The sequence below is a fragment of the Streptomyces sp. NPDC043896 genome (assembly GCF_056435605.1).
This window is the reverse complement of sequence record NZ_JBWKEE010000005.1, coordinates 177,363-400,897: the sequence shown is the minus strand read 5'-3', so window position 1 is coordinate 400,897 and position 223,535 is coordinate 177,363. Positions and strand designations below refer to the sequence as shown.

Here is a 223,535-nt window from a genome sequence, read left to right as displayed (position 1 = left end):
AGTGCTGTCGCGAGGGTTTCGAGATCTGTCGTCACAAACGGATCAACGAGACCCTCGCTTCATGCACCCGAAGACTTCGGACTTACTCGTCTAGGACCGGGTGCGGCGGGACGGGCGCAGCGTCAGGATCACCCCCGTGATGCCGGCGGCCAGGACGAGGATGCGCGGCATCGGCTGCGCGTCGTGCGGGAGCGCGCCGATGGCGATGACGGCGGCCAGGGTCAGGACGACCACCAGGGCGGCGGTGATCAGGGGTTTGGGCTTCACGGCGGAACTCCTCGGGGAAGAAGGGGCCGTGAGCCGCGCGCGGGGGATCGCACGGCCCACGGAGCTCGGGGCGGGGGCGGGGCGGGGTCGGGCCGGGGGCGGGCAGAGGGAACGGGGCCGGGGCGGGGGCGGACGAAGCCCGCCGGTCCCGGGCAGACGGGGCGCGGGGGCGGGCGGGAAGGCCCGGCCCGGCGCGGGGCCTGAGGGCCGGGTCAGGCGCGGGAGAGCAGCCCCTCCCGCCACAGCAGCCGCAGCACGTCCTCGGGAACCGGCAGCTCGGCCGGCGTGAACCGCTCGCGCCCCAGCAGCTCGCCCAGGACCGGGGCGGCGCCCGCCGGCAGGGTCAGGACCCGGTCGGCCAGCCGCAGCAGCAGCCGCTCCCCGTCCGCGTCGGCATCGGCGCTGAGGACGGCCTCGCGGTGCACCGTGAACACGGTGTCGGCGCCGATGCCGTCCCCGGCCAGCACCGCCGACACCTGGCGGAGCGGGGCCGGGAACTCCCCCAGCGCGGCGGTCCGCAGCAGGGCCGCGATCTCCTCGTCGGAGCTCTCCGCGAACCAGTCGGCCAGCCCCCGGCGCAGGTCCGCCACCGCCTCCACGGCCGTACCGGGATCGCGTACGAAGTCCGCCGGGAACGTCGTACGGCCGGGGACCTCCACGACGCGGGACAGGAGTTCGCCGACGGCCCAGTGCTCGGTCCACGCCGTCAGGCTCAGGGTCAGGTGCAGGGAGGACACGCCCTCGCTGCGGGCGGAGTGCACCCAGCCGCGCGGCAGCCACAGCACGTCGCCCGGCTCCAGGGTGACGACCTGCCAGGGCTCGATCGCGTCCAGCCGCGCGGTGGTCCACTCCCCCCGCTCGCGCAGCCGGTCCCAGGACTCGTGGGCCAGCGGGGCGGGCAGCACGGGCTCGCGCAGGGTCCACACCTTCGTGCCCTCGACCTGCACGATGAAGGAGTCGCGCGGGTCGAAGTGGGCGGCGAACCCCTGGGACTTGGGCGGGGTGACGTACGCGTTCACGTGCACCGGACGCGAGACGTCGTGCGCCAGCCGCCCGCTGAGGCGGGCGATGGGCTCGCTGTACTCCTGGAGGCCCTGCATCACCAGGGAGGCGCCCTCGGCGAGTTCGCCGGAGGTCTTGCGCACGTCGGGCGCGTCCGCGTACATCAGAGTGGCCCGGGTGTAGCGCTGGTCGGCGATCTGCGCGCCGTCGCGGATCACCCGGAAGTCGGGCAGCCGGCGGCCGCCGGCCGCGAGCGCGGAGTCCAGCGCCGCCCAGCCGAAGAGGTCCGCGAACCCGCCGGGGGAACGGAACACCCGCGGCTCGGCCGGCGGGGCGGCGCGGAAGGCGGCGGGGTCCGCGGTGAGCCGGCCGAGGGCGGTGAAGGCCGGCTGGGAAAGGGTGCCGAAGGGGGTCATGCCGTCCTCGCTGCGGTCGGGAGAAGTACGGGGTGGTGGGCGCCGGCCCGCGCCTGGCGGGCCAGGAGGAGGTAGCTGCGCAGCTCGTCGAGCGTGCTCAGGCCGAGCCGGTTGTGGAGCATGTGGACGTGGGAGAAGACGATCCGGGCCGTGTACGCCCCGTCCGGCCCCAGCCGGTCGGCGACGGCCCCGGACAGCGCGGCCTGCCAGGGCCGCAGCGGGCCGGGCGCGGAGACGGCCCGTTCCACCAGGTCCTGGCCGGCGGCGGTGAGCCGGTCGGCGGCGGTGGCGCACTCCGCCTCCAGCGCCGTGAGGGCGGCCGCCGGATACCCGGCGCGGAGCGCCCAGTCGTGCCAGGAGCTCGCGCCGAAGGCGGCGAAGCGGGCGGCGTCCAGCACGGACGCCGCGCTCGCGGTGGCCCGCAGGGCGAGGGCCGTACGGGCCTTGTCGCCGGGCCGGGTGCGCAGGAAGGCCAGGCACAGCTCGCTGGAGGTCGCGAAGAGGTCCTCGGAGACGCCGATCAGGGCGGGGCCGCCGTAGCGGTCGTACTCGGGGGCGTACGGGCTCTCGTACACGCCCGGCGCCACCAGGTCGCGCTCCTCGACGCGGGTCCCGCCCTCGCCCGCCTCGGACAGCCGCCGGGACTGCACGGCGAACCGGGCCGGGTCCAGGGGCTCCTCGCCGGGCAGCAGCCGGCCCGCGTCGGCGAGCCGGCCGGCGAGTTCGGCGGCGAGGGCGGCGCGGCGGGCGGCCGGCAGGTCCCGGACGCGCAGCCGGATGTGCGGGCCGCCCTGCCAGTAGCGCATGAAGAACCAGGTACCGGAGGGGACTTCGGCCATGGCCGGGCCCACCACGTCGGTGACGACCCGGTCGCCGAGGGACCGGTCCGCCGCCGCGAGGTGCAGGTGCCAGGAGGTCCAGTTCATGTTCACAGCCTCAGATCCAGGGGGAGTCCGGTGGAACGGGGTGTTCCGCTGATCACCGACAGCAGCACCGTCTCGTCGGGGTCCAGGCCCAGGGGCCGCTGGACGGCCAGGGTGTCGAAGGCCCGCGCGGGGCGGGCGTAGAGGCCGTGGGCGGCGGCGTTCAGGCACAGGCCCTGGGTGATCCAGCCGGCCGCGTACTGGGCCAGGGTCCAGGCACCCGGGCCGAGTTCGGCGATCAGCCCGTGCTGGCGCACGGAGCAGAACCAGACGGCCGAGGCGTGCCGGACGTCGCAGCCGTTGCCGGGGGCGAGCCGGTAGCCGTAGCCGGCCTCCAGGGCGGCCAGGGCTCCCGGGCCCGGCCGGTGCGGCAGCAGCCGGCCGCCGTCGAGGCGGTGGACCCCGTCCTCGAAGCCCTCGGTGTGCTGGACGGCGACCGTCACCCGGACCCGCTCGGCGACCCTGCGCAGCAGCTCCCCCGGCGGGGGTACGGCCGCCCAGGCGGCGGCCCCGGTCAGGGAGCCCCCGGGGACCCGGCGGAGCCGGCCGGACATGCCGGTGAGTCCGCGCGGCATCCGGCCGGAGCCGCGCTCCCACAGCACCTCGGCCCAGCTCAGGTCCCGGGCGGCGGCGCCGGAGGCGATGGCGGCGCCGAGCGGTGCCGCCTCCGTGGCGGGCAGGGCCGCCTGGGCGCGGTTGACGGCCAGGACCTCGTCGAGCGAGGGGTCGGCGGGGGCCGCCGCACCCGGCCGCTCCGGGGCCGTGGGGGCCGTGGGGGCCTTGGGGGCCTTGGGGGCGGCGGCGGGCGGGGCGGGCGGGGCGGCCGGCGGGGCCGCCGGGGTCACCCGGCCGTCCGCGGCCAGGTCGACGGTCAGCGGCCAGGACCACTCGCGCTCCGAGAGGCCGAGGGCGGCCAGCCCGGCGCCCGACGCCGGCAGCGTGAGCCGCCCGTCCAGGCCGAACAGCTCCAGGCCCACCGCCAGCGAGCGCAGGGAGATGCCCAGCTCCAGTTCGGTGAGGGTGCCGCGCAGCGGTCCGTAGAAGGCGGGCAGCCGGGTGTACCGGCCGGCCAGCAGGATCCGCCCCGGCCCCTCGCCGGCCGGTGCCCCCGCGAGGGCGGCCAGCGCGTGCCGGTGCACGTCCAGGACCTGCGGGCGGCCCGTCCCGGTGACGAAGGCCTGCACCGGGAAGAGGCTGCGTACGGAGGGCAGCGAGCGGTGCTCGAAGTAGGGGTTGGCGAGCTCCGCCCGCTGGAGCCCGAAGGCGGCCAGCAGCGCCCGCTCCAGCGGCCGGTCCGCGTTCCGCACCGGACGGCCCGCCGGGAAGGCGGCGTCCTCCAGCAGCTCCGAGGTGCCGTACGGCAGCGGCGTGCGGGCGGTGCCCGCCGCGCTCTCGGGGAGCGGTCCGGCGGCCTCGGCCACCTGGGCCGGGGTCGGGAAGTGGGAGCGGCCGGTGCCCTGCGCGTGGGCGTAGCGCAGCACGCGCCGCGACAGGGTGTCCGGTGCCGTCGACGTGCTCATCGAAGGGGCGCCTCTCACGGGAAGGGGTGGGGGTCGTAGGGCGCGCTCCGGTGCTCCTGCGGGGTGCCGCGCAGCGCGGCGGTGAGCCGGGGCAGCCCGGCGAGGCGCTGCTGGCTGTGCCCGAAGCACATCGGGAGGATCCCCGGCACGACCGCCTTGACGACGGCGACGCCCAGGTCGGTGTGGTCCCGGGTGGACTGGTCGACCAGCACGATCCGGTCCAGGCCGGCCCGCGCGAAGCGCTCCCGTACGAAGTCCAGGGCGCCCCGGACCGTGCCGCCGGCGGCGCGCACGATCCGGTCCGGCCAGTCGGGGAAGGCCTCCGCGAGGGCGACGCGGGGCCCGCCGAGGACGGCGGTGACCCGGGGCAGCGTCTCGGGGCGGTTGTACAGGTCGACGTGGTCCTCCAGGACGTCGACGGCCCAGGGGTCCTCGGCCATCGCCGCGCCGGCCTCGGGGTCGCCGGGCGGCCGGGTGACCATCTGGGTCAGCTCCCACAGGGCCGCGCGGACGGCGGACTCCGGGTCGACGCCCGAGCCGGCCGCCGACCAGCTGGCGGGGTGCCCGCCGGTGCGGTTGACGGCCAGCGCCCAGACCAGCGGGATGTCGATGTCGTGGGTGATGACCAGCAGGTGGGCGTCGTAGCCGTGGATGTCGATCGTGTCGAGCAGCCGCCGCGACACCGGGTCGGCGAGGCTCGCCGGGTCGATGGCCGGCAGCGGCACCGCACGGTGCCAGGCCATCAGGAACGCGTCGCGCTCGGCCAGTTCCAGCAGGGAGTGCAGGGCCGCCTCGGTGAGTCCGGAGCCCAGCGCGCAGCCGCTGGAGGAGTCCGGGAAGTGGCTGCGGCGGCGCTCCGGACCGTGGTCGCGGCGGGCCCCGTGGCGGTCGTGGCGGTGCAGGTACTCGTACCGGTAGAAGCCCACTTCGGCCGGGACGAGCACGGGCTCGCCCGTGTCGAGGTCGTGGCCCCACACCCAGTCCATGGGGGTGTCGGCGGTGCTCGGGATGACCCGCGACAGCGGGTGCGCGAGCTGCTCCTCGGTGTACGTGCCCAGCGTGGCCGGGTCGAGTGCGTGGTCGGCGATGTCCCGGTGGGCGAGGCCGGTCAGGACCTGCCCGTGGTGCGGGAAGCTGCCCATGCGCTCGTACGCCTCCAGCACCGCGACCGACTCGGCCCGGTCGAAGGTCAGGGCCCGCCCGTAGCCGTGCGCGGGCGACTCCGGCAGTACCGCGTTGCTCATCGCGTACGGGGCGTCGAGGTCCCGCATGACCTGGAGGACCGGCCCGTAGCGCGGGTCGACGAGGCGCCGGCGCAGCGCGCCGGGGGCCAGCAGTCCGGCGCCGCCGGTGCCGCGCACCGGGTCGTCGGGCGAGGCGGGCGGGTCGTCCAGGACCAGCCGGGGCGGCCGGGCCGCCGGGTCGGGGGCGGCGGCGGGCTCCGCGCACACGGGGCAGTCGAAGGTGCGGGGGACCCGGTGGCGGGAGACCCCGTCACCGCTCACGAAGAGCAGCTCGCCCGGGGCGAGCGGGCTGTCCCCGAGGGAGCCGGCGAGGGCCTCCAGCGCCTCGGCGAGGTACGGCAGCGGCGGGCGGCCGGTGCGGCAGGGCTGCTCCAGCCGGTCGGTCAGCGGGTGGTCGACGGCGATGCGGGCCCGGGTCTCGGCGCAGCCGGGGCAGCCGGAGTCGGTGCCGGGCGACCAGAGCGGGCCGACCTGGGCCTCGTCGCCGGTGAGGCGGACGGAGAGGTAGGGCTGCGCCGCCGCGCGGGCCCGGCGGTACAGGGCCGTCTCGCGCGCGAGGTCCCACGGGCCCGTGTGGACGGCGACGGCCTCCTCGGGCAGCCCGGCGGCGCGGGCGAGGCGCCGGGCGGGGGCCGGGGCGGCGTCGGAGGCCGGCGTGAGAGCCGCGGCCGGGGCCGGGGCGGCGTCGGAGGCCGGCGTGAGAGCCGCGGCCGGGGCCGGGGCGGCGCCGGAGGCCGGCGTGAGAGCCGCGGCCGGGACCGGGGCGGGGGCGTCCTGGGCTGCCGGGGCGTTCTCCGGGGTCACGGTGGTCATGCGGCGGCCTCCGTCACGGTGCCGAACCACAGCGGCGTCGGTCCCGCGAGCGGGTCGGCGGCGCGGGTGCCGTGCGGGACGAGCCGCTGCCGGGTCTGCGCGGCGAGGGCGGTGACCTCGGCGTCGGCGGCGTGCAGCAGCAGGGTGGTGTCCGGGGCCGGGGAGACCAGCTCGCGGCCCCGGATCCGGCGGGTCTGGACGCGGGTCAGCGCGGTGCTGAGCGCGGCGAGCACGGCGCGGGCCGGGTCGGGTCCCCAGGCGGAGGCCAGTTCCTCGCCGGAGGCGCGGTCGCGGACGCGGGCCAGCGGCCAGCCGACGCCGGGCACCCGGAACAGGGCCGGCTCGACGGACAGCAGCTCGTGGTCCTCCAGGGTCCGCCAGAGCACCCGCGCGGCGGTGTCCAGTTCCCCGAACGCGGGGACCCCGTCGGCGGGTAGGGCCCGCTCCGCGAGGAGCCGCAGCGAGCCGTCCAGCAGCCAGCGTTCCTCGGTGGTGGCGGCGGCGCCGACTCCGCCCGGGGCGGGGTCGCACTGGGCGCGGAGCGCGGCGAGGGCCACGGCCACCGAGGAGGCCCGCTGGTTGCCGCCCCAGGCGGCGACGGAGCCGGGCCGGCCGTCGCGGTGCTCGGCCTCGGCGATGCCCAGCGGCAGCTGCGGCAGGTTCTCGGGGGTGACCAGCTCGAAGGGGCCGGTCCACGGCGCGGCGACGGCCTGGACGTGCGCGACGGCTTCGTCGAGGCCGGCCGCGGGCGCGGCCGGGGCCGGGGCGGCGAGGTCGACGCGGGTGGCGTTCAGCTCGGCGCCGTGCACCACGTACGCGGTGTCCCCGGGCGTTCCGGCGGTGCCGGTCAGCACCCGGTACGCGAGCTGTCCGGCGAGGGCCCCCGCGAGGGCGTCGGCGGCGGCGCCCGGCCGGACGCCGGGGGTCTTCACCCAGCGGGCCACCCGCGCGGCGACGGCCTCCAGGCGGCCGGGGGCGCCGACCGCCTGCGGGCCGACCAGGTGGAAGTGGCCGTCCTGGCGCACCGGTACGACCGCGCAGTGCTCCGGCAGCCGGGCGGCCTGCCGGGCCAGCACCCCGTCGAGGAGGTCGCCCGGGGCGCAGACGACGGCCGCGTCGGCATCGGCGTCGACGCCGTCGGGGGTCAGCGCGAGGACCTCCGCGCCGAGCCGCGCCGCGGCGCCCGCGACGGCCTCCGGGTCGGGCACGGCGAGCACCAGCCGCCCGGCACCGGTTCGGGCGAGCCCGCGCGCGGCGGGCAGTGCGAAGGCGGCGGGGCCGGAGACGAGCACGGTGGCGGCGCGCAGCCGCGCGAACGCGGCGTACGGGTCGTCGAGCAGGGTCTCCAGGTCGGCGAGGACGTCGCGGTGGCGCTCGCGGGTCGCGGCGTCGGGCTCGGGCGTACCGAGGGCGTCGAGGTCGAGCAGGAGCCGCTGCGCGCGGAAGGTGTCCAGCAGCCTGCGTACGACGGGCCGGGCCGCTTCGGCGCCGAGCGCGGCGACGAGGGAGTCCTCGTCGGAGCCTTCCTCCAGCAGCGGTACGCACACGTCGGCCACGCGGAAGAGCGCCGCCGGGCCGCGTACGACGAAGGAGGTCCCCTCGGCGCCGAAGTACACGCCGTCCGGCACCGGTGCGTAGTGCACGGCCGGGCGAAGCCTGGTCCTCATCGGTCCTCCTGGTCCATGGTGTGCGGGTTCCGTACGGGTGCCCGGTCGTCGGTGGGCCCGTGGCCGGGCCGGGTGTAGGTGAACCGTCCGCCGGACGGCCGGCTGATCTCGACCGCCCATTCGTAGGCGTGCGGCGAGGCTCCGGCGGAGGGCAGCGCCTCCTCCAGGTATCCGCTGCCGTCGCGGTCGAGGAAGCGGGGCAGCGCCCGGGTGAGCAGGGCACTGGTGAGGTCGGCGTACTGGGGTTTGCGCGGGCGGTCCTTGGACCGGCCCGCGCCCGGGTCGGCGACGGCCCGTACGGGTTCGGGCTTGAGGACGACCTCGGCGGGGACGCCGTGGCGGGCGCGCCAGCGGGTGAGCGCGAGCATCCGGCCGGCGTCGCCGGTGGTCCCCCGCACGGCTTCGTCGAATTCCGCGTCCGGGTACCAGCGGCGGCGCTGGAGGACGACGGAACCGGCGCACAGCCGGGGCGTGTTCACCCCGGCGAGCGGTTCCCCGGGGGTGTGCCCGGAGCCGCCGAGGCCGCCGGGCATGCCCAGGTCGGGCAGCAGCCGGCCTCCGCTGACCAGCCAGTTGGCCAGGCGCAGCGGCGGCGGCAGCAGCTCGGGGTGGCCGGTGCCGAGGGTGAGGACGTGCAGCGGGCGGCCGTCGGCGTCCTCGACGTGCAGCCGGTCGAGGTCCGGGTCGTGAACGAGCCGCATCCCGTACCAGTCGTCGGCGTGCAGCCGGGTGTCGAGGACGGGGGCGTGCGCGTTGACGCTGACCCCGTGCAGGCCCCGGTCCTCCGCCGGGACGGTGGCGCCGGTGGCGTGCCGTTCCAGGAGGCGGCGGCGCAGCCGGGGCAGGGCCCGGCCGCCGAGTCCGGCGTCGTGGCCGAGGAACCGGCCGTAGAGCATGCCGTGGCCGGGGTAGGAGTCGTTGAACACCAGCCGTCCGGCGTCGGGCTGGACGAGCACCGTGTAGGCGATGGCGTCCTGCCGGAACCGGTCGGGCAGCGGGGCGGCCAGCGCGGCGAGGTGTCCGGCGGGCCAGACGACCTCGGGGGTGTCCGCGTCCCGGCCGGCGAGGCCGGCGCGGATCTCGCCGAGGAGGCGGGTGCGCAGCAGGCGCAGCGGGGCGAGGGTGGCGCAGCCGGCCACGACCCGTTCGTTGACGGCGCGGACGAGCGGCCGGGCGTGGTCGGTGAGGCGTACGGAGGCGCCGTGCCCGAACCGTTCGGTGAACACGTCGGTGAGGACGGCGCGGATGTCGTGCAGCCGGTCGAAGACCGACAGGAACTCCATCGTGTCGGCCAGGTCGGCCAGTTGACGGGTGTGGCCGGTGGTGTCGACCAGCATCGGGGCCAGCAGGTAGTCCTCGGAGACGGTGAGCGCGGCCGGGCGGCGGGCCCGGCGGGTCAGCTCCGAGGTGAGGCCGTCGACGCGGCGCAGGGCCTCGGCCCGCTGGGCGTGTCCGGCGTCGGCGAGGCCGGCCAGCGCCTCGCGCAGCGCGGCGCCCTCGGGGGCTCCGTCGAGGGGGTCGGCGGCGCAGTCCTCGGGGCCGTCGGTGGTGCACAGGACCCCGGCGCCGAGGGCGCCGAGGACCAGGCCGGTGGCCTCTTCGGGCGTGCGGCCGAGGGCGCGGGAGACGTCGTCGGCGACGGCGGCGACGGTACGGGGGCCCATGTCGGTGGCGTCCAGGAGCCGGCGCAGCGGCGGGGTGAGCGCGGTCGACAGCAGCCGGGTGCTGTCCTCGCCGGCCTTCACGAAGGAGATCCGGTCGGGCTCGGGGCCGGGCGACAGGGTGGGCGACTGCCGGACCCAGGTGCCGGGGCCGGGCGGGGTGCCGGGGCGGGCGGCGCGGGCGACGTAGCCGAGCATGGCGTGGTCGAGGTGGGGGAAGGAGCGGGCGCCGGGGAAGCCGGCCTCCTCGGGCGGGGTGCCCTCGGGCGAGGGGACGGCCAGTCCGACGGCGGTGAACCGGGCGAGGGGGCTCGTACGCATCATCGCGCGGGTCACGTACTGGAGCAGGCCGCGCTCGGACTTGGCGGCCCGGGACAGGGTGCCCTCGCGGTAGCGGACGGCGGCCCGGTGCACCTCGGGGGCGAGCAGGGCGAGCGAGCGCAGCAGGTCCTCGTCGCCGAGGAGGCCGCGGAGGGTGCCGCGTTCGCGCTCCAGCGCGCCGGGGTGTCCGGCGGCCGCCCCGGCCAGCAGTCCGTCGCGCAGGAGGCGCAGCTCCAGCCAGCGCAGGAACTCCGCGGGGGCGGGGTCGGGCAGGGTGGCGGGCACCCGGTCGTTGTGCACGGCCCGGCGTACGGCGACCAGCGCGGCCCGCTCGTCGGCGGGGGCCGCGCCGATCAGTTCGTACAGGGTGTCGCAGCACGCGGTGGAGGCGGCGGCCAGCGCGCCCTCCGCGCGGGCCAGTTCCTCCAGCGCGGCGGCGAGGGCGGGGTCGGCGAGGCGGGTGCGGCGCAGCGGGTTGACGCGGAGCATCCAGACGGGCTCGGTGGTCTCGGCCCCGGCGGCGGCCGGCGTGGCGGCGGGGCGCTCTTCGGTGACGGTCACCGGAAGTCCTTCCTGGTCCGGTACGTGTGCGCGGCGATGCTCAGCAGCAGCCCGCCGGCGATCCAGGCGGTCAGGACGAGGGCGACGCGGCCCAGTTCCCAGTCGTGGACGGGTTCCAGCGCGGCCATGTCCTCGGGCAGCAGGGCCGCCCGCATGCCCTGGGCCATCCACTTGAGCGGGAAGAGGGCGCCGATCCGCTGCACGGTGTGGGGCAGGCCGGAGAAGGAGTAGTAGACGCCGGAGACGAACTGGAGCAGCACGAAGGGGAACTGGACGGCGGCGGTGATGGTGCGCCGGTCGGTGATCAGGGAGCCGACGGCGATCCCGAGCAGGGCGGTGGCCGCCGTGCCGAGGAGGAACACCCAGGCCAGGGTGGCCCAGCGGGCGGGGTCGGTGGGGAGGGGGAAGTCGAACACGGCGACGGCCAGGACGAGTACGGCGGCGGACTGCAGGACCGCCAGCACGAGGACCAGGACGGTCTTCGCGAGGAAGTAGCCGCCCGTCGCGAAGGGCGTTCCGCGCAGCCGCTTCAGGGAGCCGTCGCCGCTTTCCAGGGCGATGCCGGTCGCGAGGACGCCGAAGGCCGCGGACATGATGCCGGAGGCGAGGACGCCGGCCACCACCACGTCGTGCATGGGCACGGTGTGGTCGCCGGCCTTCATCGTGAACACCGAGCCGAAGAGCAGCATCAGCATCACGGGCAGGGCCATGTTCATGGCGACGGCGGTGCGGTTGCGGAAGAAGACCCGCAGTTCGGCGCGGGCGCGCAGGAGGCCGGTGCGGACGACGCCGGGCAGCGGCCCGCGGGCGGCCGGGATGCCGGCCGGGGCGGCCGGGACGGGCGCTGCGGCGAGGTCCGCGGCCGACGGGGTGGGCGTCATGGGGTCCTGCTCCTTTCGCGTGGGTGGTCTTCGCGGGGGTGTTCGCGGGCGTCCTCGATCAGCCGGAGGTAGCGGCTCTCCAGGGAGGGGCGGCGGATCTCCAGGCCGGGGACGTCGGCGCCGAGCCGGTCGCGGAGTTCCTCCAGGACGGGGCCGACCTCGGGGGTGGTGACGGTGCGGACGCGGCCGTCCTCCCGCCAGGAGACCTCCGTACCGGCGCCGGTGCCGCCGAGTTCGGCGGGCGGGGCGACCTCGCGGACGCGGCCGCCGGCGAGGACGGCGACGCGGTCGGCGAGGCGCTCTGCCTCGTCCAGGTAGTGGGTGGTCAGCAGGACGGTGGTGCCCTCGGCGCGCAGCCGCTCGATCATGGCCCAGCAGTCGCGGCGGGCCTCCGGGTCGAGGCCGGTGGTCGGCTCGTCGAGGAAGAGCAGCTCCGGGCGGCCCACGACCGCCAGGGCCAGGTCCAGGCGGCGGCGCTGGCCGCCGGAGAGGGAGCCGAGGAGGGCCTTGGGGCGGTCGGCCAGGTCGACCAGTTCCAGGGCCCGGGTGACGGGGAGGGGGTTCGAGTAGGTCAGGCCGATCTGCTCGACGAGTTCGCCGACGCGCCAGCCCTCGTGGTCGGTGCCGCTCTGCTGGACGATGCCGATGCGGTCGCGCCATTCCCGGCCGGCCCGGCCGGGGTCCTGGCCGAGGACGCGGACGGTGCCGCCGGTGCGGTGGCGGAAGCCCTCCAGGATCTCGATGGTGGTGGTCTTGCCGGCGCCGTTGGGGCCGAGCACCCCGTAGACCTCGCCGCGGCGGACCTCCAGGTCGACGGAGTCCACGGCGACGCGGGCGCCGTAGGCCTTGTGCAGCCCGCGGACCTCGACGGCGAGCTCCGGGTCGCCGGAGCCGGTGGTGCGGCCGGAGCCGGAGTCGGGGCCGGAGCCGAAGGAGCCGTGGTCGGAGTCGGAGTCGGGCCAGGTCATCGGGGTCACGCCGCCGCCTTCCTGCCGGACGCGCGGTCCAGGCGCTCGCGCCAGCTCTCGCCGTACACCTCGTCGACGGTCTCGGCGACGGCGAAGCACAGGTAGTAGCGCTGGACGGGGGTGACGCCGAGCAGCGGGAGCCGGCTGTAGAAGAGGTTGATGAGCACCCGGTACGAGGCGAACCAGGCCGGGGTGTCGTCCGTCAGCCGGCTCTCGGCGACGGTCGCGTGGAACGCGCTGCGGCCCTCGCCCGCCGGTCCGGTCGCCCCGGGCGGGCGGGTGCTCTCGCGGTCGAGGGCGGGCGCGAGTTCGTCGAGCAGGGCGGCACTGAGGTCGCCCCGGTCGGCGAGGGTGTCGAAGACGCCCATGCCGTACGCGAACGCGGCCCGCCACTCGGATGCGGCGGCGCTCTCGCCGCCGTCGCGGGCACGCTCGACGAGTGCGCGCAGCGAGGGCGCGTCGGCGGCCAGCCTGCGGCGGAAGGAGGGGCGGGGGTCCTTGGTGGCGCCCGCCCAGTGCAGGAAGGCCTCGGCGTGGGAGCGCAGCGAGAACACCCCGTACGCGGGACCGCCGGGGTGGGCCGTGCACAGGGCGGTGAAGGCCTCGGCGAGCGCCGTCACGGGTACGGCCGCGCCGGGGCCGTCGGCGAGGCCGAGCAGCCGGGCCAGCGGGGCGGACATCCGGGTCAGGGCGAGTTCGCGCGCGCCTTCGAGGGCTTCGGGGCGGCGCGGACCGGGCGGTGTGTCGAGCCACTGGAGGGTGCCGCGCGGGTGCAGAGGAAGGTAAGGGGGCTCGACGCGTTCCAGCCGGCCCAGTTCTCGGGCCTGCGCGAGGTACTGTTCCCCGGTCATCGGGTCGGGGAGTTCACCGGTACGCCAGTCGATGTTCCGGGATATCTCCTCCCACGGAATGCCTTTCGGGCCGCGCGCGATCAGGTCGATGTGCGGGCCGTGTTTCCAGCCCCGGCCCAGATAGGCGACGGAAGCGTTGTGCTCGATCCGCAGGGATCGCAGTACCGGCACCATCACCCGGGAAATCCAGTGGGGAGCGATCGGTGATTGCGCATGAAAGCGCAGGCCGATCGTGCGCTCGTTCGGGGCGCTTCGCATGTCTGTCACCTCTCGTTCGCCGGGCAGGCGCCCGCCCACCGCCGGAGGCGACGGGGGGCGGGGCGCCTTGCTCAGGTGTTCCTGAGTCCTGGGTCCTTCGTCAGCAGCAGGACGAGGAGGAGGACGAGGAGCAGCACAGCCAGTCACCGCTGGAGGCGCCCATCTCGGGGAGGGCGACGCCGTCGGCCACGTCGAGGACCTCCAGCTCCTCCAGCTCGAAGGAAGCGAAGTCCTCGGTGCCCAGGTTCTTGTCCATGTGAATTCCTTTTCACTGTTTCTCGTTTCCAGCCGGTCGGCCGGACGAGAAGAATCATGGCCGGATCGATTCGTTCTCCGCCAGAGTTCCGGCATTCCCCCTGACAGGGGTCACGCCGCTCCGTGACATTCGTCATGCGGGGCTTACGCGTACGCGCGCGCCTTGACAGAGTGCGTTTCCGGAACGGGGCCTGGAATGACATCTGTCACGACCTGGCGTGATCCGTGTCAGCACCCCGCCCGAATTCCTTGTACGGGCCTTTCCCGCGGGTGAGCATGCGGGAGACCCGTCTTCACAGGGAACGGAATGGCGTGACCGGACGATCCACTACGCAGGGGCACTACGTCGCCCGGATGCTCGACGCATTCGCCCGGGCTCCCGGGGAACCCCGCATCCACTGGCGGGCCGGCTCCCTCGACGGGGCCGCCCTCATCCGGTCCGTGCACCGGGCCCGCGCGGCACTGCGCGCGGCGGGCGCGGGCGGCGGCTCGACGGTGGGGATCCTCACCGGGGCCAACCACCCGCTGACGTTCACCGCCCGGTACGCGGCCCACCTGCTGGGCGCCACCGTCGTGTACGTCCGCTCCACCAACCCCGGTTCGGACCTGGCGCTCCCGGCGGCCGAACAGGCCGCGCTCCTGGCCGAGTGCGGGGCCGGCGTCCTGGCCGTGGACCCGGCGCACGCCGGGCGCGGCGCCGAGCTCGCCCGGCTGCTGCCGGGGCCACTGGCCGTCACCGTGCTGGACCCGGCCGGTCCCGACACCGGGCACGACACCGGGTACGACACCGGCCCGGGCCCGGCCGGGGCCGCGCACGACTCCGGTCCCGGCCCCGAAGCGCTCACCCCCGACTGCGCGGTGATCACGTACACCAGCGGGAGCAGCGGCCGCCCCAAGGGCGTGCGGCAGTCCTTCGCCGCCTGGAACGGGCTCGTGCTCCTCGACTCGGCCTGGCTGGAGGCGCGGCCGCCCGAGCGGATGCTGGTCGTCACCCCGACGAGCCACACCGTCGCCGTCATGGCGGACGTGGTCCTCGCCTCGGGCGGCTCCCTCGTCGTCCACGAGGGCTTCGACGCCGCCGGCGTGCTCGCGGCCTTCGGGGCGGAGCGGATCACCCGCACCTACCTGACCGTGCCCCAGCTGTACCGGCTGATCGACCACCCCGACGTGACCCGGGCCCGCCTCGGCACGCTGCGCCAGCTCGTCTACAGCGGCTGCGCCGCCTCACCGGCCCGGCTGGCCGAGGCCTTCCGCGTGTTCGGCCCCTCGCTGGTGCAGTGCTACGGCTCCACCGAGGCGGGCCGGATCACGGTGCTGGACCAGCTCGACCACTTCGAGGAGGAGCTGCGCTCCAGCGTGGGCCGGCCCTTCCCCGGGGTGGAGGTGCGCATCGCCGCCCCCGGCTCCGTCGAGGAGGTCCCGTACGGCGCCACCGGGGAGGTCCTGGTGCGCTCCCCGCACGTGATGAGCGGCTACCAGGGTGCGCCCGCCGGGAGCGCGGAGGTCCTGCGGGACGGCTGGCTGCGCACCGGGGACCTCGGGTACCGGGACGCGTACGGCTACCTGCACCTGGTGGACCGGATCGGACGGGTCGTCAAGGCGGCCGGGGTGAAGGTCCGTCCCGCCGAGGTGGAACGGGCCCTGCTCACCCATCCCGCCGTCGCCGACTGCGCGGTGTTCGGGCTGCCGGACCCCGTCGCCGGCGAGGCCGTGCACGCGGCCGTGGTGCTCCGCGTCCCCTGCGGGCCGCAGGACCTGGGCCGGCACGTCGCCTCGGTCCTCTCCCCCGCCCACGTACCCGGGCGGATCACCTTCCGGCCCGAACTCCCCCTGACCGACTCCGGAAAACCCGACCTGCGGCGCCTGCGGGACGCGGCGCTCTCCGGCGAGTCCTCGACCTCCGAAGAAAGCGAGCTGTCATCGTGACCGTTTCCACCGTGAACCACCAGTCCCACCTGGCGTTCTTCGCCGACCGTGCCGCCGTGCCCGACGCCGGCAAGCGGGAGTTCCTGGAGATCGGCCGCCGGGCCGGGCGCTTCCCCAGCGCCGTCACCGGCGGCGGCTCCGGCGGCGGCACCCGGGAGGACGCTGTCGAGATCAGCGTCTGGTGCAGCAACGACTACCTCGGAATGGGCCAGCAGCCGAAGGTCATGGCGGCGATGCGGGAGGCCCTGGACCGGTTCGGCGCCGGCTCCGGCGGCTCGCGCAACATCGGCGGCACCAACCACGTGCACGTGCGGCTGGAGGAGGAACTCGCGGCCCTGCACGGCAAGGAAGCGGCCCTGCTGTTCACCTCGGGCTACACCGCGAACGACGGCGCCCTCACGGTGATCGCCGGCGCGGTCCCGGACTGCGTGGTCTTCTCGGACGAGCTGAACCACGCCTCCGTCATCGACGGGCTGCGGCACAGCGGCGCCGCCAAGCGGATCTTCCGCCACAACGACACCGCCCACCTGGAGGAGCTGATCGCGGCCGAGCCCGCGGAGCGGCCCAAGCTGATCGTGCTGGAGTCCGTGTACTCGATGTCCGGCGACGTCGCGCCGCTCCGCGAAGTCACCGCGATCGCCCGGAAGTACGGGGCGACGGTCTTCCTCGACGAGGTCCACGCGGTCGGCATGTACGGGCCGCGCGGCGCGGGCATCGCGGCCCGGGAGGGCCTGGCCGACGACATCGACGTGGTCATGGGCACCCTCGGCAAGGGCTTCGGCACCGCCGGCGGCTACATCGCGGGCCCGGCGGCCCTCGTGGACGCCGTACGGACCCTGTCCCGGCCGTTCGTGTTCACCACCTCGCTGCCCCCCGCGGTCGCGGCGGGCGCGCTGGCCGCCGTACGCCACCTCGTGGACTCGGAGGCCGAGCGGACCGCGCTGCACCGCAACGCCGGCCTGCTGCACCGGCTGCTGCGGGAGAAGGGCATACCCTTCCTCTCCGACCAGTCGCACATCGTGTCCGTGCTGATCGGCGAGGACGCGGCCTGCAAGGAGGCCTCGGCGCTGCTGCTGGAGCGCTACGGGATCTACGTGCAGGCGATCAACGCCCCGAGCGTGCGCACCGGCGAGGAGATCCTGCGGATCGCACCCGGCGCGGTGCACCGCGCGGCCGAGGTGGAGAAGTTCGCGGAGGCCCTGGACTCGGTCTGGCTGGAGCTCGGCCTGCCGCGGACCGCGGGATGAGCACCGCCGGCCGTTCCTCGGTGGCGTCCGTGCTGGCCGCGTCGGCGGCCCGGCGGCCCGGGCATCCCGCGCTCGTCTTCGGCGGCGAGGTCCACACGTACGCCGCCCTGTGGGCGGACGCCCGCCGGTACGCGGCGGCGCTGCGCGCGCACGGGCTGGGGCCCGGCGACAGGGTGGCGCTGCTGCTGCCCAACACGCCGGTCTTCCCGGCGGCCTACTACGGGGCGCTGGCGCTGGGCTGCGTCGTCGTACCGGTCCACGAGCACTCCCGGGCCCCCGAGATCGGGCACGTGCTGCGGGACTCCGGGGCCAGGGCGCTGGTCTGCGCCGGCCCCCTGCTGCCGGAGGCGGCCGGGGCGGCGCGGGCCGCCGGGACCGCGCTGCTCACCGTCGACGCCGACGGGGAGCCGGCCGCCGCGGGCCTGCCCGCCCTGGACCGGGAGGCGCGGCGGTCGGAACCGGTCGCCGGGCCGGTCCCGCGTGCTGCGGAGGACCTCGCGGTGGTGCTCTACACCTCCGGTACGACGGGCACCCCGAAGGGCGTGATGCTCACGCACGGCAGCGTGCTGGCGAACATCACCACGACCGCCCGCACCCCGTTCGCGTTCGACGGCCGGGACGTGCTGCTGGGCGCGCTGCCGCTGTCCCACACCTTCGGCCAGATCTGCGGGATGGGCGTGTGCTTCCACTCCGGGGCCACCCTCGTCCTGATGCCCCGCTTCGGCGGGGCCCGGGCGCTGGACCTGATGGTCACCCACGGCTGCACGGTGGTGATGGGTGTGCCGACGATGTACCACGCCCTGCTGGAGGCGGCGGCCCGCGATCCGCGCCGGCCGCCGCTGGAGCGCGCCTACTCGGGCGGTTCCTCCCTGCCCCCGGCGGTGCTGCGGCGGGTCGAGGAGGTGCTGGGCGCCCCCGTGTACGAGGGCTACGGGCTGACCGAGACCTCGCCCAGCGTCAGTTACAACCAGCCGGGGCTGCCGCGCCGGGCGGGGACCGTCGGGCTGCCGATCCCCGGGGTCGAGGTCGGCATCGCCGCCGCCGGGGAGGGCCCGGTGCGGCTGCTGGCGGCGGGCGAGCGCGGGGAGATCGTCGTACGCGGCCACAACCTGATGGCCGGCTACCTGGGCCGCCCGGAGGCCACCGCCGAGGTGCTGGTGGAGGGCTGGCTGCGGACCGGGGACATCGGGTCGCGGGACGAGGACGGCTACCTGCGCGTCCTGGACCGCAAGAAGGACGTCGTCATCCGCGGCGGCTACAACGTCTACCCGCGCGAGGTGGAGGAAGTCCTCCTGGACCATCCGGCGGTGGCCCAGGCCGCCGTCGTCGGCGTCCCGCACGAGGTGCTCGGCGAGGAGGTCTGCGCGGTCCTGCGGCCGGCGCCGGGCGTCCGGCCCGGCGCCGGCCTGGCCGAGGAGATCACCGCGTGGAGCGGCCGGCGGCTGGCCCGCCACAAGTACCCGCGCCGGATCGCTTTCACCGAGGCCTTCCCGGTGGGACCCACCGGGAAGGTCCTCAAGGCCGAACTGGCCGGTCTCTTCCGCTAGCCGGGCTGCCCCGGCCCCCGTGGGACGGACCGGTGCGTACGCTGCGAGAAGATGTAGAACCCACGTACATCAGGAGGAAGCACCCGTGGAAAAGACCACCCCCCGCCCCGTCTTCCGCACCCGGCGGGAGCAGCTCCGCAACGGCGGCAGGGGAGCGCTGATCGGCACGGCCTTCGGGCTGATGTGGTTCTCCCTCGGCCAGCCGGCCGTCGGCGGCGCGGCCCGGCCCGCCGTACTGGCCGGCGGTCTGGTCCTGCTGGCCGCGAGCGCGGCCGCGGTGGTACGCCTCTTCCTGCTGGCGCGGCGCACCCCGGCCGGGGAGAAGGGCCTCCCGGTGAAGCCCGCGCCCGCCGGCGGGCCGAAGTTCATCACCGTGGTGATCGTCCAGGCCGTCGCCCTCGGGGTGGGCAACGGCTTCATACGCAACTCCCTGCACCGGCCGGAGCTCATGCTGACCTGGTCGGCACTGGTGGTCGGGGCGCACTTCTTCCCGATGGCCCGGAGCCTGAGCGCCCCGGTGCTGCGGGTGGTCGGCACCGCGATGATCGCCACCGTCGGCCTCGCGGCCCTGGCCACGCTGCTGCCGGGGGCGACCGAGACCGTCTGGCAGAGCGTGCCGGGCATCGGCTGCGCGGCCGTGCTGTGGGCGGCCGGAGCGGTCACGGGCCTGCGGGCGGGCCGCAAGGCGTAACTCCCGCCGGGGAGAAGCCGGGACGGCGGACGGCGGACGGAGCACGCCGTATCGGCGGACGGCGCCCGGAACACGGCGGAACGGCGGAACGGAACACGGCGAAGGACGCCCGGGAATCCCGGGCGCCCTTCGCCGTGTTCGCCGTGTTCGCCGTCGCGGACCCTGCCGGCCGTCACGGCACGTGCCCGGCGCGGCCTCAGATCCAGCCCTGTTCGACGGCGATGCGGGCCGCGTCGAAGCGGTTGCGGCCGCCGAGCTTCTTGATGGAGGCGGAGGCGACGTTGCGTACGGTGCCGGCCGCCAGGTAGAGCTCCGCCGCGATCTCCTTGACGGTGGCCCCGCCCGCCGTGAGCCGCAGCACCTGCGACTCCCGGGCGCTCAGCGGGACCTCGGCGCCGAGGCCGCCCATGACCCCGCTCGCCAGCGACGGGGCCATCGTGACGCAGCCGGCCGCCACGCCCTTGAGGGTGGCGATGAGCCGGGGCAGGCCCGTGTCCGTCGGGACGATGCCGTGCACTCCGGCGGCCATGGCCCGCCCCACCACCGCAGGGCGATTTCCGGCCATCATCAAAACGATTCCGCAGGCGGGCACTCGGGCCCGTACCGCCGATGCGAGACGCAGTACGTCATCGCGCACCGGTGTTTCCTCCAGCAGAACGACATCGGGCGAATGCCGGTGAACAAGTGATAGGACCTGCTGGGGCTCGGTTCCCGCAGCGACGACCTCTATGCCGCCGGCCGACCGGAGGGCCTCGACAAGAGCCTCCAGAAAGAGAATCCGGCCGCCGCCGACAATGACGCTGATAGCCATGGTGAATCCCCTGAATGAACCGCGGGACCGTGTTCTACCGTTCGGCTTCCACGGTCCAGCCACTGAGCTGTTGGGTTATCTCCAGTGCCCGGCGGCAAATGCTGTCGCCTGACGCCGGCGGTTCCAGTGCATCGGAAACCGTTTGGAAGAGGACGAGCTCGACGTGCCCGTCGGAGGGACGGACCGCCACGTGCTCCAGACCGTCCGAAGGGATGGCCACGGCCCGCAGCAACGAGGCGAGGAGCAACGGATCCGGCTGGTCGGCCGTCCCGCCGGACGGTGCGCGCAGGGAAACCGCGGTCATAAGCATGGCGGTCGACTAATCCCAGTTCAGGTTGTACGCGACGGCGCGGGCGCTCTCCAGCGGAGCGTCCGAGTCCGCTGCGACGACGTCCCAGTCGAGGTGGGACAGGCCGGAGGCGGCGACCTTGATTTCCTGCTCCTGCTGGACATGTGCGGCCCCGGAGACGAGGAGACCGGCGGCCAGCGCGGCCAGCGCGGCCATGGAAGCGGCACCGGAAACACGACGGAAGTACTGCATGGTGGTTTCCCCCTGGAAAAGCGTTCGTAAAGCGGGAGTCATGCCGGGCGTTCGACGCCGGGCGCTCCTTCGTTCTGCGTCCAGCTTGCTTTACGGAAGACCTCAAGCGGAAGCCGATCCGCTGGCAGGAAGAACCACGTGGCAGGTCGGTGCCAACTTCTCCCCGAACCGCCCCCCGCGCTGGCGACCGGGCCGCGCGGTCTCATATGTTGGCCACTTCGGCGCGGCGCTCGGCAAGAAGAGCGCGCGGGGGACCGAACGGGGAACGACAATGCTCGAACTACTGGGGCTGGACGCACAGACAGCCGACGTCTACCAACTGATGCTGGCCAATCACGCGTGGGGCGTGAGCGAACTGGCGCGCCGCCTGAAGGTGGCGCCGGCCGACATCCGCGCCTCCCTGGAGAAGCTCACCGACCTGAAGCTCCTGCACCGCTCGCCGGTGGGCAACGAACTCCAGCCCAGCGACCCGGCCCGGGGCCTGCGGGAACTCCTCAACCAGCGCAAACGCGAGCTGGAGGACCGGCGGGAGGCCGTCGCCCGCTGCGAGGCCGACATGGCGGCCGTGCTCAGCACCTACACCGAGCTGTACACGGGTCAGCCCCAGCGCGTCGCCCAGCAGTTCCTGGGGGTGGAGTCGGTGCAGCACCGGATACGCGAACTGGCCACGGGGGCGGCCTCGGAGTGCCTGACCTTCAACCCGGGCGGGGCCCAGTCCCGCGGCAGCCTGGAGGCCAGCAAGCCCCTCGACCGCGAGACCATCGACCGGGGTGTCCGGATGCGGACGGTCTACCTTGACAGCGTCCGCAACGACGCCGTCACCCGCGAGTACGCGGAGTGGCTCACCGATCTCGGCGGCGAGGTGCGCACCGTCCCCTCGCTGCCCGTACGGATGCTGATCTTCGACCGGAGGACCGTCATCGTGCCGGCCGACCCGGAGAACACCCGCAAGGGAGCGGTGGAGCTGACCGAACCCGGCGTGGTGGTCGGCCTCGCCGGGCTCTTCGACCAGATCTGGGAGTCGGCCGCGCCCCTGGGGACGCGCCAGGACCGCGACGACCGCGGCCTGACCCGCCAGGAGAAGGAACTGCTGAAGCTGCTGGGCAGCGGGCTCACCGACGAGGCCGCCGGACGCCAACTGGGCCTGTCCCTGCGCACGGTGCGCCGGATGATGGCCGAGCTGATGAAGCGCCTCGGCGCGGGCAGCCGCTTCGAGGCGGGCCTGCGGGCGGCGCAGCGCGAGTGGATCTAGGAGCGCCGCACCGCTCGCGGGCCCGCCCCGCGTCAGGGTCGCCCGTCAGGGCGCTCCGTCAGGGGCGCTCCGTCAGGGGCGCTCGTACTCCTTGACGGTGATGGCGTTGGCCGCCCGGTGGATCGGCTCCAGGACCTTCGCCATCATCCGCTCCTTGCCCGGCAGCCGGTTCATCAGCGCCAGCACCCTCAGCTGGATCCGGACCTGGCCGCTGCTCCGCATCACCATGCGCTTGACGTTGGCCGGGCCGAGCTTCTGGTTCGCCTCCACGAAGGGCCGCATCAGGTCCTCGTACGCGGCGAAGGCGGCCTCGTGGCCGCCCCCGGCGGCGGCGAGCTCGCCGGCCAGTACGTAGCCTCCGACCAGGGCCAGGCTGGTGCCCTGGCCGGAGGCCGGTGAGGCGCAGTACGCCGCGTCGCCGACGAGTACGGTCCGCCCCCGCGACCAGCGGTCCATCCGGACCTGGCTGAGGGAGTCGAAGTAGAAGTCGGGCGCGTCCGCGAGCCCCTCCAGCAGCCGGGGCACCTCCCAGCCCTCGCCCGCGTAGGCCTCGGCCAGCAGCCGCTTCTGCGCGCCGGGGTCGCGGCGGTCGTACTCCAGCGGGCCGGAGGCGAAGAGGAACATCGCCTTCGCGCCGGTGTCCTTGGCGGTGCTGTAGGTGAGCGCCGTCCGGTTCGGGGAGACGTACGTCAGCTCCCACCGGTCGAGGTCGAGGTGGTTGGGGACGCTGTAGATCGAGACGTAGTAGCCCAGGTCGTGGACGAAACGTTCCTCCGGGCCGAAGGCCAGCGCCCGGGTGGGGGAGTGCAGCCCGTCCGCGCCGACCACCAGGTCGAACACCCGGCGCTCGCCGCTCTCGAAGACGGCCTCGATCCCGTCGGCCCCTTCCTCCAGGGAGGCCACCGAGTCGTCGAAGAGGTAGTCGGCCTCCCCCTTGGTGAGGTCGTACAGGATGCGGTTCAGGTCGCCGCGCAGGATCTCGGCGTCCTCCCCCGCCCGCCCGCCGAAGGTGTCCCCGTCCATGCTCGCCACCCGCTTGCCGGTGGCGGTGACGATGGAACCGCCCCGGACGTCGGTGCGTTCGCGGCGGACCTCCTCCATGACGCCCATCCGCTTGACGACTTCCAGCGCCGCGCCCCGGACGTCGATCTTGTACCCGCCCTCGCGGAGGGCGGGCGCCCGCTCCACCACCGTGGGCCGGAATCCGTGCCTCACCAGCCAATAGGCCAGCGTGGTGCCCGCGATGCCCGCGCCGGACACCAGCACGCGCCGGTTCTTCACCTGTTCCATGGAACCCCCGATCGGCCGACCGCAGCCCGCCGGTCGTCGGCGACCGGCGGCACGCCCCGTGTGCGGCAGGGCGCCTGGACCCTATGCTCCGAAGAGCCGTTCCGGCCACGGGTTCGGCCAAATCAAGACGCTCAATTGCGGTTCAGCAGCGAGGGGTTGAGCCGCGCGAAGCCCTCCTGGCGCTCGTACGGGAAGTACGGGTACGGCGCCGGCCGGTGGCTGGCGGCGTCGAGCCGGGCGACCTGCCCGGCGCTCAGCTCCCAGCCGACGGCGCCGATGTTCTGCCGCAGCTGCTCCTCGTTGCGGGCGCCGACGAGGACCGTCGAGACGGTCGGGCGGCGCAGCAGCCAGTTGATCGCCACCTGGGGGATGGTCCGGCCGGTCTCCTCCGCGATCTCGTCGAGGGCGTCCACCACGTCGTACAGGTACGCGTCCTCCACCGGCGGGCCGTAGTCGGCGGTCTCGTGCAGCCGGCTGCCGGCCGGCAGCGGACGGCCGCGGCGGAGCCTGCCGGTGAGGCGGCCCCAGCCCAGGGGGCTCCACACCATCGCGCCGACGCCCTGGTCGTGGCCGAGCGGCATCAGCTCCCACTCGTAGTCGCGGCCGACGAGGGAGTAGTAGACCTGGTGGGCCGCGTAGCGGGGGAAGCCGTGCCGGTCGGCGGCGGAGAGGGACTTCATCAGCTGCCAGCCCGCGAAGTTGGAGACGCCGACGTAGCGGACCTTTCCGGAGCGGACGAGCTGGTCGAGGGTGGCCAGCACCTCCTCGACGGGGGTGGCGGCGTCGAAGCCGTGCAGCTGGAAGAGGTCGATGCGGTCGGTGCCGAGCCGGCGCAGGGCGCCCTCGACCGCGCCGATCAGGCGGGAGCGGGAGGTGCCGTACTCGCCGGGGCCGTCGCCGGTGGGCAGGCCCGCCTTGGTGGAGATGAGGACCTGGTCGCGCCGGCCCTTGACGGCCCGGCCGAGGACCTCCTCCGAGGCACCGGCCGAGTAGACGTCGGCGGTGTCGAAGAGGGTGATGCCCGCCTCCAGGCAGATGTCGACGAGCCGACGCGCCTCCTGGGCGTCCGTGCTGCCCCAGGCGCCGAAGACGGGGCCGCTGCCGCCGAAGGTGCCGGCTCCGAAGCCGAGGGCTGGGACCTTGAGGCCGGACGAACCGAGCTGCCTGTATTCCATGACGGACTCCTCCCGGTGAGCGGTAATGGCACCGCAGACCCTTTAAGGTGATCCCAACGTAACAGCCGAAGGCCGCTAATGGAACCAGGGAACCGTTATGACGTTGCCGAGCGATGCCGCAGGAGCAGGGGACACGGGAGACGTGTCCGCCGAGCCGGGGACCGTGCGCCCCGGGGGCCGGACGGCCCGGGTACGGGCCGCCGTGCTGGAGGCGGCCGGCGACATGCTCGCCGAGCAGGGCTTCCACGGGCTGGACCTCGCCGAGGTCGCCCGGCGGGCCGAGGTCGGCAAGACCACCGTCTACCGGCGCTGGGGCACCGTGGCCGGCCTGGTCGCCGACCTGCTGACGGACATGGCCGAGCAGTCGCTCCCGCGCACCGCCACCGGCTCACTGGAGCAGGACCTGCTCGCCAACGCAGAGCTCGTCCGGCGCACCCTGTCCGACCCGCGCCAGGGCCCCCTGTTCAAGGCCGTCATCGCCGCCGCCACGGGCGACGCCCGGACGGCCGAGGCCCTGCACCGCTTCTACGAGGTCCGGGTCGCGGAATGGGCGCCCTGCGTCCAGGAGGCCGTCGCCCGGGGCGAGTTGCCCGAGGGCACCGACGCCGCCGAGGTGGTGCGGGCCGTCTCCGCCCCGCTGTACTACCGGCTGCTGACCACGGACGCCCCGCTGGACGAGGCCGCGGCCCGGCGGGCGGCCGGGGCGGCGGTGGCGGCGGCCCGCGCGGGGGCCTTCGTACGGACCCCGTAGGAGGCCCCGGCGACGATTGTCAGCCTGCGCCGGTGGGACGGGACATCACCGTGGTCTTCGCCGGCACCACCGGCACCACCGGCACCTACGCGTGGCACTTCTGGCCGGCCGGGACCTTCCGGGGCGTCACCGGGCTGATGCGCGAGGGGCGGGATCGTCACCGGGGCCGCCGCCCGGAGCTGGGGGCTGATCGGGCTCCCGTACGGAGGCCGGTCCGGCAGGCGGCCGGCAGGCGCCCTCAGGTGCGGAAAGGCGCCCTCAGGTGCGGTCGACGAAGACGCTGGTGGACTTCACGCGGGCGGTGGCGCGCATGCCGACCTCCAGGCCCAGCTCCTCCACCGCCTCCCGGGTCAGCAGCGACACCACCCGGTGCGGGCCCGCCTGGATCTCCACCTGCGCGCCGACCGAGCCCAGCCGGATACCGGTCACGATGCCCGGGAAGGCGTTGCGCGCCGAGGTGTACGGGGCGTCCTCGTCCTCCCCCGCCTCCTGCGCGACCTCCACGCAGAACGCCGCCAGGTCCGGCCCGTCGACGATCCTCCGGTTACCCTCGCGCCGCGTCGGGAAGCGGCCGGCGTCCGCCCAGCGGCGGGCGGTGTCACTGCTGACGCCGAGCAGCCGGGCTGCCTGTCCGATCGTGTAGGACTCCATGCACCGCAGCGTAGGGGCTGCCCGGCCGCCGCGGCGGGGCCGGTGACCAGCACTTTCACCGTGGTGGCGGTTTCACGTGAAACATCGCGGAGGGAAAAGCGGGGGTATCGACGGTTAGGGCCGGGTATATCCCCATGGACGGTGACGGCCCCAATCTCGCATGACCCCTGCCCGCGACCCGGGACCACCCGCCGGAGGAGCGCAGAGCGATGGAGCGTACCGAGCTCGAACACGACGACCGGAACGGAAGCACCGACCGCACGGAAAGCACCCCTGACCGTTCCGGCCACACCGACCACCTGGACGCGGCCACCCTGGAGGCCAGGGCCCTTTCCACGGCCTTGTTCCACCGGCTTGCGGAGCTGGACGAAGGCACGTCCGACTACTCGTACGTCCGCAACACCCTCGTCGAGCTGAACGTCAGCCTCGTGAAGTACGCCGCCCGGCGTTTCCGGGGCCGCAGCGAGCCGATGGAGGACATCGTCCAGGTCGGCACCATCGGCCTGATCAAGGCGATCAACCGGTTCGACCCGGAGCGCGGGGTGGAGTTCACCACCTTCGCGATGCCCACCATCAGCGGAGAGATCAAGCGGTTCTTCCGCGACACGAGCTGGGCGGTCAAGGTTCCCCGCCGGCTCCAGGAGCTGCGCATCGACAGCGCCAAGGCCCACGACGCACTGGAGCAGGGCCTCGGCCGCGAGCCCACCGACGACGAGATGGCGCGGGCGCTGCATGTGACGCCGGAGGAGTTCAGCGAGGGCCGGAAGGCGGCCAGCGCGTACTCCGCGCGCTCCCTGGACGCCCCCGTGCAGGAGGACTCGGAGCGCGACCCGGTCGCGGAGCGGTCCTCGCTCGGCGAGGAGGAGCCCGCGTACGACCGGATCGAGTGCCTGGAGTCCCTCAAGCCCATGCTGGCCGGGCTCCCCGAGCGGGAGCGGGAGCTGCTGTCGCTGCGGTTCGGGCAGGAGCTGACCCAGTCCGAGATCGGGGCCCGGCTGGGCCTGTCCCAGATGCACGTGTCCCGGCTGCTGAACCGCACCCTGACCCAGCTGCGCGGCGGCCTGCTCACCGACGCCTGACCCGCCGCCCGAACCACCGCCCCCGGAGGGCTCGGGGCCTCGTGGCCCGGCGGCTCGGGCGGGCCGGCGGCGCGGGCGGCTCATGCGGGGCGCGAGGCTTAGCGGGCCAGGCTCAGGCGCGAGGCTGAGCGGCCCGGGCTCAGGCGCCGGCCGGGCCGCCGTCCGCCGAGGGGCCGCCGCCGGCGCCGGGGGTACCCGGGGCGGGTGCGGGCACCTCCAGCCAGACCGTCTTGCCCGGGCGGCCGTCCGCCACGGGCTGCGAGCCCCAGCTCTTCGCGAGGCGCTCCAGCAGGATCAGCCCGTGCCCGCCCGGCCGGGAGCGGTCCCGCTCGACCCGGCGCACCGGCGCTTCGGGGCTCCCGTCGCTCACCTCGACCCGCAGCACGCCCGGACTGTGCCGCAGCACGAGCTCGCGCGGGCCGCCGGCGTGCAGGCAGGCGTTGGTGACCACCTCGGAGACCAGCAGGAGCACGTCCTCCTCGGCCTCCGTGCCCTCGGGCCACAGCCAGTCGGTGAGGGCGCGCCTGGTGAAGTCCCGGCACCGGGCCACGACCCCTGCCGTGGCGCCGCCGAGGACCAGCCGCCGCGTCTGCTCCGCCACAGGCTCTCCCGTCTCCGACGCCGCTCCCCCGGCGCCGCACCTACCCCCGGCCGGGACGGACAAATCCCGCGCGGGTTCCACGCTACTGCCGAGTCGGCGGTGGCGGCGTGACGCGCGGCGGTGCGGGGCGCGTCCGGGGCGGGCCACGGCAGGCGGCCTCGAAGGGGCCTCGACAGCGGATCGACGGGCGCCACGAGCGCGGGTCGACGGCGGACGGAAGGCGCTCCGGTGGCGGCCGTGGACCGCCCCCGGAGGGCTGTGCGGGGGCCGTCAACGGCTCCCACCATGGGTTTTCCGCCGTTCTCCCCCGTGGAGCGGCCGGTCCGAGGGACGCTATGCGGGCTTCCCGGACCCGTCGAGGACCCGGCTCGGGATCCGTCAAGTCGCCCGCCCGGGGTGTCGTGACCGAGGCAGCCCGGTGTCCACATCCTGGACAATTACCCTCGATATATGAACGCAGAAGCCGCCGCCCCCGCCGCTGTGAAAGACGCCGTCAAAGAAGCAGACCGGAACCACGTTTTCCATTCCTGGTCGGCGCAGGAGCTCATCGACCCGCTCGCCGTGGCCGGGGCCGAGGGCTCGTACTTCTGGGACTACGACGGCAACCGCTACCTCGACTTCTCCAGCGCGCTTGTCTACACCAACATCGGCTACCAGCACCCCAAGGTGGCCGCCGCCATCGCGGAGCAGGCGAACAGGCTCTGTACCCTCGCCCCCGGCTTCGCCGTGGACGTCCGCTCCGAGGCCGCACGCCTCATCGCCGAGCGCACCCCCGGCGACCTCGACAAGATCTTCTTCACCAACGCCGGCGCCGAAGCCGTCGAGAACGCCGTACGGATGGCCCGGCTGCACACCGGCCGGCCCAAGGTGATGTCCGCGTACCGCTCGTACCACGGCGCGACCACCACCGCGATCAACCTCACCGGCGACGCCCGCCGCTTCGGCAACGACGGGGCGACGGCCGGCGTCGTCCACTTCTGGGGCCCGTTCCTCTACCGCTCGCCCTTCCACGCCACCACCGAGGCGCAGGAGTGCGAGCGCGCCCTGCGCCACCTGGAGGACACGATCGTCTTCGAGGGGCCGCAGTCCATCGCCGCGATCATCCTGGAGACCGTCGGCGGCGCCCCCGGCGTACTCGTGCCCCCGGCCGGCTACCTGAAGGGCGTGCGCGAGCTCTGCGACCGCTACGGCATCGTCTTCATCCTCGACGAGGTCATGGTCGGCTTCGGCCGCACCGGCACGTGGTTCGCCGCCGACCACTGGGACGTCACCCCCGACCTCCTCTGCTTCGCCAAGGGCATCACCAGCGGCTACGTGCCGCTCGGCGGCGTGGCCATCTCCGCCGCGATCGCCGAGACCTTCGCCCGCCGGCCCTACCCGGGCGGTCTGACGTACTCCGGGCACGTGCTGGCCTGCGCCGCCGCCGTCGCGACCGTCAACACCATGGCCGAGGAGGGCATCGTCGAGCAGTCCGCGCGCACGGGCGCCGAGCTGCTGGGCCCGGGCCTGCGCGAGATCGCCGAGCGGCACCCGTCCGTCGGCGAGGTGCGCGGCATGGGCACCTTCTGGGCCCTGGAACTCGTACGGAACGCGGAGACGCGCGAGCCGCTCGTCCCGTACAACGCCTCCGGTGCCGACAACGCGCCGATGGCCGCCTTCGGCGCGGCCCTGAAGAAGGGCGGCCTGTGGCCGCTCCTCGCCGGGAACCGCATCCACGTCGCCCCGCCGTGCAACATCTCGGCCGAGGACGTCGCCAAGGGGCTGGCGATCCTCGACGAGGCCCTGACCGTCACGGATGCGCACATGGCCTGACCTGCGCGGCTGTGCGGTCGCCCAATCCGTGGGTGCGGGTGTTCGGATGATCCGTGCGGTGGTTAACCCGCCGTACACATGCTGCAATCCGTGCAGTACCACTCAGCACCTACGGACCGGGATGCACGTCAGTCCCGGGGCGGTCCTCCGGGGCCGAACGGCGGGGAGCGCCACGCCCTTCCAGGAGGGCGGGCGCTGGACGCCGGGCGTACGGGATCCAGAACAACGGACTCCGTGTTCCCGAGTACCCGAAGGAAGACAGCATGAGCAAGCACGTCCTGGGCCAGAACCAGTACGGCAAGGCCGAGAACCGCATCGTCGTGGTGACCCGCAAGGGCAACGACGGCTCCTGGCACGAGATCCGCGACCTGAACGTGTCCGTCGCCCTGCGCGGTGAGTTCCGTGACGTCCACCTGACCGGCGACAACGCCAACTGCCTGCCGACCGACACCACCAAGAACACGGTGTACGCCTTCGGCAAGGAGCACGGCATCGCCTCCCCCGAGGCCTTCGGCATCCTCCTCGCCAAGCACTTCGTCTCCTCCCAGGCCCCGATCCGCGAGGCGCAGATCCGCATCGAGGAGTTCGCCTGGGAGCGGATCCCCGTCCCGACCCGCAAGGAGCAGCACTCCTTCGTCCGCAAGGGCCAGGAGGTGCGCACCGCGCAGATCACCTACAGCGAGACCACCGGACTCCAGGTCATCTCGGGCCTGAAGGACCTGACGGTGATGAACTCGACCAACTCCGAGTTCCACGGCTTCATCAAGGACAAGTACACGACCCTCCAGGAGGCGTACGACCGCATCCTGGCGACCAAGGTCACCTCCCGCTGGGCGCACTCGGCGCTGGCCGCCGACGACGCCGGGTACGACTGGGACCAGTCGTACAAGAAGGTCCGCAAGCACATGCTGGAGGCCTTCGCGGAGACGTACTCCTACTCGCTCCAGCAGACCCTGAACCAGATGGCCGAGCGGGTGCTCGACAACTGCCCGAAGGTCAACGAGGTGCGCCTCAACCTGCCCAACAAGCACCACTTCCTCGTCGATCTGGAGCCCTTCGGCCTCAAGAACGACAACGAGGTCTACTTCGCCGCGGACCGCATGTACGGCCTGATCGAGGGCACCGTCCACCGTGACGGCGTGCAGCCGGTGATCGCCACGTCCGACTGGATCGTCGCCTGAGGCGGTCGGCCCCTGCCGTTCGGCCCGGACCGCGTCGCGGGGTCCGGGCCGTTCCGCGTGCCCGGCGGTCCGGGGCCCGCTGACTCGGGGCCTGGGCGTCCCGGTGTCCGGGGGGCCCGGGGCCCGGTGTCCCGGCGGGGCCTACCCGGGCTGTCCCACGAGGAGGTTCCAGCGGCCCGCGCGCCCGCTGAGGACCGTCACCGTGTCCGGCCGTACGTCGAGCCGCCAGAAGGCCTCGGCCGGCAGCTCCAGCGCGGCCACCACGGCCGCCCGTACGACGGCCTGCTCGACCACCGCGTGGTGCCGGCCGGGCCCGAGGCCCGCCAGGTGCCTCCCCGTCCGGCGGATCAGCTCCGCCACCGGCTCCCCGCCGCCCGGGGGCGCGTACCCGGGGTCCGTGAGCCAGCGCCGGAGCCCCTCCGGGTCCTCGGCGGCGACCTCCTCCAGGGTCCGCCCCGCCCACTCCCCCATGGCCGGCCCGGCCAGGCCCTCGTGGCCGGGGCACGGCGCCCCGCGGCCGAACCGTCCCTGCCGGGCGGCGGCGTCGAGCGGGGGCGTGGTCAGGTGTACGCGTACGGATGCCATGCGGGGAGCGTAGAGCGCACGCCCAGGGCGTGAAACGGCGGTCACGCGCCGTGGTGTTCAAGCCACGAGCGCGGTACGGTCGCGGACGACAGGCCGAAGGCACGGCGGAAGTACCGGTGGGAATCCGGCACGGTCGCGCCACTGTGAGTCCTCCCGCGGCACCGGGGAGGGAAGTCAGACCCGCCGCCTTCGAACAGAGCACCACTGACCGGGACGCGTGTTCCCCCTGGAGGTTCTGCAATGGCCCACACCGCCGCGCCCGCACCGGCCCCCGCCGCCCTCGCCCCCATCTCCCTCTCGGCGCTGGCCCCCTGGGCCGCCTTCGCCGCGGTCCTGGCCCTCGTCCTGCTGTACTTCGTCGGCATCGAGCAGGGCGCCACGGCCGTCTTCCAGGGCGAGACCGTCCACGAGTGGCTGCACGACGGCCGCCACCTGCTCGGTTTCCCCTGCCACTGACCCCTCTGATCACCCACACGATCACCCGAGGGGTTCCCGCGTGAACAACGTCTCCCCCCGTGCCCTGCTGGTGCGGGGCATGCTGGCCGGCCTGCTCGCGGGCGTCGCCGCCTTCCTCGTCGCGTACCTGCTCGGCGAGTCCAAGGTGGACGCGGCGATCGCCATCGAGGAGGCCGGCGCGACCGCCACCGGGCACCACCACGGCGACGAACCGCCGGTGAGCCGGGCCCTCCAGGCCACGGCCGGCCTCGGCACCGGCGTCCTGCTCTACGGGGTCGCGCTCGGCGGCATCGCCGCGCTCGTCTACTGCTTCGCCCTGGGCCGGATCGGGCGCTTCGGCGCCCGGGCCACGGCGGCCCTGGTCACGGGCGGCCTGTTCGTCACCGTGACCCTGGTGCCGTTCTTCAAGTACCCCGCCAATCCGCCCGCCGTCGGGGACCCCGACACGGCCGCCCGGCGGACCGCCCTCTACCTGATGATGATCGCCCTGAGCCTGCTGCTGGCGGCGGGCGCACTGATCCTGGGCCGGCGGCTGGCGCCGCGCCTGGGCCACTGGAACGCCTCGGTCACGGCCTCGCTGGTCTTCGTGGCCGCGGTGGGCGTCGCGTACGCGGTGCTGCCCGGGACCAACGAGGTGCCGGCGGGCTTCCCCGCCGCGCTGCTCTGGGAGTTCCGTCTCGCGTCGCTGGCCATCCAGGCGGCACTGTGGACGACTTTCGGCCTGGCCTTCGGTTTTCTAGCCGAACGCGCTCTTGCCCCTGCGGCCACACCCAAGGAGGCTGTACAGCCGACGAGTTGAGCGCGACACACCTGTTGCGCGTGTGACGGGTGTGGAGGTGGGATCCGGCGATGCGGTCCGCGATCCGGGAATGGCGCGGCTGGACCGGCGCCGCGCCGTTCTGGCTGAACTCGGTACTGCTGCTCCTGGCCCCCTTCACCGCCGTCACCCTCCTCGCCCAGATCGGCGTCATAGGCTCCCTGGCCGCCCTCGGCGGACTGGCGCGCCAGCTGTGGTTCGGGGACTACGGCCACTCCGCGATGCACCTCGCCGCCGCCCTCATGGGGGTGGCGACGGTGGCGGTGGTGGTCGGCTGACCTGCCCTTCCCTCCGCCTCCCCCGCCCTGATCGATCTTGGTGCGGGGGAGAATGACGTTTCGGACGGACCGGGGGGCTGGTGTGGAGTCAGGGCGGGACATACCCGAGGAGTATCTGGACGGGTACCTGCGCATGCTCGCGGAAGCCTCGGCCACCGGCCGGCCCCCCGGCCGCGAACAGCTCGACGCCCGCCGCGCGCTCGGCGAGCGGGCCGCCGGGGCCGGGTACGGACTGCGCGGCCTCATCGGCGCCCACCTCGCCGCCACCCGCGCCGCGATCGCCGGCCACCCCGCCCCCGACCCCGTGCTGGCGGCGGCCGAACAGGCCGTGGACGCCTTCGCCGAGGGGTACGAGCGGGCCCCCGGGCACCCCGGCCGCCAGGAGGGGCTGGCCCGGAGGGAGTTCGTCGACGACCTCCTGCTCGGCGGCTGCGACCCCGCCCGCCTCGGCGAACGCGCCGCCCGCTTCGGACTCCGCCCGGCGCGGCCGCACGCGGTGGCCGTCGCTGACGGCCCCGGGTCCTGCCGGGACGGCGGCCCCGAACAGCTCCGGCTGGCGGCGGCCCTGACCGCGCGCTTCGGGGACGGGCGGTTCCTGCTCGCCACCAAGGACGGCCGGCTCGTCTGCGTGGCACCGGGCGACCAGGACGACGTACTCGCCGAGTTCGCGCGGCTGGCGTACGCGGACCCCGGCGGCCGCCGGCCCGTCGCGGTCGGGCGCCCGCACCCGGGCGCGGAGGGGGCCGCCGCCTCGTACCGGGAGGCCCTGGACGCGCTCGGCCTCGCGGACCGGCTCGGCCTCGAAGGGCCGCTGCTGCGCGCCGCCGACCTGCTGGTCTTCCCGGTGCTGATCCGCGACCGGGCGGCGATGGCCGAGCTGGTGCTGACCGCCCTGGGCCCGCTGCGGGCCGGACGGGGCGGGGCCGTACCCCTGCTGGAGACCCTGACCGCGTACTTCGACTCGGGGTGCGTGGCGGCGGAGGCGGCCCGGCGGCTGGACCTGAGCGTGCGGGCGCTGACCTACCGGCTGGAGCGGATCCACCGGCTGACCGGGACCGACCCCGGGGATCCCGTGCGGCGGTACACCCTCCAGACGGCCGTGATCGGAGCCCGGCTGCTGGACTGGCCGGCCCGCCCGCTGTAGACGGCGGGGCGGCGGCGCAGCGGGGACGGCGCGCGGGGGGCGGCGCAGCGGGGACGCCGCGCAGGGGGCGTGTGCGGGCGACGCGGCGGCGTGCCGGGGCGCGTGCCGGCGGGCCGCTCGCTCCTCACCCGTTCGGGGGTAGCGGCCCGATCGGACGTGTACGGCCGATGCACCCGTCGCCAACTGGGAGGAAACGACCGGTGCGGTGCGGGGAACGCATGACGCGCCGTCATTTCCGGTGCGGGCGGCGATGTGCGGACGTACGGGGAGCGGTCCACTGCTCCCAGGAACCGGCCGCCCGAGCCGGACAGGAGGAATGCCATGTCCCGCGCCCAGTGGGCCGTCGCCGCGCTGACGGTCACTCTGCTCTGCACCGGTGTAGGTCTGTTGCGCGGCAGCGCGGGTGCCGAGCCGACGGCCTCCGCCGTCACCGACGCGCTGCCCTCGCGGGCCCTCGGCCTGTCCGGACACCGTCGACTCGTGCGCGGGCTGGAGCAGTCCGGAGCGCACGGTCCCGGCGCCGACCGCCGGACGGTGTCCGCCCCGGCGATGCGGGCAGCCCCGCCGCTGCGGCTGCGGATCCGCAGCCTCGGGATGGACCTCCCGCTGGCCCGGGGCCCGCAGGACACCGAGGGCGCGGCCGGCTGGGACACCGAGGGCCCGGCTCCCGGATCCGCCGGCACCGCTGTGATCACCGGCAACGGGCTCCCGCTCGGCGGGCTCCGGCGGGGCCGCGTCATCGAGATCCCCCGCGCGGACCACCGTACGGCCGTGTTCACCGTCGAGCGGGTCTCCCCGCACCCCGTCACGGTGCCGGCCGGGGGTGCCGGTATCGCCCGGCTCCGGCTGGTCAGCGGCGAGACCTCCGTACTGGCCCGACTGACCGGACCGTTGCGCTGAGTGACGGATACCCCTTGTCAGCCCGTGGGGTGTCTTGTGTCCCCCGGTCGGGGGCTTCTGTGGGTTATACGGAGAGTCACTCGGCGTGTCGGGGCATGCAGGGCTCATGAACGGTGCGCGGTACGCGCGGACAGCGCTGGTGCGGGCCCTGACGGTGGCCTGTGTGGCCCTGCTGTGCCTGTTCGGTGCCGGTCCCGCGGCGACGGCCACGGCCGGCGCGGAGCCCCGTCCCATGTCCTCCGCGCCGGCCGACCCCACCGAGGGCAAGTCGGAGCCGGCAGGGGATCCGGTCGGCCGCGCGGCACTGCGGACCCCGGTCCGCGTCGCGCCGGCCGTACGGCGGCTGCCCTCGCGGATGTTTCACGTGAAACAGGCGGGCCGGCCCGCCCGGGCGGCTTGCTGCGCGTCGGGCGAACCGGTCCCGTCCGGGCGGGCGGTACGGAGTGTGGTGCTGCGCTGCTGACCGGGCCGAGCAGCGGACGCGACCCCCCACACACACCGAACCACCGTGAGGTTCCGCCATGCCCATCGACCCGTACGCCGCCCTGAACGCCATGCTCCGTGCCGAGGCCGCCCGCTTCTCCCCGCCGGCCCGGAAGGACGGCCAGGACCGGCCCGCCGCCGAGCGCACCGCCTCCGAGCACACCACCTCCGACCGCGCCCTCACCGACCACACCGTCCCGCAGCCCGCGACCGCCGAGGCCGGTGCCATGACCGGGTCCGGTACCGAGCCGCAGCGGGACCAGCCCGCCGGCTCGGCGGCGTAACGGCAGCCGAAGGCGCCGGTTCCCGCCCCTCGCGAGCGGTGCGGGAACCGGCGCGGGGCCCGGCCTCCGGGCGCCGGCCCCCGTCGTCAGTCCTCCCGCGTGTAGTACCGGTAGAAGGCCGCGATCCCGACGCCCAGGCCCACGAACAGGCCGACGGTGGTGGCGCGGAGCACGGACTCGTTGGTCAGGCTGTGCAGGTAGCCGGCCGCGACGCCGCCGAACACGCCGTACGCGGCGGCGCGCAGCTCCCGCCTCATCCTGGGGCCGACGCGGGCGAGGGCGTACATGCAGGCCGCGAAGAGCACGCCGCACAGGATCCCGTAGAACACGTTGCCCGCGTCGACCGGGCCCATCTGGCGATTGATGAAGGCCGCCCAGACGCCGTACACGAGGCCCATGAGCAGCGCGCGTATCAGGCGGTTCCGGTCGGTGTGCCGGTCCGCGTCCGCCGACGTCATCGGGCGGTGCCGCCGGGGAGCAGTGGGTGCCGCATGTGCCATGGCGGGGCTCCTCTCTTCCACCCTCAAGGGCACACCCGGCACCCGGGAGCGGCAAGTGGATCACCCGTCCGGGCGGTCCGCGCCGCGCTGCGGGAGGGAATCCGGGCCCCGGACGCAGCAGCAGGGGTGGCGCCGCCCACCGCGCCCGCCTTTCCCTGGTGACGTGCGCACCTACCTGTCGGCGGCCCTCATCGTGCTGGTGGCCCTGCTCGTGCCCGCGAGCGCGGTCGCGTACTGGGCCGACCGCCGGCTGGGCGACGCCGACCACTACACGGCGGCCATGGCCCCGCTCGCGAAGGATCCGGCGGTCCAGGAGGTGGTCGTCACCCAGGCCACCCGGGCCCTGTCCGGGCAGATCGACGCGGGCCCCTTCCAGGGCGCCGTGGACACGCTGATCGGCGAGGCCCTGCGCTCCTTCGCCGGCACCCCCGCCTACCGGACCGCCTGGGAGACGGCCAACCGGGCCGCGCACACCGCCTTCCTCGACGCCCTGGAGACCGGGCACGGGGACGCCGTCACCGTCGACCTCGCCCCCGTGATCGCGGAGATCAAGGGGGAACTGGTCGCCGACGGCGTGCCCTTCGCCGACCGGATCCCGGAGACCCACCTCTCCGTGAAGGTCATGGAATACGACAACCTCGGTGCGCTCCGGGAAGGGTTCCACGTGCTCCAGATCGCCGGAGTCTGGCTCCCCGTGCTGACCGTGCTGCTCGCCGTGGCCGCGGTGGCTGTCGCCGTCCGGCGCCGGCGCGCCCTCGTCGCCACCGGTGCCGGCCTGGCGGCCGGAGCCGTACTGCTGTGGATCGCGGTCGGCGTGTGCCGCCGCATCACCCTCGACGACCTGCCCGCCGACGTCGACCGGCCCGCCGCCGCCGCGGTGTACGACGCGCTCACCGCCTTCCTGCGGACCACCGCCTGGGTGGTCCTCGTCCTCGGGCTGGCCACCGCGCTGGCCGCATGGGTGACGGGCCGGCTACGCCGCACCCCATAAGCTCGGAAGGTACCCATCCTCCGCAGAACTCCCCAGAACAACCGATTCGCGAGCGGTGACACGGAAGCGGAATGACCACCGAACGACGCACCGAGCACATACCCTCCGGGCGGACCCGGCCCCACCCCCTGGCTCCTCCCGCCTGGCTGCTCGCGGGACTGCGGCCCAGCAGCGCCCCGATCCCCTGGGCGGCGGCCGTCCGCGCCGGCATCGCGATGGCCACCCCACTCGCCGTCGGCTTCGCCCTCGAAGAACCCGAGTACGGGGCCCTCGTCTCCATGGGTGCCCTCGCCGGGGTCTTCGGCGACACCGCCGACGCCTACCGGATGCGGGTCCTGAACATCGCCGTCCCGCAGGCCTTCGGCGCCATCGGGGTGGCCGTCGGCACCCTCGTCTACGGGCACGGCTGGCTGGCCGTCGCCGTCCTCACCCTCGTCGCCCTCCTCTCCGGGATGATCTCCTCCATCGGCACGGTCGCCTCCGTGTCGGGGCTGCTGCTCCTGCTCAACGCCGTCGTCGGGGCCGGCCTGCCGATGCCGCAGCCGTGGTGGACCGCACCGCTGCTGCTCACCGCCGGCGGCCTGTTCGTCCTCGTCCTGACCCTGCTGGCGTGGCCCCTGCGCGGCCGGCAGCCCGAACGCGCCGCCGTCGCCGCCGCCTACCGGGCGCTCGCCGACGCCCTGGAGTCCTGCGGCGGGCCCCAGGCCGTCTACGACGAACGCCGCCAGGCGGTCACGCAGGCCCTCAACCAGTCCTACGACCTCGTCCTGGGGCGGCGGGCCCGGGTGCACGGGCGCAGCCCCTCCCTGGTACGGATGCTGGCCCAGCTGAACGTGCTGATCCCCCTCGTCGAGGCCGCGCCCGCCGCCCACCTGCGGGGGCGGCCGCTGCCGGCCGCGATCCCGGCGGCGGTACGGGAACTGGCCGCCGCCGTCGAGGAGGGCCGCACCACGACCCCCGTCCTCACCCTGCCCGCCCCGCACAGCCCGTCCGAGCGGGCCATCGACTCCGCGCTGCGGCACGCGGCGGCCGTCGTGCACCTCGCCGAACCGGACGTGTACAACGTCGACGACCGGCTCGGCCGGCCGGCCGCCCTGCGCGTCCGGGCCCGGCGCGGGGTGCGCGACATGATGCTGTCCGAGGCCTCCTGGCGGTACGGGCTGCGGCTGGCCCTGTGCATCGGCCTCGCCCAGTCGCTCGTCTCCCTCATCGAGGTGGAGCGCTCCTACTGGGTGGCCCTGACCGTCACCTTCGTCCTCAAACCGGACTTCGGCTCCGTCTTCTCCCGCGCGGTCCTGAGGGCCCTGGGGACGGCGGCCGGGCTGGTCCTCGCCGCCGCCGTGCTCGCCGAGGTGCCGCGCGGCTGGTGGGACGTACCGGTGATGGTGGTGCTCGCCGCGCTGATCCCGGCGTTCTCCGCCAAGGGGTACGCCTTCCAGACCGCGGCCATCACCCCCGTGATCCTGCTCCTGTCGGACCAGCTCAACCACGAGGGCTTCGACCTGATCATGCCCCGGCTGCTCGACAGCCTGATCGGCTGCGCCATCGCCCTGGTCGCCGGCTACCTGCTGTGGCCGGAGAGCTGGCACACCCGGATCGGGGACCGGCTGGCCGACGCCGTCGACGACGCGGCCCGGTACGTGGAGCGCGCCTTCGCCCCCGTCGCGGACGAAGCCGAGCTGCGGGCCGCCCGGCAGGTCCGCCTCCAGGCGCGGCGCCGCATCTACCGGGACCTCTCGGGGGTCCGCACCGAGTTCCAGCGGGCCCTGACCGAGCCCCCGCCGACGGGGAACCGGGCCGCCGCGTGGTGGCCGCTGGTGGTGGCCGTGGAGCGCATCGTGGACGCCACCACCGCGGCGCGGGTCCGGGTCAACCACGGCGCCGCCGCACCCGCGGCGGGGGAGGTCGACCGGATCGCGGAGCAGCTCCGCGAGCTGGCCGAGGGGGTCCGCAGCAGCCCCACGCCGGTGCGGGTGGACATGCCGCCGGAGGACGACGACTCCAGCGTGCTGGCCCCGGTCCGCCAGGAGCTGGCGGCGGCCCGGGCCATTTCCCATCTCTGACGCGGGGCCGGGCCCCGTGCGGAGGGCGCGGGCGTGCCGCTGCGCGGGCTCCCCGACCCGCCCTTCCACCGTTCCCAGGGGCCGGCCCCTGACCCCGGTACGGGCGCGTCGCTCGAACGCCGGCGGGGGTCCGGGGCGCAGCCCCCGGGGAGGGGCGTCCGGGGCGCAGCCCCCGGGGAGGGGGGCCCGGGGCGCAGCCCCCGGGGAGGGGGGCCCGGGGCGCAGCCCCCGGGGAGGGGGGCCCGGGGCGCAGCCCCGGGGAACGGGCGAAGGGCGGGTCGGGGACCTCGCTCCGCGCAGCGGCGACCCGACCGGCGACGCGCCACCGCGCGGCAGCGCCCCGCGGGGGCTTGGGACCCGGATGGGTCAGTGGGTGGGCCGCGAGGGCGGAGGAGGGGCAGCATCGGGTACATGCGGAGCCCCCACGCACTGGCCCTCGCCGCCCTCCTGGCGGCCACGGCCGGGTGCGCCGACGTGGAAGGGCTCCGCAGCGCCGGCGACCTCGGCACCGTCCACGCCCCCCTCACCCTGTGGAAGGGCTACCGCCCCGACCCGCCGGGGGCCGGGCAGCAGCCCGGCGCGGCCGCCGTGGTGCCGGGGCTGCCCAAGCAGCCGGCGGGGTCCGGCATGCGCGGGGTGGACGCGCTGGCCGTCGTACGGGCCGACGTCACCGCCGCCACCGCCGAGGACGCCGGCACCGGCCGCCTCGTCGACCCCCGGGCCGTCCAGCGGCTCGCGCTCTGCACACAGGCTGTGGACGGCGGACCGTACTGCCCCGTCCGCCCCGGCGTCCTCCACGACCTGACCGGCGACGGCAAGGAGGAGCTGATCACCGCCCTCGACGTGGACGGCCGGGTCTCCGAGCTGCGCGTCTACACCGTCCGGGCCGACGGCCGGATCGCCCGGGTCCTGTCCCGGCGAGGGGTGCTGGAGGGGGTGGAGGTGGCCGCCGAGCACCTTGCGGTCCGCGAGCCGACGTCGAACCCCGCCTACACCTCCGTCTCCGACTACGTGTGGGACCCGCAGACCGGCAGCATGAGCCTGTCCCAGCTCACCCTCGACGACTGCCCCGCCCTCGCGGACGTCCCGCTCGGCGGAGACCGGTTCCGATGCGCGCGCTGAGCAGCCTCCGCTGGAAGATCGCCCTCACCACGACCCTGGTGTGCTGCACGGTGGCCGCCGCCCTGGGGGTCCTCGTCCACAACGTGGTCTCCCGGCAGATCGTCGGCGAGGTCCGCAAAGACGTGTACCGGGACCTGGACCACGCACTCGGCCACTACGAGTACGGCACCTCGCACGGCGACGTGCAGGTCGCCCTGGACCCGCCGGGCCTGCCGAGCCCCCTGCGCGACCTGGTCGCGCGCGGGCAGACCGGCAGCATGGTCGGCGACCACCAGGGCCGGCCGGTGATGTGGGCCGCCGGACCGGCCGACAGGAAGGCGCTGGCGGTGTGGATCCCGTACGGGAACACGCGCGACCGGCTGCGCGACATCGACACCGCGATCCTCGCCTCCTCGGCGGTCGCGGCCGGGGTGGTCGCGCTGGCGGGCCTGTTCCTCGCGAACCGGATCAGCCGCCGGCTCGCGACGACCGCCGCCGTCGCCCGCCGGATCAGCGCCGGGGACCTGGACGCGCGGGTGGGCTTCCCGGCGGACACGGCACCGGGCGCCGCCCGGCCGCACGGCTACCACGACGAGGTGCGGGACGTCGCGCAGGCCCTGGACTCGATGGCCGGCTCGCTCCAGGAGCGGCTGGAAGCGGAGAAGCGGTTCACGGCCGATGTCGCGCACGAGCTGCGGACCCCGCTGACCGGTTCGCTGGCCGCCGCCGCGCTGCTGCCGGAGGGCCGCCCCAAGGAGATGATCAACGACCGGCTGAAGGCCCTGCACCTGCTCACCGAGGACCTGCTGGAGGTCTCCCGGCTGGACTCCGGCGTGGAGCGGGCCGATCTGGTCCGGGTGGAGCTGGGCCGGGCCGTCCAACGGGCCGTCGCCGGGACCCGGCTGGCCGCCGAGGTACGCGTCGTGCGGGACGCGGTGGTGCTCACCGACCACCGGCGGCTGGACCGGATCCTGGCCAACCTGCTGGTCAACGCCCACAAGCACGGCCGCCCGCCCGTCGAGGTGACGGTGGACGGGCCGGTGGTCGTGATCCACGACCACGGCTCCGGCTACCCGCCCGAACTGATCGAGCAGGGACCGAAGCGGTTCCGCACCGGGGACCCGGGCCGTGGCCGCGGCCACGGCCTGGGCCTGACGATCGCGGCGGGGCAGGCGGCGGTGCTGGAGATCGGGCTGAGCTTCGCCAACGCCCCGGACGGGGGTGCGCTGACGACGCTCCGGCTGCCCGTGGGAAGGCTGCCGGAGGCGGGTTGACCGGCCCGGGGCGGGGAAGCACCGGGTGGATGTTTCACGTGAAACGCACCCGGCGGCCGGTCAACCGGCCCTGTTCACCGGCGAATCAGACGCCGATGTTCTTTCCGTCCTTGCGCCACACGGACACGACCGCCGGACGGACGATCTTGCCCGGGCCGTCGGGCCACACCGACTGCGGCTTCTCCACGGACGCTCCGTCGATCTCGCCCGGGTGCTGGACAGCGACGAGGACGCGCTTGTCCTGGATCAGCGGACCGCAGGTCTCGGCGCCGCGCGGGACGGTGAGGAACTGCTTCAGCTCACCGCGGCGCTCGCCGAAGGTCGCGACGCCGAACAGGCCGTCGTGGGAGCCGAGCTGGTTGCCGTCGGTGGAGATCCACAGGTTGCCGTGCGGGTCGAAGGCCACGTTGTCCGGGCAGGAGATCGGGCTGACCTTGTCCTTCGGGAAGCCCGCGAAGTAGGTGGCCGGGTCGTTCGGGTCACCGGCGACCAGGAAGAGCCGCCAGGCGAAACCGTCGCCCGCCGGGTCGTCGAAGTTCTCGGCGAGCTCCAGGATCTGGCCGTGCTTGTTCAGGTTGCGCGGGTTGGCCTCGTCCGCGCCGGCCTTGCCGGCCTTGCCGCGGTCGGTGTTGTTCGTCAGCGCGACGTAGACGCGGCCGGTGCGCGGGGACGGCTCGACGTCCTCGGGGCGGTCCATCTTGGTGGCGCCGACCTTGTCACCGGCCTGGCGGGTGAAGACGAACACCTCCTCGGCGGTCATGCCCTCGACGTGCGAGACGTTGCCGGAGGGGGAGGCGGTGGCCAGCTTGATCCAGACGCCAGAGCCGTCGAACTCACCGTCGGAGGGCAGCTTGCCGGAGCCGTCGATCGAGGCGGCCGGGGAGTCACCGGTGAGCTTGGCGACGTAGAGGGTGCCCTCGTCGAGCAGCGTGAGGTTGTGCTCCTTCGCGGCGCGCGAGTTGCCCTTCATCATGCGCTTCGAGGAGACGAACTTGTAGAAGTAGTCGAAGCGCTCGTCGTCGCCCATGTAGACGACCGGGCGGCCGTCCTCGGTCACGCGGGGCTGGGCGGCCTCGTGCTTGAAGCGGCCCAGCGCGGTGCGCTTGCGCGGGACGGAGTTCGGGTCGTACGGGTCGAGCTCGACGACCCAGCCGAAGCGGTGCGACTCGTTGGGCTCCTGTGCGACGTCGAAGCGCTTGTCGAAGCGCTCCCACTTGCGCTCGGAGGCGCCGGAGGTCACGCCGTAGCGCTTCAGGCGGGCGGCCTGGGTGGGGTCGGTGACCTGGCCGGCGTTGGCGAAGTACTGGTTGAAGTTCTCCTCGCCGTGGAGGGTGGTGCCCCACGGGGTGGTGCCGCCGGCGCAGTTGTTGAGGGTGCCGAGCACCTTGGTGCCGGAGGCGTCGACGGAGGTCTTCAGCAGGGCGCTGCCGGCGGCCGGGCCGGTCATCCGGAACTCGCTGGTCGCGGTCAGACGGCGGTTGAGCTGGTGGCGGGTGACGGCCGTCAGCTTGCCGCTGCGGTGGTCCTCCTGGACGACGACCACGGACAGGCCGTGCGCGGCCCAGGCGATCTCCACCTGCTCGCGGGTGGGGTTCGCCGGGTCGTAGCCCTTGAACATCAGGACCTCGTCCGTGTACTCGTGGTTCGCCACGAGCAGCTGCTGGCGCTCGTAGTTGCCGCCGAGCGGGAGCAGGCTGAGGAAGTCGTTGTTGTAGCCGAACTGGCCGGCCTGGGCGGCGGCGGTCTGCTTGTCGGCGTTGAAGCCCGGGGCGCCCTTGAGGATCGGGTCGCCCCAGCGGATCACCACGTTCTGCTCGTGGCCCTCGGGGATGGTGACCTTGTCGTCGGTGTTCGGCGCGACGGGCTTGAAGCGCAGGCCTCGGGCGGCCTCGCCCGCGCGCTTGGCCTCGGCGTCGGCGACGGGCGCCGCGCTGGCGCTCTGGCCGCCGCCCGCGCCGAGGGTGACCGCGGTGCCGGCGGCGGTGGCGACCGTGACGACGGCGGCGGAGCGCAGCATGGACCGGCGGGAGTAGGCCCGGGCTATGACGTCGCCGACGTACTCGTTGTCGCTGGTGTTGGGCACCTCGTGGAAGCAGGCGTCGCCGCAGCGGTAACGGCAGGTGAGAGCGGAACGGCCGCTGCCATGCGGGTTGCCGATGAGCGGCAGGAGCTTGCGCACGAGGGTGTCCTCCGGTGAGTGCACGGCGCCGACGACGTGTCGGGACGATTTTCAGCCGTGACGGTAGGCGCGGGTTGCGCCGATGCGGCGGCGCGGGGGTGAACGGTGGATGAACCCGGCACGGCGGAGGGGGAGTTCGGATGCCGGACACGGTTGGGTGGAGAGCCGGGCGCCACGAAAGGCGCCCCTGCCGAAGTTCCAGCCAAGGGGCCGATAACCTTACGTGTCCACTCTGGGCAGGGATCAACCGCGCAGCACGGACAAATGACGCACGCACTCATGCGAAAGGCCTGGCCCATGGGTATTCGGAGCTTGTTGCGCAAGGTGTTCGGACGGACTGCGGAGCCGGTCCCCGAGACGTCGGACGCCCCTTCGGCGGCCCTCCCGAGCCAGGCCGAACGCACCCCCCTGGACGCGGCGGCCGAGCTGGTGGCGGCGTCCTTCGACAACCCCACGGTCCCGCCGCAGTCCGCGCCGCGCGACCGTGAGCCGGGGACGGTGCTCACCGCCGCCCCGGCCCCCGCGGCGGACCCCACGGTCCCTGAAGCCCGCCGCCCGTTGCCTCCGGCGGTTCCGGAGGGTACGGGTGGCCCCGCGACCCCCGAGGCCGCGTCCCCGGAGCCCCAGACCCCCGCCGCCCTGCCGGCCCAGTCGGCCGCCGGGACCGCGCCCGAGGCCGTGGCCGGCCCCGAGGTCCACGCGGCCCCGTCGCAGGGGGCCGAGGCCGAGGACACCGCGCCGCAGGCACAGGACGAACCCGCCGCCGAAGCCGACGCCGCCGAAGCCGACGCCGCCGCACCGGAGGCACAGCCCGAGCCTGTGGCTGCCGAAGCCGAGCCGGAGACCACGGCCCAGGCCGAGCCGGTCGCCGAGGCCGAACCGACCGCCACCCAGGCCACCCCCGAGCCGGAGCCGGAGGCCACCGCCCAGGCGGAGCCGGTCGCCGAGGCCACCGCCGAGCCCGCGGCTGCGGAGCCCGAGGCCGAGCCGGTCGCCGCCGCAGCCGAGCCCGCCACCCAGACCGAGCCGAAGCCGGTCGCCGAGCCGGAGCCGGTCACCGAGGCCGAGGCCAACCCCGAGCCGGTCGCCGAGCCCGAGCCCGTCGCCGCCGAAGCCGAGCCCGAGCCGGTCACCGACCCCGAGCCCGCCGCCGAAGCCGAGGCCAAGCCGGAGCCGGTCGCCAAGCCCGAGCCCGTCGCCGAAGCCAAGCCCGCCCCCCAGCCCGAGCCGGTGCCGGTCGCCGAGGCCGAACCCCAGCCCGAGCCCCAGCCCGAGCCCGTCGCCGCCGCGGCCGGGCCGCAGGCCGCCCCCGAGCCCGAGCCGGAGCTCGTGGCCGCCGAAGCGTCGCCGCAGGCGGAAGGGCCCGCCGTCGCCGCCGCGGCGGTGCGCCGCAGGGCCGCCGGGGTCGCCGGGGCGTACAAGGCCGCCGGGCAGGTGCTGCGCGCCAAGGGGAAGGCCGGGGCCCGCGCGAAGGTGTACCTCGTACTGGACCGGTCCGGTTCCATGCGCGGCTTCTACAAGGACGGCAGCGCCCAGCACCTCGCCGACCACGCCCTCGCGCTCGCCGCGCACCTCGACGAGGAGGCCACCGTCCACACGGTGTTCTTCTCCACCGAGCTGGACGGCACCGCCGAGCTGACCCTCGACGCGCACGACGCGGCCTGGGTCGAGGCCCGCCACGCCGAGCTCGGCCGGATGGGCCGCACCAGCTACCACGTCGCCGTCGAGGCCGTCGTCGAGCGCTACCAGAAGGACGGCGGCGAGGGCCCGGCCCTGGTCGTCTTCCAGACGGACGGCGCCCCCGACAACGTCCGCCCCGCCCGCCAGGCGATCACGGACGCCGCCGCCACCGCCCCCGGCATCCACTGGCAGTTCGTCGCGTTCGGCGACCACGACGCCAAGGCCTTCGACTTCCTGCGCAAGCTGGACGCCGAGAACGCCGGCTTCTTCCACGCCGGCCCCGCCCCCGCCGAGCTGGCCTCGGCCGCGCTCCTCAAGGGCATCCTCGACCGCTTCTGACCCCCCAGCCCTCCACCCCCCCAGCACGCCGGAAGGGCCCGGGATCCTCGATCCCGGGCCCTTCCTCATGTCCCACTACAGCAGCGGCGGCGTCACCGCGCGGCGTCCGGGTGGACGGCCTCCGCGACCGGCTTGGCGTCGGCGGCCTTCGCGTCCGCCGCCTTCGTCTCGACCGGCTTGCGCAGCGCGATGTTCAGCTCGCGCAGGCGGGCCTCCTCCAGCACCGTCGGCGCGCCCATCATCAGGTCCTGGGCGTTGCCGTTGAGCGGGAAGGCGATGGTCTCGCGGATGTTCGGCTCGTCGGCCAGCAGCATCACGATGCGGTCCACGCCCGGGGCGATGCCGCCGTGCGGCGGGGCGCCGAGGCGGAAGGCGCGCAGCATGCCGGCGAACTCGCGCTCGACGGTCTCGGCCTCGTAACCGGCGATCTCGAAGGCCTTCAGCATGACCTCGGGCTCGTGGTTGCGGATGGCGCCGGAGGACAGCTCGATGCCGTTGCAGACGATGTCGTACTGCCAGGCCAGGATGTCGAGCGGGTCCTTCTCCTCCAGGTCCTTCATGCCGCCCTGCGGCATCGAGAAGGGGTTGTGGGAGAAGTCGATCCGGCCGGTCTCCTCGTCCTTCTCGTACATCGGGAAGTCGACGATCCAGCAGAAGCGGAAGACGTTCTCCTCGAACTGGCCGGCGCGCTTGGCGGCCTCGACCCGGACCGGGCCCATGATCTTGGAGACCTCGTCGAACTCGCCCGCGCCGAAGAACACCGCGTGCCCGGCCGCGAGGCCCAGGCGCTCGGTGAGGACCTTGACGTTCTCCTCGGTGAGGAACTTGGCGATCGGGCCGGTCAGCGAGCCGTCCTCGCCGACGCGGACCCAGGCCAGGCCCTTGGCGCCCAGCGAGATCGCGTACTCGCCGAGGCCGTCGAAGAACTTGCGCGGCTGGGCGGCGGTGTCCGGGACGGCCAGCGCACGCACGTGCTTGCCGGCGAACGCCTTGAACTCCGAGCCCTCGAACACGTCGGTGATGTCGACGAGCTCCAGCTTGGCGCGCAGGTCGGGCTTGTCGTTGCCGTACTTCAGCATCGACTCGCGGAACGGGATCCGCGGGAACGGCGAGGTGACCGGGCGGCCGCCGCCGAACTCGGTGAAGAGCTCGGTCATCAGCTTCTCGATCGGCTGGAAGACGTCCTCCTGCTCGACGAAGGACATCTCCACGTCGAGCTGGTAGAACTCGCCCGGCGAGCGGTCGGCGCGGGCGTCCTCGTCGCGGAAGCAGGGCGCGATCTGGAAGTACCGGTCGAAGCCGGAGATCATCAGCAGCTGCTTGAACTGCTGCGGGGCCTGCGGCAGGGCGTAGAACTTGCCCGGGTTCAGGCGGGACGGGACGACGAAGTCACGGGCGCCCTCGGGGGAGGTCGCGGTGAGGATCGGGGTCGCCATCTCGTTGAAGCCGAGGGCCACCATCTTCGAACGGATGGAGGCGATGACCGCCGAGCGCAGCATGATGTTGCGGTGCATGCGCTCGCGGCGCAGGTCGAGGAAGCGGTACTCCAGGCGGCGCTCCTCGTTCACACCGTCGTCGGTGTTGATCGTGAAGGGCAGCGGGGCGGCCGCGCCGAGCACCTCGACCTCGGCGGCCTCGATCTCGATCTCGCCGGTCGGCAGGTCGGGGTTGACGTTCTCGGTGCCGCGGGAGACGACCTTGCCGTCGACGCGCACGACCGTCTCCTTGGACAGCTTGTCCAGGACGTCGGCGGCGGCGGTGCCGGGGCGGGCGACGAGCTGCGTGATCCCGTAGTGGTCGCGCAGATCGATGAAGAGGATGCCGCCCAGGTCTCGACGATTGTGCAGCCAGCCGCTCAGCCGGACGTCGGTGCCGACGTCAGAGGCACGGAGCTCGCCGCACGTGTGGGACCTGTACCGATGCATCAGTCATCCAGTTCTACGCGATACCAGGGTGGATTCAACCGTCCCAAGGTTACCGTCCGGGCGGGGCACCGCGCGGGCGCGCCCGGGGAGGGTCCTGAACAGGCAGGCCGACGGGATGACCTGTAAAGATGACCGGGTGCGCACCGAGGATGTCCTGGCCGCCATCGCGACGGGCCTGTGGCGATGGGACAACGCATCCGGGACGGTCACCCTCGACGGCGAGGCCGCCCGGCTGCTCGGGCTGCCCGCCGAGCCCGTCGTCCTGCCCGAGGTCGCGGTGCGCTCGCGCTTCCACCCGGTCGACTGGAACGAGATCAACGGCATCGTGAACCTCGCCGTCGCCGAGGGCACCCTCGCCGAGGCACGGCTGCGGATCATGGACGAGGACGGGCGCGTGCTGCGCACCGTGCGCAGCCGCTCCAAACCCGTGGAGAACCGGACGTCAGACGGCCGCGTGGACTACGAGCTGATCGGCACCATCCAGGAGATCGCCGAGCCGCAGCCCGGCACCACCGCCGCCCACACCCCGATCACCGGCGACTGGCGGCGCTCCCGCGAGGCCTTCCTGCTGGACGCCGGCCGGGCGCTGGCCGAGGCGCGGTCCACGGCCGAGGTGCTGCGGGTGGCCGCCTCGCTGTCGATGCCGGGCTTCAGCCCCGACGGGCTGGCCGTCTTCGGCGTGGCCGGCGACCAGCTGTCGGTCATCGGCCACCACGGGCACGCCCCCGGCGACGAGGCCCCCTTCACGGACATCGGCCTGGCCACCGACTATCCGGCCGCGGAGGTCGTCCGCACCGGCCGGGCCATCTACCTGCCCAGCCCCGAGGACTACGAACGCCGCTTCCCGGTCACCTGGCCGCTCGCCCGGCCCTTCGGCCGGGTCTCCTGGGCCTTCCTCCCCCTGATCGTGGCCGGGCGGACGATGGGCGCCTGGATGGCCGCCTTCAAACAGCCCGTCACCTTCTCCCCGGACGAGCGGTCCGTGCTGACGACGGTCGCCCGGATGCTGGCCCAGGCCCTCCAGCGGGCCGGCGTCGCCGAGTCCGAACGGGAGCTCACCACCGGACTCCAGCGGTCGATGATGCCGCAGCTCGGGCCGGAGATCCCCGGCATGACCCTCGCCGCGCGCTACGTCCCCACCGGCGGCGGGCTCCAGGTCGGCGGCGACTGGTACGACATGATCCCGCTGCCCTCGGGACGGTTCGCGCTGGTCATCGGCGACGTCCAGGGGCACGACGTACGGGCCGCCGGGCTGATGGGCCAGCTGCGGATCGCCGTACGGGCCTACGCCTCCGAGGGACACCGGCCCGACGCGGTGCTCTCGCGGGCCTCCCGCTTCCTGGCCGGGCTGTGCTCCTCCCAGGAGGAGGAAGCGGAGGCGGAGGCGGGCGAACGCGGGCCCGGCGGGGAGTCCGACTACCTCAGCCCCCGCTTCGCGACCTGCCTGTACGCGGAATGCGACCCGGAGACCGGCACGCTGGAGGTCGCCCGCGCCGGGCACCCCGATCCGGTGATCCGGATGGCGGACGGCACCGTCCTGATGCGTCCGACGGCCGGCGGGCTGCCGCTCGGCATCGTCCCCGACACCGACTACCCGACGACCCGGTTTACGCTGGAGCCCGGCGAGACGATGGTGCTGTGCACCGACGGGCTCATCGAGACCGGCGGGCACGACCTCGACACCGGCTGGGCGCGGCTGCGCGCCATCCTGGAGGCCGACGCCGAGACGTACGGGCCCGGCGCGGACGGCGGCCCGGCCGGCGTCGCCGGACTCACCGCCGGGCACCTGGAGCGCCTCGCCGACCTGCTGGTCCAGGCCGTGCACGGGCCGTCCTCGCACCACACCACCGGGCCGCTCGCCGACCGCCGCGAGGACGACATAGCCGTGGTGCTGCTCTGCCGCGAGGGCGCGGGCTGCGGCTGCGGGACCGACGCGCACCCGGTGCGGCCCGCCCGGCGCACGATGCTGACCGTGGCCCAGGCGGAGCCCGAGCGGATCGCGGGCGCGCGCCGGCAGGTCCGGGAGCTGCTGCACGACTGGGCGGACCCGGAGCAGGTGGACTCGGCGGAGCTGATGGTCTCCGAGATGGTGACCAACGTCCTCGTGCACACCGACGGAGACGCCCTGCTGGTCGCGGAGGCGGCCGGCGAGCTCGGCACCCGGCGGCTGCGCGTCGAGGTCGCCGACGGCAGCGACGAACTCCCGCACAAACGCCACCCCGGGGAGATGGCCTCCAGCGGGCGCGGGGTACTCCTGATGGAGATGCTCGCCGACACCTGGGGCGTGGACCCCAGGGGCGCGGGCAAGTCCATCTGGTTCGAGCTGTACGAACGGTCCAAGCCCGGCGACGCGTCCGGGAACGCCGGGACCGGTGACGAGTAGGGGGCCCGCTCCCCCGGAAGCCGAAAGGTGTACACGGCGATGCCGACCCCCCTGCTGCCCGAACCGGTGCGGCGCCTGGCCGCCTGGTGCGCGGTCGTCCTCCTCGTCACCGGCGTGCTCGCCGTCGCCGTGTGGCTCTGCGTGGTCTTCAAGACCGCCGTCACACCGGTGCTGCTCGCCCTGCTCGGCACCGCCCTGCTCGGCCCGCTGCACCGGCGGCTGATCCGGCTCCGGGTCAACCGCTCCCTGGCCGCCGCCCTCACCTGCCTGGCGGTCGTGGCCGTCGTCGGCGGGGCCACGTACGTGGTCGTCGCCGCGCTCATCGAGACCGGCGACCAGATCATCTCCGCCCTCAAGCGCGCCGGGCAGGACCTCGCCGAGCACTTCGGCGCCGCCGGGACCTCGCTCCAGGACCTGGCCTCCAACGCCAAGGAGCTCCTCACCAAGTTCGGCGGCACGGCCGCCTCCGGCGTCATCAGCGGCCTCAGCGTCGTCGGCGAGATGATCGCCACCGCGGTCCTCGCGCTGCTGCTGATCTTCTTCTTCCTGCGGGACTCCGACCGGGCGGCCGGAGCCCTGCGCTCCGTGGCCCCGCGCGCCACCGGGGACACCGTCGAGGCCATGGCCCGCCGCGCCTACCGGGCCGTCGAGGGCTTCATGCGCGGCACCACCTTCATCGCCGCGATCGACGCCATCTGCATCACCGTCGGCCTGCTGGTGCTGCGCGTACCGGGCGCGGTCGGGCTGGGCGCGCTGGTGTTCGTCGGCGCGTACATCCCCTACCTGGGCGCCTTCATCTCCGGCGCCGTGGCCGTGCTGGTCGCCCTCGCCGACCGGGGGTGGATCATCGGGCTGTGGGCGCTGGGCGTGGTGCTGGCGGTACAGGTGCTGGAGGGGCACGTGCTCCAGCCGATGATCCAGAGCCGGACGGTGCAGATGCACCCTGCGGTGGTGATGCTGGCGATCACGGCGGGGGCGAGCGTCGCCGGGATCCTCGGCATGCTGCTCGCCGTACCCCTGACGGCGGCCGCCTTCGGCGTCCTGTCGGAGCTCCGCGGCCGGTACGCGCCGCGGGAGGCCGGGACGCCGGGGACGCCGGGGACGTCCGGGACATCCGGAACGTCCGGGACGTAGGACGAGCCCCGCCCGGGCCGGGCGGGGCTCGTCCGTACAGGGCCGGTGGCGCCTACAGTCCGCCCTCGGACATCCCGTGCACGGCGGGGATCGTGCCCAGCCGCCCCTTCTGGAAGTCCTCGAACGCCTGCTGGAGCTCCTCGCGGGTGTTCATGACGAACGGGCCGTAGTGGGCCATCGGCTCACGGATCGGCCGGCCGCCGAGGAGGACGACCTCCAGGTCCGGTGTGTGGGAGTCCTGCTTCTCGTCCGCGCGGACGGTCAGCGACCCGCCGGCGCCGAAGACCGCGGTCTGCCCCAGATGGATCGGACGGCGCTCGGCACCGACCGAGCCCTTGCCCGCCAGCACGTACGCCAGCCCGTTGAAGTCCTCCCGCCACGGCAGGGTGACCTCGGCGCCCGGCGCCACGGTCGCGTGGATCATCGTGATCGGGGTGTGCGTGATGCCGGGACCGGCGTGCCCGTCCAGCTCACCGGCGATCACGCGCAGCAGGGCGCCGCCGTCGGGCGTGGTCAGCAGCTGGACGCTGCCGCCGCGGATGTCCTGGTAGCGCGGGGCCATCATCTTGTCCTTGGCCGGCAGGTTCACCCACAGCTGGAGGCCGTGGAAGAGGCCGCCGGACATGACGAGCCGCTCCGGCGGGGCCTCGATGTGGAGGAGTCCCGAGCCGGCGGTCATCCACTGGGTGTCGCCGTTGGTGATGGTGCCGCCGCCGCCGTTGGAGTCCTGGTGGTCGAAGGTTCCGTCGATGATGTACGTGACGGTCTCGAAGCCGCGGTGGGGGTGCCACGGGGTGCCCTTGGGCTCGCCGGGCGCGTACTCCACCTCGCCCATCTGGTCCATCATGATGAACGGGTCGAGGTACTGGTAGTTGATCCCGGCGAACGCGCGGCGCACCGGGAAGCCCTCTCCCTCGAAGCCGCTCGGCGCATCCGTCACGGCCAGCACGGGGCGGGCCACGGCGTCGGTCTGCGCGGCCACGCGCGGAAGGATCAACGGGTTCTCAACAGTCACTGCGGGCATGGTCAGGACCTCCTTCTGCGTCGAGTTTAGTTGAAACTCGAACTTTCTGCCACACCCCCGGGAACGGTTCACCCGGCCGGGTCATTCCCGGAGTGGAGCTTTCCGGGTCCCTGACAACCGGAGGGCCGTCCGTCGCGGTCTCATCGATCATGGACACCAGCACCCCCCGACCCGAGAACGAACCCCGGCCCGGGAACGAACCCCGGCCCGGGAACGAACCCGGACCCGACACCGGGGCGCAGAGCGCCCCGGCACCGCGGTGGAACCCGCCCGCACCCCTGCGCGCCCTCACCTGGGCCACCGCCATGACCGCGGCGATGACGGCCCTCGGGTACGCCGTGTACCGCTGGGCGGCGACCGGCCTGCCGATGGAACCGCTGCCGGGTTCGCCCTGGCCCTACCTGGGGGCGTGGGCGGTGCTGACGTTCCTCGCCTGCCTGCTGCTCCAGTGGGCGACGTCCGGGGTCGACCACGACGGCCTCTGGGGCCTGGTCGCCTTCCCCGTCTTCGCCGGCATCCGCCTCTCCCTGGCCCACCGCCCGGACCCCGCGCTGCTCTACGCGTACGGGCCGGCGTTCCTGGCCGTGGCCGCCGGGGCCGTCGCCCTGTGGCGGCTGCGCCGGCCGGCGGGAGGCGTGCGGCGCTGACGGGGCGGGGTGGGGCGGGGGATTCCCCCGTGGATCCCCCGCCGTACCGATGGTGCGCGGGGCCGCACCGGTCCGGCGATCCTTTCGGCGGTGCCCGAAAGCTGCCCGAGCCGGCCGAGGCCGTGCCGCCGGAGCCGCCGGGGCCCGCCCGGGCCCTCGGACCCGGCCCGCCGGAGCCCGCCCGGGCCCGGGCGCCCGGGCCCGCTCCCGTGACTCAGGCGCCGCGCAGGAGGTCCACGCCCAGGCCCGTCGCCGAGTGGAGCACCGCCTTGCCGTCCCGCTCGGTGGTGATCAGCCCGGCCGCGCGCAGGGTGCGGGTGTGCTCCGAGACCGAGGGCAGGCTGATGTCCAGGTCCCGGGCCAGTTCGCTCGTCGTCCGCTGCTGGACCAGCAGCCGGAGCACCGCCGCCCTGGTCCGCCCCAGCAGCGCGTCCAGCGCGCCCCCGGACGGGCCCGCCTCGACCAGCGGCAGCGGCGTCAGCGCCGGGTACATCAGCAGGTACCTCCCGCCGGGGCCGTCGGGACCCTCCGCGAGCAGCGGGCGCCCCGTCCAGAACGGCGACGGCATCAGCAGCAGCCCGCGCCCGTCGAGGCGCACCTCGTACCCGGGCGGCCGGTCGATCTCCAGGACCGTGCCCGACCAGCGGGCCGCCGGGTGGGTGCTGGCCAGGCAGGCCCGGATGCCGTGGGCGGCCAGCAGCCGGGTGCGCCAGGCCACGTCCGCCCGGAAGGACTGCCGGATCCGGGGCCAGTACGGGGCCACGACCGCCTCGTACGCGGAGCCGATCGCCCCGCCCAGGTCGTCCCAGGCCGCGCGGTCCTGGTCCCACAGGGCGCGCAGCCAGGAGGCCCCGCCGCCCGGGGCGCGGGCGGCGGCGGTGGCGAGCTGTTCGCCGGTGAGCCGGGCGCCCGCCTCGCGGACGGCGGTCAGGCCCTCCTCCAGCGTCGCCGCGTACGGCTCGACGAACTGCGGGTTCTGGCCGTCGGGGCGCAGCAGTTCCAGCAGGGGGCGGGCGCGGCCCGGCAGTTCACGGCAGACGCGGCGGCGCCAGGGGCCGAAGACGGCGGGCTCGTCGGTGCGCTGCCAGGCGACCAGGGCCATGGCGAGCTCCAGCAGCGGCAGCGGTTCGGCGGCGAAGGTGACGTCGAGCAGGTCCTCGGCCGTGAAGTGCATCCTCAGCAACGCTGCCCCACCCCCGGCGCCGGCGGCTATCCGTACATGCGGCGCATCGCGAAGTCGACCATCTGCTCGACCGCCTTCGCGTCGAACACCATCCGGTGGTCGCCCTCCATGTCGAGGACGAAGCCGTACCCGGTCGGCAGCAGGTCGATCACCTCGGCGCCGGTGATCACAAAGTACTTGGACTCCTTGCCGGCGTACCGGCGGAGCTCCTTGAGCGTGGTGAACATCGGGATGACGGGCTGCTGCGTGTTGTGCAGCGCCAGGAACCCGGGGGTGTCGCCGCGCGGGCAGTAGACCTTCGACGTCGCGAAGATCTGCTGGAAGTCCTCCGCGGACAGGGACCCGGTGGTGAAGGCCCGGACCGCGTCGGCGAGCGACGGCGGCGAGGGCTCGGGGTAGAGCGGCTGCTCGCCGTACCCGCCGGCCATCTGCTGCGGGGCGGCGTACTGCTGCTGCCCTGCGCTCACGTTCTGGTCGTAGCCGTACATGGACCGAAGCCTACCGAGCGGCCCCCGCCCCCAGGCACCCTCCAGCGGATCCCACTTGACGCTGGTCACAGTGGTCCGCGAAGGGTTGATTCTTATTACTGGTGGGTAGCATCATGACGTTACCGATTGGTATGTACGAGGAACCTGTCTCCCCGAGCCTTAACGGAGCCGTCGCCATGGGGCACTACAAGTCGAATCTCCGCGACATCGAGTTCAACCTCTTCGAGGTGCTCGGCCGCGACAAGCTGTACGGCACCGGCCCGTTCGGCGAGATGGACACCGAGACCGCCAAGAGCATCCTGTCCGAGATCGCCCGCCTCGCGGAGAACGAGCTCGCGGAGTCCTTCGCGGACGCCGACCGCAACCCGCCGGTCTTCGACCCGGCCACCAACACCGCCCCCGTCCCGGCCTCCTTCAAGAAGTCCTACGAGGCCTTCATGGACTCGGAGTACTGGCGCCTGGGCCTGCCCGAGGAGATCGGCGGCACCACCTCGCCCCGCTCCCTCATCTGGGCCTACGCGGAGCTGCTCCTCGGCTCCAACCCGGCCATCTGGATGTACTCCTCCGGCCCGGCCTTCGCGGGCGTCCTCCACGAGGAGGGCAACGAGGCCCAGAAGCGCATCGCGCAGATAGCCGTCGAGAAGCGCTGGGGCTCCACCATGGTCCTCACCGAGCCGGACGCCGGCTCGGACGTGGGCGCCGGCCGCACCAAGGCGGTCCAGCAGGAGGACGGCTCCTGGCACATCGAGGGCGTGAAGCGCTTCATCACCTCCGGTGAGCACGACATGGAGGAGAACATCCTCCACTACGTCCTCGCCCGCCCCGAGGGCCACGGCCCCGGCACCAAGGGCCTGTCGCTCTTCCTGGTCCCGAAGTTCCACTTCGACTGGGAGACCGGCGAGCTGGGCGAGCGCAACGGCGTCTACGCCACCAACGTCGAGCACAAGATGGGCCTCAAGGCCTCCAACACGTGCGAGATGACCTTCGGCGACCAGCACCCCGCCAAGGGCTGGCTGATCGGCGACAAGCACGACGGCATCCGCCAGATGTTCATGATCATCGAGTTCGCCCGCATGATGGTCGGCACGAAGGCCATCGCGACGCTCTCGACGGGCTACCTGAACGCCCTGGAGTACGCCAAGGAGCGCGTGCAGGGCCCGGACCTCGCGAACTTCATGGACAAGTCCGCGCCCAAGGTCACCATCACGCACCACCCCGACGTGCGCCGCTCGCTGATGACGCAGAAGGCCTACGCCGAGGGCATGCGCGCCCTGGTGCTCTACACCGCGGCCGTCCAGGACGAGATCGCCCTCAAGCAGGCCGCCGGCGAGGACGCCTCCGCCGAGATCGGCCTCAACGACCTGCTCCTGCCGATCGTGAAGGGCTACGGCTCGGAGAAGTCGTACGAGCAGCTCGCCCAGTCCCTGCAGACCTTCGGCGGCTCCGGCTACCTGCAGGAGTACCCGATCGAGCAGTACATCCGCGACGCCAAGATCGACACCCTGTACGAGGGCACCACCGCCATCCAGGGCCAGGACTTCTTCTTCCGGAAGATCGTCCGCGACCAGGGCGCCTCGCTGAACATCCTCTCCGAGACGATCAAGAAGTTCCTCGCCGAGGGCCCCGGCGGCGAGGACCTCGCCCCCGCCCGCGACGCCCTCGCCAAGGCCGCCGTGGACCTGGAGGCCATCGTCGGCCAGATGATCGTCGACCTCACCGCCACCGGCGAGGACGTCAAGAACATCTACAAGGTCGGCCAGAACACCACCCGCCTGCTGATGGCCTCCGGTGACGTCGTCGTCGGCTACCTGCTGCTCCGCGGTGCCGCCGTGGCCGCCGAGAAGCTGGAGGGCGCCTCCGCGAAGGACGCCGCCTTCTACACCGGCAAGATCGCCGCCGCGAAGTTCTTCGCCGGCCAGGTCCTGCCCGGCGTCTCCGTCCAGCGCGCGCTGGCCGAGGCCGTCGACAACTCCCTCATGGACCTCGACGAGGCCGCCTTCTAAGGAAGCGCGCCCGCCTCGCCGACGAAGTCGTACGCGGTGTACGTACGCACAGTGGCCGGACCCTCCCTGTCGGGGGTCCGGCCACTGCCGTCCGGCCGTTTCGGCCGTTGTCGGTGGTTCGTGGCACGCTCGTAGACATGAGTCCACAGGAGCAGCACGGCAGCAGGGGGTATTCCGTCCCCACGGGGCGCCCGTACGCCCTCAAGGAGCTCCAGGCGAACGTGGGCGCCCTCGGCGACCGGATCAAGGACCTCTACGACGGCGCTCACCCCGCCGAGTACGACCCCGTGGCCGACGCCCTCTACGTGGCCTTCCAGACGGCCGCCGGCCTGGCCCCCGCCAAGAGCTACACCGGCTGCCCCGAACACCCCAACGGCGCCCTCGACCCCGAGGCGCCCGAGGGCTGGGGCCGCTGCCTCATCTGCAACGACCGCCGCCGCCTCGGCCGCCGCCTTCAGGGCGGCCGCACCGCCGGCCCCGCCCCCGCGGGCGAACAGCGGCGCCTCGGGTACCCCGTGCCCGAGGGCCCGTACACCCTCGACGTCCTGCGCCACTACCTCCGCGTGATCGACGAGCAGCGCTTCCACCTCACCCTGGGCTCCTCCGACCAGGACTTCGTGCGCATCGCCGACGACCTCCACCGGGCCTTCATCGTGGCCCGGGAACTGTCCCGGCCGCGCAACGCCTCGGGATGCTCCGAGCACCCCGGCGCGCCGATCGACCCCGATGCCCCTCCCGGCGAGGCCTGTATCTTCTGCGCCGGACGCAAGAGACGCGCGCAGCGGCCACCGCAGACCCCCGAGATGCTCCCGCGCATCCGCCGGGGCGAGCGCAGACAACTGCAGCGCAGATTCGAGCGTCCGCCGGGCTGAGAACGACGGGACCGCGGGGCAAACCCCCCGCGGTCCTCGACCTTTCGGCTATCCCGCCGCAGTCCGGCCATGGCGAACACGACCGTCGTTAAGGTGAACCACATGAGCTCTCCCGCCCGCTTCGACCGCGGCCACACCGACGATCTGATGACCTACCTGACGGCCAGTCCGTCGCCGTACCACGCAGTGGCGAACGCGGCGGAGCGGCTGGAGAAGGCGGGCTTCAGGCAGCTGTCGGAATCGGACGCCTGGGACTCGGGGTCGGGAGGCCGGTTCGTCCTGCGCGGCGGCGCGCTCATCGCCTGGTACGTGCCCGAGGGCGCGTCCGCGCACACCCCCTTCCGGATCATCGGCGCGCACACCGACTCCCCCAACCTGCGGGTGAAGCCCGTCCCGGACACCGGCTCGCAGGGCTGGCGCCAGGTCGCGGTGGAGATCTACGGCGGGACCCTGCTCAACACCTGGCTCGACCGCGACCTCGGCCTCGCCGGCCGGCTGACCCTGCGCGACGGCACCGAGCGCCTCGTCAACGTGGACCGCGCGCTGCTGCGCGTCCCGCAGCTCGCCGTGCACCTCGACCGCTCCGTCAACACGGACGGCCTCAAGCTCGACAAGCAGCGCCACATGCAGCCGATCTGGGGCCTGGGCGAGGCCCGCGAGGGCGACCTCATCGCATTCCTGGAGGAGGAAGAGGGCCTGCCGCAGGGCTCGGTGGCCGGCTGGGACCTGATGGTCCACTCGATCGAGCCGCCCGCCTACCTCGGCCGTGACCGCGAGCTGCTGGCCGGCCCGCGCATGGACAACCTGCTGTCGGTGCACGCCGGAGTCGCGGCCCTCGCCGCCGTCTCCACCTCCGAGGGCCTGGACCACATCCCGGTGCTGGCGGCCTTCGACCACGAGGAGAACGGCTCCCAGTCGGACACCGGCGCCGACGGCCCCCTGCTGGGCAACGTGCTGGAACGTTCAGTCTTCGCGCGCGGCGGCTCGTACGAGGACAAGGCCCGCGCCTTCGCCGGCACCATCTGCCTCTCCTCGGACACCGGGCACGCCGTCCACCCCAACTACGCGGAACGGCACGACCCTTCGCACCACCCGCGCGCCAACGGCGGCCCCATCCTGAAGGTCAACGTCAACCAGCGCTACGCCACCGACGGCAGCGGCCGCGCGGTCTTCGCCGCCGCCTGCGAACGGGCCGGGGTGCCGTGGCAGACGTTCGTCTCCAACAACTCGATGCCGTGCGGCACCACGATCGGCCCGATCACCGCGGCCCGCCACGGGATCCAGACGGTGGACATCGGCGTGGCGATCCTGTCGATGCACTCGGCCCGCGAACTCTGCGGCTCCGACGACCCGTTCCTCCTCGCGAACGCCCTGCTGGCCTTCCTGGAGGGCTGAGGCCCCCCAGGAAGCGCGTTCGCCCAGTCCGTCAGGCGTCCATGCCCGCCAGCACCAGCGGCAGGCGGGCGGCGCCGGCGGCCGTGACGACGACCGGCACGCCCCAGTCCTGCTGGTGGACGTGGCAGGCCGGGTACTCGTTGGCGGGGTCGTCGTCGCAGGACGCGGCCATCGCCGAGACGTGCAACACCCCTTCCGTGACGGCGGGGTTCAGCACCAGGTCCCGGAACAGGTCCGTCCCGGCGCCCTCCCCCTCCGCCAGCAGCTCCGGCGGGGTCGAGGAGACCAGCAGCCGGGTGGACGGCCCGTAGCGGGTGTCCAGCTTCTGCCCGGCCGGGGCCTGGAAGACCACGTCGAGGCGGAGCGTGCCGGGGGCCACCTCGGTGGCCGCCCGCTGCGTGCGGTGGGCGACCGCGTCGACCCGTACGGCCTCCTCCGGGAGCCGCAGCCGGGTCAGCCGGTGCCGGGCCGACTCCACCACCACGATGTCCTCGCCCACCAGCACGGCGTCGCTGGGCTCGCGCAGGTCGGTGGCGAGGGTGGACACCTGGCCGGTGGCGGGGTCGTAGCGCCTCAGGGCGTGGTTGTACGTGTCGCAGACCGCGACCGAGCCGTCCGGCAGGGCGGTGACACCGAGCGGGTGCTGGAGCAGCGCCTGCCCGGCGTCCCCGTCCCTGTGCCCGAAGTCGAACAGCCCGGTCCCGACGGCGGACCGCACGGCGTACCCGCCCTCGCCGTCCCGCTCGACGTAACGCAGCGCACTGGTCTCGGAGTCCGCGAGCCACAGCCGGTCCCCGGCGGCGGCGAGCCCGGACGGCTGCGCGAACCAGGCCTCGGCGGCGGGCCCGTCGACGAGCCCCTCGTTGGTGGTACCGGCCGCGACCCGGACGGTCCCCGCCTCCGGGTCCCAGGTCCACAGCTGGTGCACGCCGGCCATGGCGATCCACACCCGGCCCTCCCACCAGGCCACGTCCCAGGGCGAGGACAGGTCCACCTCCAGGGCGGGCCCGGAGGTCGGCGAGCCCTGCCACCACTGCCGCCCCGTCCCGGCGACGGTCTCCACGGCGCCGGTCTCCGGGTCGAACACCCGCAGCGCGTGGTTCACGGTGTCGGCGACCACGACCCGCCCGCCGGGCAGCAGCGCCAGCCCCTGCGGCTCGCTGAAGGCGTCCGGCCCGAATCCGCGCTCACCGCTGCCGATCCGCCGCACGACGGTCTCCCCGTCGGCCTCCAGCTCCACCAACTGGTGCCGCGTGGAATCGCTGACCAGCAGGTTCCCGGAGGACAGCACGAGCGCCTTCCCGGGGAACCGCAGGTCGGTGGCCACGGGCTCGGGCGCCACGTAGGGCCCGTCCCCGCGCCGCAGCGTCCCCTTGGCCTCGTGCTCGGCCTCCAGCTCCTCGACGAGCCGCGCGATGGCGTGCGCGTGCCCCTCACCCGCGTGCTGTGCGACGACGTACCCCTCGGGGTCGATCACCACGAGCGTGGGCCAGGCCCGCACGGCGTACTGCTTCCAGGTGGCGAGCTCGGGGTCGTCGAGCACGGGGTGGTGCACCTCGTACCGCTCGACGGCGTCGACGACGGCGGCGTGGTCGGCCTCGTGGACGAACTTCGGCGAGTGCACCCCGATGATCACCACGGTGTCCCGGTGCTTCTCCTCCAGCTCCCGCAGCTCGTCGAGGACGTGCAGGCAGTTGATGCAGCAGAAGGTCCAAAAATCCAAGATCACAACGCGCCCGCGCAGGTCGGCGAGGGTGAGTTCCTTCCCACCGGTGTTCAGCCAGCCGCCCTTGCCGATCAGCTCGGGGGCACGGACTCGGGCACGCTTGCGGGGTGCGGGCGCGGGGGTGGGCGCCGGAGCAGCATCGTTCATCCTTCAAGCTTGCCATCCGGGTATGAACAGCGGATCACGCAGGAGCGCCCGCCCGGCCGTCGCGGAAACGTCGCGGCAGCGTGGGTGGGGTCGCGCGGACGAGTGGTCTCCGGGGTGGGTGCCGCGACACGCGGGGCGGGGCGGGGGCGTTTCCGGGAGGCTGGGCCCGTGGCACTCTGGCTGCTCAACCACCTCAGCACCTTCACCCTCGCCGTGATCGTCGTCGGCGGGATCCTCGCGTTCTCGCTCGCCGGCAGCGTCCTCGCGCGGCGGCGGTACCCCTCGCTCGCCTCGGGCGAGCACAACGAGATGGTGGGCGTCGTCCTCGGCGTCTTCGGCGCCATCTACGGGATCATCCTCGCCTTCGTCGTCGTCACGCTGTGGACGCAGCTGGAGAACACCCAGGCCGTGGTGTCGACCGAGGCCACGGACCTCGCCCTGATCCTGCGCGACGCGCAGGCGTTCCCCCCGGAGGTCCGGCTGCAGGTCGAGCGGGGCGTCAGCGACTACGTGCACGCGGTGGCGGAGCGGCAGTGGCCGCTCATGCGCGAGGGCAAGGGCGACTTCGGCACGACCGAGACCCAGATGCGGGAGATGTTCCTCGCCCTCCAGGCGTACGAGCCCAGGACCGCCCGGGAGGAGGTCTTCTACTCCGAGGCCGTGGCCCGTCTCAACGACGTGGCCGCGCAGCGCCGCGCGAGGATCGCCACCGCCTCCACCCAGCTGCCGGTGCTGCTCCAGGTGCTGGCGTACGGGGGCGCGCTGGTGCTGATCCTGCTGACCTTCCTCTACGGCATGCGCCGGCTGCGGATGCAGCTGCTCTTCGTGGGCTCGGTGTCCGCGCTCATCGGGTTCAGCCTGCTGCTCGTGATCGTCCTGGACCGGCCCTTCTCCGGTGAACTGAGCGTGACCCCGGCGCCCTACAGCCAGGGGGCGCTGATGCGTCTGTGGATGGGCTAGGGGGTGGCCTCGGTGAACGCGTGCAGCGAGCGGACCAGGGCGTCCACGAAGGCGTCGCGGACCGGGGCCGGGAGGAGGTCCAGGGAGAGGTACGGGTTCAGGTCCTCCAGCTCGACCAGCAGCAGTTCGCCCGACGGGGCGCGGCAGGCGTCCACGCGCTGGATGCCGTGGTCGAGGGTGTTCCAGTCGATGAAGCGGCGTGCGAAGGCCAGGTCCTCGGGGGTCGGGGCGTACGGGGTGAGGTCCCAGCGGCGTTCGGGGTCCGGGGCGTGGAGGGCGTACTGGAAGGCGTCGTCGACGAAGTAGAAGGACACCTCGTACGCGAAGTCGATCCGCGGCTGGATGAGGATCTCCCCCGCCGGACCGGACGGGGTGGAGGTGAAGGTGAGACCCATGGAGTCGGCGCCCTGCTTGGGCTTGACCGCGTACGTGTCGGCGCGCGGCAGCAGGTGCAGGTCGGCCGGGTCGTCGACAGTGGGGATCACCGGGTACCCGGCGGCCGTGAGGTCGAGGAGGTACTGCTTGCCGGCCATGTCGCCGCGGCCGGTCAGCGGGTTGTAGACGGGGGTCCCGGCGGCCGGCGCGGCGGCACGGAAGGCGTCGTAGGCCTGCTGGTAGCCGAGCACCGGGCCGCTGTTGCGGACGACGACGGCGTCGAAGCCGGGCATGAGTGCCTGCGCGTCCAGCGGGTGGCACAGCGCGAGGGTGAAGTGCTCGCGCAGCCGGGCGGTGAGGAATATGTCCTCGTCGCAGTAGCGGCGGCCGCGTGCGGGGTACGCGAGGTCGGTCACGTAGAGCAGGCGCGTGGTGGGCTTCGTCGGCATGGGGCCACGCTATCCCGGGCAGCGATCAGCGCATGAAATACCTCGTTCGGGACAAAATGCTGGCCATCGGGGACGACTACTGGATCGAGGACGAGGACGGCCGGCACGCCTTCCTCGTCGACGGGAAGGCGCTGCGCTTCCGCGACACCCTGGAGCTGAAGGACCCCGACGGGCGGATCCTGCTCACGCTGCGGGAGAAGCTCTTCGCCCTCCGGGACGCGATGACCCTGGAGCGGGACGGGGTGCGGCTCGCGGTCGTCCGGCGCAAGCGGCTGTCGCTGCTGCGCAACCACTTCCGCGCAACCATGGCCGAGGGCACGGAACTCGACGTCAGCGGGCGGGTCCTGGACCGCGAGTTCAAGGTCGAGTACGAGGGCGAGCTGCTCGCCCTCGTCTCCCGGCAGTGGTACCGGCTCCGCGAGACGTACGCCGTCGACGTGGTCCGGGAGGACGCGGACCCGGCGCTGCTCGTGGCGCTCGCCGTCTGCGTGATCAGAATGGCCGAAAAGGAGCGGGAGGAAGGGGAGCGAGGGGAGGCCGGGGGCTGCGACGGCTGAGGACGGAGCCCCCAGAGCCCCCGGGGCTGCCCGCAGGGCCGCGCGCGGGCCTAGGGCCTGTCGTCAAACTGCCGTCTGCCCCGCCCTCCGGGCGACGACGGAAGTTTGACGCCAGGGCCTAGCGGCCCAGGGTGCGGTCCTTCAGGGCCGGGAACTGGTCGCGGGTGTCCGCCACCTTCGCCGGGTCGAGGTCCACCGTGAGGACGGCCTCGCCCGGGCCCGCCTCCGCCAGCACCTCGCCCCAGGGGTCCACCACCAGGCTGTGCCCGGCCTGTTCGACGCCCGCGTGCGTGCCGGCGGTCGCGCAGGCCAGGACGTACGCCTGGTCCTCGACCGCCCGCGCCCGGTTCAGCAGGGTCCAGTGCTCGCGCCGCCGGGCCGGCCAGCCCGCCGAGACGACCATCGTGGTGGCGCCGGCGTCGACGAGCCCGCGGAACAGCTCCGGGAAGCGCAGGTCGTAGCAGGTGGCGAGGCCGAGGGTCTGCTCGGGCAGGGTCACCGTGGTCAGGGAGTCGCCGGCGGACATCAGCACCGCCTCGCCCTGGTCGAAGCCGAAGCGGTGGATCTTCCGGTACGTCGCGGCGAGCTCGCCCGACGGGGACAGCACCAGGGCGGTGTTGTAGAGGGAGCCGTCCCCCGCCCGCTCGACGACCGAGCCGGCGTGCAGCCAGACCCCCGCGTCGGCGGCGGCCTTGGACATGACCGCGAAGGTCGGGCCGTCCAGCGGTTCGGCGTCCGTCTCGAACCGCTCGTAGGCGAAGGCGCCCACCGTCCACAGTTCGGGAAGCACGACGAGATCGGAGCCGCTCTGCTCCCGCACGAGCTCGGCGGCCCGCAGCCGCCTGGAAGCCACCGACTCCCCGTCGTTCACCGCGATTTGAATCAGCGAGGCGCGCACACTACCACCGTCCTGGCATGTCAGCCGGTCAACTCAAGGCCTACGATCGTCACACGAAAGCGCTGTCGGGGTGCTCATCGGCAGCGTAGTTTTGGGAATAGTCCACAACGCGCCACTGAACAGCCAGCGAGGGGTCCCGTTGACCGTCCATCCCAGTCTTGAGCCCTATGCCGACGCGTGGACCCACTCCATCGAGGCGATAACCGAGCTGGTCCTCCCCCTCTCGGAGGGCCAGTGGAACCTGCCGACGCCCTGCCCCGGATGGTCCGTCCGCGACGTCGTGTCCCACATCATCGGCCTTGAGCTGGAACAGCTCGGCGACCCGCGGCCGATCCACACGCTGCCGCGCGACCTGCGGCACGTCGTCGACGAGTTCACCCGGTACATGGAGGTGCCGGTCGACGTGCGCCGCCACCACACCGCGCCGGAGATGACCTCGGAGCTGGAGTACACGGTCATCCGCCGCCAGCGCCAGCTGCGCAACGAGAAGCGGGATCCGGCCACGACGATGGTGCGCGGCCCTCTCGGCAACCAGATCACGCTGGAGTTCGCGCTGCGGCTGCGCGCCTTCGACACGTGGATCCACGAGCAGGACCTGCGGGCGGCGCTGGGCGTCCCGGGGAACTGGGACTCGCCGGGCGCGTTCGTGGCGCGGGACATCCTCCTCGCCGGGCTGCCGAAGGCGGTCGCCAAGGGCGCGGGCGCGCCGCCGAACTCGGCGGTGGTCATCGACGTGCACGGGCCGGTGGAGTTCCTGCGGACCGTGCGCGTGGACGCGGCGGGCCGGGCCACCCTCGACAAGTCCCCCTCGCTGGGCCCGGCCGTGTCGCTGGCCATGGACTGGGAGACGTACGTACGTCTCGCCGCGGGCCGGGTGCGGCCGCGCACGGTCGCGGACCGGGTGAAGGTGGACGGCGACACCGAGCTGGCCGACGCCATCCTCAGGGCGTTCGCCGTGACCCCGTAACACCGGCACGGCACGGCACGGCACGGCACGGCCCGCGGTGGCGGGGGACACCCCCTAGGCCGGCTCGGCGGGGAGCGGCTCGCGGGGGTTGCCCCCGGCCGCTGGGGCGGCGGGGGCCGGGGTCTCGCGCTCGCGGGCGAGGGCCTGGGGGCACAGCCGCAGGACCTGGGTCAGGCCCAGCAGTTCCACCACGAACACCGACGAGAAGGCGATCCGGTAGTCGTCCCCGGTGGCGTCGAGCAGGATGCCGACCGCGAGCAGGGTGGTCATCGAGGCGAGGAAGCCGCCCATGTTGGTGATCCCGGACGCGGTGCCCTGCCGCTCGGCCGGGTTGGCCGGCCGGGCGAAGTCGAAGCCGATCATCGAGGCCGGCCCGCAGGTCCCGAGGACCGCGCACAGCGTGACCAGCAGCCACATCGGGGCGCGGTCGCCGGGGTACACGAGGACGGACGCCCACAGCAGCGCGGTGACGGCGACCGTGCCCAGCGCCAGCGGGAGGCGGGCGGCCGGGCGGCGCCCTATGAGCTGGCCGTAGACCAGGCCGAAGCCCATGTTCGAGGCGACCACCAGGGTCAGCAGCCCGCCCGCGGTGGTCCGGGACAGCCCCTGCGCCTCGACGAGGAACGGCATGCCCCACAGCAGCAGGAAGACCATCGCGGGGAACTGCGTGGTGAAGTGCACCCACAGGCCCAGCCGGGTGCCCGGCTCCCGCCAGGAGTCGCGGATCTGACGGCGTACGAAGCCGCCCGCGCCCGGGGCGGCGGGCGCTGGCCCCTGCCCCTCGGGGTGGTCGCGCAGGAACAGGACGAGGGGCACGAGGACGACCAGCCCCGCCACGGCGCTGCCCGCGAAGGCCGGCACCCAGCCGAGGCCGTGCAGGACGGGCGCCAGCACCAGGGTCGAGACCAGGTTGCCCGCCATCCCCACGAGCCCGGCGAGCTGCGCCATCAGCGGTCCGCGCCGGGCGGGGAACCAGCGGGTGCCGAGCCGCAGCACGGAGATGAAGGTCATCGCGTCGCCGCAGCCGAGCAGGGCGCGGGCGGCGAGGGCCATGCCGTACGAGGGGGAGAGCGCGAAGCCGATCTGCCCGGCGGTGAAGAGGACGGCGCCCAGCGTCAGCACCTTCTTGGTGCCGAGCCGGTCGACCATCAGGCCCACGGGGACCTGCATGCCCGCGTAGACGAGCAGTTGGAGCAGGGAGAACGTGGACAGGGCGGAGGCGTTGACGTGGAAGCGGTCCGCCGCCTCCAGGCCGGCCACGCCGAGGCTGGTGCGGAAGATGACGGCGACGAAGTAGACGGCGACGCCGATGCACCAGACGGCGACCGCCTTGCGGCCGCCGGGCGGCTCGGCGGTCATCGCGGCGGCTCGGCGGTCATCGCGGCGGTCGAGGCGGTCGTCGCGGCGGTCATCGCGGCGGCTCCGCGGTCATCGCGGCGGGACGCGGGTGGCTGACGGCATGCGTCCAGGATAGATACGTGAGAGGTGCAACGATCCTGTTCGTCCGCGATGTGGACGCCGGGCGCCCGCGGCTGCACCGAAGGATGTAGCCCGCGTTCGTCCACCGGCAGGACGAAGCGGGCCCGGCCCGCCGGGACGCTGGTGACATGGCCGACACCCTCCTGTCATCCCGCGTGGCCGCCACCGCGGCCCGGCTGCCCCTGCTCGACGTCCTGCGCGGCGCCGCGATCCTCGGCACGCTCATGACCAACGTGTGGATCTTCGCCTCGCCCGGCTCCGAGTGGGGCGTCCTCCAGGGCGGACTGGACCTGCCCGACCCGCTCGCCGACCCCTCCGCCGCCACCATCGCCGAGACCGCCTTCCGCTTCCTGGCCGACGGCAAGTTCCTCTCGCTGCTGACGATCCTGTTCGGTGTCGGCCTGGCCATCCAGTTCGACTCCGCCGCCCGGCGGGGCGAGCCGTGGCCGGGCCGGTACCCGCGGCGGGCCGCGTTCCTCTTCCTGGAGGGCACGGTCCACTTCGTCCTGGTCTTCGCCTGGGACGTGCTGATGGGGTACGCCGTCACCGCGCTGCTGGTGGCCTGGCTGCTGGCCCGCTCCGAGCGGGTGCGGCGGATCTCGACGTGGGTCGCGGCCGGGGTCCACCTGGCGCTGGTCGCCCTGGTGACGCTCGGGGACGCGGTCACCCCGGACTCGCCGGCCGAGCCCTCCCCGGAAGCCGTCCGGCTCTACGCGCACGGCGGCTGGGCGGAGCAGATCGGCTTCCGGCTCGACAACGCCCTGGTGCTGCGCATCGAACCCGTCTTCACCTTCGGGCTGCTGGTGTTCCTCTTCCTGCTCGGCGTCCGGCTGCACCGCGCCGGGGCCTTCGGCCCGGGCGACGGCGGGCGCCGGATCAGGCGCCGGATGGCCGCCTGGGGACTCGGGCTCGGGATGCCGCTGGGCATCGCCGCCGAGCTGGGCGGCCCCGACTTCTTCGTCCTGGGCCGCTACGCCATCGCCCCGCTGGTCGCCGTCGGCTACATCGGCCTGATCGGGTGGGCCCTCGACCGGTTCGCCGTCCCCGGCGCGCGGGCGCTCGGCTCCGTCGGCCGTACCGCCCTGTCCTGCTACGTCGGCCAGAACCTGCTGTGCGTCCTGCTCTGCTACGGCTTCGGACTGGGGCTGGCCGAGCGGTTCGGCGGGAGCGGGCCCTGGTGGGTGATGGGGCTGTGGGCGGCGGTGAGCCTGCTCCTGGTCGGCGCGTCCCGGCTGTGGCTGCGGTACTTCGAGCGGGGCCCGCTGGAGGCCTTGCAGCACCGGGCCCTCAGGCCCCGCCGCTGACGGGGCCGCCCGGGCCGCCCCGGCCGGACGGGCCGCCCGGGCCGGACGGGGCGGCGGCGGTGACCTCGACCTCCAGGACGAACTCGTCGTACGGGGCCTCCTGCGGGTAGGGCGGCCGGACCTGCGCGAAGCGGATCCGGGCCCGCCCGCCCGGGCAGCGGCCGCGGACCACGTACGTCCGCACCAGCGGGGCACCGGGCAGGACCCCGGCGGGCGACGGCGACGACGGGGCCTCGCTCACCGAGACGGCGTCGGCGTTCCCGCTGACCTGCCAGGTCCACACGTACCCGCGCGCCCCGCGCCCGGTGAGCCGCAGCTCGTACGACTCGCCCGCGCGCAGGGCGATCCCGCGTACCTCCACCCGCGCCTCCTCCGTGCGGCGGCCTACGCCGGACCGATCACCGCTCCCTCGTGCCAGCCCCCGCCGTCGCGCCAGTAGTGCTGGAGCAGCCGGTCGGCGCGCAGGGCGAGGACCTCCAGGTTGAACCCGAAGCTGCCCTGGAGCATCCCGGTGACGGCGAGCGCGTCGTGCCCGAAGACGGCGCTGCGGGTCCAGGGCGCGCCGGCCGCGTTCCCCCGCCACCAGTGCTCGATCCGGCCGTCGGCGCCGGCCACGCACAGCTCGTAGTTCCCGGCGGTGTCCTCGTCGGCGGCCCCGTACTGGCCCTCGATCATGCAGGGCGCGGAGCTGATGCGGCTGCCGAAGACCTCCCCGGCGCGCCAGACGAAGCCGTTCGGGTCGTCGCGCCACCACAGCTGCATCCGGCCGTCGGTGCGGGCGGCGACCAGGTCGAGGGTGCGGGAGCGGGTCTGGACGAGGGCCGGTCCGTAGTGGGCGATCCCCGAACCGAAGCGGCCGCCGTCGTTCCAGGTCCAGGGGGCGCCGTTGATGCGCCACCAGTGGTTCAGCCGGCCGTCGGCGGTGCGGACGACCACCTCGAAGTTGCCCGGCTTGCCGTAGTCGCTCTGGATGAACGCCGGGGTCGAGCCGATGGCCGCGTCGCCCGGCCCGAAGGCGCCGCCGTCGCGCCAGACGCCGAAGGCCTGCTCGTAGTACCAGTGGCGCAGCCGGCCGCCCGTGGTGACGTGCAGGGACTCCATGTTCCGGTTGTAGGTGGTGCCGGTGAAGGCGGGCTGGCCGGAGGCGTCGGAGGCGTACGTCCGGCCCCGCGCCCAGGCGAAGGGGGCGTCGCCCTCGCGCCACCAGTGCTGGAGCCGGCCGTCGCCGGCGGTCGCGGCCATCTCGAAGTTGCGGTGGGCGCGGCCGTTGCCGCTCTCGTAGACGCTGCCCGCGTGCAGGCGGCGCTTGCTCCAGGGGTCGATGTTGGTGCCGCGCAGGCCGCACTTGGCCCAGTAGTCGATGTTGACCTCGCCGTAGGCGATCCGGCCGTAGCCGCCGACGTGGTAGCCGGGCCCCCAGGAGTTCTTGAACAGCCAGCAGCCGGCCGCGTCGTCGTAGCCGACGACCAGCACGCAGTGCCCGCCGGCCAGCCGGTCGCTGGTGCGGTGGTACACCCCCGCCCCCAGCCCGAAGAAGTCGTCGTAGACGTCGAAGCAGGCGGTGAGGGGCCCGACCGTGTCGAGCCACACCTTCTGCTGCTCGACGTCGCCGAGGCGTACGTAGTCGCTGATGCGGACGGTCCGGCCCGAGCGGTCCCAGCTGGGCGTGTACTCGGCGCGCCAGGCGTCGCGCCGCTCGGCGGGCAGGCCGGGGGGCGGGGTGCCGTACGGCCAGCAGTCCGGGTCGGCGAGACCGCCGTTGTCCTTGATCCAGTCGAGGGCCGTCTCCGGGTCGCCGCCCTGCCCGCAGGCGCACTTCAGGCCGTCGTGGACGTCCCCCTCGGAGCGCTCGGCCCAGACGTCGTGCTCGATCCGGGCCATCGACTCGACGAGCCCGGCCGCGCCGAAGGCCCAGCAGGAGCCGCAGGGGTTCTGGTCCTTGACCTTGGTCAGCCAGGGCCAGCCCCAGCGGTTGCGCCAGTCGACGGCGGCGGGCCGCCCGGCGCCCGTCCCGGCGTCGGGGAGCAGGCCGTTGGCGGCGCGGCGGCGGGTCAGGTGCGGGTTGCCGCTGTCCCGGCCGGCGAGGGCGCGCAGGTCGACGGGGCCCGCCTCGGCGGCGGGCGTCAGGCTGACCCCCGGTTCGAGGCCGAGTGAGGGCCTCGGTACGGGTTCGTCGTCCGCCAGGTGCTCGCTGACGGTCCAGCGTGCCCCTCGCCGCACGAGCTGCGCCCGCAGCTCCCCCACCGTCTGGACAGACTCCTCCGGCATTTCCGGCCCCCCAGCTGCAACCCTCGGTCGTGAGCCCGGGGAGCGTCTCCCCGCCGCCGGAGCCCGTCAAGGGTGTCCGCACGGTCGCGCGGCGGCACGGGGGGTCGTACGGCGGCCCGCGCACGAACCGGCCCGGCATCCGCAGCGGAGTACGGGGACCGGGCGGGTGCGGGGAATCGTGCGGGAATCGGTTCCCGCCGGTCATGGAAGGCAGCCCCCACCGGCTCGGACCTGCCTGCCCTCGCGTCCCCGCCGCCCCCTCCGGCCCGCCGCCGCCCGGGACCGGAACCGGGACCGGCACCGGCATCCCGCCCCTACGGGGTCATGGCCTGGCCGCCGATCCCCGGCGCCCCCGCCAGCTGGCCCCGCCACCACGCCTCGGCCTCGGCCCGGCTCATCCGCGCCCACTGCGGGGTGCGTTCCACCTGGGCGTGCCCCAGCCGGCGCGCCAGCGCGACCAGTTCCCGGCCGGCCGCGCCGCGGGCCGCCTGGTAGTCCCGCAGCAGCTCCTCCCAGGTGGCCGCCCCGGCCCACGCGGCCCCGAAGGCGGTGGCGTCCTGGAGCGCCTTGGCGGCGCCGCTGGTGTTGTGCGGGCGCACCACCGTGGCGGCGTCCCCGGCGAGGAGGAGCCGGCCGGCGGCGGTGGTCTCGGTCTCCAGGTCGTAGATGGGCTGTACGAAGGTGGCCGCCGGGTCGGTCAGCGCCAGCGCCCGGCCCCAGTACGGCGGGAACTCCCGCTCCAGCAACGCCCGCAGGTGGTCCAGGAGTTCCGGGGTCAGCGCGCCCGGCGGGAAGCTGGTGGGGTCGTCGAAGCGCAGCCGGCCGTCCTGCGGGGGCGGCGCGTAGAGCACCCAGTTGACGCGCGGCCCGTGCGGGCCGGGAATCCGGTAGATCACGCAGCTCCCGCCGGGGTAGCACACGGTGGTCACCGCATCGGGGAAGGACTCCGGCCCTTCCGCCAGTGCCGCGTCGAAGTTGCCGCGCCAGCAGACGTACCCGGCGTAGTGGGGCCGCGCGCCCGGGGCCACCGCCTCCCGCACCACCGACCGGTACCCGTCCGCGCCGACGGCCAGGTCGTACCGCTCGACCGTGCCGTCCCCGAACCGCACCTCGGCCCCGTCCCCGCCCCCGGCCACGCCCGTGACGGTCACGCCCCGCCGGTACTCGACCGCGTCCGGGACCGCCCCGCGCAGCCCGCGCCACAGCAGCCCCCAGTGGTACGAGTGGAACAGGAACGGCTGCTCCCAGACGAGCCGCCCGCCCGGCCCGGCCTCCGCGTCCCGCACCACCCACCGCCGCCGCAGCAGCCGGTGCGCCGGGATCCCGCCGGGCAGGGCCCCGGCGGCGGCCAGTTCGGCGGCGCGCTCGTCGTGCACGCACAGCCCGACGCCCCGGTCCGCGAGCCGGCCGCGGGTGCGCTCCAGTACGACGACCCGCCCGGCCCCGGCCCGTACCGCCGCGGAGGCGAACGCGCACCCCGCGATGCTCCCGCCGACCACCGCCACCGTTCCGCCCCGCATAACCGCCCCCTGCCGAAGCCGAGTTGCCCTGGGACCGCCACCGTACCGGCGGGAGCCGCCGACGGGAGGCGCCCCGCCGCGGCGGGCGTCGGCGAAGCGCGAGCCGGAGGTCAGCGGGGGGCGTCCGGCGCCCGCACCCGGCGCGGCCTGCGCGACGCCGCCCGTACCGGGCCCCGGGGCCCGCCGGGCGGGACGGGGTGCCCGGGCCTACGCTGGGGGCCTCGGGGTCCTGGGGTTACCTGGACGGCAGGAGGCCGCGCCATGACGCCGACCGCCCTCACCCGGCTGCGCCGGGCCTGCGTGGCCCTGGCCGCCGCCGGTGTGCTCCTCGCCCCGGCCGCCGCGGCGGCCCCCTCGCCCCCGCCCTCCCCCTCCCCCTCCCCTTCGCCGGAGTTCCCGGAGCTGACACCCGCCGTCGCCGCGAGGCTCGACGCGGCGATCCGGGACACCCTGCGCGAGGCGAAGGTGCCCGGCGTGATCGTGGGGCTGTGGGCGCCGGGGAAGGGCAGCTACGTGAAGACGTTCGGCGTGGCCGACAAGGAGACCGGCGCGCCGATGCGGACGGACTTCTACACCCGCATCGGCAGCCAGACCAAGACCTTCACGGTCACCGCCCTGCTGCGCCTCGTCGACCAGGGCAAGGTGGGCCTGGACGATCCCATCGGCACGTACGTCTCCGGCGTCCCGAACGGCGACCGCATCACCCTGCGCGAGCTGGCCGGCATGCGCAGCGGGCTGTTCAACTACAGCGAGGACGACGACTTCGACAAGGCCCTCACCACGGAGGGCACCCGGCCCTTCACCCCGCAGCAGCTCCTGGCCTACTCGTTCAAGCACCCGGTGAACTTCGCCCCGAACGCCGAGTTCGAGTACTCCAACACCAACCTGGTCCTGCTCGGCCTGGTCATCGAGAAGGTCACCGGCCGGCCCCTCCACCAGGTCCTGAAGCAGCAGGTCATCGACCCGGCGGGGCTGCACCACACCCTCTTCCCCACCACCGCCGCCTTCCCGTCCCCGCACGCGCAGGGCTACACCGACCAGTCGGCGTCGGGCCGGATCGTGAACGCGACGGACTGGAACCCCTCGTGGGCCTGGGCGGCCGGCGCGATGATCTCCGACCTGGAGGACCTGCGCAGCTGGGCCAAGACCCTGGCGACGGGCACCCTGCTGAAGCCCGCGACCCAGGCGGAGCGCCTGAAGACCACCTCGATCGGCATCCCCGGCGCCGGCTACGGCCTGGGCCTCTTCGACGTCCAGGGCTGGATCGGCCACAACGGCTCGCTGCCGGGGTACGAGAGCCTCGGCATCCACCTCCCGGAGGAACAGGCCACCCTGGTGGTCATCCTCAACACCGACGTCCTGCACGACGGCCAGGAACCCAGCACCCTCTTCGGCGAGGCCGTCACCGAGATCGTCACCCCGGACCACGTCTACCCGGGCCACAAGCCGACCCCGCCGAGGCACGGCTGAGGCGGCGGCCGAGGCACGGCCGAGGCACGGCTGAGGCGGCGGCGCCCCCGGGCTCAGGCCGCCCGGTACCCGGCGAGCAGCTGCTCCGCGATCCGGGTCAGGCCGTGGTCGAGCCGGCGGAAGTAGGTGGCCCGGCTCAGGTGCAGGCGGTTCGCCACGCCCACGTGATCGGCCCGGCGGCGCAGGTAGTAGGCGTCCAGTATCCGGCCCGCCTGGGCGGTGGGCGGGTCGTCGGAGCCGATGAGCACCCCGATCGCGTCGACGAGGGCCGTGCGCAGTTCCTTCGGGGCCGGTGTCGCGGGCGAGGCCAGCAGCGCGCTCCGGGCGAGGCGGACGGGGTCGTGGAGGTTCTCCAGCGCTGTGCGGACCTCCGCCACGCACCACCGGAGGTCCACCGGGACGGACCCCCCGGCCGGCCCGGTGGCGGCCATCCGTCCGAGCCATGCGGCCAGGCCGTCCGGGGTGGCGAACGCCAGCTCGTGGATCTCCGCGTGCGGCCCCCCGTCGGCCGGCTCGTGGCGGGCCGTGCCCACGAAGCCGAAGCCGAGCCTGCGGACCAGCTGCTGGTATGCGGGCGAGGGCGTCGCGACCACGATCCGCCGCTGCTCGATCCCGTCGGCCAGGATCCGGCGCAGCAGCGCCGCGTGCGCGTGCGGGTGTCCGTCCTCGCACGCCGCCATCCCGATGAACGTGCCGCCGGACCCGACGGCCAGCCGGTCGGTGTGCTGGCGCGTCACCGGCTCGATGACGGCCGCCGCCCGGTCGGTCAGCAGCGGGGCGTAACTCATGCCCACCGGCCGGTCGTCGGGCCCGCACACCACGCGGAACCCGTCGGGAGTGTGCCGGAGCCAGCCGTCGAGCAGGCGTTCCGTACGGGCGGTGCTGTGGCCGCCGCGGCGCGCCCACTGGTCGGCGAGCCCGGCGATCCACTCGTGGTCCTCGGGCCGGGCACCTCGTACGGTCGGCACGGCCGGGGCGGGCGGGAACAGCGTCCGCCGGACGACCGGGTCGTCGGTCAGGTACAGCGAGTGCTCCGCGAGCGCGCGTCGGCGTCCGTCGTCGGTGGTCGCGGCCAGCAGGCGCAGGTTGCGGGAGGCCGCCCTCGTGATCGCGGTGCGGTGCGCCACGGGCCGGCGCCAGCGGTACCGGAGGTCGAGGAGGGTCCGGAACGGTTCGACCACCGCCGGGCCGCACTCGGTGGCCGTGATCAGCGCGAGGTCGGTGAGCGCGGCGAACCAGTCCGGTCCGTCCGGTGGCGGGACCAGCTCGGACAGCAGTTCCTCGTCACCCCGCCCCACCGCGGCCAGCGCGTCCAGTACGTCGGACAGGTGCCGGTCCAGCGGGACGCCGCCCAGGAGTTCGCGCAGCGCCCGGTCGGCGACGGCTCCCGGCACGTCCGGCGGTGTCGGCGCGAGCAGTGCCCGGCTCAGCCCGCCCGCGACCCGGGGCAGCCCGCCGGCCAGGGCCACCACCAGGTCGATCCCGGCCGTGACGCCGAGCGCGGCCGCCAGCTCGCGGACCTCCGCGTCCGTCCACGGGGGTACGGGCACGGTGGCCGTACCGGGCAACGGGCGCGTGCTCGCCAGGACGACGTGCGTCCGCGTCCCGGCCCGGCGGAGCCCGCTCCGCAGGACATCCCCGAAACCGGGCGCGTCGGCGTCGTCGACGTACACGACGGGGTGTGCGGCCTCGTGCGCCTCGCGCAGGGCGGCCCCCGGGTCGCCGCGTCGGGCGCTGACGACCGTCTGCCCGTCGGCGAGTTGGCGCAGGACGGTGCTCTTCCCCGACCCGAGGGGTCCGACGAGGCAGACGACGACGGCTCGTCCCGCCCCCGCGAGGAGCGCCGTCACCTCGTCCCGGACTGCCTGCTGCCCGGCGTTGGCTAACGCGGGCTCGGACGGTGCTCTTTCCATGACGGGATCCCCCACCCTCTCGTCACCGTTGGGCTGACGATGATAGGGCGGGGGCACCTGCCGAAGGGGGCATTCCGATCACTCCGGGAGGCCCTGGGACCTCCCGGAGCGACGCGTCAGCCCCGGATGTCACTCACCGCAGATGATCACGTGCACCACGGTGCCGTCGGAGTAGATGATGTACCCGCCGTACCGGCAGTCGGAGGCCAGAGCCGCCTGCTGCGCGGCGCTCGCGTCGGACACCAGCGTGACCTTCTCGGACTTCGCGGCCGGCGCGGTCGCCGCCGAAGCCGGAACGGCCGCGAACAGCATGGCGCCCAGCCCGAGCGCTCCCCCGGCCAGTGCGGTACGCATACGTCGCATCATGATTTCCCCTCACTATCCCTGACACCCGTACGGGTGGGCCTCTGCCCCCTGACGTCAGAGGCGGACACCCACGACCGTACGAGCGGGAGGGTCGCTCGGAGTCTCACGAAGGTCTCACCATGAGGGGTTGGCCATGACCGACGCGGCGTCCGGGTGCTCAACGCGACCCCGCGAAGACCTCCCACGCGGCGGGGGTGACCTCGATGACGGGGCCGTCCGCGCGCTTGCTGTCCCGGACCGCGACCGTGCCGGCCACGTTCGTGGCGACCTCAACGCAGTCCGTGTTGTTCGTGCTGTTGCTGTAGCTGGACTTCACGAAGCGGTACTCGCTCATCCCTGCATTCCCTTACTGATGGCCTCGATCAGATGGACTGAGTCCCGCGGCGCAAGGCTCATGCGCGCCACGCGGTCGAACGCTCGGGCGTACACCTCGGTTCCTTCCGCTCCCTCCGTCCACACAGTAGCGCCGAGGCTCTCGGCGTAGGCCACGTCCACTGCCCCAGGTTCTGCGAAGGACAGGAGGTTGAAGGCACTCGGGACACTCCGGATGGCGCCCGCCCGGAAGGGCAGCACCTGCACGTGGACGTTGGGTCGCCCAGCCACGTCGATGAGGTGGTTGAGCTGCGCGCTCATGACGTCCCGGCCGCCGATCTCCTGACGCAGTGCGGCCTCCCAGATCACGGCGTGGAACTCCAGAGGCCGGTCACCCCACAGCCGCGCCTGCCGCTTGATCCGGGTGTCCACCATCTCCTCGATCTGGTCCGGGTGCGTCCACGAGTCGGAGCTGACGCCCAAGGACCGTACGTAATCCGGGGTTTGGAGCAAGCCGGGGATCAAGGCCAGTTGCCACGTCTTGATGTGCGTGGCGACGTCCTCCATCGCGACGTACTCCGAGAAACTCCCCACCGTCCGGACCTGCTGCCACCAGCCCTTGGCCTTGCGGCGTTCACGGTCCAGTCGGGCCAGATCCAGCAGGCCGCTCACGACCTCGGCTTCGGTCACGCCGTAGAACTCGCACAGCACCCGGATGTCCGGGTCCCGCATCGGGACCCAACCGCTTTCCATCTTGGTGACTTTGGTCGTCGTGGCGCTGATCGCCTGCGCTGCTTGCTGCTGGGTCTTGCCCGCCGCCATGCGGAGCTCGTACAGCTCTCCGCCCAGCCGACGGCCCAGCACGGTCGACACCCGGTTGCCCTGGTCTGCTCGCCTTCCACCGTTCACCGCGTCAGTTTCGCGCCCACACCGAGCGCAAGTCGACACCCGCTCACCCACACGGGGAACATTTTCCCCGAGCCGCTTGCCCCCACCGTCAGCACACCCCTACCGTCGGTGACGAACTGCTCACCGCACAGGATCAGTTGGCGGAAGTGAACCGGCATGCCCGCACCACGGGAGCCGGCAGGCCACCGCCCGACCAGGAGGTGCCATGACCACCCTCACCCGCTACGGCGTACGCAACTACCCGCCCCGCCAGGACTCCGTACCCGCCGCGCGGCGGTGGGCCGCGTGGCTGGCCGTGGCGTGGGGGGAGCCGCGGGCGGCTTCGGACGTGGCGCTCCTGACCAGCGAGCTCGTCACCAACGCGCTGCTGCACGGCGCGGTCCGGGACCGGTACATCCGGGTCGAGGTGCAGCTCGACGGAGCAGTGCTCCGCATCGCGGTCACCGATCCGAAGGGCGAGCGGTGGCCCGAGCCGCGAGCGGTGTCCGACGAGGACCAGTACGGGCGCGGGCTGCGGATCGTGGAGGCCGTCGCCCAGCGGTGGGGGGCGTCACAGCGGGTGGTCGGCAAGACCGTGTGGGCCGAGTGCGCGCTCCCGGGGCCCGTATAAGGTCCCCCGTATGGATGGCTGGACGGCGCCGAGTGCGATCGAGAGGGAGCTGTACGAGGCCAAGCGGCGCGGCGACTGGCCGGGGTACCTCGACGCCCTCGCGCGCGCCGAGCTGTTCCTGCCGCAGGCCCGGGCCGACGTCGACGCCGATCCCCGCGCGGCCCGCTTCCACCCCGGCCCCTCCGGCCTCGCCGTCTACACCCGCGGCATGCTCCCCGTCCCCGACGCGGACACCGTGTACCTGCGCCAGAGCCTCGCCTGGTTCGCGAACGCCTGGGACCACCGGGACCCCGCCCACCTCGCCGTGAACCCGGGCACCCCCGCCGAGGCCTACCTCACCACCTCCCCCGCCGACCGCGCCCGCTGGCGCGCGCACTGGGACGCCGCCCCCTCCTGGGGCCTGGCACCGGGCACCCTGCACGCCCTGCACACCGGAGGTCCGCTGCACGGGCCGGTCGCGCACGGGCTGGCCGTCGGCGCCCACCTCGCCGTCTCCAACGGGGAGTTCTGGAACGCCATCGCCCACCACGGCAACGGCTACACCCACGAACGCGACCGCCTGCGCAAGGCGTGGGGCGTCATGGACACCGCCGGCTGGTTCGACGTGCTCCAGCGGATGCTGAACGCCGAGATCGTCAGCCCCGTCTGGGAGTACGCGCTCCGCGTGCGCCGCGTCCTCGCCTCCGAGTTCGCCGGCCCGCTCGACGCCGAGCAGTGGCGTGACGCCGCCGAGGCCGGCCTGCGCCACGGTGCCGAGAAGGCCGCCGAACCGCAGCTCACCCCGGACGGGGTGACCGTCGCCGCGCCCCGCCCCGTCGCGGAGGTCGAGGGGGAGATCGCCGGGGTGCGCCGGCTCATCGGCCGGATAGCCCGCTACGAGCAGCGCTTCCGGGCCGACGGACTGCTCCCCGGGGACGGCTGGGTGCGTTCGGTGCACGCCTGGGACCTCGGCCGCGCCTCCCAGATGGCCCGCTGGGGTCTGGCCACCCGCTACGGCACCCTGGACGACGCCGAGCGCGCCGTGCTCCGGGCGAGCGCGGCGGCCCGGCGGGCGTACGGGTCGTGGGAGGAGTTCTCCGCCGGGTACGCGCTGGGGCGGTGCCTGCACTTCGACGAGGAGGAGTTCGGGCGCTGGTACGGGTCCTCGCTGGCCACCCACCTGACGCTGACCACCGATCCGGCCAGCCCGTACCGCAACATCCCCTGGGAGCCGGCCGACTTCGGGTAGTACGCCCGGCCCCGGGAAAACCCCGGACTCCGGCCCTTTCGCCAACTACCGTCAGCCGTATGACCATTGCGCTGAACGACGCGGTACGGCAGCTGCTCGACTCCCCCCACCCGGCGGTCCTCTCCACCCTCAACCCCGACGGCAGTCCGCAGAGTTCGGTGGTCTGGGTGTCCCGCGACGGCGACGACCTGCTGGTCTCCACCGAGCGCGGCCGGCGCAAGGAGCGGAACATCGCCCGCGACGGGCGGGTCGGCCTCACCGTCTTCGACCTCGCCAACCCCTACCTGTACGCGGAGATCCGGGGCACCGCCACCCTCACCGAGGACACCGGCCGGGCGGTCGCCGTCCGGATCGCCGAGGAGTACCTGGGGCCGGGCGCCGGCAAGGAGTACCAGGACGCCGCCGACGGGGCGGTGCGCGTGGTCGTGCGCATCACCCCGTCCAAGGTGCTCGGCAACGCGGCCAAGGCCTGACGGCCCCGGGGCCCGGGGCCTCGGGTCCTGAAGGCCTGACGGCCTCGGGGCCCGGGCCCTCAGGGCCTGCGGCCCGGCAGCCGCAGCGCCGGGATCACGGAGAGGGCCAGCAGCAGCGCCGCGACCCCGTAGGCGAGGCGGAAGCCGTCCGGGCCCAGGCCCGTGCCGCCGAGGACCACGGACAGCAGGGCCGTCCCCACCGAGGCCCACAGCTGGGAGTTGATGCTGAGGGCGGTGCTCGCCGCGGCCATGCGCTCGCCGGGGAGGTCGCGGCTGGCGGTGGTCATCGTCGGCATCAGCACCATGCCGGCGCCGACGCCCATGACCATCGCCGCGCCGACCACCAGCCAGGCCGGCGCCCCTTCGGTGCCGGTCAGCAGGGCGGTGGCCAGCATTCCGAGGGCCGCCACGACCGCCCCGGCCGGGATCAGCCGGCGCGGGGCGACCTTGTCGATGCGCCGCGAGGCGATCTGCATGGTCAGGCCGACGGCGATCCCGACGGGGGCCAGGAGCAGGCCCGCCGCGCTCGCGCTGAGCCCGCGCGCCTGCTGCCAGTACATCGGGGCCAGCAGCATCGACCCGAAGTAGCCGCAGGCGAAGAGGGCCAGGGTGGCGATCCCGGCGCCGAAGGTCCGGTCGCGCAGCAGCCGCAGGTCCAGCAGCGGCTCGCGCACCCGCAGCGCCCGCCGGACGAACGCGGCGGCGAGCACGGCGCCCGCCAGAGTGGGCAGCAGCGTCCCCGGGGCGGTGAACTCGCCGCCCTCGCCGCCCCGGGAGAGCCCGAACAGCAGCAGGGCGAGGCCGGGCGAGAGCATCAGCAGCCCGGGGACGTCCAGCCGGGGCGCCGACGCCGGGTCGGCGGGGGCGTCGGGCCGGAGGAGTTTCGCCGCGAGCGCCAGGGCGGCCGCCCCGACGGGCAGGTTGACGAGGAAGATCCACTCCCAGGAGGCGGAGTCGATCAGCCAGCCTCCGAGCATCGGGCCGGCGACGGGGCCGACCAGGATCGGCAGCCCGAGCAGGGCCATCGCCCGTCCCATCCGGGCCCGGTCGGCGTCCCGCATGACCATGGTCATGCCGACCGGCATCAGCAGCCCGCCGCCGAGCCCCTGCAGGGCGCGGAAGACGATCAGGCTGCTGGCGCTCCACGCGCAGGCGGCGAGCAGCGAGCCCAGGGTGAACAGGACGAGGGCGGTCAGGTAGGTGCGCTTGGCGCCGATCCGGCCCATGGCCCAGGCGGCGGCCGGGATGACGGCGGCGAGGGCGAGGGTGTAGGCGGTGGCGGTCCACTGGATGGTCTCCAGCGGGGCGTGGAAGGCCTCGGAGAGCCGGCCGAGCGCCACGTTGACGATCGTCATGTCGAGGACCGCCATCACGGAGCCGGTGATGACGACGGCGATCGTCTTCCCTAACGGCCCGGCCCCGGCGCCGGGGTCCCTCAGGGGTTCCGTGGAGGACGAAGCGGGTGCGGTGGTCATGGCGTCCGGTTCCCTCAGCCCTCGTAGGGGCGGGTCGCGCGTGCCGTCCGCAGGGCCCGTCCCCACCAGTCGAGCTGGCCGAGCATGTTCTTCGTGGCGCTCTCGGTGACGGCCGCGTCGCGCGGTATGCCGTCCGGGCCGAGTCCGGACCAGGGGCCGTGCAGGCTCACGGAGTCCCGTACGGTCACCGTGTGCAGTTCGGCGAAGACCTGCCGGAGCTGCTCGACGGCGCGCAGCCCGCCGCCGACGCCCCCGTACGAGACGAAGCCGACGGCCTTGGCCTGCCACTCGGGCCGGTGCCAGTCGATGAAGTTCTTCAGGACGGCCGGGAAGCTGTGGTTGTACTCGGGGACCACGATGACGAACGCGTCGGCGGCGGTCAGGCGCGGGCTGACCTCGGCCAGCGCGGCGGCGGCCGCCGGGTCCGGGGATCCGCCCCAGTCGGGCATGGCGAGCGGGAGTTCGACGTCGGCGAGGTCGACGACGTCGAACTCCAGGCCGGTGTCGTGGGCGGCCGCGGCGCTCAGGAACCAGTCGGTGACGGCGGGGCCGCGGCGGCCCTCGCGGACGCTGCCGGTGACGACGGCCACGCGCAGCGGCTCGTCCGGGACTGTTTCGCGTGCAGACATGATGATCCCCCTTGGACTGCGGACCGGCCGCCCGGTGCGGCCTCCGCTCCGCTAAACTACAACGAGCGTTGTAGAAACTGCAACGCTCGTTGTAAAAAATGAAGGAGGCAGGTGTGGCCGGCAGCAACGACGCCCGGGCAGAAGACGTACAGGGGGAGGTCTCGCCGCGGAAGCTGGCGAAGCGGATCGCCCTGGCGAAAGCGGCCTGCGGGGTGTTCGGCCGCGACGGGTACGCGCGCGCCTCCGTCGACGCGCTCGCCGAAGCCGCCGGCGTCTCCACCCGGACCCTTTACAACCACTTCCCGGGCGGCAAGGCGGAGCTCTTCGCCACCGTCGTCACCTGGACCTCGGGCGAGGTGCGTGACGCCCACATCGCCAAGGTGCGCGCGCTCGTCGACCCCGGCCGCCCGCCCCACCCGGACAACCTGGAACGCGATCTGACGGCCCTCGCCCGCGCCCTGGTCTGCGTCATGTTCGAGCACTCCGACCACTTCGCGCTGGTCCGGCACCTGCACGCCGAGGTGGGCCACGTCCCGGCCGACGTGCTGGAGGCGTGGAAGGAAGCCGGACCGCGCCCGGTCGCCCGCGCGCTCGCGGAGGCCTTCGAGGCCCTCGCCGCCGCCGGGCTGCTCGACGTGCACGGCGACGCGGAACTGGCGGGCACCCACTTCACGGCCCTGTCCGCGCACCAGATCGTGCAGCAGTCCCACTACGGCCTGCTCCCGCTGGGCGAGGAGGAGACCGACCGGCTGCTCCTGGGCGGGGTCGCCGCGTTCCTGCGCGCCTACCGGGCCGGATGACGCCCCCTGCCCGGAGCGGGTCTAGGGCAGTGCTGGACGGACCCGCGACCAGGCGTCCAGCGCCAGCGCCGCCGGCGTGCCGTCCGCCAGGTACGGGCGGGCGGCGCCCGTCCAGCGCAGCAGGTGCCTGATGTGGCGCAGGTGCACGATCTCCGCCCGGGGCAGCTCGCGCCACCCGCGCGCCCGCTCGGCCGCCCGCGCCGGGGTGAGGTCGAGCAGCGCGAGGGAGTCCCGGCACAGGGCGACCGGGTCGCCGCCCGGTCCGGGCCCGAACTCCCGGAGGAGGTAGCCGCGTACGAAGGCCAGCTCGATCCCCCGGACCAGGTCGGAGGCGCCCTCCACCGCCGCGCAGCGGTACGCCGCCGCGACCGCGAGCGCGCCCCAGCGCAGCCGCGTCGCCTCCGGCAGCAGGTCGTCCCGCATCCCGCCCACCGCGAGGCCGCGCAGGGTGCGCGGGTGCGGCTCGTCGGTCAGCGGCGGCCCGGTGGCCAGCCAGGCCTCCAGCTCCGCCAGGCCGTGCCCGTCCGGCGGTACGCGGGTCAGCACCTGGCCCCGGCTCAGCAGCGCGACGGCGGCGCCCGCGAGGCGGACCCGCGCCGTGTGCCCCGCACCGAAGGAGCCGACGCCGGTCCCGTGGCGCTCTATGGCGCGCAGCCACAGCCGGGACTGCCCGGCCGCGTAGACCTGTCCGGCCCGGGCCGTCCCGCCGACGCACCGGACGAGGCACACCCCGCCGGTGACGTCGGCCTCCTCCACGGCAAACACCTGCAACTCGGCGAACGGCATGGCCGGGAGGGTACCGGGTCAGGCCCCGGGCGGGGCCTCCAGGACGAGACGGACCTCGGTGACCTCGTAGCCGGCCCGGTCGAAGGCGGCGGCCATGGGGAGGTTGACCGTGTCGGTGGTCGCCGTGATGCGCTCGGCGCCTTCGGCGGCGTGGAAGCGGGTGATCTCGCCGAGGACCTCGTCGATCAGGCCCTTGCCGCGCTGTTCGGGGACGACGCCCAGGTAGCCGACGTTGCGGTGGTAGGGGGTCGCGGAGGGGATGGCCATCCCGGCGAGGGTGCCGTCGGGGAGGTGGGCGAGGCGCCACCAGGAGCGTTCGCCGGGGCAGTCGCGGTAGAACGCGAAGTCCTCGCGGGCGAACTCCTCCTCGGTCATCGTGGCCAGCTCGCTCCGGGTGTTCAGGTCGAGGCTGCCGCGCGAGAGCCGGGCGAAGCCGTCGAGGAACTCCTCGTCGGTGCCCTCGCGGAAGACGAGCCGTCCCGTGGGCTCCGCCGTCCCGGCGGCCGGCGTCCACTCGTAGCGCAGCCGCTCGATCTCCCGCGTCAGCCCGGCCCGTCGCGCGGCCTCCTGACGCCACGCCACCGCGTCGGCGAGGTCCTGACGGGCGCGCCAGTCGCGGGGCAGGGAGACGTTGTAGACCGGGCGCTCGCCGAAGGCGGTGTGTCCGGCCTCCAGCAGGGCGGCGGCCAGGGCGGCCGGGTCGGACACCTCGGCGCGGACCTGGAGGCAGTCGAGGGCGATGGGCCGCTCGCTGTCGGCGCGGCCCCACCACAGGGCGCGGGCCAGGATCCCGCCGTCCTCGTCCTCGGCGAACCAGGTCCACTCGCGACGCATCCGGTTCCCGGCGAACTCCTCGCGGATCCGGTCGGGGGTGAGTGCCTCGACGGGGCCTTCGGCCGGGTGGGCCAGGGCGCGGTCGAGGTCTGCGGGGTCTGCTGTGGCAGCGCGGAATCTCATCGCGCCGATCATCACACCGGGCGGTGATCTTGACCAGGGCCTTTCGCGGTACGGCGGGCGGACACCGCGACGCCGACGGCCGGTCCCCCGGGGGGTGGGGACCGGCCGTCGGCGGGTGCCGGCGACGGCGGGGCCGTCGGCCGGACGCTACGACCAGGTGATCAGCCGGCGCGGGTGCTCCAGTACCGCCGCGATGTCCGCGAGGAACTTGGAGCCGAGCTCACCGTCGATGAGGCGGTGGTCGAACGACAGGGCCAGGGTGGTGACCTGGCGCGGCTTCACCTTGCCCTTGTGGACCCACGGCTGGAGCTTGATCGCGCCGACCGCGAGGATCGCGGACTCGCCGGGGTTCAGGATGGGCGTACCGGTGTCGACGCCGAAGACGCCGACGTTGGTGATGGTGATCGTGCCGTTCTGCATGTCGGCCGGGGAGGTCTTGCCCTCGCGGGCGGTGGCGACCAGGTCCGACAGGGAGGCCGACAGCTCCGCCAGGGACTTGGCGTCGGCGTCCTTGATGTTCGGGACGATCAGGCCGCGCGGGGTGGCCGCCGCGATGCCCAGGTTGACGTAGTGCTTGAGCACGATCTCCTGGGCCGCCTCGTCCCAGGACGCGTTGACGTCCGGGTTGCGGCGGATGGCGATCAGGACCGCCTTCGCGATCAGGAGCAGCGGGTTGATCCGGAGCCCCGCGAGGTCCGGGTCGTCCTTGAGCTCCTGGACGAGCTTCATCGTGCGCGTCACGTCGAGGGTGATGAACTCGGTGACGTGCGGCGCCGTGAAGGCGGAGCCGACCATGGCCTGGGCGGTGACCTTGCGGACGCCCTTGACCGGGATACGGGTCTCCCGCGCGCCCGGAGCCGCCACGGCCACGGGCGCCTCGGCGACGGCCTGAACGGGCGCGGCCACCGGGGCCGGAGCCTGCACGGGCGCCTGGACGGCGGCCTGCGGGGCGAGCGCGGCCGCCGCGGCGGCGTGCACGTCCTCCCGGGTCACGACCCCGCCCTCACCGGTGGGGACCACCGCGGCCAGGTCGATGCCGAGGTCCTTGGCGAGCTTGCGCACGGGCGGCTTCGCCAGCGGGCGCTCGGCGCCGTTCTGCCCGGCCGTGCCGTTCTGCGGGACCGCTGCCGGGGCGGCCGGGGCCGGCTGCGCCGGGACCACGGCCGGGGCGGCGGCGACCGGGGCGGCCGTACCGTTCTGGGCGGCCACGGCGGGTGCCGGGGCCTTGCGCGGGCGGCGTTTGCTGGAGGTCTGGGAGACCCCGTAGCCGACCAGGACGGGCTGGCGGCCTTCGGGCTCGGGCTCCTCCGCCGCGGCGGGAGCGGCGGCAGGAGCGGCGGCCTCGGCCGGGGCCTCGGCGCCACCCGCACCGCCGGTCTCGACGGAGATGATCACCTGGCCGACGTCGACCGTCACGCCCTCCTCGAAGAGCAGCGCGTGCACCACTCCGTCGAAGGGGATCGGCAGCTCCACGGCCGCCTTCGCGGTCTCCACCTCGCAGACGACCTGCCCGTCGGTGACCGTGTCACCCGGCTGGACGTACCACTTGAGGATCTCGGCCTCGGTGAGGCCCTCGCCCACGTCGGGCATCTTGAATTCGCGGATCGTCATCGCGCTGATCTCCTCAGTACGCCAGCGAGCGGTCGACGGCGTCGAGCACGCGGTCCAGGCCGGGCAGGTACTCGTCCTCCAGGCGGGCCGGCGGGTACGGGGCGTGGAAGCCGCCGACGCGCAGCACCGGCGCCTCCAGGTGGTAGAAGCACCGCTCCGTGATGCGGGCGGCGATCTCCGAGCCGGTACCGAGGAAGACGGGCGCCTCGTGGACCACGACGAGCCGGCGGGTCTTCTCCACCGACTGCTGGATCCCGTCGAAGTCGACCGGGGACATCGAGCGCAGGTCCAGGACCTCCACCGACTTGCCCTCCTCCGCCGCGGCGGCGGCCGCCTCCAGGCAGACCTTCACCATCGGGCCGTACGCGGCCAGGGTGAGGTCGGTGCCCGCGCGGACGACGCGCGACTTGTGGAGCTCGCCGGGGATGGCCTCGGTGTCGACCTCGCCCTTGTCCCAGTAGCGGCGCTTCGGCTCGAAGAAGATCACCGGGTCGTCGCTGAGGATCGCCTGCTGGAGCATCCAGTACGCGTCCGTGGCGTTCGACGGGGAGACCACCTTCAGGCCCGCGACGTGCGCGAAGAGCGCCTCGGGGGACTCGCTGTGGTGCTCGACGGCACCGATCGCGCCGCCGTAGGGGATGCGCACGACGACCGGCAGCTTGATCTTGCCGAGGGCGCGGGCGTGCATCTTCGCGAGCTGCGTGACGATCTGGTCGTACGCGGGGAAGACGAAGCCGTCGAACTGGATCTCCACGACCGGCCGGTAGCCGCGCAGGGCCAGGCCGATGGCGGTGCCGACGATGCCGGACTCGGCCAGCGGGGTGTCGATGACCCGCTCCTCGCCGAAGTCCTTCTGGAGCCCGTCGGTGATGCGGAAGACACCGCCCAGCTTGCCGACGTCCTCGCCCATGATCAGGACCTTGGGGTCGGTCTCCAGGGCCTTGCGCAGCGACTCGTTGAGCGCCTTCGCGATCGACATCTTCTCGACAGCCATCAGTGACCCTCCTCGGCCGGCTCGAAGGAAGCGAGGTACGCGGCGAACTGGGCGCGCTCCTCGTCGACGAGCGCGTGCCCGTCCGCGTAGACGTTCTCGAAGATCGCCATGGTGTCGGGGTCGGGCATGGCGCGCACGACCTCACGGACCCGCTTGCCGAGGGCCTCGCTCTCGGACTCCAGCCCCTCGAAGAACGCCTCGTCGGCGCCGCCGGAAGCCAGCAGGTGGGCCTTCAGGCGCAGGATCGGGTCCTTCGCCTCCCAGGCGGCCGTCTCCTCGTCCAGGCGGTACTTGGTCGGGTCGTCCGAGGTGGTGTGGGCGCCCATGCGGTACGTGAAGGCCTCGACCAGGGTCGGGCCCTCGCCGCGGCGGGCGCGCTCCAGCGCCCAGCGGGTGACCGCCAGACAGCCCAGCACGTCGTTGCCGTCGACGCGGACGCCGGGGAAGCCGAAGCCCTGGGCGCGCTGGTACAGCGGCACGCGCATCTGGCGCTCGGTCGGCTCGGAGATCGCCCACTGGTTGTTCTGGCAGAAGAACACCACGGGGGAGTTGTAGACGGCCGAGAAGGTGAAGGCCTCGGCCACGTCGCCCTGGCTGGACGCGCCGTCGCCGAAGTAGGCGATGACCGCCGAGTCGGCGCCGTCCTTGGCCACGCCCATCGCGTAGCCGGTGGCGTGCAGCGTCTGCGAGCCGATGACGATCGTGTACAGGTGGAAGTTGTTGGTGTTCGGGTCCCATCCGCCGTGGTTCACACCGCGGAACATCCCGAGCAGGTTGGTCGGGTCGACGCCGCGGCACCAGGCCACGCCGTGCTCCCGGTAGGTCGGGAAGACGTAGTCGTCGTCCCGCAGGGCCCGGCCGGAGCCGATCTGCGCGGCCTCCTGGCCGAGCAGCGAGGCCCACAGGCCCAGCTCGCCCTGGCGCTGGAGCGCGGTGGCCTCGGCGTCGAAACGGCGGGTCAGGACCATGTCGCGGTACAGCCCGCGCAGGTCGTCGGCGGTGATGTCGGCGACATAGGGGGCGAACTCGGGGTCGTCGACCCGCTCGCCCTCGGGCGTCAGCAGCTGTACGAGCTGGGGCTCGGCACTCTGCACGGCGGCGGCGGTCTTGCCGGCCGCCCGCTTGGTGCCGCTGCTGCGTCGCGGCTTGCGCGCGGCAGTGCTCTCCACGGTCACGTGTGCTCCTCCGTCGGTCCGGCACCCGGGTTCTCCGGGGACCAGTGCGGCTCACCTGTATCCGTACCCGTGCACGGGGTGGGTGCACGGCGCGTGTGGGATTCAGGCGTGACAGGCGCCCCGGCGAGTGCCCTGCGCACAGCACGTTACCCAGTGCGACGCATAACTGCGAAACCCCGTTTGACCTGCGATTTTGCTTGGATATCCAAGTAAATCGGCCGCCTGGGGAACATCCACTGGTCACAGCCTTGCAGGGGGCCGGAACAACGGCACGTTATCCCGGGTAACTGCGGCAGGGAAGAGGTGAGTGTGTGAAGATGAGTTTGTGCGCGAAGACGGAAAAATCAAGGTATTTCTCCTGGACGACCACGAAGTGGTACGTCGGGGCGTTCATGAGCTTTTGTCGGTCGAAGAGGACATCGAGATCGTCGGTGAGGCCGGTACCGCCGCCGACGCCCTGGTCCGCATCCCCGCCACCCGCCCCGACGTCGCGGTACTCGACGTACGCCTGCCGGACGGCAGTGGTGTCGAGGTCTGCCGCGAGGTGCGCTCGCAGGACGAGGACATCAAGTGCCTGATGCTCACCTCGTTCGCCGACGACGAGGCGCTGTTCGACGCGATCATGGCGGGTGCCTCCGGCTACGTCCTCAAGGCCATCCGGGGGAACGAGCTGCTCAGCGCCGTGCGCGACGTCGCGGCCGGCAAGTCGCTGCTCGACCCGGTGGCCACCGCGCGCGTCCTGGAGCGGCTGCGCGACGGCAAGAACGGCAAGGGTGACGACCGGCTCTCCAACCTCACCGAGCAGGAGCGCAAGATCCTCGACCTGATCGGCGAGGGCCTGACCAACCGGGTCATCGGCGAGCGCCTGCACCTGGCCGAGAAGACCATCAAGAACTACGTCTCCAGCCTGCTGTCCAAGCTGGGCATGGAGCGCCGCTCCCAGGCGGCCGCGTACGTGGCCCGCCTCCAGGCGGAGAAGCGCTAGCCCTCCCGCCCTCCCGCACTGCGGGGCTCCAGCGCAGGTCCAGGCGGTCCGGCGAGCCGCCTCCGGCCGTTCCCGACCGCTTCTGGAGCCGCTCTCGACCGTGACGCCCCGTGGCCCTGTGATGCCCCGGGGCGCACGGTTCAATTCGGGACCAACGTCCCCGATCATCGGGGCGGGATCCTCTTTCCGGCGCTCCGTCGGTGCCCGAGAGTGGCTGCATGTCCCCTGAGGAACTCCACGCCATCGAACTGCTGCGCCGCGTGCCCTACGGCCGGGTCGCCACCAGCATGCGCGCGCTCCCCTTCCTCGCGGTCGCCCGCCACATCGTGGTGGACGGCAGGGTCGTGCTGAGAATGCACTCCGGTTTCGGGTACCACCGGGCGTGCGCCGGCAGCGTCGTCGCCTATGGGGCGGACAACTTCAATTCCGGTGAGGCCGTGTTGTGGACGGTGCAGTTCACCGGTACGGCGGAACTGGTCGAGCCGGCCACCGCAGAACTGGAACTATTCGGTCCGGGGCCGCATTTCGTGGACGGAGAAGTGTTCGACCCCGTCTACATGCGCATCGAACCCCAGCTCGTCACCGTGCACACCCTGCCCGGGAAGCCGGCCGCCGAGGCCCTGGGCGGCTCTTCCCGCAGGCCGTACCAACACGCCCTCTGACCTGCCGGTATCGACTTCCGATACCCCCGGACAGCGGAAAAGGGCCCGGCGGAATTTCTCCCTCCGGGCCCTTTTCGCCTGGTTAATTGACCTCGCTCACGGGGCTCGCGCCACCGCCGGTGGGCGGGTTCGGCTTGGTGGGCGGATCCGTCGGCGGCGTCGGCTTCGTCGTCGGATCCACCGGCGGGGTCGTCTTGGGGGTCGACGGCGAGACGCTCGACGCCGACGGGCTGGTGCTCGGCGTGTACTTGCTGCGGCCCGGCGTCGGGTTGTACGTCTCGTCGCTGTGCGAGCGGCCGGTCTCCGCGCTCGGCGTGGCCGACGGGGTGTCGGGCGTGCTGCCGCTGCTCTGCGAGGGAGCGGGCGTGCTGGTGCTGGTCTTCGGCTTGTTGCCGCCGCCACCGCCGCCCAGGCCGCCGCTCTTGATGGCGTACGCGACACCGCCGGCGATCGCGAGGACCGCCAGCACCGCGAACAGCCAGGCCTTCCACGCGCCGCCGCGCCGGCCGTTGTCGTAGGGGTCATATCCGCCGTGACCGCCGTGGCCGCCCGGGCCGCCGTGGTTGCCGCCGCCGGGGAAGGCCGTGCCGTCGTCCGGGTTCAGCGGGGGAACCATCGGCTGCTGGAACTGCGAGGTCGTGGCGTGCGAGGGGTACTGCTGGCGCGGGCCGCCGTTCGGCGCGGGCGCCATCGCCGTGGTGGGCGCACCGCCCGGCTGACCGTGCGGGAGCGCCATGGTGACGGGTCCGGTGTTCCAGGTGCCGGTGTTCGGCCCCTGGTCCTGGAGCATCTGGAGCGCGTACTGGACGAGCCCGCGCATCTCCTCGGCGCTCTGGAACCGGTCGTCCGGGTCCTTGGCGAGGGAGCGCATGACCAGGCCGTCGAGCTCCTGCGGGATGCTGTGCCCCTCGGGCAGCTGCGAGGGCGGCACCGGCGCGTCCTGGACGTGCTGGTAGACCACCGACAGCGGGGTCTCGCCGGTGAAGGGGGGCCGCAGCGCGAGGAGTTCGTAGAGCAGGCAGCCGGTGGCGTACAGGTCGCTGCGGTGGTCCACGGCCTTGCCGAGGGCCTGTTCCGGCGACAGGTACTGCGGGGTGCCCATGACCATGCCGGTCTGGGTCATCGTCGACTGCGCGCCGTGCAGGGCGCGCGCGATGCCGAAGTCCATCACCTTCACCGCGCCGCTGTTGGTGATGATGACGTTGGCGGGCTTGATGTCGCGGTGCACGATGCCGTGCTGGTGCGAGTAGGCGAGCGCCTCCAGCACGCCCGACACGATGATGAGCGCCTGCTCGGGCCCCGGGGCCTCCGCGCTGATGAGGAGCTCGCGGATGGTGCGGCCCTCGACCAGCTCCATCACGATGTAGGGGACCACGTTCGGACCGACCCGGTCCTCGCCGGAGTCGTACACGGCGACGACGGCGTGGTGGTTGAGGCCGGCGACCGACTGCGCCTCGCGGGTGAAGCGGGCCTTCGACACCGGGTCCTCGGCCAGGTCGGCGCGCAGCAGCTTCACGGCCACGGTGCGGCCGAGCCGTACGTCCTCGGCCGCGAACACCTCGGCCATGCCGCCGCGGCCCAGCCGGTGGGTCAGCCGGTAGCGGCCGTCGCCCACGAGACCGCCCGCGCCCCAGTGCTCAGGACCATCGGCCATCCCGGCGCCGTTTCCCTCGGGTTCGGGTGCCATCAGTCCTCGCCGTCGTCTCTCTCGTCCGCCCTAGCGGTGGGTCCTCTTCGGGTTCTCCGGTGAACGCTACAGCCTCCGAACCCGTCACCGTTCGGCTACAGACGCCCCGTAGGCCCCCGGTCACGCAGCGGGCACCGGCTTGACGTGTGCTTGCCCTCCGGCAGACTGGGCGCGACATGCGCTCAGCCAGACGCGTAGGGAAACAGCCCGAGGGGAAGCAACAGTCATGAGCCAGGACGGCACACAGGGCCGGTACGCAGGCGGCTCCCTGGCCGGTGGCCGTTACCAGCTAAGGGATTTGCTGGGCGAGGGAGGCATGGCCTCGGTCTACCTCGCGTACGACTCCGCGCTCGACCGCCAGGTCGCCATCAAGACCCTGCACAGCGAACTCGGGCGCGAGGCGTCCTTCCGCGAGCGCTTCCGGCGTGAAGCGCAGGCTGTTGCGAAACTGTCGCACACCAACATCGTCTCGGTCTTCGACACCGGCGAGGGAACCGTCACCTTCGGTTCCGGCGGCGGGGACGAAGCGGTCATGCCGTACATCGTCATGGAGTACGTGGAGGGCATGCCACTCGGCTCGGCGCTCGACGCGGACATCCGCCAGTACGGTGCCATGCCGGCCGACAAGGCGCTGAAGGTGACGGCCGACGTGCTGGCCGCGCTGGAGACCAGCCACGAGATGGGCCTGGTCCACCGCGACATCAAGCCCGGCAACGTGATGATCACCAAGCGCGGCGTGGTCAAGGTGATGGACTTCGGCATCGCCCGGGCCATGCAGTCGGGGGTCACCTCGATGACGCAGACCGGCATGGTCGTCGGCACCCCTCAGTACCTGTCGCCCGAGCAGGCGCTGGGGCGCGGCGTGGACGCCCGCTCCGACCTGTACTCCGTCGGCATCATGCTGTTCCAGCTGCTGACGGGCCGGATCCCCTTCGACGCGGACTCGCCGCTGGCCATCGCGTACGCGCACGTCCAGGAGGAGCCGGTGGCTCCGTCGACCGTCAACCGGTCGATCACCCCGGCGATGGACGCGCTGGTGGCGCGGGCGCTGAAGAAGAACCCGAACGAGCGCTTCCCCACGGCCGCGGCCATGCGGGACGAGATCCAGCGCGTGATGTCGGCCGGCCAGACCGGCGCCCCCGTCATCGTCCCGGGCGCCGCGGCCGGCGGCAGCGGGGCGGGCGTGGGCTCGGCCGTCTTCCCCCCGGTGGACTCCGGCTTCCAGGCACCGCCGCCGCAGTCGCTCCAGCAGCCCTACCAGGCGCAGACCCCGCCGCCGTCCCCGTACGCGCCCCAGACGCAGCCGCAGCAGCAGGGCGGGTACGCGTACCCGCACACCCCGGCGCCGGTACCGCAGCAGCAGTACGCGCCGCAGACCCCGCCGCCGTTCACCATCTCGCCCGCCGGCTCTTCGGCCCCGGCCGGCTCCTCGGGCGGCGGCAAGAAGAACACGCCGGTGGTGGTCGGCGCGATCGTGGTGGCCCTGCTGGCCATCGGCGGGCTCATCGCGGTGCTGAACATGGACGACGACAAGAAGGAGGAGACGGCCTCCCCGTCCGTGTCGGCCTCCGCGTCCGGTTCGGCGAAGGCCGGCCACAAGGGTCCGGACCCCTCGCGCACGATCGAGGCGGAGAAGTGCAAGAGCCCGACGAAGTCCTACAAGGACGCCACCAAGGTCGTGGCCCCGGACTTCCGGTACAAGAACCTGCGCTCGGTGAAGGAGTGCATCCAGGCCGCGGGCTGGAGGTTCGAGATCCAGTACCGCGACGAGGCGGTCTACGGCCAGGACACCGTCCTGGAGCAGCTGCCGGCGTCCGGCACGGACGTGGCCAAGGCGGACACGGAGTTCACGCTGGTCGTCTCGACCGGCGACCCGCAGTAGGAACCGCCGCCCGGCGTCCCTCTCCGGGTTCTTTCCTCCCGTACCGCCGGCCGGTGGTACGGGAGGCCGGGACACCCTGACAGACCACCCGGAATGCCGGGTTCGCCCCATTATGTAAACCTGAGTGCGGCGCCTGGACACCGGGCGTCCGGGCCGCACGGAAGGTGAGGGGCACCCCGTGGAACCACGCCTCCGCCTGCCACGCCGGACCGCCGGAGCCGCCCTGGCCGCCGCCGCGCTGCTGGCCGCGGCGCCCGCGGTCGCCACCCCCGCCCAGGCCCCGGCCACAGCCGTCGCCGCCGCCCCCGCGCAGCCGCTCTCCGCCCGGGCGGGCCGGGAGCCCCTCCCGGCGGCAGCCGGGGGAGTGCCGCGCGCAGCGCACGAGGAGCTCGCCGGCAGCGCGTGGGGCGTCGGGCGGGCGCACCCGGGGCGGCCCGCCGACGCGCCCGTCGGCCCCGGCTTCACCGCCGCCTCCCGCCCGGTGCGGCCCGTCCACCCCGTACGCCCGCCTCCGGAACGGCCGGAGCCCGTCGCACCGCCGGTGCCGCCGAGCGGTGTCCCGAGCGCCGTCCCGAGCCCGCCGGCCCCGGTCACCGCACTCGGCACCGAGCCCAACGAACGCGCCGCCGACCTGGCCGCGCACCTCCTCCCGCTGGGCACCGGACTGGCCCTGATGGGGCTCGGGATCGGGTACATGGGCATGCGGCTGCGCCGGGGAGGCTAGGCCCTCCCGTCGGCCTAGCCAGGCCTTTTCCTTCGCCGAGACCTGCGCGGCACGCCGGCGCCCCGGGCCGGCCGGGCTCGTTTGCATCGCCGAGCATACTCGGTATACATACTGAGTATGTCGATCCGTCACGGCCTTCTCGCGCTGCTGGAACGGGGCCCTCGCTACGGCTCCCAGCTGCGCACCGAGTTCGAATCCCGCACCGGCTCCACCTGGCCGCTCAACGTCGGGCAGGTGTACACCACGCTGGCCCGCCTGGAGCGGGACGGGCTCGTCGCCCCCGGCGGCGAGGACCACGCCGGCCACACCCTCTACGCCATCACCGACCAGGGCCGCGCCGAACTGCACGACTGGTACGAGCGCCCCGTCGACCGCGCCAACCCGCCCCGCGACGAACTGGCCATCAAGCTCGCCATGGCCGTCGGCGCACCCGGCGTGGACATCCGCGCCGTCATCCAGTCCCAGCGGCACGCCACCCTCAAGGCGATGCAGGACTACACGCGGCTGAAGGCACAGGCCCTCGCCGCCATCGAGAGCGGGCAGTCCCGCGAACGCGACGACCTGGCCTGGCTGCTGGTCCTGGAACAGCTCATCTTCCAGACCGAGGCCGAGGCGCGCTGGCTCGACCACTCCGAGTCCCGGCTCGTCCGGCTGGCCGCCCTCGGCCCGGCCGGCGCCCCCGGGCCCGCCGCGCCCGCCACCGGCACCGGCACCGGCACCGGCACCGAGCCCGCCGGCACCACCACCACCGGCACGACCACCGGCACCGGCACCGCGGCGCCCACGGCCACCACCGGCGGCACCGGCCGCCGCACCGCCCGCACACGGCGCGGCTGAACGAACGTTCCAGGGGGGACCCCTCATGCACGAGCAGAACCACTCACACCCCGTACTCCGGCTGGACCGCCTCGTCCGCACCCACGGCAGCGGCGCCACCGAGGTGCACGCCCTGCGCGGGGTCGACCTCAGCGTCCACCCCGGCGAACTCGTCGCCGTCATGGGCCCGTCCGGCTCCGGCAAGTCCACGCTCCTCACCCTCGCCGGCGGACTCGACACCCCCACCAGCGGCCATGTCCTGGTCGAGGGCGTCGACATCACCACCGCGAGCCGCAGGCAGCTGGCCGCACTGCGCCGGCGCAGCATCGGCTACGTCTTCCAGGACTACAACCTGATCCCGGCCCTCACCGCCGCCGAGAACGTGGCACTGCCCCTCGAACTCGACGGCAGCTCCGCCCGCAAGGCCCGCCGCGCGGCCCTCGCCGCGCTGGAGGAGATACGCCTGCCCCAGCTCGCCGACCGCTTCCCCGACGAGATGTCCGGCGGCCAGCAACAGCGCGTGGCCATCGCCCGCGCCCTGGTGGGCGAACGCCGCCTCGTCCTGGCCGACGAACCCACCGGCGCCCTCGACTCCGAGACCGGCGAATCCGTCCTCGCACTGCTGCGCGCCCGCTGCGACGCGGGCGCGGCAGCCGTCCTCGTCACGCACGAACCCCGCTTCGCCGCCTGGGCGGACCGGGTCGTCTTCCTGCGCGACGGCAGCGTCGTCGACGAGACCCTGCGCAGCCAGGCCGACTCGCTGCTCTCCGGGCGGGCGGCCGGCCTGTGACCTCCCCGCTCACCGCCTGGTACCACTCCTGGATCGCCGCCCTGCGGATCGCCCGCCGCGACGCCTGGCGCGCCAAGGGCCGCAGCACCCTGGTCCTCGCGATGCTCGCCCTGCCCATCATCGGCATGAGCGCCATCGACCTCACCATCCGCAGCGCCGAACTCTCCCCCGGCCAGCGGATGACCCGGGAGCTCGGCGCCGCCGACGCCCGGATCAGCCCGTCCGGCCTGGACTCCGCCATCCACCAGCACCCCGACGGCGTGCAGTACGCGCCGGTCGGCGGCTACGACAAGTACCGGCCCGGCCGGGAGGAGGACCGGCAGCCGCTGAAGTCCGCGCTCCCGCCCGGGATCCGGGCCGTGGAGGACACCAGGGGCCACGCCAAGGTGCACACCACCCACGGGCTGCTGAACACCGACCTGCGCGAGCTGGACGTGCGCGACCCCCTGACCCGGGGCCTGCTCACCCTCGACCGGGGCCGCATGCCCGAGCGGCCGGGCGAGATCGTCGCCACCACCGCCTTCCTCAAGGCCTCCGGGCTGCACGTGGGCTCCTCCGCGACCCCGCGCGGCGCACCGGGCCCGTACCGGATCGTGGGCGCGTACGAGATGCCCGACAAACTCGCCCGCCCGGAATTGCTCGCCCTGCCCGGCACCCTGCTCGCTCCCCTCGACAAGGCCCTGAAGGCCTCCGGCACGCCCGGGCTCAACCCCCGCGTCACCTACCTCGTCTCGGTGGGCGGCGATGGTTTCACGTGGAACATGGTCAAGGAGGCCAACAAGCGGGGCGCGCTCGTCCTCTCCCGCGCCGTGATCCTGCACCCGCCGGCCGACTCCGAGGTCCCGCTGTTCCAGCAGCAGCCGAAGGAGCAGTTCGCGTTCCGCAGCGGCGGCACGGTGACCGAACGGGCCGTACTGGTCACCGTCATCGGCCTCGCCATGCTGGAGATCTGCCTGCTCGCCGGACCCGCCTTCGCGGTCGGCGCCCGCCGCTCGCGCCGGCAGCTGGGCCTGATCGGCGCCAACGGCGGAGACCGCCGGCACATCCGGGCCGTCGTGCTCTCCGGCGGTGTGGTCATCGGCGCCGTGGCGGCCGTCCTCGGCACGGCCATCGGCGTGGCCCTCACCGTCGGACTGCGGCCCCTGCTGGAGCAGAGGCTCGGCGCCCGCTTCGGCGGCTTCGAGGTCCGCCCGCTGGAGCTGCTGGCCATCGCCCTGATCGCCGTCGTGACCGGCCTGCTCGCCGCCGTCGCCCCCGCCGTCACCGCCTCCCGGCAGACCGTGCTGGCCTCCCTCACCGGCCGGCGCGGGGTGCGCCGCGCCAACCGGATCCTGCCCGTCATCGGGATCCTGGCCGTCGCCGCCGGCGCGGCGATCGTCCTGTACGGCAGCCGGTACCGCGTCAACACCACCCTCGTGATGGGCGGCAGCGCCCTCGCCGAGCTGGGCGTCGTCGCCCTCACCCCGCTGCTGGTCGGCCTGTTCGGGCGGCTCGGGCGGTGGCTGCCGCTGTCGCCGCGGCTCGCGCTGCGCGACGCCGTCCGCAACCGGGGGCGTACGGCCCCGGCCGTGGCCGCCGTACTCGCGGCCGTCGCCGGGACGGTGGCGGTCTCCACGTACCAGCACAGCCGGGACGTCCAGTACCGGCACGAGTACGAGGCCGTACTCCCCGACAACTCCGGTTATCTGACGAGCGGTGACAACACCGGCCACAAGGACGTGCCGGCCCTGCGCGACACCCTGTCCAAGACCCTGCCGGTGGCGGTACGGGCCGATGTGGACCGGCTGGTCGTGGGCAACCCCAACTGCTCCGGGCGCTCGTCGGCCCCCGGCTGCGGGCGCGCCGAGATCATCGTCCCGAAGGAACAGCGCTGCCCGCTCTCCGAAGCCGAGCACGGCCCGGCCTCCTTCACCCCGGACCAGGCCCGCGCGCTGCGGCAGGACCCGCGCTGCGCGGTGAAGCGGTGGGGCACCCCCTTCGACGTCCTCGTCGCCGACGAGAAGCTGCTCCAGGTGCTGGCGGTCTCCGACCCGGGCGCCGCGGCCGCGCTGAGGGAGGGACGGCCCGTCTCCTTCGACCGCAACCAGGTCAAGGACGGGAAGATCACCCTGCGGATCATCACCGACCCGGCCGCCGCCGACGAGGCCTCCGGCCGGCGCGCCGATCCGCCCGGCCAGGACAAGGTCCTCGCCGTGTACCAGGCGCCCGAAACCGCCAAGGGCTGGGGCCTCGACCTGATCCTGCCGCCCGCCGCGGCCCGCGCCGCCGGCCTCGCCACGGCCCCGGCCGGGGCCTGGTTCAGCCTCGACCGGAAGGCGAGCACGGAGGAGCGGCAGCGGCTGGACGGGGAAATCGACCGGATGGGCGCCGACGCCCAGCTCAAGATCGAGGAGGGCTACCAGGAGCAGCACACCCTGGGCCTGCTCGCCCTCAGCGTCTTCGCGGGGCTCGTCACCATCGGCGCCGCCGGCATCGCGACGGGCCTGTCCCAGGCCGACTCCGAAGCCGACCTGAAGACCCTGGCGGCGGTCGGCGCGGCCCCGCGCGTACGGCGCACGCTCAGCGGCTTCCAGTGCGGGGTCGTGGCCCTGATGGGCGTCGTCCTCGGCTCGGCGGCGGGCGTCCTGCCGGCGGTCGGACTGCGGCTCACCCAGGAGCGGGAGCAGCGGCGGCTGATCCGGAGCAGCCTCGAAATGGGCTACGCCTCGGCGCGCGACACCGAGCTGTACGTACCGATCGCGGTGCCGTGGGACACGCTGGCCGGGCTGCTGGTCCTCGTCCCGCTGGGCGCGGCGCTGCTGGCCGCGCTGGTCACCAGGTCCAGCGGCGCGCTGGCCCGGCGGGCGGCGGGCTGAGGCCGGTTGAGGTCCGTGCCCCCGTACAGGGTGGATCACGTCCGTACGGGGGCACACCGTGTGAGTACGCAGGTGTGCGAGAGAATGACGGCATGGAGATGCCGAGGAGTGAACGGTCGCAGGACAGCCCCCCGCACGTGCTGATCGTGGGCCAGGACGGGACGGCGGTCGGCGGCACCGATGACGAGTCGCGCGAGGTCCCGGTGACGGAGATGGTCGAACAGCCCGCCAAGGTCATGCGCATCGGCAGCATGATCAAGCAACTTCTGGAAGAAGTACGCGCCGCTCCTCTGGACGAGGCCAGCCGGGTCCGTCTGAAGGACATCCACGCGGCGTCCGTGAAGGAACTCGAAGACGGCCTCGCACCGGAGCTGGTCGAGGAACTGGAGCGGCTCTCCCTGCCGTTCACCGAGGAGGCGGTCCCCTCCGAGGCGGAACTGCGGATCGCACAGGCCCAGTTGGTGGGGTGGCTGGAGGGCCTCTTCCACGGCATCCAGACGGCCCTGTTCGCACAGCAGATGGCGGCGCGGGCCCAGCTGGAGCAGATGCGCCGGGCCCTTCCGCCGGGCGGCTCCCACGACGACGACGAAGACGGCCCGCACGGCGCGGTCCGCTCGGGCCCCTACCTCTGATTCCGCTCGGGCTGGGTGGGGCGTGTGCGGGTGGGTGGCCGCTGCGCGGGGCGAGGTCCCCTGCCCGCCCTTCCACCGTTCCCAGGGGCTCCGCCCCTGACCCCGGTACGGGCGCTGCGCGCCCGTCGCCTCACACGCCGGCGGGGCTGGAGAATCCAGCCCCGCCGGCGTTCTGCTGTCCCAGCCCCGCCGGCGTTTGAGGCGCTGGGGTCCGGGGGCGGAGCCCCCGGGAAGGGGTCCGGGGCAACGCCCCGGGGAACGGGCGAAGGGTGGGGCGGGGAGCAGCCCGCGCAGCGGCGCCCCGACCGGCGGCACGCGCCCGTGCGGCGGCGGCCCGTGCAGCGGCGGCCGGGCGGCGTGTAAGGCGGGGGTAAGTGGGCGTCCGCGCAGCGGAGATGGCCCGCGCATACTCAGGGGCATGAGCTACGACGCCATCGTCCTCGCCGGCGGCGCCGCCCGGCGCCTCGGCGGGGCCGACAAGCCCACCCTCCACGTCGGCGGCCGCACCCTCCTCGACCGCGTCCTGGCGGCCTGCCCCGACGCCGCCGAGACCGTCGTCGTCGGCGCCCGGAGGGCGACCGCCCGCCCCGTCCGCTGGACCCGCGAGGACCCGGCCGGCGGCGGCCCGGTGGCCGCGCTGGACGCCGGGGTCCGTGCCACGACCGCCCCGCTGGTCCTCGTACTCTCCGCCGACCTGCCCTTCCTCGACCGGGACACCGTCCACGCCCTGCTCGCCGCAGCCTCGGCCCCGGCCGGCGCCGGCGGCGACGGCGCCCTGCTGCGGGACGCGGACGGCCGCGACCAGCCCCTCGTCGCCGCCTACCGCGCGGAGCCCCTGCGCCGTGAGATCGCCCTGCTCGCCACCGAACACGGCACCCTCCACGGCCTCCCGCTGCGCGCCCTCACCACCGAACTCGACCTGACCAGGGTCGACGCCGCTGCGCCACTCGCCTCCTTCGACTGCGACACCTGGGAAGACCTGGCAGCGGCCCGCGCCCGGATCAGGGAGCATGGGAACGTGCTGGAGCATTGGATCACCGCTGCCAAGAACGAACTCGGGATCGAGGACGTCGACGTCGACGTCCCGACCCTCCTCGACGTCGCCCGTGACGCCGCCCACGGCGTGGCCCGGCCCGCTGCCCCGCTGACGACGTTCCTCGTCGGCTACGCGGCCGCCCGCGCCGAGGCCGGCGGCGCCGACCCCGCCCAGGCCGTCGCCGAGGCCTCCCGCAAGGCGGCCGAGCTGGCACTGCGCTGGGCCGCCGAGGCCCAGCCCCCACACCCCGAGGAGACCGGCTCCGGATGACCCGCACCGACGCCGACGGCGCCCTGGACGAGGCCCTCGCCCTGGTCAGCCGCAACCCCGACTCCGGTGGCGCCGGCGGCGGCCACCGCGCCTCCCCCTGGCTGCGCGCCCGTGAGACCGCCGCGCGGGCCGGGACGGCGGTGCCGGCCCGCACCCACCGGGTGCCCTTCACGGACGCGCTCGGCGAGGTCCTGACCGCGCCCCTGGAGGCCCTGAGCGACCTGCCCTCCTTCGACACCTCGGCCATGGACGGCTGGGCCGTCGCGGGCCCCGGCCCCTGGCACGTCCGGCCCGGTGACGGGATCCTCGCCGGGGACGAGCCGCCCGCGCCGCTCGGCGACGGCGAGGCCGTACGGATCGCCACCGGCGCCCGCGTCCCCGCCGACACCACCGCCGTGATCCGCAGCGAGCACGCCCGCGAGTCCGGCACCCAGCTGTACGCCTCCCGGCCCGTGAACACGGGCCAGGACATCCGCCCGCGCGGCCAGGAGTGCCGCTCGGGCGACCTGCTGCTGCCCGTGGGCTCCCTCGTCACCCCGGCCGTGCTCGGCCTCGCCGCGGCCGCCGGGTACGACGAGCTGGTCACCCGCCCCCGGCCCCGGGTGGAGATCCTGGTCCTCGGCGACGAACTGCTCACCGAGGGGCGCCCGCACGACGGCCTGATCCGTGACGCCCTCAGCCCCATGCTCGGACCCTGGATCACCCGGATCGGCGCCGAGGTCATCGGCACGCGCCGGCTCGGCGACGACCCGGCCGGGGCCGAGGCCCTGCTGAAGGCCGTCACCTCCTCCACCGCCGATGTCGTCGTCACCACCGGCGGCACCGCCTCCGGTCCCGTCGACCACGTCCACCCCGTGCTGGAGCGTGCCGGGGCCGAGCTGCTCGTGGACGGGGTCGCCGTGCGCCCCGGGCACCCGATGCTGCTGGCCCGCATCGGCGAGCGGGAGGAGGCCCGCCACGTGGTCGGCCTGCCCGGCAACCCGCTCGCCGCCGTGTCCGGGCTGCTGACCCTCGCCGAGCCGCTGCTGCGCGCCCTCGCCGGCCGCCGCCAGCGGCCCCGCTATACGGTTCCGGTGGAGGGCGACGTGCCCGGCCACCCGTACGACACCCGGCTGGTGCCGGTACTGCTGACCGACGAGCACGCCGTACCGCTGCGCTACAACGGCCCGGCGATGCTGCGCGGGGTGGCGGGCGCCGACGCGCTGGCCGTCGTACCGCCGCACGGCGCGCGGTCGGGGCAGGACCTGGAGATCCTCGACCTGCCCTGGGCCTCGGGAGGATGTTTCACGTGAAACTCCACGGCCAGGACGCCATGGCGCGGGGTGCGGACGAGAAGCTCGTCTCACGCCGCGTCAAACTCCCCAAGCGCGTGGTCGAACAGCCGCTGCGGCAGGTAACGCGGCGGCTGCTGATGGCCCTCTTCGTGCTCTGCCTGACGGTGTTCATCGTCTGGCTCGACCGCGAGGGCTACCACGACAACGCCAACGAGCAGGTCGACTTCCTCGACTGCGTCTACTACGCGACCGTGACCCTGTCGACGACGGGCTACGGCGACATCGTCCCCTACAGCGACAGCGCGCGGCTGGTCAACGTCCTGCTGATCACCCCGCTGCGCGTGCTGTTCCTGATCATCCTGGTCGGGACCACCCTGGAGGTCCTGACCGAACGGACCCGCGAAGAGTGGCGGCTCAGCCGCTGGAGGAAAACCTTGCGCGATCACACGGTCGTCGTCGGCTTCGGCACCAAGGGCCGCTCCGCCCTCCAGACGCTGCTGGCGACCGGCCTCCCGAGGGAGCAAGTCGTCATCGTGGACCCCAGCGCCAAGGTGATCGACATCGCCAACGCGGAGGGCTTCACGGGCGTCGTCGGCGATGCCACCCGCTCGGAAGTCCTGTTGCGGGCCGAGCTGCAGAAGGCCCGTCAGATCATCATCGCCACCCAGCGGGACGACACCGCCGTCCTGGTGACCCTGACGGCCCGGCAGCTCAACCGGGGCGCGAAGATCGTGACGGCGGTGCGGGAGGAGGAGAACGCACCGCTGCTGAAGCAGTCCGGCGCGGACGCGGTCATCACGAGCGCGAGCGCGGCAGGACGTCTGCTGGGCCTGTCGGTGCTCAGCCCGAGCGCGGGCACCGTGATGGAGGACCTGATCCAGCAGGGCAGCGGCCTGGACCTGATCGAACGGCCCGTCACCAAGGCGGAAGCGGGCCGCAGCGTCCGCGAGACCGACGACCTCGTCATCAGCGTCCTGCGCGGACACCGGCTGCTGCCGTACGACGACCCGCACGCGAGCCCCCTCCAGCTGACGGACCGCCTGATCACCATCGTGCGGGCCGTCCCTCCGGCGGGTCCTCAGGTCACCCTGGGCCCCGCGGAGTAGGGCCGGTAGATTCCGGGCCATGCATGCGATCACGATCGAGCAGCCCGGCGGCCCCGAGGCCCTGGTCTGGGCCGAAGTACCCGATCCGGTGGCGGGCGAGGGGGAGGTGCTCGTCGAGGTCGCGGCGAGCGCCGTGAACCGCGCCGACGTCCTCCAGCGGCAGGGCTTCTACCCCCCGCCGCCCGGCGCCTCCGCGTACCCCGGCCTGGAGTGCTCCGGCCGGATCGTCGCACTCGGTCCGGGTGTGTCCGTCTGGGCGGTGGGCGACGAGGTGTGCGCGCTCCTGTCGGGCGGCGGGTATGCGCAGAAGGTCGCCGTCCCGGCGGGGCAGCTGCTGCCGGTGCCCAAGGGCGTGGACCTGGTGACGGCGGCGGCGCTGCCGGAGGTCGTCGCGACGGTCTGGTCCAACGTCTTCATGGTGGCGGGGCTGCGCCCGGGCGAGACCCTGCTGGTCCACGGCGGTTCCAGCGGGATCGGCACCATGGCGGTCCAGCTGGGCAAGGCCGTCGGAGCGCGGGTGGCGGTCACGGCGGGCGGCAAGGAGAAGCTGGCGCGCTGCGCGGAGCTGGGCGCGGACATCCTGGTCGACTACCGCGAGCAGGACTTCGTGGAGGAGCTGCGGGCCGCGACGGGCGGGGCCGGGGCGGACGTGATCCTGGACATCATGGGCGCGAAGTACCTGGCGCGGAACCTGGACGCGCTGGCGATGAACGGCCGGCTGGCGGTGATCGGCCTCCAGGGCGGGGTGAAGGCGGAGCTGGACCTGCGCACGCTGCTGGCCAAGCGTGCGGCGATCACGGCGACCTCGCTGCGGACACGTCCGCTGGAGGAGAAGGCGGCCATCATCGCGGCCGTACGGGAGCACGTGTGGCCGCTGGTGGCCTCCGGCCGGGTGCGGCCGGTGGTGCACGCGACGTACCCGATCGCGGAGGCGGCGCAGGCACACCGCGTGCTGGAGGCGAGCACGCACGTGGGCAAGCTCCTGCTGACGCTCTGACGCTCTGACGCCCGTGTGGTCCGGACGCCGGCGGGGCTGGATGTACCGGCCCCGCCGGCCGGCCCGGCTACAGGCTGCGCAGCAGGACCGCCGGGTTCTCCACGCAGTCGGCCACGTACCGCAGGAAGCCGCCCGCCGTGCCGCCGTCGCAGACGCGGTGGTCGAAGGTCAGGGACAGCTGCACGACCTGGCGGACGGCCAGCTCGCCCTGGTGGACCCACGGCTTCGGGATGATCCGGCCCACGCCGAGCATGGCCGCCTCGGGGTGGTTGATGATCGGCGTGGAGCCGTCCACCCCGAACACCCCGTAGTTGTTCAGGGTGAACGTCCCGCCGGTCAGGTCCGACGGGGACAGCTTCCCCGCCCGGGCCAGCTCGGTCAGCCGGGCGAACTCCGCCGACAGGGACTCGGGGCTGCGCGTGTGCGCGTCCCGGACCACGGGGACCATCAGCCCGCGCTCGGTCTGCGCGGCGAAGCCCAGGTGCACGGCCGGGAGCCGGACGATCTCGTTGGCGGCGAGGTCCACCGTGGAGTTGAGCTCCGGGTAGCGGGCGAGACCGGCCGTGCAGATCCGGGCCAGCAGCGCCAGCACGGAGATCCTGGGCCCGTCGACGGCGTTCATCGCGGCCCGCGCCGCCATCAACTCGGTGGCGTCGGCGTCGACCCAGCACGTGGCCTCGGGGATCTCCCGCCGGCTGCGCGAGAGCTTCTCCGCGACGGCGCCCCGCAGCCCCTTGAGCGGGATCCGCTCGCCCGCCACCGCCACCGCCACCGCCGGAGCCGGAGCCACGGGAACGGCCACGGGCTCGGGGGCCCGCAGTGCGGCCTCGACGTCGGCGCGCAGGATCAGGCCCTCCGGCCCGGACCCGCGCAGCGACCGCAGGTCGACGCCGTTGTCCCGGGCCAGCTTGCGCACCAACGGCGAGATGACCGGCACCGGCCCGGCCGGAGCCACCGGAGCCGCCACGGCCTTGGCCACCGGAGCCACCGGAGCCACCGGGGCCGCCGGAGCCACCGGGGCCGCCGGAGCAGCGGCCGCCACGGGCGCCGACACCGCGGCGGTGACGGGTCGCACCCGCCGCCGACGCGCCGGGCGCGAGTGGTCCGAGCCGTAACCGATCAGCGGCCGGGGCGCGTTGCCGGAGCCCTCCGCCGCCGCCTCCACGACCTCCACGGCCTCGGCGGGCGCCGACTGCGCACCCACCGCCACGGTGATCAGCGGGGCGCCGACCGGCAGTTCCTCGCCCTCCTCGCCGAAGCGGGCGGTGACCACACCGCCGTACGGGCAGGGCACCTCGACCATGGCCTTGGCCGTCTCGACCTCGACGACCGGCTGGTCGATCTCGACGACGTCGCCGACGGCCACCAGCCAGCGCACGATCTCGGCCTCGGTCAGGCCCTCGCCGAGGTCGGGCAGCTTGAACTCCATCACCTGCGGCATCAGTTCTCCCACTGGAGGCGGGCCACGGCGTCCAGGATCCGTTCCACGCCCGGCAGGTGGTGCTTCTCCAGCATCGGCGGCGGGTACGGGATGTCGAAGCCGGTCACCCGCAGCACGGGCGCCTCCAGGTGGTGGAAGCAGCGCTCCGCCACCCGGGCGGCGATCTCCGCGCCGGGCCCGCCGAAGCCGCCGGCCTCGTGGACCACCACCGCGCGCCCGGTGCGGCGTACGGAGGCGACGACCGTCTCCTCGTCGAAGGGGACGAGGGAGCGCAGGTCCACGACCTCCAAGTCCCAGCCCTCCTCGCGGGCCGCCTCGGCGGCCTCCAGGCAGACCGGCAGCGAGGGCCCGTAGGTGATCAGGGTGGCGCTCGTACCGGCCCGGCGGACCAGGGCCTTTCCGATGCCCGGGACGGCCGCCGGGGCCCCCGGCGACCACTGCGCCTTGGACCAGTAGAGCCGCTTCGGCTCCAGGAAGACCACCGGGTCGTCGCTGGCGATCGAGGCGCGCAGCAGTCCGTACGCGTCCTCGACGGTCGCCGGGGTCACGACGGTGAGCCCGGGGGTGGCCGTGTAGTAGGCCTCGGAGGAGTCGCAGTGGTGTTCGACGCCGCCGATCCCGCCGCCGTACGGCACGCGGATGGTGATCGGGAGCGGCATCGCCCCGCGGGTGCGGTTGCGCATCTTGGCCACGTGCGAGATGAGCTGCTCGAAGGCCGGGTAGGCGAACGCGTCGAACTGCATCTCCACGACCGGCCGCAGCCCGTACATGGCCATGCCGACCGCGGTGCCGAGGATCCCGGCCTCCGCGAGCGGGGTGTCCGTGACGCGGTCCTCGCCGAACTCCTTCACGAGCCCGTCGGTGATCCGGAAGACGCCGCCGAGCGCGCCGACGTCCTCTCCCATCACGTGGACGGTGGGGTCCTCGGCCATCGCGTCGCGCATGGCGCGGGTGAGGGCCTGCGCCATGGTGGCGGGCTTGGCGGCGACGGTGGTCATCACTCGCCCTCTGCTTCCAGCTCGGCGCGCAGCATGGCGGCCTGCTCACGCAGCCGGCCGGTCTGCTCCGCGTAGACGTGCGCGAAAAGGTCCATCGGGTCCAGCACGGGTTCGGCGTTCATCCGCTCGCGCAGGTCCGCCGCCATCGCCTCGGCCGCGTCGCGCGCCTCCTGGATGCCCGCGGCGTCCAGGATCCCGCTCGCGGTCAGCTCGCGCTCCAGCAGGTCCACCGGGTCGTGCGCCTTCCAGGCCTCGACTTCGGCGTCGGTGCGGTAGCGGGTCGCGTCGTCTGCGTTCGTGTGGGCCTCCATCCGGTAGGTGACGGCCTCGATCAGGGTCGGTCCGCCGCCGGAGCGGGCCCGCTTCACGGCCGCGGTGAGCACCTCGTGCATGGCGGCGACGTCGTTGCCGTCGACCAGCCGGCCGGGCATCCCGTACCCGACGGCCTTGTGGGCCAGGGTGGGGGCGGCGGTCTGCTTGGAAAGCGGTACGGAGATCGCGAAGCCGTTGTTCTGGACGAGGAAGACCACGGGGGCCTGCCAGACGGCCGCGAAGTTCAGCGCCTCGTGGAAGTCGCCCTCGCTGGTGCCGCCGTCGCCGACCATGGCGAGCGCGACGACCTCGTCACCGCGCAGCCGCGCGGCGTGGGCCAGGCCCACCGCGTGCGGCAGCTGGGTGGCGAGGGGCGTGCAGAGGGGGGCTATGCGGTGCTCGCGGGGGTCGTACCCGGTGTGCCAGTCGCCGCGCAGCAGCGTCAGGGCCTGTACGGGGTCCAGCCCGCGCGCCACGGCCGCGAGGGTGTCGCGGTAGCTCGGGAAGAGCCAGTCCTGCTCCTCCAGGACGAGCGCGGCCGCGATCTCGGCGGCCTCCTGCCCCACGGTGGAGGGGTACACGGCAAGACGGCCCTGCCGGGTCAGCGCGGTGGCCTGCGCGTTGTAGCGGCGGCCCCGGACCAGCTCGGCGTAGTAGCGGCGCATCAGCGCCGGGTCGAGCTCCTTCGCCGCCGGAGTTCCCAGTACCCGGTAGGGCTCGGGGTCCGGAAGCAGCGGGGCGGCCTCCGTGCGGGGCCTCCAGGCGGGCGGCGGGGTGACCCGGTGGGACGCACCGGCACCGGGCAGCTCTTGGACCGTCATGGCGGCGTACACCTCCTCGTGGGAAGTCGTCTGGGCGCCCCCGGGGGATCCCCCGGCGGTGGCCGCGGGACTGTGAGGCGCCTCACCAACCGATTGTTCGGTCGTTGGCGCAATTTGGCTACAGGCGGGTCCAGGCTGTGGACAAAGTGGCGCCGGGGCCATGGGATGGGTGCAGGACGTCCAGGAGAGGGAGGCAGTGGGCAATGCCGGATGAACAAATGGCCGGAGCGGGTTCCGTACCGGTCCCACCGGGGGGCGCACCCTCGGGCCCACCGGCCCCACAGGCCCCGCCCCGCCCGCTGGACCCCATCGACCGTTCGATCATGCGGTTGCTCCAGGCGGACGGCCGCGCGTCGATACGGTCGGTGGCGGAGCAGGTGCACGTGTCGCGGGCCAACGCCTACGCGCGGATCAACCGGCTGATCGACGACGGGGTGATCCGCGGGTTCACAGCCCGGGTCAACCACGAGCGGGCGGGCCAGGGCGCGTCCGCGTACATCACCCTGAAGATCGTCCAGAACTCCTGGCGGACGGTGCGCGAGAAGCTCCGCGAGCTGCCGGGCGCGGCGCACATCGCGCTGGTCAGCGGGGATTTCGACGTACTGCTGCTGGTCCACACGCCGGACAACCGGACCCTGCGGGAGCTGGTCCTGACCCGTCTCCAGGCCATCCCGGAGGTGCTGTCCACGCGCACGCTGCTGGTGTTCGAGGAAACGGATCTGCTGGACCCGGGCGCGTCCGGCGGCCCCGCCCTCACGGAGGACTGAGCGGAGCCGGGCCGCCGGGCCGCGGGCGCCGGGCCGGAGCGGGCCGCCGGCGCAGGCCCGTACGGGCTACGCGGCCTTGGTGCGCAGGCCGTCCAGGGCCATGCTGACCACCGCGTCCGCGAGCTGGTCGGGGGTGGTGCCCGGGTGCGGGCGGTACCACTCGACCAGCGAGTTCACCATGCCGAACAGCAGCCGGGTGGCGAGCCGGATGTCCACGTCGGCCCGCAGGTCACCGTCCTCGGCGGCCGCCTTGAGGAGGTCGGCGACCTGGTGGTCGAACTCCCTGCGGCGCTCCAGCGCCCAGCGCTCGGTGCGGGTGTTGCCGCGCACCCGCAGCAGCAGGGTGACGTACGGCAGTTCCGCGACCAGGACCTCGACCGTGCGGCGCGTGACGTACTCGACGCGCGCGACCGCCCGGCCCCGTACCGCGCCGGGCTCCTCCAGGATCGCGAAGAGGCCGTCCAGGGCCCGGCTCACGGCGCGGTGGAGCAGTTCCTCCTTGCCCGCGACGTGGTGGTAGATCGAGGACTTGGAGATGCCGGCCGCCTTGGACAGGTGCTCCATCGAGGTGCCGTCGTAGCCGCGCTCGTTGAAGACCTGGACGGCGACGGACAGCAGGGTCTCGGGGGTGTAGGTGTCCCGCCTGGCCGTGGTCATCCGGTCCCCTCCGCGCCCTCGTCCGCCCCCGCGTCCGTCCCCTCGTCCTCGTCCTCGCCGGCCGCGTAGCCCAGCTTGAACAGGGCCAGCGAGGGCGCGTAGCGGCCGCCCGGACAGCGCTCGTCCAGGTGGTGCAGCAGGTCGTACGCCCAGTCCTGGCCGAGCCGCGCATGCCATTCGGCGGGGCCCAGCGGGTAGTTGACGCCGAGCCGCATCGCGGTGTCGACGTCCTCGGCGGTGGCCACTCCGCGCGCCACGGCGTCGGCGGTGAGGTCGATCAGCATCGCGACGGTCCGGGCGACGATCATGCCGGGGACGTCGCCGATGACGGAGACCTCCTTGCCGAGCTTCTGGAAGAGCCCGACCGCCTCGGCGAGGGTGCGCTCGGTGGTGTCCTCACTGGCGGAAAGGGCGATCCGGGTGGCGTCGCGGTAGTCGAGCGCGAGGTCGAAGTAGACGACGTCGGCGAACTCGACCGAGGTCTTGCCGTCCGCGAGCACCAGCTGGCCCTCGCCGGGCAGCTGGATGTACGGGCCCCCGTGCTCGGTGGCGGTGACCGCGATCCCGGCCTCCTCCATCAGGTCGGCCAGCGCTGCGGCCGGGCCGAGGTCGCCGACGACGGTGACCTTGTCCGGGGCCTCCTCGGGAGCCGCCGTGTGCGGGGCCGGAGCCTGCGCGTCCTCGCCGTACGGGAACCAGCCGTGCCCGGACTTGCGACCGAGGCGGCCCGACTGGACGAGCCTGCGCTGGGCGAGCGAGGGGGTGAACTTCGGGCTCCGGAAGAAGGAGTCCCAGACGGACCGGGTGACGGCCTCGTTGACGTCCTGGCCGATGAGGTCGGTCAGCTGGAAGGGGCCCATCTTGAAGCCGCCGCTCTCGCGCAGGACGGCGTCGATGGTGGCGGGGTCGGCACCCTGCTCCTCGTACACCGCGAAGGCCTCGGCGTAGAAGGGGCGGGCGATCCGGTTCACGATGAAGCCGGGCGTGTCGGCGCAGCGGACCGGCGTCTTCCCCCAGCCCAGGACGGTGCGGTACGCGCTCTCGGCGGCGGCCGGGTCGGTCGCGTACCCGCTGATCACCTCGACGAGGGGGAGCAGCGGGGCCGGGTTGAAGAAGTGCAGGCCGAGGAAGCGGCCGGGGTGCGCGAGGCCGGCTGCGAGCTCGGTGACGGAGAGGGAGGAGGTGTTGGTGGCCAGCAGCGCGTCCGGCGCGACCACTCCTTCGAGCGCCGCGAACAGCTCGCGCTTGACGGCCACGTCCTCGACGATCGCCTCGATCACCAGGGCGGCGGGGGCGAGCCCGGCGAGGTCGTCGGCGGAATCGAGCCGGCGGACGGCGTCGTCGGCCTCGGCCCGGTCCAGCCGCCCCTTGGCGACCAGCCGCTCGACCCGGCCGGCCACGGTCTGGACGGCCTCGCGGGCCCGCTCGGGCGCGGAGTCGTAGAGGCGTACGCGATGACCTGCGAGGAGAGCGACCTGGGCGATGCCCTGGCCCATGGTTCCGGCGCCGATGACCGCCACAGTGCGAGCCCGCTCGATTGCTGTCATGTCCTGATCCTCCCGCACGCGGTTGTCCACAGGTCTGCCGGGCCCTCTTGTACCGACCGATCGTTCGGTTACTCTAACTCCAGTCTGCTCTTCTTCACCCGCCCCAGCCCGATCCCAGCCTGATCCCCGGCCTGCGACCCAGTCTGCGGACCAGCCTGATCCTGCCCGGCTCAACGAGGAGTTGGTCCCTGATGGCCGCCGAGCTCACCGTCCCCCAGCTTTCCGAGAAGCACCGGACCACCCTGGACCAGGCGCTGGATGCCATCCGCAGCCGCGCCTACTGGTCCCCGCACCCCGAGCACCCCAAGGCCTACGGGGAGACCGCCCCGGCCGACGGGCTCGCCGCCTTCGAGGCCGTCCGCGGGACGCGCTTCGACCTCGGGCAGCCCGGCACCGACGGCTGGGCGGGCGGCGAGGTCTCCCCCTTCGGCCCGGAGCTGGGCGTGGAGTACCCGCACGTCGACCCGGACGTGCTGCTCCCCGCGATGAAGGCCGGGATCGCCGCCTGGCGCGACGCCGGCCCGGAGACCCGCGCCCTGGTCTGCATCGAGATCCTGGCCCGCATCTCCGCCCGCACCCACGAGTTCGCGCACGCGGTCATGCACACCAGCGGCCAGGCCTTCATGATGGCCTTCCAGGCGGGCGGCCCCCACGCGCAGGACCGCGGCCTGGAGGCGGTGGCCTACGCGTACGAGGAGCAAACCCGCGTTCCCGGGCAGGCCGCCTGGTCGAAGCCGCAGGGCAAGAAGGACCCGCTGGAGCTCGGCAAGACCTTCACCGCCGTGCCGCGCGGCATCGCGCTGATGATCGGCTGCAACACCTTCCCCACCTGGAACGGCTACCCCGGCCTGTTCGCCTCCCTCGCCACCGGCAACGCCGTCCTGGTCAAGCCGCACCCGCGCGCCGTCCTGCCGCTGGCGCTGACCGTGAAGGCCGCCCGCGAGGTGCTGGCCGAGGCGGGCTTCGACCCGAACCTGGTGGCCCTGGCGGTCGAGCGGCCGGGCGAGGGCATCGCCAAGACGCTGGCCGTCCGCCCCGAGATCAAGCTCGTCGACTACACCGGGTCCACCGAGTTCGGCGACTGGCTGGAGGCCAACGCCCGCCAGGCACAGGTATACACGGAGAAGGCCGGCGTCAACACCGTCGTCGTCGACTCCACCGACGACTACAAGGGGATGCTGTCCAACCTGGCGTTCTCGCTGTCCCTGTACAGCGGCCAGATGTGCACCACCCCGCAGAACCTGCTGATCCCGCGCGACGGCATCGACACGGACGCCGGCCACAAGTCGTACGACGAGGTCGTCGCCGACCTCGCGGCCTCGGTCGGCGGCCTGCTGGGCGACGACGCCCGCGCCAACGCGCTGCTGGGCGCGCTGGTCAACCCGGACGTCAAGGCCCGCCTGGAGGCGGCGGCCGGCCTCGGCGAGGTCGCGCTGGCCTCCCGCGAGGTGGCGAACCCCGAATTCCCGGACGCGGTCGTGCGCACCCCGGTGATCGTGAAGCTGGACGCCGGCAAGCCGGACCCGGAGGCGGCCTACCTCTCCGAGTGCTTCGGCCCGGTCTCCTTCGCGGTGGCGGTGGACTCCACGGCCGACGCCCTCGAACTGCTGCGCCGCACGGTGCGGGAGAAGGGCGCCATGACCGTGGGCGCGTACACCACGTCGGCGGACACCGAGCGGGCGATCGAGGAGGTCTGCCTGGAGGAGTCGGCGCAGCTGTCGCTGAACCTGACGGGCGGGGTCTTCGTGAACCAGACCGCGGCCTTCTCCGACTTCCACGGCTCCGGCGGCAACCCGGCGGCGAACGCCGCGCTGTGCGACGGGGCGTTCGTCGCGAACCGCTTCCGCGTGGTGGAGGTCCGCCGCCAGGCCTAGGCCGTCTCCCGCGGGTCCTTCGGCCCGCCCCAGTGGAAGAGGGTCATGGCCACGCTGGTGGCCAGGTTGTAGCTGGACACCTGGGGGCGCATCGGCAGCGCCACCAGGTGGTCGGCCCGGGCGCGCAGCTCGGGCGAGATGCCGTGCCGCTCGGAACCGAAGGCGAGCAGGGCGTCGTCGGGCAGGACGAGGCCGCGGATGTCGTCGCCCTCGGGGTCGAGCGCGTAGACCGGACCGGGCGGGAGCTCCTCCAGCTCCACCCGGTCCACGGTGGTCGCGTAGTGCAGCCCGGCGCCGGCGCGGACCACGTTGGGGTGCCAGGGGTCGAGGTCGCCGCGGGTGAGCACGCCGGTGGCCCCGAAGCCGGCGGCGAGGCGGACCACGGCGCCGACGTTGCCGAGGTTGCGCGGGTTGTCGAGCAGCACGACGGGGGCGGGCCGGGGCGTCCGCGTCAGCGCGGCCCGGCCGGCCTCGCGGTCGGGGCGTACGGCGAGCGCGGCGACGCCGGTGGGGTGCACGCGGGGCAGCAGCTCCTTGAGCGGAGCCCGCCGTACGAGACGGGCGACCCGCTCCTCCACGTCGGGCGCCAGCCCGGCGGCGAGCTCCCGTACCCGCTCGGGCTCGTCGGCGACGGCGGCCAGCACCTCCGCCCCGAACCGCAGGGCGTGCTTCAGCGCGTGGAACCCGTCGAGCAGCACGACGTCGCTTCGCTCGGCGATCTCGGCCCATCCGGCCAGCTGCTCACTCATGCCCCGACCCTAAGCCCCGCCGGACGGCGTCCCGCCCAGCCCGGCCACCCCAGCCCCACCGGCAACTCCAGCCCCGCCGGCGTTTGAGGCGCGGGGGGCTGGGGGCGGAGCCCCCAAGGGGTCCGGGGCGCAGCCCCGGGGAACGGGCGAAGCGGGGGTCCCCCCGGACGGAGTCTGGGGGAGGGCAGGGGACCAGCGGCGCCGCAGGCCACCCGCGGCGGCGGCCACCCGCGCCCCGGCCCACACCAGCAGCCCCGTCGGCAGGAACACCGCGTCCGCGGCGATCATCGCCAGCGAGAAGAACGGCAGTCCCAGCAGCACCGCGATCCCCGCGTGCTCCAGCATCATCAACGCCAGCAGCACGTTCTTGACCCGCCGGTTGAACAGCGCGAACGGGAACGCCACCTGCACCAGCACGGTCCCGTACGTCAGCACCATCACCACCGCCCCGCTGGAGGCCACCAGCTCCGACAGCCACGGCCACGGGGTGAAGTAGTCCAGTCTCAGCGGGTAGTACAGCGCGGTCCCGTCCTGCCACCGCGAGCCCTGGATCTTGTACCAGCCGGCGGTGGCGTAGATCAGGCACACCTCGGCCGTGATCACCAGCATCCCGGCGTTGTGCAGCAGGTTCGCGAGCACGTCCAGCGTCGCCCGCCGCTCGCCCTGCGGCTCGTACCGGTCGGCCAGCCACCACAGCGCGGTCCCGGTCCACAGCGTCGAGAACGCCACCAGCCAGAGCGCGCCGAGGTGCCCGCTCACCGCCCCGTAGGCGAAGGCCGCGCCCAGCACCGCCCACAGCACCGGCCCCGCCGCCCCCGCCGTGGCCGAGCCCCGCAGCCGCGCCCGGCGCGCGTCCAGCGACCACACCTGCGCGCAGCGCGTCAGTACCAGGTAGACCGCCATCAGGTGGATGACGTTGTCACCGCCGTCGCCCATGAAGACGCTGCGGTTCTGGAGCGACAGCACCCCGACCATGAACAGCACCGACGCCGCCCGGGTGCGCCAGCCCAGCAGCAGCAGCGCGCTCGCGAGCAGGGAGACCGCGTACACGGTCTCGAACCACAGCGCCGAGTCCGACCACATCAGCACCGTGAAGGCGCGGTTGGAGGCCGTCAGCCGCTCCGCCAGCTGCCAGCTCCAGGGGCCGTCGGGCCCGTACAGCTCGTGCCGGTGGGGGAACTCCCGCAGCAGGAAGAACAGCCAGGTCCCGGCGAAGCCGATGCGGACGACGGCGCTCTGGTAGGGGCCCAGCGCCTGCCCGGTGGCCTTGGCAGCCGCCCGCGCGAGGGCGCTCCTCACACGTTCCACCACGGCAGCTCCCGGTAGTACGTCTGGGTGTCGGTCTTCTCCCCGCTCCAGGGCGGCGCGGCCACGGACCGCGTCGCCGAGCGCAGCTGGACCCGTACGATCCGCTCTCCGCCGGGCTTGACCGCGGTCAGCCGGGCCACGGCGATCCGCTTCAGGTACTGCTCGGCCAGTTCGCCGCGCTCGCCGGCGGGCTTGTTCTCCTCGTCGTGGGAGCCGGTGAAGAAGTCCCAGGCCCTGCGCAGCTCGTTCTGCTCGGTGTGGCTCGGCAGCAGGCTGTGGCGGATCGCCGCGCCGTCCTCGGCGGACAGGTCGCGCCAGTCCCGGGTGACCAGCTCGCCGCCCGCGGTGCGGACCTGGGCCCGGACCTCGACGGCGATGTTCTGCTGGAGCGGGTTGGGCGCGAAGAGCTTCCAGTTCTGTTCGAACTCGGGGTAGATCCAGCCGTCGACGGTCCGCGCGTGCTGCTTGCTGACGGTGTTGGCCGGGGCGACGTGCAGGAAGACCAGCCCGAGGTGCAGGCAGGCGGCGACGCCCAGGGCCCCGAGGGCGAGGGCCGCGATGACCCGGTAGGGGGCGGACAGGCCCGCGATCCCGGGCGCGCGGGGCGGGACGGGCGACGGTGCAGGCGGTGCAGGCGGTTCCTGCGGTTCCTGCGGTTCTCGCGGTTCCTGCGGACCCGGCGGGGAGGGGACGGCGGCCGGCGGAAGGTCTCCTTCCGCAGGCTCGCGCTCGTTCGAATCCATCCCGCCCCGATCATCCGGCTTCCACAGGGTTGCCCACAGAGGTTGACACCCTACGGGCCGCCGTCTCACCATTGAAGAGGATGAACCGAACGATCGGTCGGTCGGGCGGACGGAACACTCTGACAGGGGACCGGGATGGTCGCAGTGACCCCGGAAACGGGCACGTCAGGCACGGTGGACGGCGCGGTGGACGGGCAGTCCGCGGACCTCGGCGCACAGCTCCGGGCGGACTTCGACGCCGCCGTGGCGGCGGACGAGCGCGTGGAGCCTCGGGACTGGATGCCCGAGGAGTACCGCGCGTCCCTGGTCCGGCAGATGGCGCAGCACGCGCACTCCGAGATCATCGGCATGCAGCCCGAGGCCAACTGGATCACCCGCGCGCCCTCCCTGCGCCGCAAGGCGATCCTCATGGCCAAGGTGCAGGACGAGGCGGGCCACGGCCTCTACCTCTACAGCGCCGCCGAAACCCTCGGCACCAGCCGCGACGAGCTGCTCGACAAGCTCCACTCCGGCAAGCAGAAGTACTCCTCGATCTTCAACTACCCCACCCTGACCTGGGCCGACGTCGGCGCCATCGGCTGGCTCGTGGACGGCGCGGCGATCACCAACCAGGTCCCGATCTGCCGCTGCTCCTACGGCCCCTACGCCCGCGCCATGGTCCGGATCTGCAAGGAGGAGTCCTTCCACCAGCGCCAGGGGTACGAGCTGCTCCTCGCCCTCTCGCAGGGCACCGAGGGCCAGCACGCAATGGCGCAGGACGCGGTGGACCGCTGGTGGTGGCCCTCCCTGATGATGTTCGGCCCGCCGGACGACGAGTCGGTGCACAGCGCGCAGGCGATGGCCTGGAAGATCAAGCGGCACTCCAACGACGAGCTGCGCCAGCGCTTCGTGGACATCGCCGTCCCGCAGGCCGAGTCCCTGGGCCTGACGCTCCCCGACCCGGACATCAAGTGGAACGAGGAGCGCGGGCACTACGACTTCGGCGCCATCGACTGGGCCGAGTTCTGGGACGTCCTCAAGGGCAACGGCCCCTGCAACGAACAGCGGATCAGCCAGCGGCGCCGGGCGCACGAGGAAGGCGCCTGGGTCCGCGAGGCCGCCTCCGCGTACGCCGCGAAGCACACCAGCACCGGACGAGAGGTACAGGCATGACGCAGAACTGGCCCCTGTGGGAGGTGTTCGTGCGCTCGCGCCGCGGCCTCTCGCACACGCACGCCGGAAGCCTGCACGCCCCCGACGCGGAGATGGCCCTGCGCAACGCGCGCGACCTCTACACGCGGCGCAACGAGGGCGTCTCGATCTGGGTCGTGCCGTCCACCGAGATCACCGCTTCCTCGCCGGACGAGCGGGACCCGTTCTTCGCCCCGTCCGCCGACAAGCCGTACCGGCACCCCACCTTCTACGAGATCCCCGAGGGGGTGCGCCACCTGTGAGCGCCGGCACCGACACCCGTACCGCGGCCGCCCTGGCCCTCGGCGACGACGCGCTGATCCTCTCCCACCGCCTCGGCGAGTGGGCGGGCCACGCCCCCGTCCTGGAGGAGGAGGTCGCCCTGGCGAACATCGCCCTCGACCTGCTCGGCCAGGCCCGTCTGCTGCTGTCCATGGCCGGCGACGAGGACGAGCTGGCCTTCCTGCGCGAGGAACGCTCCTTCCGCAACCTCCAGCTGGTCGAACAGCCCAACGGGGACTTCGCCCACACCATCGCCCGCCAGCTCTACTTCTCCTTCTACCAGCACGAGCTGTACACGGAGCTCGCCGCCGGGGAGGGCCCGTTCGCCCCGCTCGCGGCCAAGGCCGTGAAGGAGACCGCCTACCACCGGGACCACGCCGAGCAGTGGACGCTGCGCCTCGGCGACGGCACCGAGGAGAGCCGCACCCGGATGCGCGCCGGGCTGGACGCCCTGTGGAAGTTCACCGGGGAGATGTTCCTGCCGGTCGAGGGCCTCGGCCTGGACGGGGCCGCCATGGAGGCCCTTGAGGGACGCTGGCTGGCCGCGCTGGGCGACGTACTGGACCGGGTGGGACTGACGCTGCCCGAGGGGGCCCGTACGGGCGCCTGGGCGGCCGGAGCGGGCCGCCAGGGGCTGCACACCGAGCCGTTCGGCCGGCTGCTCGCCGAGATGCAGCACCTGCACCGCAGCCACCCCGGAGCGTCGTGGTGAGCGCCGGGGCCGGAACCACCCGCCTGGAGGCGGAGCTGGCCGAGCTGGCGGGTTCCGTCCCCGACCCCGAACTGCCCGTGCTGACCCTGGCCGAGCTGGGCGTCCTGCGCGGAGTACGGATGCACGAGGACGGCCACGCCGAGGTCGTCCTCACCCCGACGTACACCGGCTGCCCTGCCATCGAGGCCATGTCCGCCGACATCGAGCGGGTCCTGACCGGCCACGGCATACCGCAGGTGCGGGTGACCACGGTCCTGTCCCCCGCCTGGTCCACCGACGACATCAGCGCCGAGGGCCGCCGCAAACTGGCCGAGTTCGGCATCGCGCCGCCCCGCCCGCACTCCGCCGGCGGGCCGGTCCCGCTCACCCTGTCGGTCCGCTGCCCCAACTGCGGCTCGACGGACACCGAACTCCTCAGCCGCTTCTCCTCCACCGCGTGCAAGGCGCTGCGCCGCTGCGTGGCCTGCCGCGAACCGTTCGACCACTTCAAGGAGCTGTAGATGGCCGCACCCCGCCACGGCGCGTTCCACCCGCTGACGGTGGCGGCAGTCGACCGGCTCACCGACGACTCGGTGGCACTGACCCTGCGCGTCCCCGAGGAACTGCGCGAGGACTACCGCCACGCCCCCGGCCAGCACCTGACCCTGCGCCGGCGCGCCGGCGAGGGCACCGAGGTCCGCCGCACCTACTCGATCTGCTCCCCCGCCCCGGCCCCCGACGGCCCCGGCCCCGCCGGACTGCGGGTGGGCGTACGCCTGGTGGAGGGCGGCGAGTTCTCCACGTTCGCGCACAAGGAGATCGCCGCCGGTGACGTGCTGGACGTGATGGTCCCGGCCGGGCGGTTCGTCCTGGAGCCGGCCGCCGCCCCGCACGCCGCGCACTACGCGGCCGTCGTCGGCGGCAGCGGGATCACCCCGGTGCTGTCGATCGCCGCCTCGCTGCTGGCGGACCGGCCCGACGCCCGGTTCTGCCTGGTGCGCAGCGACCGCACGGCCGCCTCGACGATGTTTCTGGAGGAGGTGGCCGACCTCAAGGACCGCTACCCCGACCGTTTCCAGCTCGTCACCGTGCTCTCCCGCGAGGAGCAGGAGGCCGGCCTGCCGTCCGGGCGGCTCGACGAGGCCCGGCTGGTGTCCCTGCTGCCCGCGCTGCTGCCGGTCGAGGAGGTGACGGGCTGGTTCCTCTGCGGTCCCTACGGGCTGGTGAGCGGCGCGGAGCGGGCCCTGGGCGCGCTGGGCGTCGCACGGACCCGGGTGCACGAGGAGATCTTCCACGTCGAGGACACCGCCCCTCAGGGCCCCGTCCGCACCATCCCGGCACCGGCCCACGGCCGGGTGACGGCCCGGCTCGACGGCCGCTCGGGCACCTGGTCCGTGCGGGACGGCGAATCCCTGCTGGACACCGTGCTGCGCAACCGCGCGGACGCCCCGTACGCCTGCAAGGGCGGGGTCTGCGGCACCTGCCGGGCCTTCGTGGTGTCCGGGGAGGTCCGGATGGACCGCAACTTCGCGCTGGAGGCGGAGGAGACCGAGGCCGGTTTCGTCCTGGCCTGCCAGTCCCACGCCATGACCGAGGAAGTGGAGATCGACTTCGACCGGTAGCCCGCCGGGCGCCGGGGGCCTGTCCAATTGCCGGAAGCTGCTCTATCTTGACGCACCGTCAGATCAGGGCGTCATCCGGTGCGCGCAGGAGGACAGGCAGTGGACTTCACCTTCACCGAGGAGCAGCAGGCCGCGGTCGAGGCCGCCAGGGCCGTCTTCGCCGATGTCGCCCCCGACGGCGTCCCCAGCCCCGCGCTCACGCCCGGGGCCGTCGCCGACGAGTTCGACCGGCCGCTGTGGGCCAGGCTCGCGGGCTCCGACCTGCTGAGCCTGGTCCTCGCCGAGGAACACGGCGGGGCCGGCCTCGACGCCATCGCCCTGTGCCTCGTCCTGCGCGAGGCCGCGAAGGTACTGGCCCGGGTGCCGCTGCTGGAGCACTGCGCCACCGCCATGGCCGTCCAGGCCCACGGCAGCCCCGAGCTGGCCGCCACCCTGCTGCCCGGAGCCGGCAGCGGCACGCTCGTCCTCACCGCCGCCGCGCACGGCCGCACCGGCCACGACCCCGCCGAACTCGCCGTCACCGCGCGCCGCGAGGGCTCCGACTGGCTCCTGGACGGGGTGCAGACCTCCGTGGCCTGGGCCCATGGCTGCGACTGGATCGCCGTACCCGCCCACAGCGGCGAGGGCGAGGCCGTCCTCGCCCTGCTGCCCCGCGTCACCCAGGGGCTCACGCTCGCCGACCAGTACTCCACCAGCGGCGAACGCCTCGCCGAACTCACCCTGGACGGGGTCCGCGCCCCCGCCGCCCACGTGATCGACGCCCCCGGCGCCTGGGACCGGCTCCACCAGCTCCTGGCCACCGGGACCTGCGCCCTGGCACTCGGCCTCGGCGAGGCCGCGCTCACCATGACCAGCCAGTACACCGGCAAGCGGGAGCAGTTCGGCTTCCCCGTGGCCACCTTCCAGGCCGTCGCGGTGCAGGCCGCCGACCGTTACATCGACCTGCGCGCCATGGAGGCCACCCTCTGGCAGGCCGCCTGGCGGCTCGACTCCGCGACCGGAGGGGCGGGCGGCCCGCTGCCCAGCGCCGGGGACGTGGCCGTCGCCAAGATCTGGGCCTCCGAGGGCGTACGCCGGGTCGTGCAGACCGCCCAGCACCTGCACGGCGGCTTCGGCGCCGACACGGAATACCCGCTGCACCGCTACCACGCCTGGGCCAAGCAGCTGGAGCTCCAGCTCGGCCCTGCCGCCGCACACGAAGAGGCCCTGGGCGACCTGCTGGCCGCCCACCCCCTCGGCTGAAACGGCCGCCGAGCGACCGCTGGAACGACGGCCGAGGCACGGCGAGCAACCGCCGAGCGACGGCCGACAGCAACGGCCGCGAGCGACAGCCGGCAGCGACGGCCGGCAGCGACGGCTAGAGCACGAAGGCCGGGTTCCCGTTGTCCGTCACCATCGGGCGCCCGGCCCGGTCCCACGCCTGCATGCCGCCGTCCACGTTCACGGCCTCGATGCCCTGGCGCACCAGGTACTGGGTGACCTGGGCGCTGCGGCCCCCGACCCGGCACATCACGTACGCGGTGCGGCCGTCCGCGACCGCCTCCGTGACCTCGCCGAAGCGCGCCACGAAGTCGCTCATCGGGACGTGCAGCGCACCCTCGACGTGCCCGGCCGCCCATTCGTCGTCCTCACGGACGTCGAGGACGAAGCCTTCGGCGGGCACCGCGGCGGCGTCCACCGAGGGAAGCGGTCCGAGGTTCATAAAAGTCGCCTTCTCTCTTCACGGATCTGGTCTGCCAACCTATCCGAAGCCCCGGCCGGGACCGGCTCATCCGGCGCTGTACGACGCCAGCTCCGCCTCGCGCTCCGAGACCTGCGCGAGCAGCTGCTCCGCGATCTCCTCCAGCAGCCGGTCCGGGTCGTCCGGCGCCATCCGCAGCATGGCCCCGATCGCGCTGTCCTCCAGCTCCTTCGCCACCAGCGAGAGCAGCTCCTTGCGCTGGGCCAGCCATTCGAGCCGGGCGTACAGCTCCTCGGCCTCGGTCGGCCGGGCCTCCTCCGGCGCCGGGCCGGCCTCCCACTCCTCGGCCAGCTCGCGCAGCAGCCGCTCCTCACCGCGCCCGTACGCGGCGTTGACCCGGGAGATGAACGCGTCGCGGCGGGTCCGCTCGGCCTCGTCCTGGGCCAGGTCGGGGTGGGCCTTGCGGACCAGCTCCCGGTACAGCCGCCGCACCTCCTCGGTGGGCCGTACCCGCTCCGGCGGCCGCACGGACCGGTCGGTGAGCATCGCCGCGGCGTCGTCGGAGATCCCGTCCGAGTCCAGCCAGTCGTGGAACAGCTCGTCCACCCCCGGCATCGGCATCACCATCGAGCGGGCCTCCCGGGCCCGCCGCAGGTCCTCCGGGTCGCCGCTGCGGGCCGCCTTGGCCTCCGCGATCAGCGCGTCCAGCTCGTCGAGCCGCGTGTACATCGGGCCGAGCTTCTGGTGGTGCAGCCGGGAGAAGTTCTCGACCTCCACGCGGAAGGTCTCCACCGCGATCTCGAACTCGATCAGCGCCTGCTCGGCGGCCCGCACGGCGCGTTCCAGCCGTGCCTCGGGCCGCTCGTCACCGGCGACGGCGGGCTCTTCGGGGGCCGGGTGTTCGGTCTGCTCGCTCACCCGGCCAGCCTACGGCCCGCCCGGGGGCATGTTTCACGTGAAACGTGCCCGGTACCGGCGGGGCCGGGGGGTCAGACCCCGAACTCCGCCGCGATCCGTCCCGACCGCACCGCCGCGACCAGGTCCGCGTGGTCGGCCTCGCTCCGGTCGGCGTACGCCACGGCGAAGGCGGCCATCGCCTCGTCCAGTTCCTCGTTCTTGCCGCAGTACCCCGCCAGCAGCCGCGGATCGGCGCTGTGCGCGTGCGCCCGGGCCAGCAGGGCACCGGTCATCCGGCCGTAGTCGTCGATCTGGTCCACGGTCAGCGCCGCCGGGTCCACGCTCCCCTTGCGGTTGCGGAACTGCCGGACCTGGTACGGCCGCCCCTCGACGGTGGTCCAGCCCAGCAGGATGTCCGAGACCACCTGCATCCGCTTCTGCCCGGCCACCACCCGGCGGCCCTCGTGCTCCTCCCGGGGGGCGTGGAAGCCCAGCCCGGGCAGGTGCGGCAGCAGCACCGAGGGCCGCGCCTCCTTCACCTGGAGCACCAGCGCCTCGCCCCGGTGGTCCAGCAGCAGCACCACGTACGACCGGGTGCCCACGCTGCCGGTCCCGACCACGCGGAAGGCCACGTCGTGGATCGCGTACCGGGCCAGCAGCGGCAGCCGGTCCCCGGACAGGGTCCCCAGGTACGGGCCCAGCGAGGCGGCCACGGCGGCGGCCTCCGCGTCCCCGACCCGGCGCAGCACCGGCAGCGCGTCCACGAAGCGTCGGTGAGCGGCTCCGTCGCGGGACTGCCCGCCCTCGGCGACCAGCTCGGTCGACTTGGCCGCGAACCGGGCGGAGGTGTTGTTGCGGGCCTTCTCCGAGACCCGCTCCAGCGTGCCCAGCAGGTCGCGGGCGTCGGTGTGGGAGACCAGCTCCTCGTCGGCGATGGCGTTCCACGCGTCGAGCGCAGGCAGCTTCGCCAGCAGCCGCATGGTCCGCCGGTACGCGCCGACCGCGTCCCGCGCCGCCGCCCGGCAGGTGTCCTCGTCGGCGCCCACCACGCGCCCGGCGAGGATCAGGGAGGTCGCCAGCCGCTTCACGTCCCACTCCCACGGACCGAAGACGGTCTCGTCGAAGTCGTTGAGGTCGATGACGAGCCGGCCGCGCGCGTCCCCGTACAGGCCGAAGTTGGCCGCGTGGGCGTCACCGCAGATCTGCGCCCCCACTCCGGTCACCGGGCCGCCGGACAGGTCGTGCGCCATCAGCCCGGCCGCCCCGCGCAGGAAGGCGAAGGGGTTGGCGGCCATCCGGCCCACCCGTATCGGCGTCAGCTCGGCGACCCGGCCCACGTTGGACTCCTCCACCGCGCGCACGGCGTCCGGCCGCCCTGCGGGCGCCTCGAACCACGCGTGCGCCGCGCGCGGTACGCGCAGCCGCAGGGCCTTCCCGGCCTCCCTGGGGGAGCCCGCCACGTTCCGGGGGGCGAAGCCCGCGACGCGCGGTATTCGCCCGCCGTCCCGGCCCGCCGTCCCGCCCGGCACCCCGCCCGGCACCCCGCCCGGCACCCCGGCCGCCACGTCCGTCGCCGCGTACTGCTCCGGTACCGCCACCATCCCCGCCGCCCCCGCACTGTTCGCGCCACACCGGCCACCGCGTGGCCGATCAAGTCCGGGCAGACCGTACCTACAGCCCGGCGTCCCTGGCCAGCAGGGCCGCCTGGACCCGGTTCTCGCAGGCCAGCTTCGACAGGATCCGGCTCACGTACGTCTTCACCGTCGCCTCGCTCATGTGGAGCCTGCGCCCGGCGTCCGCGTTGGACAACCCCTCTCCCAGCAGCGCCAGCACGCCCCGCTCCCGCTCGGTCAGCTCCGCGACCCGGCGCCGGGCCTCCTCGCCGCGTCCCGCCGCCGGCCCCGCCGCCAGCTGGTCGACCACGTGCCGGGTCGCACCGGGCGAGAGGTACGCGTCCCCGCCCGCCGCCGCCCGCACGGCGCCGATCAGCTCGCCCGGCGCCGAGTCCTTCAGCAGGAACCCGGCACCGCCCTGGCTCAGCGCCCGCAGCACGTTCTCCTTCTCCCCGAAGGTCGTGAGGATCAGCGCCCGCACCCCCGGCGCGGCCCGCCCCAGCTCGCCCAGTGCCGTCAGTCCGTCCATCACCGGCATCTGGATGTCCAGCAGCACCACGTCCGGGGCGTGCGACAGGGCCAGCTCGACGGCCTCCCGGCCGTTGGCCCCCTCGGCGACGACCTCGATGTCCGGCGCCGAGGTCAGGATCATCCTGATCCCGGCCCGGATCAGCGGCTCGTCGTCAGCGATCACCACTCTGATCACCTTGGCTGTCACCCGCGCGCTCCTACCGCTTGACCTCGTACACCTGCTTGTCGACGAGCTTGCCGTCCCGGAAGCAGAACCGGAAAACGGTGTCCGAGTCCAGGTCCGAGGAATCCACGGAGAGCAGCGCCAGGCACTGCGCCCCCTCCGGCTTCGGCGGCCCCTTGCGGTCCAGCCCGGCCATCAGCACCCCGCTGCCCTCCGGCAGCCGCTCCCGCACCGCCTTCTCGGACTCGCCCACCTGCACGGCGTCGTACTCCTCCCGGCCGAGTACCGCCTCGTTCGCGGTGCCCACCAGCATCACCATGGCGGCCCCCACCACGATGATCAGCAGTACCAGCGCCGCGACGGCGATCCCGCAGCCCATCGCCACGCCCCCGGTGCGGGTGCGCACCGGCTTCGCCAGCTCCCGGTCCAGCACGGCCCAGTCCAGCGCCGGCGCGCCCTCCAGCGCCAGCGCCCGGGCCTGCGAACGCTGCCCGAAGTCGTCGGCCACGTCCTCGACGAGCCCGGCCGGCTCCGTCCCGTACGGCAGCACTCCCGCCACCCGGAAGCCGCCGTCCTCGGTCGCGCCGGCGTGCACCATGCCGCCGACGAGCCGGGCCCGCTCCCGCAGCCCGGTCAGGCCCTGCCCGCCCGAGACCACCTCGCCCGAACCCCGCTCGGCCGCCGGGCCGTTGGCGATCTCCACCACCAGCGAGTCGTCCTCGTACCGGAGTTCCACGGTGATCGGCGACCCGGGCGCGTGCTTGTAGGCGTTGGTCAGAGCCTCCTGCACGATCCGGTACGCGGCGTGGTCGCAGGCCGCGACCAGCGGCCGCGGCTGCCCCGCCGTGCCCAGCCGTACGTCGGTCCCCGCGGCCCGCGCCGCCTCCACGATCCCGGCGATGCCGGCCACCCCCCGTGCCGCCGGCTGCGCCTCCTCCACCGGCGCGGGCGCCTCCACCCCGTCGCGCAGGATCCCGACGACCTCGCGCAGCTCGTGCATGGCCGCCACCGACGCCTGCCGCAGCACGCCCACCGCCTCGCGCTGGCGGTCGGTGAGCTCCGGGTCCACCTCCAGCGCCCCGGTGTGCACCGCGATCAGTGCCAGCTGGTGGCCCAGGCTGTCGTGCATGTCCTGGGCGATCCGCTGCCGCTCCCGCAGCCTGGCCTGCCCGGCGACCATGGTCCGTTCCCGCAGCAGCTGGTCGTTGCGCTCCTGGAGGGCGCCCAGCAGGGTCCGGCGCTGGTGCCAGTAGCGGCTGGCCAGACCGGGCATGACGGTCGCCGCGAGGAACATCAGGGCGGAGAACACCGCGACCAGCAGCGGCTTCATCTGCGCCCACTGGTCGATGACGGTGAGACCGACCAGGGCGAGGAAGGCCAGCAGGAACGCGCCCAGCGCCCGGCCGACCCCGACGATCCGGCGGCCCGCGGACCAGCCCAGCAGGATCGTCGCGAGGAACACCCCGGGCAGCAGCGCGCTCGCCGCAGCGCCCACCACCAGCGTGACCGCGGGCAGCCGGCGGCGCAGCAGCGTCAGCAGCACGACGGCCACGGCGCCCAGGACCATCTTCCGGCCGGAGCTGTGGTCGAGTTCGTCCACGCCGACGCCGAGCAGTGCCAGCAGAGCCGCGATGGTCAGGTCGGCCGCCAGCATCCGCCGCGTCCAGGGCTCCGGCCCTTTCAGCCACTCCCAGCCCGCGCGCGTCCTCACCTTGGCATCCACGGGCCCGACCCTAGACACCGGACCGGGCCGGCCGCCGTCCTCTTTCGTCGTGCCCCGCGCGACGAAAGTCGTCCGGAGCCGGACATGCGAGAAGCCCCGATCCGGATTCCGGATCGGGGCTTCCCCGATGTGGGCGAGGGGGGATTTGAACCCCCACGTCCCGAAGGACACTGGCACCTGAAGCCAGCGCGTCTGCCGTTCCGCCACTCGCCCGAGCAGCGTCCCAGTGGTTCTTCCCTTTCGGGCCGTTCCCCTGGCGACGTCGAAACATTAGCACGTCAGACGGGGCGGATTGAAATCGCTTTCCACGGCCCCCCTCACGACGACCGGGACGGCCCCTCCCGCTGTCCGCTCCGGGTGCGGGACACTGTCCCTGGAGCACCCCTACGATCCCTTGTGAGCACCAACACTCCTGCGCGCAGGACCGAAGGGGAACCAGCCGAATCCGCCACGCGTGGATACGATCAGTAAGCAGTACAGGGCGACAACGACGGAGGAGGTGCCCCATGGGAGTCCTGAAGCGTTTCGAGCAGCGCCTCGAAGGTCTGGTGAACGGCACCTTCGCCAAGGTGTTCAAGTCCGAGGTCCAGCCGGTGGAGATCGCCGGCGCCCTCCAGCGGGAGTGCGACAACAACGCCACCATCTGGAACCGCGAGCGGACCGTCGTACCCAACGACTTCATCGTGGAGCTCAGCACGGGCGACTACGAGCGCCTGAGCCCCTACTCGGGCCAGCTCGGCGACGAACTCGCGGGCCTCGTGCGCGACTACGCCAAGCAGCAGCGCTACAGCTTCATGGGCCCCATCAAGGTGCACCTGGAGAAGGCGGACGACCTCGACACCGGCCTCTACCGGGTCCGCAGCCGTACGCTCGCCTCCAGCACCTCCCAGGACTCCCCGCAGGCACCCCAGGGCCAGCAGGGCGGATACGGCTACCCGCCGGTCGGCGCCCCGCCCATGCCCCCGGGCCCGCCTCCGGGCGGACCCGGCGCGCGCCCCGGCGGCCCGCCCGCGGGTCCCGGCGCCCCGGGCGCCGTGCGCCGCTGGATCGAGATCAACGGCACCCGCCACCAGATCTCGCGCCCGACGCTCGTACTCGGCCGCAGCACCGAGGCCGATGTGCGGATCGACGACCCCGGCGTGTCCCGCCGGCACTGTGAGATCCGGACCGGAACACCCCCGACGATCCAGGATCTCGGGTCCACCAACGGCATCGTGGTGGACGGGCAGCACACCACCCGCGCTACGCTCCGCGACGGCTCGCGGATCGTCGTGGGCAGCACCACCATCATTTACCGGCAAGCCGAAGGGTGAAGCGGGGGCAATGTCAGAGCTGACCCTGACGGTCATGCGGTTGGGTTTCCTGGCCGTTCTGTGGCTGTTCGTCATCGTGGCCGTTCAGGTCATCCGCAGCGACCTCTTCGGTACGCGCGTCACACAGCGCGGCTCGCGCCGTGGCGGCGGCTCCGCCGGCGCTCCGCAGCAGACCGGGCGCCAGGCCGCACCGCCCCAGCAGCGCCAGCGCAGGGGCGCGCCGACCAAGCTGGTCGTGTCCGAGGGCACCCTCACGGGCACCACGGTGGCGCTCGCCGGCCAGACGATCACGCTGGGCCGCGCGCACGACTCCACGATCGTGCTGGACGACGACTACGCCTCCAGCAGGCATGCCAGGATCTACCCCGACCGTGACGGCCAGTGGATCGTCGAGGATCTCGGGTCCACGAACGGCACGTACCTCGACCGGACCCGGCTGACCACCCCGACGCCCATTCCGCCGGGCGCCCCGATCCGCATCGGTAAGACCGTCATCGAGCTGCGGAAGTAGTACGAGAATGAGCGAGCGGAGCGAGCGAGCCGCGGCGGTCCGTCCCACCGGGGACACGGACCCGAGCGCGCTCCCGACCGGAGGGTGGGCAGTGTGGCTCGAGACCGGTTGTACCCCGAGGCGTCGACAGGGCAGGTGCGCATGAGTCTGTCCCTGCGTTTCGCCGCCGGATCGCACAAGGGGATGATCCGCGAGGGCAACGAGGACTCCGGCTACGCCGGTCCCCGGCTCCTCGCCGTCGCCGACGGCATGGGCGGCCAGGCAGCGGGCGAGGTCGCCAGCTCCGAGGTCATCTCCTCGCTCGTCCAGCTCGACGACGACGTCCCCGGCTCCGACATCCTCACCGCCCTCGGCATCGCCGTGCAGCGCGCCAACGACCAGCTGCGGGTCATGGTCGAGGAGGACGCCCAGCTCGAAGGCATGGGCACCACGCTCACCGCCCTGCTCTGGACGGGCCAGCGGCTCGGTCTCGTGCACGTCGGCGACTCCCGCGCCTACCTGCTCCGCGACGGTGTCCTCACGCAGATCACCCAGGACCACACCTGGGTGCAGCGCCTCGTCGACGAGGGACGGATCACCGAGGAGGAGGCGACCACCCACCCGCAGCGCTCCCTCCTGATGCGGGCGCTCGGCAGCGGCGACGTCGTGGAGCCCGACCTCTCCATCCGCGAGGTCCGGGCCGGCGACCGCTACCTGATCTGCTCCGACGGCCTCTCCGGCGTGGTCTCCCACCAGACCCTGGAAGAGACCCTGGCCGACTACCACGGCCCGCACGAGACCGTGCAGTCCCTGATCCAGCTCGCCCTGCGCGGCGGCGGTCCGGACAACATCACCTGCATCGTCGCGGACGTGCTCGACACCGACAGCGGCGACACCATGGCCGCCCAGCTGAACGACACCCCGGTCGTCGTCGGCGCGGTGGCCGAGAACCAGCACCAGCTCTTCGACGGCAACGCCATGCAGACCCCGGCCGGCCGCGCCTCCGGGCTCGGCCGCCAGGTCCCGCCGCCCGCCGGCGCCTTCGGGCCTCCCGGCAGCGGCGAAGCCCCCGGCTACGGATACCCCGACCAGAGCCAGGGCGGCGGCGCACCGGGCGGTTTCGGCGCCCCCCAGGCCCACGACGCCTACGACGCCGACGGCGAGTACGAGGACACGTACGACCACCCGCGCAAGCGGCGCGGCAAAGGGCGCAAGTGGACGGTCCGCACGCTGATCCTGCTGCTCGTGGCCGGTGTCGTCGGCGGCGGCCTGTACGCTGCGCACCGCTGGACGCAGACCCAGTACTACGTCGGCGTCAAGGGTGACCATGTCGCGCTGTACCGCGGCATCAGCCAGAACCTGGCCTGGATCCACCTCTCGGAGGTGGAGACGGATCACCCCGAGATCGAACTGAAGTACCTGCCGCCCTTCAAGCGCAAGCAGGTCGAGGCCACCATCAGCGAGGACAGCCTCGAAGGCGCGCGCAAGAAGATCGAAGAGATCGGAACCCAGGTCTCCGCCTGCAAGCAGGACGAAGCCCGCCGCGCTTCCGAAGCCCAGGGCAACCAGACGCCCGGCCCCAGCCTGACTCCCGCGGAGCAAGCTGTCGTCGGTCAGTGCGAAAAGCAGTAGACATACGCGGGCACAGGGGGCCTGCCACACCATGAGCGTTGTCACCAACACGACCACCATCGGCGCCATCGAGGCGCCGAGCCGGCGGAACACCGAGCTCCTGCTGCTCGCTTTCGCCGTGGTCATCCCGATCTTCGCCTACGCCAACGTGGGCCTGTCGATCCACGGCGAGCTGCCCCCGGGCATGCTGCTCTACGGACTCGGCTTCGCCGTGCTCGCCGGGATCTCCCACCTGGTCGTACGCCGCTACGCCAAGTACTCCGACCCGCTGCTCCTGCCGATCGCGACCCTGCTGAACGGGCTCGGCGTCGTCCTGATCTGGCGGCTCGACCAGTCGGAGCGGCTGCAGAACCTCGCCAAGCGCAGCTTCGGCGCCTTCTCGGAGTCCGCGCCGCGCCAGATGATGTACACGGGCATCGCCATCGCCCTGTTCTCCGTCGTGCTGCTGGCCCTCAAGGACCACCGCGTGCTCCAGCGGTTCACGTACATCTCGATGGCCGGCGCCCTGGTGCTGCTGATCCTGCCCGTCATCCCGGGTCTGGGCGCGGACGTCTTCGGCGCCAAGATCTGGATCAGCGTCGGCGGTTTCTCCATCCAGCCCGGTGAGTTCGCCAAGATCGTCATCGCGATCTTCTTCGCCGGCTACCTGATGGTGAAGCGCGACGCCCTGGCCCTGGCCAGCCGGCGCTTCCTGGGGCTCTACCTCCCGCGCGGCCGCGACCTCGGCCCGATCCTGATGATCTGGGCGATGAGCCTGCTCGTCCTCGTCTTCGAGAACGACCTCGGCACCTCGCTGCTCTTCTTCGGCATGTTCGTGATCATGCTGTACGTGGCCACCGAGCGGACCAGCTGGATCGTCATCGGCCTGCTCATGTCGGTCGGCGGTGCCACCGTCGTCGGCGCCACGGCCAGCCACGTCAAGGCCCGTGTCACCGCCTGGCTCGACCCCTTCGCCTGCTACGCCACCTCCGGCGCCTGTGAGCAGGTCGGCCAGTCGATCATGAGCTTCGGTTCCGGCGGGGTGCTCGGCACCGGCTGGGGACAGGGCAACTCGGACCTGATCGGCTTCGCCGCCAACTCCGACTTCATCTTCTCCACCGTCGGCGAGGAGCTCGGCCTGACCGGCGTCATGGCCTTCCTCCTGCTCTACGGCCTGATCATCGAGCGGGGCGTCCGCACCGCCCTCGCCGCCCGCGACCCCTTCGGCAAGCTGTTCGCCATCGGGCTCTCCGGCGCCTTCTCCCTGCAGATCTTCGTCGTCGCCGGCGGAGTCATGGGCCTCATCCCCCTCACCGGCATGACCATGCCCTTCCTCGCCTACGGCGGTTCCTCCGTCCTGGCGAACTGGGTCCTCATCGCCATCCTCATCCGGATCAGCGACACCGCACGCCGACCTGCCCCGGCCCCCGCCCCGTCCCCCGACTCCGAGATGACCCAGGTGGTCCGCCCGTCATGAACAAGCCCCTGCGCCGCATCTCGCTGTTCTGCGGGCTGCTCGTCCTCGCGCTGCTGATCCGGACCAACTGGCTGCAGTACGTCCAGGCGGAACAGCTCAGCACCCGCAAGGAGAACCGCCGGGTCCAGATCGCCCAGTACGCCACCGAACGCGGCAACATCATCGTCCAGGGCCAGCCGATCACCGGTTCCGCCGTGACCGACGGCAGCGACTACAAGTACAAGCGGACCTATGTCGACGGCCCCCTGTGGTCGCCCGTCACCGGGTACGCCTCGCAGGCCTTCGGTTCCACCCAGCTGGAGTCCCTGGACGACGGCATCCTCACCGGCAACGACGACCGGCTCTTCTTCGACCGCACCATCGGCATGTTCACGGGGGAGAAGAAGCAGGGCGGCAACGTCATCACCACCCTGAACGCCGCCGCCCAGAAGGCCGCCTACGACCAGCTCGGCACCAAGAAGGGCGCGGTCGCGGCGATCGACCCGCGCACCGGCGCCATCCTGGCCCTGGTCAGCACCCCCTCGTACGACCCGTCCACCTTCGCCGGCAACTCCAAGGCCGACGAGAAGGCCTGGGTCGAGCTGAAGGACTCCGAGGACAAGAAGCTCGTCAACCGCGCCCTGCGCGAGACGTACCCGCCGGGCTCCACCTTCAAGGTGGTCACGGCCGCGGCCGCGCTGGAGAACGGCGTGGTGACCGACATCAACGCGCCGACGGACACCCCCGAGCCGTACATCCTGCCGGGCACGAAGACCCCGATGGTCAACCACGCCTCGGGCTGCGAGAAGGCGAGCCTCAACGACGCGCTGAAGGTCTCCTGCAACTCGGTCTTCGCGAACCTGGGCGACAAGGTCGGCCGCGACAAGATGGTCGACACGGCCCAGAAGTTCGGCTTCAACAACGACAAGATCGACACCCCGGTCCGCGCCTTCGCCAGCGTCTACGACAAGACCATGGGCCGCGACGGCAACGCGCAGAGCTCCATCGGCCAGTTCAACACCGCGGCCACCCCGCTCCAGATGGCCATGGTCACCGCCGGCATCGCCAACGACGGCAAGCTGATGAAGCCGTACATGGTCGACCAGCTCACCGCGCCGAACCTCGACACGATCGAGAAGCACGAGCCGTCCGAGATGAGCCGGCCCCTCAGCGCGGCGAACGCGCAGAAGGTCCAGCAGATGATGGTGAACGTCGTCGAGAACGGCACGGGAACCAAGGCCCAGATCAAGGGCGTCAAGGTAGGCGGCAAGACCGGTACCGCGCAGCACGGCCAGAAGAACGCCAAGCGCCCCTACGCCTGGTTCATCTCCTACGCCGAGCTTCCCGACGGCAGCTCGCCCGTCGCCGTCGCCGTCGTCATCGAGGACAGCGCCGCCGACCGCGAGGACATCAGCGGCGGCGGCCTGGCCGCCCCGGTGGCGAAGGCCGTCATGGAAGCCGTCCTGAAGAACAAGGGATGAGAAGCGGCGACGGGATCGGAGCGCTCGGTACCGGTCCGATATCAGCCTGTGGTCACGAACCGATCACCGACGATCGGCCGGTAGCCTTGCCGCGAACAGCACACCGCCGGACCACACACGGGTGCGGTCGGGACTGACGGAGAGGGCTGGAACGTTATGGAAGAGCCGCGTCGCCTCGGCGGCCGGTACGAGCTGAGCCACGTGCTCGGCCGCGGTGGCATGGCCGAGGTCTACCTCGGCCACGACACCCGGCTCGGCCGTACCGTAGCCGTCAAGACCCTGCGTGCCGACCTCGCCCGTGACCCGTCCTTCCAGGCCCGGTTCCGCCGCGAGGCCCAGTCGGCCGCCTCGCTGAACCACCCCGCGATCGTCGCCGTCTACGACACCGGCGAGGACTACGTCGACAACATCTCCATCCCGTACATCGTGATGGAGTACGTCGACGGCTCGACCCTGCGTGAGCTGCTGCACTCCGGCCGCAAGCTGCTGCCCGAGCGCACCCTGGAGATGTGCATCGGCATCCTCCAGGCGCTGGAGTACTCCCACCGCGCCGGCATCGTCCACCGTGACATCAAGCCCGCCAACGTGATGCTCACGCGGACGGGCCAGGTCAAGGTCATGGACTTCGGCATCGCCCGCGCCATGGGCGACTCCGGCATGACGATGACGCAGACGGCCGCCGTGATCGGCACCGCCCAGTACCTCTCCCCGGAGCAGGCCAAGGGCGAGCAGGTCGACGCGCGCTCCGACCTGTACTCCGCGGGCTGCCTGCTCTACGAGCTGCTGTGCGTCCGGCCCCCGTTCGTCGGCGACTCCCCGGTGGCCGTCGCGTACCAGCACGTGCGCGAGGAACCCCAGCCGCCGTCGAACTTCGACCCCGAGATCACGCCCGTGATGGACGCCATCGTCCTCAAGGCCCTGGTCAAGGACCCCGACTACCGCTACCAGTCCGCGGACGAGATGCGGGCCGACATCGAGGCCTGCCTCGAAGGCCAGCCCGTCGCCGCGACCGCCGCCATGGGCGCCGCCGGCTACGGCTACCCCGACCAGGGCGGCTACGGGCACCAGGGCTACGACCAGCCCACCACCGCCCTGCGCTCCCCGGACGCCGGCCAGACCTCGATGATGCCGCCGATGCCCCCCGGGGGCGGCGACGGCAACTACGCGTACGAGATCCAGGGCCCCGGCGGCTACGACCAGGGTCACGGCCGCCGCCAGCAGAAGAAGAGCCGCGCCTCGACCGTCCTGCTGGCGGTCGCCGCCGTCCTCGTGCTGGTCGGCGCGATCCTGATCGGCAAGACCCTCTTCAACAACACCGCGGACAACCGCCCGGCCGTGCCCAAGTTCGTCGGCCAGACCTTCGAGCAGGCACAGACCAGCGCGAAGAACATGGGCCTCGGGCTGGAGAAGGAGGGCGAGGAGCCCTGCGCGGACCAGCCCAAGGGCAACGTCTGCTCGCAGGGCACGCCTCCGGACACCAAGGTCGACAGGGGCTTCACGGTCAAGGTCAAGGTCTCCTCGGGCGCGCCCAAGGTGGCGGTCCCCGACGTCACGCGCCTCAAGTACGAGGACGCCGAGTCGAACCTGAAGTCGAAGAAGTTCCAGGTCGAGAAGAAGCTCGTCGAGTCGGACACCGCCGCTCCCGGCACCGTGCTGGAGCAGAACCCCAAGAGCGGCAGCCAGGCCGAGCAGGGTTCGGTGATCACCCTCCAGGTCGCCAAGGAGGTCGCGAAGGGCGTCGTCCCCGACCTCAAGGGGCTCACGAGGGAGCAGGCCGTCAAGGCCCTCCAGGACGCCAAGCTGAAGCTCGGCAGCACCACGGAGGTCGACCAGCCCGGGGCGGCGCCGAAGACGGTCGTCGCGCAGCAGTACGAGGCCGGTCAGCAGCTGCCCAAGGACACCCCGGTCAACGTCAGCATCGCCAAGGGCTCCGCGGCGCCGACCGTGGTCCCGCAGCTGGCGGGTCAGACCGTGGCGCAGGCCAAGAACACCCTGAAGCAGGCCAACCTGACCTTCGGGGCGGTGCTGGGCGGGCCGACGGACGACAACGCCGTGGTCACGATCTCCGAGCCCGCCGTCGCGCAGCCGGTCCCGGCGGGCACGGTCGTCAACGTCCGGACGATGGCCAACCCCAACCAGCCTCAGGACGGCGGCCAGCAGGGCGGTGGCTGGTTCGGCGGCCTGACGGGTGGCAACCGCTAGCGGACACGGCGAGCACGTGGAACGGCCCGGTCCCCCTCGACGAGGGGGGCCGGGCCGTTCCACGTGGTGCGCCTCCCGGCGCCGGTCGGGGCAGGGCGGGGCAGGGCAGGGCAGGGCGGGAACCGCCGTCAGCGCAGCTCCGCCGGCTTGGTCCGCTTGTCGTCGACCTTCTCCGTCCGGACCAGCTCGCCCCAGACGATGTAGCGGTACTTCGAGGTGTAGACGGGGGTGCAGGTCGTGAGCGTGATGTAGCGGCCGGGGGCCGTCTTGCCCGAGTCCTTCGGGACCGGGTTGATCACGTCCGTGTTGTACTTCGAGGTCTGGGCCAGCTCGGCGAAGACCTTGTAGACGTACCAGGTGTCCTTGGTCTCGAAGACGATCGAGTCTCCGGTCTTCACCTTGTCGATGTTGTGGAACTTCGCTCCGTGGCCGTCGCGGTGCGCGGCCAGCGAGAAGTTGCCCTTGTCGTCCCAGGGCAGCGCGGACTTCACCGGGCTCGTGTAGTAGCCGGCGACGCCGTGGTTCAGGACGTCCGGCTCGGTGCCCTCCTTGACCAGGACCTCGCCGTTCTTCATGGCCGGCACGTGCAGGAAGCCGATCCCGTCCTTGGTGTCCAGGGCGCCCGGCCGCGCGGGGCCGCTCGCCGAGGGCGAGGGGCTGCCCCAGCGCTGGCGGATCTCGTCGCCGCGCGCGGAGGCCTGCCGGTCGGCGAGGACGTTGGTCCACCAGAGCGAGTACGCCACGAACAGGCCCAGGACCAGGCCCACGGTGATCAGGAGCTCTCCCAGCAGGCTGAGGGCCCCGGCGACCACACTGCGGTCGGCGGGCGGCGGTGCGGATCGGCGGCGGGCACGAGACACTGCGGGTTCGTCCTTAGGGGCTGGTCAGCGCGGGCGGGGCGCCCTGGTTCCGGGGGCGTTCATCGGTCATCCTGCCCCATACGATCATCCGGTAGGTGCTGGTGAACTCCGGGGTGCAGGTCGTCAGCGTGATGTAGCGGCCCGGCCCGGTGAATCCCGAGCCCTCGGGGACCGGTTTGATCACCGCCACGTTCGTCGGCGAGGTCTGCGGCAGCGCCGAGGTCATCTGGTACGTGTAGTACGCGTCCCGCGTCTCCACGACGATCGCGTCCCCCGGCACCAGCCGGTTGATGTAGCGGAACGGTTCCCCGTGGGTGTTGCGGTGTCCGGCGACCGCGAAGTTGCCCTGCTGGTCGGACGGCATCGCCGTCTTCAGCGCGCCCTCGCCGTAGTGGCCGGCCATCCCCTTGTCGAGGACCTTCGCCTTGCTGATCCCCTCCGCCACGGGCACCTTCAGGTCCAGCTTCGGGATGTGCAGGATCGCGAAGCCCTGGCCGGGCTCGAAGGCGGCCACCGGCGGGGCCGCGCCCGTCGCCGGCGGCTGCTTCCAGGTCTGCTGGAGCGAGCCGGCGGCTCCGTCGGCCGCCCGCTCCGCCAGGACGTTCGTGTACCAGAGCTGGTAGGTGACGAAGAGCAGCATCACCACACCGGCGGTGATGAACAGCTCGCCCACGGCCCGGCTGAGCACCACCAGCGGCCCGCCGGAGCGCGGGCGGGCCCGCCTGCGGCCCCGGCCGCCACCGCGCCCGCGGGCGCGCGCGTGGGAGCGCTTCGCGGCCGCCTGGGCCGCCTTGCGCCGCGCGGCCCGGCCCTCACTGGGCGCGGACGGCGCGACCGCCGTCACGCGACGGCCTTGCCCACCACCGGCGCCAGTCCCACCGACCGCTCGACGGCTCCGGCGTCACCGCAGCGCACGAGCCAGTTCGCGAGCATCCGGTGGCCCCACTCGGTCAGTACCGACTCGGGGTGGAACTGGACGCCCTCCACGTCGTGCTCCCGGTGGCGCAGGCCCATGATGATCCCGTCCTCGGTCCGCGCGGTCACCTCCAGCACGCCGGGCAGGGTCTGCGGCTCGGCCGCGAGCGAGTGGTAGCGGGTCGCGGTGAAGGGCGACGGCAGTCCGGCGAAGACGCCGAGGCCCTCGTGGACCACGGGCGAGGTCTTGCCGTGCAGCAGCTCCGGCGCGCGGTCCACGACGCCCCCGTAGGCGACGGCCATGGACTGCATCCCGAGGCAGACGCCGAAGACGGGGACCCCCGTGGCGGCGCAGTGCCGGACCATGTCGACGCAGACGCCCGCCTCTTCCGGCGTACCGGGGCCGGGGGACAGCAGGACGCCGTCGAAGCCGTCCTGGGCGTGCGCGAGCTCGACCTCGTCGTTGCGCAGCACCTCGCACTCGGCACCGAGCTGGTAGAGGTACTGGACCAGATTGAAGACAAAGCTGTCGTAGTTGTCGACCACCAGAATGCGCGCGCTCACGGAGTGGCTCCCGATCCCTCGTCCACCGTCACATCGTTGAACGGAAGGAGCGGCTCGGCCCACGGGAAGACGTACTGGAACAGCACGAACACCACCGCCAGGACCAGTACGAGAGAGATCAGCGCCCGCACCCACGCGTTGCCCGGCAGATGCCGCCAGATCCAGCCGTACATTCCGTCTGTTTCCTTCGTCGTCCACGTTCGTTCCTCGTACCGCGGGGGCGGTACCGCAACAGCCTACGGGCCTGGGGCCCCGCGGCGGGGGTCAGCCGGGCAATCACCCGCTCCCGGCGGGGGCCGCGGGCCGGGTTCCGGTCAGCTCCGCCCAGACGACCAGCCGGTGGCTGTGTCCCCATTCGGGGTCGCAGGTGGTCAGCGTGAGGTACTTGCCCGGGGTGGCGAAGGGGGAGCGGCGGGGCACCGGGTCGACCACCCCGGTCTCGGTGGGCAGGATGCGCAGCGGCGCGGCCCGGACGGTGTACGTGTACCAGCCGGTGGCGTCGCGGACGGTCACGGTGTCCCCGGGGCGCAGCTCGGGGATGTCCTTGAAGGGGTCGCCGTACGTGCGCCGGTGCCCGGCCACCGCGAAGTTGCCGTCGCCGCCGGGGCGGGCCGAGCCGGTGTAGTGGCCGAGGCCCTTCTTCAGGGGCTCGGGGTCCGTGCCCTCCAGGACCGGCCTGCTCCAGTCCGCGCCGAAGCGGGGGACGTACATCTCGGCGAAGGCCCGCCCGTGCGGGTAGGGCGCCGGTGCCGGGGGCGTGGAGGGGGCCGCCGGGGTGCCGGACGCCGCTGCGGGGTCCGCCGCCGGGGCCGCGGCGAAGCCGGCGCGCAGGCGGCCGCGCTCGGCTTCCATGGCCCGGTCGGCCTTGACCCCGGTCCACAGGAGGACGTACGCGACGAACAGCACGATCAGCGTCCCGGCCGTCAGGCACACCTCGCTGAACGTCCGCACCACCAGGCGCAGTACGACGTCAGGACGCGGCGGACTCCAGCGGCTTCGCATAGTGGAGGTCCACTGTGCCGGAGTAGCCGGGAAGTGTCAGCCGCTTCTCCTCGTCCACTTTCCAGCCCAGCCCGTACGCGTTGACGTACAGCTGGTAGTTCTGGATGGCGGGGGAGGCCGCGAGTGCCTTGCGCAGCGCGCCCGGGTCGCCGACGGCGGACACCACGTAGGGGGGCGAGTACACGCGGCCCTGGAGGATCAGGGTGTTGCCGACGCAGCGCACCGCGCTGGTGGAGATCAGCCGCTGGCCCATGACCTCGATGCCCTCGGCACCGCCCTGCCACAGGGTGTTCACCACGGCCTGGAGGTCCTGCTGGTGGATCACCAGGTCGTTGGGCTGCGGTTCGGGGACGCCGGGGACGCGGGCGGTGGCGTTCGGCGGCGCGTCGTTGAGGGTGACCGTCAGGCCCCGGCCGGTGAGCTCCTCGGTGCCGGAGGCGGCGCGCAGGGCGGCGAGGCGGGCCTCCTCGGCCTTGGTGCTGCCGTTGTCGCGCTCGGCGAGGGCGTCGACCTGGGCGCGGGCGGCGGCAGCGGTCTTCTCCAGCTCGGCGTTCTTGGCGCTGCGCTCGTGGATGAGGTCGGACAGCTTCAGGAGTGAGGCGTCCGTCCGGATGTTCGTACCCTTGGAGGTGTTGAAGCTGGTGACGAAGATGAGCCCGGCGAGGGCGAAGACGGCGGCCGTCAGCAGCCGGACGGGCCTGGCCCGGCGGCGGCCACCCGTGGAGGAGTCGTCGGAATTGCTCAACGTACCCTTCTCCTTCAACGCCAGAGGTCCACTACGCTAACGGACGCCCGGGGCAGGCAAGGTCCCCCAGCGCATCGACAGGAGAGCCCCTCGTGCCGAAGTCACGTATCCGCAAGAAGGACGACTACACGCCGCCGCCGGCGAAGCAGGCGCAGGCGATCAGGCTGACGAACCGCAGCTGGGTCGCCCCGGTCATGCTGGCCTTCTTCCTCATCGGACTCGCGTGGATCGTGGTCTTCTACGTGACCGACACCCAGCTGCCGGTGGAGGCGCTGGGCAACTGGAACATCGTGGTCGGCTTCGGCTTCATCGCGGCCGGTTTCGGCGTCTCGACACAGTGGAAGTAGCGCCGGGCACGATACCCGGATAGCCGAGCGGCGCAAGCTCTCCCCATGAGTTATCCACAGCGTCATCCACACCTGAGGAAAAGACAGAAGATCTGTGGATAACTCTGTGGAGAGTTGACGCCGGTGTGATCAGGTGAGTTCGGCCGTACGGACCACGATCAGCACCACGGCCAGCAGGAAGACCGTCGCGCAGGCCGCCACCTGGACGAACGCGCGCCTGCGCCCGGTGGCGGGCGCGAGCAGTCCCAGCGCGACCAGCGCCCCGGTCACCAGGCCGCCGATGTGCGCCTGCCAGGAGACCGACAGGCCGCCGAACGGCACGAAGGTGATGAGCAGCATCAGCCCGAGCGTGACCAGGACCGGCCGCATCTCGTAGCGGAGCCGGCGGGCGAGGACCACGGTGGCGCCCAGCAGGCCGCAGACGGCGCCCGAGGCGCCGAGGGTCGGCGTGTTCGGAGCGGTCAGCAGGTAGACGAGCGCGCTGCCGCCCAGCCCGGACAGCAGGTAGAGCGCCAGGTAGCGGACGCGCCCGAGGGCCGCCTCCAGCGGACCGCCGATCACCCACAGGGCGAGCATGTTGCCGAAGATGTGCCACCACTCGACGTGCAGGAACACCGAGGTCAGCAGCCGGTGGTACTGCCCTGTGGAGATCCCCTCGACGGGCGCCCCGTAGTACTCCACGTAGCGCCCGAGCAGCTCCAGCCGCACCGCCAGACCCGGCGCCGCCAGCACGGCGAGGAAGACCGCCGCGTTGATCCCGATGAGGATCTTGGTGATGAGCTGGGGATCGGCGGCCACCAGCCCGCCCGCGACCGTGCGCGGGGCGTTGGCCGCGGCGGAATGCCCGGTGCCCGAGCCGCCCCGGACGCACTCGGGGCACTGGAAGCCCACCGAGGCGCTGATCATGCACTCCGGGCAGATGGGCCGCTCACAGCGGGTGCAGCTGATGCCCGTGTCGCGGTCCGGGTGGCGGTAGCAGCCCGGCAGACGGTCGGTGTCCATCGGTCCCCTCGGTCGGCGGCGGGGGCAGGGCTCACGCCCCGCCGGTCCGGTACACATCGAGTACGGACGGGCGGGGCTCAAAGGTTCCCGCCCCGCCGCCCCGGCGGGTCAGCGTCGCTCGATGGAGACCGACTGGATGATCACGTCGTCCAGCGGCCGCTCGGTGCGCGGGTTGGTCGGGCCGGACGCGATGGCGTCGACGACCTTGCGGCTGGCCGCGTCGGTGACCTCGCCGAAGATGCTGTGCTTGCGGGTCAGCCAGGCCGTGGGGGCGACGGTGATGAAGAACTGCGAGCCGTTCGTGCCCGGGCCGGCGTTGGCCATGGCCAGCAGGTAGGGCTTGGTGAACGCCAGGTCGGGGTGGAACTCGTCGGCGAACTGGTAGCCGGGGCCGCCGGTGCCGTTGCCGAGCGGGTCGCCGCCCTGGATCATGAACCCGCTGATGACGCGGTGGAAGACGGTGCCGTCGTAGAGCGGGGCGGTGGTCTTCTGGCCGTCGGTGGGCCGGGTCCACTCCCGGGCGCCCGTGGCGAGCTCCACGAAGTTCCGGACGGTCTTCGGAGCGAAGTTCTCCAGCAGCTCGATCTCGATGTCGCCGTGGTTGGTCTTCAGGGTGGCGTAGAGCTTCTCGGCCACGGATCTGCCTTCCATAGTCATCACTGTCGGGGCCGATCCTCGCACGGCGGGCAGAACGCCACGGAAATCCTCCACCCGTATGCCCTGTCACGCATGCGCGGGCGGCGCTGCGGCAGGCATGATCCGACAAAGGGTGGAAAGGTGAACTGTGTCCGCCACCGAGGAGGAGGATCCCGTGACCCGCAAGGACAGCGTGCGCCTGGCCGCCGAGAACGCCAGGGACGCCGTGAAGCACGCAGCGGAAGTGGTGGCGCCGTACGCAGAGACCGCCATGGACGCGGCCGCGCACTACGCGCACGAGGCGAACGAGCGGCTGGCGCCGAAGGTCTCCCACGCGGCCGGCCAGGCCTCGCTGCACGCGCGCTCGGCGTACGACAACCACCTTCATCCGAGGATGGTGGCGGCCCGTACGCACGTGCCCCCCACCGTGGACCGCGCCGCGGTGAAGGCCGTCCACCAGACGCGCCTCGCGGCGCGCCACGCGGCCGACTACACGGCGCCCCGGTTCGAGAGCGCCCTCGCGGCGAGCCGGCCGGTCGCCGAGGAGGCAGCGTCCCGGTCGACGGCGGCCCTCGCGGCGCTGCGCGGCCAGGTGTCCGCGAAGGAGGTGCACCGGCTGGTGCGGCGCCACGAGCGGCGGGCCCGCTGCGGGCGCTGGGTCAAGGGCGCCGCGCTGGCCGGGCTGCTGGCGGGCGCCGCCTACGCGGCGTGGAGGTGGTGGGACCAGCAGTCGAACCCGGACTGGCTCGTCGAGCCCCCGGCGGCCACGGAGCTCTCGGCGCAGGACGCGCCGCCGGCCTCCTTCGACGACGAGCTGGCGGCGAAGGAACGCGAGTCGAGCGGCGGCGGCCAGGACACCTGAGCCGGCCGGCACGGACGAGGGGCCCGGATCCACGACGGAATCCGGGCCCCTCGTGCGTCACGCGGCGGCCTATCCCGGCAGGGTCAGCACCATCCCCGGGCGGATGAGGTCCGGGTTGGAGCCGACCACGCCCCGGTTCATGGCGTACAGCTCGCGCCAGCGGGCCTCGTTGCCCAGCTCCCGGCGGGCGATCGCGGACAGCGAGTCCCCGGGCTTCACCGTGTACGTGCGCTTCTTCGCGGCCGCCGCCGGCTTCGGCGGCACCGTCTTCGGCGGGACCGGGACCGCCTTGTGCGCCGCCGAGGTGGGGCTCGGCGCGGCGGGCGCCATGTGCCCCGGCGCGGCCGGCGGCGGCTTGGGCTTGGCGGAGGCCGCCATGCGCTCGGCGGCCGCCCTGGTGGCGGACGCGGCGTCCGTGTAGGAGTCCGCGTACCTGGAGCCCGTCTCGGAGCCCGTCTTGGGCCCCGCGGCCCCGGGCGCCGCCCCGGCCCGCTGCTCCATCTGCCGTTTCGCCTTCTCGGCGGCCTCGTGTTCCTTCTTCTTGTCCGACTTCAGGAAATCGAAGAGTCCCATGTGCGTGCGCCTCCGGCGTGGTGTCGCCCCCTGGCCTCATTGCCTTCCCCCACTGTCGGCCACCATCCGCCGTACGGCCGGGTGACTGGGCCGTACGGGGGACCCCGGCCGCCGTCGGGCGGCCGCCTCCGGAGCCCCGCGCACCGCCGGGGTCCGCGTACCGGGCGGACGAAAAAGACCCCCTGGCCGGCGTTTCCGCTGGTCAGGGGGTCTTTCGATGTGGAGCCTAGGAGATTCGAACTCCTGACATCTGCCTTGCAAAGGCAGCGCTCTACCAACTGAGCTAAGGCCCCGAGCAACCGGACGCGGACGCTCCCCAGAAAGGAGTGTCCGTTCCGCAGGACAGAGTACCCGGTGCACCCCCGCATCCCGCAAAATGATAGGGACTCCCGCCTCGCGACCACGCTCCGTAAGATGCTCGCGAGGTTCGCACCAGCGAAGGGGAGTAGGAAGAGTGGACGCAGTACAGCAGGAGGCCACGGCCAGAGCCCGGGAACTCCAGCGCAGTTGGTACGGGGAGCCGCTCGGCGCGCTGTTCCGGCGGCTCATAGATGACCTCGGTCTCAACCAGGCCCGCCTTGCTGCCGTGCTCGGGCTTTCGGCGCCGATGCTGTCCCAGCTGATGAGCGGGCAGCGCGCCAAGATCGGCAACCCGGCCGTGGTCCAGCGGGTCCAGGCCCTCCAGGACCTCGCGGGCCAGGTGGCGGACGGCAGCGTCAGCGCCGCCGAGGCCACCGACCGGATGGACGAGATCAAGCACACCCAGGGGGGTTCCGTCCTCAGCAACAGCGGCCAGACCACCACGAGTTCCGGCGCGCCCACCGTCAAGCGGGTCGTCCGCGAGATCCAGTCGCTGCTGCGCTCCGTCGCGGCGGCCGGCGACATCATCGAGGCGGCGGACACCCTCGCACCCAGCCATCCGGAACTGGCAGAGTTCCTCCGGGTCTACGGGGCGGGCCGCACCTCCGAGGCGGTCGCCCACTACGAGGCCCACCAGAACTGACGGACACGGGTGACGGGGGAGGGGCGCGGTCATGGGTGAGGTCTTCGCCGGCCGGTACGAGCTGGTCGATCCCATCGGGCGGGGCGGCGCGGGCGCCGTCTGGCGCGCCTGGGACCAGCGCCGGCGGCGGTACGTCGCCGCGAAGGTCCTCCTGCAGAGCGATGCCCACACCCTGCTGCGGTTCGTGCGCGAGCAGGCCCTGCGCATCGACCACCCGCACGTCCTGGCCCCGGCCAGCTGGGCGGCGGACGACGACAAGGTCCTGTTCACCATGGACCTCGTGGCCGGCGGCTCCCTCGCCCACGTGATCGGGGACTACGGGCCGCTGCCGCCCCGCTTCGTGTGCGTACTGCTCGACCAGCTGCTGTCCGGGCTGGCGGCGGTGCACGCGGAGGGCGTCGTCCACCGGGACATCAAGCCGGCCAACATCCTGATGGAGGCCACCGGAACCGGGCGGCCGCACCTGCGGCTGTCCGACTTCGGCATCTCCATGCGCAAGGGCGAGCCCCGGCTCACGGAGACCGACTACGTCGTCGGCACGCCCGGCTACTTCGCCCCCGAGCAACTGACGGGCGCCGAGCCCGACTTCCCCGCCGACCTGTTCGCCGTCGGCCTGGTCGCCCTGTACCTCCTGCACGGCCGCAAGCCCGACTCCCACGCGCTGGTGGAGCAGTTCAGGGCGCACGGCGTCCCCGAAGCCCCCGAAGGCGTCCCCGCGCCCCTGTGGGGCGTGATCTCGAACCTCCTGCACCCGGACCCCGGAAGCCGGTTCCGGACCGCCACAGGGGCGCGCAAGGCCCTTGCCGAGGCCGCCCAGTTGCTGCCCGCGCCCGCCGCGGGCGAGGAGCCGGTCGAGGTGTTCGACCAACTCGGGCCGCTTCCCGCCGGTTTCGGCCCCCAGGGGCCGGCGGGCGCCCCCGCGGCGGCCCCCGCGGCGGCTGCCGCGACGGCCCCCGCGGCTCCGGCGGCCCCGGCGGGTTTCGGGCCGCCGCCGCTCGCGTACGGGCCCGCGGAGACCGCCGCGACCCCGGCGACGGACGGCTTCCACCTGGCGCCGCCGACCGCCACCCCGGCGACCCCGCCGACACCGGCGGCCCCGTTCGGCCAGGGCTCCGTCACCGCCCCGGTCGCCGCCGCGCCGCCCGCCCGCGCCGGCGGGATCGCCCCGCCCCCGGCGAAGGTCACCGCCGGCATCGTCACCGCGGCCCTGCTGTGCTTCGCGGTCGGCGTCTGGGCCCTGACGCAGCTTTAGCGGGTGCGGGCCCCGCCCCGGCGGGCCAGCAGGAACCAGCCCCCGAGCACGAGCAGCAGCACCGTCCCCGTCCCGAAGCCGGCCCCGGCCACGACCCGCATGACCGAGGCGGTGTCCCGCGCGGCCGCCGCCTCCGGGGCGGTGAGGCCCTCCTTCGCGGCGGTGCGGTCGGCCTCGCCGACGCCGAACCCGGCGGCCGCCAGGCTCTCCCGGTACCCCGGGCCCTTGGCCGGGCCGCCGGTCACGTCCAGCCGCAGGGTGAGCGGCACCGGGGTCGCGTCCTCGGTGAACTCCCCGACCTTCGCGCCCAGGGTGACGGCGACGTAGTACCACCCCGCGACCCGCACGGGCCGTACCTCGCTCACGCTGGAGAAACGGTTCTCGTACGCCACCGGCGCGGTCTTCGGCAGCGTCACGGCCGCCTGCTTCCCGTCGTACGAGGTGTCCTTGGACTCCACCGGCCCCCGGTACGGGCTGTACAGCGCCACGGTGAGCCCGTTGGAGGCGGAGCCGTAGTCCTTGGTCAGCCGGGCCTTGGCGATCTCGGCGCCGATCCCGAGCTGCTGCCCCCAGTCCAGCGGCACCCGGTAGAACCGGGTCTGTCCGGGGCGCAGGTCGTCCCGCCACACCCCGGGACCCAGGGCGCGCGCGTCGTTGAAGCCGGTGCCGCCCGTACGGGCCACCGGGTCCGTGCCGGGCAGGGCCGGGGAGGCCGAGGGCCGGACGCTGGGCGCGGTGGTCGGGGCGGTGCCGGCGGCCGGGGCCGGCTCGCGCATGACGAGGAGCTCCACCGGCCAGGCCGCCTGCGCGGAGTCCTTGCCCGCGCTCCGGGTCACCTTCGCGTAGTACGTGCCGGCGGACTGGCACTCGGCGTCCTCCTGGAGCCGCCGCTGCCCCACCGCGCCGAGCGGCACCGCGTCGTAGCCGAAGGAGGCGCGGCCGGCGTCCGGGCAGGACCGGCCCCCGCTGGTCATGATCTCGACCTCCAGGTCGTCCCCGTAGCCGACCTTCGCCCCGGCGGGCGGCCGCAGCACGGCGGAGACGTACACGCTGGACGCGTCGTCGAGGCCGAGCCGGTAGACCCGCTCGCCCGGGGCGAGGGTGTCCTCGTAGAAGGTGCCGGCCTCCAGGAGCGGGGCGTCCGCCGTCGAGGGCCTGCCCTGGACCTGCTTGGCGCCCTCGGCCCGGCGGTACTCCGGCAGCGGCTGCCCGGAGCCCGGGGAGCCGGCGGAGGGCCCCGCCGAGGGCCCGGCGGCCGGCACCGCGTACGCGGCCCCGGGGAGCCATGCCAGCCACGCCACCAGCCCCAGGGCGGCCGCCCCGGCCAGCGGCACCCGTCGCGTCCGACCCACCCGAACCATCACACCCACCCCGAATTCGCTACCGCAATCCACATCTTCGCGAACCCGAACTCCTCACGGGGGAACGGGTCCACGGACCGCCGCCAGGACGGCACGAAGCCCCGGCAGCAGCGGCGGCCGGGGCTTCGTGGAATCAATCGTGGGGCTCACACACCGGAACCAGAGGGCACGGAGTCGGTTGCCTCCGTCCACAGGTCCTGCTCGGCGCGGTCCGCCTGGATCTGGCGGTACACGAGGAGCCCGCCGATGGCGGCCAGTGCGACCAGGAGCAGCTTCTTCACGGCGCGACCTCGTCTTTCGTAGACGTTGGGGACTTCTGGCGGCCAACAATACACACCGACCGATACCGATCGGTTACCTGGGAGCCCCCCGGACGGCCCAACGAAGAAGACCCCCAGGCCGTGGCCTGGGGGTCTTCCTACTCTGTGGGGCTAACAGGATTTGAACCTGTGGCCTCATCCTTATCAGGGATGCGCTCTAACCAACTGAGCTATAGCCCCTCCGCGCCTGCGCGCTGACTCCTGAAGATTAGCGCACAGACGCAGTGGAACCCAAATCCGCTCCCGCGGGGCTTTCCCGCAGGTCAGTCAGCGGGTCATTCGTCCTCGGCCAGCGTGAGCTCCACGCCGCCCACGAAGCCCGCCGACAGGTTGTAGATGAACGAGCCCAGCGTCGCCAGCGCCGTCATCAGCACCACGTCGATCACCGCGATCACCGAGGTGAAGATCAGCACGCGCGGCAGCGACAGGAACGACTGGAGGTCGAACCCGTTGCTCTCGTTCGAGCCGGTGGCCTCGCTGATGGTGCCGCCGACGGTCGAGAAGATGCCCATGGCGTCCATGACCATCCACAGCACGGCCGCCGCGACGATCGTGCACAGGCCCAGCGCGATCGACAGCAGGAAGCTGACCTTCATCACCGACCACGGGTCGGCCTTGGCCACCCGCAGCCGCGCCTTGCGGGTCCTGGGGGCCGTACGGACCCCCGGACGGGCCCCGCGCTGCGCACCCGGGCCCGAGGGCGCCGCGTAGGCCTGCGGGGGCTTCTGGGGCTGCGGCTTGGCCTGCGGCTTGGGCTGCGCCTTGGGCTCCTGCCCGCCCTCGTCCTTGACCAGGCTCTCGGCCCGGTCCTTCGGCTTGTCCCCGGCCTGGTCCTTCGCCTTGGTCTGCGCCTTCGGCTTGGGCTCCGGTTCTCGGGTGTCCGTCACGGTTCCCCCCTGGGAGTCCGCGGCGGGGCCACGGGCACCGTTCGCTCCAGTCTTGGCCGGTCCGGCGCCCGTGGCTCCACTCACGACTTACTCCTCGTGCTCCCCGACCGAGGGCTCCGTGCCCTCGGCCGCCCCGGCGGCCGGTGCGTCGCCCGCCGGAGCCTCGATCTCTGACTCGATCTCGTCGGCCTCGTCAGTTTCCTGACCTGCCTCGGCGTTACGAGCGATGCCGACCACGGCATCGCGCTTGCCCAGGTTGATCAGCTGGACGCCCATGGTGTCACGGCCGGTCTCCCTGACTTCGTTGACGCGCGTACGGATCACACCACCGCCGAGCGTGATGGCGAGGATCTCGTCCGACTCGTCGACCACCAGCGCGCCGACCAGCGAACCGCGGTCCTCGACGATCTTCGCCGCCTTGATGCCGAGACCGCCACGGCCCTGGACGCGGTACTCGTCCACGGCCGTCCGCTTCGCGTAGCCGCCGTCGGTGGCGGTGAAGACGAACGTACCCGGCCGGACAACGCTCATCGACAGCAGTTCGTCACCCTCGCGGAAGCTCATGCCCTTCACACCCGAAGTGGCACGGCCCATCGGGCGCAGCGCCTCGTCGGTCGCCGTGAAGCGGATCGACTGCGCCTTCTTGCTGATGAGCAGCAGGTCGTCCTCGGCGGACACCAGCTCCGCGCCGATCAGCTCGTCGTCGCCGCCGCCCTCCGTCTCCCGGAGGTTGATCGCGATGACGCCGCCCGACCGCGGGGAGTCGTAGTCCTTGAGCGCCGTCTTCTTCACCAGGCCGCCCTTGGTGGCCAGGATCAGGTAGGGCGCCGCCTCGTAGTCGCGGATCGCGAGCACCTGGGCGATCTTCTCGTCCGGCTGGAAGGCCATCAGGTTCGCCACGTGCTGCCCGCGCGCGTCGCGGCCGGCGTCCGGGAGCTCGTACGCCTTGGACCGGTAGACGCGGCCCTTGTTCGTGAAGAACAGCAGCCAGTGGTGCGTGGTGGACACGAAGAAGTGGTCGACCAGGTCGTCCTGCTTCAGCTTCGTGCCGCGCACGCCCTTGCCGCCGCGCTTCTGCGAGCGGTAGTCCTCGGTCTTGGTGCGCTTGACGTAGCCGCCGTGCGTGATCGTGACGACGATGTCCTCTTCGGCGATCAGGTCCTCGATGGACATGTCACCGTCGAAGGGCACCAGCTTGGAGCGCCGGTCGTCGCCGTACTTCTCGACGATCGCGGCCAGTTCCTCGCTGACGATCGAGCGCTGCTTCTCCGGCGAGGCCAGGATCGCGTTGTACTCGTTGATCTTGGCCTGGAGCTCGTCGTGTTCGGCGACGATCTTCTGCCGCTCCAGCGCCGCCAGGCGGCGCAGCTGCATCTCCAGGATCGCGTTGGCCTGGATCTCGTCGATCTCCAGCAGGCCCATCAGGCCCTCGCGCGCGATCTCGACCGTGTTGCTGCGCCGGATGAGGGCGATGACCTCGTCGATCGCGTCCAGCGCCTTGAGCAGGCCGCGCAGGATGTGGGCCCGCTCCTCCGCCTTGCGCAGACGGAAGCGCGTGCGCCGGACGATGACCTCGATCTGGTGCTGCACCCAGTGGCGGATGAACGCGTCGATCGACAGGGTGCGCGGCACCCCGTCCACCAGCGCCAGCATGTTCGCGCCGAAGTTCGTCTGCAGGTCGGTGTGCTTGTACAGGTTGTTCAGCACGACCTTGGCGACGGCGTCGCGCTTCAGGACGATCACCAGGCGCTGGCCCGTGCGCGACGAGGTCTCGTCGCGCACGTCGGCGATGCCGCCGATCTTGCCGTCCTTGACCAGGTCGGCGATCTTCTGCGCGAGGTTGTCGGGGTTGGTCTGGTACGGGAGCTCCGTGACCACCAGGCACTGGCGGTTCTGGATCTCCTCGACCTCGACCACCGCGCGCATCGTGATGGAGCCGCGACCGGTGCGGTACGCCTCCTCGATGCCCTTGCGGCCCACGACCAGGGCACCGGTCGGGAAGTCAGGGCCCTTGATGCGCTCCAGGAGCGCGTCGAGCAGCTCCTCGTGCGAGGCGTCCGGGTGCTCCAGCGCCCACTGGGCACCGGCCGCGACCTCGCGCAGGTTGTGCGGCGGGATGTTGGTGGCCATGCCGACCGCGATACCGGCGGAGCCGTTGATCAGCAGGTTCGGGAAGCGCGCCGGCAGGACCGTCGGCTCCTGGTTGCGGCCGTCGTAGTTGTCCGTGAAGTCGACGGTCTCCTCGTCGATGTCCCGGAGCATCTCCATGGCCAGCGGCATCAGCTTGCACTCGGTGTAGCGCATCGCGGCCGCCGGGTCGTTGCCCGGGGAGCCGAAGTTGCCGTTGCTGTCGACCAGCGGCATGCGCATCGACCACGGCTGGGCCAGGCGGACCAGGGCGTCGTAGATCGAGGAGTCACCGTGCGGGTGGTACGTGCCCATGACGTCGCCGACGACGCGGGCGCACTTGTAGAAGCCCTTCTCGGGCCGGTAGCCGCCGTCGTACATCGCGTACAGCACGCGCCGGTGGACGGGCTTGAGGCCGTCCCGTACGTCGGGCAGCGCACGCGAGACGATGACGGACATCGCGTAGTCGAGGTAGGAGCGCTGCATCTCCGTCTCGAGCCCGACGGGCTCGATGCGCAGCTGCGGCTGCTCCTCCGCGGGGTTCTCGGCGGTGGGGGTGGTTTCGTCGGCCATTGCCGGTCAGAAATCCTTTCGGGCGGTCAGCGTCGGGCCGACTCAGATGTCGAGGAAGCGGACGTCCTTGGCGTTGCGCTGGATGAAGGAGCGCCGCGCCTCGACGTCCTCACCCATCAGCACCGAGAACAGGTCGTCGGCCTGCGCCGCGTCGTCGAGCGTGACCTGGCCGAGCACGCGGTGGTCCACGTCCATGGTGGTGACGCGCAGCTCCTCGGCGTTCATCTCGCCCAGACCCTTGAAGCGCTGGATCGAGTCTTCCTTGATCCGCTTGCCGTTCTGCTTGCCGAGCTCGACCAGGGCGTCGCGCTCGCGGTCCGAGTACGCGTACTCGAAGTCGTCGCGGCCCCACTTGATCTTGTAGAGCGGCGGGCGGGACAGGTAGACGTGACCGGCCTCGACCAGCGGGCGCATGAAGCGGAACAGGAAGGTCAGCAGCAGGGTGTTGATGTGCTGGCCGTCGACGTCGGCGTCCGCCATCAGGATGATCTTGTGGTAGCGGAGCTTCTCGATGTCGAAGTCCTCGTGCACACCGGTGCCGAAGGCGCTGATCAGCGCCTGGACCTCGGTGTTCTGGAGGATCTTGTCGATACGGGCCTTCTCGACGTTCAGGATCTTGCCGCGGATCGGCAGGATGGCCTGGTACATCGGGTTGCGGCCGGACTTCGCGGAGCCGCCGGCGGAGTCACCCTCGACGATGAAGATCTCGCACTTGGTCGGGTCGTTCGACTGGCAGTCGGACAGCTTGCCCGGCAGCGAGGCGCTCTCCAGCAGACCCTTGCGGCGCGTCAGGTCACGGGCCTTGCGGGCCGCGACGCGGGCGGTGGCCGCCTGGATGGCCTTGCGGACGATGTCCGCGGCCTCGACCGGGTTGCGGTCGAACCAGTCGCTGAGGTGCTCGTGGACGACCTTCTGCACGAAGGTCTTGGCCTCCGTGTTGCCCAGCTTGGTCTTCGTCTGGCCCTCGAACTGGGGCTCGCCCAGCTTGACCGAGATGATCGCCGTCAGACCCTCGCGGATGTCCTCGCCGGCGAGGTTGTCGTCCTTCTCGCGGAGCAGCTTCTTGTCCCGCGCGTAGCGGTTGACCAGGCCGGTCAGCGCCGCGCGGAAGCCCTCCTCGTGGGTGCCGCCCTCGTGCGTGTGGATCGTGTTCGCGAAGGAGTAGACACCCTCGGTGTACTGCGAGTTCCACTGCATCGCGATCTCGACCGAGAGCATGCGCTCCTTGTCCTCGGCCTCGACGTCGATGACGGTCGGGTGGATCAGCTCGCCCTTGCGCGAGTTGAGGTACTTCACGAAGTCGACGATGCCGCCCTCGTAGTAGTACTTCACCGTGCGCGCCTGGGGCTCCGCGGTGTCCGCCTCCGGGTCGTCGGCGCCCGCCGTGGCCTTCGCCGACTCGCGCTCGTCGGTCAGCGTCAGGGTCAGGCCCTTGTTGAGGAAGGCCATCTCCTGGAAGCGCCGCGAGAGCGTCTCGAAGGAGTACTCGGTCGTCTCGAAGATGTCGCCGTCGGCCCAGAACGTCACCGACGTGCCGTGCTCGTCGGTCTCCTCGTTCTTGGCCAGCGGGGCCGTCGGCACGCCCAGCTTGTAGTCCTGGGTCCAGCGGTGGCCGTCCGTCTTGACCTCGACCGCGACCTTGGTCGACAGGGCGTTCACGACGGACACGCCGACGCCGTGCAGACCACCGGAGACGGCGTAGCCGCCGCCGCCGAACTTGCCGCCCGCGTGCAGGACGGTCAGGACGACCTCGACGGCCGGCTTCCCCTCGGACGGCACGATGCCGACCGGGATGCCTCGGCCGTTGTCGACCACGCGCACCCCGCCGTCGGCGAGGATCGTCACGTCGATGGTGTCCGCGTGTCCGGCCAGCGCCTCGTCGACCGAGTTGTCGACGACCTCGTAGACGAGGTGGTGCAGACCACGCTCGCCCGTCGAGCCGATGTACATACCCGGCCGCTTGCGCACGGCGTCCAGGCCCTCGAGGACCTGGATCGCACTGGCGTCGTAATTCTTCTCGTTGGAGTCGCCGGAATCGGCCACGAAGCGCCCTTTCTGGCACAGCGCAGCCCGTACTCCGGACCAGCGTGTGCGCCGGCGGGAGCGGCCGCGTCGATCTGCGTTGTCTGCGTTGTCGTGCTGTCCCCCGCGAATCCGGCGGGATTGTCTCCAGTCTACCGGTACCACTGACATGAATGGGGGTTTGCCGGTGCCTGAGTCCGCATGTGCCGCCCTGAACCTCCTCTCTGAGACTCCCCATATCCGGGGAGGGGCTCAAAGAGGCTCACGCGGGCGTCCAGCGCTTCGGGCTGTCAACCTTCCACTACCGTGAGGGACGCCACCCGCGCCGGCCCCGCCGACGGTGGCCGGAACCCGTTCGGACGCAGGCCGGAACCCGGTCCGGCCGGGGCGCCGGGAGGGGACCGCCGGATTCCGGTCGGCCGGGTCCGGGATCCGGTCAGCCGTAGGTGTCGCCGGGGCCGGTGCTGCCCGGGGCGCGCCAGGGCCCGTACCGCTTGGGGCGGCCGCCGGGGCCCTGGACCTTGATCAGCCGGACCGTGCCCTGGCCGAGTTCCGCGTTGAGCCGCGCCACCAGCTGCGGGGCCAGCAGCTTCAGCTGCGCGGCCCAGGCCGAGGAATCGCACCGCACGAGGAGTTCACGCTCCTCGTAGCGTTCCGGTTCGCAGTGCGCGGCGATCTCCGGGCCGACGATCTCCGCCCAGCGCTCCATCACCCCGGCCACCGCGATCGGCATCTCCCAGCCGCGCTCCGTGCGCAGCCGGTCCAGGGCCGCCATCAGCGGCATCGGGTCCCGGCCGTCGGCGCGGGCGCCCGAGCGCAGCCCGGGCTGCTGCTGGCGCTTCTTCCCGACCGCCGCGTTGCCCCGGGCGCGGGCCTGCTCGCGCGCGGCCGCGAGGGCCTGGCGGGCCAGGTCCACGCCGGACCGTTCGGGGGCCTTGCGCTCGTGCCGCTTCTCGCCGTCGTTCACAGCCGGGTCACCTCACCGCCGGACACCCCGAAGCGCGTGCCGGTCAGCACGCCGGGAACGTCGTCGTCCACCGCCGCCGTCACCAGGACCTGCTCGCCGGCGGCCACCAGTTCCGCGAGCCGCTCGCGGCGGCGCGCGTCCAGCTCCGCGAAGACGTCGTCCAGGATCAGCACCGGCTCCGCCCCCTCCGTGCGCAGCAGCTCGTACGAGGCCAGGCGCAGGGCCAACGCGTAGGACCAGGACTCGCCGTGGCTGGCGTACCCCTTGGCGGGCAGCTCGCCGAGGCGCAGCAGGAGGTCGTCCCGGTGCGGTCCGGCCAGGGTCACGCCGCGTTCGATCTCCTGCTTGCGGACCTGGGAGAGGGTGGCGAGCAGCACCTCGTAGAGCTCCTCGCGACCGCGGGCCGCGCCGCTGTCCACGGCCTCGCCGGCGGAGGACTTGTACGTGAGGCCGAGCGGGCCGCCCCCGGGCGCGAGCTGTTCGTACGCCTTGTCGGCGAGCGGGAGCAGGGTGGCGATCAGGTCGAGGCGCTGGGCGAGCAGCTCGGCTCCGGCGCGCGCGAGGTGCTGGTCCCAGACGTCCAGGGTGGAGAGGTCCATGGAGCGGCCGCCGTGGCGGCGGGCCATCGCGGCGGACTTCAGGAGGGTGTTGCGCTGCTTGAGCACGCGCTCGTAGTCGGAGCGGACGGCCGCCATGCGCGGTGAGCGGGCCGTCACGAGCTCGTCGAGGAAGCGGCGCCGCTCTCCGGGGTCGCCCTTGACCAGGGCGAGGTCCTCCGGGGCGAACAGCACGGTGCGTACGATCCCCAGCACGTCCCGGGGTCTGACCTGGGAGGACCTGTTGATGCGGGCGCGGTTGGCGCGCCCCGGGTTCAGTTCGAGTTCGACGAGCTGCCGGCGTTCGCCCTGGGTGACGGCGGCCCGGATGACGGCCCGGTCGGCGCCCATGCGGACGAGCGGGGCGTCCGAGGAGACGCGGTGGCTGCCCAGGGTGGCCAGGTAGCCGATGGCCTCGACGAGGTTGGTCTTGCCCTGGCCGTTGGGGCCCACGAAAGCCGTGACGCCCGGGCCGAGGGGGACCTCGGCCCGGGCGTACGAGCGGAAGTCGGCCAGTGAGAGATGCGAGACGTGCATGTGGCGCCGACCTCCCCCGGCTTCCCGCTGCTGTGCTCTGTGGTGCTGTGCTGCCGTGTGGCGTGGTGCCCCGGCGCGCTTACTTCTTCTCGACCGCGTGGCCGCCGAACTGGTTGCGCAGCGCGGCGATCATCTTCATCTGCGGCGAGTCGTCCTGGCGGGACGCGAACCGGGCGAACAGCGAGGCCGTGATCGCCGGCAGCGGGACCGCGTTGTCGATGGCGGCCTCGACGGTCCAGCGGCCTTCGCCCGAGTCCTGGGCGAAGCCCTTGAGCCGGTCGAGGTGCTCGTCCTCGTCCAGGGCGTTGACGGCGAGGTCGAGCAGCCAGGAGCGGATGACCGTGCCCTGCTGCCAGGACCGGAACACCTCGCGGACGTCGGTGACGGAGTCGACCTTCTCCAGGAGCTCCCAGCCCTCGGCGTAGGCCTGCATCATGGCGTACTCGATGCCGTTGTGGACCATCTTCGCGAAGTGGCCCGCGCCGACCTTGCCGGCGTGCACGGAGCCGAAGTCGCCCTCGGGCTTGAGGGCGTCGAAGATCGGCTGGACCGCGGCGACGTGCTTCTCGTCGCCGCCGTACATCAGCGCGTAGCCGTTCTCCAGGCCCCAGACGCCGCCGGAGACGCCGCAGTCGACGAAGCCGATGCCCTTGGCCTTCAGCTCCTCGGCGTGCTTCTCGTCGTCGGTCCAGCGCGAGTTGCCGCCGTCGACGACGATGTCGCCGGGGGAGAGCAGCTCCGCCAGCTCGTCGACGGTGGACTGCGTCGCGGCCCCCGCGGGGACCATCACCCACACGACGCGGGGGGACTGCAGGCCGTCCACAAGCTCCTGCAGGCTGTGGACATCGGCGAGGTCCGGGTTGCGGTCGTATCCGATGACGGTGTGGCCTGCGCGGCGGATGCGCTCGCGCATGTTGCCGCCCATCTTGCCGAGACCGACGAGACCGAGCTCCATCAGGTGGGTTCCTTAAGCGTTGGGGCCGTCTGTACGGGGCTCCCCCGGTACCGGTGGTTTCCGGTCGTTTTTCCTGGGTCGCCCGCCGGGTCCGAGCCTACGCCGGGCCTTGGCGTCGGGCTGCTCCGGACGGCGCCGGGCCCGGCACTCGCGCTGCGAGACCGGGCCTTGGCGCCGTGCTGTACGGCAGGAGCGGTCAGCCCGAAAGGCGGACCGGCATGATCAGGTACTTGTAGGCCTCGTCGGCCTCCGCGTCGACCGCCGGACGGCCGCTGAGCAGCGCGGGCTTGGTCGAGGTGGTGAAGCTGAGCTGGGCGGCGGGCGAGTCGATCGCGCTCAGGCCGTCGAGCAGGAAGGTCGGGTTGAAGGCGATCGAGATGTCGTCGCCCTCCAGCTTCGCGTCGACGCGCTCCACAGCCTGTGCATCGTCACTGGAGCCGGCCTCCAGGATGAGGACGCCCTGCTCGAAGCTGAGGCGGACGGGAGTGTTGCGCTCGGCGACCAGGGCCACGCGCTTGACGGCCTCGACGAACGGGGCGGTCTCGATCACGGCGACCGAGTTGAACTCCGTCGGGAAGAGCGTGCGGTACTTCGGCAGGTCGCCCTCGAGGAGGCGGGTGGTGGTGCGGCGGCCCGCGCCCTCGAAGCCGATGAGGCCCTCGCCCTGGCCGGAGCCGGAGAGCGCCAGGGTGACCGTGTCGCCGCTGGTGAGGGACTTGGCGGTGTCGAGGAGGGTCTTCGCGGGGACCAGGGCCACGGCCGAGGCGTCCGGGTTCTCGGGCTTCCACAGGAACTCGCGGACCGCGAAGCGGTAGCGGTCGGTGGAGGCCAGGGTGACGCGGTCGCCCTCGATCTCGATGCGGACACCGGTCAGCACGGGCAGCGTGTCGTCACGGCCGGCGGCGATGGCCACCTGGGCGGCGGCGGAGGCGAAGACCTCGCCGGGCACGGTGCCGGTCGCGGTCGGCATCTGCGGGAGTGCCGGGTACTCCTCCACAGGCAGGGTGTGGAGTGTGAACCGCGAGGAGCCGCAGACCACGGTGGCCCGTACACCGTCTGTGGAAATCTCCACCGGCCGGTTGGGGAGGGCGCGGCAGATGTCGGCGAGGAGCCGGCCGGAGACCAGGACGGTGCCGTCCTCCTCCACGTCCGCCTCGACGGAGACGCGGGCCGAGACCTCGTAGTCGAAGCCGGAGAGGGACAGCGTGCCCTCCTCGGCCTTCAGCAGCAGGCCCGCGAGTACGGGCACCGGCGGCCGGGCCGGGAGGCTGCGTGCAGCCCAGGCCACCGCCTCCGCGAGTACGTCGCGCTCCACCCGGATCTTCACCGGAACCGCCTCCTGCTGTTGCTCGCTCGTCTGCCGGCCTTCGTCGTCGGCTCGTCGATGCCTCGACCGATGCCGGGGACCAGTCTGACGTACGGCGCCGACAGTCGTCGCGGCTGGCGGTCAAGTCGGGAGCGAGGAGTCGGGACGGCCGTCCGGCGAGTTGTGCACAGGACCTGCTTGAAAACCGAAACCGGCCTAACTCTCCATGGGGGTAGTAGTAGGGCCTGTGGAAACGGTGGATAAGCCCGTTCTCCCAGGTCAGGCCCGGTTTTTTATCCCCACAGCCTGTGGGTGGCACCGGTGGACAACACGGTGTCTCTGTGGAGAACGAAAACTTCTGCACAGGCCGTCCCCAGGGGACCCCCACTACTCCACAGGTGTGTCCCCAGCTTTTCCCCAGAAGTCCACAGACCAAACGTCGACATCCGTGTGACCGCTTTCACTCGGGGCGGTGAGCCCGGGTGTGCTGTTGCCGAACAGTGGACAACGGTGTGGAGAACCGTCGGGAACCTGTGCACAGGATGCGGGAACCTGTGAGTCGGCGGTGGACAGAGGAGTGGATGAGCCTGTGGATGATTTTTCTGTCCACAGGCTGTGGATGGCGCTTGCTCACAATTCCACAGGCTGCTGACCTGCTCTGATGGGTCCTCAACCCGCACCCCTGTGGACAGATTGTGGGCGATGTGGACTGTCCTCAGGCTGTGGACGGAAGAAAACCGGGGAATCTGTGGATGACGGGCCTTCCCAGGGGCGCATTCGAACAGAGCAGGGGCGCACGGACGAAGAAGGGCGCCCCCGGTTCGATCCGGAAGCGCCCTGTCGTGGAGTTTGAGGGGCCGCCAGCAGGGCCCCGGAGGGGCCGTGTCAGCCGTTCTTGATGCGGTTGGTGAGCTCCGTGACCTGGTTGTAGATGGAGCGGCGCTCCGCCATCAGGGCACGGATCTTGCGGTCCGCGTGCATGACGGTGGTGTGGTCGCGGCCGCCGAACTGGGCCCCGATCTTCGGCAGGGACAGGTCCGTGAGCTCCCGGCACAGGTACATGGCGATCTGCCGGGCGGTCACCAGGACCCGGCTGCGCGAGGAGCCGCACAGGTCGTCCACGGTGAGCCCGAAGTAGTCGGCGGTGGCCGCCATGATGTCGGAGGCGGTGATCTCGGGCGCGCTGTCCTCGCCGCCCGGGATCAGGTTCTTGAGGACGTCCTCCGTCAGGCCCAGGTCCACCGGCTGACGGTTGAGGCTCGCGAAGGCGGTGACGCGGATCAGCGCCCCCTCCAGCTCGCGGATGTTGCGCGAGATCCGCGAGGCGATGAACTCCAGTACCTCCGGCGGGGCGTTGAGCTGCTCCTGGACGGCCTTCTTGCGCAGGATCGCGATACGGGTCTCCAGCTCGGGCGGCTGGACGTCGGTGATCAGGCCCCACTCGAAGCGGTTGCGGAGCCGGTCCTCCAGGGTGACGAGCTGCTTGGGCGGCCGGTCGGAGGAGAGCACGATCTGCTTGTTGGCGTTGTGGAGCGTGTTGAAGGTGTGGAAGAACTCCTCCTGCGTCGACTCCTTGCTCGCGAGGAACTGGATGTCGTCGACCAGCAGGATGTCCATCTCGCGGTAGCGCTTGCGGAAGGCGTCGCCCTTGCCGTCGCGGATGGAGTTGATGAACTCGTTGGTGAACTCCTCGGAGCTCACGTACCGCACGCGGGTGCCGGGGTACAGGCTCCGCGCGTAGTGCCCGATGGCGTGCAGCAGGTGCGTCTTGCCGAGTCCCGACTCCCCGTAGATGAAAAGGGGGTTGTACGCCTTCGCCGGCGCCTCGGCGACGGCCACCGCGGCGGCGTGCGCGAAGCGGTTGGAGGCGCCGATGACGAAGGTGTCGAAGAGGTACTTGGGGTTCAGGCGGGCGGTCGGCTCCAGCGGGCCCGAGGTCGAGCCGCCGGAGGGTGCCGACGGCGGAGGCGCGGGCGTCGGGCGCCCGGGCGCGGGGCGCGCGGCCGGCTGCTCGTACTGCTGCTGCTCGTACGACGGGGGCTCGTACGACTGCGGTTCGTACGGCTGGGACTCGTACTTCTGCCCCTCGTACTTCTGCGACTCGTAGGAAGGGGACTCGTAGCCGGACTGCTCGTACTTCTGCTGCTCGTAGCCGCCCTGGTCGTAGCCGCCGGGCTCGGGCTGCTGGAGGTAGCCGGGCTGTGGGGAGGCGTACGGGTCGCGCTCGGGGAACCCGCCGAGGCGCTGCTGCTGCCAGCCGTACTCGTCCTGGCCGCCGCGGGGCCAGGAGCCGGGCTCCGGACGCGGCTGCTGGTACTCCGGGTACGCGGGACGGGCGGCGGGGAGCTGGTCCTCGCCGGCGCCGGGGCGCTGGCCGCCGTACGGCTCGTAGCCCTCGCGCGGGGAGGGGGCGGGGGGCGCGGGCGGCGCGGGCTCGCCCGCGGAGTCGTCCACGGTGATGGCGATCCGGATCGGGCGGCCGCACTCGCGGCTCAGGGCATCGCTGATGAGCGGGGCCAGGCGGCCCTCGAGAACGCGCTTGCCCCATTCATTGGGGACGGCGAGGAGGGCGGTGTCGGCGACGAGCGCCAAGGGCTGGCATCGTTCGACCCACTGCTTGTCCTTGGGCTCGATCCCCTGCTGGCCCTCCCCGAGCAGCTTCTCGAGCACGCGTGGCCACACTGCGGCAAGATCGGCAGGTACGTCAGCCACAGAGCACGCTCTCTCACAGGTCCCGGTCCCACGAATGTGTGGTTCTTTGGGACGGTCGGGACAAAAATCCGGGATCAGGCAACGGTAGTCAGGCCGGTGGGTAGGGTTCAAGTCGTTGTCCACAGCCTGTGCACAGTGTGGGGCAGGGTGCGCTCGGTTTGACCGGATGGCGTAGCCGCGCGTACCGTAACGAGGTCGAGTTGTCGATGGCTGCTGCCGCCTGCCTACCGATGGGCGAAGATCACTGATTGTGATCATTTAGCGGTGTCCACTCGGGCGAACACGCGAGTTCCTCGTGGGCGCACGGTGACAGCCAGGCGATGTACCGCCACAACGATTCATTCTCTGGAGCCCCCGAGTGAGCAAGCGCACCTTCCAGCCGAACAACCGCCGTCGCGCCAAGACCCACGGCTTCCGCCTGCGGATGCGTACCCGTGCCGGTCGCGCGATCCTCGCGAACCGTCGCAGCAAGGGCCGCGCCGCCCTTTCCGCGTAACAACGCGCAGGTCGTGACGTCGTGCTGTCTCCCGAGAATCGGCTGAGGCGGCGCGAGGACTTCGCGAGCGCGGTGCGCCGAGGACGCCGGGCCGGTCGCCCGCTCCTCGTCGTCCACCTACGTACAAGCGGTGCAACGGACCCGCACGAGCCGGGGGATGTCGATCCCTCGCCGCGTGCGGGTTTCGTCGTCAGCAAGGCCGTGGGCATCGCCGTCGTCCGCAACCGGGTCAAGCGCCGACTGCGCCATCTGGTGCGTGATCGGCTGGCTCAGCTGCCCGCCGGTAGCCTGGTGGTGGTGCGGGCCCTGCCCGGAGCCGCTGACGCCGGCGTCGACGAGCTGGCCCGCGACCTGGACGCCGCCCTGGCGCGGCTGCTGGGAGGCGTGGCTCGATGAAGTACCCGCTGCTCGCTTTGATCAAGCTGTACCAGTGGACGATCAGTCCGCTGCTCGGGCCGGTGTGCCGCTACTACCCGTCGTGCTCGCACTACGGGTTCACGGCCATCGACCGGCATGGTGCGGTGAAGGGGACGGCTCTGACCGCCTGGCGGATCCTGCGGTGCAATCCGTGGTCCCCGGGTGGTGTGGATCATGTCCCACCCCGGAAACGCCCGCGTTGGCACGAGCAGCTGCGCAGTGCGTTGCGTAGATCTCGCAATGCTCAAGGAGCCTGATTAGTGGACACGATTGCCAGTCTGTTCAGCTTTATCACCACACCCGTGTCGTGGATCATCGTCCAGTTCCACAAGGTCTACGGCGCGATCTTCGGTGCGGACAGTGGATGGGCCTGGGGCCTCTCCATCGTGTCGCTGGTGGTCCTGATCCGCATCTGTCTGATCCCGCTCTTCGTGAAGCAGATCAAGGCGACGCGCGGCATGCAGGCGCTCCAGCCGAAGATGAAGGTGATCCAGGAGCGCTACAAGAACGACAAGCAGCGTCAGTCCGAAGAGATGATGAAGCTGTACAAGGAGACGGGTACCAACCCGCTCTCCTCGTGCCTTCCCATCCTGGCGCAGTCCCCGTTCTTCTTCGCGCTCTACCACGTGCTCGCGAGCATCGCCAACGGCAAGACCATCGGCGTGATCAACCAGTCGCTGCTGGAGAGCGCCCGCCAGGCGCACATCTTCGGCGCCCCGCTGGCCGCCAAGTTCACCGACAGCGCCGAGAAGGTCGCGGACCTGGACGCCTCGATCACCAGCGTGCGCATCGTGACCGCGGTCATGATCGTCCTGATGTCGCTGTCGCAGTTCTACACGCAGCGCCAGCTGATGCAGAAGAACGTCGACCTCTCGGTCAAGACGCCCTTCATGCAGCAGCAGAAGATGCTCATGTACATCTTCCCGGTGATCTTCGCCGTGATGGGCATCAACTTCCCCGTCGGTGTCCTCGTCTACTGGCTGACCACCAACGTGTGGACCATGGGCCAGCAGATGTACGTGATCAACCAGAACCCGACGCCCGGCAGCAAGGCCCAGGACCAGTACCTGACCCGTCTGCTGAAGCACATCGGCACCCACGGTGCCGTCAAGGGCCGCAGCAAGAAGAAGATCGTCGCGGCGATCGTGGCCAAGGGCCCGGACCGCAACGACAACGAGCGCAAGTTCATCACCTCGCTGACGAAGCAGGGCATGGCGGCGCAGGCGGACGGCTCCGTGATCAAGAGTTCTGAGGCCACGGCCGACTCGGACGCGGCGAGCGGCGGTGTCGCCACGAAGCGGCAGCAGCCGAAGCGGCAGTCGAAGTCCAAGCGTCAGACGCCCCCCAGCAAGCCCTCCAAGAAGTAGAAGGAGTCCCTCCCGTGACGGAAGGCACCACCACCGCCGCCGCTGAGAGTGGCGACACCCTCACCCGCCTTGAGCAGGAGGGCGAGATCGCGGCCGACTACCTTGAGGGTCTGCTGGACATCGCCGACCTGGACGGCGACATCGACATGGACGTCGAAGCCGACCGCGCCGCGGTGTCGATCGTCAGCGACTCGGGCGGCCGCGACCTGCAGAAGCTCGTGGGCCGTGACGGTGAGGTCCTGGAGGCCCTCCAGGAGCTGACCCGCCTCGCCGTGCACCGGGAGACCGGCGACCGCAGCCGTCTGATGCTGGACATCGCGGGCTTCCGGGCGAAGAAGCGCGAGGAGCTCGCGGCGCTGGGCGCCAAGGCCGCCGCGGACGTGAAGGCCTCGGGCGAGCCGCTGAAGCTGGCCCCGATGACCCCCTTCGAGCGCAAGGTCGTCCACGACGCCGTGGCGGCCGCCGGCCTGAAGAGCGAGTCCGAGGGCGAGGAGCCGCAGCGCTTCGTCGTTGTGCTCCCGGCCTGACCGGAATGTTGTGCGTCGGCCCCGCCTGCGTCGCAGGCGGGGCCGAAGTTTGTAAGCCTGGCAGTTGAACGACACGGTTGAACGACACGGTTTTGGCGTGAGCGGTTCTGTACGGAAGGACGGTCCCCGTGACGGAGGCAGCGGAGCTTCCCGCAGCGCCTGAAGAGGCGCCCCCGGCGCCCGAAGAGGCGCGCGCGGTGTTCGGTGAGTTTTTCCCGGAAGCTGTGCGGTATGCGGAGCTGCTGGCGGACGCGGGGGTCAAGCGGGGCCTGATCGGGCCGCGTGAGGTTCCGCGCCTGTGGGAGCGGCACCTGCTGAACTGTGCGGTGCTCTCCGAGGTGGTGCCCGAGGGCGTCACCGTGTGCGACGTGGGCTCCGGCGCCGGCCTGCCCGGCATCCCGCTCGCCCTGGTGCGCCGGGACCTGAAGATCACCCTGCTGGAGCCCCTGCTGCGCCGGACGACCTTCCTCCAGGAGGCCGTGGAGCTGCTCGGGCTGGACCACGTCACCGTGGTGCGCGGCCGGGCCGAGGAGATGCTCGGCAAGCTCCAGCCGGTGCACGTGGTGACGGCCCGCGCGGTGGCCCCTCTGGACCGGCTCGCGGGCTGGGGCGTGCCGCTACTGCGTCCCTACGGCGAGATGCTGGCCCTGAAGGGCGACACCGCCGAGGAGGAGCTGGTCTCGGCGAAGGTCGCGCTGACCAAGCTGGGTGTGGTGAAGACCTCGGTGCTCCACGTGGGCGAGGGCGTGGTCGACCCCATGTCCACGGTGGTCCGGGTGGAGGTCGGAGAAAGCCCCGGTGGGGTGAGGTTCGCGGCCAAGCGGGCTAAGGCCGCGCGGGTGGGACGGTCGCGCAGGCGCCGTTGATCCGTGCTGTCGCTGGTGCGATGTGGGGCGGGTTGGGCCCTATAGGTATGGATTTCGGAGTGTCGTAGCGGGCTGAAGAGCCCGTCCGGGCATCGTGTTTCACGTGAAACGTCGCTCTCTGCTGCACGGGATCATCAGCCGCGGCCGTGCTGCTGCGGCCCCCCGCCCCCGCAAGGACGCGGGGGTGACGGAGTTGTCCACAACGGTGGATTCATCCACAGGAGTAAGGGCCCCGCTGGTTCGCGAGCCGGGTGGCATGGCAGGCTCTGTTCATCGCGAGCCCGCTGCCGAGGAGAGTGACACCATGCGGTCCGACGCCAACCTCGCGGGGCCGATGGCCGATCCGGTCCCCGGTCCCCGCTCTGAATCGCCGGGTGAGGATGTTTCACGTGAAACATCGTCCCCGCCTCTCGTGGACAACGACGACATCGAGGACACCCCGCTCGCCCAGGCCGCCCAGCAGGCGATCGATGCGCTCGGGCGTACGGGTGCGGCTCTGCCGCGGCCGGCGCAGACCCGCATCATGGTCGTCGCCAACCAGAAGGGCGGCGTCGGCAAGACCACGACGACCGTGAACCTGGCGGCCTCGCTGGCCCTGCACGGGGCGCGGGTCCTGGTCATCGACCTCGACCCGCAGGGCAACGCCTCCACCGCCCTGGGCATCGACCACCACGCGGACGTGCCGTCCATCTACGACGTGCTCGTGGACAGCCGCCCGCTGCTGGAGGTCGTCCAGCCGGTGGTGGATGTGGAGGGACTCTTCTGTGCCCCGGCCACGATCGACCTCGCGGGTGCGGAGATCGAGCTCGTGTCGCTGGTGGCCCGTGAGAGCCGGCTCCAGCGGGCGATCCAGGCGTACGAGCAGCCCCTCGACTACATCCTCATCGACTGCCCGCCCTCGCTGGGCCTGCTGACGGTGAACGCCCTCGTGGCCGGTGCGGAAGTGCTCATCCCGATCCAGTGCGAGTACTACGCGCTGGAGGGGCTGGGACAGCTGCTGCGCAACGTCGACCTGGTGCGGGCCCATCTGAACCCGACCCTGCACGTGTCCACGATCCTGCTGACCATGTACGACGGCAGGACACGTCTGGCCTCGCAGGTGGCGGAGGAGGTGCGCACCCACTTCGGCAAGGAGGTGCTGCGCACCAGCATCCCGCGGTCGGTGCGGATCTCCGAGGCCCCGAGCTACGGGCAGACGGTCCTGACGTACGACCCGGGTTCCAGCGGTGCCCTCTCCTACCTGGAGGCGGCGCGTGAGATCGCGCTGCGGGGAGCCGGAATCCATTACGACGCCCAGCACGCCCATCTGGGCGCGGGCATGAACAGCACGCAGAGTGTGGCGGAGGGGATCCAGTGAGCGAGCGACGTAGGGGTCTGGGGCGGGGGCTCGGCGCGCTGATCCCGGCCGCTCCCCAGGAGAAGACGCCGGTGATGGGTACCGGGTCGACGAATCCGTCGGCGGTGCCGGTGCTCCAGTCGGAACGGGGGATCGCCGCGGCGAAGCTCGCCGCGCTGGTGCAGGCCGATGTTTCACGTGAAACGGTGCCGGCTGAGACGGCGTCTCCGCAGCCGGAGGCCCACGAGGTGGCCGGGGCGACGTTCGCGGAGCTTCCGCTGGAGGCGATCTCACCGAACCCGCGCCAGCCGCGCAATATGGACCATCTCGATGACGAGGCGCTGGCCGAGCTGGTGACCTCGATCCAGACGGTGGGCCTGCTTCAGCCCGTGGTGGTCCGGGAGACGCAGCCCGGGCGCTATGAACTGATCATGGGTGAGCGGCGTTTCCGTGCCTGTGGTCAGGCGGGCCTGGATCGCATCCCGGCGATCATCCGGGCGACCGAGGACGACAAGCTCCTGCTGGACGCCCTCCTGGAGAACCTGCACCGGGTGCAGCTGAACCCCCTGGAGGAGGCGGCCGCGTACGACCAGCTGCTCCGGGACTTCAGCTGCACGCACGACCAGCTGGCGGACCGGATCGGACGTTCGCGCCCGCAGGTCACGAACACCCTCCGGCTGCTGAGGCTCTCGCCCGAGGTGCAGAAGAAGGTGGCCGCCGGTGTCCTGCTCGCGGGCCACGCGCGGGCCCTGCTGCCGGTGGAGGACCCCGAGGAGCAGGAGCGTCTCGCCCACCGGATCGTGGCCGAGGGGCTGTCGGTGCGCTCGGTCGAGGAGATCGTCCAGCTGATGGGCTCGGAGCCGTCGAGCACCGTGAAGCCGAAGGGTCCGAGAGCCGGGGCACGGGTGTCGCCGGCGCTCAGTGAGCTGGCGACGCGTCTGTCGGACCGGTTCGAGACCCGGGTGAAGGTGGACCTGGGCCAGAAGAAGGGCAAGATCACCGTCGAGTTCGCCTCGATGGAGGACCTGGAACGGATCCTGGGAACCCTCGCGCCTGGTGAGGGCCGGGTCCTCGAACAGGGCCTTTCCGGGGAGTAGTCGCTCCGGCCCGTTCCTCTCGCCGCCCCCTGCTTCTTCGAGACGTCCACACTCGAAGAAGCAGGGGGCAGTGCTTACGATGTGGGCATGGGTCGTCGGTTGGTACCGCTCACGCTGGACAACCTCCAGGACCTGCCCAGGCGTTGCCGGAGCTGCGTGTTCTGGGAGCTCGATCCCGTCACCGGTGAGGCGGCCGTGAAGGCGGGCACTCCGGAGCTGGAGAAGGAGGCCTGGATCTCCGCCGTCCTGCTGGACTGGGGCTCCTGCGGCCGGGTGGTCTACGTGGACGAGGTCCCGGTCGGGTTCGTGCTCTACGCCCCGCCCGCCTATGTGCCGAGGGCTGCTTCGTTCCCGACGAGCCCGGTGTCCCCGGACGCGGTGCAGCTGATCACCGGATGGATCATGCCGGGGTATCAGGGGCAGGGCCTGGGGCGGGTGATGGTCCAGACGGTCGCCAAAGACCTGCTGCGGCGGGGCTTCAAGGCGATCGAGGCGTTCGGTGAAGCGCGGTGGGAGCGGCCCGCCTGTCTGCTGCCGGCCGACCATCTGCTCTCGGTGGGCTTCAAGACCGTACGTCCCCATCCCGCCCATCCCCGGCTGCGGTTGGAGCTGCGCACGACGCTGTCGTGGAAGGAAGACGTGGAGCTGGCCCTGGACCGCCTGCTGGGAGGGGCGAGGGCCCGTAAGGAACCGGCACTGCGCCCGTTGTAGCGCCGGCGGGAACGCGAACGGGGCCGCCCTGGGAAGGGCGGCCCCGTTTCACGTGGTCACGGCCGGCCGGTCAGGATCCGCTCAGGCCTTGGCCTCGACGAAGTCCGACAGGTCGCGCAGGATGGCGGCCTTGGGCTTGGCACCGACGATGGTCTTCACGACCTCGCCGCCCTGGTAGACGTTCAGGGTCGGGATGGACATGACGCCGTACTTCGCGGCCGTGCCCGGGTTCTGGTCGATGTTGAGCTTCACGATCTCGATCTGGTCGCCGTACTCGGCCGCGATGGACTCCAGCGAGGGCGCGATCTGGCGGCACGGGCCGCACCACTCGGCCCAGAAGTCGACCAGTACGGGCTTGTCGTTGCGCAGGACGGCTTCGTCGAAGTCCGCGTCGGTCACATTCTTGAGGGTGCCGGCCACAGCGGCCTCCTTCTCTTCTACGGGGTGTGGGGTGTGGGGACTGAGCGGGTCAGACGGTCGCGGTCACCGGCTCGGCGTCCGCGAGCGCCGCGAGGAAGCGCTCCGCGTCGAGGGCGGCGGAGCAGCCGGTGCCGGCCGCGGTGATCGCCTGACGGTAGGTGTGGTCCACGACGTCGCCGGCGCCGAAGACACCGGTGAGGTTGGTGCGCGTCGAGGGGGCGTCGACCTTCAGGTAGCCCTCGCCGTCGAGTTCGAGCTGGCCGGTGAAGAGCTCGGTGCGCGGGTCGTGTCCAACGGCGATGAAGAGGCCGGTCACGGGGAGCTCGGAGGTCTCACCGGTCTTGGTGTTGCGCAGGGTGAGGCCGGAGAGCTTCTGCTCACCGTGGATCTCGGCGACCTCGCTGTCCCAGGCGAACTTGATCTTCGGGTCGGCGAAGGCGCGGTCCTGCATGGTCTTCGAGGCGCGCAGGCTGTCACGGCGGTGGACGATCGTGACGGACTTGGCGAACCGGGAAAGGAAGGTGGCCTCCTCCATCGCGGTGTCGCCGCCGCCGACGACGGCGATGTCCTGGTCCTTGAAGAAGAACCCGTCGCAGGTGGCGCACCAGGAGACGCCGCGTCCGGAGAGGGCGTCCTCGTTCGGCAGGCCGAGCTTGCGGTGCTGGGAACCGGTGGTGACGATGACGGCCTTGGCGCGGTGCACCGTGCCGGCGGTGTCCGTGACGGTCTTGATCTCACCGGTGAGGTCCACGGCGACGACGTCGTCCGGGACGAGCTCGGCACCGAAGCGCTCGGCCTGGTCGCGCATGTTGTCCATGAGGTCCGGACCCATGATGCCGTCGCGGAAGCCGGGGAAGTTCTCGACCTCGGTGGTGTTCATCAGCGCACCGCCGGCGGTGACGGCGCCCTCGAAGACCAGGGGGTTGAGCGAAGCGCGTGCGGTGTACAGGGCGGCCGTGTAACCGGCCGGCCCGGAGCCGATGATGATCACGTTTCGTACGTCGCTCACGGGTTCTTTCCTCGTCTCTGCGGACTTCGTGCTGCCTACCGGGGGCCGGTGCGGACTCTCACCCCACCCAACGGATCCTACGGCGCGCACATTCCCCGCTCGGCCCCTCCGGCCACTCAACGCGCGGGGCACCACCCCGCATACCCGTCAGTTACGAGGATATGTGCTGGTCAGCAGGGGCTTGTCCGGGTTCTGCCCCGGGTTGTCCGCGCAGCCGGCGGCCACGAGATAGGCGTCCACCTGAGCGGGGTCGCCGGTATGGGGCAGCACGACGAGGTAGACGGGGACGCCCTGGTAGCTGCCGCGTTCGGCGGCGACGGGCGGCTCCGTGCGGCCGGTCGCCTGCTGGACGCAGGGCGGGACCGGAGCGGGTTCCGGGGTGGCGAGCCGGTCGGCAGGGGCCAGACCGGGGGTGGTGTCGTCCAGCCCCATGGTCGTGCTGGTCTCGCCCGGTGCGGTCTTCGGGGCGTTGCCCGGGGCTCCGCCGGAGAGGAGTTGCCGGACGCTCTGGCGGAGTCCCTGGGCCGTGTACTCGCCCGGGGCGGGCGAGGCGGCGGTCCGGGCCGTGTCGTTGCGCGTGGCGGTGTCGTGCGAGGCGGTGCCGCCCAGCGTGTTGAACAGGAGGACGCCGAGTGCGCAGGCGGCCGCCCCGGCCAGTCCGCTGAGGACGGCGATGCGCCGCCGGGCACGACGACGGCCGGGTCCGGTTGGGCCGGACGGGTGACCCGAGGGCCGGAGGGCCTCGCTCCGGCCGGAACCGCCGGGGGCTGCCGGCGATGTTTCACGTGAAACATCGCCGACGGGGTGAGGTTCGGAGGGGGCTGCCTCGGCCCGGGGGCTCGTCGAGTCGAGGAGCGCCTCGGCGGCGAGGGCCGCGTCGATCCGGCCGGCGATGGAGGAGGGCATGCGCGGGGGCCCCGGCAGGGTGCCGAGGAGGGAGCGGATCTCCTCCAGGGAGGCCAGGACGTCGGCGCACAGGTCGCAGTCCCCGAGATGGGCACGCACCTCGGCGGTGCGGGAGGGGGAGAGGAGCCCTTCGGTCAGGTCGGAGATCTCCGAGACCTCCGGGTGCCAGGTCGTGCCGGCAGTTCCGGTCGTGCCGGTTGTGGGGCTCACGGTCGTCCACCTCCGCCCTTCACAGCGTCTGGATCCGGTTCTGGATGCCTGGGGTCTGCCGCAGGTGGGACGGCTGTCCCCGGCGTCCGGTTCCTTCCCCGCTCCGTGGTGGTGTTATCCCCGGCATTCGTGCGCAGATGAGTGAGCATCGGGAGGAGTTTGGCCCGGCCTCGGGCGCACCGGCTCTTCACGGTGCCGGTGGGGACGTCGAGGATGCGGGCGGCGTCGGCGACGGGGTATCCCTGCATGTCGACGAGGACGAGGGCGGCCCGTTGCTCGGCCGGGAGGGTGCTGAGGGCCTCCAGGAGCTGGCGGTGGAGGTCCTCGCGCTCTGCGGGGGCCTCGGCGGACTCGTGGGGCTCCAGGAGCCGCTCCAGGCGGTCCGTGTCGTCGAGGGGCGCGGTCCGGCGGGAGGCGGCCTTGCGGGCGCGGTCGAGGCAGGCGTTGACGGTGATCCGGTGCAGCCAGGTGGTGACGGCGGAGTCGCCCCGGAAGGTGTGGGCGGCCCGGTAGGCGGAGACAAGGGCGTCCTGGACGGCGTCGGCGGCCTCCTCGCGGTCGCCGAGGGTGCGCAGCGCGACGGCCCAGAGCCGGTCGCGGTGGCGGCGCACGAGCTCCCCGAAGGCGTCGGGATCCCCGGCGACGTGCAGGGAAAGGAGATCCTGGTCGCTGTGCTCGCCGGTCGCGGCGTCGTCCAACGGTGAGCCCCCTCCCCTGCCGTGCGTCAGCCCTTGAACTGCACGTCCGTGATGCCCTGCTTGTAGCCGGCGTTGCTGAAGTTGTCGTAGGGGGCGTACGGCATGGCGGTGATCCACACGAGGACGTAACGCGTCTTGACCGGCTTCTCCGCGGTCAGCTTGACGTTGTTGTCCTTGGTGGTCGTGCCCGTGATCTTCTTCTTCGGGTCGACGGCGCCCTTGGGGCTCAGGGAGTCGGCCGCGTACAGCGTCAGGGTGGTGTGGTCGCCCGGGTGCTTCAGCGCTATCGAGGCCTCGCTGACCTCCTGCTCGGACCCGAGGTCGTAGACGATCCCGACGCCGTCCTTGATCTTGAACTCGGGGCCGTCGCTGAAGCTCTTGGTCCGCCAGTAGCTGGAGTGGTCCCCGTCGTGCGTATTGCCGACCTCGCGGGCGTTCTGCGGGGTGCCGTCCGGCGCGTACTCCTTGGCGCTCTTGATGGGGAGCGCGACCGGCTCCTTCTTCGCCGCCGCGTCATTGGGGCCCTGCTGCTGGGTCTGGGTGTTGTCCCCGTTGTTCTTGTTGTGGTCCAGGAGGCTGTCGGCCAGCTGCCAGCTGCCCAGGCCCAGGGCGACGATCAGCAGGGCGGCGACGCCCCACTTCAGCGCGCGGCCGGTGCGGCTCTGCAGCGGCGGCGGCGGGACGGACGGGACCGCCTGGGCCGGGGGCAGGCCGACCGGCGCGGGACGCCCGTAGGTGCCCTGCTGGTAGGTGGTCTGCTGGTACTCCGGGGGCGCGGTGAAGGCGGGCTCCGGCGGCCGGATGCGGGGCATGGCGGCGACGGCCTTGGCCAGCTCCTCGGGGCTGGTGCAGGCGGGCTCCTGGCGGGACGCGGTGGCCCCGTCGTTGGCGAGGGCGCGCATGGCGAGCTCGCCGAGGCCCCGGTGGACGCCGGCGCGGACCTGGTCGGGGGCGAGCAGGCCGACGCCCTTGGGCAGGCCGCGCAGGCCGTACGCGTCGTTCTCGTACGGCCAGCGCTGGGTGAGCGCCGCGTACAGCAGGGCGCCGATGGCCTCGGTGTCGGCCCGCTGCGGGGTGTCGCTGGTGATGCCGCGCAGGGCGGCGTTCACGGCGAGGCCGCGGATGCGGTACTGGCCCGTGGAGGTGCGCAGTATCGCGCTGGGCGTCAGACGCAGGTGGGCCAGGCCCTCGCGGTGGGCGGCGGCCATCGCCTGGGAGACCTGGCTGACCAGCTGGTAGGCCTCGTGGGGTTCGAGGGTGCCGGCGGCGAGGACGGAGGTCAGCTCGGTGGCGTCGGGCAGCCACTCGTGGACGACGTAGACGAGGTCGTTCTCCTCGACGGCGTCGAGGACCTGGACGAACCGGGGGTCCCCGAGCAGGGCGGAGGAGCGGGCCGCAGCCAGCACGCTGCGGGCCCGGGGGTGGTCGGCGGGCAGGAGGTGGACGCCCACCGCGCGGCGCAGCTTCTCGTCCATGGCACGCCAGCTGCTGAACCCGTCCAGACGGGTGACGCACTCCTCCAGGCGGTAGCGCCGCGCGAGCTTGTGCCCGCTGTGGAGTTCGGGCGCGGCCGCGGGTGCCGCGCTTCTGCGTTCGCCGTCCTTCTCGGGCATGGGTCCGTCCGAGGCTTTTCCGTTCTGGGCGTCCACCCCGTCGGCCGTGGCCTTGGCCGCATCTGCGGCCAGCGGCTGGTCGCCGCTGTTGTCGGCCACGTCGACGGCAGCCGTGCTACGTTCCGCCACCGTCGTCCCTGCCTCCCCATCCGTTGCGCGCTGTCGGCCAGTCTGCGAAGCCATGCCAATTGTGCCCACAGTCCGCCGCTATGCACGACACACGAAGGGGGGTGACGGTTGTGCGCATCAGCGCCCCAGACGTCCGCGGACCATTCCGACCATGGAGTTGAGCTCTTCGATCCGCATCCGCTTGGCGGCGAGGAGGAACACGGCGCCGAGGGCGATGAGACCCGCGACCAGGGCGGCGAGGGAACCGAGCGCTCCGTTCCCCAGCACCTGGGTGACCCCGTAGGCGGCGGCGCCCGCCGCGACGGCCGCCGGGACGCACGCGCCGATCAGGCGGGTGTAGGTGCGCATCACGTGGGCGCCGTCGAGGTCCCCGCCGAGGCGGGCCTTCAGGCGGCGCCAGGCCACCCCGACGCCGACCGCGTAGCCGAGGCCGTAGGCGGCGGCCATGCCGACGACGGCCCAGCGGGCCGGGAGGACGAAGAAGGCCAGGGCGGAGACGCCGGCGTTGACGGCGGCCACGATGACCGTGTTGTAGAAGGGGGTGCGGGTGTCCTCGTAGGCGTAGAAGCCGCGCAGGACCACGTACTGGACGGAGTACGGGATCAGTCCGAGGCCGAAGGCCATCAGGATGAAGCCGATGTTGGTGGCGTCGTCGGCGCCGGTGCTGGCGTAGAGGAGCGTCGACATCGGCACGCCCAGCGCGAGGAAGGCGAAGGCACAGGGCACGATCGCGACGGCCGAGGTGCGCAGGCCGTACGAGATGTCGTCGCGGACCGCGGCGGCGTCGCCGTCGTGGGCCGAGCGCGAAATCCTGGGCAGGACGGCCGTCATGACGGAGACGGTGATGATGGCCTGGGGCATCTGCCAGAGCAGCAGGGCGTAGTTGTAACCGGTGATGCCGGTACCGCCGTGGCCCTGCTTGTCGGCGACCTCACCGGCCCAGGTGGCGAGCTGGGTGACGACGACCAGGCCGATCTGGTTGGCGAGGACGAAGAAGAACGTCCACTTGGCCAGGCCGGCGGCCTTGCCGAGGCCGTGGCCCTTCCAGTCGAAGCGCAGGCGCATCTTGAAGCCGGCGTCGCGCAGGTACGGCAGCATCGCCAGGGACTGGACGACGAGGCCGAGCAGGGTGCCGATGCCGAGCAGGCGGACGCCCTCGGCCGTGATGGTCGCCTCGGAGACGCCGGTGGCGGTGAAGCCGCCGAAGGCCCAGATGAAGGTGCCGAAGGTGGCGATGACGACGATGTTGTTGAGGACCGGGGTCCACATCATCGCGCCGAACCGGCCGCGCGCGTTCAGGATCTGACCGAGGACCACGTGCACGCCCATGAAGAACATGGTGGGCAGGCAGTACTGCGCGAAGGCCACCGCGACGTCCATGCGCTGCGGGTTGTCGGCGATCTTCTGCGACATCATGCCGATGAAGAGCGGGGCCGCCAGCACGCAGATCGTGGTGACCGCGCCCAGCAGGACCACCACGAGGGTCAGCAGGCGGTTGGCGTAGGCCTCGCCGCCGTCGTCGTCGTTCTTCATGGCCCGGACGAGCTGCGGGATGAAGACCGCGTTGAGGGCGCCGCCGCCGACGAGGACGTAGATCATCGTCGGCAGGGTGTTGGCGACCTGGTAGGAGTCGTTGAGGGAGGCGACGCCGATGGCGCCGGCGATCACCAGGGTGCGGGCGAAGCCGGTGATGCGGGAGACGATCGTGCCGGCGGCCATCAGGGCGCTCGACTTGAGCAGTCCGGCGGCCTTCCCCGCGGGCTTGCTCGGTGCCGGGGCCGCGACCGGGGCTTCCTCGGCGGGGACGCCGGGGGCCGCCTGCTGGTCCCGGTACAGGTGCGTGAAGGCGTCCGGCTCGGGCTCCTCCTCGGACGCCCTGGTCACGAGCGAGTCCACTCCGACGAACTGCGTCGTCGCCGCGTGGTCGCCGTAGGGCAGGTGGCGGGAGGGGCCGTCCGGCTCCGGCGGCGGGGTCTGGGCCCAGACGCGCGGGTCGGGGCCGTGCGAGGGCGCCTGCGGGGCCGCGTACAGCGGGCCGGGCTCCTGGTAGGTGCCCGGCGGCGGCGGGGGGTGCGAGGCCCGGTCGTAGAGGGCCTCGGTCACGGGGTCCTGGGCCGAGAGGTCCTGCGACCGGTAGGGGTCGTAGCCGTAGGCGTCCTGGACGTACGGGTCGTGCTCCGGCGCGGGCGCGGGCGCCGGAACCTGTCCGGGCACCGGAGCGCCCGGGGCAGTGCCCTGAGCGGGCATGTGCCCGCCAGTGCCCTGCGCGCGGTCACCGTCGTACGGCGCGTTCATCGCAACCCCACCTCATCGTCCCCAGGCCGACCGGCCACGGCATCGCTCAACGGTCCACTGTCTCACCCGTGCCGGACCCCTCGGTGCTTTGCGGTCCGGTGTCCGTGGACTCGTCACTCGGCTGCGTGCTCTCCTCGGCGGCCGCCCGCGCGGCGACGCGCTTGCGGCTGGCGTACATCTTGATGCCCGCCAGGACGAGGAGGAGCACACCGCCGGCGATGACGAGCATGACGGTGGGGGTGATCTCGGTGGCCTCGACCGTGAACTTGCGTTCCTTGCCGTACGGCACGCCGTCCTTCGTGTACAGGCGCGCGGTGACCTCGACCGGACCACTCGCGGTGGCGTTGGCGGTGAACTTTACCGTCTGGCTGTGGCCGCCCTGAACGGTGACTTCCTCTTCCGCCTGGCCGCCGTCGCGGAACATCAGACGGGTGGGATTGGCGGACTTCACCCGCAGCACCAGGTTGTGGACGTCCTGGACGAGGCTGTTCTGCACGCTGACCGGGATGGTCGCGCTGTGGCCGGACAGGGTCGCGTCGGACTTGGGGACGACCTTGACCTTGTCGGTCAGCCCGACCAGGTAGGCCTGGACCTGGTCGCGGTAGGCGGCGGCCTCCTCGGGGCGGCCGCGCCAGGAGGTGGACATCTCCCGGTTCATGGTGTTCCCGAAGGGGATCTCGACGCGGTCCGGTGCCGACAGGATGACCTTGAAGTGGTCGAGCGTGTTCTGCGTGGTGCGGATCTTCTCGAAGGCGGAGACCGGCAGCTCCTGCTTGCTCAGGGCTTCCGGGTACTGGCCCGCGCCCGGCACCTGGGTGGCGGCGCCGGGGTCGGGCTTCGCGGCGGCGGCCGCCTCCAGGTCGGAGGGCTGGGTCCAGCGGGCCGCCTGGAGGCCGCGCAGGGCGGTGGCCATCGACTCCGCCTGGCTGGCGGTGGGCCGGCGCTGGGGGGTGACCACGTAGCTGCGCGGCTCGTCGCTGTTCTGCAGGTTCAGGGCGAGGCTGTGGGCCAGGAACTGCTGCACGGCGAGCGTGGAGTTCCCGGCGGTGGCCATGTCGCCCTCGAAGGCGGTGGAGAGGTCGGCGTCGGCGACGACGGCCGTGGTGCCCGCGCCGATCGGGCGGGCTGCCGTCGGGGTGTAGCCGAGGGCCCCGGTCTCCTGGAGGCTGTCGCTGCGGGTCAGGACGTTGTGCGCGCCGGCCGAGGTGGCGACGTTGACGATCGAGGGGTCGATGGCGCCGTCCACGGGCCAGGAGAAGTCGGTGGACGGGGTGACGTGCAGCACCGTCTCGACGGCCTGCTTCGCCTTGTCGGTAGCGGGCCGCAGCTGGCCCAGGGTGCCCGAGACGTCCTTGCCGTGGTGCGCGAGGGAGGCGATGTCGGGGTCGGCGAAGGGCAGCGCGACGACCTTCTTGCCCTGTACGGCGGTCTCCAGGGCGCTGAGCCACTGCTCGGCGACGGCCTTGTTCCTGCCCTGTACGGGCTTGCCGTCAGGGTCTGCGCTGCGGACCCGGTAGCCCTTGGTCATGGCGTCGACCGTGGTGAGCAGGTCGGGGTCGATGACCCAGGTGACCGGCAGGTCCTTGCCGAGCGAGACCATCCGCTCCAGCCGCCCGCCGGGCTTCAGCTCGTCCGCCAGGGAGTCGTCGAGGAAGACGGGGGTCTGGAGCTCGTCCGAGCCGGTCTCCGCCGTGACGTGCGTGGTGGAGATCAGCGGCCAGACGTACGTGAGGGAGGAGCGTTTGGCGGCGGGGTCCGGCTGCCACGGCAGGAAGGTCCGCTGGATGCCCAGGACCTGCTCGTGCGGGCGGCTGTCGGTCGACCCGGACAGGGAGATGCCGAGCTGGTAGACCCCGTCGGCGCCCAGGTCCAGCTTGTTGACCGGCACCTTGATCGTGAACTGCCGGCCGACCTTGGAGGTCAGCGAGTCGAGCTTGACGGCGAAGGCCGAGTCGATCTCCCCCGGGTCCACACCGGGCCGGAAGCCCTTGCGGTCCGCCACCTCCCCGATCGACGACCGGTCTCCCAGCCTGGGCCCGACCCGCAGGCCCACGTGGGCGTTCTTGATCGTCTCCGGGCCGTTGTTGACCACGGTCCCGGAGATCGTGAGCGTGTCGCTCTTGACCGGAGCGCTCGGTGACACCTCGATCAGCTGGACGTCGACCTGGGACTCGGCCGCCTGGGCGGCCGGGGCGGGAGCGTAGACCAGGGCGGCCAGCACCGGCGTCCCGCTGAGCAGGACGACTGCCCGCCGCAGCCAGCGGCGCCGGGCAGGGACGGGGGCCGTCCCCTGGATGTCTGCCGCCTCGGCCACGCGTTCGCCCGTCCCTCGAAGTGTCAGTGGTCGTCGGTTCTGCGTCCACGCATGGTAACGAGGAGCGCTGTGTGCGAGTGCCGCGCCTTGCTCCACATGATCGGTTCCGCTTCGAGGCGGCCGGCGCCGGGGTGCCGGTGAAACGGGGGAGCCCGCGGCGGGCGGGCCACGTACCCTTTTCTGTTGTGCCGAACGCCAATGAAGACAACCCCAGTGCCCTGAGTCAGGTGCAGCGCCGCGCGGTCAGTGAACTGCTGCGGGTCGCTCCTGTCGCCGACGAGCTCGGCCGCCGGTTCCAGGAGGCGGGCTTCCGCCTCGCCCTGGTCGGCGGGTCCGTCCGCGACGCGCTGCTGGGGCGTCTCGGCAACGACCTCGACTTCACGACCGATGCGCGTCCCCAGGACGTCCTGAAGATCATGCGCCCCTGGGCCGACTCGCTCTGGGACGTCGGCATCGCCTTCGGCACCGTCGGGGCGCAGCGCGACGGGTTCCAGATCGAGGTGACCACGTACCGCTCCGAGGCGTACGACCGCACCTCGCGCAAGCCCGAGGTCTCCTACGGCGACTCGATCGAGGAAGACCTGGTACGCCGGGACTTCACCGTGAACGCCATGGCCCTCGCCCTCCCCGAGCAGCAGTTCGTCGACCCGCACGGCGGTCTGGAGGACCTGGCCGCCGGCGTGCTGCGGACGCCCGGCACGCCCGAGGACTCCTTCTCGGACGACCCGCTGCGCATGCTGCGCGCCGCCCGGTTCGCCGCCCAGCTGGACTTCGAGGTCGCCCCCGAGGTCGTGTCGGCGATGAAGGCGATGTCCGACCGGATCGAGATCGTCTCGGCCGAGCGCGTGCAGGGCGAGCTGAACAAGCTGCTGCTGTCCGAGCACCCCCGCAAGGGCCTGGGGCTGCTCGTGGACACCGGTCTCGCCGACCAGGTGCTGCCGGAGCTGCCGGCCCTGAGGCTGGAGCGTGACGAGCACCACCGCCACAAGGACGTCTACGACCACTCCCTGATCGTCCTGGAGCAGGCGATCGACCTGGAGGAGGACGGCCCGGACCTGGTGCTGCGGCTGGCCGCCCTGCTTCACGACATCGGCAAGCCTCGCACCCGCCGGTTCGAGAGCGACGGCCGCGTCTCCTTCCACCACCACGAGGTGGTCGGCGCGAAGATGACCAAGAAGCGCATGACGGCGCTGAAGTACTCCAACGACATGGTCAAGGACGTGTCCCGGCTGGTGGAGCTGCACCTGCGCTTCCACGGGTACGGCGACGGGGAGTGGACCGATTCCGCTGTGCGGCGCTACGTCCGCGACGCGGGCCCGCTGCTGGACCGGCTGCACAAGCTGACCCGGTCGGACTGCACCACGCGCAACAAGCGCAAGGCCACCGCGCTCTCCCGGACCTATGACGGCCTGGAGGAGAGGATCGCCCAGCTCCAGCAGCAGGAGGAGCTGGACGCGATCCGCCCCGACCTGAACGGGAACGAGATCCAGCAGATCCTGGAGGTCGGCCCGGGCCCGGTGGTGGGCAAGGCGTACGCCTTCCTGCTGGAGCTGCGGCTGGAGAACGGCCCGATGGACCGCGACGCGGCGGTCGCGGCCCTCAAGGAGTGGTGGGCGGGCCAGGCTCCGCAGTCCTGACGCGTGGTCCACGGCGTCGATGTTTCACGTGAAACATCGACGCCTGACCGGGCCGGTGCCTCACCGGGCCGGTGCCTCACCGGGCCGGTGCCTCACCGGGTCGGCGCTTCCCCGGGGGTGTCCCGCAGCGGGGGCCGGGGGAGGGCGTCGCCCCGCCGCAGGAAGACGGCGGTGGCCGCGTAGAGCAGGGCCACGCTGATGAGCAGGACGACGGACCGGCCGTCGGCGGGGAGCATCAGGGACGCCACCGCGGCCGCTCCGACGAAGGCGATGTTGAAGAGCACGTCGTAGACGGAGAAGACCCGGCCCCGGTAATCGTCGTCCACCCGGGACTGCAGGACCGTGTCGGTGGAGATCTTGGCGCCCTGGGTGGCGAGGCCGAGGACGAAGGCGGCGACGAGCATGGGCCCGGGCGCGAAGAAGAGCCCGAGCGCGGGCACGAGCACGGCCGAGGCCGCCGAGCAGGCGACGATCCAGCCCAGCGGTCCGAGCCGGTTCACCAGCCACGGGGTGACGACGGCGGCGGCGAAGAACCCGGCACCGGACACCCCGACGGCGATCCCCAGCAGCGCCAGTCCGTCGGACTCGTTGTCCGACCAGGAGTAGCGGCACAGCATCAGCAGCATCACGGTCAGGGCGCCGTAGCAGAACCGCATCAGGGTCATCGAGGTCAGCGCCCTGGCGGCGTCCCGGCGGCCGCCCAGGTGCCTGAGACCCTCCGCCATGCCCCGAACGGTGAGGGCGACCCCTTGGGCGAGCGAAGGGTGCTCGGGCCCTTCCCGGTGATCGGGCCCGAGGAGTCCGACGGCCAGCCGCAGCGCGACCAGGGCGGCGCAGAGGTAGAGCAGGGCGCCGAGCAGGACGACGAGGGCGTTCGACCCCGAAGCGAGCAGCCGGACGAGGAAGGCCAGCCCTCCGCCGGCGACCGCCGCGAGCGTCCCGGCGGTGGGCGACAGGGCGTTCGCGGTGACCAGCTGCTCGGTGCGGACGACGTGGGGCAGGGACGCGGCGAGCCCGGCCAGGACGAAGCGGTTGACGGCCGTTACGGACAGGGCCGAGGCATAGAAGAGCCAGTCGGGGACGTGGACGACGATCAGCAGGCCGGTCACGCCGGCGAGCAGCGCCCGCAGCAGGTTGCCGTAGAGGAAGACCTGGCGCCGGCGCCAGCGGTCCAGGAGCACCCCGGCGAAGGGCCCGATCGCCGAGTAGGGCAGCAGCAGTACTGCCATGGCGGAGGCGATGGCAGCGGGCGAGGTCTGCTTCTCGGGGGAGAAGACCACGTAGGTGGCGAGCGCGACCTGGTAGACGCCGTCGGCGGCCTGGGAGAGCAGCCGTACGGCGAGCAGGTTGCGGAAGTCCCTCAGGCGCAGGAGTACGCGCAGATCACCTACGACGGGCATGAGGGCAAGGGTCACACACACCGAGGGTCCCCGGACACATTGTCCGGGGACCCTCGGTGGAAGAACGGTCGAAGACCAGGTGTCCGGAGGACCCTTGGGGCGACTAGCGCTCGACCTCGCCCTTGATGAACTTCTCGACGTTCGCGTAGGCCTCGTCGTCGAAGTACTGGACCGGCGGGGACTTCATGAAGTAGCTGGAGGCCGAGAGGATCGGGCCACCGATGCCCCGGTCCTTGGCGATCTTCGCGGCGCGCAGGGCGTCGATGATGACACCGGCGGAGTTCGGGGAGTCCCACACCTCGAGCTTGTACTCGAGGTTCAGCGGGACGTCGCCGAAGGCGCGGCCTTCGAGGCGGACGTACGCCCACTTGCGGTCGTCGAGCCACGCGACGTAGTCGGACGGGCCGATGTGGACGTTCTTCTCGCCGAGCTCACGGTCGGGGATCTGCGAGGTGACGGCCTGCGTCTTGGAGATCTTCTTCGACTCGAGGCGGTCGCGCTCGAGCATGTTCTTGAAGTCCATGTTGCCGCCGACGTTGAGCTGCATGGTGCGCTCGAGACGGACGCCGCGGTCCTCGAACAGCTTCGCCATCACGCGGTGCGTGATGGTGGCGCCGACCTGGGACTTGATGTCGTCACCGACGATCGGGACACCGGCCTCGGTGAACTTGTCGGCCCACTCCTTGGTGCCGGCGATGAAGACCGGGAGGGCGTTGACGAACGCGACCTTGGCGTCGATGGCGCACTGGGCGTAGAACTTCGCGGCCTCTTCGGATCCGACCGGGAGGTAGCAGACCAGGACGTCGACCTGACGGTCCTTGAGGATCTGGACCACGTCGACCGGGGCCTCGGCGGACTCCTCGATCGTCTGGCGGTAGTACTTGCCCAGGCCGTCCAGGGTGTGGCCGCGCTGGACGGTCACGCCCGAGGCCGGGACGTCGCAGATCTTGATGGTGTTGTTCTCGCTGGCGCCGATGGCGTCCGAGAGGTCGAGGCCGACCTTCTTCGCGTCGACGTCGAAAGCGGCGACGAACTCGACGTCACCCACGTGGTAGTCGCCGAACTGGACGTGCATCAGCCCGGGGACCTTGGACGCCGGGTCGGCGTCCTTGTAGTACTCGACGCCCTGCACCAGCGAGGCGGCGCAGTTGCCCACGCCGACGATGGCTACGCGAACCGAACCCATTCCGGTTGCTCCCTGTTTGTTCTCGGAACGAGGCCTGCGAGTTACAGGCCTCACTTTGCAGTTTCGTCGGGCGGTCCGGGTCGTCTCCGATCCCGTCCCGCCCGCTCGCTCTCGATGAGCTCGTTGAGCCAGCGCACTTCACGCTCGACGGATTCCATTCCGTGCCGCTGCAACTCGAGCGTGTAGTCGTCCAGGCGCTCCCGTGTACGGGCGAGCGAGGCGCGCATCTTCTCCAGGCGCTCCTCCAGCCGGCTCCGGCGGCCCTCCAGCACCCGCATCCGCACGTCCCGTTCGGTCTGGCCGAAGAAGGCGAAGCGGGCGGCGAAGGACTCGTCCTCCCAGGTGTCGGGACCGGTGTGGGAGAGGAGCTCTTCGAAGTGCTCCTTACCTGCTGCCGTCAACCGGTAGACGATCTTGGCGCGGCGCCCTGCGAGTGAAGCGGCGAGAGCGTCCTCCGGGGCGTTCCCCGGTTCTTCGATCAACCAGCCGTTTGCGACCAGAGTCTTGAGGCAGGGGTAGAGAGTCCCGTAGCTGAACGCCCTGAACACCCCCAGTGACGTGTTGAGCCGCTTGCGCAGCTCGTAACCGTGCATGGGGGATTCGCGAAGCAGGCCGAGGACGGCGAATTCGAGGATGCCGGAGCGTCTGCTCATCCGCCTGCCCCCTCTCTGCCTCGGAGTTTATGTCGAGCTGATGTATCGGCCCGATACATCCAGACGATAGAACGGGCCGCTTCCGGCGACAAGCGGTGACGTGGTGACCGGCGTCACATCACTGATTCGTACGACGCAAGTTGCCTGATTTGGGGTGAACTTCGGCAGTGGTTGGGTTTTGGCCGTGCGTAGGCTGTGCGGCAGGACCACCGGGGGGAACCGGAATCACCTGCCGCTTCCAGGCCACTCGCCTGCCCGAGGAGTAGTCGTTCGATGAGCGAGCACCGCCGTAAACCGCCGCAGCCCCAGGGCGGCGGCCGCGCCGCGTCCCGCAGGGCCGCACCCCAGCGCCCCGGCCGGGGCGCCGGACCCGGTCGTGACGTTCCCGCCGCACCGCCCGGCGGCCCGTACGTGGAGCACGGCGCCCCGAGCGGCCGCGCCGATGCCCGCAGGGCCGCCCAGCGGAGCGCCGCGGGCCGAGGACGCCCAGGTGGGAGGGGGGGCCGGGGCGAGCAGGGACGCAGCCGGTTCATCGACTACCCGCGTGCGGACAAGGCCGGCTGGAAGCGCTTCGTACCGTCCTGGAAGCTGGTCGGCGGCACCTTCCTGGGCTTCTTCGCGGTGATCTTCGCCGGCGCGGGCATCGGTATCGCCAGCGTCGGCACCCCGGACGTGAACAAGGCCGCCAAGGCGCAGAACAACGTCTTCCAGTGGGCCGACGGCACGCAGATGGTCGCCACCGGCGGTACCACGAACCGCCAGATCGTCCCGATCGACCAGATTCCCCTGTCCATGCGGAATGCGGTGATCGCGGCGGAGAACGAATCGTTCGAGACGGACAAAGGCGTCGATCCGATGGGTATCGCGCGGGCCGTCGTGAACATGGCCACGGGCGGTTCCACCCAGGGCGGCTCGACCATCACCCAGCAGTACGTCAAGAACACCTATCTCGATTCCGAGCAGACCCTCAAGCGCAAGGTCACCGAGCTCTTCATCGCGATCAAACTGGGTGTCGGCGAGGAGAAGGACGTCGTCCTCGCCGGCTACCTGAACACCGCCTACTACGGCCGGGACGCCTACGGCATCCAGGCCGCCGCCCGCGCCTACTTCGGCAAGGACGCCAAGGAGCTCAACCCGTCCGAGAGCGCCTTCCTCGCCGCCATGCTCAAGGGCCCCAACCTCTACAACCCGGACGGCGGCATCGGCGCCGCCGCCACCCCGGAGGCCAACGAGAAGCGCGCCAGGCTCCGCTGGGCGTGGGTGCTCGACCGCGAGGTCGCGGTGGGGCGCATGACGCAGGCCGAGCGGGACAAGTACAGGGAGTTCCCCGCCCGGGTGGACTCCGAGCAGGCCCGCGGTATGTCCGGCCAGACCGGCTACCTCGTCGAGGTGGCCAAGCAGTACGTCATGAAGACCACCGGCATCACCGCCGAGAAGATGGCGCTCGGCGGCTACACGATCACCACCACCTTCGAGAAGCCCCGGGTGGACGCCCTGGTCAAGGCGGTGGAGGACACCCGCAACGACTTCCTCGACGAGAAGAAGCGGCCCCAGTACGACACCCACGTGCAGTTCGGCGCCGCCTCCGTGGACGTGAAGACCGGGGCGATCGTGGCTCTATACGGCGGCCCGGGCTGGGACCACAAGTACTTCGCCAACAACGCCAACACCTCCGGCGTCCCCGTCGGCTCGACCTGGAAGCCGTACGTCCTCGCGGCCGCCATGCAGTACGGCACCCAGAACTCCAAGGGCTCGGGCATCTCGGTCGACAGCAAGTACAACGCCAACGACCTCACGGTGATCAACAACCGTGAGGGCAAGCCGCTGCTCGCCAACGACGGGACCCCGTTCCGGCAGAAGAACGAGAGCGAGTACCCCTACGGCTACGTGACCCTCAACGAGGCGATGGAGAAGTCCATCAACGTCCCGTTCGCCCAGCTCGTCTTCGACGTCGGCCACAGCAAGGTCCGCGAGGTCGCGAAGGCGACCGGGATCCTGGACGAGTCGATGGACAGGAACAACAACGCCTCCTTCGCCCTCGGCACCTCGACGCCCAGCGCCATCCGCATGGCCGACTCCTACGCCACCTTCGCCGCCTCCGGCACCCACCGCGAGCCCTTCTCGGTGAAGAAGGTCGTCAAGGACGGCAAGTCCGTGCCCGGGTTCGAGCCGCCCAAGGAGTCCCGGGCGATGGACGACTCCATCGCGGACAACGTCACCAAGGTGCTCCGCAACGTCGTCGAGAACGGCACCGGCACCAAGGCGAAGAAGCTGGGCCGCCCCGCGGCCGGCAAGACGGGCACCACCGACCAGAACAAGTCGGCCTGGTTCGTCGGCTACACCCCGGAGCTGTCCACCTCGGTCGCCCTCTTCCGCAACGACCCGACCTCCAAGAACAAGGAGCTCATGTCGATGAACCACGTGGGCGGGGTCGACTCCATCCACGGTGGTGACATTCCGGCGGTCATCTGGACCGAGTACATGCGCGAGGCGCTCAAGGGCGTGCCGGTGAAGGACTTCCCCGAGGCCGACGACATCGGCGTCATCGCGGACGCCGCCGGCGCCCCGCAGCCCACCCCGTCGGCCGTGCCCTCGCCCAGCACCTCGGTGTCGCCCTCGCCCAGCACCTCGCCCTCGGTGTCCCCGTCGCCGTCCGGCAACGGCAAGCCGACCTGCAAGCCCAGGCCCTGGAACCTGAACTGCGACCCGACGGTCACCGGCGGTACGAACAGCGGACCCGGCGGCGACAGCGGCTCCCTGGACGGCGGCACCACCACGATGCCCTCCCCGACCACCGCTCGCCCCGGCCGCCCGGGCGGATCGACCAACTGGGGCAGCATCATGGGCGCCTCGGGCTGATCCCGTCCCCGCCGTACCCGGAGGGCCGTCGCACACCGTGCGGCGGCCCTCCCCCGTGTACGCCCCGGTACGGCAGGATGGGCGCCATGACCAAGGTGCACGAGGACCGGCCCGTACCACCCACCCGGCAGGACGAGGTCGCGGCAGCCGGCAGCGAGCTCATGGGCGGACCGGTCGGCCGTCACGCCCGGCTCGGCGGCCACTGGCTGAGCCCGGTCCGCGTCGTGGTCCTCGTGGCCCTCGGCATGTTCGCGCTGGGCATGGTGCAGAAACTGCCCTGCTACGACTGGGCCTGGTTCCGGGGGGCGGGCTCGCAGTACACGCACGCCTGCTACTCCGACATCCCGCACCTGTACTCCGCCCGCGGCTTCGCCGAAGGCCTCGTGCCCTACCTGGACAAGTTCCCCGACGCCGTCACCGACCCGAAGTACGGCGGCATGCAGTACCTCGAGTACCCGGTGCTCACCGGTGCCTTCATGCAGGTCGCCTCCTGGATGACGCCCGGCACCGGCTCCATCCAGCACCGCGAGCAGATGTACTGGATGGTCAACGCGGGCATGCTGATGGTCTGCGCCGCGGTGATCGCCGTCTGCGTCGCCCGTACCCACCGCCACCGGCCCTGGGACGCCCTGTTCCTCGCCCTGGCACCGGCCTTCGCGCTCAACGCCACCATCAACTGGGACCTGCCGGCGGTGGCCCTCACCGCGGTCGCGATGCTGATGTGGTCGCGCAGCCGGCCGCTGCTCGCCGGTGTCTTCATCGGCCTGGCGACGGCGGCCAAGCTCTATCCCGTCCTGCTGCTCGGGGGGCTGTTCGTGCTCTGCTGGCGGGCCGGGAAATGGCGGGCGTTCGGTGCCGCCGTCCTCGGCGCCGCCGGCTCCTGGCTCCTGGTCAACGCCCCGGTCATGTACGTCGCCTGGGACGGCTGGAAGCGCTTCTACGAGTTCAGCCAGGAACGGCCCATCGACTTCGGCTCCGTCTGGCTGCTGATCTCCCAGCGCACCGGCAACCCCCTCGAAGGGGCCAACACGTATGCGACCGGGCTGACCCTCCTGATGTGCCTCGCCATCGGGCTGCTCGCCCTCACGGCCCCCAGGCGCCCGCGCTTCGCCCAGCTGGCCTTCCTGGTCGTCGCCGCGTTCATCCTGGCCAACAAGGTGTACTCGCCGCAGTACGTGCTGTGGCTCATCCCCCTCGCCGCGCTGGCCCGGCCCCGCTGGCGGGACTTCCTGATCTGGCAGGCGGGAGAGGTCGCGTACTACCTCGGGATCTGGTTTTACCTCGCCTACACGAGCAGCGGCGACAAGCACCAGGGCCTGCCCGTGGAGGGCTACCAGCTCGCGATCGCCGCCCACCTGCTGGCCACGCTGTACCTGTGCGCGGTCGTCGTACGGGACGTCCTGATGCCCGAGCGCGACGTCGTACGCCGCGACGGGTCGGACGATCCCTCCGGCGGTGTGCTGGACGGTGCCGAGGACGTGTTCACGCTGTCGGAAAGGGCGAAGGCGCCGCGGTACGCGGCGCCTTCGGAGGGACAGCGGGTCGCCTGGGGCGTGAACCCCGGGGACTGACCGGGCCGGCGGGCCCGGCCGGGCCGGATCAGGCGTCGAGCACCCGGTCGAACTGCGTCGTGGTGTGGCGCAGGTGGGCGACCAGTTCGTCGCCGACCTTCGGCTCGGTCGCGTCCGAGGGCACGAACAGGATCGACACCTGCATGTGCGGCGGCTCCGCGAACCAGCGCTGCTTGCCGGCCCAGACGAAGGGCGACAGGTTCCGGTTGACGGTGGCCAGGCCGGCCCGGGCGACGCCCTTGGCGCGCGGCATCACCCCGTGCAGGGCCTTCGGGGCCTCCAGGCCCACACCGTGCGAAGTGCCGCCCGCGACCACGACCAGCCAGCCGTCGGACGCCGCCTTCTGCTGGCGGTAGCCGAAGCGGTCGCCCTTGGCGACGCGCGTGACGTCCAGGACCGAGCCCCGGTACTGGGTCGCGTCGTGGTCGCCCAGCCACAGCCGGGTGCCGATGCGGGCCCGGAACCGGGTCTGCGGGAACTGCTGCTGGAGCCGCGCGAGCTCCTCGGCCCGCAGGTGGCTGACGAACATGGTGTGCAGCGGCAGCCGGGCCGCGCGCAGCCGGTCCATCCAGCCGATGACCTCCTCGACGGCGTCCGAGCCGTCGGGGCGGTCCAGCGGCAGGTGCAGGGCGAAGCCCTCCAGCCGGACGTCCTCGATCGCCGACTGGAGCAGGCCGAGGTCCTGCTCGGAGATGCCGTGGCGGCGCATCGAGCTCATGCACTCGATGACCACACGGGCCCCGACCAGGCCGCGGACCCCGTCCACGGAGGACACCGAACGGATCACCCGGTCGGGCAGCGGAACCGGGTCCTCACCCCGCCGGAAGGGAGTGAGGACGAGCAGGTCGCCACCGAAGTGGTCCTTGATGCTCGCGGCCTCGTACGTCGTCCCGACGGCCAGGATGTCGGCGCCCATCCGGGTCGCCTCCTCGCACAGCCGCTCGTGGCCGAAGCCGTAGCCGTTGCCCTTGCAGACCGGGATCAGACCGGGGAACTGATCCGTGATCTGCTTCTGGTGCGCACGCCAGCGCGCGGTGTCGACGTAGAGCGTGAGCGCCATGCCGGTCCGGAACCTCTCTCGAAAAACAGCTGGGTCAGCGGCGCGACATGTAGATGTCGAGCGCCTTGTGCAGCACCTTGTTGAGCGGGAAGTCCCACTCGCCGACGTACTCGACGGCCTCGCCGCCCGTACCGACCTTGAACTGGATCAGGCCGAACAGGTGGTCGTTCTCGTCCAGCGTGTCAGAGATGCCGCGCAGGTCGTAGACGCTGGCGCCGAGCGCGTACGAATCGCGCAGCATGCGCCACTGCATCGCGTTCGACGGACGGACCTCGCGCTTGTGGTTCGCGGAGGCGCCGTACGAGTACCAGACGTGCTGGCCGACCGTGATCATCGTCGCGGCGGCCAGCGGCTCGCCCTCGTGCGCGGCGATGTACAGGCGCATGCGGTTGGGGTCCTCGGAGTTGAGGGCCGTCCACTGGCGCTGGAAGTAGCTGAGCGGGCGCGGGCGGAACTTGTCGCGCTCGGCCGTGATCTCGTACAGGTACTGCCAGGTCGGCAGGTCGTCGTAGCCGCCCTGGAAGACCTCGACGCCGGCCTTCTCGGCCTTCTTGATGTTGCGGCGCCACAGCTGGTTGAAGCCCTTGAGGACGTCGTCCAGCGAGCGGTTGGCCAGGGGGACCTGGAACACGTAGCGGGGCTGGACGTCGCCGAAGCCGGCGCCGCCGTCCTCGCCCTGCTGCCAGCCCATGCGGCGCAGCTTGTCGGAGACCTCGAAGGCGCGGGGCTCGATGTGCGTGGCCTCGACGTCGCGCAGGCGCTTGACCTCGGGATCCTGGATGCCGGCCTTGATCGCGGCCGAGTTCCAGCGGCGGATGACGACGGGCGGGCCCATCTTCACGGTGAAGGCGCCCTGCTGCTTGAGGTGGGCCAGCATCGGCTGGAGCCACTCGTCCAGGTTCGGGGCGTACCAGTTGATGACCGGGCCCTCGGGGAGGTACGCGAGGTACCGCTTCACCTTGGGCAGCTGGCGGTACAACACGAGTGCGACGCCGACGAGTTCGCCGTTCTTGTCGAACCAGCCGAGGTTCTCCGACCGCCACTCGTTCTTGACGTCGGCCCATGCCGGGACCTGGCAGTGGCTAGCCGAGGGCAGGCTCTGGAGATACGCCAGATGCTGCTCTCGGCTGATGGTGCTCAGGGACAGGCTCATGCGGGGTGTCTCCTCCGGCGGCTTCGCTGCTATGGCGCGAAGCCTACTGCGACGGGGGCGCCACCCATCTGGGGGACGGGCCGGTGCCCGGGCCGGAGGGAGGCCGGCGCCCCGTCGCGGAGGTCCCCCGGTCAGCCCAGCCAGCCGCCGAAGAGGCCGCCGTGCGCCATTCCGAGCATGAAGCCGAAGGCAGACGCGCCAAGGCCGATGATCAGCGCGAAGCGCTCGCGGGTGGTGGCGGAGATGAACTGCCCGTACAGCCCGGTCCCGATTCCGATCAGCCCGGCCCAGGAGGTGAGCAGGTGCAGATTGTGGAAGAACGCAGTGACGAACGCCACGGCGCCGAGGACCAGGGTGGCCACCATCAGGGCGTCCTGGAGCGGATGGGACTTGCCGTCGGTGGAGAAGAGCGAGATCGGCGGGGGCGAGGTCTGGCGATGCATTGCCTGTGCCATCGGAAGGCACCTCCTGGCTGACGCAGAGCGGTGCGCGGGGCCGCCTCAGGCCTGGGCGGGAGGCATGGCACCGAGCACACCCGATGGATACAGATTGTGGCCTCCTCCTGCCGGATTTCAACCGGAAGGAAGCGAGCAGGTACTCTGTACGGTCTGCGCGGTGTCTGCTCTCGGACGCCGTGCGGCACGCATCACGACCCTCCTGCCACGGAACGACCGTGGCCGCTGAGTCCAAAGGAGGTGGGTTCCACATGCGTCACTACGAAGTGATGGTCATCCTCGACCCCGATCTCGAGGAGCGCGCTGTCTCCCCGCTGATCGAGAACTTCCTCTCCGTCGTCCGTGAGGGCAACGGAAAGGTCGAGAAGGTCGACACCTGGGGCCGTCGTCGTCTCGCTTACGAGATCAAGAAGAAGCCCGAGGGCATCTACTCGGTCATCGACCTGCAGGCCGAGCCTGCGGTCGTCAAGGAGCTCGACCGCCAGATGAACCTGAACGAGTCGGTTCTCCGGACCAAGGTCCTTCGCCCCGAGACCCACTGAACTCCGGTTCAGCGGTAATCGGGATCGAGTAGCACAGCAGCCCAGCAGCAACCCCGCCGAGAGGTTCATCCATGGCAGGCGAGACCGTCATCACGGTCGTCGGCAATCTCGTCGACGACCCCGAGCTGCGCTTCACCCCCTCGGGTGCGGCGGTCGCGAAGTTCCGTGTCGCGTCCACCCCCCGCACCTTCGACCGTCAGACCAATGAGTGGAAGGACGGCGAGAGCCTGTTCCTGACCTGCTCGGTGTGGCGGCAGGCGGCTGAGAACGTCGCCGAGTCCCTTCAGCGGGGCATGCGCGTCATCGTGCAGGGCCGGCTGCGGCAGCGGTCCTACGAGGACCGTGAGGGTGTCAAGCGCACGGTCTACGAGCTGGACGTCGAGGAAGTCGGTCCCAGCCTGAAGAACGCCACGGCCAAGGTCTCCAAGACCACGGGTCGCGGCGGTCAGGGTGGGTACGGCGGCGGCGGTCAGCAGCAGCAGGGTGGCGGCGGCTGGGGCGGAGCCCCCGGCAACGGACCCCAGGGCGGCGGAGGTGCCTCCGAAGACCCGTGGGCGTCCAGCGCGCCGGCCGGCGGCCAGCAGGGCGGCGGCGGGGGCGGCTGGGGCGGAAGCTCCGGCGGCTCCGGCGGTGGCTACTCGGACGAGCCGCCCTTCTAGGGCAGCTCCATCCAAACTTCTTGATCACACAGGAGAGACACAATGGCGAAGCCGCCTGTGCGCAAGCCTAAGAAGAAGGTCTGCGCGTTCTGCAAGGACAAGACCGCGTACGTGGACTACAAGGACACGAACATGCTGCGGAAGTTCATTTCCGACCGCGGCAAGATCCGTGCCCGCCGCGTTACCGGCAACTGCACGCAGCACCAGCGTGACGTCGCCACGGCCGTGAAGAACAGCCGTGAGATGGCGCTGCTGCCCTACACGTCCACCGCGCGATAAGGAAAGGGTGACCGACTAATGAAGATCATCCTGACCCACGAGGTCTCTGGCCTCGGCACCGCCGGCGATGTCGTCGACGTCAAGGACGGTTACGCTCGCAACTACCTGGTCCCGCGTGGTTTCGCGATCCGCTGGACCAAGGGTGGCGAGAAGGACGTGGCGCAGATCCGCCGCGCCCGCAAGATCCACGAGATCGCGACCATCGAGCAGGCCAACGAGGTCAAGGCCCAGCTCGAGGGCGTGAAGGTCCGTCTGGCCACCCGCGCGGGTGACGCCGGTCGCCTCTTCGGTTCCGTCACCCCGGCCGACATCGCTTCCGCGGTCGAGGCGTCCGGTGGCCCGAAGGTCGACAAGCGTCGCGTGGAGCTGGGCTCCCCGATCAAGACCCTCGGTTCGTACCAGGTCTCCGTGCGTCTGCACGCCGAGGTCGTCGCGAACGTGGGCGTCGAGGTCGTCGCCGCCTAAGGGCAGCGCATGAAGGGCCGCACCCTCCGGGGTGCGGCCCTTCGTCGTTCCCGGGGGATGTTTCACGTGAAACAGCGGGGGCGTTTCACGTGAAACATCCCCGGAAGCCGGGGGCGCCCATCATCAGCGGGGTCAGCGGGTGGCTCCCGCGACCAGCCAGCGGCCTGAGCGGGCGCGGAGCTGGAGGGTGACCATCCGGACCAGCATCATCAGCGTCATCGCCCACCAGAGCGTGGTCAGGCCACCGCCGAGGGCCGGGACCAGGAGTGCGGCCGGTGCGAAGACGGCGAGGGTCAGGAGCATCGCCCACGCCAGGTAGCGTCCGTCTCCCGCACCCATGAGCACCCCGTCCAGGACGAAGACCACCCCGCACACGGGCTGGCTCAGCGCCACGACGAGCAGGGCCGGGAGCAGGGCGTCCTCGACGACGGGGTCGCTGGTGAAGAGCGGGATGAAGACGGGGCGGGCCAGGACGACCAGCAGGCCCAGGACGACGCCCGAGACCACGCCCCACATCAGCATCCGCCGGCAGACGGCCTTGGCCCCCTCCGTGTCCCCGGCACCCAGGTAGCGGCCGATGATGGCCTGACCGGCGATGGCGATCGCGTCCAGGGCGAAGGCGAGCAGGCTCCACAGGGACAGCAGGATCTGGTGGGCGGCGATGTCGGCGTCCCCCAGGCGGGCCGCCACGGCGGTCGCGATCATCAGGATGGCGCGCAGGGACAGGGTGCGGACCAGCAGCGGCGCACCGGCCTGGGCGCAGGCACGGATGCCGGCCGCGTCGGGCCTCAGTGAGGCGCCGTGGCGCCGGGCGCCCCGCACGACCACGAAGAGGTACGCGCCGGCCATGGCGCACTGGGCGATGACCGTGCCCCAGGCCGATCCCGCGATGCCGAGGCCGGCGCCGTAGACCAGGGCCACGTTGAGGGCGCCGTTGAGGGCGAAGCCCCCGATGGCCACGTAGAGGGGCGTGCGGGTGTCCTGGAGGCCGCGAATGACGCCGGTGGCGGCCAGGACCACGAGCATGGCCGGGATGCCCAGCGCGGAGATCCGCAGATAGGTTTCCGCGTACGGGGCGACGGTGTCCGAGGCTCCGAAGAGGGAGACCAGCCCGGGCGCGGTGAACACGACCGCCACGAGGACCGCGGTGCCGAGCAGGAGGGCGAGCCAGATGCCGTCCATGCCCTGCCGGATCGCTGCCTGGAGGTCGCCCGCGCCGACGCGGCGGGCCACGGCCGCGGTGGTGGCGTAGGCGAGGAAGACGAAGACGCTCACGGCGGTGGTGAGCAGGGCCGCCGCGACGCCGAGGCCGGCCAGCTGGGGGGTGCCGAGGTGTCCGACGATGGCGCTGTCGGCCAGCACGAAGAGGGGCTCGGCCACGAGGGCGCCGAAGGCGGGCACGGCGAGCGCGAGGATCTCGCGATCGTGCCGTCTCGGGGTCGCCTTCGCGAGGGTGGGGGCCTGTGTCATGTGCCCAATCTAATCTTCCACAGGTAATGGATACAAGGGCCTTTGGATCCTTACCAAGCCGCTGACTTGGGCGTTCTTTCCGGCCCGTTGGAGGCGATCTTGAGACAGTGGCCAAGAATTTTCTCCCCCATCGTCGATGGAAGAGGAAACCGCAGGTCAGACGTAGTGCCGGGGTGGGGTTGGTGATTTTGTCCACAGCGTCGTCCCCCGGTCTGTGCACAGCTTCGGGCGACTTACCCACAGCATTGGCTCCGTCGTCCACATCTCATCCACACAGCCTGTGGATAACAAGATTGGCTGACGTCGCTCGCGGCCCTACCGTTGGGCGTTGCCCGACGCGCCCAGAGCCGTTTCGGGTGTCCCAAATGTCAGAGCCGTGTCGTAGAAAGAGTGACACGGCGAGGTCCGCGTTGCGGACGGGAGGAGGCGGCCCGGTGAGCATGCCCGAGCCCATGGACGACCCCTGGGCCGACAGTGGTCCCAGTGACCGTCTGCCCGCCCGTCCGCGCAGGGGCGGCGAAGGCCGCGGCCGTGGTGGTGACGAGCAGGACCGGGGCCGCGAAGGCGGGTCCTGGGACGGTGGGGGCGGCGGCTTCGAGCGCGTCCCGCCGCAGGACCTGGATGCCGAGCAGTCGGTGCTCGGCGGCATGCTGCTGTCCAAGGACGCGATCGCCGACGTGGTCGAGGTCCTCAAGGGCCACGACTTCTACCGCCCCTCGCACGAGACGATCTACCAGGCCATCCTCGACCTCTACGCGAAGGGCGAGCCCGCCGACCCGATCACGGTCGGCGCCGAGCTGACCCGCCGCGGTGAGATCGCCAAGGTCGGCGGTGCCTCGTACCTGCACACCCTGGTGCAGTCGGTCCCCACCGCGGCGAACGCCGAGTACTACGCGGAGATCGTCCACGAGCGTGCCGTCCTGCGCCGGCTCGTCGCGGCCGGTACGAAGATCACGCAGATGGGCTACGCGGCGGACGGCGACGTCGACGAGATCGTCAACAGCGCCCAGGCCGAGATCTACGCCGTCACCGAGCAGCGGACCTCCGAGGACTACCTCCCCCTGGGCGACATCATGGAGGGCGCGCTCGACGAGATCGAGGCGATCGGCTCCCGCTCCGGCCAGATGTCCGGCGTTCCGACCGGCTTCACCGACCTCGACTCCCTGACCAACGGCCTGCACCCCGGCCAGATGATCGTCATCGCCGCCCGTCCCGCCATGGGCAAGTCGACGCTCGCACTGGACTTCGCCCGCGCCTGCTCCATCAAGAGCAACCTGCCGAGCGTCATCTTCTCCCTCGAAATGGGCCGCAACGAGATCGCGATGCGCCTGCTCTCGGCCGAGGCCCGGGTCGCGCTGCACCACATGCGCTCCGGAACCATGACCGACGACGACTGGACCCGGCTCGCCCGCCGCATGCCCGACGTCTCGGCCGCCCCGCTGTACATCGACGACTCCCCCAACCTGTCGATGATGGAGATCCGGGCCAAGTGCCGCCGGCTCAAGCAGCGCAACGACCTCTCGCTCGTCGTCATCGACTACCTGCAGCTGATGCAGTCGGGTGGCTCGCGCCGTCCCGAGAGCCGCCAGCAGGAGGTCTCGGACATGTCCCGAAACCTCAAGCTGCTGGCCAAGGAGCTCGAGGTGCCGGTGATCGCCCTCTCGCAGCTGAACCGTGGTCCGGAGCAGCGCACCGACAAGAAGCCGATGGTCTCCGACCTGCGTGAATCGGGCTCCATCGAGCAGGACGCCGACATGGTGATCCTGCTGCACCGCGAGGACGCGTACGAGAAGGAGTCGCCCCGCGCGGGCGAGGCGGACCTGATCGTGGCCAAGCACCGAAACGGCCCGACGGCCACCATCACCGTGGCCTTCCAGGGCCACTATTCGCGGTTCGTGGACATGGCCAACACGTAGCATCCGATTTGTAGGTTCTCAAATCCCGTGTCATTTTGCTCAGTCGCAATGTCATCTGATTGGCCGAACTGGCATGGGATTGAGAATCGCTGGCCACAGATCCGTCAGAAGCACCCGCACATCTCCAGTCAGTGGAGCCGCGACTGGCTCCCCAAGCAGGTGAGGCCGCCGAGTAGGCGGGACAGAGTGCGGTCAGTGGATTGCTGCTTTCTATGCTGGTGCACACATTCACTCGTTGGGGGAGTCCGTTGCCAGCGGGATACCGCACCGCCAGCAGTCGTTCGCGTGGTCGTTCTGGCAGACGTAGCCGATGGCACCATCCACGCACCATTCGGCGGCCTCCTCGGAAAGCAGGTCGGGCCCGGCAAGGAGCAGCCGACGAAATTCCGTGGTGTCCGCAATGTCGGCCGGCCTGTTGGTGAACCACTCGTTGAACCAAGGCTTGTCCCGGTATATGCGCCAGTGCGCATTCTCCCGGTCGTAGACAGCCGTAAGGAACCGATCGACGATGCGCCCCCAACTCGGTGCCCCGAACCAGCCGTTGTCGGACGCACAGAAGGATTCGATCAAGGTTCGCAGGCCGAACTCCTTCTCGTGAAGGCAGTGCCTTCGCCCCCATGAGATCGCGACCTGCGCCATCTCGGCGAGTTCTTCTCGCGGATCAACCTCGTGCGCCGGGTCGTCAGGGTTGTGGCAGGCCAGCCCGAGCTCAAGTACGGACTGCCCTGTCGGTAGAACCCGGGACGGGCTGACGATCGCGAGACCGAGACCGATCCAGTCGACATGGTCGAACGACAGCATCGAACGCACGAGTCGGGTGGTTGCCGTGTTGATCCGCATCATTGTGCCGTCGTGGAGCGGACTCTTCCCGGCATGCCAATTCTCGACGGCTGTGTTGCGCCACACGGCGAGCGTGATGCGGGTGGCAGCGAGCCACAGCAGGGCGTCGTCGTCGAGGTGCCCGAACCGCTTGGCACACTCCTGGGCGCCGTAGGTGATCAACTCTTCCGGTTTCGGCCACCTGTGGCTGTCGGGCCCTCCAGGCCCGTCAGGCGCGTACTCGTAGTCGTCGGCGTACTCGTCGAGGATCGCACTCAACTCGGTTGCGCTGTAAGCCTCGCTGTACTCGGAGCTGTCCGGCTCCTCGACGGTGTACATGTCGTGGTCCCAGGAGACGTACACGTCGCCCCAGAGCACGACGGCGTCGCACTCGCTGGCGTTGTCCGTCACAACCGGCCTGATGGTGATCGGGGCAGTACGCCCGTCGGTTCGCTCGCCGTCCTTCTCGGCGGCCCATGCGGTGATGATCTCGAGCGGCTTCGGAAGGAGAGGGCCGACCTCGGCGATGCTGAAGGGTTCGTCGTCGTCATCGGTGTCGAACCGGCTGTTGACGAAAGCGACCGCCTCGGAGGGCGTGCTGACGATGGACTGGGTACCGCTCTCGTTGTCAACCACTCGCCACAACGGGCTGTTCTTCACGGTGCTCTCCGATCGCGGTGAGTGCACCCGGGGTGGGTGCGATGCGCCGGGTCGCTCGGCACTGACACCAACTTATGGGCTGATCAAGCTATCCGTAGTCCCGAAGGTGCTTGTCGGCGATGACGTTCGGTACGTTCGCGTGCAACCTGCCTCTCGCGACCGCACGGAGCCCATTCGTCCGGCCCACGTTGCTGCCAGCATTCGAGAGGCACGGGATCAAGGCTGGGATCCAACCCGGGTCGGTTCTCCTTTCCAGCTTGAGCGATCCGCAGGATTCATCGCCCAGTCATGAGGCAGAGCGGAGTAGGGCGGCGCATCCGGCCCGGCATCATGGCCTGGTGACCACATGGATGCGCTGCTACTGGGACGAGGAAGACACCTGGTTCTACTTCGAGGTAGACGCCGACGGCTGGGTGATCCGGCAAGTCGAACTCGAAGGGCCTGAGCTGATCCCGATTGCAGCTGCCTCCCTCGCCGAGTGGCAGGGGGCACGCGATGCAGGCCGCCTCGATGAGTACGACAGCAGGTTCGGGATCACAGCCGAGCTGCCCGTCCTGGAGTGGGAAGGCCACGAGCCCGAACAGCTCACCTTCGAGGAGTTCGAGGAAGTCTGGGTTCCTGCCCGTTGCCAGATTGCATCCCGGGCCGGCTGACCGCTCGGCCCCGCGGAGGCTTCTTGGCATCATCGCGGCATGACCCCGACCCTTCCCCGCACCGTCCGAGCCGTCGACACCGCTCAGCTCCTGGACCTGGCCCAGGAGGCCGCCATGCATGGCTTCAGCCAGCGCCTCCCGGTCGACTGGCTACGAGAGCACCTCGCCGCGGAGGCGACGCACTACCTGTTCCCAACACTCGTGCAGCGGCTCACGCACCGTCCCGAGGTGCCGTTGCAGTGGAGGTGCCAGCAGCTGCTGACCGCCAGTACCGGCGAACAGATCTGGGGTCTCCTCGACGTCCTTCCCGACACCTTCGACAAGATCCCGGAGACCTTGGACACGGAGTTCAAGAAGGACATCGTCAACCGCATCGAGCAAGCAGTGAAGGTGCGGGAGTGGATGGAACGGACGGCTGCCGATGCAAGTTCATGAGGTCCGGCGCAGCCGGCTGGACAGTCTGAGGAAATGACACCGATCTGAGACAGCCGCCTGCCGACACGTCGTGAGACTGGAGGGGAACCTCCAGGTCATAGCGTCGGCGCATGACACCGAAAGTGAGAACCTACAGATCATGGACGCGCTCTCTGAAGACCTGGAACTGCTCCCCGCGACCCGGCGTGCCCTGCGGCACCGGATCGCCGTCGCGCAGCGGGAGGGCCGGTCCCCCTCGCTGGTGGCGGCGGTCGTGCGTGGGGGCGAGGTGGTCTGGGAGGGCTCCCGGACCTCCGTGGAGGGCCACGGGCCGGACGGGAACGTGCAGTACCGGATCGGATCGATCACCAAGACCTTCACCGCCGTCCTCGTCATGCGGCTGCGGGACGAGGGTCTGCTGGACCTGTCGGACCCGCTGGGCAAGCACCTGCCCGGGAGCGGTGCGGACGAGGTGACGATCGCCCAGCTGCTGGCCCACACCTCGGGTCTCGCCGCCGAGACGCCCGGTGAGTGGTGGGAGCGTTCGTCGGCGGCACTGCGGCCCGAGCTCGCCGACGTCCTCGGCGAGGAGCCGTTCAAGCACGTGCCGGGTGCCCGGCACCACTACTCCAACCCCGGTTACACCCTGCTGGGTTCGCTCGTCGAGGCGCTCCGCGGCAAGCCCTGGGAAGAGGTGCTGCGCGCCGAGGTGCTGGAGCCGCTGGGGCTGAGCCGTACGAGCGGTCTGCCGCAGGCTCCGCACGCGGGCGGCTGGGCGGTGCACCCCTGGGCGGACGTGATGATGCCCGAGCCGTCCGAGGACCTGGGGCTGATGGCCGCCGCCGGCCAGCTGTGGTCCACCACCGGGGACCTGGCGAAGTTCGCCCGGCTGCTGATGCGGGGTGACGAGCGCGTGCTGAGCGCCGAGAGCGCCCGGGAGATGCGCACGTCGGCCGCGCCCCCGGAGCCCGGCATCGCCGACCTGGGGTACGGGTTCGGGATCCAGCTGGCGGACCAGGGCGGGCGCCGGCTCGCCGGGCACAGCGGTTCACTGCCCGGCTTCGTGGCGGGGCTCTGGTTCAGCGAGGCCGACGACGTCGCCGCGGTCGTCCTGGCGAACTGCACCTCGGGCCTGCCCGCATCGACGGTGGCCTGCGACCTCGTCGCGATCGTCGCGGAGGCGGAGCCGCGCATCCCCGAGCCGTGGCGTCCGTTCAAGGAGGACGACCAGGTGCCGCTGGAGCTGTGCGGCCCTTGGTACTGGGGTACTTCGGCCCAGGTGCTGCGGCTGAACCACGACGGGTCCCTGGAGCTCGGCCCGGTCGGTGCCACTGGCCGGTCGGCCCGGTTCCGAGCCGAACCGGACGGTACCTGGACCGGTCTGACGGGCTATTACGCGGGTGAGACGCTGCGGGCGGTACGGCGCGAGGACGGCTCGGTGAGCCACCTCGACCTCGGCTCGTTCGTCTTCACGCGCGAGCCGTACGACCCTGGCGCGCCCGTGCCCGGCGGGGTGGACCCGCAGGGCTGGCGCGGCATCGGCTGACGCCCCCGTCGGGGGCATCGGGCGGTCTCAGGCGGTGAGTTCGCGCTCCAGCGGGGTGCGGAACCGCGGCGTGACGCGGGCGTCACCCACCCAGTCGGCGAGCCGGGCCGCCTCGGCGGCGACCGCCTCCTCCGCGGCCCGGCCGGGGCTGCCCAGCAGCCGCCAGACGATCTCCCCGTCGGGGCGCTGGGCCCAGCCGCCGACGATCTCGCCGTTCCACCAGACGGTCGGACCGATGTTGCCCGCGTAGTCGAACAGGGCGGGGCGGTGGGCGGGGTCGAGGTGGAAACTCCGGTCGGCCCAGCCCATGGCGCTGGGGTCGAGGCCGGGCAGGAGCGCGGCCCAGGGTTCCGGGGCCGGCTCCGGCCCGGTGTCACCGGGACAGACGAAGGCCGTTCCGCCGTCCTCGAGGCGCACCTGATCGGGGCCCACGGCGGCGAGGGCCTTGCGCACGTCGGTGAGGGTCCAGCCGGTCCACCACTTCAGGTCGGCTTCGGTGGCCGGGCCGTAGGCGTGGAGCCAGCGCCGGGCGAGCTCGGCCCGTGCCTCGGCGGCGGGCACGGCGGGCCAGGGCTGCGTGTGCACCCAGCGGAACTGGCTGGAGGTCCACGATCCGCGCGGCCGGTCCCGCCGGATGCGGCCGTCGGCGGCCAGCAGGCGGATGACGCGGGTGGCGACCCCGGTCTCCGTCTCGTACTTCTTGCCCCGGCTGATGGTGATCTTCTGCCGCAGGGCCGGAACCGCCGCCGAGAGCTGGCTGCCGGTCGACGCGCCGCGGGCGTCGAGGGCGTCGAGCGAGGCGGCCTCGGCCTGCGCCAGCCACTCGGCGTCGAGGCCCTGACCGTCCTCCTCAAGGTGCTTGAGGAGGGTCCGGCGCTCCTTGGACGCGATGCCCCGGGCGGTGGACGAGTCCACGTACGGGGCGAGTCCGGTGGAGACGGCGAAGAGGGTGTTGCGCATGCTGAGCATGCGGACGACGCTGACGTCCTCGTACAGGGCCCGCTCGACCGCGGAGGGCCCGCCCTCGGTCAGCCGGGCGCGGACGGAGAGGAAAACCGTGGCGGCGTCGGTGGCGTGCAGGGCCACGACGGCGTCCGCCGCCTGGCCCGTGGTGGTGGCGCGGACAGAGGGCGCCAGCCGGTGCCTGCGGCCCAGCCGGTGACGGCGCTCGGCGGTGGTGACGAGGGGAAGCCCGGTGCTCATCCTCCCGATCGTAGGCCGGGCCGCCGACAACGGCCCGGCCTGCGCCGGACCGCTCAGAGCTGGAGCTTGAACCCCACGTGGGACGCGGTGAAGCCGAGCCGCTCGTAGAACCGGTGGGCGTCGGTGCGGGTGGCGTCCGAGGTGAGCTGCACGAGCTGGCAGCCCTCCTGCCGGGACCGCTCGACGGCCCACTCGATGAAGCGCGTCCCCAGTCCGCTCCCCCGCTCGTCGGCGTGGACCCGGACGCCTTCGATGACGGACCGGGTGGCACCCCTGCGGGACAGCCCGGGAATGATCGTGAGCTGGAGGGTGCCCACCACGCGCTCGCCGCGGACGGCGACGACGACGTGCTGGTGGGGATCTTCGGTCAGCCGCTTCAGCGCCGCGGTGTACGGGGCCAGGTCGTCCGGGGACTCCCGGGTGGCGCCGAGCGGGTCGTCCGCGAGCATGGCGACGATCTCGGGCAGATCCGCCTCGGTGGCCGGCCGGATGGTCAGCTCGGGGTTCTCGGTCATGGTGCGGTGTCCTCGTTTCAGCCGGCGGCGACGGTGAGGGGTGCCCAGCGGCGAGACCAGTCACCAGGGAGGCCCGGGATGTCCCGGGTCATGACGGCGTTGAACGCCACGGATGCCAGACCACGTTCCTTGAGCCACGCGAGGAGTGCCTCGTGGCGGACGTCGACATCGGTACGCAGGTCCCGTTCGGTGCTCGCGGCCAGCGCCGACACCAGGGCCTTGGCGGCGGCGGTGTCGCGGGCGATCAGCGGCCCGACGACATGGGTGTCCATGTTGGGCCAGATCGCGGCGTAGCCGATGAGGCCGCCGGAGTCGTCCTCCGCGACGAGCAGCCGGTCCGTGAAGGCCGGGAGCCGCGTGATGAGGTGGGTCCGGTCGGTCCCGAACACCTCCGTGTCCAGCAGCACGATCCGCTGGAGGTCCTCGGCGGTGGCAGGGCGGACCCGGAGACCGGCGGAGGAAGCGGCGGGGCCGTCCGGCTCGGGTCGGAAGGCGCCCCGGAGCATCTCGGCGCGCCCCGTGGTGTCGAAGCCGAGCTCCTCGTAGAGCGGGCGGCCGTAGGGAGTGGCGTGCAGGGTGAGCGGGACGCCGGCGAGGACGTCGTCGCACACGTACCTCATGAGGCGGCGGCCCAGGCCCTTGCGGGCGTAGCGATCGGCGACGAGGACCATCCCGATGGCGGCGAGGTCGGACTTCGCGCCGGTGCCCCCGTAGTGGGTGACGACACAGGCGGCGGCCAGTCCCCGGCCGTCGGGCGCGTCGATGCCGTAGCCGTGGCCGGCCGTCAGGAGCAGCCCCCACTTGTGGTCCTCGCGCGGCCAGCCGCGGTCCTCGGACAGGTCGGCACAGTGACGGAGGTCATCCGTGGTGAGTGCGCGGATCGGGAGGTCGGTGAGCAGTGGTGGTGTCACCGGCCCAGAGTGGATCATCGGCTCGTGGGGAGTCCAGGGAATTCGGGGATCCGGCCGACACGATGTTTCACGTGAAACATCCGCATGTTTCACGTGAAACACCCGCTTCCCCGGTGGAGCGGATAGCCTCGGCGGCTATGACTTCCCTGCACCTGTTCGACCTCGACGGAACCCTGATGTACGGCTCGGCAGCGCCCGTGGAGATCTCCCGGCAGCTCGGCATGGAAGCCGAGATCGCGGAGCTGGAGAGGGCTTTCAGCGCACGGGAGATCGACCCGCACGACTTCTCGGTCGCGGCCCGGGAGCTGTGGGCGGACCTGACGGCAGCGCAGGTCCGCACGGCCTTCGACGGGGCGCCCTGGCTGGCTGGGATCCGGGACGTCTGGGCGGAGATCCGGGAGCGCGGTGACTACTGCGCGGTGATCTCGCTGTCCCCGTCCTTCTTCGTGGAACTGCTGCTGGAGTGGGGTGCGCACGCGGCGCACGGCTCGGTCTTCCCGGAGGTGCCCTTCACCCGGCCCGTGGACGTGACGGGGATCCTCACGCCCGAGCGCAAGGTGGAGGTCGCGGACCGGCTCTGCGCGCGGTTCGGAGTGGGCCGGACCGACTGCGTCGCGTACGGGGACTCCATGACCGACGCGGTGCTCTTCGAGGCGGTGCCGCGCTCGGTAGCGGTGAACGCGCGCCCCCACCTGGCGGCGCGGGCCACGCACGTCTACGAGGGCCGCGACCTCCGTGAGGCATACCAGCTCGTGGGCGGGGCACGCCCGGGAGTCGCGGCATCTTAAGGGGAAAAGGGGGTTCGAAGGCCCGTTTCTTCCATTCCTCCGCAGGGCTCTCGGCCGGCTGGCACGCTGTGAAACCCGGAACCACGGATTCGAGGCCGTGGCGTGTGAGACCCGACCGAGATGCTCGAAGCGAGGCACCGCATGGACGCTCCGCCCACCAGATCGGCCAGACCGACGGGCCGGATACCCTCCGGGGGCGGTGCGACCGAGCCCTCCCCCGACGCCGTGCTCATCCGCCGGACCCTCGCGGAGATCGCACCCGTCGCCGACAAAGTGACCTCGTACTTCTACGCCCTGGTCTTCACGGGCCACCCCGAGGTCCGGGAGATGTTCCCCGCCGCCATGGACGTCCAGCGGGACCGGCTGCTGAAGGCCCTGCTGACCGCCGCCGAGCACATCGACGACCCGGCCGTGCTGACCCCGTACCTGCGCCGGCTCGGCGCCGGGCACCGCAAGTACGGCACCGTGTCCGGGCACTACCCGGTCGTGGGAGAGGCGCTGATCGGCGCGCTGGCCCGGTACGCGGAGCTCACCTGGGGTCCGGAGACCGAGGCGGCCTGGGTGCGCGCCTACACCGCCATCTCCCAGACGATGATCGACGCGGCGGCGGAGGACGAGGCCAGGGCGCCGGCCTGGTGGCAGGCCGAGGTGGTCTCGCACGATCTGCGTACCTCGGACATCGCCGTTCTGACGGTCCGCCCCGACCAGCCGTACCCGTTCCTCGCCGGCCAGTACACGAGCCTGGAGACCCCGTGGTGGCCGAGGGTCTGGCGGCACTACTCCTTCGCCTCGGCGCCGCGCGCGGACGGGCTGCTCTCCTTCCACGTCAAGGCCGTCCCGGCGGGCTGGGTCTCCAACGCCCTGGTGCGCCGCGCCCGGCCGGGCGACGTACTGCGGCTGGGCCCGCCGGCCGGTTCGATGGTGGTGGACCACAGCACGGACAACGGGATGCTGTGCCTGGGGGGCGGCACCGGCATCGCCCCCATCAAGGCGCTGATCGAGGACGTCGCCGAGCACGGGGAACGGCGTCCCATGGAGGTCTTCTTCGGGGCGCGCAGCGACCACGACCTCTACGACAAGGACACCCTGCTGGGGTTGCAGCGCTCCCACCCGTGGCTGTCGGTGCGCCCGGTGATCGGCGAGGGCCTGGCGGGCCAGCTCCCGCAGGCGGTGGGGGAACACGGGCCCTGGAGTTCGTACGACGCCTTCATCTCGGGGCCGCCGGCGATGATCCGCAGCGGTGTGGACGCGCTCAAGCGGATCGGGATCCCCGGGGAGCGCATCCGCTACGACGCCCTGGAGGAGCTGGCGGGCGTGGCCGGCTGACACCGGCTCGGGTCCGCCCGCCCTCCCCGGCGCCGTCAGCCCAGGTCGGGCGCGTGCATGGCGCGGACTCCCTCGATGTTGCCGTCGAGGTAGTGGCGCAGCGAGAGCGGCACAAGGTGGACGGCGGCGATGCCAACCCGGGTGAAGGGGACGCGGACGATCTCGTACTCGCCCTGGGGTTCGTCGACTTCGGGCCCATGCCGCAGGGCGGGGTCCATTGACGCGAGTCGGCAGACGAAGAAGTGCTGCACCTTCACCCCGGTCACTCCCCCGGAGGCGATGTGCTCGACGGTGTCGACGAAGCAGGGCACCACGTCGGTGACCTTGGCGCCGAGTTCCTCGTCGAGCTCTCTGTGGAGGGCTTCGACGACGGTGCTGTCGGAGGCTTCCACGCCACCGCCGGGCGTGAGCCAGTACGGATCGACGCCGGGCTTCGTGCGCTTGATGAGGATCAGGTCGTCACCGTCGAGCAGGATCGCTCGGGCGGTGCGTTTGACCACGGGACGTTCGGTCATGGGAGAAGAGTGGCCCATGCCCGCGGATCTGAAACGCGCCATCGTCCAAAACCCAAGGGGTTCACCAGTGCACGGCGGCGCGCAGCAGGCGGTCGTGGGCCCGGCCGAGGTGGGCGAGCGCCAGGCTGCCGGTCCGGACCACGAGGAACCAGGTGCGCAGCGGGGGCACGGCGGGCTCCATCAAGGAGACGATCTCACCTCGGTCCAGGGCGTCCTGGCACAGGTAGCGGGGCAGGACGGTGAGCCCGGCGCCGGCCCGGACGCACTCCAGGACGGCCCGCAGGTCGGGGGCCACGACGGTGGCGGCGGAGTCGGGCGCGGAGTCGAAGACGGCGGCCCAGTAGCGGGTGACGAGGGGGAGGCTCTCGTGGACCTCGACGACCGGGATCCCGTCGAGCGCGGCGGGGCCGGGGGCGCCCGCTCCGGCGGGGCCGGCCAGGGCGGCCCAGTAGGGCGCGGCGACCAGCACCTGCTCTTCGTCGCACAGGACGCTCGTGGTGAAGGGGCCGCCGCGCGGGCGGGCGGTGGTGACGACCAGGTCGTGCTGCCCGGCGGCGAGACCGGCGAGGTTCTCCCCGGCGTCCGGTGCCAGGGCGGTGCGCAGTGTCTGTCCCTGGCCGACCAGGGGCGCGAGGGCGGGCAGGACGCGATGGCAGAGGAACTCCGGTGGCCCGGCGAGGTGCAGGGTCCGCAGGGTTCCGGCTGCCTCCCGCTCGGTCTCGGCGATGCGGAGCAGTGCGTCGAGGTGCGGGGCGGCCTTGTGGGCCAGCTCGTCGCCGACAGCGGTGGGGGTGACGCCCCGGGCGCGCCGGTGGAACAGGGGGCGGCCGAGCTGGCGTTCCAGGGTGCGGATCTGCGAGGTGACGGCGGGCTGTGACAGCCCGAGCAGGGTGGCGGCCCGGGTGAACGAGCCGGCCCGGTGCACGGCGACGAAGGTGCGCAGCAGGGCCAGGTCCATGGCGGCCCCTCTCGGTGGGGGCCTTCAACTATAAATATGCCGATAGGCCCCTGTCGTTACCGTGATTGGACTCTGACGCTGAGTCAACTAGCCTTGTCGGCGTGGTTCTTCTCTCGGGGAACCCGGGGCGGTCCGAGCCACCAGGGGGGAGGCTCGGACCGTCTTGCGTCCGCCGTCTTCCGGCGGCGTTCAGGCCCGGGAGGCGGCGGAGTCCAGGGCCCGGAGCACGTCGGCGACCAGGTCCTCGGGGTCCTCGGCCCCGGCGGAGAAGCGGATGAAGCCCTCCGGCACGGCGTCGCCGCCCCAGCGCCCGCGCCGCTCCGCGGTGGAGCGGACACCGCCGAAGCTCGTGGCGTCCTCGACCAGGTCGAGGGCGGTCATGAAGCGTTCCGCGTGCGCGCGGTCGGGCAGGGTGAAGGAGACCACCGAACCGAAACCGCGCATCTGTCCCGCCGCCGTCTTGTGGGAGGGATCGGAGGCGAGCCCCGGGTAGCGCAGCCCGGTGACCTCGGGCCGGTCGGCCAGCGCCTCGGCCACGGCCAGCGCGTTGCCCCACTGGCGTCCGGTGCGCAGCTGGAGGGTGGCCAGGGAGCGGTGGGCGAGCCAGGCCTCCATGGGTCCCGGGATCGCCCCGACGATCTTGCGCCAGCGGCGGACCGCCGCGGCCTGTTCCGGACCGCGGCAGACGACGTAGCCGAGCAGCAGGTCCCCATGGCCGGTGAGTCCCTTGGTGCCGCTGGCGACGGAGAAGTCCGCGCCGAGTTCCAGCGGCCGCTGCCCGAGCGGCGTCGCGAGGGTGTTGTCGACGGCGACGAGGGCGCCCGCCGCGTGCGCCGCCCGCACGAGGCGGCGTACGTCGCACACGTCGAGCCCCGGATTGGACGGGGTTTCGATCCACAGCAGCCGCGCCCCGTCGAGGGCGGCGAGCTGGGCGTCCCCGCCGGTCGGTGCGGTGCGCACGTGGACGCCGTACGCCTCGAGCTGTTCCCGGACCAGGGGCAGCGCCTGGTAGCCGTCGGAGGGCAGGACGACGGTGTCGCCGGCGCGGGCCTGGGAGAGCAGGACGGCGGAGACGGCGGCCATGCCGGAGGCGAAGACGACGGTCTCCACCCCTTCCTCGCCCGGTGCCTCCAGCTCCCCGATGGCGCGTTCCAGCAGGGTCCAGGTGGGGTTGGTGTCACGGCCGTAGGAGTACGGGCCGGACACGTCGCCGGGGAGGTGGAAGTGGGCGGCGAAGACGGGTCCGGGCAGCGGCGGTTCGTTCTTGACGGGCTCGGGCAGTCCCGCGCGGACGGCGCGCGTGCTGTCGCCGTAGCGGCCTGCCGGTGTACCGGCTCCTTCGCCGGGGGTGGGTGCGTTCACGGGGCGGGCTCCTTCACGGCGGCGCGTACGGCTTCCAGCAGGCCGGTGCTCGCGGCCTCGACCAGGGCCAGGCACTCCTCGAACCCGTCGTACGGGCCGTAGTACGGATCGGGGACGTCGGCCGCGTGCGCCGCGCCGTCCCGGGCTGCCGTACCCGGGTCGTACGAGCGCAGCAGCCGGACCTTGGCGGCGGCCTCCGGGGTGGGCGCGAGGGCGCGCAGGTCCCGCAGGTGGCCGGCGTCGAGGGCGATGACGAGGTCGAGGCGGTCGAACCACGAGGCCCGGAACTGCCGGGCCCGGTGGTCCTGCTCGTACCCTGCGGCCTCCAGCACGGCCACCGTGCGCGGGTCGGCGCCGTCGCCCTCGTGCCAGCCGCCGGTGCCGGCGCTGTCCACCCCGACCAGGCCGTCGAGCCCGGCCTCGGCGACGCGGGCGCGGAAGACCGACTCGGCCATGGGGGAGCGGCATATGTTGCCGGTGCAGACGAAGCACACGCGGTACATGGGCGGTCCGCTCAGTTCTTGTCGGGCAGGGCCAGGTTCACGGCCCAGGAGACGATGGAGATGATCAGGCCGCCGAGGACGGCGGTCCAGAAGCCGTCGACGTGGAAGCTCAGGTCGAGCTGCTTGGCCAGCCAGGAGGTCAGCAGCAGCATCAGCGCGTTCACCACGAGGGTGAACAGGCCCAGGGTGAGGACGAACAGTGGGAGGGAGAGCAGCTTCACGACGGGCTTGACGATGAAGTTGACCAGTCCGAAGACCAGCGCGACCAGGATCAGCGTCAGGGCGCGGCGGCCCGTGCTGCTGCCGTCGTCGAGCGTGATGCCGGAGAGCAGCCAGATGGCGACGGCCAGGGCCGCCGCGTTGGCGAGCGTCTTGACTAGGAAATTCGTCATGTGTCTGATCGTGGCAGAGAAGATCCGGGCCGGGCATCGGCAGATCAGCGGATCCCGGGGCACCACCGGGCAAGAGCAAGGGGCACAGCGAAGATGAAGGCCTTCCGGCTGGACGAGCTCGAAGCGGAGCGGGCCGCGAACAACGGCGCCTACCTGCAGTTCCTGCGGGAGCGGCACATGTCGGTCGGGCTCTACGCGCTCGACGCCGGGCAGAGCGATCCGCAGCAGCCGCACCGGCAGGACGAGGTGTATTTCGTGGTGAGCGGCCGGGCCTCGATCACGGTCGGCGACGAGACGACGGTGGTGGCGAACGGCAGCGTCGTCTACGTCCCGGCGGGGGTGCCGCACAGGTTCCACCACATCACCGAACCCCTGAAGGTGATGGTGGTCTTCTCCCCGCCGGAGGGCTGAGCGCGGAACCGGCCTGAGGGTCGTCCCCCTGATCCCCCTAGGGGGCGGGTCAGGGGGTTCCGGGGGCTCGCGGCCCGCCGTCCGGGGCCGCCGCCTCCTAGCATCGGGAGCGAGGAAAGAAACGGACACGCGGGCTCACGGAGCCACGGGTCACGGACGAGGAAGAGGTAGGAACATGGACGGGATCCGAGCGCTGTTCGCGGGCATGCCGTGGTGGGTCAAGTGGGTCGCCGTTCCGCTGCTGGCCCTCGTCGTCTTCGGCGGAGTGATCACCTCCATCCTCAGCACGCTGATCTCGTTCGCCTTCAACGTGCTGCTCTTCGTGGCGCTCGTCGGCGGTCTGATCTTCGTGGTCAAGAAGTTCAGCGGCAGTGGGTCGAAGGCCTCCTCCAGCGACTGGTAGGACCGCCGCCGGCCACGGGACCCCAACGGGTCAGGGGATTGACCCAGGCGGGGGAACGGGACCGGCCGAACCACCCGCACGCCGGGAACCGGTGGATACAGTTCCAATCTGTGTCGGTCCCGCCTGGGGGTGAGCTTTGCCTTCGGTTCACAATCCCGGTGTGCCGACCCTGATCGGTTCGGTGCAGCGGGCGTTGAGGCTCCTCGAAGCGGCGGGGTCCCATAGCGGGGGAGCCCCGGCGAAACAGCTGGCCCGCGAAGCCGGGCTCCCGCTCCCCACCGCGTACCACCTGCTGCGCACCCTGACGCACGAGGGCTATCTGCGCCGGGAGGGCGGGGTGTTCGTCCTCGGCGACGCGGCCGGCCGGCTGGCCGGTGGCGGACTTCAGCAGAAACGTCGCAGCATGATCCTCGATTCGCTCGCGCATTTCCGCGACGCGGTCGGGGCCCCCGTCTACTTCGCGGTCTACCGCGAGGGTGAGATCGAGGTCGTGGGTGTCTCGGACACCCCGGCCAACCCCGCCTGCGAGGAATGGGCCGACTTCCGCGCGACCGGCCACGCCCACGCCATCGGGCAGTGCTTGCTGGGCCAGCTCGACGAGAAGGCGCGCAGGGACTACTACGACCGGTATCCGGTCGAGAGCATCACGCCCTACACCGTGCGGGACATGCGCGCCCTGGAGGAGCGGATCGGCTCCCTGGAACGCATGCAGCCCGTGATCGAGCGGCAGGAATACGCCTTGGGCACGGTGTGCGCGGCCATCCCGATCACGGCCGGCGACGCCGCCGCGACGATGGCGATTTCCCTCCCTGTGCACCAAGCCGAACGATTGCTCTGTGTAGTGGATCGACTACGGAGTGAAGTAGGCGCGCTGTTGAGCACCCTCTCCTTCTCTATCAGTATCTGAAAACTCACTCCTTGTGATCTGCTAGCGCTTCCACCACCCTTGTCAAGAGGGCCCTGGGGGACCATTCCTGGCCACTTCCACTACAGCGGGGTAGTCAATGCGCGAGTCGGTACAGGCAGAGGTCATGATGAGCTTCCTCGTTTCCGAGGAGCTCGCGTTCCGGATTCCGGTGGAACTCCGGTACGACGCCCGTGATCCGTACGCGGTACGCCTGACCTTCCACCTTCCCGGAGACGCGCCCGTGACCTGGGCGTTCGGCAGGGAGCTGCTTCTCGACGGGATCAACAAGCCGTGCGGTGACGGCGACGTGCACATCGCGCCCACCGACCCGGAGGAACTGTCCGACGTCCACATCCGGCTCCAGGTCGGCGGTGACCGAGCCCTGTTCCGGGCCGGCGCGGCACCGCTCGTCGCGTTCCTCGACCGGACCGACCGGCTCGTTCCGCTCGGTCAGGAGCGCAGCCTCGGCGACTTCGAGGAGAGCCTCGACCAGGCGCTCGGCAAGATCCTCGCCGGGTCGCAGCAGAACGAGCGGAAGGCGGGCTGAGGCCGGTCGGGGGGGGGGGTCCGGCCCCCCGCCCCCGACCGGCACTTCAGCGCTTGCGCCGGCGGCGGCCCCGGCCGCCGCGGGCCGGTCCGGCGGTCCCGCCGGTGGCCGTACCCGTTGCCCCGGCGCCGGCCGAGGGACCCGGCCGGTCGGCGGAGACCACCAGCGCCGCCAACGCCGTGGTCACGGGCACCGAGGCCACCAGCCCGATGGAGCCCACGAGGGTCCGTACGATCTCCTCCGCGACCAGCTCGCTGTTGGCCACCGTGCCCATGCTGCTGTTTGCGATGGAGAACAGCAGCAGGAGCGGCAGTGCGGCGCCCGCGTAGGCGAGTACGAGGGTGTTGACCACCGAGGCGATGTGGTCGCGGCCGATCCGGATGGCCGCCCGGTACAGGGCGCGCGGGCCCATGTCCGGGTCCGCCTGGTGGAGTTCCCAGACGGCCGAGGTCTGGGTGACCGTCACGTCGTCGAGCACGCCGAGCGATCCGATGATCACGCCTGCGAGCAGCAAACCGCTCATGTCGATGTCGGGGTAGAGCCCGTGGATCAGCCCCGTGTTGTCGTCCGTGTTGCCGCTCAGGAACGCCTGTCCGATGAACATCGAGCCGAGCAGCCCGATCAGCAGGAGCGAGACCAGGGTGCCGAGGACGGCGACCGAGGTCCTCGCCGTCAGCCCGTGGCACATGTAGAGGGCGATGAGCATGATCGCGCTGGCGCCGATCACCGCGACGAGCAGGGGGTTCGAGCCCTGCAGGATCGCCGGGAGGATGAAGAGCGTCAGGACCCCGAAGCTGACGACGAGCGCGATGAGGGCGAACAGGCCGCGCATCCGGCCCACCGCGACGACCGCGACGGCGAAGATCCCGGCGAGCAGTGCCATCGGGAACTTCCGGTTCAGGTCGATCACCGAGTACTGGAGGTCCCGGGGCGCGTCCGGGGCGTACGCCACCACCACCTCCTGGCCCTTCTCCAGCTGCCGCGGCGCGCCGGGCTGGACGATCTCGAAGAACGCCCGGCCCCGCTCCGGCCCGCTGGTCACCTCGACGGTGGCCTTCTTGCACTCGCCGGTCTGGGCCGCCTGCGCCTCGCGTCCCTCGGGGGTGGAGGTGTCGCCCGTGGGCGGGACCTGCGAGGCGTTCACCGATTTGCAGTCGACCTTCGCGAGAGCGACGACCTTGCCCTGCTGCGTCTGACGGTCGAACCCGACACCGGTCCGTTCGTGCGCGGGGGCGCCGCCAGGCCAGAGCACTGCCATCCCGATGAAAACGGCGGCGGCGAAGGGGATCAGCACGGCGGCGATCACCTTGCGCAGGTGCTTGGAGACCGGGGCGGCCGGCCCGTGACCGTGGCTGTGCCCATGGCCGTGGCCGTGGGAATGCCCGTGGGAGGAGGCGGCCGCATGCCCGTGGGACGCATGCTCGTGGCCGGTGTGGCCCAGGGGATCCGTGGGCTCGTGGGGAGGCTGCGGCGAGTACGTCACAAGCAGATCATCGCAACAGATGAGGGGGCCCACTGTTCAGCACGCCACACACGACGCTAACGTGGGGGCTACTTTGCACAACGCGGGAGCTCGGAGCACCGGGCTGAGAGGGCGCTGATCACCGTACGCGCATGAGAATGCGTACGGGAGGAGGCTGCGTCGACCGCCGAACCTGTTACCGGGTAATGCCGGCGTAGGGAGATCAGGTCTCATGACCATTCAGGACGCACGCACGCCTGCCGTCAGCCAGAACGCCGACGGCCAGACCGAGCGCCAGCCCGGCTGGCACAAGGGATACCTGGCGGGCTCCCGCCCGGACATCCGGGTGCCGGTCCGCCAGGTCCACCTCACCACGGGCCAGGACGTGACGCTGTACGACACGTCCGGGCCGTACACCGACCCGCAGATCGAGACCGACGTGCGCCGGGGCCTCCCCCCGCTGCGCGAAAACTGGATCATCGGCCGCGGTGACACCGAGGAGTACGCGGGACGCCCCGTCCGCCCCGAGGACGACGGCATCAAGCACACCTCCCCGCGCGGTGGCCTCAAGAACCTCGACGCGGTCTTCCCCGGCCGTCCGCGCCAGCCCCGCCGGGGCCGTGGCGGGGCCGCCGTCACGCAGCTCGCGTACGCCCGCCGGGGCGAGATCACCCCGGAGATGGAGTACGTCGCGATCCGCGAGAACGTCTCCCCCGAGGTCGTCCGCGAGGAGATCGCCGCGGGCCGCGCGGTGCTCCCGGCCAACGTGAACCACCCGGAGATCGAGCCGATGATCATCGGCAAGAAGTTCCTGGTGAAGGTCAACGCCAACATCGGCAACTCCGCGGTCACCTCCTCCATCGAGGAGGAGGTGGAGAAGATGACCTGGGCGACCCGCTGGGGTGCCGACACGGTCATGGACCTCTCCACCGGCCGTAACATCCACACCACCCGCGAGTGGGTGCTGCGCAACTCCCCGGTCCCGATCGGCACCGTGCCCCTGTACCAGGCCCTGGAGAAGGTAGACGGCAAGGCCGAGGACCTGACCTGGGAGATCTACAAGGACACCGTCATCGAGCAGGCCGAGCAGGGCGTCGACTACATGACGGTCCACGCCGGCGTGCTGCTGCCGTACGTGCCGCTGACCGCCCGCCGCAAGACCGGCATCGTCTCGCGCGGTGGCTCGATCATGGCCGCGTGGTGCCTGGCGCACCACAAGGAGAACTTCCTCTACACGAACTTCGAGGAGCTCTGCGAGATCCTCGCGACGTACGACGTCACGTACTCGCTGGGTGACGGCCTGCGTCCGGGCTCCATCGCGGACGCCAACGACGCGGCCCAGTTCGCCGAGCTGAAGACGCTGGGCGAGCTGAACACGATCGCCAAGCGGCACAACGTCCAGACCATGATCGAGGGCCCGGGCCACGTCCCGATGCACAAGATCAAGGAGAACATCGACCTCCAGCAGGAGATCTGCGAAGAGGCGCCGTTCTACACGCTCGGCCCGCTGACCACGGACGTCGCGCCCGCGTACGACCACATCACCTCGGGCATCGGCGCCGCGATGATCGCCTGGTGGGGCACCGCGATGCTCTGCTACGTGACGCCCAAGGAGCACCTGGGCCTGCCCAACCGGGACGACGTGAAGACCGGTGTCATCACGTACAAGATCGCCGCCCACGCGGCGGATCTGGCCAAGGGCCACCCGGGCGCCCAGGAGTGGGACGACGCCCTGTCGGACGCGCGCTTCGAGTTCCGCTGGGAGGACCAGTTCAACCTGGCCCTCGACCCGGACACGGCTCGCGAGTTCCACGACGAGACGCTCCCGGCGGAGCCGGCCAAGACCGCGCACTTCTGCTCCATGTGCGGTCCGAAGTTCTGCTCCATGAAGATCTCGCAGGACATCCGCCGTGAGCACGGCGGTGACCTGAAGGCGGATGAGATCGAGGCGGGCATGGCGGAGAAGTCCGCCGAGTTCGCGGCCTCCGGGAGCCGGGTCTACCTGCCGCTGGCCGACTGATCCGGGGGATGAGGGCCGACCGACGGCGTTCCGGGGGGAGTCGTCGGTCGGCCTTCGCCGTTCTCGGGGCCGCTCGCCTTCGTGGATGTTTCACGTGAAACGGACGTGAGGCGCACGTGGGGCGGATGCGAGGCCCGTGGGGCGGATCCGACGGCGCCGTGAGACGGACGTGCGGACGTGGAACGGGACCGTCGGGCGGAGGGCCGCCCGGGGAGCCTCACTCGGGGTCGTGTTCGGGGCCGCCGAAGTCCGGGCTGGTGAAGTCCGGGGACGTGTAGCCGGGGCGGGGCCCCTGGGAGGCGGGGCCGGGGCTGGTGAAGTCCGGCCGGGTGTAGCCCAGGCTGGGGATCCGTCCGGCACCCGGCGTACGGGGCACCGGGTAGCCCGGCCCGGCGGTGGGGTCCGCCAGGGCGTCTCGCAGGAACGGCACGATGCCCCGTTCCAGCAGCGCGTTGCGCCAGGCCTCGCGGGCGCGGGAGAGCTCGTCGGGTATCGGCACGCTCTCCGCCGCCGCGACCTCCGTGGAGCTGTTGCGCAGGGCCGTCACGAGGAGGCCGACCACCGCGAAGAGCAGGGCGGCAGCGGTGAGTGCGCCGAAGAGCCAGCCGACCGTGAGCATGGTCTCGGCGAAGGCCGGTGCGGGCTCGATCAGTTTCAGGCCGTAGCCGAACAGCAGGAAGATCAGCATGGCGGTGCCCGCCAGGACCGGGGCGAGGACGCCGACCACGGCGCTCACGCCTGCGCCGTCGCCCTGTTCTTCGGAGCCGTCCTCGGCGGCCGTTCCGGGGGCCGACAGCGCTGCGTCGCGCAGTTCCTCCCGTACCTTCACGTAGTGGTCGTACTCGGCGGCCGCGGCGGCGGTCAGCAGTGTGGTCGCGGCCAGGGCCATGGTGCGCAGCTGTTCGGCGTTCAGCCGTTCGCCCAGGGTGGCGAGTTCCGGCCGTCCGTCCGCGGTGCGCAGCGCCTCGTCGAGGAGCCGGTCGAACTCCGGTCGGTCTTCGGTGAGCAGGTGCGGAGCGCTGGTCATGTGCATCCCCCGATGCTCCGTACGTGCCGGTATGCCCGCGTGGATCCGGGGCTCCGGCACAAACGGAGGAGAGCCTGCTACGGATAGGGCGATGGTAGAGCGCCCCTGCCACGCCGTGACAGGGGCTTTGCTGAAATACCCCGCTCCGAGAACGCTCAGTCGCGCAGAGGTAGTTGAACGACGAGCAGCTTGCCCGCCATCGTCACTCCGCCGTCCATCGCGATGGCCAGCCCGTCCGCGTACACGTGCGGTCCGTCCACGGCTTCCGGGCCGTGGGAGTCGTCGCCGTCCTCGGTGCCTACCTCGCCCAGCAGGTACGGGATGGGGCTGTGGCCGTGCACGACGCGGTTGCCGCCGTAGGTGCCGAGGAGTTCCCTCACGGCCTGGGGGCCGGTCTCCTCGTCGCGGAACGCGAACCGCTTGGTGAACTTGCGGAAGAGGTCCCAGGTGATGTCCGCGTCGTTGCGGTTGAGGAGCTCGTGGATGGTGTCGTTGACGTCCTCGATGGAGTCGCCGTAGTCCAGGTACGCGGTGGTGTCGGAGTGCAGCAGCAGGTGGCCGTCCTGCAGCGTGGCCGCGTCGAGGCGGGACATCCACTGGAGGTGGACGTCCTCCAGGCGCTCCATGTCGCTGCGCTGGCCGCCGTTGAGCAGCCAGGCGGCCTGGAAGGTGGCGGTGCCGGCGCCGGAGGACACGGGGGTGTCGCCGAAGCGCTTGGCGCCGATGAGGAGCAGCTCGTGGTTGCCCATGAGGGCCTTGCAGTAGCCGCCGGCGGCCGCGGCCTCGGCGGACAGCCGCATGACGAGGTCGATGACGCCGATGCCGTCGGGGCCGCGGTCGGTGAAGTCGCCGAGGAACCAGAGCCGGGCGTTGCCGGCGGACCAGCGGCATTCGGCGTCGATGAGGTGCTGGGCCTGGAGTTCGGCGATGAGCTCGTCCAGGTAGCCGTGGACGTCGCCCACGACGTAGAGGGGGCCGGGGCCGGAGCCGGGGGCCTCCTGGGGGACGTAGTGGACCTGCACGGTGTCGCCGGGTCCGCCCGTGGTGCCGCGGCCGATGATCGGCAGGTCGCGCTGCGTGGGGGTGTAGCCGTCGTCGGTGTCGTCGTACTCGCCGTCGCCCGCGGTCCGCTGCTGCGGGACGGTGTCCGTGCCGGGGCGGGCGAGGGGGGCCGCGGGGCGGTCGGAGTGCTCGGGGGCGTACCCGGGCCGCGGGGGCAGGGGCACGCCGTCCTCGTAGTACGTGGGGTACTCGCCGTACACCGGGGCCTCGCCGAAGACGGGAGGCTCGCCGGGCGGCACGGCGGGCGCGGGGTACGGCACGGGTTCGGTGACCGGCACCCGGAAGTCCCGCAGCGTGTCCGTCCGCATCGCGGGTCCCTGACCGGCCCCCTGAGTCATCGACCCCTCCACCACCGTCGCGCTGCCGTGCACCCGCGGACCCTTCTCACCGCCTGGGCGGAGGGTCCGTGATGTCGTGCGCCCATCATAGGAATGCGGCTCGCGCTCTGTGACGCACCAGGGGTGGTGAATCCTGGCCGGAACCTCTCCTTCCTGCCCTTTTCTCCCGATTTCGGAGTTGTTGAAATCCTCGGCGGGGCCGTCGGCTCCGCCGAGGTGACGGTGTGGCGGTCAGTCCTGGGCGGGTGAGCGCGGCGGGCTGACGGTCGTCCGGGGGGTTCTGCGCTGCGAGGAGGTGCGGATGATGAGCTCGGTCGGCACGACCTGCTCGACGGGGCGTCCGGTGTCCACTCCCTCGATCGCGTCGATCAGCAGCTGCACCACGGCGGTTCCGATGCGGCGGGGCTTGAGGGAGAGCGTGGTGATGGGCGGTTCGGTGTTGGCGTAGACGGTCGATTCGCTGCAGCAGACCAGGAGGAGGTCCTCGGGGACCCGCAGCCCGTAGCGCCGGGCGGCGGCGAGGAGGTCGGTGCCGTTGGGGTCGAAGAGCCCGTAGACGGCGTCCGGCCGGTCGGGGCGGGCCAGAAGGCGGTCGGCGGCGACGGCACCCGCACAGGGATCGTGGGCGGGGTAGGACTCGTAGACGGGGTCCTGGCCGACGCGCTCGCACCAGTTGAGGTAGGCGGTCGTGGAGAGCCGGGTGTACGTGTCGGTGGTGGTGCCGGTCAGCAGCCCGATGCGGCGGGCGCCGGCGGCGGCGAGGTGGTCGAGCAGGCCCAGTACGGCGGCCTCGTGGTCGTTGTCGACCCAGGCGGTGACGGGGAGGGTGCCCGCGGGCCGGCCGTCGGAGACCACGGGCAGGCCCTGGCGGACGAGCTCGCTGACGACGGGGTCGTGGTCGGAGGGGTCGATCACGACGGTGCCGTCGAGGGCCACGTTGGACCAGACGTCGTGCCGTGAGGTGGCGGGGAGGATGACGAGGGCGTAGCCGCGGGCGAGCGCGGCGGAGGTCGCGGCCCTCGCCATCTCGGCGAAGTACGCGAATTCGGTGAAGGTGAAAGGTTCATCCCCGTACGTGGTCACGGTCAGGCCGATGAGGCCCGACTTGCCGGTACGGAGGGTGCGGGCCGCGGCGGAGGGGCGGTAGCCCAGCCGGTCGGCGACCTCGCGGACGTGGCGGCGGGTGGCGTCCGGGAGCCTCCCCTTGCCATTGAGCGCGTCGGAGACGGTTGTGATGGACACGCCCGCCGCGGCGGCCACGTCCCTGATGCCGGCCCGGCCCTGTCGCCCGCCGACCCGCCGGGTGGTCTCGGTCCGGCTCACCTGATGCTTCCCTGCTGCTGTCATGGCGAGCCGATAGTAGGGCTCGGAGGGGAGGGTGGTTCGGGTGCATATGCACGCGTTGACAGGCACGATTCTGCATGGTTCGCCACCCCCAATGACCTTGGAATCAGAGGTATTTCGCTTCTGGGTCTGAGGGTGGGGCTTGTCGGCGGGTACGAGCATGCCAAAACGGGGCCGTCCCGGGCCGGTCGCAACTCACCTGCACGAGGGACGCGCGCCACGGCGCGGGCCACCGGCGCGCGCATATATGCGCGCGCTCCCCCTGTGTTCCTGGCGCCCACCATTCTCGGATCGGCGGAATCCTCATAAGGTGAGCAGTATTGAGTCGACGGGGACGTCGACGGGACGGTCGAGGAGGACCTGCGGTGAGCGAGAAGAGCCCGAAGCTGCGCGCCGAGCTGGACGGCATCCCCACCTACAAGCCCGGCAAGCCCGCCGCCGCGGGCGGGGCCGTCGCTTTCAAGCTGTCCTCGAACGAGAACCCTTACCCGCCGCTGCCGGGGGTCCTGGAGACCGCTGTGGCAGCCGCCGGACGGTTCAACCGCTACCCGGACATGGCGTGCACCGGCCTGGTGAACGAGCTGGCGGAGCGTTTCGGCGTGCCGGTCGAGCACATCGCCACGGGCACCGGTTCGGTGGGAGTGGCCCAGTCGCTGATCCAGTCGACGGCCGGCCCGGGTGACGAGGTCATATACGCCTGGCGGTCCTTCGAGGCCTACCCGATCATCACGCAGATCTCCGGCGCGAAGTCGGTGCAGGTTCCGCTGACGGACGGGGACGTCCACGACCTGGACGCGATGGCCGCCGCGATCACCGAGCGGACCCGTCTGATCTTCGTCTGCAACCCCAACAACCCCACCGGCACCGCGGTGCGCCGTGCCGAGCTGGAGCGCTTCCTGGACCGGGTGCCCTCGGACGTCCTGGTGGTACTGGACGAGGCGTACCGCGAGTTCGTGCGCGACGCCGACGTGCCGGACGGCATCGAGATCTACCGCAACCGCCCGAACGTGGCGGTGCTGCGCACCTTCTCGAAGGCGTACGGGCTGGCCGGCCTGCGCGTCGGCTTCGCGGTCGCGCACGAGCCGGTGGCGGCGGCGCTGCGCAAGACGGCGGTGCCCTTCGGCGTGAGCCAGCTCGCCCAGGACGCGGCGGTCGCCTCGCTGCGGGCCGAGGACGAGCTGATGGGCCGGGTCGGGGCGCTGGTGAGCGAGCGCGCGCGGGTGCACGAGACGCTGCTGGCGCAGGGCTGGACGGTGCCGGACACCCAGGCCAACTTCGTCTGGATGCGGCTGGGGGAGCGGACCGCCGAGTTCGCGGCGGCCTGCGAGAAGGCCGGTGTGGTGGTCCGGCCCTTCGCGGGCGAGGGCCTGCGGGTCACGATCGGTGAGACCGAGGCGAACGACCTCTTCCTGCACACGGCGGAGGCCTTCTTCAAGGAGCTGTAGTCCAGGCCGTCAAGGGGCCGTGGTCCGGGTCGTCAGACCAGTTCCACACGGACGGGGTCGCCGTCGCGGATGGTGGCCAGGAGGCGGGGGTCGCCGTCGAACGAGCCGAGCACGTTGCAGGGGCTCGCCAGGCGGCTCTCGCCTCCGCGCGAGATGGGCGTGGGGCCGTAGGGCAGGGCGAGGGCGTCGCCCTCGGTCCAGAAGGCGACGGTGCCGGGCTCGACGACCTGCTGGGCGTCGTGCTCCAGCGCCACGGAGACGCCGGTGTCGAAGTAGACCTCCTCGCCCCAGGTGTTCGCGGAGGCGGAGATCGGGAGTGCCGCGGCCAGCGCCTTGCTGGTCGGGGTCTCGTCGAGGGTCGCGGTGAGCAGGCCCGCGGGCCAGGAGATTCGAATCTGCATGGGCCACATTCAACAATCTGTTGAAATTCTTGGCTAGTGGCCGATTAGGGGTACCCCGGCCGATTTGCGCGGGGGCTGGTAGGACATAATGCTTGTGAATGTGAACGCGTTCACAAGCGTGTCCTGCTTCCTCCCCGTATGGGAGGGAACCCGCCAGGCAGACTGCCCGCTGTGACCACGGCGACGACAAGGAGAAGACGACGTGGACCTAGCTTTGGCGCCCGAGACATTGGCGCGCTGGCAGTTCGGCATCACCACCGTCTACCACTTCCTCTTCGTGCCGCTCACGATCTCGCTCGCCGCGCTGACCGCCGGCCTGCAGACCGCGTGGGTGCGGACCGAGAAGGAGAAATACCTCAGGGCCACGAAGTTCTGGGGCAAGCTTTTCTTGATCAATATCGCGATGGGTGTCGTCACCGGCATCGTCCAGGAGTTCCAGTTCGGCATGAACTGGTCCGACTACTCGCGGTTCGTGGGTGACATCTTCGGCGCGCCCCTGGCGTTCGAAGCCTTGATCGCTTTCTTCTTCGAGTCGACCTTCATCGGCCTGTGGATCTTCGGCTGGGACAAGCTGCCGAAGAAGATCCACCTGGCCTGCATATGGATGGTCTCCCTCGGCACCGTCCTGTCCGCCTACTTCATCCTGGCGGCCAACTCCTGGATGCAGCACCCGGTCGGGTACCGCATCAACGAGGAGCGCGGCCGGGCCGAGCTCACCGACTTCTGGGCGGTCCTCACCCAGGACACGGCGCTCACCCAGTTCTTCCACACCATCACGGCCGCGTTCCTCGTCGGCGGCGCCTTCATGGTCGGCATCGCGGCCTTCCACCTCGCGCGCAAGAAGCACGTGCCCGTGATGCGCAGCTCGCTGCGGGTCGGCCTGGTCGTCATGATCATCGCCGGTCTGGGTACCGCGATCAGCGGTGACCTGCTCGCCAAGGTGATGTTCAAGCAGCAGCCCATGAAGATGGCGGCCGCCGAGGCCCTCTGGGACGGCGAGGCGCCGGCCCCCTTCTCCGTCTTCGCCTACGGGGACGTGGAGAAGGGCCACAACAAGGTGGCCATCGAGGTCCCGGGTGTGCTGTCCTTCCTCGCCAACGGCGACTTCGACTCCTTCGTCCCGGGCATCAACGACGTCAACAAGGCCGAGCAGGAGAAGTTCGGCCCCGGCGACTACCGCCCCAACATCCCCGTCGCCTACTGGGGCTTCCGCTGGATGATCGGCTTCGGCATGGCCTCCCTCGGGGTCGGCATGCTGGGCCTGTGGCTGACCCGCAAGCGGTTCCTGCTGCCGCCGGCGCTGCGCACCGGAGAGGACGAGGTCCCCCATCTCGTTCTCTTCAAGAAGGCGCTCAGCCCCCGGTTCTCCCGGCTGTACTGGATCGTCGCGCTCTGGACCATGCTCTTCCCGCTGATCGCCAACTCCTGGGGCTGGATCTTCACCGAGATGGGCCGCCAGCCCTGGGTGGTCTACGGGGTGCTGCGCACCAGGGACGCGGTCTCGCCGAACGTCTCGCAGGCCGAGGTGCTCACCTCGATGATCGGCTTCACGCTGCTCTACGCCGTCCTCGCGGTGATCGAGGTCAGGCTGCTCGTGAAGTACGTCAAGGCCGGTCCGCCCGAGCTCACCGAGGCCGACCTCAACCCGCCCACCAGGATCGGCGGGGACGACAAGAACCCCGACCGGCCGATGGCCTTCTCGTACTGAGGCTGAGGAGACCACACCATGGAACTTCACGACGTCTGGTTCGTTCTGATCGCCGTCCTGTGGACCGGCTACTTCTTCCTGGAGGGCTTCGACTTCGGCATCGGCGTCCTGACCAAGCTGCTCGCCCGGAACCGCATGGAGAAGCGGGTCCTGATCAACACGATCGGGCCCGTCTGGGACGGCAACGAGGTCTGGCTGCTCACGGCGGGCGGTGCCACCTTCGCCGCCTTCCCCGAGTGGTACGCCACCCTCTTCTCCGGGTTCTACCTGCCGCTGCTGGTCATCCTGGTCTGCCTGATCCTCCGGGGCGTCGCCTTCGAGTACCGGCACAAGCGGCCGGAGGACCGGTGGCAGACCAACTGGGAGCACGTGATCTTCTGGACCTCGCTGATCCCGGCCTTCCTCTGGGGCGTGGCGTTCGCCAACATCGTGCGCGGTGTGAAGATCGACCAGGACCTGGAGTACGTCGGAAGCGTGCTCGACCTGATCAACGTCTACTCGGTCCTCGGCGGCCTGGTCACCCTCACCCTGTTCACCTTCCACGGCGCGGTCTTCGCCGCGCTGAAGACCGTCGGTGACATCCGGGACCGCGCGCGTGCGCTGGCCACCCGGCTGGGCGTGGTGACGGCCGTCCTGGCCCTGGCCTTCCTGATCTGGACCCAGGCCTCGCGCGGTGACGTGTGGAGCCTGGTCGCCCTGGCCGTCGCCGTCCTGGCGCTGGTCGCGGCCCTCGGGTTCAACCTGGCGGGCCGGGAGGGCTGGGCGTTCGCCCTGTCCGGGATCACCATCGCGGCCGCCGTCGCGATGCTCTTCCTGACGCTGTTCCCGAACGTCATGCCGTCCTCGCTGGACGCGGCCTGGAGCCTCACGGTCACCAACGCCTCGTCCACGCCGTACACGCTGAAGATCATGACCTGGTGCGCGGCCGTGGCCACTCCCCTGGTCCTGCTCTACCAGGGCTGGACGTACTGGGTGTTCCGCAAGCGGATCGGTACGCAGCACATCGTCGACGCGCACTGAACCGCGCGCGTCACTCCTGCCCGACCCTGCCGAGGGGATGTTTCACGTGAAACCGATCGACCCGCGCCTGCTGCGGTACGCCCGTTCCACCCGTCTCTTCCTGGCGGCGGTGGTGGCCCTCGGGCTGGCCGGAGCGGGGCTGGTCGTCGGTCAGGCGATGCTCATCGCCGAGATCGTGGTCGGAGCCTTCGAGCGGGGCCTCGACGGGGCCGCACTCCGGACGCCACTGCTGCTGCTCGCGGCGGTGGCGCTGGGGCGCGGCCTCGTCGCCTGGCTCACGGAGCTGGCCGCGCACCGGGCGAGCGCGGCGGTCAAGTCGGAGCTGCGGGGCCGGCTGCTGGACCGGGCCGCCGACCTGGGGCCCGGCTGGCTCAGCGGCCAGCGCACGGGATCCCTGGTGTCCCTGGCCACTCGGGGCGTGGACGCGCTCGACGACTACTTCTCCCGCTACCTGCCCCAGCTGGGGCTCGCGGTGGTGGTCCCGGTGGCGGTGCTCGCCCGGATCGTCACCGAGGACTGGGTGTCAGCGGCCATCATCGTGGTCACCCTGCCGCTGATCCCGCTGTTCATGATTCTCATCGGCATGGCCACCCAGAGCCGGATGAACCGCCAGTGGCGGCTGCTGTCCCGGCTGTCGGGACACTTCCTCGACGTGGTCGCGGGGCTCCCCACGCTGAAGGTGTTCGGCCGGGCCAAGGCGCAGGCCGAGTCGATCCGCAGGATCACCGACGACTACCGCCAGGCCACGATGCGCACGCTGCGCATCGCCTTCCTCTCCTCCTTCGCGCTGGAGCTCCTCGCGACGCTGTCGGTCGCGCTCGTCGCGGTCACCATCGGCATGCGGCTCGTGCACGGCGAACTGGACCTGTACACCGGCCTGGTCATCCTGATCCTCGCGCCCGAGGCCTATCTGCCGCTGCGGCAGGTGGGGGCGCAGTACCACGCGGCCGCCGAGGGCCTGGCCGCCGCGGAAGAGATCTTCGAGGTCCTGGAGACCCCGGCGCCCGTCCGGGGCGGCGGCGCCGACGTCCCCGCCACCGGCCTGCGGATCGCCCTCGACGGGGTCGGCGTCCGGTACGAGGGGCGGGGCACGAGCTCGCCCGGTCCCGTCTCGTTCGTCGTCGAACCGGGCGAGTGCGTGGCCCTCACCGGGCCGAGCGGGGCCGGCAAGTCCACCCTGCTGAACGTGCTGCTCGGCTTCGTGACCCCGACCGAGGGGCGGGTGCGGATCGGGGACACGGACCTGGCGGAGCTCTCCCTCGCCCAGTGGCGGGAGCGGATCGCGTGGGTGCCGCAGCGGCCTCACCTGTTTGCGGGGAGCATCGCCGAGAACGTCCGCCTGGCCCGTCCCGGGGCGGATGACGACGCGGTGGAGGCGGCCCTGCGCGATGCCGGGGCGTGGGAGTTCGTCGCCGCCCTGCCGCGCGGGGCGCGGACCCTGCTCGGTGAGGGCGGGGCCGGGCTGTCCGCCGGGCAGCGCCAGCGCCTCGCCCTGGCCCGGGCGTTCCTCGCCGACCGGCCGGTGCTGCTGCTGGACGAGCCGACGGCCGCCCTGGACGGGGAGACCGAGGCCGCCGTCGTGGAGGCCGTACGCCGCCTCGCGGCCGGGCGGACCGTGCTGCTCGTGGTGCACCGGCCGGCGCTGCTGGCGGTCGCCGACCGGGTGGTGGCGGTGGGCGAAGGCGCCCAGGGCCTGCCGGGAACGGCTGCGGAGTCCGGCTCCGGCGTCGTGGCGGGGCCCGTGCCCGTCGCCGCCGTGAAGTCCGCCCGGGGCGCCGCCCCGGAGGCGGCCCCGCGCAGGCCCGCGGGGTCGGCCGGACCCGGCGAGTGGATCCTCGGGGGCGCGCCGGGGCCGGACGGCGGCGGGCCGGGCGGCGGCGGCCCGGGCGGCGGGAACGCGGTCCGTGCCGGAGCGGGCGGGGACCCGCTGCGGCGGGTGCGGGCCGTGGCCGCGGCCTGGCAGGGCCGGTTCCGGCTCGGGCTGCTGCTCGGGGCGCTGGCCGTCGGGAGCAGCGTGGGGCTCATGGCCGTCTCCGGTTGGCTGATCTCCAGGGCCTCGGAACAGCCCCCGGTGCTGTACCTGATGGTGGCCGTCACGGCCACGCGGGCCTTCGGCATCGGGCGGGCCGTCTTCCGGTACGCCGAGCGGCTCGTGTCGCACGACGCCGTGCTGCGGATGCTCGCCGACCTGCGGGTGGCGGTGTACCGGCGGCTGGAGCGGATCGCCCCCGCCGGACTGCGCGAGCAGCGGCGCGGGGACCTGCTGTCCCGGCTGGTGGCCGACGCCGACGCGCTCCAGGACTACTGGCTGCGCTGGCTGCTGCCGGTGGGCACGGCGGTACTCGTCGGCACCGGGTCGGTGGCGTTCACCTCCTGGCTGCTGCCGGAGGCGGGGGCCGCGCTCGCGGTGGGGCTGCTCGCGGCCGGGGTGGGGGTGCCGCTGCTCAGCGGGGCCTGCGCGCGGCGTGCCGAGCGGCGGCTTGCGCCGGCCCGGGGCGAACTCGCCACCCGGGTGGCCGATCTGCTGACCGGTACCGCAGAGCTGACGGTGGCCGGGGCCCTGGCCGGCCGGAAGGAGCGGGCGCGGGAGAGCGACGGAGTGCTGACCCGGATCGCCTCGCGCGGGGCTGCGGCCACCGGGCTCGGCAGCGGGCTGTCCGCCCTGGTGTGCGGGCTCACGGTGGTGTGCGCCGCGCTCGCCGGCGCGGGGGCCGTCGTCGACGGGCGGCTGTCCGGGGTGTCCATGGCGGTGGTGGTGCTGACCCCGCTGGCCGCCTTCGAGGCCGTCACCGGGCTCCCGCTGGCCGTCCAGTACCGGCAGCGGGTGCGCCGCAGCGCCGAGCGGGTGTACGAGGTGCTCGACGCCCCGGTGCCCGTCGCCGAGCCGGCCGAGCCGCGTGCGCTGCCGAAGTCGCCGTTCCCGCTGCGGCTGGCGGGGCTCGCCGCCCGGTACGGCGGGCAGGAGCGGGACGCGCTGCACGGGCTGGACCTGACCCTGGAGGCCGGCCGGCGCATCGCGGTCGTCGGGCCGTCGGGTTCGGGCAAGACCACGCTGGCGCAGGTCCTGCTGCGCTTCCTGGACCCGCGCGAGGGCCGGTACACCCTGGGCGGTACGGACGTGCGGGCCCTCGACGGCGACGACGTACGCCAGGTCGTGGGCCTGTGCGCCCAGGACGCGCACCTCTTCGACAGCTCGGTGCGCGAGAACCTGCGGCTGGCCCGTCCCGGGGCGAGTGAGGAGGAGCTGCGCGAGGCGCTCGCCAACGCCCGGCTGCTGGAGTGGGCCGACGGCCTCCCGGACGGGCTGGACACCCTGGTCGGGGAGCACGGCGAGCGGATCTCCGGCGGTCAGCGCCAGCGGCTGGCCCTGGCCCGGGCCCTGCTCGCGGACTTCCCCGTGCTCGTCCTCGACGAGCCGGCCGAGCACCTGGACCTGGCGACCGCCGACGCCCTCACGGCGGATCTCCTGACGGCCACCGAGGGCCGGACCACCGTACTGATCACGCACCGGCTCGCCGGACTGGCGGCGGTGGACGAGGTGCTCGTACTGGACGGGGGAGCGGTCGTGCAGCGCGGCGGGTATGAGGAGCTGGCGGCGGTCGAGGGTCCGCTGCGGAGCCTCCTGGAGCGGGAACGGGAAGCAGACGGGGCGCTGTCCGGCGCCACCAGCTGACTTTCCCTGCTAAACGGGACTAACTAGGCTCAAGGGCATGTCAGTGCAGGAGTCGCAGGAATCGCCGGAGTCACCGGAATCCCGTGGGGGCGCACCGGATTCGCTTGAGGCCGCCACCCAGGCCACCCGGAGCCTGCAAGGGCTGTCCACCGAGCTGACCGCCCGCGTCCCGCAGCTGCTGGAGGCCATGCGCTCGGTCGGTACCGGCCTCGAACTGCACTCCACGCTCGACCGCATCTGCGAGACGGCCGCCGAGCTCGCGGACGCCCGCTACGCGGCGATCGGGGTCGTGGACACGGACGGCCCCGGGCTCTCGGACTTCGTGACCTTCGGCGTCAGCAGCGAGCTGGCGCGCCGGATCGGGCACCGTCCCGACGGGAAGCGGGGGCTGCTCGGGGCGCTCATCTCCCATCCCGACACGGTGCGGCTCGCCGACCTGACGAAGGACCCGCGGTCGGCGGGCTTTCCCGCGCACCATCCGCCCATGAAGACCTTCCTCGGCGTTCCGATCCGGGTGCAGGGGGAGATCTTCGGGAACCTCTACCTCGCGGAGAAGAACGGCGGCGGCGAGTTCAACGACTACGACGTCCACATGGTCCGGGTGCTCGCCACCGAGGCGGGCATCGCCATCGGCAACGCCCGCCTGTACGAGGCCGCCACCCAGCGCGAGCGCTGGATCGACGGCTCGGTGGCCGTCACCACCGCCCTGCTGTCCGGCGGGGACGCGGACGACGCCCTCTCGGTCGTGGCCGAACAGGCGCGCCGCCTGGCCGACTCGGCCGCCGGGATCGTGATGCTGCCTGCGGCGGAGGGCGGCATGGAGATCGTCGCGGTATCCGCCGACAACCCTGCCACCTCGCTCGGCGTGGTCGTTCCCGCCGAGAGCCCGGTGGTGGACAAGCTGCTGCGGGGCGAGCCCGTCTTCGTGGAGGACGCCGCCGTCGATCCCCGCATGATCAGCAGGCTGACGAGCCAGTACGGCCCCTGCATGATGCTGCCGCTGCACAGCGGCGGGCGGGTGCTGGGCGCGCTGGTCACCCCGCGGGCCCGAGGCAAGAGGCCCTTCACGGAAGCGGAGCGGACCCTGGCCACGCAGTTCGCCTCCCAGGCGGCCCTCGCGCTGATGATGGCCGAGGCGCAGCGCGACCGGGAGCGGCTCGCGGTGTTCGAGGACCGCGACCGGATCGCCCGGGACCTCCACGACCTGGTCATCCAGCGGCTGTTCGCCACCGGGATGATGCTGGAGGGCGCGCAGCGCCGGTCGATCGTCCCTGAGGTCCGTGACGGCGTGGGCAAGGCGGTGGACGAGCTGGACGTGACGATCCAGGAGATCCGCACCGCGATCTTCGCCCTCCAGCAGGGCCCGGCGGAGGTCCCGTCGGGACTGCGCACCCGGGTGCTGCGGGAGATCAACATGGCGGCCGTGCCCCTGGGCTTCAAGCCCGCGCACCGCTTCCTCGGTCCGATCGACGCGGTCGTCGGCGAACTGGTCGGCAAGAACCTGATCGCCGCCCTGCGCGAGGCGCTGTCCAACGCGTTCCGGCACGCGGACGCGTCCCGGATCGAGGTCCTGGTGGACTCCACGGTCAGCCTGCCCGACGGGCGGCCCGGGGTACGGCTGGAGGTGGCCGACGACGGTGTGGGCATGCCGGAGGGGGGCCGGCGCAGCGGGCTGCGGAACCTGCGCCGCAGGGCGGAGTCGCTCGGCGGCTCCAGCTGGTACGGATCCGGCATCGGGGAGGACGGCGGCGGGACCACCCTGGTGTGGGAGGCCCCGCTGTGAGCCGTCGCGGGCGGGCCGCGGAGCGCGGCTAGCCGCGTGCGGCCAGCTCCGCCAGGATCTGTTCGATGACGACGGCGACCCCGTCCTCGTTGTTGTCGACCGTCCGGCCGGACGCGGCCGCGATGACGTCCGGGTGGGCGTTGCCCATCGCGTACGAGGTTCCGGCCCAGCGGAGCATCTCCACGTCGTTCGGCATGTCCCCGAAGGCCACCACCTCGGCGGGGGAGATGCCGCGTTCGGCGCAGCACAGCTCCAGGGTGCTGGCCTTGGACACACCGAGCCCGCTGATCTCCAGCAGTGCGGTCGGGCTGGAGCGGGTGATCGAGGCGTAGGCGCCGGCGGCCGACCGGGCCAGGGCGAGGAACTCGTCCGGGGCCAGTTCCGGGTGGTGCGCGAGGAGCTTCAGGACCGGCGCCGCCTGGTCGTCGTGCTCCTCGTGGAGCAGCTTCTCGGCGGTGGCGACCGTGGCACCCGGGTCCTGGAAGAACGGCGGGTAGGCCGGCTCGTAGTTGATGCCGGTGGTCATCTCGACCGCGAAGGAGGTGCCGGGGGCGGCCTGCCGGAGGGTTTCCACCACGGTGAGTGCGGTGGCCCGGGGCAGCGCCCTGACCTGTACGAACTCCCGGCCGGCGTGCAGGTCGACGACGGCGGCGCCGTTCGCGCAGATCGCCAGGCCGTGGCCGTGGACGTGGTCGCTGACCACGTCCATCCAGCGGGCCGGTCGGCCCGTGACGAAGAAGACCTCGATCCCGGCCTCCTCGGCCGCGGCGAGCGCGGCGACCGTGCGGTGCGAGACGGACTTGTCGTCGCGCAGCAGGGTGCCGTCGAGATCGGTGGCGATGAGCCGTGTCGCGGGGGTCGGCCCGTCCGGGCGCTGAGAAGCCGAGGTCACCGCTCCATCTTCACCCATGGGCCCCCGCGATCGAACCATGATCGCGAAGAGATGTTCGTCCCCCGGCCGCCGCCGGGAGTCGGTCCCGTGAAACCGGGTGTGGGGGGGGGGGGGGGGGGGGGGGGGGGGGGGGGGGGGGGCTGCGAGGACGGCGTCGCAGCCGCGGGCGGGGTGCCCTG

The 223,535-nt window shown here is 72.4% G+C and carries 202 protein-coding genes, 3 tRNA genes and 1 pseudogene; 98 read left to right on the top strand and 108 right to left on the bottom strand.

Annotation, left to right across the window (positions count from 1 at the left end; all coding sequences use genetic code 11):
* Positions 1 to 90 precede the first annotated feature (90 nt).
* From AC069X_RS10175 to AC069X_RS10125, 11 genes are all read right to left on the bottom strand, one after another.
* Entirely contained in the window at positions 91 to 267 is a 177-nt protein-coding gene (locus AC069X_RS10175) for a hypothetical protein (RefSeq protein WP_478726990.1), read from the bottom strand.
* A gap of 212 nt (positions 268 to 479) precedes the next feature.
* Positions 480 to 1,685: a JmjC domain-containing protein gene (locus AC069X_RS10170; RefSeq protein WP_478726988.1), complete on the bottom strand. Its 1,206-nt coding sequence runs from the start codon at positions 1,683 to 1,685 to the stop codon at positions 480 to 482.
* Positions 1,682 to 2,611, bottom strand: a complete 930-nt coding sequence (locus AC069X_RS10165) for a thiopeptide-type bacteriocin biosynthesis protein (RefSeq protein WP_478726986.1) — start codon at positions 2,609 to 2,611, stop codon at positions 1,682 to 1,684. The genes AC069X_RS10170 and AC069X_RS10165 overlap by 4 nt, the downstream gene beginning before the upstream one ends.
* Positions 2,612 to 2,613: 2 nt before the next feature.
* Positions 2,614 to 4,128 carry a hypothetical protein gene (locus AC069X_RS10160; protein ID WP_478726984.1) on the bottom strand — a complete coding sequence of 505 codons (1,515 nt, stop codon included), beginning with the start codon at positions 4,126 to 4,128 and terminating at the stop codon, positions 2,614 to 2,616.
* Positions 4,129 to 4,142: 14 nt separating this feature from the next.
* The gene (locus AC069X_RS10155; RefSeq protein WP_478726982.1) at positions 4,143 to 6,185 is read right to left on the bottom strand and encodes a TOMM precursor leader peptide-binding protein; all 2,043 of its coding nucleotides are present in this window, start codon (positions 6,183 to 6,185) and stop codon (positions 4,143 to 4,145) included.
* A complete protein-coding gene (locus AC069X_RS10150) occupies positions 6,182 to 7,852 on the bottom strand; it encodes a hypothetical protein (RefSeq protein WP_478726981.1) in 1,671 nt (556 codons plus the stop codon). The genes AC069X_RS10155 and AC069X_RS10150 overlap by 4 nt, the downstream gene beginning before the upstream one ends.
* A complete protein-coding gene (locus AC069X_RS10145) occupies positions 7,849 to 10,395 on the bottom strand; it encodes a lantibiotic dehydratase (protein WP_478726979.1) in 2,547 nt (848 codons plus the stop codon). Before AC069X_RS10145 ends, AC069X_RS10150 begins: the two co-directional genes overlap by 4 nt.
* Positions 10,392 to 11,276, bottom strand: a complete 885-nt coding sequence (locus tag AC069X_RS10140; protein WP_478726977.1) for an ABC transporter permease — start codon at positions 11,274 to 11,276, stop codon at positions 10,392 to 10,394. The genes AC069X_RS10145 and AC069X_RS10140 overlap by 4 nt, the downstream gene beginning before the upstream one ends.
* Positions 11,273 to 12,244 carry an ABC transporter ATP-binding protein gene (locus AC069X_RS10135; protein ID WP_478727028.1) on the bottom strand — a complete coding sequence of 324 codons (972 nt, stop codon included), beginning with the start codon at positions 12,242 to 12,244 and terminating at the stop codon, positions 11,273 to 11,275. Before AC069X_RS10135 ends, AC069X_RS10140 begins: the two co-directional genes overlap by 4 nt.
* Positions 12,245 to 12,249: 5 nt before the next feature.
* Positions 12,250 to 13,353 carry a hypothetical protein gene (locus AC069X_RS10130; RefSeq protein ID WP_478726975.1) on the bottom strand — a complete coding sequence of 368 codons (1,104 nt, stop codon included), beginning with the start codon at positions 13,351 to 13,353 and terminating at the stop codon, positions 12,250 to 12,252.
* Between the two features lie 100 nt (positions 13,354 to 13,453).
* The gene (locus tag AC069X_RS10125) at positions 13,454 to 13,609 is read right to left on the bottom strand and encodes a thiazolylpeptide-type bacteriocin (RefSeq protein WP_478726973.1); all 156 of its coding nucleotides are present in this window, start codon (positions 13,607 to 13,609) and stop codon (positions 13,454 to 13,456) included.
* Between the two features lie 311 nt (positions 13,610 to 13,920).
* Between AC069X_RS10125 and AC069X_RS10120 the strand changes: the two genes are divergently transcribed.
* From AC069X_RS10120 to AC069X_RS10105, 4 genes are all read left to right on the top strand, one after another.
* Positions 13,921 to 15,534, top strand: a complete 1,614-nt coding sequence (locus AC069X_RS10120) for a class I adenylate-forming enzyme family protein (protein WP_478726971.1) — start codon at positions 13,921 to 13,923, stop codon at positions 15,532 to 15,534.
* An 11-nt stretch (positions 15,535 to 15,545) separates the two neighbouring features.
* A complete protein-coding gene (gene hemA, locus AC069X_RS10115) occupies positions 15,546 to 16,781 on the top strand; it encodes a 5-aminolevulinate synthase (RefSeq protein WP_478727026.1) in 1,236 nt (411 codons plus the stop codon).
* Complete coding sequence (locus tag AC069X_RS10110; protein ID WP_478726970.1) at positions 16,778 to 18,328, top strand: AMP-binding protein; 1,551 nt, start codon at positions 16,778 to 16,780, stop codon at positions 18,326 to 18,328. Before hemA ends, AC069X_RS10110 begins: the two co-directional genes overlap by 4 nt.
* An 85-nt stretch (positions 18,329 to 18,413) precedes the next feature.
* A complete protein-coding gene (locus AC069X_RS10105) occupies positions 18,414 to 19,019 on the top strand; it encodes a hypothetical protein (RefSeq protein ID WP_478726968.1) in 606 nt (201 codons plus the stop codon).
* Between the two features lie 196 nt (positions 19,020 to 19,215).
* Here the strand turns inward: AC069X_RS10105 and AC069X_RS10100 are convergent, their stop codons facing one another.
* The 3 genes from AC069X_RS10100 to AC069X_RS10090 all read right to left on the bottom strand — a co-directional run bounded on the left by AC069X_RS10100 (position 19,216) and on the right by AC069X_RS10090 (position 20,371).
* Positions 19,216 to 19,584, bottom strand: coding sequence for a response regulator transcription factor (locus tag AC069X_RS10100; RefSeq protein ID WP_478726966.1), 369 nt, complete (start codon positions 19,582 to 19,584; stop codon positions 19,216 to 19,218).
* A 280-nt stretch (positions 19,585 to 19,864) separates the two neighbouring features.
* A complete protein-coding gene (locus AC069X_RS10095; RefSeq protein WP_478726965.1) occupies positions 19,865 to 20,140 on the bottom strand; it encodes a hypothetical protein in 276 nt (91 codons plus the stop codon).
* A gap of 9 nt (positions 20,141 to 20,149) precedes the next feature.
* Entirely contained in the window at positions 20,150 to 20,371 is a 222-nt protein-coding gene (locus AC069X_RS10090; protein ID WP_478726963.1) for a hypothetical protein, read from the bottom strand.
* A 271-nt stretch (positions 20,372 to 20,642) separates the two neighbouring features.
* Here AC069X_RS10090 and AC069X_RS10085 point away from each other — a divergent pair, with 271 nt between their 5' ends.
* Positions 20,643 to 21,623 (top strand): LuxR C-terminal-related transcriptional regulator, encoded by a 981-nt coding sequence (locus AC069X_RS10085; protein ID WP_478726962.1) that lies wholly within the window; start codon positions 20,643 to 20,645, stop codon positions 21,621 to 21,623.
* 72 nt (positions 21,624 to 21,695) lie between these two features.
* Here the strand turns inward: AC069X_RS10085 and AC069X_RS10080 are convergent, their stop codons facing one another.
* Positions 21,696 to 22,913, bottom strand: coding sequence for an FAD-dependent monooxygenase (locus AC069X_RS10080; RefSeq protein ID WP_478726960.1), 1,218 nt, complete (start codon positions 22,911 to 22,913; stop codon positions 21,696 to 21,698).
* Between the two features lie 131 nt (positions 22,914 to 23,044).
* Positions 23,045 to 24,088 (bottom strand): aldo/keto reductase, encoded by a 1,044-nt coding sequence (locus AC069X_RS10075; RefSeq protein WP_478726958.1) that lies wholly within the window; start codon positions 24,086 to 24,088, stop codon positions 23,045 to 23,047.
* Between the two features lie 97 nt (positions 24,089 to 24,185).
* On the opposite strand from AC069X_RS10075, the gene AC069X_RS10070 reads away from it, so the two are divergent.
* Entirely contained in the window at positions 24,186 to 24,839 is a 654-nt protein-coding gene (locus AC069X_RS10070) for a TetR/AcrR family transcriptional regulator (protein ID WP_478726956.1), read from the top strand.
* A gap of 258 nt (positions 24,840 to 25,097) precedes the next feature.
* Here AC069X_RS10070 and AC069X_RS10065 read toward each other — a convergent pair whose 3' ends face one another.
* Entirely contained in the window at positions 25,098 to 25,490 is a 393-nt protein-coding gene (locus AC069X_RS10065; RefSeq protein ID WP_478726954.1) for a TOBE domain-containing protein, read from the bottom strand.
* 209 nt (positions 25,491 to 25,699) lie between these two features.
* Between AC069X_RS10065 and AC069X_RS10060 the strand changes: the two genes are divergently transcribed.
* On the top strand, positions 25,700 to 26,569 hold the full coding sequence (locus tag AC069X_RS10060; RefSeq protein WP_478726952.1) for a SigB/SigF/SigG family RNA polymerase sigma factor: 870 nt from the start codon (positions 25,700 to 25,702) through the stop codon (positions 26,567 to 26,569).
* Positions 26,570 to 26,708: 139 nt separating this feature from the next.
* Here the strand turns inward: AC069X_RS10060 and AC069X_RS10055 are convergent, their stop codons facing one another.
* Entirely contained in the window at positions 26,709 to 27,170 is a 462-nt protein-coding gene (locus tag AC069X_RS10055; protein WP_478726950.1) for an ATP-binding protein, read from the bottom strand.
* A 450-nt stretch (positions 27,171 to 27,620) separates the two neighbouring features.
* Between AC069X_RS10055 and AC069X_RS10050 the strand changes: the two genes are divergently transcribed.
* Together AC069X_RS10050 and pucL are read left to right on the top strand one after the other, a co-directional pair.
* Entirely contained in the window at positions 27,621 to 28,982 is a 1,362-nt protein-coding gene (locus AC069X_RS10050) for an aminotransferase class III-fold pyridoxal phosphate-dependent enzyme (protein ID WP_478726948.1), read from the top strand.
* 263 nt (positions 28,983 to 29,245) lie between these two features.
* The gene (gene pucL, locus AC069X_RS10045) at positions 29,246 to 30,163 is read left to right on the top strand and encodes a factor-independent urate hydroxylase (RefSeq protein WP_478726947.1); all 918 of its coding nucleotides are present in this window, start codon (positions 29,246 to 29,248) and stop codon (positions 30,161 to 30,163) included.
* Positions 30,164 to 30,304: 141 nt separating this feature from the next.
* On the opposite strand, the gene AC069X_RS10040 is transcribed toward pucL, so the two are convergent.
* Complete coding sequence (locus tag AC069X_RS10040) at positions 30,305 to 30,748, bottom strand: histidine phosphatase family protein (protein ID WP_478726945.1); 444 nt, start codon at positions 30,746 to 30,748, stop codon at positions 30,305 to 30,307.
* Positions 30,749 to 30,988: 240 nt separating this feature from the next.
* Between AC069X_RS10040 and AC069X_RS10035 the strand changes: the two genes are divergently transcribed.
* From AC069X_RS10035 to AC069X_RS10005, 7 genes are all read left to right on the top strand, one after another.
* Positions 30,989 to 31,204, top strand: a complete 216-nt coding sequence (locus AC069X_RS10035) for a CbtB domain-containing protein (protein ID WP_478726943.1) — start codon at positions 30,989 to 30,991, stop codon at positions 31,202 to 31,204.
* A gap of 40 nt (positions 31,205 to 31,244) precedes the next feature.
* Positions 31,245 to 32,003 (top strand): CbtA family protein, encoded by a 759-nt coding sequence (locus AC069X_RS10030; RefSeq protein WP_478726941.1) that lies wholly within the window; start codon positions 31,245 to 31,247, stop codon positions 32,001 to 32,003.
* Positions 32,004 to 32,053: 50 nt separating this feature from the next.
* On the top strand, positions 32,054 to 32,299 hold the full coding sequence (locus AC069X_RS10025) for a hypothetical protein (RefSeq protein WP_478726939.1): 246 nt from the start codon (positions 32,054 to 32,056) through the stop codon (positions 32,297 to 32,299).
* A gap of 133 nt (positions 32,300 to 32,432) precedes the next feature.
* The gene (locus AC069X_RS10020; RefSeq protein ID WP_478727024.1) at positions 32,433 to 33,443 is read left to right on the top strand and encodes a PucR family transcriptional regulator; all 1,011 of its coding nucleotides are present in this window, start codon (positions 32,433 to 32,435) and stop codon (positions 33,441 to 33,443) included.
* Positions 33,444 to 33,764: 321 nt separating this feature from the next.
* Positions 33,765 to 34,343 carry a class F sortase gene (locus AC069X_RS10015; RefSeq protein ID WP_478726937.1) on the top strand — a complete coding sequence of 193 codons (579 nt, stop codon included), beginning with the start codon at positions 33,765 to 33,767 and terminating at the stop codon, positions 34,341 to 34,343.
* A gap of 106 nt (positions 34,344 to 34,449) precedes the next feature.
* Complete coding sequence (locus AC069X_RS10010; RefSeq protein ID WP_478726936.1) at positions 34,450 to 34,806, top strand: hypothetical protein; 357 nt, start codon at positions 34,450 to 34,452, stop codon at positions 34,804 to 34,806.
* A gap of 58 nt (positions 34,807 to 34,864) precedes the next feature.
* Positions 34,865 to 35,110 (top strand): hypothetical protein, encoded by a 246-nt coding sequence (locus tag AC069X_RS10005; RefSeq protein WP_478726934.1) that lies wholly within the window; start codon positions 34,865 to 34,867, stop codon positions 35,108 to 35,110.
* An 86-nt stretch (positions 35,111 to 35,196) separates the two neighbouring features.
* Here the strand turns inward: AC069X_RS10005 and AC069X_RS10000 are convergent, their stop codons facing one another.
* On the bottom strand, positions 35,197 to 35,610 hold the full coding sequence (locus tag AC069X_RS10000; RefSeq protein WP_478726932.1) for a hypothetical protein: 414 nt from the start codon (positions 35,608 to 35,610) through the stop codon (positions 35,197 to 35,199).
* Between the two features lie 163 nt (positions 35,611 to 35,773).
* Between AC069X_RS10000 and AC069X_RS09995 the strand changes: the two genes are divergently transcribed.
* The 4 genes from AC069X_RS09995 to AC069X_RS09980 all read left to right on the top strand — a co-directional run bounded on the left by AC069X_RS09995 (position 35,774) and on the right by AC069X_RS09980 (position 41,039).
* Complete coding sequence (locus AC069X_RS09995) at positions 35,774 to 36,601, top strand: hypothetical protein (protein WP_478726930.1); 828 nt, start codon at positions 35,774 to 35,776, stop codon at positions 36,599 to 36,601.
* 71 nt (positions 36,602 to 36,672) lie between these two features.
* Entirely contained in the window at positions 36,673 to 38,664 is a 1,992-nt protein-coding gene (locus tag AC069X_RS09990) for an FUSC family protein (protein ID WP_478726928.1), read from the top strand.
* 411 nt (positions 38,665 to 39,075) lie between these two features.
* A complete protein-coding gene (locus AC069X_RS09985; RefSeq protein ID WP_478726926.1) occupies positions 39,076 to 39,786 on the top strand; it encodes a hypothetical protein in 711 nt (236 codons plus the stop codon).
* The gene (locus AC069X_RS09980) at positions 39,774 to 41,039 is read left to right on the top strand and encodes a sensor histidine kinase (RefSeq protein WP_478726924.1); all 1,266 of its coding nucleotides are present in this window, start codon (positions 39,774 to 39,776) and stop codon (positions 41,037 to 41,039) included. The genes AC069X_RS09985 and AC069X_RS09980 overlap by 13 nt, the downstream gene beginning before the upstream one ends.
* An 85-nt stretch (positions 41,040 to 41,124) precedes the next feature.
* On the opposite strand, the gene AC069X_RS09975 is transcribed toward AC069X_RS09980, so the two are convergent.
* The gene (locus AC069X_RS09975) at positions 41,125 to 43,218 is read right to left on the bottom strand and encodes a PhoX family protein (RefSeq protein WP_478726922.1); all 2,094 of its coding nucleotides are present in this window, start codon (positions 43,216 to 43,218) and stop codon (positions 41,125 to 41,127) included.
* A 297-nt stretch (positions 43,219 to 43,515) separates the two neighbouring features.
* On the opposite strand from AC069X_RS09975, the gene AC069X_RS09970 reads away from it, so the two are divergent.
* Complete coding sequence (locus AC069X_RS09970) at positions 43,516 to 45,237, top strand: VWA domain-containing protein (protein ID WP_478726920.1); 1,722 nt, start codon at positions 43,516 to 43,518, stop codon at positions 45,235 to 45,237.
* Positions 45,238 to 45,329: 92 nt separating this feature from the next.
* On the opposite strand, the gene aspS is transcribed toward AC069X_RS09970, so the two are convergent.
* Positions 45,330 to 47,162 (bottom strand): aspartate--tRNA ligase, encoded by a 1,833-nt coding sequence (aspS, locus tag AC069X_RS09965; RefSeq protein WP_478726918.1) that lies wholly within the window; start codon positions 47,160 to 47,162, stop codon positions 45,330 to 45,332.
* Between the two features lie 136 nt (positions 47,163 to 47,298).
* Here aspS and AC069X_RS09960 point away from each other — a divergent pair, with 136 nt between their 5' ends.
* Both AC069X_RS09960 and AC069X_RS09955 read left to right on the top strand, forming a co-directional pair.
* The gene (locus tag AC069X_RS09960; RefSeq protein ID WP_478726916.1) at positions 47,299 to 49,545 is read left to right on the top strand and encodes a SpoIIE family protein phosphatase; all 2,247 of its coding nucleotides are present in this window, start codon (positions 47,299 to 47,301) and stop codon (positions 49,543 to 49,545) included.
* Between the two features lie 39 nt (positions 49,546 to 49,584).
* Complete coding sequence (locus AC069X_RS09955) at positions 49,585 to 50,679, top strand: AI-2E family transporter (protein ID WP_478726914.1); 1,095 nt, start codon at positions 49,585 to 49,587, stop codon at positions 50,677 to 50,679.
* A 52-nt stretch (positions 50,680 to 50,731) separates the two neighbouring features.
* Here the strand turns inward: AC069X_RS09955 and AC069X_RS09950 are convergent, their stop codons facing one another.
* A complete protein-coding gene (locus AC069X_RS09950; protein WP_478726912.1) occupies positions 50,732 to 51,703 on the bottom strand; it encodes a pirin family protein in 972 nt (323 codons plus the stop codon).
* A gap of 149 nt (positions 51,704 to 51,852) precedes the next feature.
* On the opposite strand from AC069X_RS09950, the gene AC069X_RS09945 reads away from it, so the two are divergent.
* Positions 51,853 to 52,350, top strand: a complete 498-nt coding sequence (locus tag AC069X_RS09945) for a hypothetical protein (RefSeq protein ID WP_478726910.1) — start codon at positions 51,853 to 51,855, stop codon at positions 52,348 to 52,350.
* A 214-nt stretch (positions 52,351 to 52,564) separates the two neighbouring features.
* Here AC069X_RS09945 and AC069X_RS09940 read toward each other — a convergent pair whose 3' ends face one another.
* Positions 52,565 to 53,524 carry an ArsR/SmtB family transcription factor gene (locus AC069X_RS09940; protein WP_478726908.1) on the bottom strand — a complete coding sequence of 320 codons (960 nt, stop codon included), beginning with the start codon at positions 53,522 to 53,524 and terminating at the stop codon, positions 52,565 to 52,567.
* A gap of 35 nt (positions 53,525 to 53,559) precedes the next feature.
* Entirely contained in the window at positions 53,560 to 54,021 is a 462-nt protein-coding gene (locus AC069X_RS09935; RefSeq protein ID WP_007265129.1) for an SseB family protein, read from the bottom strand.
* A 176-nt stretch (positions 54,022 to 54,197) separates the two neighbouring features.
* Between AC069X_RS09935 and AC069X_RS09930 the strand changes: the two genes are divergently transcribed.
* From AC069X_RS09930 to AC069X_RS09920, 3 genes are all read left to right on the top strand, one after another.
* Positions 54,198 to 56,024 carry an acyl-CoA dehydrogenase gene (locus AC069X_RS09930; protein ID WP_478726906.1) on the top strand — a complete coding sequence of 609 codons (1,827 nt, stop codon included), beginning with the start codon at positions 54,198 to 54,200 and terminating at the stop codon, positions 56,022 to 56,024.
* A 137-nt stretch (positions 56,025 to 56,161) separates the two neighbouring features.
* Positions 56,162 to 56,896: a hypothetical protein gene (locus AC069X_RS09925; RefSeq protein WP_478726904.1), complete on the top strand. Its 735-nt coding sequence runs from the start codon at positions 56,162 to 56,164 to the stop codon at positions 56,894 to 56,896.
* 102 nt (positions 56,897 to 56,998) lie between these two features.
* Positions 56,999 to 58,291: a M18 family aminopeptidase gene (locus AC069X_RS09920; protein ID WP_478726903.1), complete on the top strand. Its 1,293-nt coding sequence runs from the start codon at positions 56,999 to 57,001 to the stop codon at positions 58,289 to 58,291.
* A 31-nt stretch (positions 58,292 to 58,322) separates the two neighbouring features.
* Here the strand turns inward: AC069X_RS09920 and AC069X_RS09915 are convergent, their stop codons facing one another.
* The gene (locus AC069X_RS09915) at positions 58,323 to 60,164 is read right to left on the bottom strand and encodes an NHL domain-containing thioredoxin family protein (protein WP_478726901.1); all 1,842 of its coding nucleotides are present in this window, start codon (positions 60,162 to 60,164) and stop codon (positions 58,323 to 58,325) included.
* 168 nt (positions 60,165 to 60,332) lie between these two features.
* Between AC069X_RS09915 and AC069X_RS09910 the strand changes: the two genes are divergently transcribed.
* Positions 60,333 to 61,124, top strand: a complete 792-nt coding sequence (locus AC069X_RS09910; protein ID WP_478726899.1) for a bestrophin-like domain — start codon at positions 60,333 to 60,335, stop codon at positions 61,122 to 61,124.
* Here the strand turns inward: AC069X_RS09910 and AC069X_RS09905 are convergent.
* Positions 61,121 to 61,948 (bottom strand): ATP-grasp domain-containing protein, encoded by an 828-nt coding sequence (locus AC069X_RS09905; RefSeq protein WP_478726897.1) that lies wholly within the window; start codon positions 61,946 to 61,948, stop codon positions 61,121 to 61,123. The genes AC069X_RS09910 and AC069X_RS09905 overlap by 4 nt on opposite strands.
* A 32-nt stretch (positions 61,949 to 61,980) precedes the next feature.
* On the opposite strand from AC069X_RS09905, the gene AC069X_RS09900 reads away from it, so the two are divergent.
* The gene (locus AC069X_RS09900) at positions 61,981 to 62,505 is read left to right on the top strand and encodes an LURP-one-related/scramblase family protein (protein WP_478726895.1); all 525 of its coding nucleotides are present in this window, start codon (positions 61,981 to 61,983) and stop codon (positions 62,503 to 62,505) included.
* A 118-nt stretch (positions 62,506 to 62,623) separates the two neighbouring features.
* Here the strand turns inward: AC069X_RS09900 and AC069X_RS09895 are convergent, their stop codons facing one another.
* Positions 62,624 to 63,403 (bottom strand): carbon-nitrogen family hydrolase, encoded by a 780-nt coding sequence (locus AC069X_RS09895; RefSeq protein WP_478726893.1) that lies wholly within the window; start codon positions 63,401 to 63,403, stop codon positions 62,624 to 62,626.
* A 139-nt stretch (positions 63,404 to 63,542) separates the two neighbouring features.
* Between AC069X_RS09895 and AC069X_RS09890 the strand changes: the two genes are divergently transcribed.
* Complete coding sequence (locus AC069X_RS09890) at positions 63,543 to 64,370, top strand: maleylpyruvate isomerase family mycothiol-dependent enzyme (protein ID WP_478726891.1); 828 nt, start codon at positions 63,543 to 63,545, stop codon at positions 64,368 to 64,370.
* A 54-nt stretch (positions 64,371 to 64,424) separates the two neighbouring features.
* On the opposite strand, the gene AC069X_RS09885 is transcribed toward AC069X_RS09890, so the two are convergent.
* The gene (locus tag AC069X_RS09885) at positions 64,425 to 65,729 is read right to left on the bottom strand and encodes an MFS transporter (protein ID WP_478726890.1); all 1,305 of its coding nucleotides are present in this window, start codon (positions 65,727 to 65,729) and stop codon (positions 64,425 to 64,427) included.
* A gap of 248 nt (positions 65,730 to 65,977) precedes the next feature.
* Here AC069X_RS09885 and AC069X_RS09880 point away from each other — a divergent pair, with 248 nt between their 5' ends.
* Positions 65,978 to 67,153: a DUF418 domain-containing protein gene (locus AC069X_RS09880; RefSeq protein ID WP_478726888.1), complete on the top strand. Its 1,176-nt coding sequence runs from the start codon at positions 65,978 to 65,980 to the stop codon at positions 67,151 to 67,153.
* Here the strand turns inward: AC069X_RS09880 and AC069X_RS09875 are convergent.
* The 3 genes from AC069X_RS09875 to AC069X_RS09865 all read right to left on the bottom strand — a co-directional run bounded on the left by AC069X_RS09875 (position 67,137) and on the right by AC069X_RS09865 (position 70,941).
* Complete coding sequence (locus AC069X_RS09875; RefSeq protein WP_478726886.1) at positions 67,137 to 67,514, bottom strand: protease inhibitor I42 family protein; 378 nt, start codon at positions 67,512 to 67,514, stop codon at positions 67,137 to 67,139. The two genes, AC069X_RS09880 and AC069X_RS09875, sit on opposite strands and share 17 nt — an antisense overlap.
* 23 nt (positions 67,515 to 67,537) lie before the next feature.
* Positions 67,538 to 69,421 carry a C1 family peptidase gene (locus AC069X_RS09870; RefSeq protein ID WP_478726884.1) on the bottom strand — a complete coding sequence of 628 codons (1,884 nt, stop codon included), beginning with the start codon at positions 69,419 to 69,421 and terminating at the stop codon, positions 67,538 to 67,540.
* Positions 69,422 to 69,735: 314 nt separating this feature from the next.
* On the bottom strand, positions 69,736 to 70,941 hold the full coding sequence (locus AC069X_RS09865; RefSeq protein ID WP_478726882.1) for an FAD-dependent monooxygenase: 1,206 nt from the start codon (positions 70,939 to 70,941) through the stop codon (positions 69,736 to 69,738).
* 261 nt (positions 70,942 to 71,202) lie between these two features.
* On the opposite strand from AC069X_RS09865, the gene AC069X_RS09860 reads away from it, so the two are divergent.
* Positions 71,203 to 72,411: a serine hydrolase domain-containing protein gene (locus AC069X_RS09860; protein ID WP_478726881.1), complete on the top strand. Its 1,209-nt coding sequence runs from the start codon at positions 71,203 to 71,205 to the stop codon at positions 72,409 to 72,411.
* 53 nt (positions 72,412 to 72,464) lie between these two features.
* Here the strand turns inward: AC069X_RS09860 and AC069X_RS09855 are convergent, their stop codons facing one another.
* The 4 genes from AC069X_RS09855 to AC069X_RS09840 form a co-directional block, all read right to left on the bottom strand.
* Positions 72,465 to 74,324, bottom strand: a complete 1,860-nt coding sequence (locus AC069X_RS09855; protein WP_478726879.1) for a hypothetical protein — start codon at positions 74,322 to 74,324, stop codon at positions 72,465 to 72,467.
* Positions 74,325 to 74,453: 129 nt separating this feature from the next.
* A complete protein-coding gene (locus AC069X_RS09850; protein WP_478726877.1) occupies positions 74,454 to 74,678 on the bottom strand; it encodes a hypothetical protein in 225 nt (74 codons plus the stop codon).
* 169 nt (positions 74,679 to 74,847) lie between these two features.
* Positions 74,848 to 75,024, bottom strand: coding sequence for a DUF397 domain-containing protein (locus AC069X_RS09845; protein ID WP_478726875.1), 177 nt, complete (start codon positions 75,022 to 75,024; stop codon positions 74,848 to 74,850).
* A complete protein-coding gene (locus tag AC069X_RS09840; protein ID WP_478726873.1) occupies positions 75,021 to 75,875 on the bottom strand; it encodes a DUF5753 domain-containing protein in 855 nt (284 codons plus the stop codon). Before AC069X_RS09840 ends, AC069X_RS09845 begins: the two co-directional genes overlap by 4 nt.
* Positions 75,876 to 76,116: 241 nt before the next feature.
* On the opposite strand from AC069X_RS09840, the gene AC069X_RS09835 reads away from it, so the two are divergent.
* Genes AC069X_RS09835 through AC069X_RS09825 form a run of 3 tightly spaced genes read left to right on the top strand, consistent with a single transcriptional unit; the run spans position 76,117 to position 78,222 of the window.
* Complete coding sequence (locus AC069X_RS09835) at positions 76,117 to 76,521, top strand: ATP-binding protein (protein WP_478726871.1); 405 nt, start codon at positions 76,117 to 76,119, stop codon at positions 76,519 to 76,521.
* A 10-nt stretch (positions 76,522 to 76,531) separates the two neighbouring features.
* Entirely contained in the window at positions 76,532 to 77,749 is a 1,218-nt protein-coding gene (locus AC069X_RS09830; protein WP_478726869.1) for a DUF1266 domain-containing protein, read from the top strand.
* A 59-nt stretch (positions 77,750 to 77,808) separates the two neighbouring features.
* On the top strand, positions 77,809 to 78,222 hold the full coding sequence (locus tag AC069X_RS09825; protein ID WP_478726867.1) for a PPOX class F420-dependent oxidoreductase: 414 nt from the start codon (positions 77,809 to 77,811) through the stop codon (positions 78,220 to 78,222).
* 59 nt (positions 78,223 to 78,281) lie between these two features.
* On the opposite strand, the gene AC069X_RS09820 is transcribed toward AC069X_RS09825, so the two are convergent.
* Together AC069X_RS09820 and AC069X_RS09815 are read right to left on the bottom strand one after the other, a co-directional pair.
* On the bottom strand, positions 78,282 to 79,697 hold the full coding sequence (locus tag AC069X_RS09820; protein ID WP_478726865.1) for a DHA2 family efflux MFS transporter permease subunit: 1,416 nt from the start codon (positions 79,695 to 79,697) through the stop codon (positions 78,282 to 78,284).
* 14 nt (positions 79,698 to 79,711) lie between these two features.
* Entirely contained in the window at positions 79,712 to 80,326 is a 615-nt protein-coding gene (locus tag AC069X_RS09815) for an NADPH-dependent FMN reductase (protein ID WP_478726863.1), read from the bottom strand.
* Between the two features lie 113 nt (positions 80,327 to 80,439).
* Between AC069X_RS09815 and AC069X_RS09810 the strand changes: the two genes are divergently transcribed.
* The gene (locus AC069X_RS09810) at positions 80,440 to 81,126 is read left to right on the top strand and encodes a TetR/AcrR family transcriptional regulator (protein ID WP_478726861.1); all 687 of its coding nucleotides are present in this window, start codon (positions 80,440 to 80,442) and stop codon (positions 81,124 to 81,126) included.
* A 21-nt stretch (positions 81,127 to 81,147) separates the two neighbouring features.
* Here AC069X_RS09810 and AC069X_RS09805 read toward each other — a convergent pair whose 3' ends face one another.
* From AC069X_RS09805 to pdhA (AC069X_RS09785), 5 genes are all read right to left on the bottom strand, one after another.
* Complete coding sequence (locus tag AC069X_RS09805) at positions 81,148 to 81,912, bottom strand: hypothetical protein (protein WP_478726859.1); 765 nt, start codon at positions 81,910 to 81,912, stop codon at positions 81,148 to 81,150.
* A gap of 18 nt (positions 81,913 to 81,930) precedes the next feature.
* Positions 81,931 to 82,869 (bottom strand): GNAT family N-acetyltransferase, encoded by a 939-nt coding sequence (locus AC069X_RS09800; RefSeq protein ID WP_478726857.1) that lies wholly within the window; start codon positions 82,867 to 82,869, stop codon positions 81,931 to 81,933.
* A gap of 147 nt (positions 82,870 to 83,016) precedes the next feature.
* Positions 83,017 to 84,480: a dihydrolipoamide acetyltransferase family protein gene (locus AC069X_RS09795; protein ID WP_478726855.1), complete on the bottom strand. Its 1,464-nt coding sequence runs from the start codon at positions 84,478 to 84,480 to the stop codon at positions 83,017 to 83,019.
* A 13-nt stretch (positions 84,481 to 84,493) separates the two neighbouring features.
* Positions 84,494 to 85,474, bottom strand: coding sequence for an alpha-ketoacid dehydrogenase subunit beta (locus AC069X_RS09790; protein WP_478726853.1), 981 nt, complete (start codon positions 85,472 to 85,474; stop codon positions 84,494 to 84,496).
* Complete coding sequence (gene pdhA / locus AC069X_RS09785) at positions 85,474 to 86,649, bottom strand: pyruvate dehydrogenase (acetyl-transferring) E1 component subunit alpha (RefSeq protein ID WP_478726851.1); 1,176 nt, start codon at positions 86,647 to 86,649, stop codon at positions 85,474 to 85,476. Before pdhA (AC069X_RS09785) ends, AC069X_RS09790 begins: the two co-directional genes overlap by 1 nt.
* Positions 86,650 to 86,974: 325 nt before the next feature.
* Here pdhA (AC069X_RS09785) and AC069X_RS09780 point away from each other — a divergent pair, with 325 nt between their 5' ends.
* Both AC069X_RS09780 and AC069X_RS09775 read left to right on the top strand, forming a co-directional pair.
* The gene (locus tag AC069X_RS09780; protein ID WP_478726849.1) at positions 86,975 to 87,634 is read left to right on the top strand and encodes a response regulator; all 660 of its coding nucleotides are present in this window, start codon (positions 86,975 to 86,977) and stop codon (positions 87,632 to 87,634) included.
* Between the two features lie 218 nt (positions 87,635 to 87,852).
* Positions 87,853 to 88,296, top strand: a complete 444-nt coding sequence (locus tag AC069X_RS09775) for a pyridoxamine 5'-phosphate oxidase family protein (protein ID WP_478726847.1) — start codon at positions 87,853 to 87,855, stop codon at positions 88,294 to 88,296.
* An 82-nt stretch (positions 88,297 to 88,378) separates the two neighbouring features.
* Here AC069X_RS09775 and AC069X_RS09770 read toward each other — a convergent pair whose 3' ends face one another.
* Positions 88,379 to 89,983 (bottom strand): protein kinase domain-containing protein, encoded by a 1,605-nt coding sequence (locus AC069X_RS09770; RefSeq protein ID WP_478726845.1) that lies wholly within the window; start codon positions 89,981 to 89,983, stop codon positions 88,379 to 88,381.
* Positions 89,984 to 90,209: 226 nt separating this feature from the next.
* Between AC069X_RS09770 and AC069X_RS09765 the strand changes: the two genes are divergently transcribed.
* From AC069X_RS09765 to AC069X_RS09720, 10 genes are all read left to right on the top strand, one after another.
* On the top strand, positions 90,210 to 91,865 hold the full coding sequence (locus AC069X_RS09765) for a protein kinase domain-containing protein (protein ID WP_478726843.1): 1,656 nt from the start codon (positions 90,210 to 90,212) through the stop codon (positions 91,863 to 91,865).
* 178 nt (positions 91,866 to 92,043) lie between these two features.
* Positions 92,044 to 92,589: a hypothetical protein gene (locus AC069X_RS09760; RefSeq protein WP_478726841.1), complete on the top strand. Its 546-nt coding sequence runs from the start codon at positions 92,044 to 92,046 to the stop codon at positions 92,587 to 92,589.
* A gap of 117 nt (positions 92,590 to 92,706) precedes the next feature.
* The gene (locus AC069X_RS09755; RefSeq protein ID WP_478726839.1) at positions 92,707 to 93,426 is read left to right on the top strand and encodes a PadR family transcriptional regulator; all 720 of its coding nucleotides are present in this window, start codon (positions 92,707 to 92,709) and stop codon (positions 93,424 to 93,426) included.
* A 25-nt stretch (positions 93,427 to 93,451) separates the two neighbouring features.
* A complete protein-coding gene (locus tag AC069X_RS09750; RefSeq protein ID WP_478726837.1) occupies positions 93,452 to 94,195 on the top strand; it encodes an ABC transporter ATP-binding protein in 744 nt (247 codons plus the stop codon).
* 101 nt (positions 94,196 to 94,296) lie between these two features.
* Positions 94,297 to 97,050, top strand: a complete 2,754-nt coding sequence (locus AC069X_RS09745; protein WP_478727022.1) for an ABC transporter permease — start codon at positions 94,297 to 94,299, stop codon at positions 97,048 to 97,050.
* Between the two features lie 92 nt (positions 97,051 to 97,142).
* On the top strand, positions 97,143 to 97,682 hold the full coding sequence (locus AC069X_RS09740) for a bacterial proteasome activator family protein (RefSeq protein WP_401254360.1): 540 nt from the start codon (positions 97,143 to 97,145) through the stop codon (positions 97,680 to 97,682).
* 418 nt (positions 97,683 to 98,100) lie between these two features.
* The gene (locus tag AC069X_RS09735) at positions 98,101 to 98,988 is read left to right on the top strand and encodes an NTP transferase domain-containing protein (RefSeq protein WP_478726835.1); all 888 of its coding nucleotides are present in this window, start codon (positions 98,101 to 98,103) and stop codon (positions 98,986 to 98,988) included.
* The gene (locus AC069X_RS09730; protein ID WP_478726833.1) at positions 98,985 to 100,280 is read left to right on the top strand and encodes a molybdopterin molybdotransferase MoeA; all 1,296 of its coding nucleotides are present in this window, start codon (positions 98,985 to 98,987) and stop codon (positions 100,278 to 100,280) included. Before AC069X_RS09735 ends, AC069X_RS09730 begins: the two co-directional genes overlap by 4 nt.
* Entirely contained in the window at positions 100,268 to 101,368 is a 1,101-nt protein-coding gene (locus AC069X_RS09725) for a potassium channel family protein (RefSeq protein WP_478726831.1), read from the top strand. The genes AC069X_RS09730 and AC069X_RS09725 overlap by 13 nt, the downstream gene beginning before the upstream one ends.
* Before the next feature lie 19 nt (positions 101,369 to 101,387).
* The gene (locus tag AC069X_RS09720) at positions 101,388 to 102,365 is read left to right on the top strand and encodes an NAD(P)H-quinone oxidoreductase (protein ID WP_478726829.1); all 978 of its coding nucleotides are present in this window, start codon (positions 101,388 to 101,390) and stop codon (positions 102,363 to 102,365) included.
* Positions 102,366 to 102,432: 67 nt separating this feature from the next.
* Here AC069X_RS09720 and AC069X_RS09715 read toward each other — a convergent pair whose 3' ends face one another.
* From AC069X_RS09715 to pdhA (AC069X_RS09705), 3 genes are read right to left on the bottom strand one after another with little or no spacing between them, the layout of a single operon-like run.
* Positions 102,433 to 103,806 (bottom strand): dihydrolipoamide acetyltransferase family protein, encoded by a 1,374-nt coding sequence (locus AC069X_RS09715; protein ID WP_478726828.1) that lies wholly within the window; start codon positions 103,804 to 103,806, stop codon positions 102,433 to 102,435.
* On the bottom strand, positions 103,806 to 104,804 hold the full coding sequence (locus AC069X_RS09710) for an alpha-ketoacid dehydrogenase subunit beta (RefSeq protein WP_478726826.1): 999 nt from the start codon (positions 104,802 to 104,804) through the stop codon (positions 103,806 to 103,808). Before AC069X_RS09710 ends, AC069X_RS09715 begins: the two co-directional genes overlap by 1 nt.
* Positions 104,804 to 105,937, bottom strand: coding sequence for a pyruvate dehydrogenase (acetyl-transferring) E1 component subunit alpha (gene pdhA / locus AC069X_RS09705; protein ID WP_478726824.1), 1,134 nt, complete (start codon positions 105,935 to 105,937; stop codon positions 104,804 to 104,806). The genes AC069X_RS09710 and pdhA (AC069X_RS09705) overlap by 1 nt, the downstream gene beginning before the upstream one ends.
* Before the next feature lie 203 nt (positions 105,938 to 106,140).
* On the opposite strand from pdhA (AC069X_RS09705), the gene AC069X_RS09700 reads away from it, so the two are divergent.
* A complete protein-coding gene (locus AC069X_RS09700; protein ID WP_478726822.1) occupies positions 106,141 to 106,704 on the top strand; it encodes an Lrp/AsnC family transcriptional regulator in 564 nt (187 codons plus the stop codon).
* 66 nt (positions 106,705 to 106,770) lie between these two features.
* Here the strand turns inward: AC069X_RS09700 and AC069X_RS09695 are convergent, their stop codons facing one another.
* Positions 106,771 to 107,361: a TetR/AcrR family transcriptional regulator gene (locus AC069X_RS09695; protein ID WP_478726821.1), complete on the bottom strand. Its 591-nt coding sequence runs from the start codon at positions 107,359 to 107,361 to the stop codon at positions 106,771 to 106,773.
* Positions 107,358 to 108,908, bottom strand: a complete 1,551-nt coding sequence (locus tag AC069X_RS09690) for a 3-hydroxyacyl-CoA dehydrogenase (protein ID WP_478726819.1) — start codon at positions 108,906 to 108,908, stop codon at positions 107,358 to 107,360. Before AC069X_RS09690 ends, AC069X_RS09695 begins: the two co-directional genes overlap by 4 nt.
* Positions 108,909 to 109,099: 191 nt before the next feature.
* Between AC069X_RS09690 and paaN the strand changes: the two genes are divergently transcribed.
* Positions 109,100 to 110,782 (top strand): phenylacetic acid degradation protein PaaN, encoded by a 1,683-nt coding sequence (gene paaN, locus AC069X_RS09685; protein ID WP_478726817.1) that lies wholly within the window; start codon positions 109,100 to 109,102, stop codon positions 110,780 to 110,782.
* Here the strand turns inward: paaN and AC069X_RS09680 are convergent.
* Genes AC069X_RS09680 through AC069X_RS09670 form a run of 3 tightly spaced genes read right to left on the bottom strand, consistent with a single transcriptional unit; the run spans position 110,779 to position 113,582 of the window.
* The gene (locus tag AC069X_RS09680; protein ID WP_478726815.1) at positions 110,779 to 111,531 is read right to left on the bottom strand and encodes a TrmH family RNA methyltransferase; all 753 of its coding nucleotides are present in this window, start codon (positions 111,529 to 111,531) and stop codon (positions 110,779 to 110,781) included. The two genes, paaN and AC069X_RS09680, sit on opposite strands and share 4 nt — an antisense overlap.
* Before the next feature lie 9 nt (positions 111,532 to 111,540).
* A complete protein-coding gene (locus tag AC069X_RS09675) occupies positions 111,541 to 112,839 on the bottom strand; it encodes an HTTM domain-containing protein (RefSeq protein ID WP_478726814.1) in 1,299 nt (432 codons plus the stop codon).
* Positions 112,827 to 113,582 carry a DUF5819 family protein gene (locus tag AC069X_RS09670; protein WP_478726812.1) on the bottom strand — a complete coding sequence of 252 codons (756 nt, stop codon included), beginning with the start codon at positions 113,580 to 113,582 and terminating at the stop codon, positions 112,827 to 112,829. Before AC069X_RS09670 ends, AC069X_RS09675 begins: the two co-directional genes overlap by 13 nt.
* 135 nt (positions 113,583 to 113,717) lie before the next feature.
* Here AC069X_RS09670 and paaA point away from each other — a divergent pair, with 135 nt between their 5' ends.
* The 6 genes from paaA to AC069X_RS09640 all read left to right on the top strand — a co-directional run bounded on the left by paaA (position 113,718) and on the right by AC069X_RS09640 (position 118,589).
* Positions 113,718 to 114,734, top strand: a complete 1,017-nt coding sequence (gene paaA, locus AC069X_RS09665) for a 1,2-phenylacetyl-CoA epoxidase subunit PaaA (RefSeq protein ID WP_478726810.1) — start codon at positions 113,718 to 113,720, stop codon at positions 114,732 to 114,734.
* Complete coding sequence (gene paaB / locus AC069X_RS09660; protein ID WP_125813338.1) at positions 114,731 to 115,015, top strand: 1,2-phenylacetyl-CoA epoxidase subunit PaaB; 285 nt, start codon at positions 114,731 to 114,733, stop codon at positions 115,013 to 115,015. The genes paaA and paaB overlap by 4 nt, the downstream gene beginning before the upstream one ends.
* Positions 115,012 to 115,746 (top strand): 1,2-phenylacetyl-CoA epoxidase subunit PaaC, encoded by a 735-nt coding sequence (gene paaC / locus AC069X_RS09655; RefSeq protein ID WP_478726808.1) that lies wholly within the window; start codon positions 115,012 to 115,014, stop codon positions 115,744 to 115,746. The genes paaB and paaC overlap by 4 nt, the downstream gene beginning before the upstream one ends.
* Positions 115,740 to 116,246, top strand: a complete 507-nt coding sequence (gene paaD / locus AC069X_RS09650) for a 1,2-phenylacetyl-CoA epoxidase subunit PaaD (RefSeq protein ID WP_478726806.1) — start codon at positions 115,740 to 115,742, stop codon at positions 116,244 to 116,246. The genes paaC and paaD overlap by 7 nt, the downstream gene beginning before the upstream one ends.
* Positions 116,247 to 117,347 carry a 2Fe-2S iron-sulfur cluster-binding protein gene (locus AC069X_RS09645; RefSeq protein WP_478726805.1) on the top strand — a complete coding sequence of 367 codons (1,101 nt, stop codon included), beginning with the start codon at positions 116,247 to 116,249 and terminating at the stop codon, positions 117,345 to 117,347.
* Positions 117,348 to 117,446: 99 nt separating this feature from the next.
* Positions 117,447 to 118,589: an acyl-CoA dehydrogenase family protein gene (locus tag AC069X_RS09640; RefSeq protein ID WP_478726803.1), complete on the top strand. Its 1,143-nt coding sequence runs from the start codon at positions 117,447 to 117,449 to the stop codon at positions 118,587 to 118,589.
* Between the two features lie 115 nt (positions 118,590 to 118,704).
* Here the strand turns inward: AC069X_RS09640 and AC069X_RS09635 are convergent, their stop codons facing one another.
* The 6 genes from AC069X_RS09635 to AC069X_RS09610 all read right to left on the bottom strand — a co-directional run bounded on the left by AC069X_RS09635 (position 118,705) and on the right by AC069X_RS09610 (position 124,168).
* Positions 118,705 to 119,049, bottom strand: coding sequence for a rhodanese-like domain-containing protein (locus tag AC069X_RS09635; RefSeq protein WP_405979785.1), 345 nt, complete (start codon positions 119,047 to 119,049; stop codon positions 118,705 to 118,707).
* Positions 119,050 to 119,115: 66 nt separating this feature from the next.
* Positions 119,116 to 119,946: a J domain-containing protein gene (locus tag AC069X_RS09630; protein WP_478726801.1), complete on the bottom strand. Its 831-nt coding sequence runs from the start codon at positions 119,944 to 119,946 to the stop codon at positions 119,116 to 119,118.
* Positions 119,947 to 120,017: 71 nt separating this feature from the next.
* Positions 120,018 to 121,526, bottom strand: coding sequence for a DUF2252 domain-containing protein (locus AC069X_RS09625; RefSeq protein ID WP_478726799.1), 1,509 nt, complete (start codon positions 121,524 to 121,526; stop codon positions 120,018 to 120,020).
* Positions 121,527 to 121,596: 70 nt separating this feature from the next.
* Complete coding sequence (locus AC069X_RS09620) at positions 121,597 to 122,244, bottom strand: response regulator (RefSeq protein WP_478727020.1); 648 nt, start codon at positions 122,242 to 122,244, stop codon at positions 121,597 to 121,599.
* A gap of 22 nt (positions 122,245 to 122,266) precedes the next feature.
* Positions 122,267 to 123,955 carry a sensor histidine kinase gene (locus tag AC069X_RS09615; protein WP_478726797.1) on the bottom strand — a complete coding sequence of 563 codons (1,689 nt, stop codon included), beginning with the start codon at positions 123,953 to 123,955 and terminating at the stop codon, positions 122,267 to 122,269.
* A 130-nt stretch (positions 123,956 to 124,085) separates the two neighbouring features.
* Positions 124,086 to 124,168: transfer RNA gene (locus tag AC069X_RS09610), tRNA-Leu, on the bottom strand.
* A 293-nt stretch (positions 124,169 to 124,461) separates the two neighbouring features.
* On the opposite strand from AC069X_RS09610, the gene AC069X_RS09605 reads away from it, so the two are divergent.
* The 6 genes from AC069X_RS09605 (at position 124,462) to pknB (ending at position 132,508) form a co-directional block, all read left to right on the top strand.
* Entirely contained in the window at positions 124,462 to 125,268 is an 807-nt protein-coding gene (locus AC069X_RS09605; protein WP_478726796.1) for an FhaA domain-containing protein, read from the top strand.
* A 10-nt stretch (positions 125,269 to 125,278) separates the two neighbouring features.
* Positions 125,279 to 125,779, top strand: coding sequence for an FHA domain-containing protein FhaB/FipA (locus AC069X_RS09600; RefSeq protein ID WP_478726794.1), 501 nt, complete (start codon positions 125,279 to 125,281; stop codon positions 125,777 to 125,779).
* Between the two features lie 141 nt (positions 125,780 to 125,920).
* Positions 125,921 to 127,390 (top strand): PP2C family protein-serine/threonine phosphatase, encoded by a 1,470-nt coding sequence (locus tag AC069X_RS09595; RefSeq protein WP_478726792.1) that lies wholly within the window; start codon positions 125,921 to 125,923, stop codon positions 127,388 to 127,390.
* Between the two features lie 31 nt (positions 127,391 to 127,421).
* Positions 127,422 to 128,846, top strand: coding sequence for an FtsW/RodA/SpoVE family cell cycle protein (locus tag AC069X_RS09590; RefSeq protein WP_478726790.1), 1,425 nt, complete (start codon positions 127,422 to 127,424; stop codon positions 128,844 to 128,846).
* Complete coding sequence (locus AC069X_RS09585; RefSeq protein WP_478726788.1) at positions 128,843 to 130,306, top strand: peptidoglycan D,D-transpeptidase FtsI family protein; 1,464 nt, start codon at positions 128,843 to 128,845, stop codon at positions 130,304 to 130,306. Before AC069X_RS09590 ends, AC069X_RS09585 begins: the two co-directional genes overlap by 4 nt.
* A 156-nt stretch (positions 130,307 to 130,462) precedes the next feature.
* Entirely contained in the window at positions 130,463 to 132,508 is a 2,046-nt protein-coding gene (gene pknB, locus AC069X_RS09580; RefSeq protein WP_478726787.1) for a Stk1 family PASTA domain-containing Ser/Thr kinase, read from the top strand.
* 128 nt (positions 132,509 to 132,636) lie between these two features.
* Here the strand turns inward: pknB and AC069X_RS09575 are convergent, their stop codons facing one another.
* The 6 genes and pseudogenes from AC069X_RS09575 to AC069X_RS09550 form a co-directional block, all read right to left on the bottom strand.
* Positions 132,637 to 133,368 carry a class E sortase gene (locus tag AC069X_RS09575; RefSeq protein WP_478726785.1) on the bottom strand — a complete coding sequence of 244 codons (732 nt, stop codon included), beginning with the start codon at positions 133,366 to 133,368 and terminating at the stop codon, positions 132,637 to 132,639.
* Positions 133,369 to 133,381: 13 nt separating this feature from the next.
* A pseudogene (locus AC069X_RS09570) lies at positions 133,382 to 134,206 on the bottom strand (class E sortase); the annotation flags it as partial.
* Between the two features lie 2 nt (positions 134,207 to 134,208).
* Positions 134,209 to 134,847: an aminodeoxychorismate/anthranilate synthase component II gene (locus tag AC069X_RS09565; protein ID WP_478726783.1), complete on the bottom strand. Its 639-nt coding sequence runs from the start codon at positions 134,845 to 134,847 to the stop codon at positions 134,209 to 134,211.
* Positions 134,844 to 135,020: a hypothetical protein gene (locus AC069X_RS09560; RefSeq protein WP_030011120.1), complete on the bottom strand. Its 177-nt coding sequence runs from the start codon at positions 135,018 to 135,020 to the stop codon at positions 134,844 to 134,846. The genes AC069X_RS09565 and AC069X_RS09560 overlap by 4 nt, the downstream gene beginning before the upstream one ends.
* A gap of 103 nt (positions 135,021 to 135,123) precedes the next feature.
* The gene (locus AC069X_RS09555; protein WP_478726781.1) at positions 135,124 to 135,849 is read right to left on the bottom strand and encodes a class E sortase; all 726 of its coding nucleotides are present in this window, start codon (positions 135,847 to 135,849) and stop codon (positions 135,124 to 135,126) included.
* Positions 135,818 to 136,594: a DUF881 domain-containing protein gene (locus AC069X_RS09550; protein WP_478726779.1), complete on the bottom strand. Its 777-nt coding sequence runs from the start codon at positions 136,592 to 136,594 to the stop codon at positions 135,818 to 135,820. The genes AC069X_RS09555 and AC069X_RS09550 overlap by 32 nt, the downstream gene beginning before the upstream one ends.
* Before the next feature lie 92 nt (positions 136,595 to 136,686).
* Between AC069X_RS09550 and crgA the strand changes: the two genes are divergently transcribed.
* Complete coding sequence (gene crgA, locus AC069X_RS09545; protein WP_388932855.1) at positions 136,687 to 136,941, top strand: cell division protein CrgA; 255 nt, start codon at positions 136,687 to 136,689, stop codon at positions 136,939 to 136,941.
* 129 nt (positions 136,942 to 137,070) lie between these two features.
* On the opposite strand, the gene AC069X_RS09540 is transcribed toward crgA, so the two are convergent.
* The gene (locus tag AC069X_RS09540) at positions 137,071 to 137,943 is read right to left on the bottom strand and encodes a rhomboid family intramembrane serine protease (RefSeq protein ID WP_478726777.1); all 873 of its coding nucleotides are present in this window, start codon (positions 137,941 to 137,943) and stop codon (positions 137,071 to 137,073) included.
* 108 nt (positions 137,944 to 138,051) lie between these two features.
* Entirely contained in the window at positions 138,052 to 138,579 is a 528-nt protein-coding gene (locus AC069X_RS09535; protein WP_478727018.1) for a peptidylprolyl isomerase, read from the bottom strand.
* Between the two features lie 175 nt (positions 138,580 to 138,754).
* Between AC069X_RS09535 and AC069X_RS09530 the strand changes: the two genes are divergently transcribed.
* On the top strand, positions 138,755 to 139,441 hold the full coding sequence (locus AC069X_RS09530; protein WP_478726775.1) for a DUF5324 family protein: 687 nt from the start codon (positions 138,755 to 138,757) through the stop codon (positions 139,439 to 139,441).
* Positions 139,442 to 139,510: 69 nt separating this feature from the next.
* Here the strand turns inward: AC069X_RS09530 and AC069X_RS09525 are convergent, their stop codons facing one another.
* Together AC069X_RS09525 and AC069X_RS09520 are read right to left on the bottom strand one after the other, a co-directional pair.
* Positions 139,511 to 140,014 (bottom strand): LysM peptidoglycan-binding domain-containing protein, encoded by a 504-nt coding sequence (locus tag AC069X_RS09525; RefSeq protein WP_478726774.1) that lies wholly within the window; start codon positions 140,012 to 140,014, stop codon positions 139,511 to 139,513.
* A gap of 220 nt (positions 140,015 to 140,234) precedes the next feature.
* A tRNA-Ala gene (locus AC069X_RS09520) sits at positions 140,235 to 140,307 on the bottom strand.
* Between the two features lie 161 nt (positions 140,308 to 140,468).
* On the opposite strand from AC069X_RS09520, the gene AC069X_RS09515 reads away from it, so the two are divergent.
* Complete coding sequence (locus tag AC069X_RS09515) at positions 140,469 to 141,017, top strand: helix-turn-helix domain-containing protein (RefSeq protein ID WP_478726773.1); 549 nt, start codon at positions 140,469 to 140,471, stop codon at positions 141,015 to 141,017.
* A gap of 31 nt (positions 141,018 to 141,048) precedes the next feature.
* Positions 141,049 to 142,269 (top strand): serine/threonine-protein kinase, encoded by a 1,221-nt coding sequence (locus AC069X_RS09510; RefSeq protein ID WP_478726771.1) that lies wholly within the window; start codon positions 141,049 to 141,051, stop codon positions 142,267 to 142,269.
* On the opposite strand, the gene AC069X_RS09505 is transcribed toward AC069X_RS09510, so the two are convergent.
* The 11 genes from AC069X_RS09505 to dnaA form a co-directional block, all read right to left on the bottom strand.
* Positions 142,266 to 143,630, bottom strand: coding sequence for a hypothetical protein (locus AC069X_RS09505; RefSeq protein WP_478726769.1), 1,365 nt, complete (start codon positions 143,628 to 143,630; stop codon positions 142,266 to 142,268). The genes AC069X_RS09510 and AC069X_RS09505 overlap by 4 nt on opposite strands.
* 146 nt (positions 143,631 to 143,776) lie before the next feature.
* Entirely contained in the window at positions 143,777 to 143,911 is a 135-nt protein-coding gene (locus tag AC069X_RS09500) for a DLW-39 family protein (RefSeq protein ID WP_208809277.1), read from the bottom strand.
* Between the two features lie 145 nt (positions 143,912 to 144,056).
* Positions 144,057 to 144,130: transfer RNA gene (locus AC069X_RS09495), tRNA-Ile, on the bottom strand.
* Between the two features lie 95 nt (positions 144,131 to 144,225).
* The gene (locus tag AC069X_RS09490) at positions 144,226 to 144,921 is read right to left on the bottom strand and encodes a DUF3566 domain-containing protein (RefSeq protein WP_478726767.1); all 696 of its coding nucleotides are present in this window, start codon (positions 144,919 to 144,921) and stop codon (positions 144,226 to 144,228) included.
* Between the two features lie 3 nt (positions 144,922 to 144,924).
* Positions 144,925 to 147,537, bottom strand: a complete 2,613-nt coding sequence (gyrA, locus tag AC069X_RS09485) for a DNA gyrase subunit A (protein ID WP_478726766.1) — start codon at positions 147,535 to 147,537, stop codon at positions 144,925 to 144,927.
* Positions 147,538 to 147,579: 42 nt separating this feature from the next.
* On the bottom strand, positions 147,580 to 149,601 hold the full coding sequence (gyrB, locus tag AC069X_RS09480; RefSeq protein ID WP_478727016.1) for a DNA topoisomerase (ATP-hydrolyzing) subunit B: 2,022 nt from the start codon (positions 149,599 to 149,601) through the stop codon (positions 147,580 to 147,582).
* Between the two features lie 394 nt (positions 149,602 to 149,995).
* Positions 149,996 to 150,526, bottom strand: a complete 531-nt coding sequence (locus AC069X_RS09475; RefSeq protein WP_478726764.1) for a DciA family protein — start codon at positions 150,524 to 150,526, stop codon at positions 149,996 to 149,998.
* Positions 150,523 to 151,659 carry a DNA replication/repair protein RecF gene (gene recF / locus AC069X_RS09470; RefSeq protein ID WP_478726762.1) on the bottom strand — a complete coding sequence of 379 codons (1,137 nt, stop codon included), beginning with the start codon at positions 151,657 to 151,659 and terminating at the stop codon, positions 150,523 to 150,525. The genes AC069X_RS09475 and recF overlap by 4 nt, the downstream gene beginning before the upstream one ends.
* A gap of 79 nt (positions 151,660 to 151,738) precedes the next feature.
* Entirely contained in the window at positions 151,739 to 152,614 is an 876-nt protein-coding gene (gnd, locus tag AC069X_RS09465) for a phosphogluconate dehydrogenase (NAD(+)-dependent, decarboxylating) (RefSeq protein ID WP_478726761.1), read from the bottom strand.
* 196 nt (positions 152,615 to 152,810) lie between these two features.
* Complete coding sequence (dnaN, locus tag AC069X_RS09460; RefSeq protein ID WP_478726759.1) at positions 152,811 to 153,941, bottom strand: DNA polymerase III subunit beta; 1,131 nt, start codon at positions 153,939 to 153,941, stop codon at positions 152,811 to 152,813.
* Positions 153,942 to 154,805: 864 nt separating this feature from the next.
* Positions 154,806 to 156,632: a chromosomal replication initiator protein DnaA gene (gene dnaA, locus AC069X_RS09455; protein WP_478726757.1), complete on the bottom strand. Its 1,827-nt coding sequence runs from the start codon at positions 156,630 to 156,632 to the stop codon at positions 154,806 to 154,808.
* 358 nt (positions 156,633 to 156,990) lie between these two features.
* Here dnaA and rpmH point away from each other — a divergent pair, with 358 nt between their 5' ends.
* From rpmH to AC069X_RS09410, 9 genes are all read left to right on the top strand, one after another.
* Positions 156,991 to 157,128: a 50S ribosomal protein L34 gene (gene rpmH, locus AC069X_RS09450; protein WP_018547628.1), complete on the top strand. Its 138-nt coding sequence runs from the start codon at positions 156,991 to 156,993 to the stop codon at positions 157,126 to 157,128.
* Between the two features lie 21 nt (positions 157,129 to 157,149).
* The gene (rnpA, locus tag AC069X_RS09445) at positions 157,150 to 157,524 is read left to right on the top strand and encodes a ribonuclease P protein component (RefSeq protein ID WP_125595682.1); all 375 of its coding nucleotides are present in this window, start codon (positions 157,150 to 157,152) and stop codon (positions 157,522 to 157,524) included.
* Positions 157,521 to 157,802 (top strand): membrane protein insertion efficiency factor YidD, encoded by a 282-nt coding sequence (yidD, locus tag AC069X_RS09440; protein WP_007265231.1) that lies wholly within the window; start codon positions 157,521 to 157,523, stop codon positions 157,800 to 157,802. The genes rnpA and yidD overlap by 4 nt, the downstream gene beginning before the upstream one ends.
* A 3-nt stretch (positions 157,803 to 157,805) precedes the next feature.
* Entirely contained in the window at positions 157,806 to 158,912 is a 1,107-nt protein-coding gene (gene yidC, locus AC069X_RS09435; protein WP_478726755.1) for a membrane protein insertase YidC, read from the top strand.
* Between the two features lie 14 nt (positions 158,913 to 158,926).
* A complete protein-coding gene (locus AC069X_RS09430; protein WP_362456712.1) occupies positions 158,927 to 159,439 on the top strand; it encodes a Jag family protein in 513 nt (170 codons plus the stop codon).
* A 128-nt stretch (positions 159,440 to 159,567) separates the two neighbouring features.
* Positions 159,568 to 160,305 (top strand): 16S rRNA (guanine(527)-N(7))-methyltransferase RsmG, encoded by a 738-nt coding sequence (gene rsmG, locus AC069X_RS09425; protein ID WP_478726753.1) that lies wholly within the window; start codon positions 159,568 to 159,570, stop codon positions 160,303 to 160,305.
* A gap of 256 nt (positions 160,306 to 160,561) precedes the next feature.
* Positions 160,562 to 161,662: a ParA family protein gene (locus AC069X_RS09420; protein ID WP_478726751.1), complete on the top strand. Its 1,101-nt coding sequence runs from the start codon at positions 160,562 to 160,564 to the stop codon at positions 161,660 to 161,662.
* A complete protein-coding gene (locus AC069X_RS09415; RefSeq protein ID WP_478726749.1) occupies positions 161,659 to 162,738 on the top strand; it encodes a ParB/RepB/Spo0J family partition protein in 1,080 nt (359 codons plus the stop codon). The genes AC069X_RS09420 and AC069X_RS09415 overlap by 4 nt, the downstream gene beginning before the upstream one ends.
* Positions 162,739 to 162,825: 87 nt before the next feature.
* A complete protein-coding gene (locus AC069X_RS09410; RefSeq protein WP_468164039.1) occupies positions 162,826 to 163,449 on the top strand; it encodes a GNAT family N-acetyltransferase in 624 nt (207 codons plus the stop codon).
* An 81-nt stretch (positions 163,450 to 163,530) separates the two neighbouring features.
* Here AC069X_RS09410 and trxA read toward each other — a convergent pair whose 3' ends face one another.
* The 7 genes from trxA to AC069X_RS09375 form a co-directional block, all read right to left on the bottom strand.
* Positions 163,531 to 163,869, bottom strand: a complete 339-nt coding sequence (gene trxA / locus AC069X_RS09405; RefSeq protein WP_478726747.1) for a thioredoxin — start codon at positions 163,867 to 163,869, stop codon at positions 163,531 to 163,533.
* Between the two features lie 49 nt (positions 163,870 to 163,918).
* Entirely contained in the window at positions 163,919 to 164,878 is a 960-nt protein-coding gene (gene trxB, locus AC069X_RS09400; RefSeq protein WP_478726745.1) for a thioredoxin-disulfide reductase, read from the bottom strand.
* Between the two features lie 147 nt (positions 164,879 to 165,025).
* The gene (locus AC069X_RS09395; protein ID WP_478726743.1) at positions 165,026 to 165,994 is read right to left on the bottom strand and encodes an anti-sigma factor family protein; all 969 of its coding nucleotides are present in this window, start codon (positions 165,992 to 165,994) and stop codon (positions 165,026 to 165,028) included.
* Positions 165,991 to 166,692: an RNA polymerase sigma factor SigM gene (gene sigM, locus AC069X_RS09390; RefSeq protein WP_478726741.1), complete on the bottom strand. Its 702-nt coding sequence runs from the start codon at positions 166,690 to 166,692 to the stop codon at positions 165,991 to 165,993. Before sigM ends, AC069X_RS09395 begins: the two co-directional genes overlap by 4 nt.
* Before the next feature lie 26 nt (positions 166,693 to 166,718).
* Positions 166,719 to 168,434, bottom strand: coding sequence for a protein kinase family protein (locus AC069X_RS09385; protein ID WP_478726739.1), 1,716 nt, complete (start codon positions 168,432 to 168,434; stop codon positions 166,719 to 166,721).
* A 117-nt stretch (positions 168,435 to 168,551) separates the two neighbouring features.
* Complete coding sequence (murJ, locus tag AC069X_RS09380; protein WP_478726738.1) at positions 168,552 to 170,729, bottom strand: murein biosynthesis integral membrane protein MurJ; 2,178 nt, start codon at positions 170,727 to 170,729, stop codon at positions 168,552 to 168,554.
* Positions 170,730 to 170,775: 46 nt separating this feature from the next.
* Complete coding sequence (locus tag AC069X_RS09375; RefSeq protein WP_478726736.1) at positions 170,776 to 173,043, bottom strand: DUF6049 family protein; 2,268 nt, start codon at positions 173,041 to 173,043, stop codon at positions 170,776 to 170,778.
* A 185-nt stretch (positions 173,044 to 173,228) separates the two neighbouring features.
* Between AC069X_RS09375 and AC069X_RS09370 the strand changes: the two genes are divergently transcribed.
* The gene (locus tag AC069X_RS09370; protein ID WP_478726734.1) at positions 173,229 to 174,680 is read left to right on the top strand and encodes a CCA tRNA nucleotidyltransferase; all 1,452 of its coding nucleotides are present in this window, start codon (positions 173,229 to 173,231) and stop codon (positions 174,678 to 174,680) included.
* Positions 174,681 to 174,772: 92 nt separating this feature from the next.
* Here the strand turns inward: AC069X_RS09370 and AC069X_RS09365 are convergent, their stop codons facing one another.
* The 3 genes from AC069X_RS09365 to AC069X_RS09355 all read right to left on the bottom strand — a co-directional run bounded on the left by AC069X_RS09365 (position 174,773) and on the right by AC069X_RS09355 (position 177,919).
* A complete protein-coding gene (locus AC069X_RS09365) occupies positions 174,773 to 176,080 on the bottom strand; it encodes an MFS transporter (protein WP_478726732.1) in 1,308 nt (435 codons plus the stop codon).
* Between the two features lie 103 nt (positions 176,081 to 176,183).
* Positions 176,184 to 177,266: an inositol-3-phosphate synthase gene (locus AC069X_RS09360; RefSeq protein WP_478726730.1), complete on the bottom strand. Its 1,083-nt coding sequence runs from the start codon at positions 177,264 to 177,266 to the stop codon at positions 176,184 to 176,186.
* A 50-nt stretch (positions 177,267 to 177,316) separates the two neighbouring features.
* Positions 177,317 to 177,919: a PadR family transcriptional regulator gene (locus AC069X_RS09355; RefSeq protein ID WP_007265248.1), complete on the bottom strand. Its 603-nt coding sequence runs from the start codon at positions 177,917 to 177,919 to the stop codon at positions 177,317 to 177,319.
* A gap of 273 nt (positions 177,920 to 178,192) precedes the next feature.
* Here AC069X_RS09355 and AC069X_RS09350 point away from each other — a divergent pair, with 273 nt between their 5' ends.
* A complete protein-coding gene (locus AC069X_RS09350) occupies positions 178,193 to 180,778 on the top strand; it encodes a transglycosylase domain-containing protein (RefSeq protein ID WP_478726728.1) in 2,586 nt (861 codons plus the stop codon).
* Between the two features lie 86 nt (positions 180,779 to 180,864).
* Positions 180,865 to 182,349, top strand: coding sequence for a glycosyltransferase family 87 protein (locus AC069X_RS09345; protein ID WP_478726726.1), 1,485 nt, complete (start codon positions 180,865 to 180,867; stop codon positions 182,347 to 182,349).
* A 28-nt stretch (positions 182,350 to 182,377) separates the two neighbouring features.
* Here the strand turns inward: AC069X_RS09345 and AC069X_RS09340 are convergent, their stop codons facing one another.
* The 3 genes from AC069X_RS09340 to AC069X_RS09330 form a co-directional block, all read right to left on the bottom strand.
* Positions 182,378 to 183,409, bottom strand: coding sequence for an alanine racemase (locus tag AC069X_RS09340; protein WP_478726724.1), 1,032 nt, complete (start codon positions 183,407 to 183,409; stop codon positions 182,378 to 182,380).
* Between the two features lie 34 nt (positions 183,410 to 183,443).
* On the bottom strand, positions 183,444 to 184,562 hold the full coding sequence (locus AC069X_RS09335) for a lipid II:glycine glycyltransferase FemX (protein ID WP_478726722.1): 1,119 nt from the start codon (positions 184,560 to 184,562) through the stop codon (positions 183,444 to 183,446).
* A gap of 131 nt (positions 184,563 to 184,693) precedes the next feature.
* On the bottom strand, positions 184,694 to 185,017 hold the full coding sequence (locus AC069X_RS09330; RefSeq protein ID WP_478726720.1) for a hypothetical protein: 324 nt from the start codon (positions 185,015 to 185,017) through the stop codon (positions 184,694 to 184,696).
* A gap of 251 nt (positions 185,018 to 185,268) precedes the next feature.
* Here AC069X_RS09330 and rpsF point away from each other — a divergent pair, with 251 nt between their 5' ends.
* The 4 genes from rpsF to rplI all read left to right on the top strand — a co-directional run bounded on the left by rpsF (position 185,269) and on the right by rplI (position 186,962).
* Positions 185,269 to 185,559: a 30S ribosomal protein S6 gene (gene rpsF / locus AC069X_RS09325; RefSeq protein ID WP_004950685.1), complete on the top strand. Its 291-nt coding sequence runs from the start codon at positions 185,269 to 185,271 to the stop codon at positions 185,557 to 185,559.
* 71 nt (positions 185,560 to 185,630) lie between these two features.
* Positions 185,631 to 186,218 (top strand): single-stranded DNA-binding protein, encoded by a 588-nt coding sequence (locus AC069X_RS09320; RefSeq protein WP_478726718.1) that lies wholly within the window; start codon positions 185,631 to 185,633, stop codon positions 186,216 to 186,218.
* Positions 186,219 to 186,260: 42 nt separating this feature from the next.
* Positions 186,261 to 186,497 carry a 30S ribosomal protein S18 gene (rpsR, locus tag AC069X_RS09315; protein WP_005315025.1) on the top strand — a complete coding sequence of 79 codons (237 nt, stop codon included), beginning with the start codon at positions 186,261 to 186,263 and terminating at the stop codon, positions 186,495 to 186,497.
* An 18-nt stretch (positions 186,498 to 186,515) separates the two neighbouring features.
* Entirely contained in the window at positions 186,516 to 186,962 is a 447-nt protein-coding gene (rplI, locus tag AC069X_RS09310) for a 50S ribosomal protein L9 (protein ID WP_478726716.1), read from the top strand.
* 132 nt (positions 186,963 to 187,094) lie between these two features.
* Here the strand turns inward: rplI and AC069X_RS09305 are convergent, their stop codons facing one another.
* Positions 187,095 to 188,432, bottom strand: coding sequence for an MATE family efflux transporter (locus AC069X_RS09305; RefSeq protein WP_478726714.1), 1,338 nt, complete (start codon positions 188,430 to 188,432; stop codon positions 187,095 to 187,097).
* 452 nt (positions 188,433 to 188,884) lie between these two features.
* On the opposite strand from AC069X_RS09305, the gene dnaB reads away from it, so the two are divergent.
* On the top strand, positions 188,885 to 190,348 hold the full coding sequence (dnaB, locus tag AC069X_RS09300) for a replicative DNA helicase (protein WP_478727014.1): 1,464 nt from the start codon (positions 188,885 to 188,887) through the stop codon (positions 190,346 to 190,348).
* Positions 190,349 to 190,576: 228 nt separating this feature from the next.
* On the opposite strand, the gene AC069X_RS09295 is transcribed toward dnaB, so the two are convergent.
* A complete protein-coding gene (locus AC069X_RS09295; protein WP_478726712.1) occupies positions 190,577 to 191,827 on the bottom strand; it encodes a hypothetical protein in 1,251 nt (416 codons plus the stop codon).
* A 350-nt stretch (positions 191,828 to 192,177) separates the two neighbouring features.
* Here AC069X_RS09295 and AC069X_RS09290 point away from each other — a divergent pair, with 350 nt between their 5' ends.
* The 3 genes from AC069X_RS09290 to AC069X_RS09280 all read left to right on the top strand — a co-directional run bounded on the left by AC069X_RS09290 (position 192,178) and on the right by AC069X_RS09280 (position 194,440).
* Positions 192,178 to 192,480 carry a hypothetical protein gene (locus tag AC069X_RS09290; RefSeq protein ID WP_478727012.1) on the top strand — a complete coding sequence of 101 codons (303 nt, stop codon included), beginning with the start codon at positions 192,178 to 192,180 and terminating at the stop codon, positions 192,478 to 192,480.
* A 39-nt stretch (positions 192,481 to 192,519) separates the two neighbouring features.
* Positions 192,520 to 192,915, top strand: a complete 396-nt coding sequence (locus tag AC069X_RS09285; RefSeq protein ID WP_478726710.1) for a hypothetical protein — start codon at positions 192,520 to 192,522, stop codon at positions 192,913 to 192,915.
* 139 nt (positions 192,916 to 193,054) lie between these two features.
* Entirely contained in the window at positions 193,055 to 194,440 is a 1,386-nt protein-coding gene (locus AC069X_RS09280; protein WP_478726708.1) for a serine hydrolase domain-containing protein, read from the top strand.
* A 27-nt stretch (positions 194,441 to 194,467) separates the two neighbouring features.
* Here AC069X_RS09280 and AC069X_RS09275 read toward each other — a convergent pair whose 3' ends face one another.
* The 3 genes from AC069X_RS09275 to AC069X_RS09265 are packed head-to-tail and all read right to left on the bottom strand — an operon-like array spanning position 194,468 to position 197,069.
* On the bottom strand, positions 194,468 to 195,643 hold the full coding sequence (locus AC069X_RS09275; protein ID WP_478726706.1) for a winged helix DNA-binding domain-containing protein: 1,176 nt from the start codon (positions 195,641 to 195,643) through the stop codon (positions 194,468 to 194,470).
* Between the two features lie 53 nt (positions 195,644 to 195,696).
* Positions 195,697 to 196,158, bottom strand: a complete 462-nt coding sequence (locus AC069X_RS09270; protein WP_478726704.1) for an N-acetyltransferase family protein — start codon at positions 196,156 to 196,158, stop codon at positions 195,697 to 195,699.
* Between the two features lie 17 nt (positions 196,159 to 196,175).
* Positions 196,176 to 197,069, bottom strand: a complete 894-nt coding sequence (locus AC069X_RS09265; protein WP_478726702.1) for a GNAT family N-acetyltransferase — start codon at positions 197,067 to 197,069, stop codon at positions 196,176 to 196,178.
* Between the two features lie 137 nt (positions 197,070 to 197,206).
* Between AC069X_RS09265 and AC069X_RS09260 the strand changes: the two genes are divergently transcribed.
* Together AC069X_RS09260 and AC069X_RS09255 are read left to right on the top strand one after the other, a co-directional pair.
* Entirely contained in the window at positions 197,207 to 197,857 is a 651-nt protein-coding gene (locus AC069X_RS09260; RefSeq protein ID WP_478726700.1) for an HAD family hydrolase, read from the top strand.
* A gap of 225 nt (positions 197,858 to 198,082) precedes the next feature.
* Positions 198,083 to 199,183 carry a globin domain-containing protein gene (locus AC069X_RS09255; RefSeq protein ID WP_478726698.1) on the top strand — a complete coding sequence of 367 codons (1,101 nt, stop codon included), beginning with the start codon at positions 198,083 to 198,085 and terminating at the stop codon, positions 199,181 to 199,183.
* Positions 199,184 to 199,218: 35 nt separating this feature from the next.
* Here AC069X_RS09255 and AC069X_RS09250 read toward each other — a convergent pair whose 3' ends face one another.
* From AC069X_RS09250 to AC069X_RS09230, 5 genes are all read right to left on the bottom strand, one after another.
* Positions 199,219 to 199,698, bottom strand: coding sequence for an NUDIX domain-containing protein (locus AC069X_RS09250; protein WP_478726696.1), 480 nt, complete (start codon positions 199,696 to 199,698; stop codon positions 199,219 to 199,221).
* Positions 199,699 to 199,759: 61 nt separating this feature from the next.
* Complete coding sequence (locus AC069X_RS09245) at positions 199,760 to 200,656, bottom strand: LysR family transcriptional regulator (RefSeq protein ID WP_478726694.1); 897 nt, start codon at positions 200,654 to 200,656, stop codon at positions 199,760 to 199,762.
* Between the two features lie 189 nt (positions 200,657 to 200,845).
* Positions 200,846 to 202,018, bottom strand: coding sequence for a cystathionine gamma-lyase (locus AC069X_RS09240; RefSeq protein WP_478726692.1), 1,173 nt, complete (start codon positions 202,016 to 202,018; stop codon positions 200,846 to 200,848).
* Positions 202,015 to 202,521, bottom strand: a complete 507-nt coding sequence (locus AC069X_RS09235; RefSeq protein ID WP_478726690.1) for a low molecular weight protein-tyrosine-phosphatase — start codon at positions 202,519 to 202,521, stop codon at positions 202,015 to 202,017. Before AC069X_RS09235 ends, AC069X_RS09240 begins: the two co-directional genes overlap by 4 nt.
* An 11-nt stretch (positions 202,522 to 202,532) precedes the next feature.
* Positions 202,533 to 202,913, bottom strand: coding sequence for a phage holin family protein (locus AC069X_RS09230; RefSeq protein ID WP_478726688.1), 381 nt, complete (start codon positions 202,911 to 202,913; stop codon positions 202,533 to 202,535).
* A 93-nt stretch (positions 202,914 to 203,006) separates the two neighbouring features.
* On the opposite strand from AC069X_RS09230, the gene AC069X_RS09225 reads away from it, so the two are divergent.
* The 4 genes from AC069X_RS09225 to AC069X_RS09210 all read left to right on the top strand — a co-directional run bounded on the left by AC069X_RS09225 (position 203,007) and on the right by AC069X_RS09210 (position 205,181).
* Positions 203,007 to 203,324: a cupin domain-containing protein gene (locus tag AC069X_RS09225; protein ID WP_478726686.1), complete on the top strand. Its 318-nt coding sequence runs from the start codon at positions 203,007 to 203,009 to the stop codon at positions 203,322 to 203,324.
* Positions 203,325 to 203,508: 184 nt separating this feature from the next.
* Positions 203,509 to 203,727 (top strand): DUF5326 family protein, encoded by a 219-nt coding sequence (locus AC069X_RS09220; RefSeq protein ID WP_478727010.1) that lies wholly within the window; start codon positions 203,509 to 203,511, stop codon positions 203,725 to 203,727.
* A gap of 160 nt (positions 203,728 to 203,887) precedes the next feature.
* On the top strand, positions 203,888 to 204,634 hold the full coding sequence (locus tag AC069X_RS09215) for an IclR family transcriptional regulator (protein WP_478726684.1): 747 nt from the start codon (positions 203,888 to 203,890) through the stop codon (positions 204,632 to 204,634).
* A gap of 97 nt (positions 204,635 to 204,731) precedes the next feature.
* The gene (locus tag AC069X_RS09210; RefSeq protein WP_478726682.1) at positions 204,732 to 205,181 is read left to right on the top strand and encodes an SsgA family sporulation/cell division regulator; all 450 of its coding nucleotides are present in this window, start codon (positions 204,732 to 204,734) and stop codon (positions 205,179 to 205,181) included.
* Positions 205,182 to 205,227: 46 nt separating this feature from the next.
* Here the strand turns inward: AC069X_RS09210 and AC069X_RS09205 are convergent, their stop codons facing one another.
* On the bottom strand, positions 205,228 to 206,697 hold the full coding sequence (locus AC069X_RS09205) for a YibE/F family protein (protein ID WP_478726680.1): 1,470 nt from the start codon (positions 206,695 to 206,697) through the stop codon (positions 205,228 to 205,230).
* 178 nt (positions 206,698 to 206,875) lie between these two features.
* Here AC069X_RS09205 and thiC point away from each other — a divergent pair, with 178 nt between their 5' ends.
* Positions 206,876 to 208,663: a phosphomethylpyrimidine synthase ThiC gene (gene thiC, locus AC069X_RS09200; protein ID WP_478726678.1), complete on the top strand. Its 1,788-nt coding sequence runs from the start codon at positions 206,876 to 206,878 to the stop codon at positions 208,661 to 208,663.
* Positions 208,664 to 208,880: 217 nt separating this feature from the next.
* Here thiC and AC069X_RS09195 read toward each other — a convergent pair whose 3' ends face one another.
* From AC069X_RS09195 to AC069X_RS09185, 3 genes are all read right to left on the bottom strand, one after another.
* Positions 208,881 to 209,696 (bottom strand): hypothetical protein, encoded by an 816-nt coding sequence (locus AC069X_RS09195; protein WP_478726676.1) that lies wholly within the window; start codon positions 209,694 to 209,696, stop codon positions 208,881 to 208,883.
* Between the two features lie 149 nt (positions 209,697 to 209,845).
* A complete protein-coding gene (locus tag AC069X_RS09190; protein ID WP_478726674.1) occupies positions 209,846 to 211,090 on the bottom strand; it encodes a metallophosphoesterase in 1,245 nt (414 codons plus the stop codon).
* Positions 211,091 to 211,321: 231 nt separating this feature from the next.
* Positions 211,322 to 212,437, bottom strand: coding sequence for a LacI family DNA-binding transcriptional regulator (locus AC069X_RS09185; RefSeq protein ID WP_007265278.1), 1,116 nt, complete (start codon positions 212,435 to 212,437; stop codon positions 211,322 to 211,324).
* A gap of 362 nt (positions 212,438 to 212,799) precedes the next feature.
* On the opposite strand from AC069X_RS09185, the gene hisC reads away from it, so the two are divergent.
* The gene (gene hisC, locus AC069X_RS09180; RefSeq protein WP_478726672.1) at positions 212,800 to 213,879 is read left to right on the top strand and encodes a histidinol-phosphate transaminase; all 1,080 of its coding nucleotides are present in this window, start codon (positions 212,800 to 212,802) and stop codon (positions 213,877 to 213,879) included.
* Between the two features lie 32 nt (positions 213,880 to 213,911).
* Here the strand turns inward: hisC and AC069X_RS09175 are convergent, their stop codons facing one another.
* The gene (locus AC069X_RS09175; protein ID WP_478726670.1) at positions 213,912 to 214,280 is read right to left on the bottom strand and encodes a cyclophilin-like fold protein; all 369 of its coding nucleotides are present in this window, start codon (positions 214,278 to 214,280) and stop codon (positions 213,912 to 213,914) included.
* 202 nt (positions 214,281 to 214,482) lie between these two features.
* Here AC069X_RS09175 and AC069X_RS09170 point away from each other — a divergent pair, with 202 nt between their 5' ends.
* Genes AC069X_RS09170 through AC069X_RS09155 form a run of 4 tightly spaced genes read left to right on the top strand, consistent with a single transcriptional unit; the run spans position 214,483 to position 222,464 of the window.
* Positions 214,483 to 215,988: a cytochrome ubiquinol oxidase subunit I gene (locus AC069X_RS09170; RefSeq protein ID WP_478726668.1), complete on the top strand. Its 1,506-nt coding sequence runs from the start codon at positions 214,483 to 214,485 to the stop codon at positions 215,986 to 215,988.
* Between the two features lie 18 nt (positions 215,989 to 216,006).
* Positions 216,007 to 217,008: a cytochrome d ubiquinol oxidase subunit II gene (gene cydB / locus AC069X_RS09165; protein WP_478726666.1), complete on the top strand. Its 1,002-nt coding sequence runs from the start codon at positions 216,007 to 216,009 to the stop codon at positions 217,006 to 217,008.
* A 46-nt stretch (positions 217,009 to 217,054) separates the two neighbouring features.
* The gene (gene cydD, locus AC069X_RS09160) at positions 217,055 to 220,681 is read left to right on the top strand and encodes a thiol reductant ABC exporter subunit CydD (RefSeq protein ID WP_478726664.1); all 3,627 of its coding nucleotides are present in this window, start codon (positions 217,055 to 217,057) and stop codon (positions 220,679 to 220,681) included.
* Positions 220,682 to 220,718: 37 nt separating this feature from the next.
* On the top strand, positions 220,719 to 222,464 hold the full coding sequence (locus tag AC069X_RS09155; RefSeq protein WP_478726662.1) for a sensor histidine kinase: 1,746 nt from the start codon (positions 220,719 to 220,721) through the stop codon (positions 222,462 to 222,464).
* Between the two features lie 28 nt (positions 222,465 to 222,492).
* Here AC069X_RS09155 and AC069X_RS09150 read toward each other — a convergent pair whose 3' ends face one another.
* Positions 222,493 to 223,374, bottom strand: a complete 882-nt coding sequence (locus AC069X_RS09150; RefSeq protein WP_478726660.1) for a Cof-type HAD-IIB family hydrolase — start codon at positions 223,372 to 223,374, stop codon at positions 222,493 to 222,495.
* Between the last annotated feature and the right edge of the window lie 161 nt (positions 223,375 to 223,535).

Bases quoted from the DNA above. Each gene is read 5' to 3' on its own strand.
- cydB (WP_478726666.1), top strand. From the start codon at position 216,007: ATGGAACTTCACGACGTCTGGTTCGTTCTGATCGCCGTCCTGTGGACC.
- AC069X_RS09305 (WP_478726714.1), bottom strand. From the start codon at position 188,432: ATGACACAGGCCCCCACCCTCGCGAAGGCGACCCCGAGACGGCACGAT.
- AC069X_RS09510 (WP_478726771.1), top strand. From the start codon at position 141,049: ATGGGTGAGGTCTTCGCCGGCCGGTACGAGCTGGTCGATCCCATCGGG.
- AC069X_RS09740 (WP_401254360.1), top strand. From the start codon at position 97,143: ATGGAGATGCCGAGGAGTGAACGGTCGCAGGACAGCCCCCCGCACGTG.
- AC069X_RS09830 (WP_478726869.1), top strand. From the start codon at position 76,532: ATGGATGGCTGGACGGCGCCGAGTGCGATCGAGAGGGAGCTGTACGAG.
- AC069X_RS09155 (WP_478726662.1), top strand. From the start codon at position 220,719: ATGTCAGTGCAGGAGTCGCAGGAATCGCCGGAGTCACCGGAATCCCGT.
- AC069X_RS09670 (WP_478726812.1), bottom strand. From the start codon at position 113,582: ATGGATTCGAACGAGCGCGAGCCTGCGGAAGGAGACCTTCCGCCGGCC.
- AC069X_RS09880 (WP_478726888.1), top strand. From the start codon at position 65,978: ATGGCCGACACCCTCCTGTCATCCCGCGTGGCCGCCACCGCGGCCCGG.
- AC069X_RS09350 (WP_478726728.1), top strand. From the start codon at position 178,193: ATGAGCGAGCACCGCCGTAAACCGCCGCAGCCCCAGGGCGGCGGCCGC.
- AC069X_RS09645 (WP_478726805.1), top strand. From the start codon at position 116,247: ATGGCCGCACCCCGCCACGGCGCGTTCCACCCGCTGACGGTGGCGGCA.
- AC069X_RS10165 (WP_478726986.1), bottom strand. From the start codon at position 2,611: ATGAACTGGACCTCCTGGCACCTGCACCTCGCGGCGGCGGACCGGTCC.
- AC069X_RS09800 (WP_478726857.1), bottom strand. From the start codon at position 82,869: ATGAGATTCCGCGCTGCCACAGCAGACCCCGCAGACCTCGACCGCGCC.
- AC069X_RS10160 (WP_478726984.1), bottom strand. From the start codon at position 4,128: ATGAGCACGTCGACGGCACCGGACACCCTGTCGCGGCGCGTGCTGCGC.
- AC069X_RS09595 (WP_478726792.1), top strand. From the start codon at position 125,921: ATGAGTCTGTCCCTGCGTTTCGCCGCCGGATCGCACAAGGGGATGATC.
- AC069X_RS09260 (WP_478726700.1), top strand. From the start codon at position 197,207: ATGACTTCCCTGCACCTGTTCGACCTCGACGGAACCCTGATGTACGGC.
- AC069X_RS09945 (WP_478726910.1), top strand. From the start codon at position 51,853: ATGGACACCAGCACCCCCCGACCCGAGAACGAACCCCGGCCCGGGAAC.
- AC069X_RS09990 (WP_478726928.1), top strand. From the start codon at position 36,673: ATGACCACCGAACGACGCACCGAGCACATACCCTCCGGGCGGACCCGG.
- yidD (WP_007265231.1), top strand. From the start codon at position 157,521: ATGAAGTACCCGCTGCTCGCTTTGATCAAGCTGTACCAGTGGACGATC.
- AC069X_RS09765 (WP_478726843.1), top strand. From the start codon at position 90,210: ATGAGCCAGGACGGCACACAGGGCCGGTACGCAGGCGGCTCCCTGGCC.
- AC069X_RS09150 (WP_478726660.1), bottom strand. From the start codon at position 223,374: ATGGGTGAAGATGGAGCGGTGACCTCGGCTTCTCAGCGCCCGGACGGG.
- AC069X_RS09770 (WP_478726845.1), bottom strand. From the start codon at position 89,983: ATGGCACCCGAACCCGAGGGAAACGGCGCCGGGATGGCCGATGGTCCT.
- AC069X_RS09210 (WP_478726682.1), top strand. From the start codon at position 204,732: ATGCGCGAGTCGGTACAGGCAGAGGTCATGATGAGCTTCCTCGTTTCC.
- AC069X_RS10025 (WP_478726939.1), top strand. From the start codon at position 32,054: ATGCGGTCCGCGATCCGGGAATGGCGCGGCTGGACCGGCGCCGCGCCG.
- AC069X_RS09420 (WP_478726751.1), top strand. From the start codon at position 160,562: ATGGCAGGCTCTGTTCATCGCGAGCCCGCTGCCGAGGAGAGTGACACC.
- aspS (WP_478726918.1), bottom strand. From the start codon at position 47,162: ATGCATCGGTACAGGTCCCACACGTGCGGCGAGCTCCGTGCCTCTGAC.
- AC069X_RS10035 (WP_478726943.1), top strand. From the start codon at position 30,989: ATGGCCCACACCGCCGCGCCCGCACCGGCCCCCGCCGCCCTCGCCCCC.
- AC069X_RS09820 (WP_478726865.1), bottom strand. From the start codon at position 79,697: ATGACCACCGCACCCGCTTCGTCCTCCACGGAACCCCTGAGGGACCCC.
- AC069X_RS09560 (WP_030011120.1), bottom strand. From the start codon at position 135,020: ATGTACGGCTGGATCTGGCGGCATCTGCCGGGCAACGCGTGGGTGCGG.
- AC069X_RS09940 (WP_478726908.1), bottom strand. From the start codon at position 53,524: ATGCACTTCACGGCCGAGGACCTGCTCGACGTCACCTTCGCCGCCGAA.
- AC069X_RS09790 (WP_478726853.1), bottom strand. From the start codon at position 85,474: ATGGCTGTCGAGAAGATGTCGATCGCGAAGGCGCTCAACGAGTCGCTG.
- AC069X_RS09190 (WP_478726674.1), bottom strand. From the start codon at position 211,090: ATGACTCAGGGGGCCGGTCAGGGACCCGCGATGCGGACGGACACGCTG.
- pknB (WP_478726787.1), top strand. From the start codon at position 130,463: ATGGAAGAGCCGCGTCGCCTCGGCGGCCGGTACGAGCTGAGCCACGTG.
- AC069X_RS09320 (WP_478726718.1), top strand. From the start codon at position 185,631: ATGGCAGGCGAGACCGTCATCACGGTCGTCGGCAATCTCGTCGACGAC.
- AC069X_RS10020 (WP_478727024.1), top strand. From the start codon at position 32,433: ATGCTCGCGGAAGCCTCGGCCACCGGCCGGCCCCCCGGCCGCGAACAG.
- AC069X_RS09285 (WP_478726710.1), top strand. From the start codon at position 192,520: ATGACCCCGACCCTTCCCCGCACCGTCCGAGCCGTCGACACCGCTCAG.
- dnaB (WP_478727014.1), top strand. From the start codon at position 188,885: ATGGACGACCCCTGGGCCGACAGTGGTCCCAGTGACCGTCTGCCCGCC.
- AC069X_RS09750 (WP_478726837.1), top strand. From the start codon at position 93,452: ATGCACGAGCAGAACCACTCACACCCCGTACTCCGGCTGGACCGCCTC.
- AC069X_RS09335 (WP_478726722.1), bottom strand. From the start codon at position 184,562: ATGAGCCTGTCCCTGAGCACCATCAGCCGAGAGCAGCATCTGGCGTAT.
- AC069X_RS09625 (WP_478726799.1), bottom strand. From the start codon at position 121,526: ATGGTGGCGGTACCGGAGCAGTACGCGGCGACGGACGTGGCGGCCGGG.
- AC069X_RS09870 (WP_478726884.1), bottom strand. From the start codon at position 69,421: ATGCCGGAGGAGTCTGTCCAGACGGTGGGGGAGCTGCGGGCGCAGCTC.
- AC069X_RS09540 (WP_478726777.1), bottom strand. From the start codon at position 137,943: ATGGACACCGACCGTCTGCCGGGCTGCTACCGCCACCCGGACCGCGAC.
- AC069X_RS09360 (WP_478726730.1), bottom strand. From the start codon at position 177,266: ATGGGTTCGGTTCGCGTAGCCATCGTCGGCGTGGGCAACTGCGCCGCC.
- AC069X_RS09690 (WP_478726819.1), bottom strand. From the start codon at position 108,908: ATGACAGCAATCGAGCGGGCTCGCACTGTGGCGGTCATCGGCGCCGGA.
- AC069X_RS09225 (WP_478726686.1), top strand. From the start codon at position 203,007: ATGAAGGCCTTCCGGCTGGACGAGCTCGAAGCGGAGCGGGCCGCGAAC.
- AC069X_RS09920 (WP_478726903.1), top strand. From the start codon at position 56,999: ATGAGCTCTCCCGCCCGCTTCGACCGCGGCCACACCGACGATCTGATG.
- AC069X_RS09680 (WP_478726815.1), bottom strand. From the start codon at position 111,531: ATGAGTGAGCAGCTGGCCGGATGGGCCGAGATCGCCGAGCGAAGCGAC.
- AC069X_RS09745 (WP_478727022.1), top strand. From the start codon at position 94,297: ATGCTCGCCCTGCCCATCATCGGCATGAGCGCCATCGACCTCACCATC.
- AC069X_RS09275 (WP_478726706.1), bottom strand. From the start codon at position 195,643: ATGAGCACCGGGCTTCCCCTCGTCACCACCGCCGAGCGCCGTCACCGG.
- AC069X_RS09905 (WP_478726897.1), bottom strand. From the start codon at position 61,948: ATGCCGACGAAGCCCACCACGCGCCTGCTCTACGTGACCGACCTCGCG.
- AC069X_RS10070 (WP_478726956.1), top strand. From the start codon at position 24,186: ATGACGTTGCCGAGCGATGCCGCAGGAGCAGGGGACACGGGAGACGTG.
- AC069X_RS10090 (WP_478726963.1), bottom strand. From the start codon at position 20,371: ATGCAGTACTTCCGTCGTGTTTCCGGTGCCGCTTCCATGGCCGCGCTG.
- AC069X_RS10080 (WP_478726960.1), bottom strand. From the start codon at position 22,913: ATGGAACAGGTGAAGAACCGGCGCGTGCTGGTGTCCGGCGCGGGCATC.
- AC069X_RS09195 (WP_478726676.1), bottom strand. From the start codon at position 209,696: ATGCACATGACCAGCGCTCCGCACCTGCTCACCGAAGACCGACCGGAG.
- AC069X_RS09230 (WP_478726688.1), bottom strand. From the start codon at position 202,913: ATGACGAATTTCCTAGTCAAGACGCTCGCCAACGCGGCGGCCCTGGCC.
- AC069X_RS09290 (WP_478727012.1), top strand. From the start codon at position 192,178: ATGCGCTGCTACTGGGACGAGGAAGACACCTGGTTCTACTTCGAGGTA.
- AC069X_RS09850 (WP_478726877.1), bottom strand. From the start codon at position 74,678: ATGCGTACCGCACTGGCCGGGGGAGCGCTCGGGCTGGGCGCCATGCTG.
- AC069X_RS09250 (WP_478726696.1), bottom strand. From the start codon at position 199,698: ATGACCGAACGTCCCGTGGTCAAACGCACCGCCCGAGCGATCCTGCTC.
- AC069X_RS09925 (WP_478726904.1), top strand. From the start codon at position 56,162: ATGAGTCCACAGGAGCAGCACGGCAGCAGGGGGTATTCCGTCCCCACG.
- AC069X_RS10135 (WP_478727028.1), bottom strand. From the start codon at position 12,244: ATGACCTGGCCCGACTCCGACTCCGACCACGGCTCCTTCGGCTCCGGC.
- AC069X_RS09755 (WP_478726839.1), top strand. From the start codon at position 92,707: ATGTCGATCCGTCACGGCCTTCTCGCGCTGCTGGAACGGGGCCCTCGC.
- AC069X_RS09355 (WP_007265248.1), bottom strand. From the start codon at position 177,919: ATGAGCAGACGCTCCGGCATCCTCGAATTCGCCGTCCTCGGCCTGCTT.
- AC069X_RS09600 (WP_478726794.1), top strand. From the start codon at position 125,279: ATGTCAGAGCTGACCCTGACGGTCATGCGGTTGGGTTTCCTGGCCGTT.
- AC069X_RS09860 (WP_478726881.1), top strand. From the start codon at position 71,203: ATGACGCCGACCGCCCTCACCCGGCTGCGCCGGGCCTGCGTGGCCCTG.
- AC069X_RS10150 (WP_478726981.1), bottom strand. From the start codon at position 7,852: ATGAGGACCAGGCTTCGCCCGGCCGTGCACTACGCACCGGTGCCGGAC.
- AC069X_RS09815 (WP_478726863.1), bottom strand. From the start codon at position 80,326: ATGTCTGCACGCGAAACAGTCCCGGACGAGCCGCTGCGCGTGGCCGTC.
- AC069X_RS09915 (WP_478726901.1), bottom strand. From the start codon at position 60,164: ATGAACGATGCTGCTCCGGCGCCCACCCCCGCGCCCGCACCCCGCAAG.
- rpsF (WP_004950685.1), top strand. From the start codon at position 185,269: ATGCGTCACTACGAAGTGATGGTCATCCTCGACCCCGATCTCGAGGAG.
- rpsR (WP_005315025.1), top strand. From the start codon at position 186,261: ATGGCGAAGCCGCCTGTGCGCAAGCCTAAGAAGAAGGTCTGCGCGTTC.
- AC069X_RS09410 (WP_468164039.1), top strand. From the start codon at position 162,826: ATGGGTCGTCGGTTGGTACCGCTCACGCTGGACAACCTCCAGGACCTG.
- AC069X_RS09585 (WP_478726788.1), top strand. From the start codon at position 128,843: ATGAACAAGCCCCTGCGCCGCATCTCGCTGTTCTGCGGGCTGCTCGTC.
- AC069X_RS09985 (WP_478726926.1), top strand. From the start codon at position 39,076: ATGCGGAGCCCCCACGCACTGGCCCTCGCCGCCCTCCTGGCGGCCACG.
- paaA (WP_478726810.1), top strand. From the start codon at position 113,718: ATGGTCGCAGTGACCCCGGAAACGGGCACGTCAGGCACGGTGGACGGC.
- AC069X_RS10010 (WP_478726936.1), top strand. From the start codon at position 34,450: ATGAACGGTGCGCGGTACGCGCGGACAGCGCTGGTGCGGGCCCTGACG.
- AC069X_RS09885 (WP_478726890.1), bottom strand. From the start codon at position 65,729: ATGACCGCCGAGCCGCCCGGCGGCCGCAAGGCGGTCGCCGTCTGGTGC.
- AC069X_RS09555 (WP_478726781.1), bottom strand. From the start codon at position 135,849: ATGCGAAGCCGCTGGAGTCCGCCGCGTCCTGACGTCGTACTGCGCCTG.
- AC069X_RS09605 (WP_478726796.1), top strand. From the start codon at position 124,462: ATGGGAGTCCTGAAGCGTTTCGAGCAGCGCCTCGAAGGTCTGGTGAAC.
- AC069X_RS10140 (WP_478726977.1), bottom strand. From the start codon at position 11,276: ATGACGCCCACCCCGTCGGCCGCGGACCTCGCCGCAGCGCCCGTCCCG.
- AC069X_RS09235 (WP_478726690.1), bottom strand. From the start codon at position 202,521: ATGTACCGCGTGTGCTTCGTCTGCACCGGCAACATATGCCGCTCCCCC.
- AC069X_RS09930 (WP_478726906.1), top strand. From the start codon at position 54,198: ATGGGGCACTACAAGTCGAATCTCCGCGACATCGAGTTCAACCTCTTC.
- murJ (WP_478726738.1), bottom strand. From the start codon at position 170,729: ATGAACGCGCCGTACGACGGTGACCGCGCGCAGGGCACTGGCGGGCAC.
- AC069X_RS10050 (WP_478726948.1), top strand. From the start codon at position 27,621: ATGAACGCAGAAGCCGCCGCCCCCGCCGCTGTGAAAGACGCCGTCAAA.
- AC069X_RS09805 (WP_478726859.1), bottom strand. From the start codon at position 81,912: ATGCCGTTCGCCGAGTTGCAGGTGTTTGCCGTGGAGGAGGCCGACGTC.
- recF (WP_478726762.1), bottom strand. From the start codon at position 151,659: ATGCACGTCTCGCATCTCTCACTGGCCGACTTCCGCTCGTACGCCCGG.
- AC069X_RS10005 (WP_478726934.1), top strand. From the start codon at position 34,865: ATGCCCATCGACCCGTACGCCGCCCTGAACGCCATGCTCCGTGCCGAG.
- AC069X_RS09270 (WP_478726704.1), bottom strand. From the start codon at position 196,158: ATGACCGAGAACCCCGAGCTGACCATCCGGCCGGCCACCGAGGCGGAT.
- AC069X_RS09175 (WP_478726670.1), bottom strand. From the start codon at position 214,280: ATGCAGATTCGAATCTCCTGGCCCGCGGGCCTGCTCACCGCGACCCTC.
- paaB (WP_125813338.1), top strand. From the start codon at position 114,731: ATGACGCAGAACTGGCCCCTGTGGGAGGTGTTCGTGCGCTCGCGCCGC.
- AC069X_RS10040 (WP_478726945.1), bottom strand. From the start codon at position 30,748: ATGGCATCCGTACGCGTACACCTGACCACGCCCCCGCTCGACGCCGCC.
- AC069X_RS09900 (WP_478726895.1), top strand. From the start codon at position 61,981: ATGAAATACCTCGTTCGGGACAAAATGCTGGCCATCGGGGACGACTAC.
- AC069X_RS09950 (WP_478726912.1), bottom strand. From the start codon at position 51,703: ATGCCCGCAGTGACTGTTGAGAACCCGTTGATCCTTCCGCGCGTGGCC.
- AC069X_RS10060 (WP_478726952.1), top strand. From the start codon at position 25,700: ATGGAGCGTACCGAGCTCGAACACGACGACCGGAACGGAAGCACCGAC.
- AC069X_RS10155 (WP_478726982.1), bottom strand. From the start codon at position 6,185: ATGACCACCGTGACCCCGGAGAACGCCCCGGCAGCCCAGGACGCCCCC.
- AC069X_RS10110 (WP_478726970.1), top strand. From the start codon at position 16,778: ATGAGCACCGCCGGCCGTTCCTCGGTGGCGTCCGTGCTGGCCGCGTCG.
- AC069X_RS10095 (WP_478726965.1), bottom strand. From the start codon at position 20,140: ATGCTTATGACCGCGGTTTCCCTGCGCGCACCGTCCGGCGGGACGGCC.
- pucL (WP_478726947.1), top strand. From the start codon at position 29,246: ATGAGCAAGCACGTCCTGGGCCAGAACCAGTACGGCAAGGCCGAGAAC.
- AC069X_RS09715 (WP_478726828.1), bottom strand. From the start codon at position 103,806: ATGCCGCAGGTGATGGAGTTCAAGCTGCCCGACCTCGGCGAGGGCCTG.
- AC069X_RS09855 (WP_478726879.1), bottom strand. From the start codon at position 74,324: ATGGAAAGAGCACCGTCCGAGCCCGCGTTAGCCAACGCCGGGCAGCAG.
- AC069X_RS09340 (WP_478726724.1), bottom strand. From the start codon at position 183,409: ATGGCGCTCACGCTCTACGTCGACACCGCGCGCTGGCGTGCGCACCAG.
- rplI (WP_478726716.1), top strand. From the start codon at position 186,516: ATGAAGATCATCCTGACCCACGAGGTCTCTGGCCTCGGCACCGCCGGC.
- AC069X_RS09955 (WP_478726914.1), top strand. From the start codon at position 49,585: ATGCCGACCCCCCTGCTGCCCGAACCGGTGCGGCGCCTGGCCGCCTGG.
- thiC (WP_478726678.1), top strand. From the start codon at position 206,876: ATGACCATTCAGGACGCACGCACGCCTGCCGTCAGCCAGAACGCCGAC.
- AC069X_RS10075 (WP_478726958.1), bottom strand. From the start codon at position 24,088: ATGGAATACAGGCAGCTCGGTTCGTCCGGCCTCAAGGTCCCAGCCCTC.
- AC069X_RS10065 (WP_478726954.1), bottom strand. From the start codon at position 25,490: ATGGAGTCCTACACGATCGGACAGGCAGCCCGGCTGCTCGGCGTCAGC.
- AC069X_RS10000 (WP_478726932.1), bottom strand. From the start codon at position 35,610: ATGGCACATGCGGCACCCACTGCTCCCCGGCGGCACCGCCCGATGACG.
- AC069X_RS09330 (WP_478726720.1), bottom strand. From the start codon at position 185,017: ATGGCACAGGCAATGCATCGCCAGACCTCGCCCCCGCCGATCTCGCTC.
- AC069X_RS09505 (WP_478726769.1), bottom strand. From the start codon at position 143,630: ATGGTTCGGGTGGGTCGGACGCGACGGGTGCCGCTGGCCGGGGCGGCC.
- AC069X_RS09730 (WP_478726833.1), top strand. From the start codon at position 98,985: ATGACCCGCACCGACGCCGACGGCGCCCTGGACGAGGCCCTCGCCCTG.
- AC069X_RS09775 (WP_478726847.1), top strand. From the start codon at position 87,853: ATGTCCCCTGAGGAACTCCACGCCATCGAACTGCTGCGCCGCGTGCCC.
- AC069X_RS09695 (WP_478726821.1), bottom strand. From the start codon at position 107,361: ATGACCACGGCCAGGCGGGACACCTACACCCCCGAGACCCTGCTGTCC.
- AC069X_RS09935 (WP_007265129.1), bottom strand. From the start codon at position 54,021: ATGTACGGCTACGACCAGAACGTGAGCGCAGGGCAGCAGCAGTACGCC.
- AC069X_RS09725 (WP_478726831.1), top strand. From the start codon at position 100,268: ATGTTTCACGTGAAACTCCACGGCCAGGACGCCATGGCGCGGGGTGCG.
- AC069X_RS09845 (WP_478726875.1), bottom strand. From the start codon at position 75,024: ATGAGCGAGTACCGCTTCGTGAAGTCCAGCTACAGCAACAGCACGAAC.
- AC069X_RS09345 (WP_478726726.1), top strand. From the start codon at position 180,865: ATGACCAAGGTGCACGAGGACCGGCCCGTACCACCCACCCGGCAGGAC.
- AC069X_RS10100 (WP_478726966.1), bottom strand. From the start codon at position 19,584: ATGGCCGGAAATCGCCCTGCGGTGGTGGGGCGGGCCATGGCCGCCGGA.
- AC069X_RS09590 (WP_478726790.1), top strand. From the start codon at position 127,422: ATGAGCGTTGTCACCAACACGACCACCATCGGCGCCATCGAGGCGCCG.
- gnd (WP_478726761.1), bottom strand. From the start codon at position 152,614: ATGGAGCTCGGTCTCGTCGGTCTCGGCAAGATGGGCGGCAACATGCGC.
- AC069X_RS09970 (WP_478726920.1), top strand. From the start codon at position 43,516: ATGGGTATTCGGAGCTTGTTGCGCAAGGTGTTCGGACGGACTGCGGAG.
- AC069X_RS09525 (WP_478726774.1), bottom strand. From the start codon at position 140,014: ATGGGACTCTTCGATTTCCTGAAGTCGGACAAGAAGAAGGAACACGAG.
- AC069X_RS10170 (WP_478726988.1), bottom strand. From the start codon at position 1,685: ATGACCCCCTTCGGCACCCTTTCCCAGCCGGCCTTCACCGCCCTCGGC.
- AC069X_RS09720 (WP_478726829.1), top strand. From the start codon at position 101,388: ATGCATGCGATCACGATCGAGCAGCCCGGCGGCCCCGAGGCCCTGGTC.
- AC069X_RS09825 (WP_478726867.1), top strand. From the start codon at position 77,809: ATGACCATTGCGCTGAACGACGCGGTACGGCAGCTGCTCGACTCCCCC.
- AC069X_RS09835 (WP_478726871.1), top strand. From the start codon at position 76,117: ATGACCACCCTCACCCGCTACGGCGTACGCAACTACCCGCCCCGCCAG.
- gyrA (WP_478726766.1), bottom strand. From the start codon at position 147,537: ATGGCCGACGAAACCACCCCCACCGCCGAGAACCCCGCGGAGGAGCAG.
- AC069X_RS09735 (WP_478726835.1), top strand. From the start codon at position 98,101: ATGAGCTACGACGCCATCGTCCTCGCCGGCGGCGCCGCCCGGCGCCTC.
- AC069X_RS09710 (WP_478726826.1), bottom strand. From the start codon at position 104,804: ATGACCACCGTCGCCGCCAAGCCCGCCACCATGGCGCAGGCCCTCACC.
- AC069X_RS09980 (WP_478726924.1), top strand. From the start codon at position 39,774: ATGCGCGCGCTGAGCAGCCTCCGCTGGAAGATCGCCCTCACCACGACC.
- pdhA (WP_478726824.1), bottom strand. From the start codon at position 105,937: ATGACGGTCCAAGAGCTGCCCGGTGCCGGTGCGTCCCACCGGGTCACC.
- AC069X_RS10125 (WP_478726973.1), bottom strand. From the start codon at position 13,609: ATGGACAAGAACCTGGGCACCGAGGACTTCGCTTCCTTCGAGCTGGAG.
- AC069X_RS09635 (WP_405979785.1), bottom strand. From the start codon at position 119,049: ATGAACCTCGGACCGCTTCCCTCGGTGGACGCCGCCGCGGTGCCCGCC.
- AC069X_RS09245 (WP_478726694.1), bottom strand. From the start codon at position 200,656: ATGGACCTGGCCCTGCTGCGCACCTTCGTCGCCGTGCACCGGGCCGGC.
- AC069X_RS09185 (WP_007265278.1), bottom strand. From the start codon at position 212,437: ATGACAGCAGCAGGGAAGCATCAGGTGAGCCGGACCGAGACCACCCGG.
- AC069X_RS09365 (WP_478726732.1), bottom strand. From the start codon at position 176,080: ATGCCCGTCGTAGGTGATCTGCGCGTACTCCTGCGCCTGAGGGACTTC.
- AC069X_RS10085 (WP_478726962.1), top strand. From the start codon at position 20,643: ATGCTCGAACTACTGGGGCTGGACGCACAGACAGCCGACGTCTACCAA.
- AC069X_RS09280 (WP_478726708.1), top strand. From the start codon at position 193,055: ATGGACGCGCTCTCTGAAGACCTGGAACTGCTCCCCGCGACCCGGCGT.
- AC069X_RS09700 (WP_478726822.1), top strand. From the start codon at position 106,141: ATGCCGGATGAACAAATGGCCGGAGCGGGTTCCGTACCGGTCCCACCG.
- AC069X_RS10015 (WP_478726937.1), top strand. From the start codon at position 33,765: ATGTCCCGCGCCCAGTGGGCCGTCGCCGCGCTGACGGTCACTCTGCTC.
- AC069X_RS09795 (WP_478726855.1), bottom strand. From the start codon at position 84,480: ATGACGATCCGCGAATTCAAGATGCCCGACGTGGGCGAGGGCCTCACC.
- paaN (WP_478726817.1), top strand. From the start codon at position 109,100: ATGGCCGCCGAGCTCACCGTCCCCCAGCTTTCCGAGAAGCACCGGACC.
- AC069X_RS10130 (WP_478726975.1), bottom strand. From the start codon at position 13,353: ATGCGAAGCGCCCCGAACGAGCGCACGATCGGCCTGCGCTTTCATGCG.
- AC069X_RS09865 (WP_478726882.1), bottom strand. From the start codon at position 70,941: ATGCGGGGCGGAACGGTGGCGGTGGTCGGCGGGAGCATCGCGGGGTGC.